This is a genomic window from [Clostridium] fimetarium (assembly GCF_900111235.1).
Taxonomy (GTDB): Bacteria; Bacillota; Clostridia; order Lachnospirales; family Lachnospiraceae; genus Clostridium_N; species Clostridium_N fimetarium.
Genome location: NZ_FOJI01000004.1, coordinates 1 through 230686 on the forward strand (window position 1 = coordinate 1; position 230686 = coordinate 230686).

Below are 230686 nucleotides of genomic sequence, written 5' to 3' on the forward strand. Positions count from 1 at the left end.
TAATTTATAAAACTGCAATTGGTAAGCCGTATGCCTTAATAGGGCACGTGCGGTTTGATAAGGGGGTAGCCTAGAAATAGGTTACCCTACTTTATTTAATGAAAAGGAGAATAAAATCATGGCAAAAAAACCTTATTACATTTCAACAGCAATTGCATACACATCAGGAAAACCTCATATCGGAAACACATATGAAATCGTATTGGCGGATAGTATTGCAAGATTTAAAAGGCAAGCAGGATTTGATGTATACTTCCAGACAGGAACGGATGAACATGGACAAAAAATAGAGACAAAAGCTGCAGAAGCAGGGATTACGCCTAAGGAATTTGTAGATAATGTATCTGGACAGATTCAGGGAATTTGGGATTTAATGAACACTTCATATGATAAATTCGTTAGAACAACAGACGAGTATCATGAAAAGCAAGTGCAAAAAATATTTAAGAAATTATACGAACAAGGGGACATTTATAAAGGTAATTATGAAGGTATGTATTGCACACCTTGCGAATCATTCTTTACTGAATCACAGTTGGTTGATGGAAAATGTCCTGACTGTGGAAGTGAAGTAGAGGTGGCTAAGGAAGAAGCTTACTTCTTAAAACTTAGCAAATATACAGACAGATTAATTAAACATATTGAAGACCATCCAGAATTTATTCAGCCAGAATCAAGAAAAAATGAGATGATGAATAACTTTATTAAAGCAGGACTTCAAGATTTATGCGTTTCAAGAACAACTTTTAAATGGGGGATTCCAGTTGATTTTGATGATAAGCATGTTGTTTATGTATGGATTGATGCGCTAAGCAACTATATTACAGGTCTTGGATATGATGTAGATGGAAATAGCAGCGAGAATTATGCGAAATACTGGCCAGCAGATTTGCATTTAATTGGAAAAGATATTCTACGATTTCATACTATTTATTGGCCTATTATGCTTATGGCACTTGATTTGCCACTTCCAAAGCAGATTTTTGGTCATCCTTGGTTGTTGCAAGGGGATGGAAAAATGAGTAAATCAAAAGGGAATGTATTATATCCAGATGATTTGGTTGATTGTTTTGGCGTAGATGCCGTTCGTTATTTCGTACTCCACGAAATGCCATTTGAAAATGATGGTGTTATTACATGGGAACTCATGGTAGAAAGAATGAACTCGGAACTTGCGAATACACTTGGAAACCTTGTAAATAGAACAATTGCAATGTCTAATAAATATTTTGACGGTATCGTAAGCGTTGGTCAATCAGGAGAATTTGATGATGATTTAAAAGCACTTGTGACTGGAACGAAGGCAAAAGTAGCCGCTAAGATGGAAGATCTTCGCGTAGCAGATGCGATCACAGAAATATTTAAATTATTTAAAAGATGTAATAAATATATTGATGAAACGACACCTTGGATACTTGCTAAGGAGGATGCGCAAAAGGATAGGCTGTCAGCGGTACTTTACAACCTCGTTGAAAGTATTACAATTGGTGTGAATCTTCTTTCACCATTTATGCCAGAGACAGCAGAAAAGATTCTTGCACAGTTGAATGCAAAGGTAAGAGAATTTGATGATTTAGACAAATTTGGTCTATATGAATCAGATACTAAAGTGACTCAGAATCCTGAGATTTTATTTGCTAGATTAGACCTTACAGAAGTGCTTGAAAAGGCAGAAAAATTGAAAGTAGAGCAGGAAGGACCAAAGTATCCTGAAGTTGAAAAGAAAGCGGAAATTACAATTGATGATTTTGATAAAGTTCAGATTCAGGTTGGAGAAGTACTGCAGTGTGAGCCAATTAAAAAGGCTAAGAAACTTCTTGTTTCTCAAATCCGCATAGGCAATGAAGTTCGTCAGATTGTATCAGGAATTGCAAATTATTATAAACCAGAAGAGATGGTTGGTAAGAAAGTTGCTGTTATTACAAACCTTAAACCAGTGACACTTTGCGGAATGCTGTCAGAAGGAATGATACTTGCAGCAGGAGATGATGACGGAAATCTTTCGGTACTTACAGTAGATAAAGATATAATAAATGGTTCTGAAATTCGCTAAAGAGACATAATAGGAGGCTGAAATGATATTTGAAACGCATGCACATTATGACGATAAGGCTTTTGATGAAGATAGAAATGAACTGATTAAAAGCCTTCCAGGTAATGGAATAGAATATGTTGTTAATGTCGGCGCCAGTATGGATTCTACAAGAAGTAGCATAGAACTGGCAGCAAAGTATGATTTTATATATGCTGCAATTGGCGTTCATCCTTCAGAAACTGGTGAACTTTCGGAAAATGACATTGAATGGCTAAAAAAGGAAGCATTAAGTAATAAAAAAGTAGTTGCAATTGGTGAAATCGGTCTGGATTATTATTGGGATGAGCCAGAACGAAATATTCAAAAGATCTGGTTTGAGCGACAACTTGAACTTGCAAGAGAAGTGAAACTTCCCATTATTATTCATTCTAGAGATGCCGCAAAGGAAACGCTAGATATAATGAAGGCTCACAAAGCTGAAGAACTTGGCGGCGTTGTACATTGCTACTCCTACTCAAAAGAGACCGCAAAGGAATACCTTGATATGGGATTTTACTTTGGAATTGGTGGTGTCGTCACCTTTAAAAATGCTAAGAGATTAAAAGAAGTTGTGGAATATATTCCGCTGGATAGGATTCTTCTTGAAACAGATAGTCCATATCTATCACCAGAACCCAATAGGGGCAAGAGAAATTCATCACTTAACATCCCATATATAGCGAGTGCTATTGCACAGTTGAAAGGCGTAGAGTATGATGAGTTGGTAAGCATTGCTTATCAAAATGCAAAGGATATGTATTTTAAAAAATTGGAACAAATTTGATTTGCGCAAACATATGCGTAGAAATGGAGAAAAACATGAAACAATCTGATGATGAAATAATAAATGCTAGAATTAAAAAAAGTAAAAGTATGGAATTAGCGAGTTTAATTATCTGGCTTGTAGGAATCATATTTTTTAATGTATCAAAAATAACAGATCCTGCGCTGGAAGTGGTATTGATCGTGATTTCTCTGTCGGCAATGGTATTCTATATTCTTTTAAGATTTAGAAGATACCAGTATGAAAGTAAAAAGTAATCATTCAAGCTGATGTTGTGAAAGGCAGGAAATAAATGGAACAAAATCCAAAAATCGATATAGAAAATAAAGAACAAAATCAAGTCATAAAACATTTGGGAAATCCAAAGAATACCCTTGAAATAATTAAAAAATATAACTTTTCAATTCAGAAAAAGTTCGGTCAGAATTTCTTGATAGATGGAAATGTAGTTGAAAAGATTGTCAGAGAAGCTGGAGTAACAAAAGATGATTTTGTGCTTGAAATTGGTCCAGGAATTGGAACAATGACACAGATTCTATGTGAACAGGCCAGAGAAGTGGTAGCAGTAGAAATTGATACGAAGCTTATTCCAATACTAAAAGAAACACTAAGTGGATATGATAATGTGTTAGTTATTAATGAAGATGTACTTAAATTAGACATTAATCAATTGGCAAAGGAAAGAAATGGCGGCAAGCCAATTAAAGTTGTAGCCAATTTGCCTTATTATATTACCACGCCAATTATAATGGGACTTTTTGAAAGCCATGTTCCACTTGAAAGTATTACAATAATGGTTCAAAAGGAAGTAGCCGACAGAATGCAGGTTGGCCCTGGAACCAAGGACTATGGCGCGCTTTCGCTAGCTGTTCAGTACTATGCGGAGCCACAGATTATTTTAAAGGTGCCAGCAAACTGTTTTATGCCAAGACCGAATGTGGATTCAGCAGTAATAAAGTTGACAACTCACCCCAAAACGCCAGTCGATGTGGATAACGAGAAACTAATGTTTAAAATTATTAGGGCATCATTTAATCAGAGAAGAAAGACACTTGCAAATGGTCTTAACAATAGGGCAGAAATTGAACTCTCTAAGGAGATAATACAGGAATCTATTGAAGAAATGCAATTATCTGCAAGCATTCGTGGTGAGGCATTGACGTTGAAACAGTTTGCTGAACTATCTAATATAATTAATGCGAAACTGAGTGTACAATAGTGTATCTGGAGGGGAGTTTGGATATGAACTGTGATTGTTTGATCGTAGATGACGAGATAGAGCTTGCAAAGGCAACTTGTGAATATTTTGAAATGTTTGGGGTTAGTTGCGCATATGTGACTAACGCAAATGATTGTATGAGCTTTACTGAAAATAATTCGGTAAAGCTTATTTTGCTTGATATTAATCTTGGTGCGGACAGTGGATTTGTACTATGCAAGGCGCTTCGAGAAAAAACGGATGTGCCAATTCTTTTTATTAGCGCAAGACAAAGCGATGACGATGTGTTGATCGCTTTGAATATTGGTGGTGATGATTACATCAAGAAGCCCTATTCACTTAGCGTAATTCTTGCTAAAGTTAAGGTTATATTGAAGCGTTATGAAGGCAAAAGTATAGTTGACAAAAGTAATGATACAAATTCCAGTTCTTTGAATGACAATATATGTGGCGAGCTTAGAATAGAGGTCGATGCCATGAAGGTATACATTAGCGGAAAAGATGCAGGTCTTAAGACCAAGGAATTCAAGCTGTTTTACTATCTTTATTCCAATAAAAACAAAGTGATTACAAAGGATGAATTATTTGCACAAATCTGGGGTGATACATTTTTTAGTGATGGGACTTTAAATGTACATATCAGGAAAATTCGTGAAAAGGTTGAAGAAAATCCAAATAACCCAAGGTATATCAAAACTGTCTGGGGTACAGGATACATATTTGAATTGCTGGAGCATTAAATATATTTGGGGGAACATATGAAAATAAATAAGATTATAATCGGTGTGACACTAATACTGATTATCATATATGCATTTACATTTGGATACATTAATAAGACAAATATTGAAACTGTTGATGTTACCAAGGTAAATAATGTGGTAAAAAGTATTGAAAAAGAGTTTGATAAGCAACAGTATAGTATTTCCAAAACGGGCGAGATTGATAATTTGTCATATAAGGTAGTGTATGTTGACGATGAAAATTATAATTCAGTTATATTTGATGCGATGAAAAGTAGAAGTACAGTTGCTGATTTGACATCTAATATTAATAATGAAAATGAGACAAAGTTAATTGGAAAGGTCATTTTCCTGATTGATGATAATCAAGAAAATAGGATGAAGAAAGATGTTATAAAATTAGTTACAGTTGCATTCTTAGCAACACTCATTATTTTTTATGTTATTGTTGGCATAATATATGTTCAAATTTTAAAGCCATTTGCAAAAATGAAGCGGTTTGCTGCAAAAATTGCTGAGGGAGATTTGGAGTTTCAACTTTTGATGGATAAAAACAACTATTTTGGTGCATTTACTGAGAGCTTCGATATGATGAGGGAAGAACTTATGAAGGCAAAACAGAGTGAATATAAGGCTAATATTAGCAAAAAAGAATTAGTGGCTGAACTTTCTCATGATATAATGACGCCGGTAGCTACGATTAAAGCAATTTGCGAATTATTACAGGTGAAGCTTCGAAGTGAAGAAGATATTAAATTTGGAACCAGTTTAGACAGAAATGCACTTGGCGAGACTGCAGAAAAAATTGAAGTCATTTATAACAAAGCTGATGTAATTGATAAGTTAATCAGCGACATGTTTCACACGACGTTGGAGGAACTTGAGATGTTAAAAGTAAATATAACTGAGCAACCAAGTACAATAATCACTCAGATGTTTATGGGCATCAATAATTTTGAAAAAATACATTTTCAAAATAGCGTAACGGAGTGCCTTATAAAATGTGATCCGTTACGACTTGGACAGGTAATTGATAATATAATAAGTAATTCTTATAAATATGCAGGAACAGAAATAGATGTACGTTTTGACATGAATGAACCAGAAAAAATCCTTGGCATAAAAGTTAGAGATTATGGAGGCGGCGTGGATGACAATGAACTACCGCTTGTATGCGAAAAGTTTTATAGGGGCTCCCAAGAAACGGAAAAAAAATCATCGGGTTCCGGCTTGGGATTGTATCTTGCGAGACAGTTTATGGAAGGTATGGGAGGAACTTTTGATTGTTATAATGAGGACGGGTTTGTAGTGGAAATACATATAAAGATAGTTTAAGGTGATAAGTGGGAAGGCAGGATGTTTTATTAGTGGAAGAATTTTAAATTTTTCAAAAATCATATAAAGTTATGTATATAAATCAAAATTAGGTGAATACTTTTAGCGTGATATAGTATATTCGTGATAAGTGGAAACTTGTAGCAATATGTTCTATTCATAGGTATCCTACAAAGGCGTGGGGTACCTTTTTTTATTTGATATTAGGGGAAATGAAATAATTCAAAAAATTCGGATAAACGCATGGTAATTTTTGTTATATTTAAGAAACAGTTAAGAAATTCATAAGAGTTGGTAAAAGACCTATTAATAAACAGTAATATATAATAAGACTATGGAAAGCAAATTGCAAACGGTAGTCTTTTTGTTATGTATTGGCAGGTAGGATAACACTTGCATTTGAAATCCATAAATATCTACAAGTATTTAAAAGAAACCATAAAGATTTATAAAAATTTAAAAGAAATCATAAGGATTTTATAAGAAAAGGGGAAATACAATGGAAGATATAATTTTAAAAGCAGAAATGCTATGCAAAACTTATTCCAATGGAAGTGTGATGCAACACGTTTTAAAAAATATGAATATTAACATTAAAAAGGGGGACTTCACTGTAATTATGGGAAGCTCGGGATCTGGAAAGTCAACACTTTTATATGCGTTATCCGGAATGGATAAACCTACACTTGGAAGTATTGCATTTAAGGGTGAAGAGATTTCAAAGTATTCAAATGATACACTTGCAATATTTCGAAGAAAACATTGCGGGTTTGTGTTTCAACAAATGTATCTGAATGATACGATGAGCGTGCTTGATAACATAATTATAAGTGGACTTCTTGTGAGCAAGGACAAAAAGGCAATTGCACAAAAAGCCAAGGAGCTTCTTGTGAAAGTTGGAATGACCCAGGAGTGCTATAACAAATATCCATCTCAGCTTTCAGGTGGTGAAGCACAGAGAGTAGCAATTGTTAGGGCTCTTATCAACTCCCCTGAAATCGTATTCGCAGATGAGCCAACAGGTGCACTTAACTCAACGAATTCAACAAATGTCCTAGATGTAATGACTGATATTAATGCACTGGGTCAGAGTATAATTATGGTAACGCATGATATGAAAACAGCCAGAAGAGCCAATCGAATATTATATTTAAAAGACGGCGTAATCATAGATGAATTAAATATCGGAACATATGCAAAGGATGATAACAGTAGACACAACAAATTAAGAGAATTTCTCGAGAGAATGGGGTGGTAGAATGAAACTTTTTATGATTGCAAAAAACAATATTAAGAAGGCAAAATTTTCTACCGCAACATTGGTTATTTTAATCGCTATTACTACGGTATTTTTATACATAGGAACGAATGTACTTGCAAATATTGGAACATTTATTGAAAATAAAAATACCGAAGTAAATGGAGCACATTTCATTGCTATCGTAGATGGTAAATTTGATAAAGCCGTGAAGGATATTTGTGAGTCAATTGATGGATTTCAATATATGGAAAGAGAAGACGCCATAATGTCATTGTCTTCAGAATTTCAAGATATAAATGTTGGTGAAAAAAACTATTCCATGTCATCAATCCTATTAAATATTGGCACGAAGCGAGCAATATCGACTGTTCATATAATCGATCAAGCAAACATAATCCCTGAAAATGGAATTATTGTCCCTTATGTTCTAAAAGTTTCTAGAGAATATAAAACAGGAGATACTTTAAGATTTTCTGTAAATGGTAAATCTATAGACTTCGAGATTGCAGGTTTTTATGAGGATTTAATATTTGCAAACCCTAGTAATGTAAGTACATATAAATTATTTATAGTTGATAAAAAATTGAATGATTTGATTAATAATCCTGATTATGGAGTTAAATGTAGTTATACTCCAGTAATTACAAATAACATAAACAAATCAGAAGATTTTGAAAATCAGTATACGAATAAATTAAAATCAGTCATCACAGATGGGGATGGAAGTTATGCATCACTTAATTACTCAACAATGAAAACAGGTTCATCTGTATTTATTAATATTATCATGGCTGTATTAGTTACATTTTCAATTATTGTACTAGCGATTGCTTTAATTGTTATCAGATTTTCAACAGCAACGCACATTGAAAATAATATTAAAAATATTGGAGCAATGGAAGCGACAGGATACACAACAAGGCAAATATTAAATTCGATTTTGTTAGAGTATATGATTATCGCAATAGTGGGATATATAGTTGGTATCATTTCTTCGCTTTTAGTATCTCCAGCGGTAAGTGGAATTGTATCCTCGTCAATAGGCCTTAGATGGAAGACTGACATAAGTCTAAAGGCAGTGACTGTGAGTTTTGTTGTAATTGTGCTTTCCGTGCTCGCTATTGCATACTTCAGCGCTGTTAAAATAAAAAAAATAACGCCACTTACTGCGCTCAGAAATGGGATTGGAACTCACAATTTTAAAAGGAACAGTATTCCGTTGGATAAGACTAAATTAAATGTAAACATAGCACTTGGAATTAAAGCATTTATTTACAATAAAAAACAAAATTTTATGGTCGGAATAATAGTTATGCTATTAAGCGTAATCTGTGTTTTTGCATTTACGATGTATTATAACTTTGTTGTTGATAATACTGAAATGATAAAACTTACGGGAATGGAAAACGCAGATGTACAAATGACAGCACAGGAAGATGAAGATAGAATATTTGATGAAATCGCGGAAATGCCAGAAGTAGAAAGTACCGTAAGAATAAATTCATATGATGGAATAATCGACTATAGTGGGAAAGAAAGCAGTGCCAACATAAAGATTACGCAGGATTATAGCAATCTAAAAATCAATACATGTGTAAAGGGAAGAATGCCATGTAATGATAATGAAATCACAATCACCAGTATTGTGCTTGATGAACTTGGAGCAAAAATTGGAGACACCATATCAATTAAATATAATGACATAACAAGAGAATTTCTGGTAGTTGGGATAACCCAGCATTTGAGCAGGAATGGCAGAGGCGCAGAAATCACAACACAAGGAATGAAAAAATTAGTTCCCTATTATGAAGAGAAAGAATTATTGATACATCTTAAGGAAAATGTAAACACAAATCAATTTGTTACAAAAATTAATAATTCATATAAAGATCAAAAAGTCCAGTGTATTAATTGGTATGAAGTAATAGATATCATGTTGAAAACATTCTCATCTTCAATCAAAATCATTGTGATAGGCTGCGTTATGATTACTGCATTTATAATCATATTTGTAATGTTTCTTGTTATTAGGGTCAGAATATTAAAGGAAAGGACTAGATTAGGTGTATCTAAGGCACTTGGGTTCACATCAAATCAGCTTATCGGGCATGTTGTTATTAGTGAAATGCCGGTCATTTTATTAGCTTCGATTATTGGTTCAATATTAGGATATATTGGGACGAATCCAATGATGGCAATGATGCTTGCATCAAATGGTATTTTAAATTGTGCATTCTACATAGATATAAGTTTAATATTAATGACACCTTTGGTAATCAGTATGCTAGGACTGATTACAATATTAACTGTTTCATTTGGAATCAAAAAGATTAGCCCTTGCAAGATGTTTGAAGAAGCAAAAAATTAAAAATATAAAATTACAAAAATTTTTAACATTAAACCACTTCTCCTTTCATATGTATGTGATAAAGGAGAGTGATTTTTTGTCTGACTATAAAAGATTAGTTTCATACATTTATACGTACAACAATGGACAAAAAGATAAAAATGTCGGCTTTGCTAAGGTGGAAATTAGAAATGGGCAGTGCAAAATTAATGTTAGTCTAAAAGGCGTATATACTGATAAACCAGAAGATTATGGAGTATATTTCGTTGTAAGAAAAGATGGCGACATTGTTGGCGTTAAGCTAGGAAATATGACAGTAAAAAATGGTTTAGGAGAATATGGTGATATTACATACCCAGGAAATATTAATAATTCAGGTTATAGTTTTTCTAATATAGGTGGAATATTTATTGGGAATAGAAATGATCGCCATAATGTGTTAGCAAGCCAGTGGGATGATGAAGAAATTAACACTTCAAAGATTGTGTTTCCAGAAGAAATAAGAGTTATAAATGATAAAGCAATTGAATCTGTTAAAAAATCAGAATCCGAGGATAATGAAACACAAGACAAAGATGCAGCGCAGTTGGTGAATAAAACACAAGAGAAAGATGAATCCCAAATAATATCTGAAACACAAGTAAAAGATGTAGTTCAGCTGGTAAATGGTTCTCGAGAAGAAGATGACTCACCGTTAATAAGAAAATCATTTATGGAGGATGCGATACCAGAAGTTGATGAATTACAGTTGGAAACAGAAGCAGCGGAAGTGAAATATTCAAAGAAAGAAGAAACTTTAGGTAGCAATTTGGAAAAACAATCAGATTGGACTACTATTTTTTCGAAAAAGAATATAATTGATGCTTTTTCAGATGATGATTATTATGATTGTGTAGAGGTAACTCCAGAAGATATTAAAGAATTGCCACTGTCAGATACCAATATGTATAATAATAGTTTTCTTATGCACGGTTATTATGGATATAAGCATATACTATTTGGAAAAGTTCAAAGAAATGGAGAAAAGAACCTGTATTTCATAGGAATACCAGGGGTATACAGTAATAGAGAAAAATTTATGTCTTCCATGTTTGGATTTAATAATTTCAAAAAAAGCCATAGAAGCGATTGCAGAAACCCGTATTTTGGATATTGGTATATGGAAGTCTATATATAAAATTAGCTTGGATTAGAAATGTAGGCATAGCTAAGGTGGTCAATCCATTTACCATTCATTAAAACATAAGATTTTGCAATGCCTTCTAGTTGAAAGCCAACTTTTTCTACTAGTTTGATTGAAGGCTCATTACCTGGAAGTATGTAAGCTCCAATGCGATGCATATGACATTCACTTTCCATAATTTTTATTGAATTGGAAAGCATTTTAAAACCATAGCCATGGTTTATATATTCGGAATCTATTTTATATCCTATCTGGCATGAAAAGAATGCATTTCTTTTCATGTCAGAAAAAGAAATTGTACCAATTATCTTGTTAGGAATATTTTTATCAAACATATAAAATCTAACGTATGTTCCGTGCAGAAATCCTTCAAATTCAGCTTCTATAAGTTTTGTTTGAAATTCTAAAGTATAGAAATTCAAAGGCTTGTCTATTTCATACTGTTCAAATATTTCCTTGTTTTTATCACAAAAAGGCAGAATCAAAGATGCATACCGCTTATCTAATATTCTCAAACTTATATCGTCAAATTCATATTCTAGATTCATTTGGAGCTCCATTCTTATTTTTTGCCTTTTTTAACTCACGTAGTTCTTGGAAAAAGTTAGTAAGAAGTGAGGTACATTCTTCTTCAAGCACTCCCTTTTCAATTTCAACTTGATGGTTAAATTGCTGCATTTGTAAAAGATTAATAATAGAACCAGCGCATCCAGCTTTGGGATTCATTGCACCTATAATGACCATTGGGATTCTCGCCTGCACAATTGCGCCAGAGCACATCTGACAAGGCTCAAGCGTTATATACATCGTGCACTGCTCAAGGCGCCAGTCTCCCAAATATTTACTTGCCTTTTTAATCGCCGTTATTTCTGCATGACCAAGGGCTGTTTTGTCGGTATTACGTCTATTATAACCACGGCCAATAATGATATCGTTATGTACAATAACGCATCCGATAGGTACCTCATTAAGTTTGAGCGCCTTTAGAGCCTGTTTAATGGCTGCTTTCATATATTTTTCATGGACTGTCATAATTTCCTTTCAAAAATCCGTTATATAGTAAAAATAATTATAACACAGAAATAAGTGTATTTTAAGTAATAAAATGTAATATAATAAAATGTTTATAAAATAATATATTAAATCTAGCGCAGACCTTGACAAACAAAGGATTTATTTATATACTTTCAATACACTGTCAATTGGAATTCACAGAATCACACAATTGGTAGTTATTAGATTTGTTTATAAAATTTCCGCGCAGCTGGGGAGTTAGCGGCACCCTGTACCTGCAATCCGCTACAGCAGGAGTGATGTATTGCCTAGGGTAAAATTTGTGGAGCTGCCCGATATAAGTGGTGTTGACGTTTGGGTCTTTCGCAACAGAAATTCATGAATCATGTCAGGTCAGGAATGAAGCAGCATTAAGTGAAACCTTTTGTGTGCCGGAGGGTCGCCTAAACTGAGCTAACTATATCGGTAACGTCTGGGGATTCCTATTCGAAGCAATACGCGCGGATTATTAAAAAAATATATTTAGATGAATTTTAAGACATTTGTTGGTTAATAATTTTAATCTGGCAAATGTCTTTTTATTTGTATTTGAACAGGTTTTATTATATAATAGGAATATATTTTTGTATAATTGAGCATTGTAAATTTTATATTGTCTTATACGAATATGAAAAGGAGCAATCATGAGAAAAGTTGGAATAATAACAAGTGGTGGTGATTGTCAAAGTCTTAATGCATCCATGCGAGGTGTTGCAAAAGCATTGTATGGTTCAGGTGAAGATTTTGAAATAATTGGAATAGAAGATGGCTATAAAGGTCTTATTTATGGAAATTATAGAACAATGCAGTATAGTGATTTTTCTGGAATATTAACAGAAGGTGGAACAATTCTTGGAACTTCAAGACAGCCATTTAAATTAATGAGAGTGCTAGATGAGAATGGATTAGACAAAGTAGAGGCTATGAAAAATAATTATTATAAGCTTGGACTTGAATGTCTTGTTATTCTTGGAGGTAATGGAACACACAAAACAGCGAATTTACTTAGAGAAGAAGGCCTTAATATTATTACACTTCCAAAGACTATAGATAATGACCTTTGGGGAACAGATATCACATTTGGATTTCAGAGTGCAGTAACGGTTGCGGCGAATGCGATAGACAATATTCATACAACGGCATCCTCTCATGGTAGAGTATTTATTGTTGAGGTTATGGGCCATAAGGTTGGTTGGCTGACATTATATGCAGGTATTGCAAGTGGAGCTGATATTATTCTAATCCCAGAGATACCATACGATATTGATTCAATTGTTGAAGCAATTAAAAATAGAACGAAACAAGGTAAGAGATTCTCTATTTTAGCAGTTGCAGAGGGTGCTATTTCAAAAGAAGAAGCAGCACTTTCAAAAAAAGATTTGAAAGAAAAGAAAAGAAATCCAAAATATCCATCCATTTCTTATGAAATCGGTCATGCGATTGAGGAAAAAACAGGACAAGAAATTAGAGTTGCTATTCCGGGGCATATGCAAAGAGGTGGCAGTCCATGTCCATATGATAGGGTTCTTTCATCTAGGTTTGGTGCAGCAGCAGCGAATCTGATTCTCAAAAGGGAATATGGAGTTATGGTTGGAATTAAAAATGGTGAGATGGTGAAAGTGGCATTGGAAGATGTTGCAGGAAAGCTGAAATATGTCGATCCACAATCAACTATCGTACAGGAAGCGAAGCTACTCGGAATTAACTTTGGTGACTAGTATCTAAACAAATATTAGTAAGGAAGACAGAATATGTCATATACAGCATTATATAGAAAATGGCGTCCTAATGATTTTACAGATGTCAAGGGCCAAGACCATATTGTAACAACTTTGAAAAATCAAATAAAAGCCGATAGAATTGGACATGCTTATTTGTTCTGTGGAACAAGAGGAACTGGTAAGACGACAATTGCAAAGATACTTGCAAAAGCAGTTAATTGTGAGCGCCCAGTAGATGGTAGTCCTTGTTGTGAGTGTGAAACTTGTCTGTCAATTGCAGCGGGAACTTCAATGAATGTAATTGAAATCGATGCAGCATCTAACAATGGTGTAGACAATATCCGTGAGATTAGAGATGAAGTTCAATATTCTCCTACTTCAGGAAAATACAAGGTTTATATTATTGATGAAGTTCATATGCTTTCTATAGGTGCGTTTAATGCATTGCTTAAGACTTTGGAGGAACCTCCAGCTTATGTAATATTTATACTCGCGACCACTGAGGCTCATAAAATTCCGATAACGATTTTATCGCGATGTCAAAGATATGATTTTAAAAGGATTTCGATTGATACGATAACAGATCGACTTAGTGAACTTATGGTTTCAGAAAAAGTAAATGTCGAGGAGAAGGCACTTCGCTATATTGCAAAGGCGGCAGATGGATCGCTACGAGATGCACTTAGTCTATTAGATCAGTGTATTGCATTTTATTTAGGTAAGGATTTAAAATATGATAATGTGTTAGAGGTACTTGGAGCTGTAGATACAGAAGTATTTAGCAAACTACTTTCAAAGGTACTTGGGCAAGATATAGCCGGATGCATTCATTTACTTGAGGAACTTGTAATTCAAGGTCGAGATTTAGGGCAGTTTGTAATAGATTTTGTATGGTATCTTAGAAATCTTTTGCTTATCAAATCTTCGGAGAATGTAGAAGATGTTATTGATGCATCAGCCGAGAATTTAGAGTTATTAAAAGAACAGTCTCAATTAGTGGATAGTGATACGTTGATGAGATATATTAGAATATTTTCAGAATTATCTAATAATATTAAATATTCATCACAGAAGAGAATTCTAGTGGAGATAGCATTAATAAAATTAACGAAACCAGCAATGGAGCAAAGTAAAGAGATACCAGATATAATTAGCAGACTTACGATGATTGAAAAGCAGTTAGAAGAGGGCGTCAAGGTTAATATGCAGCAAGGGAATTCCGGATTTCCGGCTAGTGGTGGCACGCAGGGGCGTTTAGATAACGGTATGGATAAGGACCAACAGTCAAAGAAAAGGGTGATAGAAGCACTCCCGGAAGAACTTAAGACGGTAGCTACTCAATGGAATAATATAATTCAGTCACTTGAGGATGGAGCGCTTTACGGGATGTTAATGAGTGCCCATGTAACTATTTCTGAAGATGGTGGTACGTTGGAATTAATCTTTGAGGCATTGTCAGCATTTAATTATGTTAATCGGGAAGAATATTTAGCCCAGATTGAGAAAGTTATTGAACAAAAGACGAATAGGCATGTTCATCTAAAGGCGATTTTGTTAAAACAAAATGAAGATTTTCATAATATGTTTACAGATATAAGAGATTTAGTTAAAATAGATATTGAAATAGAAGATGATAAGGAGGATTTAATATAATGGCAAAAAAAGGTGGATTTCCAGGTGGCATGCCAGGAAACATGAATAATCTAATGAAACAGGCTCAAAAAATGCAGAAACAGATGGAAGACAGCAACAAGGATTTGGAAACAAAAGAATTTACAGCAACAGCAGGTGGCGGTGCAGTTGAAGTTACAGTATCGGGCAAGAAGGAATTAACAAAAGTTAAGTTATCACCAGAAGTTGTAGATCCTGAAGATATTGAAATGCTTGAAGATTTGATTTTGGCTGCTACGAATGAAGCACTTAGAAAGATGGAAGAAGCAACACAATCACAGATGTCTAAAATCACAGGCGGCCTAGGAGGCATGGGCGGCGGCTTCCCATTCTGACCGCGATGCATATAGAAACTCGCGAAGCGTGTATTTATATGCGCTTTTAGCGGAATTCATCAGATGTAGGAACTTGCGAAGCAAGTTCCTACATGCCATACGTACGTAAGATGTTTTTATAGAGTATAACGACAGATAATTTGGAAGGTTACGGTAAACATATGGATTTGTACAGTAGTCATATAAATAAATTAATAGAAGAATTATCTAGATTACCAGGCGTAGGACCTAAGTCCGCACAACGCCTGGCTTTTCATATTATTAATATGCCTAGTGAAGAAGTGGCACAGCTTTCGGCTTCAATCATTGAGGCAAAATCAAATGTTAGATATTGCAAAATATGTTTTACACTTACCGATGATGAGTTGTGTCCAATCTGTAAAAATGTAAAACGTGATCACAAAACAATAATGGTGGTTGAATCCACCAGAGATTTGGCCGCATACGAAAAAATAGGAAGATTCGAAGGTGTGTACCACGTGCTTCATGGTGCAATTTCACCCATGTTAGGAATAGGCCCCAATGAGATTAAACTCAAAGAACTCATCCAGAGACTTCAAGAGGATGTAGATGAAGTTATTATAGCAACGAATTCCAGTCTTGAAGGCGAAACAACAGCAATGTACATAAGCAAGCTAGTCAAACCGACCGGAATCAAAGTAACCCGAATCGCAAGCGGAGTCCCCGTCGGAGGCGATCTAGAGTATATAGATGAAGTAACCCTCCTAAGAGCCCTAGACGGCCGAATCGAACTCTAAACGTTAAATCACGAGCCATTAGAACTTTCTTTTGCGCAAGGTATCAAACTCTTCAAAAAGTAAATCATGAATAGAAATGTATAAGGATTCATTTTGGCGTCGACCGGCTGAAAGTCGCGCCTATGTTTTGTTAAGACTCAGATGAAAAATGAACGCAAGCGAGTCTTTTCATCATCTCTGAGGCTTATAAAAAACATACGACTTGAAGGAAAGGCAGCCAAAATCAATCCTTATACATTCCTATTCATTCACTACCTACCGGGAGTCCCAATACCTCCCCAAAATCACTGAATTACGAGGCGATAAAATGGCACAGGAACATATCTTGCTAAATGATATAATTTCAGATCATAGAGAACGAATGTTAAACTTGAAAAAATATTATCCTTTTTTTAAACTCACAGAGGTATCGTTCTCGCAATTCAAAGACGGTAAGTATGATATATTGGATATGGGCTATCTTATAATGGCTATTTTGCGCTTTTTTATTGAAGAAAATAATTTCAAGCAAAAAGATGTTACATATCATGAATATGTAGAATTTATTACAACTTGTGTGAATCGGGATTTTGGGCTTACTGTTGTAGACTCTGAATCAAAAGAGATCGCTGACTATATCTTTGATAAGATAAAGAATGAAGGAAAGCCATTCTGCTTTGAGTATTTTGATCCAGTGGATAGAAAAAAACGTACGTCAAGAATGAAAATAATTGAAAGCAAAATTATAGATAGTACAGTGTGGTATTCAATCAGTGCAGATGCGATTGAATTCTATTTGGAAACCAAGGAAATCAAGGATGAAAGCAGGATAAGCGTCCAGCAACTGCTCCTCGAAAAGATGATTCGTTCACAGAACTTCAAAGGTGGAACCGAAGTAATTCAAAGAATTAATGAAGAAGTAAACAGGCTTCAGATTAGAAAAAATGAAGTCTTAAATATATTGACAACCGACGTGTTTGCAGGAATAGAGGCTTATGAAAGCTTTGTTGATATTGGAATGCGTTGGTTCGAAGAGGAAGAGAAGCTTTTTGTCAAAAACAGAGAGCTTATTTTTGCGGCCCGTTCTAAGGCTGAAGCAAGCAAGGACAATGGATCAAATGAAAGTTATTATAGAACGGTTGATGAAATCTATCAGCTTGAAATTCAGCTGAAAGTGGCAATGAATAAGCACAGTGAGTTGCTTAGAGCTTGCACTGATATGCAGAAGCTTACGGATGAAATTGTAAAAAAGAATAAGCTGAGCAGACTCCGTAGCCATTTTGATTTTAAAAATACGCTAAATTCTTTAATCAAGAATGATGATGTTGATCTTCTTGGACTTATAATAGCGTCAATGTTAAAACCAAAAGCGAAGAAGACATTTAACATAATAAGTATGGACGACTGCCTGACATACAGGCCTCAAAGATATGATAAGGCCGAAACTGTCAGTAAAGCGGTGGCTGAAGATATCAAATTCGTTGATGAAATCGAAGATGAGAGAATCGATAATAATTACCGATTTCTCATGCGCAACCTTTTAATTTACATGAATAAATATAGCACATTTACACTTAGGCAGTTTAATGAAGTATTAGAACAAAATTATACTGAAAAGATCTTTAAAAATGGTGATTACTATTCATTTTTCATAAATTTATGCCAAAAGAAAGAGTATGAAATCGGCGAGGGAGCAAGTGCCAAGGAAAGTTTTCTGGATGAAATTATTCAAGAAGAATTCAAGGATCACAAGAGGGTTAATTTTACAATTGCTATGGCAGAGGGTAATGAAGATACAATTTTATTATTAGATTCATTTGAGATTTCGAATATAACATTTACGAGAAAGGATAATACAGACAATGGAACAGAAAAATCTTGATAAAGCACTTGATATTGTAGCAAAATTGATCGTAGGTACTGAGGTAAATGAGAAGGGCGAAAATGCATCATTATATCAAGAATATAGCTCTAATTCAGAAGTCTTTGATATTGTCCACATGGCACTTAAAAAAATGAATCTCTACGTGTATGAATATAGGAATTCTCTATTTGTTAGTCCGGGGGAGAACAATCACATTTTCGGATACAGCAATGAAGAGCTTAAGAAGGAAATTGGCGTTAAGCTGAATAAGGAATTATATCTATGTTATTTTATTATATATAATACGATTACCGAATTCTACAGTGATTCGAACAGCTATACATATTCAGAATTCGTTAGGATAGAAGACGTTATTAAAAATGTTGAGGCTAGCGTTTCCGGAATCATCGATAAATCAAAAGGAATTATTCTGGATGAAATCGAAGAGAACAGTTTCAAGCAGATTGCACTTGTATGGGATGAACTTCCAGTTACTAGTATGGAAGATTCAACTGGAATGAGAGCTGCAAGGAACTCCAAAGTAGGATTTGTGAAAATGGTATTTAACTTTTTGACTTATCAGGAATTATTTATTGAAGCACAAGAAAGATATTATCCGACCGACCGTTTTAAGGCGTTAGTGGAAAATTATTTTGACGATTTCAAGGGGCGTTTGGCTGAAATCATGAGTGCAAAGGGGGAAGAGCAGAATGCCACAAATTAATAGAATCAGAGTAAACAACGTAAAATATAATTTCGGAACACAATACTATGATGATTTTGTAATGAGGTTCTCGGGAAAAAATACAATCTATGATTTGGCAAATGGTGGTGGAAAGAGCCTTCTTATGCTTCTCATTTTACAGAACCTTATTCCGAACTGCACACTAGATGAAAAACAGCCAATAGAAAAATTGTTTCGTGGAAATGGTGGGAATAATACGATTCATTCGTTGGTAGAGTGGAAGCTTGATCCTTGTTATATGAAGGATAATTTTAAATATATGACAACTGGATTCTGCGCTAGAAAAGGTAGAAGCGGGGGTGGGGATGACACTGATTTCCAAGGTGTTTCACAGGCAAATGCTTCGGAAGACGCAAGTGGGACGTCAAGAGATACTGCAAGTGTGGAATACTTTAATTATGTCATTTTTTATAGAGAATTTGGAGATAATGATATTCGTAATCTTCCGCTAAGTAATGGAAATGAGCGAATTACATATGCTGGACTGAAGAATTTTCTTAGGGATCTTGAAAAGAAAGACTTTGGAATTTCGGTTAAAATATTTGAGCGAAAAGGTGACTACCAGAAATTTATAAGTGATTATGGACTATATGAAAGTGAATGGGAAATAATATGCGGAATTAATAAAACAGAAGGACATGTAAGAACTTATTTTGAAACGAATTACAAGACTAGCCGTAAAGTTGTTGAAGATTTGCTGATTGAGGAGATTATTCAGAAATCATTTAATAATAAGTTAGGTGTTTCTAATGATGAAGGTGAAATGGCTAAGACACTTCTTGATATTAAGGACAAATTAGTTGAACTTTCAAAGAAGCACAGCGAAATGAACGGTTACGATAATCAGGTTCTTGCGATGCAGGAATTTGCAAAACAAATTGTGACATTTGAAGATATATATAGCAAGAAAGAGGTACTGCAAAAACAGCTTTTTGACATGCTTATTTCGTGTAAGATTGATTTACGATTAAAAAATGATGAGTACGATAAAACGGTTAGTCAACACGAATATATGAAAGAAGAATTGTCAGAGGAGCAGAAACTAATTAGTACGGCGCAGGTTATTGCAGAACAATATTCACTTAATATAATAAGCTCACAGCGCGAAGAGACAATTCAGAGCAAAGACAATCTAACTGATCTTAACAAAGAGATGAGAATGCAGCTTTTGAATAAAGAGTCAGCAAATGATTACAAAGATTATTTAGAGTATACAAAGCTTCATGATGAGATTCTAGAGACAATAAATAACAGATTGCGTGATCATGGGGATATCATTAACGAACTCAAGGTTGTTGCATTGGTTAAATATGAAAAAGACAAGATAGAATTTGAAGCGTTAGAAAGCAGGAAATCTGAGGCGGATAAGGAATTACAAGAGGCTGAGCAAGATCTGGAAAAAATAGATTTATTGGAACGTAATTCAGATAGAAATGCAGCAGTTCTTGAAAGTAAGGCGGAAGTAATTGAAAAAGAAATCAAGAAAGATGAGGCAGCCTTAAAAATATTAATGGAAGGCGGCTTGCTTCTTGTATCTGAAAATGCAACGGAAGTGATTGGAGAAACTGCAGATAAATTATCAAATATGCAACGTAAACTACAGCAGGATCAAGAAAATCAAGATGATGCCATTAACAAGCTCGAGAGCTGCAGAAACAAAATCAATAAGAATAATGTTACCATGGATGTGCTAAATGAAGAGTTAAGGGAATTAGAGCACAGTAGAGTGAAGCAAGAAAGTGTTAATAAAAGATGTGAATCTCTTTTTAAAGTTTATAATGAGACGGATATTAAGGTATTGTTAAACATAATTACCAATACATATAAAAATGACTCAAAAGAAGCAGATGAACTTGATGATAAATTAAAATCACTTAAAGAGTATGAAGAAAACCTGGTAGAGGGAAAATATATCTGTAATGGAAAGCAGTATCTAAAAGTGAAAGATTATCTGTTTAGACATTATGGTGAAGATGTAATTGACGGACAGAGTTGGTTTAAAGTCCTTAATCCGGGTCAAAAAAGAGATGTATTAAAAAGAACCCCATTTGTGCGCTATGGTTTTATAATCAAGAATAATTTTGAAAAGATTAAAGCGGATACCATGCTTCAAAATTTCAATCAAAGCTCATATGTAGTACCAATTATGAGTGAGGCGATTCTATTTGATATGAAACTTGAAGTGAATTCTGATATGGTAAGATTTGCGACAAAGGACCTTGAGTTTTTAAATGATGAATCAAAAGTAGAAATCGAATTAAAGAATGCTAGAGAAGAAATTGAGAATTTGGAACATAAGTTGACCAAGTTAAAGGATAGAGTTGCACTGATATGGGAGGATTATGAGTTTATTCTATGCTACGCACAAAATGCTAGGCACTCAAATGATAATCAGGGCTTAAGACTTGAAAAGGTTCTAGCGAAACTTAAAAATCTAAATGAAGAAAAAAATTTATTACTCGATGTGAAACAAAAGCTGGAAGCACGATGTGCAGAAATAAAGAAAACCGTAAAAATCAGCGTAGATACTATTCGAGAGCTAGAAAATAATATTTTGGTTCTAAATAAAATCAAAGAATTAAATGACAAGATTCAGGGAAAATACATTGAATTTAAAGAAGATAAAAAGAATGCAAAAGAGTCAGTAGTTCAATTTGAATCTGCTAAATCACAGTTAGATCAGGCAAGAGTGAATGTTCAAGCAAAAAAGATGTCGGCAGATACACTGCTTGAAGAAAAGACAAAAAAAGATATTGACTGGAAAAACATATATTTGCCATATTATTCAGAGGCAGCAGACATAAGCACTGCTAGCCAATATAGTGGACTTACTGCAGATCAGCTTGAAAGCAAGTTCTTGGGACTTAGGACAGTTGTTGAAAAGGAAACGGCTGACATAAGTGATAAGGATGCGCTTATGAATACATACAAGGCTTCGATTGAAAAATGCAAAAATAACATTACATATAGAGACTTAGATTTTGATCATGTTGCAAAAATGTTCGAAAACAAAGAGATATATGCGTGCACGGCAAGCGAACTTAAGGAAGTCAAAAATAAATTAAAGCAATATGATTTAGATATATTAAAGTTTGATAAAGAGCTTGAAGCACAGAGCGCTTTGATGAATAGAATCGAAGGAAGTATAGAACATGCAAAGCTTCTGATTACAGAAAAATACGGAGAAGTTGAGCTATTCGCCTGTGATAATCCAACGGTATTTATTGAACAGCACAAGACCTTAAGCAAGAGATTACGTGAGAATATCAAAGAGATGGAAATCAAGATAAAAACGGCTGAAAACAAGATAAAAGAAGCTCTTTTAATTGAAAAAGATTTAGAAAGAATCGTAAAAAATGCTAGTCTTATAGTTCCAGAAAATATAGACATATTTGGAAATACAAATGATTTACTTCCAGAAGTGAATGATATTAGTGTGCAAGATTATGAGCGGGTCCAAAAGGAATTTGAATCGATTCTCAAGTTAGAGTACAAAAAAAAGGAAGAATTCCAGAAGCAGAAATCAATTCTTGTGGACAAACTGAATAAACTGAATGCATTTGAACTTGCAAGCGAAGTAACTGGAAGTGTAAAAGTTCCGGAAACAGTTGAAAAAGCCAGGGAATTAAAGGAGAACATTTCTGAAACCAATACATTTATAATGCTCGAAAAGGACAGAATATCCAAGGGCATTGAGGATATGGAGCGTATTAAAGATAACTTTGAAAACCGTTGTGTGCAGACGTGTGTCAATATAAAGACTGAACTTGATAGGCTTCCAAGTCTATCAACGATTACACTTGAAGATGAAGTGATTTCAATTATTGGACTTCAGATTCCCTATGTAAAAGACGAATTTTATAAAGACAGAATGTCCTCATATATTAATGAAACGGTAACTGGCGCTGAAAGCTTCAAAAATGCTGATGAACGTCTGAAATATATCAGAAACCGCCTGACATGGAAAAAACTATTTTCTGTTATTGTAACTGATATGAATACAATTCGTATTAATTTGTACAAACGTGAAAGAATAAAGGACCAAAGCCGCTATCTAAAATATGAGGAAGCAGTTGGAAGTACGGGTCAATCACAGGGCATCTACATCCAATTCCTGATTGCCATAATTAACTATATTTCCAGTATAAATGCGACTTCACATGAAAATTCAATTCTTGGAAAAGTTATTTTTATTGATAATCCATTTGGTGCTGCAAAAGATATCTATATCTGGGAACCAATATTTAAGTTGCTTAAAACGAATCATGTACAGTTAATTGTTCCAGCACGTGGTGCAACCCCTGCAATTACTGGCAGGTTTGATGTTAATTATATTCTTGGGCAGAAACTCGTTGATGGAAAGCAACAGACCGTGGTGGTTGATTACCAAAGTCAAATTAAAGGGGAAGAGATAGAATACACGACAATGGATTTTGAACAGACTACACTATTTGATATGCTGTAGAAAATATTTTGAGTTATGTAAACTGATTGTAATTAAAATAGTAAACTTATAATGAAACTCTACATTATCTTTATAAAAAAAAATATCATAATAGAATATGACATCAAATTTATAAAAGCAGCAGTGTCTACAAACACTGCTGCTTTTATAAATTCAAGTCATCACTATCTAATACAATTGTGAAAGGTCCATCGTTTTCCAAAGAGACCATCATATCTGCTCCAAATATTCCAGATTCAACTACGGGAACCTGAAGCTTACAAAGCAACTTAAACTCCTCATACAAGGCATCGGCAAGGTCAGGTGAACCTGCATGAATAAAACTTGGTCGGTTTCCTTTACGACAGTCTGCATACAATGTAAATTGGGAAACAATCAAAAGTGCTCCCTCCACATCTAACAGCGAGAGATTTGTTTTGCCATTTTCATCTGAAAATATACGCAGTTTTATCAGCTTATCCACATAACGCTGTAAAATATCTAGCGTATCCGTTTTCGAGATACCCAAAAAAACAAGTAACCCTTTCCCAATCTCCCCCACAACACCCCCATCAACACTAACCGCCGCCCGTTTCACACGCTGTATTACAAATTTCATATCTCAATTCACTCCTTCCCCGTTTTTCAACGCCTCTCAACGCCGATTTTATTCGTTTTGCACCCTATCAATCTTATTAATAAACCTTCTGGTGAATATTGTGTTATTAGTATTCGTTTTGGCGTAATCCGGCTGAAAGTAGCGTTTATATTTTGTCAAGACTCAGAGGTAAAATGCGAACTTTAGTGAGCCTTTTACCTCGTTATGAGGCTTGTAAAAAATATGCTGCTTGAAGGAAAGGTAGCCAAAATGAATGCTAATAACTCAATATTCACTCAATATTTATAGCGATGTCCATCAAAACAAATAAAATATCCCTATATTTCCGGTAGCGAAGGTTATGATAACATTGCTCTAGAATCTATAGGGATGCTTTTTAAATATCCAAACGGAATACTTGGATTTACTTATAAAACCAATCTAAGATGTTGAGGAAGACCATCTACCATAATTGGGGTTAATTCAGCTTGAATAAGTGGATTGATATAATTAATAAGATCATTAGTCACATAATCATCATCTGTTATCCATTCCAAAGGTACTTTCTTTTCGAAGTTAGCAATTTTGTGCACATCTTGAACGTCAGTGATACAAATATATGGATCATCTGAAATCCTTTTGAGTACAACAACTTTACCCGTTTCACCTTCAAAAGCCGCCTTGACAGCGGCTCCACCAACCTGGTAAGCTTCTGTGATATCAACTCGTGAAGCTAGATGAGAAGCACAACGCTGAAGCGTGCTAAGTTCAAGTGCACGAGTCTTGATTCCGATTTCAGAACTAATCTTGTCTGCAAGAAATTGAGCGGAACCTTGTAACTGTTTATGACCAAATGCATCAACAAATTCCAAATGGTTAGTAAGCTCAAATACATATCTTCCATCTGCTACCTTAATTCCTTCGGAAATAGCAATGACGATTGAACGCTTGCTATTTACAATGTTTTTGACTTTGTTCATAAACTTGTCCACATCAAAGGGGATTTCTGGTAAGTATAACATATCAACACCTTCACAGTCTTCACCTTTTGCAAGTGCAGCTGCGGCAGTAAGCCATCCAGCGTTACGACCCATAATTTCAACAATAGTAATAGTTGGATAGTCGTAAACAAGACCATCTCTAATAATTTCTTTCATTGAGGAAGCAATATACTTAGCAGCACTACCATAACCTGGGGTATGATCTGTTGCAACTAAATCGTTATCAATCGTTTTTGGTACTCCAATAAATTTGATATCGCTATTAATAAGAATAGCAAAATCAGAAAGCTTTTTGATAGTATCCATTGAATCATTACCACCAATATAGAAGAATGCAGAAATTTCTAGTTCTTCCAAAAGCTTAAAAATCTTTTCATATACTTTCCTGTTATCGCAAATTTCTGGCAATTTATATCGGCACGAGCCAAGAAATGAAGATGGTGTCCTCTTAAGTAAATCAATATCAAGATTTGTTTTAATATGCTCTGATAAATCAATATACTGTCCGTCTAAAAGCCCCTTAACTCCATGGAGCATGCCATATATCTTAGTGGCTCCTCTATCCTTTGCTGTCTTGTAGACTCCGACAAGACTAGAGTTGATTACAGCTGTTGGACCACCTGATTGACCAACAATAACATTACCTATCATATTTTAAATCCTCCTAGAATTAATAATCTTCTAAAGTATTATTATAGAGACATATTATCATATAAAACTCTAACGTACAATATATATTAACGTAAAATATATTATCAAACTTATTTATGAAAGATAATGATATGTAAATACTCTTGACTTTATACTATAAAGAGTATTATATATAGAAGAATAAGTTAATAAATTTAGCCAGAAATCAAGCTAAATGAACTACATATTATTAAATGAATGAAGAATGTAGAAAATGCTAGAACATAAAAAGTATATAGAAATGCATAGAAGGAAAAAATATGGAATATTTAAATAAAAGGGTGGAATATATTAAGAATAAACATACTAATAGGGACAAAGATAAAGAAGAATTTGTGAAAATGATTGGATATGTTGCTAACCACGAGAAAGTAAAAGAAATGAAAAACTACAACCATCATAGTTATACGAATTGTTTTGAGCATTCAATGCATGTTTCCTATTATAATTATATAATATGCAAAAAACTTGGATGGGATGCTAAAGCAAGTGCTAAAGCAGGGCTTTTGCATGATATGTTTCTATATGATTGGCACGGGTATAAACCTCAAAATGGTGAAAGGCTTCATGGTTTTGAACATCCATTAAAGTCGTTGAAGAATGCAAGGTCATGTTTTAATATTACAGAAAAGGAGGGCGATATCATCAGTAAGCATATGTTTCCGCTTACAATTACACCCCCTAAATATAAAGAAACATATGTAATTATCATGACAGACAAATTTTGCAGCGCATGCGAGGTGATGGACAGATTTTTGAATAAAAAAGCGAGAGTGCGTAACAAAAATCTAAAAGCGATGGGAAGAAAGTAAAAAGAACTTAATATACAAAATCTTGATAAAAATGGTAAATTGTGTTATGGTTTAAAAAGAATATAAATAAATTTTCAGGAGGAGTTAATAATGGCGTTTTGTACTAAATGTGGGAGACCTTTACAAGATGGAGAAGTTTGCTTATGTCAAGCAGCAACGCAGCCACAAGTTACACCAGTAACACCAGTTCAGGTATCATCAGTTCAGACAGCTGCGTCACCAGCTCAGGCAGCAGTAATAAATCAACCAACGCAGCCAAATGTATTTCTAGTTTTCTTCAAAGAATTATGGGCAATTGTCCTTGGCGTTTTAAAAACACCTGTAACTACTATTAATACATATGTTCAAAAAGCAGATGTGAAAATATCGTGTGCGTTAATTGGTATCAGCGCATTTGTTGCGGCTTTAGTTACCTTGTTTGGCTTATTACAGGCGAAAGCACAATCATCTAGTTTATATGACCTTGATAATATTGACCTAAGTAATATAACAAGTCTGTATGATCAATATAGTGGAACATCATATTCAGCTAAATATATATTCAAACAGATGTGCTTCTCTGCATTTCTTATAATTGCAGTAGCGGCTGCAATTGCATTAGTAATAATGATTGCAGTTAATACATATGGTAAAGCAAAAGCAACCTACTTACAAGGTATTGCGATTGTATCATTAACAGCAATTCTAGCAATTCCAGCAGCAATTCTTGCATATATTTTTGGAGCGTTCGGAGTATCATTCTTCTCAGCATTCGGAGGATGGATATCTGTATTTGCATCAGCAGTAGGTGCAATATACATATTCATAGGAGTTAGAGTTGTATGTAAGGACGAAAACAAACTTCCTTTTATTGCAGGTTTATGTGCAGTTGGCGCAGCAATGGCCAGGTACTTAATCGGGCTAATGTTCTAATTTGAAAAATTATTAATTTATAAAAATGATATTTTAAGGACTTCTGTGAATGTTTTAGTAGCAATTGCAGAAGTCTTTTTTTATATTTAAAAATGTGGTATTCTAGAGGTATGTAATTTTGTGATATAAAATAAGGAATAGCATATATTATACTATATAAGCGAATTCCAAAACCAAAAGATATCTTGAGATTATAAATTTATGAGATACAATACAGGCAGATGGGAGTTAATATGAGATATTTAGAGATGGACAAGGCAAATATGTTTTTGGGCACAGGTGAAAACAATAGTGATGGATACAGCTTAGATGAATTTCTAGAAAATTATGATCCAAATCGGTATCAACACCCATCCAATACGGTAGACACGCTTGTGTTTACTTATGTAGAGGAAAAAGGAATTAAGAAAGTTAGCAAATTACTTATGATAAAGCGTGGTAATCACCCAGGTATTGGCTGGTGGGCGTTGCCAGGAGGATTTGTCGATTTCAGAGAAAATCTTGATGATGCAGCAAAAAGAGAGCTTCAAGAAGAAACCGGCGTTGAGAATATAGAAATTGAGCAATTAGGATGCTACGGCGATTTTGATAGAGATCCACGGACAAGAATAATTACGACTGCATATGTTGCACTTGTAAAAGACGGTAGCGTTAGTGCGCAGGCCGGAGACGATGCCAAAGATGCTGGCTGGTTTAGTATAGAAGAGAATTTACTGTTTTGTGGCGCAGATAAAGAGACTTATCTTTTAAAGCTAGAAAATGCAGATAATGATTTGAGGCTCCAAGCAAAAGTAGAGGTTACATTGAATCCGAAAGCGATTCTTAAAAATAAGAAATATACTGTGGTTGAGAGAGATTTATTATGTGCAGACCATGGCGCAATTATATTAGAAGGCTATCATTATATTAAAAAACTATTAGAGAAATAAGAATGGAGAACAGATATGGGAAAAGTGAATTTCAAACCAGGAAATATGTTATATCCACTTCCAGCAGTTATGGTAAGTGCATCAGATAAGAAGGGGAACGATAATATTGTAACCATTGCTTGGACAGGTACGCTATGTACTGATCCACCGATGGCATATATTTGCGTTAGACCGGGAAGACAGTCCTATTCAATGATTATGGAAACGGGTGAATTTGTTATTAATCTTACAACTGAAAAGCTTGCAACTGCAACGGATTATTGTGGCGTTAAATCAGGAAGAGATGTGGACAAGTTTCAGGAAATGAATCTGACAAAGGAAAAAGCACAAAAAGTAAAAGCGCCATTAATTGCTGAGTGTCCAGTTAACATTGAATGTAAAGTGAAAGAAACCAAAGATCTAGGGTCTCATACAATGTTTATCGCAGATGTGGTAGCAGTAAATGTCGATGATAAATATATAGATAAGACAGGAAAATTCAATTTAAATGCATCTGATTTATTGGTTTATTCACATGGTGAGTACTTTGGACTGGGCGAAAAAATAGGTAAGTTTGGATATTCGGTAAATAAAAAGCTTATAATTAAGAACGAAAATTACAAAAAAAGCTCACAAAATAACACAAGCAGATTAAGAGCAAGCAATTATTCATCGGACAGTGACAAATCAAGTAGGTACGGAACCGAAAATGGTATAAGTGCAAGTGACAGTACAAGTAAGTACGGCTCAGATAATAATACAAGCAGAAGCGGCAGGACAAGCAAGTACGGATCAGATAATAGTACAAGCACAACTGGAAGAACAAGCAAGTACGGATCAGATAATAGTACAAGCGGAACTGGAAGAACAAGCAAGTACGGATCAGATAGTAGTACAAGCACAACTGGAAGAACAAGTAAATACGGATCAGATAATAATACAAGTGGAACTGGAAGAACAAGTAAATACGGATCAGATAGTAATGCAAGTGCAACAGGCAGAACAAGCAACTACAGATCAGATAATAATACAAGTGGAACTGGAAGAACAAGTAAATACGGATCAGATAATAGTACAAGCACAACTGGAAGAACAAGTAAATACGGATCAGATAATAATACAAGTGGAACTGGAAGAACAAGCAAGTATGGATCAGATAGTAATGCAAGTGCAACAGGCAGAACAAGCCAGTACGCTTCAGGCAATAATACAGGTAGTAGTGATAGATCAAGTAATAGTACTTCAGACCATAAAACAAAAAGTTGGAATACAGCCGGAAATAAACCACAAGGAAAGAAAAAAAGTATATATAAAAAGAAATTCGGAAAATAGTAAATCTTAGTTTAGGCTTGCGCTAGAATTCATTTTATATTTTCACGGTAAATAAAAGGATAAGAATGAAAATGATATACTTAAAGAGCATATTAATGAAGCAAATGAAAGAAATATTGTGAGATATTTTTGATTATTTTGATAAATTAATATGCTCTTTTTGTAAAATAAAATGGCATATATGGTATAAAAATAAAAATAAAAAATATATCTTGTGTATTATAAAGATATAGAAAAATGTGTCAAAGAAATTTTAGTGAAAGTACACAAAAAAAACATTAAAACAGGTTAAAATTCTTTAAAATTACCAAATTTAGTGTTTACAAATACAGGCTATAGTGTTAATATAAATTTGTTACAGAATTATTACAGAATGATTAATAATTTGTATTGGAGGAGCTATGAAGCCGTTAACACGATATAATAGAAGAATAAAACTTACATTAATTAAAGCTATGTCTGTCACTTGTCTCTTTTGCTTGTTTTACATTCCGATTATGCAAAATAACGGATTTCGTAACGACGTGGGATATTATACAGTTGTACTAGATGGCAAAGAATTAGGTGCAGTTAATTCGGTTGATGAAGCTAATCAAGCATATATAAGTGCTAGACTTAGACTAAGTAGTGAATCAGATTCTATATTATATATGAACCCAGAGTTTAATGTGTACGAGCAATCAAGACTTGTTGGAACAAGGATGTCCGCAACTGATATTGAAGATGCGATTTATCAAAATCTTGCATCAAGTATTGTTAAGCTAGACAACCAAACAGCCTATACCGTCCGTATTAATGATTTTACAGTAACGGTTGCTAGTAAAGATGATGTTGTAAAATTAATTGAAGGCACGAAGGTTAATTATGATACTGAAAATGAATTTCAGGTTACACTTCAAAATATAGGTGTTAATTCGGATGCATATTCGGTTAATATCGTTAAATCAGGAATTGGAAGCAACAATAATAATATAGTAGCAGCTACATTGAATGGACAAACTTCAACAGCAGTTACTGAAGGTAGTGTATCAACAGATGGACTTAAACAAATTTCGTTTTCACAAAATGTTGTAGTAAGTCAGACAGTAGCAACTAATACTGCAGTTATGAGTGTAGATGATGCGCTTGCAGCAATTACTAAGGAAAAAGAAGCAAAGACAATATATACAATAGCGAATGGCGATTGCCTTTCAACAATTTCAACGAAGATTAATATTTCACTTGATGAGTTATTTGCTCTTAACCCAGGAATTACAGAGAATTCAAAGATTATGCCTGGTCAACAGCTTATTATAACTGTACCTACTTCTGAATTGTCCGTTGTTACAACGCAGAGATCTACTTATGAAGAAGATTACAGTGCTGATGTACAATATGTAGATAATACTTCAATGTACAGAGGAACGAGCAATGTTATTCAGCAAGGTACAACAGGACATAGAATTGTTACTGCGGATATTAGTAGCGTAAATGGTACTGAAAGCAATAGACAAATCATACAGCAGAAAGTTACTATAGAATCAGTGCCACGTATTGTTGAAATTGGTACTGTAACACCGCCTACTTACGTTCGACCAATTAATGGCGGATCATTTTCATCTGCATTTGAAATGAGATGGGGCGTAATGCATACTGGGGTAGACTGGTCTTGTTCTCAAGGTACACCAGTTATGGCAGCAGCCAATGGAACCGTAATTAGAGCTGGATGGTTTTCAGGATATGGTAATTGTATAGATATTAGTCATGGTAATGGTGTAGTCACAAGATATGGTCATTTGAGTAAGATTTTAGTATCTGTTGGTCAATCAGTTTCACAATCTGGTGTAATTGCGAATAGTGGTAACACAGGTGATAGTACTGGACCACATTTACATTTTGAAATCATTATGAATGGAACAGCAGTTAACCCATTAACTTATGTTAATAAGTATTAATGTATAACACGATAGAATAATTGATAAATCAAGAAATAGAAAAAGTGGTACGGATATGTTTTCGTACCACTTTTTCATTTAAGAAAGTATTGAATTATCCTGCTAATTTTTGGAAATAACAAAAATTAGTTTACAAATTGATGTATTATGTTATAATTCTTTAAGATATATTTTTATTAAAATGTTAGAGGTGCGTATATGGAACAATTTATAATTAAGGGCGGAGTCCCACTTCACGGTGAAGTTTCTATCGGTGGAGCAAAGAATGCAGCGCTTGGTATTTTGGCTGCGGCGATAATGACAGATGAGACTGTTACAATAGAGAATGTTCCGAATGTTAGAGATACAAGAGTTTTATTACAGGCAATAGAAGGAATTGGAGCAAAAGTAAAGTTTGTTAGCAATAATACAATTGAAATAAATGGTGGGTCGATTTGTGATGTTATCGTAGATTATGAGTATATAAGAAAAATCAGAGCATCTTATTATTTGCTTGGTGCATTGCTAGGAAAATATAACAAATCACAAGTTGCATTACCAGGTGGCTGTAACATTGGAAGCAGGCCAATTGATCAACATCTCAAAGGATTTAGAGCATTAGGTGCAACGGTTGATATATCACATGGTATGATTAATACATCAGCAGAACAACTTGTTGGTGGACATATATATTTTGATGTTGTTTCAGTTGGTGCGACAATTAATGTTATGATGGCGGCTTGTTTGGCGGAGGGTAATACTATTCTTGAAAATGCGGCGAAAGAACCACATATTGTTGATGTAGCGAACTTCCTAAACTCGATGGGCGCTAATATTAAGGGAGCAGGAACTGATATAATTAGAATTAAAGGAGTTGAAAAACTTCATGGAACAACTTATTCAATTATACCTGATCAGATTGAAGCAGGAACATTTATGTGTGCAGCAGCAGCAACAGCAGGGGATGTTTTAATTAAGAATATAATTCCCAAGCATTTGGAATCATTAACAGCCAAACTGATTGAAATTGGATGTACAGTTGAGGAATTTGATGATGCAATTAGAGTTGTTGGAACTGAAAATTTACAGAGTACAAATGTGAAGACATTACCATATCCTGGTTTTCCAACAGATATGCAACCACAAATGGCAGCAGTTCTTTCAATTGCTAAGGGTTCAAGTATGATTATAGAAAGTATATTTGAAAATAGATTTAAATATGTTGATGAAATCGTAAGAATGGGTGCGAAGATTAAAGTGGAAGGTAACACCGCATATGTAGAAGGCGTTGAAAAGTTAACTGGAGCACAGATGTCATCACCAGATCTTAGAGCCGGAGCGGCATTAGTAATTGCTGCACTATCAGCGGAAGGTATTTCACAGATTGATGAAATTGAATACATTCAACGAGGATATGAAGATTTTGAGATTAAACTGCAAGACTTAGGCGCAATTATAGAACGTATTGATTCAGAAAAAGAAGCTTTAAAAACGAAGTTAAAAATAGGTTGATGAAAATCACTGCATAATAAGCTGAACCCCAGATGTTATAACTAATGTTAGGGTCCCTGCTTATTATGCATTTTTTAATAGTAATTTAATAATTTTCGAAATATGTTTTAAAAACATAATAAGTATATAATGTGATATAATAAGACTTGATAAATTATTTTAAAAAAATTTGATATACAGAATAAAATCATTTTATGGAGGGATGTTTGTGAAGTTAAGCACAAAGTTAAAAATATCATTTTTTATAATGATAATATTACCAATAATGCTTTGTTGTTTGACGATAGGATCGTTAATGAAGCATCAGGCAAAAAATATAAGTGAATATTATGGAGTTGATGATATATCAGCTTTTTCAAGTATATATACACCAGTTTCACTTCTTACAAAGATGACAACTAGTTTGTATGTGGAGATGAAAGATGTGGCTTTAGTATATCCTAATCAATTTGAAAACAAGGAATTTTTAAGCGGGTATGCAGAAAAAGCACATCAAAAGTTGTCTACACTTATTGTTAGAAAAAATGGAGTGATTATATATTCTAGCTCAAAGATGAAAGAAAGTGAATTATACCAAATGTTACCGCAGTTTGGAGCTGCAGAAAATAACGCTGAGTCTAGTACTTATTATGGTGGAGTATACCAAAGCATGGTTAAACAGCTTGATTTTACAGATATCAATAATAATTATTTTAGCGTTTCAATTGCTACTTCTGTTAAGCAGATTATTCCACAAATAAAGTTATTTATTACAGAAGGAATAATTATAATAATTTTAGTATTAGTAGCAACAAGTTCTTTTTTGATTATGTGGATATATAAGTCGGTAATTAGACCACTTGCAAGGCTTAAGTTAGCAACACAAAATATTAAAGAAGGTAATCTTGATTTTGAAATGCCAATCGAGGGCGAAGATGAAATCGCATATTTATGTCATGACTTTGAAGAGATGAGAGTGATTCTGAGTAAATCAACGCAAGAAAAGGTTAAATTTGATATAGAGGAAAAAGAATTAATTAGTAATATTTCACATGATTTACGAACTCCACTAACAGCAATTAAGGGCTACGTTGAGGGATTGATAGATGGAGTTGCTGATACACCACAAAAGAGAGAAAAATATTTAAAAACAATATTCAATAAAGTAAATGACATGGACAGACTTATTAATGAGCTAACAATTTACTCAAAGATTGATACAAATAGAATCCCTTATGTTTTCAAGAGGCTTAGTGTAAATGAGTATTTTGACGATTGCTACCATGAAATAAGGACGGATCTTGAAGCAGAGGGAATAGAACTTGAATATCGTAATCATGCAAATTCTAAGATGTTTATATTTGCAGATGCAGAACAACTCAAAAGGGTAATTAATAATATCATAAGTAATTCTATCAAATATTTATCTGATAGAAAGGGGCGTATTAAAATTGATATATATGATAAAGGCGCTTATGTACATATAAGAATCGAAGATAATGGAAAAGGAATAAGTAAGGATGACTTGCCACATATTTTTGAGCGCTTTTATAGGGCTGATTCTTCTAGAAATTCAGCACAAGGAGGAAGTGGAATTGGACTTGCTATTGTAAAGAAGATAGTTATCGATCATAATGGGAATATATGGGCAGAAAGTAAAGAAAATATTGGAACAGTAATGCATTTGGAATTATTAAAGGAGGATTATAAAGATGAGTAAAGTATTAATTGTAGAAGACGAAGAAAGTATTGCAGAAATTGAAAAAGATTATTTGGAGTTAAGTGGATTTAGTGTAGTGATAGAAAAGGACGGAACTGTGGGTATGGCTAAAGCATTGGGAGAAGATTTTGATATCATAATTCTTGATCTGATGCTTCCTGGTTCAGATGGATTTGAAATATGCAAGCGTGTTAGAGAAGTTAAAAATACGCCAATCATTTTAGTATCTGCGAAGAAAGAAGATATCGATAAAATCAGAGGGTTGGGACTTGGAGCTGATGATTATATTACAAAGCCATTTAGTCCAAGTGAATTAGTTGCCCGAGTGAAAGCACATTTATCAAGATATGACAGACTTGTAAGCACGTCAAAGAGCGATAATGAAATTGTTGAAATTCGTGGAATTAAAGTTGATAAAACAGCAAGAAGAGTATTTGTAAATGGAGAAGAACGAGTCTTTACTACGAAGGAATTTGATTTGCTCACATTTTTAGCACAAAATCCGAATAGGGTATATACGAAAGATGAGCTGTTTAGAGAAATATGGGACATGGAATCAATCGGGGATATAGCGACAGTTACCGTTCACATTAAGAAAATCAGAGAAAAAATTGAATTTGATACTTCAAAACCACAGTATATTGAGACAATATGGGGTGTAGGATATCGCTTTAAAGTGTGAAAAAAGTGAATCAAAGATATACTTATAAGATTAGTGCCTGTGGCACAAACTTGTGATGTGTCTTGCTAAATCAAGCTAGAGTAATGAGGATAAGTATGAATTTACAGATTATATATGAAGATGATAAAATGTTCGTTTGCAACAAGCCAACAGGTGTTTTGGCTCAAAGTGGAAAGTCCTTTGATGTGGATATGGTAAGTGCCCTTATGACTTATCGCAAGAAGAAGGGCGAGGATACATTTGTTGGCGTTATTAACAGGTTAGACCGCCAAGTAAGTGGTCTTATGGTCTTTGCAAAAACAAAGGAAGAAGCGGCAGCACTGAATAAGCTTATGCAAAAAAATGAATTTAATAAATATTATTATGCGGTAGTTTGTGGAAAACCAGTCAATGATAAAGGAAGTTTTGTTGATTATCTTTTGAAAGATGGTAAGGCCAATACGTCTACTGTTGTATCTAAAGATATCAAAGATGCAAAGCGTGCTGAACTAGAGTATGAAGTTATAAAAACCATTGTTGATGAGAATACGGGCAAGAACTTAACTCTTGTTAAGATTCATCTAATTACAGGACGTCACCATCAGATTCGTGTACAGTTTGCAACTAGGGGACTAGTGCTTGAGGGCGATAGCAAATATGATGATACTGATAATTCTATACACAAGATTTGTGACGGTGCCACAAATGACTCAAATGGAATTGCACTTTGTGCTTATTCCCTTCAAATTGGGAAACAAAAGTTTGAGATTAACCCAGAAGCGAGTATATTTAAATTATTTGCATAGATAGATGTATAATCCGTTGTGGTACCGCTAACAATATAATCAATAATGATTGTATTGAGGGTGACTTTTATGGATAGAGAGATTAAAAATAAACTAATTATGTTAGTAAGTGGAATCGGAGTTGCAGGAAGTGTATACTTAATATTTAAGTACATATTTCCAATTGTAGCTCCGTTTGTAATTGCATTTTTATTGGCATATGCAACTGAAAAATCTGCAAAGCGATTAAGTAAACGGTTTCGGGGAAATAAGATTATAGCTTCTAGTATTATTATGGTTGTACTTGCGGTTATTGTAATTTCAATTATTAGCTTTGTAAGTTATAGAGTATTTCTTGAGACAAAATCATTTATTAATAAGTATGATTATTATATGGAAATGGCGAATGCAAAGGTAAGTGATGTCTGTAATAACCTGGATGGTTGGATGGGGATAAAGAGTGGTGACACCATCAAATTTTTAAATAATAATATGGATGGATTTATGACGAAATCAGAAGAAAACATGATTCCTACAATTGTGGATGGTTCTATTCCTCTGATATTTAAAATTGTGACTTTTATTGCAGTGTTTTTTATAATACTTATGTCAGTTGTGTATATTAGTAAAGATTATGAAAAAATAAAGGAATGGCGTGAGCGCTCTATGTTTGCATCAGAAGTTAAGGTGATAACGGACAAGCTAGATGCTTTGACCAAAATTTATTTTAAGGTCCAATTGTTAATAATGCTATTGACGGCTATCATATGCGTTTTTGGATTTATACTAATTAAAAATCCCTATGCAATTGTATTGGGAATTATACTGGGATTGCTTGATGCATTACCTATGTTTGGTACGGGAACGGTGCTGATTCCATGGTGTATTATTTTGTTAGTTGCAGGGCATTTTTTCTCGGCGGCGGTACTATTTACAGTGTATATTATTACGTATTTGTTAAGAGAGTTTATGGAATCGAAGTTTATGGGTGATCGTTTAGGAATTGCCCCATTTACAATGATGGTCATTATTTACATGGGTCTTGTGCTATATGGGATACTGGGATTTATATTAGGACCAGTTTCTTACGTAATCATTAAAACAATTATACTTTACTTGAAAAGCCAACTTGAACGTGGTAAACTTAGTAAAATATGACAGATTGAAACATGGAAATATTATTTCTAGTAATTCAAATGGAATTTAATATTAAGAATTGATAAATAAGGAGATCTTAAATGGCGGTGGATAGTAAGTTAGTAGAGGCGATTACTTCGATGGAAGTGGATTTTGCACAATGGTATACAGATGTTGTTAAAAAGGCGGAACTTATGGGCTATTCAAGCGTAAAGGGATGCATGATATTTAAACCGTCAGGCTATGCGATTTGGGAAAATATTCAACATGAATTAGATAGACGTTTTAAAGAAGTAGGTGTAGAAAACGTGTATTTGCCAATGTTTATTCCAGAAAGCCTTCTTGAAAAAGAAAAAGATCATGTGAATGGATTTGCCCCAGAAGTTGCTTGGGTTACAATGGGTGGACTGAATCAATTACAGGAAAGACTCTGTATAAGACCTACATCAGAGACGCTTTTTTGCGACTTCTACAAAGATGAAATTCATTCCTATAGAGATTTACCTAAAATATATAATCAATGGTGTTCTGTTGTTCGTTGGGAAAAGGAAACAAGACCATTTCTTCGTTCAAGAGAATTCTTATGGCAAGAAGGACATACAGTCCATGCAACTGCACAGGAAGCTGAAGCTAGAACACAGCAGATGCTTAATTTGTATGCTGATTTTTGTGAGGAAGTTCTTGCAATGCCAGTTATTCGAGGTAGAAAAACAGATAAAGAAAAATTTGCTGGAGCTGAATCAACCTATACAATTGAAGCACTTATGCATGATGGTAAGGGTCTTCAGTCAGGAACAAGCCATAACTTTGGGGATGGCTTTGCTAAGGCATTCGGTATTCAGTTTACAGATAAAGACAATACATTAAAATATGCACATCAGACTTCTTGGGGTATGTCAACTAGACTGATTGGCGGAATTATAATGGTTCATGGTGATGACAGTGGTCTTGTACTTCCACCAAGAATTGCCCAAATTCAAGTTGTTATTATTCCTATTATGCAAAAAAAGGAAGGCGTTCTTGAAAAAGCTGCAGTTGTTAAGACTATGTTATCGGATTTTAGAGTTAAGGTTGATGACAGCGATAAGAGTCCAGGTTGGAAGTTCTCAGAACAAGAAATGCGTGGAATCCCAATTCGTATAGAAATGGGACCAAGAGATATTGAAGCGAACCAGGCAATTATTGTTAGAAGAGATACACGAGAAAAAATCACTGTATCATTTGATGATTTGAAAGAAAAAGTTGGAGAAATCCTTGAAACGATGCAGATAGAGATGCTTGAAAGAGCAAAAGCACATAGAGATGCTCATACATTTGTGGCTGTTAACTATGAAGAGTTCAAAGAAATCGTTGCAACAAAGCCAGGATTTATTAAGGCAATGTGGTGCGGTGATCAAGCATGTGAAGACAAGATAAAGCAAGAAACAACAGCTACTTCAAGATGTATGCCATTTGTGCAGGAGAAACTTTCTGATGTGTGCGTATGTTGCGGAAAACCAGCAAAATCAATGGTATATTGGGGTAAGGCTTATTAGAATGAAAAAAGAAAATATTTATGTAGATTTGCCGGAGAATGTAGTTAACATAATCTCAAAACTTGAGTCTGATGGAAATCAGGCTTATGCGGTCGGTGGATGTGTAAGGGATTCAGTTCTTAAACGTACGCCAGAGGATTGGGATATTACAACTTCCGCGGTTCCTCAGCAAGTGAAGGCTTTGTTCAAGCGTACTGTTGATACAGGAATAAAGCACGGCACAGTTACTATTATGATTGACAAAAGTGGATATGAAGTCACAACTTATCGTATTGACGGTGACTATGAGGATGGACGACATCCGAAATCAGTTGAATTTTCAGTCTGCTTGGAAGATGACCTAAAACGAAGAGACTTTACGATTAATGCTATGGCATATAATAATGCAACGGGATTGGTTGATCAATTTAATGGAATTGACGATCTGAATAGTAAAATCATAAGGTGTGTAGGTAATCCCACTGATAGATTTTCAGAAGATGCACTTCGAATGATGCGTGCAATAAGATTTTCTGCACAATTAGGATTCTCTATTGAAGACCAAACCTATGCAGCTATTAAAGAACTAGCTGTTAATATTAATAAAGTAAGTCGCGAAAGAATTCATGTAGAGCTTAACAAGACTTTACTTTCAGACCATCCAGATTATATTATGATGATGTATGAAACAAGACTTACAAAACAAATACTTCCTATAATAGATGTTGTTTTGTCAGGTAGGCGTAGCGTAGTAACACTTACAATGCTTAAAATTTCTCCCAAAGAGCTAGTTTTAAAATATGCAGCACTTCTAAATGATATTCCGGCGGATAAGGTTACAGAGACATTAAAAGACTTAAAACTTGATAATAATACTATATATACGGTAACGAAACTAGTAGAGTGTTCTAAATTGGTAATTCAGGAAAAAGAGCCGTCTGTGAGAGAAGCAATATATAAATATGGAAAAGATATTATTCCACTTATAATTTTGCATCAAGAAACTATTTTAAAGGCGAAGGAAATATCAACAGGAATAAAGATGACTGGTGGGAAAAATCATATAGCAGTATTGAAACGCCTTTACCAAGAAATTATGGATAGAGGAGATTGTATATCTGTTAAGGATTTGAATGTGAATGGTTCTGACCTTATGGAATACGGTTTGAAGGGTCCAATAATTGGAGAAACTCTTGATGAATTGCTTCATATAGTCATGGAAAATCCTAAATTGAATGAAAAAGAAACATTAATTGCAATGATTGAAAATAGATAGTATACATAAGGTATTTTTTATCCCTCTCTCACATATTATTAGAAAGATATGTGGAGGGGGATTTTTTTGGAATGAATGAAAAATCATTGAGTGTTTTAGAACAATACGATTTTAATGTCTACAAAACAAGTAGAGATCGTGGTGGAATCATTTTAAATACAAATCAAGGATTAAAATTATTATATGAATGCAATAAAGCAGAAACACATTATGAGCATGAAGATAAAATCACACAAGCTCTCCTACAAACAGGGTTTGTTAATGTGGATACCTATTGTAGAAATAAAGAGGGAAAATTAATTGCCATTAGTGATGAAAATAGAAAGTATATTGTTAAAGATTGGTTTGATGGGCGTGAATGCGACATTATGAACCTAAGTGATGCTTGTGGGGCGGTAAGAACCTTGGCACAACTACATATAAACCTTAATACATTGTCTTCCTCTAATGAAGATATGATGTCTGGTTTGGAATTTACAAGTAATGTGATTGATTATAATTTTCAATTTCTAAAAAAAACAAAGGAACTTAAGATGGTTAATAACTATCTTCGAAATAAGAAAAAAAGGACAGAATTTGAACGTATTGCAAGAGATCATTTTCAGATGTTTTATGAAGAGGCGTTAAGAGCTACTAAGATGATTGAGAATTTAAATTATAGTGAGAGGTTGGAAAATGCAAAGAGGACATCTGAGTTATGTCATGGCAACTATAGTTATCATAATGTTTTGTTTTCTAGTAGATGTATTGCAGTTACTAATTTTGATAGGTGTAAAATCAACAGTCAAATTTCTGATTTATATCAATTCATGCGTAAACTTCTTGAAAAAAACAACTGGGATATAAAGCTCGCCTATAAAATGATTGAGGAGTATGATAATGTAAAGAAAATAAGCGATATAGATTTGCAGTTACTTGCAGTTTTGTTTGCATATCCAGAAAAATTCTGGAAGATAATTAATTACTATTTCAATTCTAACAAATCCTGGATTCCAAGAAAAAGTATAGAAAAGCTCGAATTGGTTATTTCGCAGAATCCGTTACGTGAAAAATTTGTTGATACAATTGCATAAACAGCGTCATTATGTTAAAATCGTTACTATATTCATTGTGATAACTTAATTAATGTACACTTGTACGAACAGAGGAAATATTATGAAAATTACAAAAGAGCACTTAAATATAAAGGATATAAAATTAGTAGTTATATTATTGGTTTTGGTAATGGTAGCTGGATTGATGGCAGGGTGTAGTTCTTCAACTAAAAAATCAGCAGCAGTCCCAGGAAGCTCCATATTACCAATTTATAGTAAAACAAATTCTAGCACGGAAAAAACGAATAGTAATGAAATTAAAATGACGGGTGTACTCACATATTTGGATGCAACTAAACTAAAGATGCATTTTGTTGATGTTGAGTCTGGAAGTGAGTACGAAGTCAATTATACAGGTGGTACTGATATTCAAAATAAGCATCAATCAATCATTGCATCATCTCAGATGGCTTTAGGTGATGTGTTTAATGTTGTATGCAATAAGAGTGGAAAGGCACTTACCATATTTGAATCAAGTGATGTTTGGGAAAATTCAGGCATCACTAATTTTGGCGTTAATGAAGCATCACTTATTATGACGATTGGCACTACAAACTACAAATATACAAGTAGTACTGTGACTTTATCTAATAACAGTAAAATAAATCCAAACGAGATAATGAGTCAAGATGTTTTAACTGTTCGTGGAATTGGGAAGACTATATATTCGGTAACGGTTGACAGAGGGCATGGATATGTAAGGTTTTCAGGATATAGTCCCTTTGTAGGGGGCTATGTTGATATTGGAACTAAATTAATCCTTCTTGTTTCAGAAAATATGGTAGTCACGGCACCTGAAGGAGAATACAAGATTGCTATGCAGCTAGGAAGTTTACAAGGCTCAAAAACGGTTGTTATTCAAAGAGATAAAGATATTACTGTAGATTTTAGTGAGTATAAAGCAGAAGTGGTAAAAACGGGAGCAGTGCTATTCTCCGTTACGCCTTCGAATGCGGTTATTTATATAGATGGTAGTCAGGTAGATTACAGCAAAGAATTACAACTTAATTATGGAAGTCATACAGTAATTCTAAAAGCGAATAATTATACTACATATAGTGAAACATTTATTGTGAATTCGGTATATGAGAAGAAAATTATAGATATGGTATCGACATCTACAACCTCGACAAGATCAACAAAATCAGCAACGACTGCAGATTTGACATCAGGATATTCGGTTAATATAAAATTGCCAGAGGGAGCTGCTGTTTATGTAGACAGTGTGTATATTGGAATTGTACCAGTTTCATTCACTAAGTCATCTGGAAATAAAGTGATTTCATTTACAAAATCAGGTTGTGCAACAAAGAGTTACACCATATCGATCGCGAATGCGACTGGAGATTTGAATTATTCATTTCCAAATATGGAAGCTGAGACAGCGACAGTAAGTGCAACAAAATAATTATCTGTTGAATAAGTTATAAAAAAAAGGTATAATTTATAAAATATAGATAAAATTAACTAATATGATTGAACATAAGATTAGAATTTAGACAAGCGTAAGAGAGGCTTTAAAATTATGAATATAAAAATGAATATTCCTTTTTCTCCTCCAGACATAACGGAAGAGGAAATTAATGCGGTTAGTGAGGTACTTCGTTCAGGATGGCTTACGACTGGACCTAAGACAAAATCCCTAGAAAATGAAATTGCAATATATTGTCATACAAGTAAAGCTGTATGCTTGAATTCAGCAACGGCATGTGCAGAGATGGCGCTTCGTTTATTCGATATAGGTGAAGGTGATGAAGTGATTGTCCCAGCCTATACCTATACAGCATCTGCAAGCGTTGTTTGCCACGTAGGCGCAAAATTAGTATTGGTAGATACGGCACCAGGATCATATCATATTGATTACGATGCCCTAGAGATTGCAATCACAGAGAAGACAAAGGCGATTATTCCAGTTGATATAGCAGGAGTAATGGCAGATTATAATAGAATCCTTGAAATCGTTGAGTCTAAGAAACACTTGTTCAAAGCGTCTAGCAAGATGCAGGCAGCACTTGGAAGAATTCTTGTGTTATCGGATTCCGCACATGGTTTTGGCGCAAGCAGACTTAAAAAAATGAGTGGGGAAGTTGCTGATTTTACGAGCTTTTCATTTCATGCAGTTAAGAATTTTACGACAGGAGAAGGCGGAGCCCTAGTTTGGAAAGATATAGTTGGAGTTGATAATGAAGAGATCTATAAGAAACTTATGCTTCTAACGCTTCACGGTCAATCAAAAGATGCACTAGCAAAGACTCAACTTGGTTCATGGGAATATGACATCGTAGCACCCTATTACAAATGTAATATGACTGATATAATGGCAGCTATTGGTTTGGTACAGATGAAACGTTATGAAGGGCTTTTGAAAAGACGGAAAGTCATTATAGAAGCTTACACAAGAGGCCTTGAAGGCGAAAATATTGAAGTTATTCAACATTTCAGTAATCTGACGGGGACAAGTACTATTTTGTGCAATAGTGGGGATAATGGAACGAATGATTGTTTTATATCTAGTGGACATTTGTATCTGGTACGTCTTATTGGAAAAGATAGCACATACAGGAATGGCTTGATTACTAAAATGGCAGAAAATGGAGTTGCTACGAATGTCCATTACAAACCATTGCCTATGCATACAGCGTACAAAAATCTTGGATTTGATATAAATGATTATCCCAATGCCTATGCAATGTTTGAGAATGAAATCACATTACCCTTGAATACATGCCTTACAGATGAGCAAGTTCAGTATATTATTGATGTATTTAAGGAATGTAATAGATAATAAAGAAATTGAATTGAGGATCCCTTATGCAGTTGAAAAAATGGTCTGAACTTCCAAGCTATATGAAAACCAAGGAAGTGAAGAAGTATTATGATATTATCAAGAAAAGGCAGTGCAGCATGCTTTTCAAGAGAATATTTGATGTAATAGCATCTATGATTATGCTATTGATAATATCACCTTTTATGGTAGTACTTATGATAATGATTAAACTAGACTCAAAAGGCCCGGTTTTTTTTCGCCAAGAAAGAGTAACTCAGTATGGTAGAATATTTCGTATATTTAAATTTAGATCAATGGTAAACAATGCTGAAAAATTTGGCGTGCAAGTAACAGCAGTTGGCGATGCTAGAATCACAAGAGTTGGAGCTATGCTTAGAAAAAAAAGGATCGATGAATTGCCACAGTTAATTAATATATTAATTGGTGATATGACATTTGTTGGGACAAGGCCAGAAGTTAAGAAGTATGTAGACTGTTATACAAATGAAATGTATGCAACGCTTTTGTTGCCAGCAGGCCTTACCTCTAGGACAAGTATTGAATATAAGGATGAAGATAAGCTTTTAGAGGGTGCAGATGACATTAATAAGGTATATATTGAAAAAGTGCTTCCTGAGAAAATGAAATTTAATCTTATAAACGTCAAGCAATTTTCACTTCTTTCGGATATAATGACTATGTTAGCAACTTTTTTTGCGGTTTTGAAATAAGGGAGTGATAATGTTAATAACAGTTTGCGTAATTGCTTATAATGAAGAAAATACATTGGAAAAATTACTTGGCCAAATTTGTAGTCAAGACTATGATCATAGGAATATAGAGATTGTATTTGTAAATAGCAATTCGACAGATCAAACAAAAACTATTATGGATGATTTCTCCAATCATAATGGAGAGGTTAATTATGGATTCTATAAAGTGCAAGTTTTACAAAATGAAAAGAAAACTTTGCCTTGTGGGTGGAATGTGGCGCTAGAGTCATATTCAGGAGAGGCAATACTTAAAATTGATGCACATGCAACAATCCCAAAAGATTTTGTTAGAAAAAATGTTGAAACATTGGAACTAGGTGAAGATATTGTAGGCGGCTTTCGACCTAACATTATTGATGAAAGTACACCGTGGAAAGAGACATTACTTTTAGCAGAAGGCTCTATGTTTGGTAGTAGCATTGCACCATACAGAAGAAATCAAGATAAAACATATGTTAAATCAATGTTTCATGCTTCATATAGAAGAGAAGTGTTCAAGAATATAGGGACCTTTAATGAGAATCTGGGAAGAACTGAAGATAATGAAATTCATTATCGAATGAGAGAAGCTGGTTACAAGTTATGCTTTGATCCAAAGATTATATCTTACCAGCATGTAAGAAGCAACACAAAGAAAATGATACAGCAAAAGTATGCAAATGGTTATTGGATAGGCTTAACAACTGGTATATGTCCAAAGTGCTTATCACTGTACCACTTTGTTCCATTTGCATTTGTGCTTGCAATCATTATTACAACGTTGCTATCATTTATATTAACATTCACTGATTGCAAGGTTGCAGGATTAGGTTGGTTAGTAATTATAATATATAGTATTACTGCTTTTATGTGGATCGTTTATTGGTTACTAGCATTCGTTATGGCTGCGGTTGCAGCAATAGGAGCAAAGAAAGAGCAAAGGAATATATCAAATATAGCATTGCCGTTCTTATTTTTTGTTTTACACGTAGCGTACGGGATTGGAACTCTTATAGGCATGATAAAAATGCCTAATTGGAGGAAAGGAATAAAAAATGGTACAAACTAGAAAAGATAAAATACAATTGATTGTTAGAAGAATATTTTTGATATTAACAGATATTATTTTAATAAATGGATCAGTACTGTTAGCTTTAATGATGCGATATGAGATGACAATAAAACTTATTGAACTGCAGTATATTGATCGTTATGAACGATTTTTAATTCCATTTACAATTATCACATTATTAGTGTTTTGGTGTTGTAAAATATATCATAGTTTGTGGCAGTATGCAAGTATTGCGGAATTATATAAGATTGTTGAAGCCTGTGTAATAACAGAACTGATTCACGTTGCTGCAACTATGTATTTGGGTTTGGCACTTCCAAGAAGTACTTATTTCTTGTCAGGAGTATTTCTTGTAATATCAATCAGTGCAAGTCGTTTTATGTATAGAATGATAAGAACTGTACTTCAAAGTTACCGTCAAACAGATGAAACTGTACGTATTATGATTATCGGAGCCGGAGATGCTACTAACGTATTAATTAGAGAAATTTCTAATAGTAGATATCTTGATAATAGCAAAGTTGTATGTGTAATTGATGATAAACCTGAAAAAGTAGGAAAGTATATTCATGGTATCAAGATCGTCGGCAATAGAGATAAAATTAAAGAATGTTCAGTTGATTATGATATCGATGAGATTATATTTGCTATTCCTTCAGCATCGGTAGAAGATAGAAAAAATATACTTAATATATGTAAAGAGACAAAGTGTGAACTTAAGATTTTGCCAGGCGTTTACCAAATGGTAGATGGAGAAGTTAACATTAATGATATTCGTAAAGTTGACGTATTAGATTTGCTTGGAAGAGAGCCAATTGAAGTAGATATCGATTCTATTATGGGTTATGTTAGAAATAAGACGGTTTTGGTAACTGGCGGGGGCGGATCAATCGGCAGTGAACTTTGCAGACAGATTGTGTCTCACAAGCCAAAAAAACTAATTATATTCGACATATATGAAAATAATGCATACGATATTCAACAGGAACTGCTTAGGGAGCATCCGGAAGCGAACATAGAGACATTGATTGGCTCTGTTAGAAATACGAGCCGTGTGGATTCAATATTTGCACAATACAAACCTGATATTATATATCATGCAGCAGCGCATAAACATGTACCGCTTATGGAGGACAGTCCGAATGAAGCAATCAAAAACAATGTATTTGGTACATTAAATGTAGCCAAGATGGCGGATAAATATGGTGCTGAAAAGTTTGTTCTAATATCTACAGACAAGGCCGTTAATCCAACCAATATTATGGGAGCTTCTAAGAGAATGTGTGAGATGATTGTTCAGGCATACAATGGGAAGTCAAAAACGGACTATGTTGCTGTAAGATTTGGAAATGTTCTTGGGAGTAATGGAAGTGTAATTCCATTATTTAAAAAGCAAATTGAAGCGGGTGGACCGGTTACAGTAACACACCATGATATCATTCGATATTTTATGACGATTCCGGAAGCTGTTTCATTGGTGCTTCAGGCAGGCGCATATGCACAGGGTGGAGAAATCTTTATTCTTGATATGGGAGAGCCAGTCAAAATTGATGACTTAGCTAAAAATTTAATCCGCTTGTCAGGTTACACACTTGGGGTTGATATGAACATAGAATACACAGGGCTTCGCCCAGGTGAAAAACTCTATGAAGAATTACTTATGGCGGAGGAAGGTCTTCAAAATACTAGAAATAAACTTATTCATATTGGAAAACCGCTTGAATTTGATAAAGATTGTTTCTTCGATAATTTGGATCAGTTGAAGAAAAGTGTATACGATGAAACTGATAAAGTTAGAGAGATGGTTAAAGGAATCGTAGAAACATATAAATTTTCTTGACAGATTGGAGGTATTGATGAAAGGGATTATTTTAGCAGGTGGAAGTGGAACGAGGTTATATCCATTGACACTGGTAACAAGTAAACAATTATTGCCTGTATATGATAAACCAATGATATTTTATCCATTGTCTATATTAATGATGGCTGGAATCAAAGAAATTCTAATCATTTCTACACCACAAGATTTACCAAATTTCGAAAGATTATTTGGAGATGGTAATAAGCTTGGAATTGAATTATCGTATAAAGTCCAGCCATCCCCAGATGGACTTGCGCAGGCCTTTATAATTGGCGAAGAATTTATTGATGGTGATTCTTGTGCAATGGTCCTTGGTGATAATATATTTTACGGAAGCGGACTAGTCAATCATCTGAAAGATGCGGCCCAAAGGCAAGATGGTGCTACTGTATTTGGATATTATGTTGAGGATCCAAAAAGATTTGGTATTGTTGAATTTGACAAAGATGGTAAAGCTATTTCAATTGAAGAAAAGCCTGAGAATCCTAAGTCAAATTATTGCGTTACGGGGCTTTATTTCTACGATCAATGCGTTTGTGATTATGCGAAATCAATTAAGCCTTCAGTTAGAGGGGAACTTGAGATAACAGATCTAAATCGAATATATCTTGAAAAAGGTAAGCTAAATGTAGTCACACTTGGAAGAGGCTATGCTTGGCTTGATACAGGTACTATGGATGCATTAGCAGAAGCAACTGAATTTATTAAGGTAATTGAAAATAGACAAGGAATTCAGATTTCTGCAATTGAGGAAATTGCATATAAAAATGATTGGATCAGTAAAGAGCAATTATTAGAACATGCAAATAACTATGGTAAATCACCTTATGGTTTGCATTTAAAAAAAGTAGCAGAAGGTAAAATACTTTACTAATCAAAAATACTTTATTAATTAAAATACTTTATTAATCTAAAATATAGATAGAAAGTAATATTTATAATTACATAGAATGGGAGAAATATTATGAAGATTATAGTAACTGGTGGTGCAGGATTTATCGGAGGTAATTTTGTACACATGATGTTAGAAAAATACCCCGATTATAGTATTATATGCTTGGATAATTTGACATATGCAGGGAATATGGAAACGCTTTCACCGGTGATGGACAATCCTAAGTTTAAGTTTATTAAAGCGGATATTGCAGATAGGGCTGCAGTGTACAAGATTTTTGAGGATGAAAAGCCAGATATACTTGTTAACTTTGCAGCGGAAAGTCATGTTGACCGTTCAATTGAAGATCCAGGAATCTTTATCCAGACGAATGTAGTAGGGACTGGCGTACTTCTTGATGCATGTAGAAAATATGGAATTACTAGATATCATCAGGTTTCAACTGATGAAGTTTACGGGGATCTACCTCTTGACAGGCCAGATCTTTTCTTTACGGAGGATACTCCTCTTCATACTTCAAGCCCTTATTCATCATCTAAAGCAGGCGCAGATTTACTTGTAATGTCTTATCATAGAACCTTTGGACTTCCGGTTACCATTTCAAGATGTTCAAATAATTACGGTCCATATCATTTTCCAGAAAAATTAATTCCACTTATTATCGCAAATGCATTGGCAGAAAAGCAGCTTCCCGTATATGGCAAGGGAGAAAATGTGCGAGATTGGTTATATGTCGAAGATCATTGCCATGCAATTGATTTAATTATTCATAATGGTAGAGTAGGCGAAGTATACAATATTGGTGGACATAATGAAAGAACGAATCTCCAAGTAGTGAAGACTATAATTAAGGAATTAGGGAAAAGTGAAGACTTAATTACATATGTGACCGATAGACTAGGACACGATATGCGTTATGCAATTGATCCAACTAAAATCCACGATGAATTAGGGTGGGAGCCAACAACATTATTTGATGAAGGTATTAAGAAGACTGTCAAATGGTACTTAGAAAATAAATCATGGTGGGAAAACATCATTAGTGGTGAATACCAGAGTTATTATAAAAAGATGTATTCGGATCGCTAGTGAGAATGTATATTTTGGAGGATTAATTGAATGAAAGTATTAGTGACAGGAGTCAACGGTCAATTAGGATATGATGTAATGGTAGAGTTACAAAAAAGAGGACATGAAGCTGTAGGTGTTGATGCACAAGACATGGATATTACAGATTATACATTGGTTTTAAAGGTAATGAAAGAAGTAAACCCACAAGCGGTAATCCACTGTGCAGCATATACAGCCGTGGACAAAGCAGAAGAAAGCATTGATATTTGTAGAAAAGTGAATGCTGAAGGTACTGAAAACATTGCAAAGGTTTGCAAAGAGTTGGACTGTAAAATGATGTACATCAGTACTGATTATGTATTTGATGGGCAAGGCGATAGGCCTTGGGAACCAGATGATAAAGTTACCAAACCATTGAATGCTTATGGACTTACGAAGTATGAAGGTGAGAAGATGCTTCAAAAATATGTAGAGAAGTTTTTCATCGTTCGTATCTCATGGGTGTTTGGTATTAATGGTAATAACTTTATCAAAACGATGCTAAGACTTGGAAAAGAGAAAGGTAAAGTTAGTGTCGTATCAGATCAGATTGGATCTCCGACATATACGGCAGATTTAGCCGTACTTCTTTGCAATATGATTGAGTCTGATAAATATGGAATATATCATGCTACGAATGAAGGCTTATGCAGCTGGTATGATTTTGCATGTGAAGTATTTAAAGTAGCAGGCATTGATGTTGAAGTAACACCGGTCGATAGTGATGCATTTCCATCGAAAGCAAAAAGGCCTAAAAATAGTAGAATGAGTAAGGACAAGCTAACTGAAAATGGATTTGAAAAGATGCCAACCTGGCAAGATGCAACCAGGCGTTACATAAAAGAGATTCAATCCTAAGTATAAGATAGTTTAATTAGATAATAATATTAGATAATATTAGAAGAGGTATTTATATAGGGTAAATAAGATTCAGGGATAACTGGGAAGAGGTTATAATGAAAATAGTAGTTGATGCGAGAACAATGGGCAGCCAGCCAAGCGGTGTGGGTATGTATTTGTTTGATTTCCTTAAAGAATTAGTTAATTACGAGGAATTTGAATTTATATTATTAGCAGATGTGGCTACTAGTGAGTATATCGATTATTTTAGAAATCTGGGTGTAGAAATTAGGACCCAAGGAAAAGAAGTGTATCGAAGCGCAGGCGTATATGCATATTTTGGATTTATCCAAGAGGCGCTTGATGATATCAAACCCGAATTGTTTTGGGAAGTCAATGCGATCATTCCTGTTAAGCTTATTGGTAATCACAAAACAATGATCACAATTCATGATATGTTTCCAATTACACATGTAAAGTATTTTGGTTTTATATATAGTATCTATTTTAAATATAATTTGAAAAAGACACTAAAAAATACCGATATGATTTTATATAACTCAAAGCAATCTAAAACAACTACAGAAAAAATATTGCCAAGAGCTAGAAAGATTAAAAATAGCATCGCATATATTATTTCTAATCCGTTAAGAGAGGTTCCTAAGATTGGAAATGAAGGATACTTTTTATATGTGGGTAATATGGAGAAGCGAAAAGGCGTGGATTTGCTATTAAAATGCTATCAGGAATATAGAAAACGTGGTGGTGAAAGAAATTTGATTCTTGCAGGAAAGATGCAGGAAGAAGATATTAGAATTTTATTAGAAGCCACACAACAAGAAGTTGAAGGATTAGAGTATATGGATTATGTGACTCATGAGAAGAAGCAAGAGTTATTTTCTAATTGTGCGTGTTTTGTATTTCCGTCAAAGGCGGAGGGCTTTGGAATGCCAATACTTGAAGTGATGAAATATTATAAACCAATATTGGTGAGTAACCTAGAAATATACGATGAGATAATTGGCGATTGTGTAAATGAATTTGACATTCATGTTAATGAAAATGAGCAGATTAATAATTTGTGTGAAGCAATGATGACTTTTTCAAATAAGGTAGATAAGATATTATATGATCAAGCACTTGGACAATATTTGCCAGAGAAGTTAGGTGGAATTGTAAGGAAATTTATTAATGAAACCATATAAAATGAAATAATAAAAAAATACTATAATAAATAAATAATTAATTATTGGAGGAAAAAATGTCGTTTGTATCAACAGGCTTTCTATTATTTTTATTAATAGGAGTTATTGTATATTATTTTATACCAAAAAAAGTTCAGTGGATATGGCTGTTGTTTATAAGCTATTTTTATTATGCTACTTATGGTATAAAGCCGATGGCTTTTATCGCATTTACAACTATATCAACTTATATCGGTGGCAGATTGATTGAGAAGTATAGTAATGATGGTGCAAATAAAATACTAAAGAATAAATCAAATATTACGTCAGAAGAAAAGAAGAAAATCAAGGCTAACACAAAAGGCAATAAAAGAAAAGTTGTATTCATTATGCTTTTGTTTAACTTCGGAATTCTTGCAGTATTGAAATACTTTAATTTTGGAGTTGAAAATATTAATGGAATAATGCACAGATTATTTGGAATTCAATATACCATAGCTGGAATGGACCTTTTATTACCATTAGGGATATCATTCTATACATTCCAGTCAATGGGATACATAATCGATATATACCAAGGAAAATATGAAGCGGATAAGAATATATTTAAATTTGCATTGTTTGTTTCGTTTTTTCCTCAGATTCTTCAGGGACCAATTGGTAGATATAACAGATTAGCCCATCAGTTTTATGAAAAACATTATTTTAATCTAACAAAAATCCAGCAAGGGTTACAGCTTATCTGTTGGGGATTCTTTAAAAAATTAGTAATTGCAGATAGAGCAGGAATAATTGCGAATCAGGTGTTTGACCATGATGATAAATATGCTGGAGTCGTAGTGATTGTCGGCGTATTGGCATACTGCATTCAATTATATGGTGATTTTGCCGGTGGGATGGATGTAGTAATGGGTACGGCAGAGCTTTTTGATATCAAAATAGATGCGAATTTCAGACAACCATTCTTTTCACACTCTATCTCAGAATTTTGGAGAAGATGGCATATTACGTTGGGAACATGGATGAAGGATTATATATTTTATCCATTTTCACTTTCAAAGGGAATGAATAAATTTGGTAAATTTTCGAAAAAGAAATTCGGTAATGCAATAGGACGAGTACTTCCGATTTGTTTGGCGGATTTATTGATTTTCTTTATTGTAGGCCTATGGCATGGTGCGTCATGGAAGTTCATTATATATGGTTTATATAATGGATTTATTATTGCGTTTAGCGGTATGTTTCAGCCCGTCTATATAAAGATGTTTGAAATAACACATATTAATGCAAAAACTAGGACTTGGAGATTATTTCAAATATTTCGTACATTTGTATTGATCAATATTGGTTGGTATTTTGATAGAGGGAATAGTTTGAAAGATGCAGTTTATATGATGTATTATTCTGTAAAGGGATTTTCCTTTTCAGCATTAACAGATGGTTCACTTTTGAAACTTGGACTTGATTCATTACAAATTATGATATTAATTGCAGCTTGTGTCGTATGGTTTATTGTTAGTGTATTAAAAGAGAAAAACATTGAAGTACGTGAGGCAATTGCAAGAAGAATATTGCCAATTCGATGGGCAATATATATAGCACTTATCATATCGATTCCATTGCTTGGAACTGTATCGGCAAAGGTAGGAGGTTTTATATATGCGCAATTTTAAGAAGATATTAAAGTGTATTATATTCGCAATTATCTGTTGCATTATTTTTGCAATCTGTGATTTTATTTTTGTTCCATCTGGGTACGTAAGAGTGATCTTGCATACGCTTAATTATTCTGATGAAAAGTATGATTGTATTATACTGGGTGCATCACATGGACGCAGTGCAATTGATCCCTATAGGTTGGATGAGACATTAGGAACCAATTCAATTAATTTATGCATCCCTAGTGAAACAATGGAGGATTCCTATTATTTACTCAAGGAAAGCTGCAGAAATAATAGTCCCAAGACAGTTATTCTTGACTTGGATTATCAGTATTGGTATGATTTGGCAAAAAATGATTTTAGTGATGCATTTATATACTATCAATTGGAACCATCAAAGGTAAAAGCAGAATATTTCTTTCATAATCTTTTAAAGAAAGATGTTAGAATTTCATTCTCGAGATGGTCAAATTATATTAGTGATTTCAAAGGAATAAAAGATAAGGTCTCAATAAAACTTGACAATGGATATAATGATTTTAATATAGAAAGCGCTGTCGTTAAAGGTGCAGATGGACCATATGTAGGAAATGGATTCTTTTATAGGGCACCTGGTGGCCATGGGGCAAGAGGATTTATTGAAAGACGTACATGGAATGACAACAAAGTAGACAATAAAGTTGTGAAACAGTTTAAAGCTATCGTTGATTATTGTAATGCGAATGGAATTAAACTTATATGCGTCACTTCAACAATTACTCCCGCTCCGGTGCTTACGGGAACGTCTGAAGCTTCGGCGAAATATTTTGAAAAATTAACAGAAGAATATGGTGTTGATTACTATGATTTTAATTTGCTCAGACAAGATGTAATGCCAAGGGGTAATCTTGACTTTGGAGATTGGGATGGCCATATGTGCGGAGCACTTGCAGACAAATATTCTTCCATAATGGCATCTGTTATAAAAGATGCACAGGGGGGGAGCGTTGACAGAACAAAGTACTTTTATAATTCATATGCGGCCCTTTATGAAGATGTTAATACAGTTGTGTATTGCCAAACAGCGTTATCCATAATAAAAAAAGAGGATGACACTTATAATATAAGCTTTGAGATTGATGGTTTGGCAGGAACGAGAGTTGTTCCTGAGTATCAGATTATTGTTGGCACGGCAACAGGTGCTACAGTATTATCTGAATATTCAAAACAAACAAAATATTCTTTTGATTTGCCTCAAGGTACTTATACGATAAGGGTGAATGCAAGAGCAGTTGGAAGCACAGCGGAGTACGAAGAATACTGTGAAAAGGCAGCAGTTTTGGAACAGTAAAATACAGCATAATGCTGAAGAATACTGAAAAAACCTCGTACATTGCATTTGTTTAACCCATATGCTATAATGGTGTGATTAAAAATTAGATAGTGGGGTTATAATGTACACCTATGAATTTATCGAGAATAGCTATTGATATAGCAGCAAAGTGCAAGCCGATTTTAGTGAAAATAATACCAATTCAGTTACTTAGAGCTGTAAAAGATGGACTGATTGAAAAAAATACAAATAATTTAAAAAACCAAAATATTAAGGAATTTGATTCTGAAAAATATAAAAATGGAATCAATCTTATCGGAAATATTAGGGCAGATAATGGGCTAGGTCAAAGTACTAGATTAGTGGCAGATATAATCACTAATAGTGGTATTGATTTTAGTGTATATAATTATTATCAATTACCAGGTGGAAGTATGACGGATACCTCCTATGATTATAAAATATCAGAAGATTTGCCATATAATATTAATTTGATTCATGTGAATGCAAGTGAATTTACAGTGGCCTATATGCAATTAGGAAAGAAAATATGGGATAGCCGCTATAATATTGCGTTTTGGCTTTGGGAGCTAGAAGATTTTCCAGACGAATGGGTTGGATGTATTGATCTTGTAGACGAGATATGGACGCCAGCGGAGTTTGTAAGTGAAAGTATTCGAAAGAAAACGGACAAGCCAGTTAGAACGATACCATACCCTGTGAAAGCACCAACAGATGAAAGATATGATAGGATGCATTTTAATTTACCTAAGGACAAGTTCCTATTTTTTATGATGTATAATAGTGGAAGCATAATGGAGAGAAAGAATCCAATTGGAACACTGGAAGCATTTAAAAAAGCGTTTGATAAAGATAACAGCAGCGTAGGTCTCGTTATTAAAATAAATGAAATGGAAGACAGCAGTGAAATTGCGAAAATCATGGATTTCTTTGACGGTTACACTAGCATTTATTTTATTACTACAAATATGTCTAAAGTTGAAGTGAACAGTCTGGTTAAGGCAGTGGATGTGCTTGTGTCACTGCATAGAGCAGAGGGATTTGGACTTGGAATGGCGGAAGCCATGCTTGTTGGAACACCAACAATTGCTACAAACTGGTCTGCGAATACAGAATTCATGAATAGTGAAGTTGCATGTATGGTAGATTATGAACTCATTGAAATTAAAGAAGATTATGGTTTGTTTAAAAAAGGATACCGCTGGGCTGATGCTGATATTAATCAGGCGGCCGAGTATATGAAGAAACTCTATCAAGACGCAGACTTTGCAATGAATATGGCGGATAATGCTAAGAAATTCATTGAGGAGAAGTTAAGTATAGAGAGTGCGGTAAAACTGGTGAATGATAGAGTTGAGCAGATTTATTTAGAAAAGAGGAAATTAAAGTGAAAGCGATAAGTGCATTAAAAGAATTATATGCCTATAGACAGATGATATTCAGTCTTGTGAAAAAAGACCTGCGAGGTAGATATAAGGGTTCGGCGTTGGGATTTTTGTGGACATTTATTAATCCATTGTTGCAGTTAGGAGTATATACGGTTGTATTTTCATTTGTGTTGAAAAGTGATATTCAGCCTTATTCTTTGTTCTTATTTGTAGCGCTTATTCCATGGATATTCTTCAGTTCATCTGTAACAGGTGGATCAAGCAGTGTTCTTGCTTCAAAAGAGATGATTAAAAAGATTTACTTCCCGAGAGAAATTATGCCAATTGCAAATGTAACAAGTTCATTTGTTAATATGTTATTGTGCTTTATTGTAATATTTGGAGTCTTAATTGCGATGGGTTGGGGAGCTAACTTTTTTGCGCTGCTCTATTTGCCATTGATTATGATAATTGAATATATTCTATGTTTGGGAATTGCACTGCTGACATCAGCATTTACAGTTTATTTTAGAGATTTGGAATATATACTTGGAATTGTTACGATGGCATGGATGTATTTGACTCCTGTAATGTATCCATCATCAAAAGTGTTGGATACAGTGGCAACGACAAAGTATGCACAATTCGCTTATCTTTGGTATTTAAATCCAATGACACCAATTATAGATGCATACAGGGATATTTTATTTTATAAGCAGGTACCAAAGATGAGTACACTATTACTTGCGTTTGGAATAGGATTGTTCTTTGTTGTGCTTGGATATGCAGTATTTAGAAAACTTCAAAGAGGTTTTGCGGAGGAATTATAAAATGAAACAAGGAAATGCAATAGAAGTAAAGAATCTGACAAAAAAGTTCAAAGTTTTTTTTGATAAGGGAAGTCAGCTAAAAGAAAGAATATTGTTTCGAAACCGCAATCGGTATGAAGAACGATGGGTTCTTAACGGCGTTAGCTTCGAAGTCAAAAAAGGTGAAGCAATTGGTCTTATTGGCCATAACGGTTGTGGTAAAAGTACAACACTGAAGCTTTTAAGCAAGATTATATACCCAGATACCGGAAGTATTGAAATGAAAGGCAGAGTTTCTAGCTTAATTGAGTTAGGTGCCGGTTTTCATCCAGATATGAGTGGTAGAGAAAATGTCTATACAAATGCATCTATTTTCGGACTTTCAAAAAAGGAAATAGATTTAAGATTTGACGATATTGTTGCTTTTTCAGAATTAGAAGAATTTATTGATAATCCTGTTAGAACATATTCTTCAGGTATGTATATGAGACTCGCATTTTCAGTTGCGATTAATGTAAATGCAGAAATCTTACTAATAGATGAGATATTAGCAGTTGGAGATTCTAATTTCCAAGCAAAATGTTTCAATAGACTTAGAGAAATCAAAGCGCATGGAACGACGATTGTAATTGTATCTCATTCTTTAAGCCAGATAGAACAAATTTGCGATAGAACGATTTGGTTACAGGATGGTTTGATTGCAGAGGAAGGAGTACCTAGAGATATTCATCCTAAATATCTGAACTATATGGGTGAACAAAGACAGGTTATTGCTGAAAAAGAGGCTGAAAGACAAAAAGAAAAAGTCGATGATTCTAAAGGCACTAAGATATCACATGAAACAGTAGAAAAAGAGAAGATTGATAAGGAAAAAAATCGTTGGGGAAATGGAAATGCAAGAATAAGAGAAATTGTAATGTTAAATTCTAAGATGGAAGAACAACATGTTTTTGCAACGGGCGATGATATGATTCTTAAATTAGAATATAATGTGAAAGAAAATGTGAAAGATGCAGTTTTTGGAATTGGTATATTTAGAGGAGACGGATTACAATGTTATGGAACGAACACAAGAATTGACAAGCAAGATGAGTTTGACTTGTCAGAGAGTGGTATGCTTCAGCTTAATTTAAAGAATATAGGATTGCTTCCAGCAGAATATATTGTTGATATTGCAATTGAATCAGAAATCGGAGTTCCAGTGGATTATTTTAAAGTAGCAACTTCCTTTGAAGTGTATTCTAATATTGATGATGTTGGTGTTGTGCGCATTGCACATGAGTGGAATTTTAGCGAGGTAAAATAATATGAGTATTGATAAGACAATAGACGAGATCCTACTGCAAGATAAAGGGTTGAAAAAGTTAGTAAGAAAAGTGGTATACAGAGCTGCCGCTCCACTAATAAACAATTTAAAGAACGAATTGCAAAGCAGGACATCAGAATTATTATCACAATACGACAGTAAAATATCTGAAAGCGAAAGTAGAATTTCTAATCTTGAAACGAATATTAGAAATAATAATGATATTATCAAATATTTGCAAAATGAAGTGTTCAGACAAGACGCGGAACTAAAGAAAACACTAGATTATACACTTACATTAGCTGAAGAGGTTAAGAAGAATAAATCGGTTGCTAGCGTTAATACACCGCAGATAGCTACGGAAGTATCACAAACTACTTCTGCTACTACTACATCTCAAGATTCATATATAGGAATTGATTACTTTGATTTTGAAAATAGATTTAGAGGTAGTAGAGAAGCAATTAAAAAAAATCAAGAACAGTATCTTACATTTTATTTAGGCAAGAAGAAAGTTGTTGATATTGGTTGTGGAAGAGGGGAGTTTTTAGAACTTCTTAAAGATAATAATATTGGTGCTATTGGAATTGATCTTTATGGTAAGTCAATTGAGTGCTGCAAGTTAATGGGACTTAACGTATTGCAAGAAGATGCTATTACGTATTTAGGTGAGTGCGATAGCGTGGATGGAGTATTTGCCGGGCAGTTAGTAGAACATTTGACAATTGGACAGATACTGAAGCTTTGTGAAGTTGCTTATGAAAAGCTTGAAGAAGATTGTTACATGATTTTAGAAACTCCTAATCCTACATCTTTGGCCATATATACGCATGCATTTTATATGGATCCTTCCCATGGAAAACCAGTACATCCATTAACACTTCAATATTGTGCGCAAAAAGCTGGATTTAAGGATGTTAGGATTTTATATACGCAAAGTAGTCTACTTCCAGTTAGTATTCCAAAACTTGAAAGTACAAATATTGCGAATTTAGAAGAGTTTAATAGTGCAATGGAAATTGTATCTGGAACATTATTTGGCAGTCAAGATTACGCAATTATAGCTAAAAAGTAGTTATAAAGGTTATAGGAGGATAAAATGTCTATTCAAAATAGTGATATAAATATTGAATCAATCATGCAGGAAATCAAAGCAGAAATAAAGGAAAAAGGTTATACGAATGATTTGCTGAGTTTTAATGATATAGTAATAGATACAAGCAGTATGAATGCATCCCAGTTTGATAAGATTGCATTTAACGAAGAGATATATACAGTTAACCATACATGGAATGTCCAGGCCTATAGAGTACTTAGCGGTTCAAGGTTCGCCTTGTTTTACAAAAAAGTAATCAGAAAAATAGTATATTTCTTCGTAGAACCTATTGTACTAGAGCAAGATGGTTTTAATGCATCGGTTGTAAGGCTCATGAATCAAATGAATTGTTATGTAGATGAAACAAAAGATCAAAATGAAGCGTTAAAGAAACAAGTGGAAGAATTGACTGAAAAGATAAAGCAATTTGAGCAAAAGTAATTGAGGTGTATGATGCAGATATTACAACTGATTCCAACGATTGCATACGGCGATGCGGTAGGAAATGATGCAGTAGCTATAAAAAAAATTTTAAAAAAAATGGGATATGTATCTAATATATACGCTGAAAGTGTAGTAGCGCCATTGGATAGTAAAACCGCATATAAAATCGATAAGATGCCAAAGGTTGATAAGGATGATATAATCATTTATCATTTATCAACGGGCAGTGAATTGAACTTTAAATTTGCAAAATTCAAATGCAGAAAGATTGCCATATATCATAATGTTACTCCACCAGAATTTTTCGAACTAAATGATGAATTCATTAAAGGAATTAATGAATGGGGACTAGAGGGCGTAAAATTTTTAAGTGATAAAGTGGATTACTGCCTAGCGGATTCGGAACTGAATAAGCAGGACTTGATTGATCTGAATTATAAATGCGATATTGATGTATTACCAATCGTAGTTCCGTTTAAAGATTATAAAAAAACACCGAATAGAGCTGTTGTTAAGAAATACGACGATGGATATACAAATATTATATTTACAGGAAGAATTGCACCAAATAAGAAGCAAGAAGATGTCATTGCAGCTTTTTACTATTACAAAAAATACTGGAATAACAAAGCAAGACTAATTCTAGTTGGTTCCTATAAAGAAACAGATTTGTATTATATGAGATTAAAGAAATATGTAGAAGAAATTGGTATTGAAGATGTAGTATTCACCGGTCACATAAAGTTTGATGAAATCTTGGCATATTACAAAGTAGCAGATGTTTTTTTGTGTATGAGCGAGCACGAAGGATTTTGTGTTCCATTAGTGGAAGCAATGATGTTTAAGGTACCGATCATAGCTTATGATTCAACCGCAATTCCAAGCACATTAGGTGGAAGTGGGTTTTTGATTAATGACAAATCTCCTGTTTTTGTTGCAAAGTGTATAGATAAAGTTATTTCAGATAAAAAATTACAAGACGATTTGATTATAAAACAAAATAGAAGATTAGAAGACTTCAAGTATGAACATATAGCTGAGCAATTTAAAAATTATATTAATGCATTTATAGAGAGGGAAAAGAATTCATGAAATTAAAAAAAGTTGGATTTGTAATACCTTGGTATCATAAAGACATTCCAGGTGGTGCCGAAATGGAACTTAGGGGGACTGTGGGGCATCTGCATGCAAGTGGTGTAGCTGTTGAGATTATAACTACATGTGTAAAAGATTTTAATTCAGACTGGACAGAAAATTATTTTAAAGAGGGCATCGAAGAAATAGATGGTGTTGTAACAAGGCGATTTAAAGTCAGAAAAGGAAACTTGGAAGCCTTTCATAAAGTAAACTATAAAATAATGAATAATCTTCCTATTTCTATTGAAGAGGAAGATATATTTTTAGAAGAAATGGTTAACAGTCCTGATATGTATCAGTATATAGAAGATAATAAAGATGACTATCTCGCATTCGTATTTATACCCTATATGTTTGGAACAACATATTTTGGAATGCAAGCATGTCTGGAAAAGGCAGTTCTAATACCTTGTCTTCATGATGAAAATTATGCATATTTCAGAAGATTCAAAGAACTATTTAGCAAGGTAAACAGTATAATATTTCATGCGCAGCCAGAAATGGATTTGGCAAACAGGCTTTATGATTTGAGCAAAGTCAAAACAATAGCAATGGGTGAAGGCGTGGAAACTGATTTCGAATATAACGAAGTGAGATTTCGTAAAAAATATAATGTAAAAGAGCCGTATATCATTTATGCGGGAAGAAAAGACAGTGCCAAGAACGTGGATACGCTTATCACATATTTTAAAGAATATAAGAGTAGAAATGCAAATGGTATGAAACTTGTTCTTATTGGTGGGGGCAGTATGGAAATTCCACCGGAGATTCAAGATGATGTAATGGATCTTGGATTTGTACCAATTCAGGACAAGTATGATGCTTGTGCAGGTTCAGTACTTTTGTGCCAGCCGTCTAAAAATGAAAGCTTTTCAATTGTAATTATGGAGAGTTGGTTATGTGAAAGACCAGTTCTTGTTCATAAAAGATGTAATGTGACACATTATTTTGCAGAGGCGTCAAAAGCAGGTCTATATTTTGATACTTATTTTGAGTTTGAAGGATCTATTAATTATATTTATAATAATGTAGAAGTGGCAAAGAAAATGGGACAGAATGGAAGAGCTTTTGTGCTTAGCAATTTCAAATGGGATGTTATAGTAGAACGATTCGTAGAATTTTTTGAGAAGGTAAGGGAACATGAAGAAGAAAATAGCGATAATTAATCAGCGATACGGTTTAGAAGTAAATGGAGGTTCTGAGTTATACTCAAGACAGATTGCAGAGCGTTTAACTGCAAAGTATGAGGTTGAAGTACTTACAAGTTGCGCAATTGAATATGTGAAGTGGAGCAATCATTACAAAGAAGGCGTGGAGACAATTAATAATGTTTCTGTTAGAAGATTTAAAACAGAACATGAGCGTACACCTCGAAAATTCACTGCATTAGACACCGCAATGCAACAAAATCCGAAGGCATCAAAAGAGCAGTCTGATCGCTGGATAGAGGAAATGGGTCCATATTGTCCGAGCCTTGTAAACTATATTGACGAGCATCAAGACGACTATTATGCAATCATTGTAGTAACATATCTTTATTATCCTGCGGTTAAGAGTATAGTCAAAATCAAGGATAAAGCTATATTTATTCCGACAGCGCACCAAGAACCATTCATTCATTTTAAAATGTATGAGGAAGTGTTTAATGCACCAAAAGCTTATGTATTCCTTACTGAAGAAGAAAAGGGATTAGTACATGGAATATTTAAAAATGAAGAAATTCCATATGAAGTTATGGGTGTGGGTGTTCAGGTTCCTAGCCTTGTAGATCCCCAAGCCTTTAAAAAGAAATATAAGTTGGATAATTATATTATTTATGTAGGACGTATTGATGAAGGAAAAGACTGCCCTAGAATGTTTGAATACTTCTTGGAGTATAAAAAAAGAGTTAAGAGTGACTTGAAGTTAGTTCTAATGGGTAAGGCAGTAGTAGAAATTCCGAATCATAAAGATATTATCAGCCTTGGATTTGTAAGCGAAGAGGACAAGTTTAATGGAATTAAGGGCTCAAAGGCACTCATTCTACCTTCAAAATTCGAGAGTTTATCAATTTCAGTATTAGAAGCAATGACATTAGCAATTCCTGTAGTTGTTAATGGTATTTGTGATGTACTAAAAGGACATTGTACGAAGAGCAATGGTGGTTTATACTATAAGAATTATTTTGAATTTGAAGGTTGCTTAAATTTTCTGGTATCACATAGAGAAGAATATGAGAAAATGTGTCAAAATGCAAAAAAATATGTGGACGATTATTTCCAATGGGATGATATTATGGAAAAATTTGATAGAATAATTGAAAGAGTCGGTGAACAATGAAAGCACATATAAAAAAATACAAAAATGAATATGTAAGTATTGGCATATTAATGACTGCAACATTAACAATATTGATATTTTTGTTTAGACTATGGGAAATTACACCAAGTGTACCGATTCAATATGACGGTTGTGATGACATGGGTATATTGGTTAATGCTAAAATGCTAGCAACACAGACCTGGAATTTATCCTGTGATAGGCTTGGAGCACCATATGGTACACAATTTTATGATTTTACAGTTAATATGTTTCATAATTTTGATTTGATTGTGTTAAAGATATTTGTGCTTATAACGGGAAGTCCTGGAATCGCCGTTAACCTTGAATATTTTTCAACGTTCTTTTTGGTTGCAGCTATATCATACATGGTGATGCGTGAATTAAAAATTACCAATTGGATAGCAGTTTGTGGGACACTAATATTTACTTTTATGCCATACATAGTTATGAGGGGGATACTTCATATAGTATTAACCGAATATTATTTCGTCCCGTTATCAATACTGTTGTGTTTTTGGATCTATGAGAGAGAAGATATCTTAGTATTCAATAATGAATTCTTTAAAAATAAGAGGAATTGGTTTATTATTCTATTTATTATATTAATTGCTAATAATGGAATTGCTTATTATCCATTCTTTACATGCTTTCTCCTTTTAGTGACAGCAATTTCAAAGATATTAAAAACGAAGGACTTCAGGGTTTTGCTAAAATCAGGAGTAGCAATAATTGGTATTGTTGTATTCATGATGATAGATTTAATCCCTGCTTTTATATTTAATTTACAAAATGGAGCTAACAAAGAGGCAATTGTTAGACAAGGAATTAGTTTGTGTGAAGTATATGCACTGAAATTGATTCAGCTTTTTATTCCAGTGGATGATCATAATTGGCCATTATTCAGGGTAGTTATGAGTAAATATAATAACAATTCTTATTATATAAATGAGAATATGAGCTCATATCTTGGTATTATTGGAATCTGTGGTTTCCTTTTATTAATTGTTATTCTATTTGTAAAAAAAGATGGAAAAATCAATGGAAGACTTTCATTTCTTGCAGAAATGAATATTGCATTGGTTTTACTCGGAATGGTTGGTGGTTTCAGTGCGATATTTGCAGTCTTAATATCGAATGAAATCAGAGCATACAACAGAATATCAATATTTATTGCATATGTGTGCATACTTGCAGTTGCATTTGTGATTAATTCAATTTACAAAAAATACAATAAAAAGTTTATCGTTATAATCGGAGTACTTGTTACATTGTTTTGTATATGGGAACAGTTCCCTACAAGCTATATACCTAAGTATAATGATAATTATATAAATTATTACAGTGATGCCAATTTTGTCGCTGCGATAGAAGATTCAGTAAAAGAAGGCGCAATGATTTACCAGATGCCATATCATGAATATCCAGAAGGTAACCCTGTAAACAATATGGCAGATTATCAGTTGTTTGTCGGGTATGTACATTCCGATAAACTCAGATGGAGTTTTGGCTCTATAAAGGGAAGAGATGGCTCTGATTGGAATAATACGGCATATTCACAACTAACGACGGAAGACACAGTGGCGTATTTGGAAAATAGTGGATTTTCCGGGATATATATTGACAGAAGAGCTTACACAGAGGAAGAGTTGGAAAGGTTAGAGCGTCAGCTTGAAACTGTTACTGGATGTACTCCTATGTATAGTGATAATGGAAACCTTAGTTTCTTCAAATTAAAGGAGGCTTCTGAGTAATGATAAAAGAGCATTTTAAGAAAAATAGAATGGAATATATTAGTGTTACGATATTACTAGCATTAACATTTATAGTAATGATTGTATTTTTTAAATTATGGAATATGGATATAACGGTTCCGACAACATATAGCGGTGGAGATGATGCAGGATTATTAGTTAATGCAAAGATGTTTACACAGCAGGGCTGGTGTTTATCAACAAACAGACTTGGAGCTCCATTTAGTGGGGATTATTATGATTTCACTGCTAATGTAATGCATAATTTTGACCTGATTACTTTGAAAATATTCGCGATGATTACAGGAAACGCTGCAGTTGCATTTAACTTAGAATTTTTTTCTATATTTATATTCGCAGCATTGATTTCATATTTCGTTATGCGTGAACTAAAGATAGTCAATTGGATATCAATCTGTGGATCCCTTACATTTGCCTTTTCACCATTTATAATAATGAGAGGTACACAGCATATTGTATTGTCAACCTGTTATTTTATACCGCTATCCATATTATTGTGTATATGGATATATGAACGTGATGACATTTTGTGTTTCAACAAACAATTTTTTGAAAATAAGAGAAACTGGCTTGCAATATTATTTATAATCTTAATTGCAAATAATGGGATAGCATACTATCAGTATTTCACATGTTTTCTGCTGTTTGTCACAGCATTTTCAAAACTGATAAAGACAAAAAAAATTATATTCCTTTTTAAGAGCATGGCTGCAACAGCGGGAATCGTTTTATGCATGTTAGTCAGCATGATACCAATTGTTATATATACAAGTACGCATGGAGATAATGCAGCAGCAGTTGTTAGAGGCGGATTTATTGAAAGTGAAGTATATGGACTGAAATTGATTCAGTTATTTTTACCAGTAGACGGTCACGGTTTGGGATGGCTTAGCCATATTATTGATTTTTATAATAATTCGACTATTTACTTTAATGAAAATATTACTTCTTATATTGGAATCATGGGTATATGTGGTTTGGTATTATCATTCGCAATGATATTCATCAAAAAGAAGACAGACGTGTTTAATCGTTTGACATTAATGTCAGAATTAAATTTCATGATGATATTATTGGCTGCAGGAAGTGGAATCGGAACAATGTTTGCATTTATTGTAAGTGATAAAATAAGAGGATACAATCGAATATCAATATTTATAGCATATGTGTCAATATTAGCTTTTTGTATAGGACTTAATGCATTTTACGAGAAATATAAGAAAAAATGGATTATCGTTGTTGGCATTGTATTTACTTCACTTTGCTTATGGGAGCAGATACCAGTAGGGTATATTCCGGATTATAAAATTATAAAGACTGAATATGAGAGTGACGAATTATTTGTGCAGGATATTGAAGATTCAGTCAGCGAAGGAGCAATGATTTATCAGCTTCCATATCATAAATATCCGGAATCAGGTCTGGTTAACCAAATGGCGGATTATCAGCTCTTTGCGGGATATCTTCATTCAGATAAACTGAGATGGAGCTATGGAGCAATTAAGGGAAGAGAAGCTGATGTTTGGCAGACTAATGTATCAAATCTATCAGTTCAACGATTAGTTGAATTTTTGAAAGAAAATGGATTTGAAGGTATATATATCGATAGAAGGGCATATAATGCCGCAGATTTGAAGTTCCTTGAAAATAAGTTATCTGACCTTATAAAATATAAGCCAATATACAGCAATAATGAAAAGCTTAGCTTTTTCAAATTGTAGGAGAGTGAAATGATTAATAAGCTAGTTAAAAATGGGAAAAGTTTAATCGAGAGTGTGGATGGAAGAAAGTTATTTTGGATATTGAATATTGGTATATTTATATTTTATTTATTTTATTTTTATGTGATTTGTCAAAGTAGTTATAGTGCAGATGATTTGTTTAATGCGAATGCAAAAGCAGTTGATTATATACAAGGGGATTCTGTATTAAAACTTACAATCAGACAGATGAAAATTTGGATGGATGTTGGAAGGTTCTTTCCATTTTCTAATTATGTATACTTGCTCTTTGCATATGTTGTTCCAACAAGATTTTCTTATAAGTTTCTTATATTTTTGACAGTGTATTTGAACAATCTCTTGTTCGCAAAATGCATGGGAAAGATAACAAAATCGAAAGAGATAAGTCTTATTACAATGATGTTGTTTCCAATGTGTATACAGCTTACCTGTGATTTTGACAGTGCATTATATTGCTTTCATATGCTCATGCAATTGGTTCTGATGTGGAGTATGATATCATTATTATTGATATTTAAGTATCTTGATAAGATTGAAAAGGGAGCTAAAAGGATAGGAAATTACTGGTATTTGATCGCGAGCGCCTTCTGTTTATGCCTTGCTGTGGGAACATATGAAGTTGGATATATAATGGCAGCGTTCCTTGGATTAGGCGTTTGGGCCTATACGGGAAAAATCGGGAAGACATTAAAAGTTTTGATTCCGGATATAATAGCATATGTATTAATGCTATATGGAAACTATTGGTTTAGAACAAATGCGGCAACAATAGGATATGATGGGATTGCTATTAATTTTGATATAAAAAAGATAGCGTTAACATTTGTGAAGCAATGTTACAGTACACTACCGTTTGCAAATCAAGTCGCTGCAAGAATGCACAATGCCGCTTATTTGACTAAAACTCTTTTAAGTGAATTTAGAGGGCGAGATATCATTATGGTAGTTTTGTACGTTGCTATAATGATTACTATTTATATATTAATAAATAAAAAAATAAAAGATATTAAAAATCTTAAGTTTGTATTTTTTATAGGGTGTGCACTGTTTGTATTCCCAGGGATTCTGATTTCTTTTGTTGGAAGATATCAAGATATGTCATGGGGAGAGGGACATCTGTCAAATTATATTCAAAGTTTTGGACTTTTACTGATTTTGCTAACAATAATAATCAGAATCTTCAGAAAATGCAAACCGAATGTTAGAAAAGTCATTACAATTATTCTTGTATGCTTAAGTGTCGGGGTATTATTAGGCCAGCAGATGGTAGCAAGAGCTTCAGTGGAATATAGGTATCAAATATATGGTTACCCAAGAGACAATGTGACGGCTGCATGCAAAATGGGCTTATTCGATGAAGTTGAGCAGAAGAATTTAGTGTTTACAGCATCTAATTACATATTTGATCAAATTGATACAAGTTCGTTATATACAATGGCTGCTAAAAGGCATATTCAGGCAGTCTCACATAATCAGATAGTATCAATATTAGATGAAAAATTTGGTTTAAAGTCCATTTATCAGTTGCAGGACGAAACCGAGACATTTTACGCAGTAACAAGCTATGCAGTGGCGGATTATGGATATGTAATAGCAGGAAAGTGTACAAAAGTGGTATTAGATAAAGCAAAAGAAAATGTCGATTCAATGATTGTAGAGTCGCCCTTGATATATATTAACAATAGAGATAGTATAGATACTTCCAAGTGGGAACTGATTAAACAGAACGGAAATGAGTCTATTTATCGGATGAATAACACGGAAATTGATCTTTTTAACTATAATATACAGTGACAATGGTTGACAACTTATAACCAATTAAGTACAATGAAAATAATGATATAATTTGGAATACGATTAGAAAGTGAGAGTGAATAATATGAAAGTGGTACTTTTAGCAGGTGGATTTGGGACAAGAATAAGTGAAGAAAGCTATTTAAAACCAAAGCCAATGATAGAGATTGGTGGCAAACCAATTTTGTGGCATATAATGAAAATGTATTCTCATTACGGATATAATGAATTTGTTGTATGTTGCGGATACAAGCAACATGTGATTAAGGAGTGGTTTGCAGACTACTACCTTCATAATAGCGATATTACTTTTGACTTTACTGATGGTAACAAGATGACAATTCATAATAATGTAGCAGAACCTTGGAAGGTTACTTTGGTTGATACAGGACTTAACACTATGACAGGTGGCCGTGTGAAAGCGATACAAGAGTTTATTGGAGATGAATCATTTTTGCTAACATATGGTGACGGTGTATCAGATGTAAGAATTGATGAGTTGGTCGATTTCCATAAAGCACATGGAAAAATGGTTACGTTGACGACTGTGAATGTGGGTCAGAAATTTGGTGTACTTGATATAAACAAAGAAAATAGAATTGATTCCTTTCGAGAAAAAAGTGATAATGATGGCGCTATGATTAATGCTGGATTTATGGTATGTAATCCAGAGATTTTCGACTACATTAGTGGATCATCAATTGTATTTGAAAAAGAACCACTTGAAAGAACCGCAAAAGAAGGAGAGCTTATGGCCTTTAAGCATGATGGTTTTTGGAAGTGTATGGATACGCAAAGAGATAAAGTTCAGTTGGAAGAAATGTGGGAGTCAGGCAATGCTCCATGGAAGGTGTGGAACAAATAATGACTGTATCAGAGTTTTATAAAGGTAAGAAAGTATTAGTAACAGGTCACACAGGATTTAAAGGTAGTTGGTTATGCAGGATTTTAGTAAATATGGGAGCCATAGTAACAGGGTACTCATTGGTGCCACCTACGAATCCCAATTTATTTGAACTGGCAGGCGTTGAGGATAAGATTCATTCTGTAATCGGCGATATTAGAGATTTAGACAAGCTAAAAGCTGTCTTTGCTCAGGCTCAGCCAGAAGTCGTGTTACATCTTGCGGCGCAGCCGATTGTAAGAGATTCTTATAAGGATCCAGTATATACTTATGAGACGAATGTAATGGGTACTGTTAATATCTGTGAATGTGTCAGATTGAACCCATGCGTGAAATCATTTCTTAACGTAACAACTGATAAAGTATATAAGAACAATGAATGGGAATGGGGATATAGAGAAAATGAACCACTTGATGGTCATGATCCTTATTCAAACAGCAAATCATGTTCTGAATTAGTAACGCATAGTTACATTAATAGCTTTTTTAATGAGATGGATTTGGCTGTGTCAACAGCAAGGGCAGGAAACGTTATAGGCGGTGGTGATTTCGCCAATGACAGAATCGTTCCTGATTGTGTAAGGGCAGTTAGCGAGAATAAAGAGATTATTGTTAGAAATCCACATTCAACTAGACCGTATCAACATGTTTTAGAGCCATTGTTTGTTTATCTTACAATTGCACAAAAACAATATGAAGATAAGAGCCTTGCTGGATTTTATAATGTAGGACCAGACGATAGAGATTGTATTACAACAGGCGTTTTGGTTAATATGTTTTGCGAAAAATGGGGAGAAGATGCTAAGTGGGTTAATAAGTTTGTAGGTGGACCTCATGAAGCAAACTTCCTTAAGTTAGATTGCTCAAAATTAAAGACAGCATTTGGATGGAAACCTCGTTGGAGCGTTGAAGATGCAATAGAAAAAACGGTAGAGTGGTCAAAAGTTTATGTTAATGCGGGAGATATTCCTGCGTGTATGGACAAGCAAATTGAAGATTTTCTAAAATAACTATAAATTCAAACCAATGATTGGAGATAATATGTTTACAAATAAAACAGAAGTTCAAGCAAAAGAAGAGATTTTAGGTCTAGTAAAAGAGTATTGTGATACATTTCATGTCAAGAAGAATTACGAAGAGGGCGATAGAATCCCATATGCATCAAGAGTATACGATAGTGCAGAGATGACGAACCTTGTAGACAGCTCATTAGAGTTCTGGCTTACATCAGGAAGATACACAGATGAATTTGAACTAAAATTTGCTCAGTATTTAGGCGTAAAATATTGTTCATTGGTTAACTCTGGTTCATCAGCTAACTTAAATGCATTTATGGCATTGACATCATCACTTCTTGGTGATAGACAGGTTAAAAGAGGCGACGAAATTATCACTGTCGCTGCGGGATTTCCTACTACAGTAACACCTATTATTCAATATGGAGCGATTCCAGTATTTGTTGATGTAACAATTCCCCAATACAACATTGATGTAACTATGTTAGATGCAGCATTAACAGATAAAACAAAAGCGGTAATGGTTGCCCATACATTAGGTAATCCATTTGATTTATCTGCAGTAAAAGCATTCTGTGACAAAAATAACCTTTGGTTAATTGAGGATAACTGTGACGCTTTAGGAACAAAATATACAATTGACGGAGAAGAGAAATTCTCAGGTACAATTGGTGATATTGGAACATCAAGCTTCTACCCACCTCACCATATGACAATGGGCGAAGGCGGAGCTGTATATACGAACAACGCATTACTTAATAAAATCATCCGTTCATTTAGAGATTGGGGTAGAGATTGTGTATGCCCATCAGGTGTCGATAATCTTTGCGGACATAGATTTGATAAGCAATATGGAGAATTACCAGTAGGCTATGATCACAAATACGTATATTCACATTTTGGATATAATTTGAAAGCAACTGACCTGCAAGCATCAATCGGCTGTGCACAGCTTGTTAAGTTCCCAGCGTTTGTTGAAAGAAGAAGATATAATTTCGATAGATTAAGCGCAGCACTTCAGTCAGCAACTGATAAATTGATTTTACCAGTGCCATGTGAAAATTCAAAACCAAGTTGGTTTGGCTTTTTGATTACCTGTAAAGAAGGCGTTGACAGAAATAAAGTAGTTCAGTATATCGAAGCTCACGGTGTTCAGACGCGTGCACTTTTTGCAGGAAATCTTATCAAGCATCCATGTTTTGATCAGATGAGAGCAACAGGAGAAGGCTATAGAATTGTTGGAGAATTAACAAATACTGATAGAATCATGAACGATACTTTCTGGGTTGGCGTATATCCTGGAATGAACGATGAAATGATTGATTTCATGGCACAAACAATTAAGGATGCAGTGAAATAATGCAAGAAAAAGTTGGAATTGGAACGAAAATATGGGACTTTCTAGAACATATCGGAAGAGTCGTTGTAGATTCGATACTTGGGATATTTAATATTAAAATCCCCGATGAAAAATGGAATGCGTTTATGCAGTTTGTGAAATTTGGGTTTGTTGGCTTGTCCAACACCCTTATTTCATATGGCGTATATCTTGTTTGCCTATTCGCATTTGGTGAAGAATATAAACTGGTTGGACTTACACTAGGATTCATTGTCAGTGTATTGAATTCTTTCTATTGGAATGACAAGTATGTGTTCAAAAAGAAGGAAGATGAGGAACGCTCAAAGATTAAAGCATTGATTAAGGTATTCCTTTCTTATGCTTCAACAGGCTTAGTACTCAGTGGAATACTCCTGGTTATCTTTGTGGATTACCTTGGTATACCTGCAACAGTTGCTCCTTTGATAGGTTTACTTATTACAATACCATTAAACTATATAATTAATAAGGTTTGGGCATTTAAAGATGGCAAATAAAAAGAATGTTGACTGTATTAAGATTGCATTTTATGCATCAATGGTAATCGCTTTGTTATATTTGATTATATTTGGAATTGTTACGAATGAAGCACCATATAAGTTCCTTATATACAGCTATGGGAATACTATGAATGTTGATTTCTGGATGTGCGTACAGGATAATCTTACAATGCAGCCGTATGTTAACAATAGTAGCTATCCGGCATTAGCATGCCTATTTTTTGGCTTTTTCGCAAAACAGATTCCTGTTGAAGCAGATGGAGGCTTTAATTTCTCAGCTCCGGTTAATGATATATTGTTTTTAGCATATATGTTAGTAGCAATAAGTGCATTTATTAATCTTCTCAATAGCGCTAAAGCAGGAAATGGATTTGAAAAAGCCTTTTTTGGAACAATAGTACTTTTATCTGCACCATTTATTTATATGTTTGAAAGAGGAAATATTATATTTGTCGCTTTGTTATTTTTAATGGCATTTGTTTTTGGAAAGGATTCAAAGAACAAATATGTAAGAGAATTATCCTATATGTGTCTGGGAATTGCAGCGGCATTAAAAATATATCCGGCGGTATTCGGATTGTTACTTATTAAGGATAAAAATTACAAGGCAGCAATCAGGTCCACACTATATGGCATCGCATTCTTTGTGATTCCATTTTTCGCCTATAATGGAATTGCAGATATATATAGAATGTATGCAGATATCAAAGTTGCCGAAAATCAATTTGCAGGAACAGGAGTGGGCGGAAAGGTTAATCTTTCTGCAACTATTTCAGTTATTATAGGATTACTTGGAATTGATTATATGGCACCAATTATACAGAGGATATTTGTGGTACTGCCATATATTTATATGATAATTGCAGTCATTGCTTGCATGTTTCACAAATCGAAATGGAAAATATCCACACTATTGGTTTCTATGATTATTCTGGTTCCGTCATTTAGTTTTGTATATACATTAATTTTTTTCATAATTCCTTTGGTGAGTTTTTTAGATACTAGTGAAAAACGGACATGGATAGATTGGGCTTGTTTACTATGTTTTATTGCAATAATGATTCCGATAGTACATAATCCAACCGAATTGCTGAAAAATTTTCAGGCTGGTTTTGATTACTTGTTTAGTACATTTATTCAGGGAATTGCAGTTTTGGCGATTTCTGTTATACTAGTAATCGAAGGGTTAATATATGGAGCATCAAATATGAAAGTAAAAATCAAATCAAGAAAATAAGAATCATTGATTTTGCAAATAACCAACAAAGAGGAATAAATATTATGAAGAAAATCAGTATTATGGTACCTTGTTATAACGAGGAAGAGAATGTAGTACCACTTAGTGAAACATTAATTGACATGTTCAAAAATGACTTGCCAAATTATGAGTATGATATTCTATTCATTGATAATGCTTCAACGGATACAACAAGAGTCAAATTAAGAGCATTGTGTGAGAATAATCCAAAGATCAGAGCAATCTTTAATGCAAAGAATTTTGGTCAGTTTAATTCTCCTTATTATGGAATACTTCAGACTGAGGGCGATTGTACAATCCCAGTATGTGCGGATTTCCAAGATCCAATCGAACTTATTCCTGAACTTGTGAAAAAGTGGGAAGAAGGCTTCAATATCGTTTGTGCTATAAAGAGCCATAGTAAGGAAAACAAAATAATGTATTTCCTTCGTTCCGTTTATTACAAAATGATTAAGAAGATGTCTTCTTCTGAGCAGATAGAGCATTTTACAGGATTTGGATTATATGACAAGTCATTTGTACAGATTCTTCGAGATTTGGATGACCCAATTCCATTTATCAGAGGAATCATTGGTGAATTAGGATATAAAAGAACTGAGATTGAATATGTACAACCACAAAGAAGAGCTGGAAAAACCCATAATAACCTCTATACTTTGTATGATGCTGCAATGCTTAGTTTTACATCTTATACAAAAATAGGACTTAGACTTGCTACATTTATTGGTGCAATATTTGCAGGGATAAGCATTATTGTTGGAATCATATATTTGATATTTAAACTTATTTACTGGGATAGATTTGCGGCCGGCATGGCACCATTGATATTGATTGTTAGTTTTATGAGTTCTCTCCAGATATTTTTTATTGGACTTATGGGAGAATATATTCTTAGTATGAATAAAAGACTCATGAACAGACCACTCGTAATAGAAGAAGAAAGATTGAACTTTAGCAGTAAAGAACAATAATACATTGCAAATTACCGCTTATATGGTATAATATTTTAGAAATTGTTTTGTATGTAGGGAATTATTTTTCGTACATAGGAAAGGAAGTTTATGAAAAGAACAGCGTTAATAATGGCTGGAGGAAAAGGTGAGCGTTTTTGGCCTAGAAGCCGAGCATCACTTCCAAAGCAGTTTTTGTCACTTACGGATGATGGAAAGACTATGATACAGCTTACAGTTGAAAGAATTAGACCGTTAGTTGATTTGGAGGATGTATATATTGCTACTAATTCAGCGTATAAAAATCTCGTAATTGAGCAACTTCCAGGACTTCCAGAATGCAATATTCTCTGTGAACCAATTGGAAGAAACACAGCACCTTGTATCGGACTTGGTGCTATTCATATTGCACAAAAATATGAAGATGCAACAATGATCGTACTTCCATCAGATCATTTAATTAAGCATAACGATATATTTATTAATACATTTACGGAGTCTTGCAAAGTTGCAGAAGAGGCGGACAACCTTGTAACAATAGGTATTACACCTAACTATCCAGAGACCGGATACGGTTATATAAAATATAATAATAAAAAAGAAATCGGAAATGCACATAAAGTAGATAAATTCGTTGAAAAACCTAGCCTTGAAGTTGCCCTAGAATATCTTGAATCAGGTGATTATTTATGGAACAGTGGAATGTTTGCATGGAAAATATCAACTATTCTTGATAATTTTAAAAAATATATGCCAGAAACATATGAAGGTTTGATGAAAATCAAAGCAGCAATTGGTACCGTTGATGAAAAGAAGATTTTAGAAGAAGAATTTCCAAACCTAGAATCACAGTCAGTTGATTATGGCATTATGGAAAAAGCGAATAACATATATATATTGACAGGCAATTTTGGATGGGATGATGTTGGCTCATGGCTTGCAGTAGGAAGAATCAAAAGCGTGAATGAAGAGAACAATGTAATTAGTGGTAATGTGATAACCGTGAACACGCAAGATTGTATTATTGAGGGCTCAAAAAAACTCATTGCTACAGTAGGACTAAGGGATATTATAATTGTTGATACACCAGATGCTACCCTAATAAGTACGAAGGAAAATGCTGGAGAAATCAAACAAATACTTGCAAAATTAAGAGAAGCAAAAAAAGAAGAATATTTATAGATAAAATATACAAAATAAGTATATATAACAAGGAGATTAGAAATGAAAAATGCATTAATTACTGGTATTACAGGACAAGATGGTTCATATTTAGCGGAACTTTTGCTTGAAAAAGGCTATAATGTATATGGTATCATGAGAAGAAAAAGTGAAGTGACTTATGGAAACGTTGAACATATCAAAGAAAAAATCCACTTTATTTATGCTGATATGACAGATCCTATTTCACTTATTTCTGCAATGAAGATTTCACAGCCTGATGAGGTTTATAACCTTGCAGCTCAATCATTTGTTGCGACTTCATGGGATACGCCATTGGGTACTGCGGATATTGATGCGTTAGGGGTTACTAATATGCTTGAAGCAATCAGAATAGTTAAACCAGAAGCGCGTTTCTATCAAGCGTCAACTTCAGAAATGTTTGGATTGGTTCAGGCTATTCCACAGTCTGAAACAACTCCTTTTTATCCAAGAAGTCCATATGGTGTTGCTAAATTATACGGACACTGGATTACAAAGAATTACAGAGAAAGCTATAATATGTATGCATGTAGTGGTATTCTTTTTAATCACGAAAGTGAAAGACGTGGCAAGGAATTTGTTACAAGAAAAATAACAGATGCAGTATCTAGAATTAAACAAAATGTTCAAGATCATATAGAATTAGGCAATATGGATGCGAAACGTGACTGGGGTCATTCGAAAGATTATGTAAATGCGATGTGGTTAATGCTTCAGCAAGAAACACCAGACGATTATGTAATCGCAACAAATGAAACAAGAACGGTAAGAGAATTCGTTGAAATAGCATTTCGTTGTGTTGATATTGAAGTTGAATGGTCAGGCGAAGGCATTAATGAAATCGGTAAAGATAAAGCAACTGGAAAAGAAATCGTTAAGATTAATCCACAGTTCTTTAGACCAGCCGAAGTTGAAATCCTTATTGGGGATCCAGCCAAAGCGGATACCAATCTTGGATGGGAAAGAGAAATTCCATTCGCTGAATTAGTTGAGAGAATGGTTAAAAATGATATGAAATTAGTGGCTAAAGAAATAAAAGCTGCAAACTTATAAATATTTTGTAAGTCCGAAATCAAAACGAGGGGTATAGCTCCTCGTTTTTGGAGTATAGGAGATAGGAGTAAATTTGAAGCAGATTAAGGCATTAATAATAGGCGGAGCTGGATTTGTTGGTAATTATCTTATTAATCATTTAGCAGACGAGCTTAATTGGGACATATATGTTACAAAAATGGGCCGAGAAGAATTGCATAATGAAAAAGCGAAAGTATATAATTTAGATATACTTAATAAAGCACAAATTACTGAGGTCTTGGTGGCAGTGAGACCAGATTATATATTCCATTTGGCTGCACAAAGTTCGGTTGCATTATCCTGGGATAATCCGGGGATTACAATCGATGTCAATATCAAAGGAAGCGTTAATGTAATGGATGCTATTCGAGAAGTTGATTTTAAGCCAAGAATGCTGTTCATCGGTTCAGGTGAAGAATATGGACATATAAAGCCGGAAGAGTCCCCAATCGTTGAAGAGAATGCAGTAAGACCGGGTAATATATATGCAGCAACTAAGGCATGCCAGAATATGATTGGTAAGATATATGCGGATGCTTATGATATGGATATAATGATGGTAAGAGCATTTAACCACATTGGGCCGAATCAAGCGCCTATGTTTGTTGTGGCTGATTTTTGTAAGCAGGTTTCAGAAATTGAAAGAGGCGAAAAAGAGCCAGTTATATTTACTGGAAATCTTAGCGCCAAGAGAGATTTTACGGATGTGAGAGATGTAGTAAGAGCTTATGGCATGTTAATTCAAAAAGGGCAAAAAGGCGAGACTTATAATATTGGAAGTGGAAATGCAATCGCAATTCAGGAAATTTTAGATAGAATACTAAAATTTTCAAAGGTTGAGATTAAGGTTGAAGTTGATTCAGATAAGCTCAGACCAGTGGATGTTCCAATTATTGAAGCCAATACAGATAAAATCAGATTGTGTACAGGCTGGGTTCCTAAAATCTCATTGAGCACAACATTACTAGAAACCCTAGATTACTGGAGAGAACATTAAAATGAAATATTTTGATAAAATGAAAACAAAAACAGCATTTGAAATAATATTTATCGCAACGGTAGGGCTTTCAATTTTATTATGGCTAATTTTCATGTTTATTGGTGGTGATTCAAGCAGTCAACTCCGTATTTTTTCTGAAAATATGTGGGATTTTTTGGCAGATAGTACGAACGTATTAGGATATAGTGCAGAACTCGACCCATATAATAACCAGATATTTGGACTAGGGGAAAAAGCATATCCTCCTCTTACTTATGCATTAATGTTTCTTGTTTCAAGAGTTGTTAATGTAAATTCATATTTAGAAAAATTTGGCGATTACAAAAAACTGTGGACTGATCCTAAAGTTTTGATTCTGATTATCATATTTACAGTTATCGTTATAATTATGATGTATACCATCATTCAGGTAACAAAGAATGGAAGTATGTTAATAAAAAGCTTAGTCGCATTTGTTTTATGCTTCTCATTTCCTATGCTATTTTCAATTGAAAGAGGTAATACGATTATCATTACTTCTATAATGTGTATGATTTACTTGTTTTATTATAATAGCGAAAATAAGATATTAAAGGAAGTGGCGCTTATATCGTTGGCAGTAGCTGTTGCATTTAAGATTACACCCGCATTTTTGGGAATATTGCTACTTTATAATAAGCAGTTTAAAGATGCAATTAGAACTGTTATATATGGGATAATAATTGTGTTTGGTCCATTTATTTTCTTGCACGGGGGATTTTTGAACATACCATTGATGTTTAATAACATTTTCCTGAATTTAAAATATTATTCAAGTCCAGAAGGATGTACACTAGCAGGAAGCCTTAATAAATTTGGACGGGTATTTACTTCAAATGACTACATAGTACCTGATATCTGGGTTGATATTTTGAAGATAACTACCGTAATAATATCAATTATATTATTATCCGTTATACCATTTTTCAAGACTCAATGGGAAAAAGTTGCGACAGTAGTCATTATACTTATAATACTGCCATCACATTCTGGTACGTATTGTGTGTTATATATGATTCCAGTAATCGTAATGTTTTTGAATGAAGAAAAACATCGAAATGTAGATATAATTTATTTGTTATGCATGATTATGATTTCATGGGTATATTTTTGCAAAGTGTCAGATTATATATTTAACATTCATTTCGCGTTACCTGTAATGACGTTAACTTTGTTAATAACCGGTATTGCAAATGCTATAAATTATTTGAAACACAAAAATCTAATTGGAAAAGGGGTATAAAGGAATGGGCGTTGTAAAATTATTGGATTGTACACTAAGGGATGGTGGATTTGTAAATGACTGGGAATTTGGACATGATGATATTGTTAATATTTTTGAGAGATTAGTTTCATCAGGTATGGATGTAATAGAAGTTGGATTTATTGACGAAAATCGTAAGTTCGATATGAATAGAACCATAATGCCCGATACAGCATCAATCAATAAAGTATTTGAAGGACTTAATCCTGGTAATGCAATGATAGTCGGAATGATTGATTTTGGAACATGTGCATTGGAAAACATCTCGCCTTGCAGCGAATCTTTCCTTGATGGAATCCGTGTCATTTTCAAGCAGAAACATATACATGAAGCGATTGAGTACTGTAGAATGATTAAGAACAAAGGTTACCAATTGTTTGTGCAGCCAGTATCAATTACAGGATATTCTGATGAAGAAATGCTTGAATTAGTTAACATAGTTAACGAACTTGCTCCATACGCAATGTCAATCGTTGATACTTACGGATTACTTCATAAGAATAATCTGAAACACTATTTTAATCTTATTGATCAAAATCTATCTCCTGAAATTGGAATAGGATATCATTCTCATAATAATTTTCAACTTGGTTATTCAAATGCGATTGAACTTATTACAATTGAAACAGATAGAACTATTACAATAGATGGCTCTGTATATGGCATGGGTAAAGGCGCCGGAAATTCAAATATAGAGCTTTTAGCAATGTATATGAATGATAATTATGGAACTAACTATGACATAAGTCAGATACTTGAATTAATTGATGTAAGTATTATGCAATGGTTCCTAAAATTCCCTTGGGGCTACTCACTTAGATACTATCTTGCAGCTTTAAATGACTGTCATCCAAAATATGTTATGTATCTAACTCAGAAAAGAACACTCTCAATGAAGTCTATCAATGAGATACTTAGCACTATAGAAACAAAGAAAAAGCTTTCATTTGATCAGGACCACATTGATGCGTTATATATGGATTATCAGCAAAAAGAAATTGATGATACAAAATCATTAAAGAAACTTTCTGAGACATTGATTGGCAGACCAATTCTTATTGTTGGACCAGGAACAAGTGCTGATAAATTTAGTGATAAGATTCAGCAGTATGTTGGCGAAAACAAACCAGTTATTATTTCAATCAACTATAATCCAACAAAAGTTGATGCAGACTTTATATTCTTAAGCAATGCGAAAAGATATATCAGACTTGTAAATAGACTGAATTCACCTGACTGTAATGTAAAAGTAATCGCTACTTCAAATGTTACTAGGGTTAATGGAACATTTGACTATACGATTGAGTATAGTTCACTTCTTGACATGGACTGTTCAATTATTGACAATTCATTGGTAATGCTTCTCAAGGTTCTTATAAAGATTGGTGTTAAAGAAGTTAACCTTGCAGGTTTTGATGGTTACACATCAAACGATACGCCTAATTATTTTGATATGGCAATGGAATATGTGTTTACAGATGAACAAGCAAACGATGTAAATAACTATGTTATTAACTTTATTTGTGAAAATAGCAATGAATTGAACGTTAAATTCATTACACCATCATTATATTTCAAATAATATTTTTCAAACTAGAATTTTAAGAGGTAATTACATTTATGGATAAGAATTATGAAATAGCGGTATTTGATGTCGACGGCACGCTTCTTGATACCACAGAAGGCGTGTTGGCGGCCGTAAAATATACGATTGAAAAACACGGATTAGAACAGATAACGGATGAACAACTTCTTACATTTATTGGACCACCAATGCAGGACTCTTTTGCAAAGGTATACGGTATTGATGGTGAACTCGTACAGGAACTTACAACAACCTTCAGAAACAGATATAAAGATTACGAACTTTTCAAAGCAAAACCGTATGATGGAATCTATGAAGTATTTGATGAACTTCAAAAGAAAGGCGTTAAACTTGCTGTTGCTACCTATAAACGTCAGGATTATGCGGAAGCGATTTTGAAACATTTTGGATTTGATAAATATACAAATATTTTATATGGTGCCGATCATCAAAATAAGCTCAAAAAAGTAGATATTATTGAAAAGTGCATGAATGATTTGGGCGTTACAGATTACAGTAATGCAGTTATGATTGGCGACAGTGGCCATGATGCAAATGGTGCAAAATTGATTGGCATGGATTTTATCGGTGTTACTTACGGATTTGATTTCAGAACAAGCGAAGATGTAGCAAAGTACCCTTGTGCGGGCTGCGCTCATACAACATTAGAATTATTAAAATTTTTCAAATAGAATAGAGGTATGACAAATGAAAATTAAAATAGCAAAATATATGGCAGATTTCTTTGTTGAACATGGCGTAACGGATATGTTTACAATAACAGGTGGTGCAGCAATGCACCTTAATGATGCATTTGGTCATAAAGAGGGCTTGCACTGTACTTACAATCATCATGAGCAAGCATGTGCAATTGCAGCTGAAGCTTATACGAGACTCACTAGAAAAATAGCACCTATATGTGTTACAGGTGGTCCTGGTGGAACAAATGCAATTACAGGTGTGTTTGGCGCATGGGCTGATTCGATTCCGATGTTTGTTATATCTGGACAAGCAAAGAGAGAAACAACTGTATGGTCAACAGATGTACCAGTTAGACAGTTAGGTGATCAAGAAGTTGAAATTGTAAAATGCGTTGCACCAATGACAAAATATGCAAAGATGATTACAGAACCAAGTGAAATCAAATATCATCTTGAAAAAGCATGGTATCTTTGCCAAAATGGAAGACCAGGTCCTGTATGGCTTGATATGCCTCTTGATGTTCAAGCTTCAATGGTTGAACTAGATGATCTAAAAGGATTTGACGTAGAAGAATATGCAAAAGAAAATGCTGAAGAGTTTGCAAATGAACATCCAGTATATGACGAAAAAACGACTGAAGTAATTCTTGAAAAGGTTAAGAATGCAAAACGTCCAGTAATATTAGCTGGTACAGGCGTAAGATTATCAGGTGGAGAAAAAGAATTTATTGAATGTATTGAAAAACTTAATATCCCAGTTGTTACAGCTTGGAATGCGCATGATATATTATGGGATGAGCATCCTTTATATTGCGGAAGACCAGGTACTGTAGGAACAAGAGGCGGTAACTTTATTGTTCAGAATAGTGATCTTTTAATTGTACTTGGAAGCAGACTTAATATTAGAATGTCTAGCTACAATTATAAGGATTTTGCAAAAGATGCCTTTAAGATATTTGTTGACATCGATAGAAATGAAATGAATAAACCAACAATCGTTCCAGATATGCCAGTACACGCTGATGTGAAGGAATTTATGAAATCAATTGCAGAAAGTAATTATGCAGCTCAGCCAAAACACGAAGAGTGGTTAAAGTGGAGTAGAGAAATCAATGCAAAATACCCAGCAACATTGCCAAGTTACTATGAGAATAAAGAAAAATTAAATCCATATGTATTTATGACAAAATTATTTCATGAGCTGGAAGAAAATGACAAGGTAATCTGCGGTAATGGTGGAGCATGCGTTATTACATTCCAAGCGGCTGAGATTAAAAAGGGTCAAAGATTATTCACTAATTCAGGTTGTGCAGCTATGGGATATGGTTTTCCTGCAGCAATAGGCGGATGTGTAGCTGAAAAAGGTAAGAGAGTTGTATGTATTGATGGCGACGGTAGTTTCCAGATGAATTTACAGGAACTTCAAACCGTTGTATATAACAATATGAATATGAAATTAATGCTTCTAAATAATAATGGTTATCATTCAATTAGACAGACGCAAAAAAATCTATTCCAGCCACCACTTGTAGGTGTGTGTGATGGAAATGGTCTTAGCTTCCCTGATTGTGAAAAGTTAGCATATGCATATGGAATTCCATATGTAAGAATAGACAGTCAAGATGGAATTGAAGAAAAAATTCAGAGTGTATTGAATTCAGAAGGACCTTGTTTCTGCGAAGTTGTTGTTGATGAAAATCAGAATTTTGAACCAAAACTATCTTCAAAAGTTCTTCCAGATGGTAAGATTGTATCACCTCAGATTGATGATATGTTCCCATTCCTTCCGAAGGAAGAATATGAAGCAAACAAGGCAATCTGCCGCTAGGAGATATTAATGAAAAGAGTTATTATTACAGGTCCAACTGGGACGATTGGTATTGCATTAATTCAGAAGCTAATAAGTGAAAATATTGAAGTAACAGCAGTTTGCCACGTAGGTTCTCAAAGAATTTCAAGAATCCCTCTAAGTCCATTGGTTAAGATTGTGGAATGTTCGTTATCAGAACTAGGTACTTTGCCTAGCTTACTAAATGGACAATATGAAGTATTCTATCACTTTGGATGGGATGGAACTTTTGGAAACAGTCGTAATAACATGCATGGCCAGAATCTAAATGTTAAATATACATTAGACGCCGTTGAAGTTGCTTCATTACTTGGATGTCATACGTTTATAGGAGCTGGATCACAAGCTGAATATGGAAGATTCGAAGGAAAACTGAGTGCACAGACACCTACTAATCCTGAAAATGGATATGGAATCGCAAAGCTATGTGCTGGTCAGATGAGTAGAATATTATGTAGTCAAAAAAACATAAAACATATTTGGACAAGAATTCTTAGCGTATATGGCCCATTTGATGGCGATAAAACAATGGTGATGAGTACAATCGGAAAACTTCTCAACCACGAAAGACCAGAGTTTACAAAAGGTGAGCAGCAATGGGATTATCTATTCTCAGAAGATGTAGCCTTAGCGATGTATTTGCTGGGAGAAAAAGGAATTAGTGGTAAGATATATTGTATCGGTGGAGGCACTGTAAGCCCACTTAGTAAATATATTGAAACTATCAAAGATAATATAGATAAGAATGCAGAGCTTGGCTTAGGCGATGTTCCTTATGGGGAAAAGCAAGTAATGTATCTATGTGCTGATATTACAGATTTGCAAGAAGATGTAGGATTTTCACCTCAGTTCACTTTTGAAGAAGGAATCAGAAAAACGATTGATTGGTATAAACAAAACATGTAAACAAAATATATCAACAAAACATGTAAACAAATATTTAACAACAAGATAAAAATATGTAAATATAAAAGCAATAAAAAAATCACTTACCGACTAATCTCGGTAGGTGATTTTTTTGTTCAAAATAAATTGTACAATTGACACAAATATCATAAGGAAAGCTTTTAACACGAGTAGATTCATTGAATCTTTAAATATAAAAATTATAAACGTAGAAAAACCCATTCCGACAAAGCAAATTGATCCATATGAAACAAATCTTTTAAATAGATTATTGGTCTTCTTAAAATTTAAAAATGTATTAGTAGGAAACGAAAAGGCTAATCCACATAATGCACCGATGATATTAACTTGTTCAGGAGACATAGAAGTGACTTTATATAAAAGGATAAAGATACAATATTCTACAAAAGCTGCTGACAGACCAAATATCCCGTATAGAAAAAGATTCTTGAAAGTAGTACTTGTGGAAAGTCTTATACTTACTAATCTAATTAATGTTTGTACATAACTTATTATGAATGGAATAAGCTTTCGTTTAGATTCTCCAAACATTCTCTGATCAAAAGTAATTGGAACTTCACCAATCTTAAAGTCCTTTCGGTTCATCTTTAACTTTAACAATACTTCCTGAAGAACATCATAGTTTTTGCATTTTAAAGATATGGATTTCAATTGATTTGTATGATACATCCTAAAATCTGTCGAGATATCACTTGCTTTAATGCCAAGGCAGATTCGAAATACTGTGTTAAGAATCTTAGACATTACTATTGATGATTTAGAATCACTAGTATGTCCACCTTTTACATAACGTGAACCAATTGCAAGATCACAATTGGAATTAACAAACATATTATAAATGTCTGGAATATATATTGGATTGTGAGAACCATCACTATCCATAATTAAAAACTTGTCCATGCATGCGTACTTGATACCAGTACGGAAGGCGCCTGCAAATCCAGGTTCTTCTTGATTAATATACTTAGCACCAAATTCTTCACATACTACTTCAGTATTATCTAAAGGTTCTGCTGTATCGATTACTAATATTTCGTATGCTTCTTTTGTCTTTTTTAGATTATCAATAATCTGAGGTAATAAAATCTTAAGATTTTCAGATTCTTTATAGGCTAAAAGAACTATGCTTATTCCCATTGTAAACTCTCTCTTCTGATATATGTATTTCCCGACCCGATATTACATTGTATATGTTTATATAAGTAATGTCAATTATTTTTTTGTGTCTAGATAACATAATGAAAAGAAATAATCATATATAACATAGCAATCTTAATTGCTGATTGTACTGTTTAAAAAATAATATTTTAATTTTCAGCAGATTGAAATCACTTGCCATTTTATTGATGCTATGATATAATCTGAACGGTTAAGTATTAAAAACAATTTATATTTTGCGGATGGATTCCCGAGCGGCCAAAGGGGGCAGACTGTAAATCTGTTGACTACGTCTTCGAAGGTTCGAATCCTTCTCCATCCATTTAGCATAGTATTATATTAGTTACATAGAAAGTAAATAGTAAGTCCAGTAAGCCGGCGTGGCGAAATTGGCAGACGCACAGGACTTAAAATCCTGCGGGAGTTGATCCCATACCGGTTCAAGTCCGGTCGCCGGCACTAAGTAGTTGTAAGGTATTTACCGCATCATCGGTAGATGCCTTTTGTTATATAAAGTGGATGTATATGAATGATTGATTTGTAAGAAGTATAAAAAACTAAAGCATGATTTATAAATTAGTACAAGTAGTTTATTACAGGGGTGCAGAATGGTTGATATAAATGGTAAACTGTCAGTGGTAATGCCGGCATACAATGAAGGTTCATGCATATATGTTAATGTTTTGAAGACAATTGAAATATTACATAAATTTGTTGATAATTTTGAAATCATTGTAGTGAACGATGGGAGTAAGGATAATACAAAGTTAGAAATTCAGCGTGTGATACAATGCGATGATAGAGTTCGTATGGTTTCATCAGAAAGCAATCATGGAAAAGGTGCTGCAATAATTGCTGGTATTTCAGAAACATGTGGAGAATATATTGCATTTGTTGATGCAGATTTGGAGTTGAATCCAGACCAACTAGAGGGATTTTTGATTAAGATGGTTGATGATAAAAAAGATGCGATTATTGGATGTAAATTACATAAGGATTCTGAGATTGAATATCCATTTATAAGAAAATTTATGAGTATGGGGTATTATGTTATGTTATTAATACTTTTTCAGCTAAATGTGAAGGATACTCAAACTGGACTAAAGCTTTTTAAGGCTGAAGCAATTAAACCTGTGGCACATCTGATCAGAACAGCGGGATTTGCATATGACATCGAAATTCTGGCGGCAATTCATAGAAGAGGATATTCTATCGGGCAAATGCCGGTTAAGGTCGTATATGTACGAGAAAAGGGAAGCAGACGAATAAGAATTAAGGATGTATTAAAAGCATTTAATGATACATGGGCGATTTTTTATAGATTAAATTTCAAAAAATATTATGATTAGTAAAAAACGTACTTACTCAATCATTGGAGGAAATTCACAAAATGTTAAAAAATAATAAAATTGAATTTAGTGTAAATGATTATGTGTTAAAAAATGGAATTGTGTATGGAATAGCATTTTTTTGTATGCTGTTAAGTCTTAGGATATATTCATCGGAAAGAATTCATGCCTATATTATAAAAAATATTACAACTTCAAATATAATCCCTTATTTGTGCTTGGTATTAATTTTTATAGCAACTGTAATTGTATGTAATATGATATTGCTAAAGCTAAGTATAGTTCAAAAAATCAATAAGGCAAACCCTATTGTTTCAAAAATAATTGCATTTGGTATCGTTTTGATTAATGTTGCGATGCTATTATATGTATATAAAACTGAGTTAAAAACATATGACTCGCCAGAAGGTTTTCGACTTCAATATCATGTGAATGATACGATCACAATTATATTAATGGTTGGGGTATTTTTCGCAGTGGTATATTTTATTGAAGCTTTAAAAAAAGCATTTTATTCAAAAAAAGAAAGCAGGATAGTTTTTTACATATTTGTTATAGTAATAGCATTTGTTTATGGGTATACCTTGTATACTCCAAATTGTTTATCCACATATGCAAACCTTCATCACGGCGATGCATATTTTAATTCTGTATATCGTGCAATGATGGGGGTTCCTCGCTCATATCTTAATACTGGAATATATGGCTGCTATGCGATTATACTTGCGCCTATCGTTAATTTGCTGGGTGGGACGTTGTCTTCATTTTTCATTGTGATTGGATGCTTAGGTGGGATATCTATTATATGTATGGCTTATGCGATAGATACTTTGACCAAGAATCCAATCATTAAAGTAATCGGTACTGTTGCACTTACAACAACTGTAATGGCGACGCAATGGTCAATTTATCCACAGCTGTATCCACACAGAGTCGTTTTTCCTGCAATATTGATTGCTTATATGGCTTTTGTTTATCGACACAAAAGGGGAGGAATAGGCTGGACAATAGGTGGATATATAGTATGCACAGTAGCAATAATATGGAATACCGAGATTGGAATGGCGTGTTTGGTAGCCTGGATGGCATATGAGCTTTATGATGCATTTGTAAAATATAATGTTATTCAAATATCTCTATATAAAAACATCATTATTCACATATTGGCAGGAATTGGTTCATTCTTTGGAGCAATATTAATCGTTAATGTTGTAAATGTATTAATGGGTGGTGGATTAGTTTCAATACAGGATTTTCTGTTTCCGTTGTTAACGCCTTCGTATATGGAAGATGTATTGATTATTGCGCTTCCTAAGACATTTACTGCATGGTTATTGGTTGTAGGTTTATTCCTTTTTCTACTTGCTCATTGTATTATGAAGACTAAAATTAGTCCCAAACGATTGCCATCAACCACCAAAGACAAGGTGTTTTGCGGTATAGCAGTTCTTGGACTTGGGCAAATCACATATTTTGTTAATAGAGCAACATACGGGAATTTAGGAATTGGACATTATATTTCAATTTTGATTGTTTGTATTATTGCTGACTGGAGTCTTCAAAAATATATTTTAAATGAAGAAAATAACACACATCTTCTTAATAATATTTATCGAGGGTTAGCATATATAACAACCACTGTTTTAATATTAATCACATTGGCTGGCGCATCAAATTATTTCGGCGTAGAGATATATAAAACATTGGTTGATACAAATTATAGAAATACTGATATGGTAGAAAGTTTTACCAAAGAGTTTGAGGAGTCCATTCCTAAGGATACCAAGGCAATTGGTAATGGAGTAGTCGAATTATACAGTTATTTACACTGGGATCCATATTACTATATTATCGATTTTTCAGATATAGGAGTTTTACCAGACGCAGCATATTATATGAATGATGAACTTGCAAAACTGGATGAACCTGTTTTGATAAATGCAGATTCACTCGCAAAGTTGGATGCATTTTCTGAAAATGGCAACAAAGAATTTTATGAAAAAAATGTTCTTTTGAAGACATTTTCCATATATAATCTTGAATTTAGATATTATGTACCAGTAAAAGTAAATTAGTATATTGAGGTTGATGTAAACGGAATAACTATTATTCAGTTTATATCAACTTTTTTTATTAACCTTGATTCGAAAAGAGTATACTTTGTGGTTTATTCTTACTAAGTAAATCTTTAAAATATTATCGTTGGTTTTTCAGTGTAAATAGATTTTCCTTACAGATTTTTAGTATCAAATCCTTCTTTTCATATGTAAAATAAACATATAATAGATTTGAAGGAGGATTATTTACATGAAAAAATTATTGATAGGTATATCGATTTTATTATCGGTTATCACCTTTGGAATCGCGCAACAAAGCGCACCAGTTAAAGCAGCCAATGTTGATGGTTATGTAGCATTAGACAGCTCAAATCCGATTGAATTTGGTGGATCTTATATTGTCTACAATGGACAAACGATTACATTAGGTTCCAAAGCAATATATGTGGATGGCTCATTATCACAGGCAGTAGCAGATTCGTACCCTAATGTATATACAAGTATAACTGCAGCATTAAGTGCAACAGCGCTAACGAATGGGTCGCAAGCAGATCCAATGACTGTATATGTGGCACCATATGTGTATTGGATTGATAATCCTGATGCAACGAACACTGTTGAAAAAACAACCGGCTATGGTGTACCATACGGGATGGTGGTTAATTGTGAATGGTTAAAGATCTGTGGTTTAACAACAAATCCAGATAATGTTATCATTGCAGGTAACAGAGGACAGTCGAATGGATCAAATGGTAATTATACAATGTTTCGCTTTAATGGAAATGGTTTAGATCTAGATAATGTTACAATTGGTAACTATTGTAGCATTGATTTGTCATATACATTAAAACCAGCATTAAATCACGTAAGAAGGACACAAGCAATTACGCAAGCACAGCTTGGTGATGTGAGCGGTGATAAAGTAGTAGCTAATAATTGTAATTTTATTAGTAGATTGAATCTTGATCCTCTTGGAGGAGGTACAAGAACGCTTTATAACAAATGCCATTTTGAAAGCACGGATGATTCGTTGAATGGTAATGCAGTATATTTAGAATGTGATTTTGATTTTTACGGTAATAGACCGTTCTATTCAACTTCAAATACAGGAGCAGTTTTATTAAAGTGTCAGTTCAACTCATTTGTATTAAATGTTGAAGCAGAGCCTGCTCAGTATTTTACAAAAGAAGGCGGACCAGTAACCGTAGTAGATTCTAATTACAGAAGTAACTTTTCAATTCCATTTAGCATTGCTTGGACAAAATATCCACTCAAATCGCTACGCTGTTATCAATATAATATTACACATAATAATAGTAGTATTATAATTGCAGGGGCAAATGCGAAAGAAACTGTTGATATGACAGGAAAATCCGTGCTAGATGCTTATAGAATCGTATATAACGGTACAGTATATTATAATACATATAATCTGCTACGTGGAACCGACAATTGGGATCCAATGAATGTAAAATCTATCGTAGAAGCGGCAGGGATTGCGGATGGAAAAGATTATACAACAGTTCCAACAATGCTTACAGTAAGCACAAGTGCTACATCAATTGAATCAGGAGTTACAACTGCTACGCTTTCAAGCAAAGTTCAAAGATTTGATGGAACACTAGACTCTGCAACTGTTACATTTTCACTTGCAACAGCAGATCAAGCATATGCCACATTGACTAGCAATGGCAATGGTACATATACACTCACGGGAACAAATGTACAGGATGATACAAAGGATGTAACAGTATATGCAACTACATCAGCTGGGCTTGAGGGTGCCACTGCAGTTTCAGTAAAACCAACTATTCTTGCAGCCCCAACATTTACATCAAATCCAGTAATTACAAATGATGGAAGTGGAAAGCTAAAAGTCAACTATACATTAGATTTGCAAGGATGCGCAGATCAATCACTTATTTCATGGTATCGTTGTACAGATGCGAGTGGTGCAAATCCTATATTAGTCGCAGTATCTCGTATGAATCAACCTGAGTATGAATATACATTAACATTAGGCGATATGGGATATTATATTAAGGCTGTAGTGGAGCCAAAGAGTATTAGAAGTAATGCTGGCACTGGTGTTTCAACAGTCTATTCAAATGTTACAAAAGTAGCAGATATTAAAGTAGCATCACTGCAAACAGATTTTAATGATCTCCCAACAATACCTCAACCTAGTATAATTCCTGGATTTTGGACAGTTGATTGTTTCAGACCTGCAGACACTTCAGGCTATAGTTCATGGGGTGGTAATACGTCAATTAATCCATGGGCGTATGGAATCACAGGAAATGGTAGTGCAGGAAGTGGATTATATCAAGCAACTCAAGGATCTAGATTGATGTATACACCAATCACTAAAGTATATGGTGATATGTCACTTAAATTAGTAGTAGATCCAGCGAAAACCGCTGGCCAAGGTTTTGGTAGTGCTAACCAGTATATGGATGTATGTATTAAGTTTGATACTACAACATTAACTGGATATGGACTTCGTATCATTAGAACTACTGCCGCTTCAAATGCTTGCACATTTGTACTTGTAAAATATGAAAACGGCCAAACAACAGAAATATCACAAAGAATCATTTCATCTACTTTTGCAACGGGATGTCAAATCAGTTTGAAGGTAGAGGGAACTAAATTTACAGTACATGTTGAAACACCTACAGCGCAATTAGCTGATCAGACAGCAGCAGGACTTGTTCATAGTGTTGATCTTAGTGCAGATATCGTAGCAAATGATTTCGGTGGTATTGCTATTCAGCATACAGGTACAACAGGAAGTGGTGGATGGCAGAATACAACAATGCTTCACAATCTGACTGTTAATTGGGCTGGAAATGAAGCAATAATAACACCACCAGTAGTTGATGAAATAATTCCTGCAGCTCCTCAAGATGGGGTTGTAGTTAATGAAAGTTCTATCATTAGTTCAACGACAACACAGACTGGAGATACGACTAGGATTAATGGCTTTGTAATTGCACTTATAATAGCAGTAGTAGCTGGAGTTGGAGTTGATTGTTTAGAAATTATAGCAAAAAAACGTAAATCAAAAGTGAAATAGAATTTAAAATAAGATTTTTAGTGAAGATGAAAGGCAGTTATAATCATTTGATTGATTATAACTGCCTTTTAATTGGCTATGAAATTCAAAGTTGGTAAGTAGATAATGTGTAAACTAGCAAAAATTAAATACGTTTTCGAAAATTATTAGGTGAAACGCCAGTAAATTTTTTAAATGAATCACCAAAGAAGTTACTATCATTAAATCCACATAAATCAGAAATATCAGTTATTGATTTATCAGTATTTAATAAATAGTTCTCAGCAGCTTTCATTCGAACACCAATCAAATACTCTTTAAAACGAAATCCGGAGAATGTTTTAAACTTTTTGGAAAGGCTCGATTCGCTCATCCCAAATTCAATTGCAACGTCGGCAAGGGAGATATTATTATAATAATACTTACATATATAATCAATTACACTTTGTATTACAAGATTAGACACATTTAACTTTTGAACGATACTATCACTATACTTATCGCAACGCATAATAAATAAAAGCAATTCGTAGAAATAAGCTTTTGCCATTGCAGTTGACATTTCATCGACGCCATTTAGTTCATAGTTAATCTGTTCAAGTAGATTGTTAATATAGGAAACTCTTTTTGCGGGTATCTTAATCACTTTTTCCTTAAAAATAAGGTCAATATTGTCTTGACCCAATTCTTTTAAAAACCAATTCATTTCCAAATTAGGAAAATAAACGAGGACTCTTTCGTGATAATTAGGAGAAAGATAAGTGGTTTTATGTAAGCATCCGTCAGGAATCATTATAAATGTGCCGGCGGATATTCTATAGATATCGTTATCGATTTGAACGGTACATTCACCTTCTTGAAGAAAGAAAAATTCATTTACTTGATGAAAATGCAAATTCTTCATTGCGTAGGAGGGACCGTGTCGACTTCTTTCGGTTGAAAATTCTTTTGGAATTTTTGTTAACATAAAAACCTCCCGATTAAGAAAATAATGGCTTTATTTCAATATAGAATTATAAATACAATGTAACTTAATACGTTGCGGCTTATTGTAAATACTTTTATAAAACATTATACCATAATATATGTAATATTTCAATTATTTTACTGTTAATCAGTAGTATATCTTTGTACGCTAATATATTATAGTGAAAGTGTATTGTGCACAAATAAAACAATATGAGAGGTGTTGCATTTATGAAAAGTACTAAAAAATCATTAGTGGTTTTAGGGATTTGTACCACAATGGCAATCGGAACCTTAGTGGGTTTCTCAGGAAAGTTGCTCCCTGTTACTCAGGCATATGGCGAGAGTTCAACAGATGCGCAGGTAGTGCAAGTCAGTGATTTGGTCATTAAATTTTTAGGAGTACCAGAATACGAACCCAATCGTTACACTAAGAGCAGTGGAGGTAAATGGGCCCCTGAGGAATTGGAAAAAGGTCTTTTAATTAAGGCTGATATGAAATTAGGCGAAGGAAATCCAGAAGGAATGATGGCACCATTAAAACATTCATTTGCAGATATTACGGCAATAGTCAATGCTGTTCAGGCAACTGGAAAGATTACAATTACTTATAACGGATTAACATTAGATATGGAGCAAGGTAGCAATACTGCTATATTAAATGATGGAACAACAACGAAAAAACTTACAATGAATGGTGCAGTCACACCATATTTTAAAGCAATAGAGGGTGAAAAAAGTGAAGATGGAAGCCAGTATTATGCATGCTATCTCCCAGTAAAATTCACCGCTGAGGCGCTTGGTGGAAATGTAGTATGGAATCAGCAGATGCACAGAATGGAAATGGGATTTGCATTTTATTACACAGATGCAGCCATTGCACCAGTGCTTAATGACAAAGGTGATTATACAACGGCTGGAATGGAAGGCGACGGAAACGGCTACTCGAAATTAGCTGGTAAATTAACGGCTTCAGGTATAGCAGATATGATGAAAGCAGCAGTAACAGTGGTTGACCCAGTTTACCAGAATGCAGATGGTGGTTGGGGAAAGACAAATGTAAAATATGATTTGTTAAATGATACATTTACAACATTATGCAAACACGCATATTCAACATTTGATAATGGATCAACATATGGTCAAATTAAATTCTTATCAAGGATAATCAGACTTTCAAAAGAAAATCCTACGTTATTTGTAGGATATGAAACTCAGTTGTCAACTGTAGAAACAGGATTTTGGAAAGGCGTTAAATATATGCTTAATGCACAAAATGCCTTGGGCGGATGGCCACAGTATTATCCATATGGTGTAGGATACTTTAAAAATATTACACTGAATGATAATGCAATGCAAAATGTAATGTTTGTTATAAGTGGACTGACTTATGATTCAGGGTTGGCAACAGATGGCGCAATATCAAACTTGTATCTTGATTTTGCATGGGCAAGAGCAGATATTGCAGCACAGACTAACCCAAAAGTAACTTCACTCGGAATTACAAGTGCAGCATTTCAGACGTGTTGGGATAATGCATTGAAATTCATAGTTGATGCTCAGATTAAAGTTGGAAATGTAACGACCGGGTGGTCTCAACAGTATACACCTATAACTGGAAAACCAACAGGTGGAAGGGCTTTTGAAATCCCAGCAATTACACCAAATGAAAGTCTACAGGTGGTAAAGGTTTTGCAAAATATCAAAAACCCATCGCCAGAAGTCAGAAATGCAATCAAGAGCTATACTGATTGGATTCAGACAGTTGGCTTTACGGGATATACAGTAGTTACAATAAGTGATCGAACTCGTGAACTTGCAAAGGATGCTTTACTCATAAAAGATCCAACTGCAACTGGGAAGCTGTTCTGTAGATTTTACGGCCTTGATACAACAGGCGAATATTATGGGATTGATGCAGCAGGAAAACTTACGACAAGTGCATTTTATGAAGTGTTTGCAGGACGTAATGGAATAGCACAGTTTACAATGAACAACGGAATGAGTGAAAGACGTATCGGCTATTCATATCTTTCTGGCGGAGCAGATACAAATACGAAGAAATTATACGATACATGGCTAAGCGTAGTTGACAAATAGGAGGTAGAAAACAGATGAATAGAATATTAAAAAAAGTGTTAGTGGGAATTTTAACCGCTTCAATGCTAGTGACTGTAGCTCCTGTGGTTAGCCAGGCAACTACTATTACAAAAGGTCGTTTTGATTTTTCACAAATGACAGTCAGAAGGGTTTGGTTCAATACAAATGATCCCGTATTTCTGATTGATAATTATAACAGAGTATGGCTTGATGAAAATGTCAATGTTCTAGCAACAGGCAACTATGCAACAATTACTTCTGCAGGCGATTTAATGGCCCCAATGAAGGAGATGTTTAAGCAGATTGGTGTTGATTACAGCGAATCAGGAAATGATATCACAATTACAATGAATGGTGAAACACTAAGACTTACAATCGGTTCTAATGATGTAGTGTTTAATGGAAATACTCTCATTGATGCATTATCAGCTGCACAGATTCCAAAGAGCGTGAATGCTAAAACAGAATATGCAGCAGCTAATACGTTCCTTACACAAGATTACTATGTTACATATCTTCCAGTAGCATATATATTGAATAAATTTGGAGCTGATATTTATTTGGATTCAAATATAAAGAGCTTTTATGCAGCAATACCTGTAATCAATACAAGTGTTACACCAAGTTATTCAACTGCAGCACAGGGTTATGGAAGCAGATATGACGGACTTCTTTTAGAAACATTAACATCTGATACAGCAATTGCAGATAATATCGTCGCATTACAAAATGCTGATGGCGGTTTTGCGTCACTTCCAAGCAATATGGATATGACTCAGTCAGACATTGTTAATAAATTAGGTTCACTTAGAGATACATCAACACTTATTGATGGTGCAACAACAGCAGAACTTAAATATCTTGCAAAGTACATAACAGAAACAAATCCTGCAGATTCGAAATATCAGGATGTATTTAAAAAAGGAATTCAATTTCTTACAGATAACCAACATGCAACAGGCGCATGGCAGATGTCACCAACAGCAGCAGTAGGTTTTAATGGTAATTTGGAAGTTGGAAATGGTTCTACTATAGCAGTGCTAGGACTACTTAGTGATGTAGCGGTCTTAAATAACCAAAACTATGTGTTTGCGAGAAAAATTGTAAACGTTGACATAGTGAAGGCAGCAGTGCTAAAAGGAAATGATTTCCTTATATCAACACAGATGTCCAATGATGGTGTGAAGGCAGGATGGGCTTCACAGTACAAGGCAGATGGGACTGTAACTATGGGACGTACTTATGAAAGAGAATCAGTAAGCTCATTTACAACAAAAGCAGTTGCGCAGTACCTGATGACAATTCATGATCCTTCAGTACTGGTTCAGGAGGCTATCAACACCTCAGTTACATGGCTAAACTCAGTGAAAATTGTGGGTAAAGAAGTAAAATCAGTTGCAGATACATCTATGAACAATGGATTTGATGTATACCTTGTAGATGGCGCTGGCACATGGGCTTCTAATTATGCATATGATGCGGCAACAAAATTATACAAACCATTATATTCAGATGTTGATCCATCACGTGCGAATCAACCATACGTCAATATGTATGAATTAAAAGGTATAAATACGACTAATGACTTAATTTTATACGCAACACGTACAACAATTTCATATTACGATAATGATCTTGCAGTGGAGCTAAGTGGAAGCGAATTTACAAATTGGAAATCATATCTATCTAACGGGTTCCCTGCAATTCCTACAGATCCAAATGTTGGCGATAATACAGGAACTGGAAGTAATCCAGTTATTACTGTTCCAGCGGGTCAAGTAGTAGATTCTTCAGTCTTTGAAACAATTAAGGCCAATGGATCAACTGTTCAGATTAATGTAACAGATCCTAATGGAAATATTATTGCTTCATGGGCGTTTGATGGTAATACGATCAATAGCTTTACTCCAGTTGCACTTGGAGTAGTTATAAATGCAACATCAACAAATGCGCAAAAATTAATTGATAAAGCGAATGTTGCAAATAAATCAGTCGTTATACATTTTGATTATTCAGGAGAACTACCAGGACCTGCAAAAGTCAAAGTGAATGTACAGGATAAATTTGCAAATGGTACACAGGTAAAATTATACTATTTTAATGAAAGTAGTGGAAAGCTAGAATTCCAAAACCAGATCATTACAGTTGCAGATGGTTCTGCTGAATTTACAATTACGCATTGTTCAGATTATGTATTATCAGATGTTTCTTTAGGTGATACATTGGATAATGTCAAATTACCTCAAACAGGAGATCATACTAATATTTGGTTATATATTATAATTGGAGTAGGTGCTTTGTGCATGGTAGGCGGATTATTTGTGTATAACGGAATGAAAAAAAAAACAACAACTGATAAATAAAAGAGTAAATGGAAAAGTAGAAAAAAATAAATAAAAAGTGGATTATAACCCAATGATAAAAGGCCGTCAGAATGTTGACGGCCTTTTATTTTGGGACTACTATTGCAGGCAAATAATTTGCATAATAAATATGAATATGTTATATTTACCTATATATGGGGATGAAATTACTAAATTAAAAGCATTCGATTCTTGATTTTCATATTGAGAATTAATAAGGAGAAACAAAATGAAGTGTCTTATTTTAGCTGGAGGAAGTGGAGATTGTTTATGGCCATTATCTAGAAAAAATTATCCAAAGCAATTTATGAATATAAAAGAAGGACGATCTCTTTTACAAGAAACAATTGTAAGAAATATGCCTTTTTGCGATGAATTTTTAATAGTTACAAATGAAAAGTATATAAATATCGTTGAAGGTCAGATGAAGGTATTCCAAAGTTTAAGATATAGAGTTTTATTAGAGGGTAACCCCAGAGGAACCGCAACTGCTATTGCTTTAGGCTGTATGTTTTGCAATCAGTCTGAACTTGTGTTTGTAGTATCTTCAGATAATCTTATCGAGGGAAAAGAATATCAAGAAGCAATACTTACGGCAAAAGAAATGGCTAAAAAAGGTGAAATCGTTTTATTTGGAGTTAAACCCGAAAAGCCATCTACTTCATATGGATATATTAAACATAATGGACAAGATATCCTTGATTTTATTGAAAAAGCGAATTACAATGAAGCAAAAAAATATACTTACGAGGAAGGCTACTTATGGAATAGTGGACTTTTTCTCTGCCGTGCAGGTGATTTTTTAAATGTACTTAGAGAAAACGCACCGGAAATATTCCAAAATTGTATTGCAGCAAGAAAAAAAGTATCAGCGATCAGATTAAGTATTAGATTCGACTATGATATTATGTCAAAAATCCCTAAACAGAGTGTTGAAAGTGCTGTTTTGGAGAAGAAAGATAAGACAAAGGTAATCGAAATTGGATTTCAATGGCAGGATGTTGGTAATGTATGTGATTTGGAAGAAATAAAAAATGAAACTGATTTAGAAGAAGTTATAATAAATGAATGTAAGAATGTATCAGTGATTAACAGATCTCAGAGACAACTCGTTGTTGCTAATGATTTAAAAGACATTGTTGTTGTTAATACAGACGATGCAGTATATGTATCAAATAAACAATCTATAGAAAATATTAAGGATATAATTAAAGAAAACCATGATAAGTACTCCCAATTTTTTGATTATAATAGATTATCTTATAGAGAATGGGGAGTTCATGAGCTACTAACTTATTCTGATTCATACAAAGTTAAAAAAGTAACTGTATTTCCTGGAATGAGTATGAATCTTCATCAACATGAATTTAGAAGTGAACATTGGTCTGTAGTTGAAGGTGTGGCAACAATCACACTAGGTCACCAAGAAAGAGAATATCATAAATATGAAAGTGTCTTTGTTCCAATAGGAATGGAGCATAAGGTTGCTAACAATACAGATGAAGATGTTGTAATTATTGAAGTTGGTATTGGTGAACAGTTAATGGAATCTGATATGGTCAAGATATATGGACATGGAAAAGGCTATAATAAAAACAACGAAGCATCACTCGTAAAACTTGATCCAGCATTTAAAGATAATCTTTGGGGTGGCACTAAGTTAAGAACCGTGTTTGGCAAGAAGTGTGACTACGATGTGATCGGTGAAAGCTGGGAGTTATCAGCACATCCAGATGGACAAAGTCGTATAGCCTCAGGCAAATATAAAGGCTTGCTATTTAATGAATACCTCCAGCTGATTGGTAAAGAACAATTAGGATGGAAATGCCAGGCTTTAGACAGGTTTCCAATACTAATAAAATTTATTGATGCCAAGCAACCTTTGTCTGTGCAGATTCATCCAGATGATGAGTATGCCCTTGAGAATGAGGGCGAGTATGGAAAAAATGAGATGTGGTATATTCTTGATTGCGAAGAAGGAGCTGTTCTTTATTGCGGTTTGTCCAAAGAAGTAAGTAAAAAAGAGATTAGCGAGCGAATTGCAAATAATACGATAACTGAAGTCTTAAACGAGATTAAAGTTAAAAGAGGTGATTGCGTTTTTGTGAAAGCAGGAACAATTCACGCAATTGGAGCGGGTATTCTTATATGTGAAATTCAACAAAACTCAAATAGTACGTATCGATTATATGATTACGACAGAAGAGATAAATTTGGAAACACTAGAGAACTTCATTTAAAGAAAGCGCTTGATGTGGTAGATATTGAGCCATACGTTAAGGATGACAGTAGTGAATTAATTGTTAGTAACGAGAATTATCAGCAAGAACTACTTGTACAGTGCAAATATTTTGAATGCTTTAAGTATGATGTATTAAGTGAAGTGAAAATTTCGGTAGATGAGACTTCATTTGTTTCGGTAATTATTCTTTCAGGTAATGGAACGATTACGGTAGAAGATACGACACTTCAGTATAAGCCAGGTGATAGTTTTTTTGTACATGCGGGCAAGAAGAATATTATTATCAGGGGGCAATGTTCTTGCATTGTAACGCATGTATAATGTTAACACATAACAAATGTAGTAGAGCCAATCCTAGGAAGACATACCCACCATTGATAGGCATATTGCTTGCTAATATTTTATACTAAAATATTGTTGAATTATAGGGAGTAACTGTGTATGAAGCTTAAGTTGAACAAAGTGTATGAGGGGATTCACATATTATCAGTTAAAGTGCTGGTGTATTTCAGCCTAGTTATATTTTCATTATTGGCGATATCAAATTTTTTGATTAGTGCATATTTCAATAAAACATATGCAGAATGGACATTATATAGGGTAGATAATATTCTTGTTATATTCGTACTATTTGTAATTACGATTTTTGTGTTTTTAACCATTGATCATAAATATTCATTAGCAAAATTAAATGCTAAAAAATTAGTCTGGGCTCTTATGATTTTTACATTTGTGTTTTCAGTAGTTTGGGTGAAAATCACACACAGTGAGCCCGTTGCGGATAGACTGTTTGTGTCTATGATTGCCTCAGAGTTTATAAAGGGAGATTATTCAGCATTTAGTGTAGGTCATTATTTATATCAATATCCATATCAGCTTGGAATCGTTGCGTTTATAGAGGGTATTTATAGGGTTGTTGGAAGTGATTATTACCAGGTGGTTCAATTATTGAATGCAATTGCGGTATGCGTTACATTTTTTTCACTATATCGCATTACGAAGCTTTCATTTGGCGAGAAAATTTCAAAAGTTATACTAATATTATTGTTTGGATGCTTTTGCGCTATGTTCTTTTGCACTTATGTGTATGGAAATCTCTTTGGCTTAGCATTTGCTTCACTAGCATTGTGGATGGAGCTTGCTTTCTTAGAAAGTGGTAAAACAAAATATATAATAATATCAATCATTTGTATCAGCATTGGAATTATACTAAAGAATAACTATTCTATAGTTCTGATTGCTATGGTTATTATGCTTCTAATCAATTTCTTTAAAAAGAAAGAGGCGCTGTATGTTATATTTGCTGTATTGATGGTGGCAAGTTCAATTTGTTCAAATAGTGCACTTAATTCCTATTATAGTATTAGAGCAAATGTTAAGATAAATGAAGGAATACCAATGGTTACATTTTTTGCAATGGGCCTTCAAGATGGCTGGTTTGGTAAAGGTACATATAACAAGTATACGGTGAAAACATATGAAGCTGCTAAATACAATGAGAAAATAGCCGCTGAAATTGGAGCTGAAAACATTAAAGAACAACTGACATATTATTCTCAAAATCCAGGAAAAGGATTGCGCTTTTTTAGTGAAAAAATAGCGTTACAGTGGACAGAACCGACATATATGTCAATATGGGAAAGTAATTGCGCCAACAATCATACTCAAGAATTATCAGAATTCACACAAAGTATGTACGTTGGATTTTGGCATAATCTCGTTGTAGGATTTATGAATTTTTACCAGTCTTTCATATGGATATGTGCGGCATTTTATATAATAGTAAAACGTAAAATTTTAAATGCCAATCAGATGCTTCTGGGAATGATTATTATTGGTGGTTTTATATTTCATATTGTGTGGGAAGCAAAATCACAGTATATAATTCAATATTTCATATTTGCAATACCCTATGCAGCAGGTGGTTTTGTTGAAATACTGAAGAGAAGTAAAGAAATTATGCAAAAACGATATGAAAAAAGTGATCTAAGATCTAACAAATAAAAAAGTGATCTAAGATCTAACAAATAAAAAAGTGATTTAAGATCTAACAAATAAAAAAGTGATTTAAGATCTAAAAAATAAAAAAAAGTTACAAAGATGGGAGAATATTATAATGGCAATTTTAGTTACAGGTGGTGCAGGTTATATTGGGAGTCATACAATTATTGAATTACAGAAGGCTGGAATGGAAGTCGTGGTAGTAGATAATTTGAGTAATTCAAGCAGAGAATCGCTTAATAGAGTTGAAAAAATCACAGGTAAGCCTGTTAAATTTTATAAGGTTGATATTAAGGATGCTGCTGGTTTAAGTGAAGTGTTCGAAAAAGAGGAGATAGACTCTTGTATTCATTTTGCAGGGTTAAAGGCTGTCGGAGAATCAGTGGAGAAGCCTTTGGAATATTATACTAATAACATTTCAGGTTCGTTAGTGCTTTTTGATGTAATGAGAAAACATAATGTAAAGAATATTGTGTTTTCATCTTCGGCTACAGTATACGGGACACCCGCATTTGTGCCTATTACAGAGGAGTGCCCTAAGGGGGAAATCACGAACCCTTATGGTCAGACGAAGGGAATGCTTGAGCAGATTTTAATCGACATTCAAAAAGCTGATCCAGAATGGAATGTGATTGTACTTCGTTATTTTAATCCAATTGGAGCACATAAAAGTGGGACTATTGGAGAAAATCCTAATGGAATCCCTAATAATCTTATGCCATATATTACACAGGTCGCTGTTGGTAAGCTTCAGTCGCTTGGCATATTTGGCAATGATTACGATACTCCAGATGGAACTGGCGTGAGAGATTATATTCATGTAGTGGATCTGGCAATCGGTCATGTAAATGCGATTAATAAAATAAATGAAAAGCCTGGTCTTAAGATATATAACTTAGGAACTGGAAAAGGTTACAGCGTACTGGATATTGTTAAGAGTTTTGAAGAGGCTTCAGGTGTAAAGATTCCTTATGTTATCAAACCAAGAAGAGCTGGGGATATAGCCACATGCTATTCGGATGCAACACGAGCAAAAGAAGAACTTGGCTGGGTTGCAACACGGGATTTGCACGAAATGTGTGAAGATTCTTGGAGATGGCAGAAAAGCAATCCGCAGGGATATTGATTTTATGGGAGGGATGCGCCGGGCGGGTTGTGGAGTGAATATTAATTTCTAATGATTCATTTTGCCTTGCCTTTCCTTCAAGCAGTATGTTTTTTTGCAAGCCTCAGAGATGATGAAAAGTCTCACTTCGTTCGATTTTTATCTGAGTCTTGGAAAAAACATAAGCACTGCTTTCAGCCGGTCTGCGGCGAAATGGATCATTAGAAATTAATATTCACGGTTACGTGTCGCAGGGCGTTTTTGTTTTATAAAATTAATATTTTGGGATTGAGGCTTTAAAAACAATACATGCTGTTGGGAATTAAGGCATATGTTTAATGGGGAGATTCCTAATATAGGTTCGCTTTATGATTAAATATAAAGATAATAGAGAGACAATAAATTTGATTAGATAAATATTAAAAATAATGAATGCAGTTAGGAGTATATGTTTATATGGGTAAATATTTTGGGACGGATGGGTTTCGTGGAGAGGCTAACGTTAATTTGACAGTTGAGCATGCTTACAAAGTTGGTAGATTTTTGGGATGGTTTTATGGTAAAGAGCACAAAGACAATAAGGCTAAGGTTGTAATCGGTAAAGATACAAGGAGAAGCAGCTATATGTTTGAATATTCATTAGTTGCAGGACTTACAGCATCAGGAGCTGACGTATATCTTCTTCATGTCACAACAACGCCAAGTGTTTCATATGTTGCTAGAACGGAAGATTTTGACTGCGGTATTATGATTTCAGCAAGCCATAATCTATTTTATGATAATGGAATCAAGCTTATTAATAGTTCTGGTGAAAAAATGCGTGAAGACGTCATCGATGAAATAGAAAAATATCTGGATGGTGAGATGGGTGAACTTCCATTTGCAGTTAAGGAAAATATTGGTCGAACAGTTGATTACAGCGCAGGGCGTAACCGATACATGGGTTATCTTATGTCACTTGCAATTTATTCATTTAAGGGAATGAGAGTAGGTCTTGATCTATCAAATGGTAGTGCGTGGTCAATTGCGAAAGGTGTATTTGATGCACTTGGAGCAAAGACTTATGTAATTAACGCACAGCCGGATGGCATTAATATTAATGCTAGCTGTGGTTCAACGCATATGGAAAGCCTTCAAGAATTAGTTAAGCGAGAACATCTAGATGTAGGGTTTGCATATGATGGAGATGCTGATAGATGTCTTTGTGTGGATGAAAATGGAGATGTTATAGATGGAGATTTGATTCTATATGTTTATGGCTCATACATGAAAGAGAGAGGCAAACTGATTAGTGATACGGTAGTTACAACTATCATGTCAAATTTTGGCCTATATAAAGCATTTGATGCTGCGGGAATAAATTACGAAAAAACAGCTGTTGGAGATAAATATGTATATGAGAATATGCTAAATAATGGCTATAGACTTGGTGGTGAGCAGTCTGGACATATAATCTTTAGTAAATATGCAACAACAGGAGATGGAATTCTTACATCACTTAAAATGATGGAAGTTATGATTGCAAAAAAGAAATCTTTGAGTCAGCTTGCGAGCCCCGTAACAATCTTTCCACAGGTACTAAAGAATATTAAAGTACTTGATAAGAAGAAAACGCAGGAGGATATTGATGTTAAAGCTGCGGTAAATAAAGTAACTCAGGAACTTGGCGATAATGGACGTATTCTTGTTCGTGAAAGTGGAACAGAACCTGTAGTCCGTGTTATGGTAGAAGCTGCCACTTTGGAAATTTGCCAAAAGTGTGTTGAAGAGGTTATCGAAGTAATTAAATCGAAGGGTTACGCTATTTAAATACAACTTAATGAATAAATAAATGCCACTCATAATAAGATATTTATATGAATCTTATTGGGTGGTATTTTTATGCAGAGAAATAAAAGGATTAAGTTGTATGGAGCTATTGTTTTAATAATTATTGCAGCAATTACAATAACAATATTTAGTTGTAAAATCACAGGAACGTCATCGAAAAAAGTAGCGGATTTGGAGTATACAGTTGTAGAAGATCAAGATATTCCGACTGAACTTATGAAAATTATTGATGAGAAGAAGCAAAACAGTCTTCGTCTGACATATACAACTAAGGATTACATATATATTGTAGCCGGGTACGGAACACAACCTACTAGCGGATATAGTATTAGGCTTAATGAAATATATTTAGGACAAAATGCAATTTATATCGATACGAACCTCATTGGTCCATCAAAAGGTGAAGAAGTAAATGAAAAGGAAACCTATCCATATATTGTAATTATGATAGAAAAACGTGATGACCCAGTTGTATTTAATATTTCTTAGCATATTTTAGTAAGGCTTGCGTATATATAATTAGAATGACTAGGTTGTTAGTAACCGAGGTTGACATAAAATCGAAGAAGGGAAGGTAATTTTGTGGAACTAGTTAAGAAAAATATTCACGAGTACAAAACCAAAAATAAGGCGACAATTCAGATTACTTTGGATGATGACTTCAATGTGCCTGACGCAAAGCCAGACATAGAACAAATTGTAAAAGAAAGAGGAGATTTACATATTCAGTCTATTCGTGTGAATGGTGACAAGGCTGAAATTTCTGGAGAATTGGAGTTTGCACTTCTTTATATGGCTGATGTTCCAGTCAATATGAGAGGGCATATGGATTTTCAAGAAAAAATTAATGTTGAGAATTTGGATGGAGATGAAACCACCACCTGTATTGGTGAAATTGAGGATTTGACGATTAAGGCAATTAACTCTCGTAAAGTTAGTATAAAAGCAATAATTTCTCTAATTGTTACAAGCGAAAGACTCGAAGACGAAGATTTTGTAGTTGATGTTGATACAGAAAAAGAAAATAATTGTGATAATCTTCAGTTTAGAAAAAAGGATATGGAAATAGCAGAGTTAATCGTTAACATGAAGGATAATTTCCGCATTAAAGATAGTATAGAATTACCAGCAGGAAAACCGAATATAGACGAATTGTTGTGGTATGATGTCGCTATAAAAAGTATGGAAGTAAGGGCAAATGATGAAGGGCTTGTAATTAGTGGTGAACTAAACACATTTATACTATATAGCGCTGCTGATGAAAATCAGAGTTTGCAGTGGTATGAAACAAGTAGCGCTTTTGATGGAAATGTAGATGTAAGTGGAAGTAATGCTGATATGATAACATATGTAAGCTATCTAATACAAAGCTTGGATGTGGAGGTCAAGCCAGACTATGATGGTGAGGACAGAGTGGTTTCAGTTGAACTTGTATTAGAACTCGATATTAAAGGATATGACGAAAAACAGATATCGCTTATAGATGATATTTATTCTCCAATTAAAAATATTGAGCTTGAAACCGAGCCGGCGAAACTTCAAAAACTCCTTATTAGAAATAATTCAAAATGTAGAATCAATCAAAGATTAAAGGTTAATTCGTCAAACAAGTTATTGCAAATATGTAACTGTACAGGTACTGCAAAGGTTGATGATGTTACGTTAACTGAAGACGGGATTGAAGTAGACGGTGTCGTGAATGTTAATATCTTCTATGTGACATCTGACGATCATATGCCGATGGGATGTATGAAGGGTGCACTGCCATTCAATCATAAAATCAATGTTGCAACAGGAATCGACAATGATAAAATGAAATACAATATCAATGTAAACCTGGAACAGCTAAATGCAGTGATGGCCGGAAGTGAAGAGATTGAAATTAAAGCATCAATTTCGTTAGATACAATTTGTTTTGTTATGATATCTGAAAATGTAATAAAAGATATAAGAGTAGAGAAATTAGAGGAAAATAGTTACAGCGATATTCCGAGCATCATTGGATATATAGTAAAAGATGAAGATTGTTTATGGGATATTGCAAAAAAATATCATACAACAATGGACACAATTAAGAGTAGCAATAAATTGCAAAGTGACCACGTAAAACTAGGCGATAAGTTAGTTTTAGTGAAAAGCGAGCGAGGGTAAAACTGCGGAGGATTTCTAAAAATTCAGACGGAAAGTTGTGAACAACCTAAAATCATTCATTTGCCTTTGACTACTAGTTTCCTTGTATGTAAGTTACTAATGATTTCGTTTATATACTAAAGGCAAAGAGAAAAAGTTCTAAACTCCTCACTTCGTTCGTCAGACAGTAGAACTTTTTCTCTTAACGTATATAAACGAAATCATAAGTAACTTATCATACTCGTCAAGATATACATCAAAGGCAAATGAATGATTTTAGGTTGACGGGAGTTTACGTGATAATTTTTGAAAATCAGCACTGTTTTAGACGAAAAAAACGAGGGGCCACAGTGTATTAATGTAGTCGCTCGTTTTTTGTTAGGGTAAAATATAATTTAAGGGTCATCATTGGGATAAAATGATTGTAATTAAAGATCCAGTTAAAGACCCAGCAAAGATCCAGCAAAAGATCCAGAAAAAATCCAGCAAAAGATCCAGCAAAAGATCCAGCAAAAGATCCATTAAAATGATTCGGCAAAGGGTTCAGAAAAAATATTAAGCTAAAAAGGTTAAGCTAAAAGATTAGACCTCAGTAGTAGTGGAATTAGCAGTGGCTGCGTTGGAGGTGAACCAGTCGTCAAATTTTTTCATAGTAGCATCATAGGTATCAGTTGAAATTCCAGGGAGGTCTTTTCCCCAGGCTTTTGTTGCTTCTTTGAAACCGTCTTCTACAGCAGCTTTCATTTTTTTCATTTGTGCTTCATCTCCACCAGCAAGTGCTGATGCAAATGAGAATATTCGATCAGACGTCTGAGAGACTCCCCAATATCCATCCTCTGAAATATCTTTTTTTGCTTGTGCAATGGTATCTGCATCTGCCGTAAAATTACCACTAGCCAATGCTTTCCACATATCATCGGTTGATCCAATCACTATACCTTGCTTTTCGAACATTTTTTGGACAAGGGATTGCATCTGTGCAATTCTGTTTTCTGAATCCGCCTTCAAGTGCTCAATAAATGCTGAATTTTTAACGTTGTAAGTAGATGAATCAGATGAAGCTTCATATACAGCAGCTGAAGTATTATCTTTTGATGCACTGCTGTCACTGCCGGCCTTGCTAGCAGTATTTTCCTTGGTTTTGTTCGAAGTATCGTATTTTTGATACGCTGGTGTTGAAGTGTTAATTCCGTTTACACTCATACTTTCTCCAATCTTCCGCTTAAGCGGCATTCAAATTTAACCATCCTTGGTTCTTAGTCATATATATTATCGGAATAAAAAATGATAAAGTTAATATTTTATAAAAACATTTCTAACGCTCATAAGCTACAGTTATTAGAAACGGTCATACGAAACTTTTATATGTTACAGTTATAATGGCTTGTATTTATAATACAATACTGTTAAAATACGTTTAGATTCATACAATTGTTTGTAATGAGAGGAGCTTATATGAAACAGTTAGATTTAAATTTAGATGATGAGCCATATGAAATCAAAATGGATGATATTAAAATGGATGACTCTGAGGGGAAAGAAAAGATACAAAGGAAATTCAAGTTAAATTTCGAGATTGTAAAGAAGATTGACATAACTATTAAATTTGCAATAATTGGAATTATTGTCTCTTTTATTGGAAGCTTTTTTAACTTTTGGGGTTTAAAGGTTGAAGGGATAGGAAGACTCGATAATGGTAATTTGTTTAATGGATACAGCCTTGGGGGATTTTTAGGGATCATATTTATTCTCTCAATGATTACAATGCTTGTATTAATATATTTTAAATTTAAAAAATATGTTTTAATTGCGGATATGGTATCAATTGTCGTATTTTTGCTTCAGGTAATTATCATACTGATATGGGGAAAAAGTTCCGTTGATGAAACCTTTAGTACCTCAATATACTTTGGAAGTGGATTTTATATTTGTTTATTAGGAATTATACTTACTGCAGTTTCAACATATTTTAATTTTAAGAAGAGTATCATAAAGAAATAGTTATATCCTATATTTGGAATGGAGAAAAAAATGAAAGTTTTATTAATTAATGGAAGTCCTAAAAAAAACGGATGTACATACACTGCACTTGTAGAAGTGTCGGCAGAACTAGAAAAACAAGGAATTGAAACTGAAATATTTTACATTGGAAACGAACCTGTGAGAGGATGTACGGGATGTGGATATTGTGGGAGAACTGGTACGCATCAATGTGTATTTACAAATGATACTGTAAATGAAGCAATATTAAAAGTAAAGGATTGTGATGGGTTTATTTTTGGAACACCTGTGCATTATGCAGCAGCATCAGGGGGGATTACTTCTTTCCTAGATAGAATGTTTTATGCCGCTAGTTCTCTATTTGCATTAAAACCGGGTGCAGCCGTTGCAAGCTGTAGAAGAGGCGGAGCTTCAGCAACCCTAGATCAGATCAACAAATATTTTACAATAGCAAATATGCCAGTGGTTTCATCCCAATATTGGAATATGGTTCATGGAAACACTCCAGATGAAGTGAAACAAGATCTTGAGGGCATGCAGACGATGCGCGTTTTAGGTCGTAATATGGCTTGGCTTTTAAAGTCAATTGAAGCTGGAAAGAAAGCAGGAGTGAAACTCCCAGAAAAAGAAGATAGGATTATGACTAATTTTGTTAGATAGGTTAATCTAAAATCAAATTAGTCATTTATGTAATCGGGTACGTCGTCATCTCTATCAATCTTGACTGTTTGTTTCTTCCATATATTCGTTTTGTAAAGAATTAATAGTATGAGGGAAGATGTAGCATTACTAACAACTACAGCGTACCAAATACTTGCAACACCAAGGTGAAGAATTGATTCACATATGTAGAGAACAAGGAATCTAAATATCCATATCCTGGAGGCGTCAACAAGCATAGTAACCATTGTGTGCCCAGAACCCTGAAATAAGCCTATGGTTGCATTATAGATACCGTTTGTCCAACAACAGAAAGCCATTAGGCATAAAAAATCAGTAGCCATCGAAATAACTTCAGGATCCTTAGAAAAAATAGCAACAATTGGCTGCGCAATAGAACGTCTAGAAAGTATCAAACCACCAATAAAGAGAAATATTACGGCCATCCTCATAGCGATGTGATAAGATTTATCAGCACGTTCAATCTGCCCGGCGCCCATGTTTTGACCAACAATTGTTGAAGTGGCGGAACCGATACCGTTAGAAGGTAATGAAATAATACCATTGATTTTATTACCAATACCATAAGCAGCAGTTGCCAGTGCACCATATTTTAATACATTTTTTGTCATAAGTAAAAAGCCGAATTGCATCGTGCTACCACCCAGTGCAGTTGGAAGACCTACTTTAATAATAGACATTAATTTTGATTTTTCAAATACAAAATCTTTAAAAGTAATATGAATATCTTTTTTCTTATTTGTAATAGAATAGTAGGCTATAATGGCACAAGGAACTTTTGCAATAAGAGTAGCAAATGCAGTGCCCGCTACACCCCATTTAAATGTCAAAAGGAAGAGCGGAGCTAAAACAAGGTTTATAGCTACTCCCAATGAATTTAAAAGCATAGGTCGGACAGTGTCCCCATGTGCTTGATTAATTGCAGTATATAAGTTAATCATAAATAAGAATGGCATATCAAGTACTACAATTTGTAGATATGTAACACCTAGTTTATAGATTTCTCCATCTGCACCAAGCCAACTAACGATACTAGGCGTAGCGAAGAAACACACAATTGCGCAAATTATAGCAAATAACATAGAAAAAATAAAAATATGCGTAGCCATCAATTTTGCCTGTTTTGGCTGCTTGGCACCAATATATTGAGAAATCAGAATGGCACCTGCGGCAGTGATTCCCGCGCCAAAGTTAATTATTATATTTTGTACTGGAGAAACTAAAGTTATTGCGGCCATTGGATTTGTACCGATTTTACCTAACCAATAAGTATCCGTTAGATTATACATAGTTTGAATAAAACTATTTATAACAATTGGAACCGCTAATGTTAGAATTGTTCTAATTACATTTCCTTCTAAAATCATATTCCTTTTCTCAGTACTTATTTTTTTATTAGTTTTTTCTGACATAAACTCACCCCAAATTTTATAAATATTATTTTATATAAAATAAAGCACGAATTGATTGATGATATATCTTATATAGTGTTACAATATAGTAAGCTGTCATCAAGATAATTAATACTTTTATATATGAATTTGATTATAATGTATAAAAACAGTATAAACCACTTATTTATGGCTGTATATAGAACAAGCTACAGAAAAAACATTACTGACGGAGAACTTATCATGCAATCAAAACGACTAAATAAGTTTACAATAACAAAAATGAAGAGAAGTGCATTATTTAGTATGAAGACAACGCACTATCATCCATATCATGAGCTTTTTTATCTTATATCTGGCGAATGTAATATGTTTTTTAACCATAATATATATAAATTTAAACCAGGAGATTTGGTTATAATACCGTCAGGAGAGATTCATAAAACTAATTATCCAGCCAACGGCAACCATCAACGAGTAGCAATTAGTTTTAATGATGAAGATTTAAAGTGGATCTATGAGACATTAGGGAAAGATGAATTGAAAGACAGTTTGAGTGGGATTGTCATATCAATTCCCGATAAGAGACGTGATTATGTTGAAGGAATTATGTCAAAACTGATATTTGAAAGTGAAATGCCGGATGCGTTATCAGAAAGTTTTACCAAGTTAATATTTCAGGAATTACTTTTATTTATAATACGTTGTCAAAAATATGAGGAAAACGTTATAAAAGAAATTGATGTTGATAATAGCCTTATTCAAGAGGTTGCTACATATATATTTGATAATTATGATAAGAGTATATATCTAGATGAGGTTGCAACTAAGTTTAATATTAGTCGCTCCTATTTATCTAAGAAGTTCAAAACGATAACAGGTTTCGGATTTAAGGAATATTTAGTGAATGTTAGAATTAAGCAAGCTTGCAAATATTTACTAGAAACCGATAAAACAATTACCGATATCGCATTTTTGTGTGGGTTTAACGATAGTAATTACTTCGGAGACGCATTTAGACATAGTAAGGGAATGGCCCCAAACAAATTTCGTAAATATAAAGAAACAGTATAGGGCTTGCATTAATAATCAGTTTTATATATAATAACCATGTATACAAAGTACATAAAGAGAAGGAATTAAAACATAAGTATATGTGCTTATTAATTATGCAAAGGAAGGTGCAAATGAATAGTATTAAATTAAAAGCTCGTGCAAAAATTAATCTAGGTCTAGATGTATTGTGCAAACGTGAAGATGGATATCACGAAGTTCGCATGGTTATGCAGACGATAGGATTGTATGATAGAATTATTATGAAAAAGATAAAAGAGCCAGAAATCAAAATAGTAACAAATCTTTCATTTCTACCAGTAAATGAGAACAACCTTGTGCATAAAGCCGCTAAAATGTTAATAGATGAGTTTAATATTAAAGAAGGCGTTTCTATTGACTTAAATAAATTCATTCCAGTTGCCGCTGGTATGGCGGGTGGAAGCAGTGATGCAGCATCGGTTTTGTATGGTATGAATCGACTTTTTCACTTGAAACTTACAATGGAAGAATTAATGGTGAGAGGGGTCCATATTGGCGCGGATGTACCATATTGCATTTTACGTGGAACAGCACTTGCAGAGGGTATTGGCGAGAAACTCACCAAGCTAAAACCTATGCCAAAGTGTTATATTGTTGTAGCAAAACCGCCTATTAATGTTTCGACCAAGTTGGTTTATGAAAATTTAGATATGAAGGGCATTGCGGAGCATCCAGATATTAATGGAATTATTAATGCAATCGAGGCTGAGGATATATATGCAATAGCACAAAAGCTAGAAAATGTTCTAGAGAAGGTTACTATTCCGTTATACCCAGTTATTGCAAAAATTAAAAATGATATTAAATCAAATGGCGCTATTAACGCAATTATGAGCGGAAGCGGACCAACAGTTTTCGGTATGTTTGATGATTATGAAGTAGCAATGAAATGCATTGATGCTTTAAAAAAAGCAGACGATGCAAGACAAATATATATTACTGAAACTTATAATTTATAGTTAAGATAAATGTAACTATTCAGAAGGCAGTATTCCGCGAGACTTTTTTGCTTGTTTTAGCAAAAATCCGAGTTTTACAGCACCAAATTGCATCTTTGTGGCAATTTGTGTGCATCGCGAAGCGTGTAATTGTTCAGGTACTGAACAGTTACAGATAATTTAGTAGAAACCTGCAGCACAAACTAGAAATGCGCATTGCCTCGCAGAGCGAGCCAATGAAAGATGCGCAGAAATGAGGAAAATATGAACGGTGAATTAAAAATGGCAATTAATGATTACCTACCATTAAGAGATGTGGTATTTAATACGCTTAGGCAGGCGATATTACGAGGAGAGTTAGAACCAGGTGAAAGACTTATGGAGATTCAACTTGCTCAAAAACTCGGTGTTAGCAGAACACCTATAAGAGAAGCTATCAGAAAACTTGAACTTGAGGGACTTGTGATTATGATACCTAGAAAAGGTGCTGAAGTTGCGCATATCACAGAAAAAGATATGAGAGATGTTCTTGAGGTTCGTTCAATACTGGAAGAATTTGCAGTTACACTCGCATGTAAGAATATGACACAAGAAGCAATTGATGAGCTTAAAAAATCGAATAAGCTATTTGAAGCCTCTATCATTTCAAAAGATGTTGTCAAAATTGTTGATGCAGATGTACATTTTCACGATGTTATCTATAATATGACAGGTAATCTCCGTTTGATTCAGATTATTTTTAATCTAAGAGAACAAATGTATCGCTATAGACTTGAGTATGTAAAAGATGAACGTGCGCATTCAATCCTTATCAGCGAACATAATGATATTATTAAGCAACTTACTGAGAGAAATGTTGAGACTGCAAAAATAGTTGTAAAACAACATATTTTCAATCAAGAAAAAGGTATTGTAAGATTAATGAACAATAAGTAATTTTGTATAGAACAGTGAAATTTGGAAATAATCTCCATAATACATAGTTGGAGGTTATTATATGAAAAAATTGGCAGGATTTATAGTACTTATGTTAGTAATTATTATTGCTATTTGCACTTATAGAAAAAAGGATATGCTAGAGCTACAACAAGGAATTTCACAGGAGCTTATTCGATTTCATGTAAGGGCTAACAGTGATAGTGACAGTGATCAGAAACTGAAGCTTATGGTAAAAGACAGTGTTATTACATATCTAGAGCCTAAACTTAGTCAGTCGGAAAGCATCGATGAAACAAGGCAGATTCTCAATGATAATATGGATGTTATCCGAGACGTAGCAGTACAGACACTTGCATCAAATGGCAGTGATTATTCGGTGAAAGTATATTTTGAAGAGAGCTATTTTCCGATGAAGACTTATGGGGATATTACATTGCCACCAGGAGATTATGAGGCCTTTAGAATTGATATTGGACAAAGTGAAGGAAAAAACTGGTGGTGTGTGCTGTATCCTCCGCTTTGCTTTGTTGATGCAACGCATGGCAGTTTGCCTGATGCTTCAAAAGATAAATTGAAAAATATTCTTACAGATGATGAATATAAAACGATAACTACTGCTACAAGTAGTGCTGAGTTCAAATTTAAATATTTGACTTTTTTAAACGGGATTTTTAAGTAAAAGCAGGAGGATGTTATGGAAAAAAATGCACCAATTGGGGTATTTGACTCAGGTGTTGGCGGATTAACTGTAGTTAGAGAAATAATGAGGCAGATACCCAATGAGAGAATTGTATATTTTGGAGATACTGCTAGGGTTCCCTATGGAAGCAAATCAAAAGATACAATCATAAAATATTCAAGACAAATAATCAGATTTTTACAAGGTGAAGGAGTTAAGGCAATTGTAATCGCTTGTAATACAGCAAGTGCATTTGCTATAGATACAGTTCAGAAAGAATTTTCGATGCCTATCATAGGAGTTGTTAAATCAGGTGCTAAAGTTGCAGTTGACACTACAAAGAATGGAAGAATCGGAATAATAGGAACTGAGGGTACTATAAATAGTGGAATGTATGCATCATTTATTAAAGCCCAGAATCCGAATGCAGAGGTAATTGCGAAAGCATGTCCGTTATTTGTGCCATTAGTGGAGGAAGGAATGCTCGATGATACAATTACAGAACAAGTGGCAGGCAGATATTTAACAGCTCTTAAAAATGAGAATATTGATACACTTATTATGGGTTGTACGCATTATCCATTAATAAAATCTACAATTCAAAAAGTGATGGGTGAAGGAGTGAACCTTGTTAACCCTGCATATGAAACATCAATTGAATTGAAGCGACTTTTAGAGACAGAAGGTCTTGCAAATGTATGTGAGGTTGATAGTCCAACACTTATGTATCGCTTTTATGTAAGTGATGCAGCGGAGAAATTCAAGGATTTTGCTAACTCAATTTTGCCTTTTGATATTAAAACGATTGAGCAGATTAATATAGAAAAGTACTGATGTCAAAAGCGAAAACCAATTAAAGGAATATACATAATGACAGAAAATGTTTTAATAACCATAAAAGGCCTACAATTTGATGCTGCAGATGAAAATCTTATTGAACAGATCAATATTGGTCGACTTAGTGAAATTAATAATAAGATATACGTAAAATATGATGAAATATTAGATGGTGAAAATAGCCTTACTAGGAATTTGATAAAAATAAGCGAGGATAGTGTCGAAATCACTAAAAGGGGACCTGTCTCAGCGCATATGCAGTTTTGCGCAAGTGAAAAGACAACCTCTTTATACAAGACACCATTTGGCAGTTTACAGCTAAGCATATTAGCAAGAAACGTCGACATTGACAAAAAGAAGGAAGCAATTAATATTTTAATAGAGTATTCCATAGAAGTTAACGATGAACAGATTTCAGAAAATAAAATACAAATATGCATAAGACAACAGGAGAAGGCAGAAAACCTCATTTAAAATGTACGAGCTTAGAAACATCGCTCAAGGAGAAATATAGAAATGACACAAAAGAAAAAAAACATATTACCATGTTACTATGCATTTTTTGCCAATGGTATGATGGTATTAGTAATTGGTGCGATTTTGCCATATTTAATAGCCGAGGCAAGAATTGGGTATACCGTGGCTGGAGGACTATTATCGGCATTTGCTATCGGGAATTTATTGGCAAGTTTTGTTGCCCCGCTACTTTTGGCAAGGATAGGGAAAAAAATTTCAATCATATTGTTATCATCATTCATACCAATATTTTTAATGGTTATATCATTGGTTCCATCAGTTCCAATTATGTACCTATCATTTCTATTTATTGGGGTTGGACGAGGATCGGTAAGTATTGTTAATAATATGGTTGCAACTGAAAATGATGCAAGTACTTCCGAAATCAATCTTTTACACACGATGTTTGCAGTGGGCGCATTTTTAGCACCATTTTTAACTGTGTTATATATTACGTTTGGTTTGAATTGGAAATATGTCATATATACAGTAGTTATATTGTTAGTGATTTCAACATTTGGATATCGTAAATTTCCAAATCAAACAGAAGAGAAAATTGTTGTTCTACATAAAAGTGATAAAGAGAAGAGTTTTTTAAAAAATTTCGATTTTTACGTTGTAAGTTTAATTTTATTTTTCTATTTAGGCGTTGAAAACTGTGTGAATGGTTGGTTTGTTACATATTTTAAATCATCTGGAATAATGAGTGATTCGTATGCTACTAATTTAGTATCAATTACATGGTTCTTAATAATGATAGGAAGATTATCTAATTCCTATATTTCGAGGATGATTTCAAAACAGAAATTGATATTAATAAATTGCATGTGTTCAACAATATTTTTCTTGTTATTAATTTCTACGCAGAATTTAGTTATCATTACGATAGCTGTTGCGGGATTAGGATTCTTTTTTGCAGGAATATATCCCACATGTATTGCAAATGCAGGAGAATTCATCAAAGGTTCCAATATGGGTATGGCGATATTCCTTGCAATTGCAGCGCTAGGTGGAATTATTATGCCACAAATAGTAGGAATATTAGCGGATAACATCGGTATCACTGGTGCGATTGGTTTCCTGATAATTAGTATTGTACTTATGTGTACATTCGCAGTGATAAATTTGATAAAAAATAAGGTCGTTGACACTTCAAAATAAGAGAAAAATTAATAAAACCCGCAGAATATATTTTTACAGTTTAAGTAAAATATATTCTGCGGGTTTTGCTATATGTCAAGTTTAGAATAGTTATCTAGTAATTTGTTTTTAACTTCAAAGAGCTCTTTGGACAAATCCACATGAATTCCATGGGGATTTACTAGACGCTTTGATTCGTCCCATAATGTAGCCAATTCAAGCTTGCAATACTTCTGAATGTCCATAACTTTTGGGGATTCATAGATACATTCTCCTTGCTTAAATACTTGCACCATAATTTGACGAAGTGAGTATTCACCTGGACGAAGAAAGGTTTTCTTCCAAGTCTCAATAGGGTCAAATAGAAGCAGTGAGTCTTTTTCTGAGTATGTTTCATCTGCAAATGCAATTAAATCGGCCTTTATCATTCCATCTTTATCATATACACGATAAACTGTTTTGTTTCCAGGGTTGGTGATTTTTTCAGTATTTTCAGAAAGTTTTATCTTTGGTATAAATGTTTTGGTTTCTTCATCCATAACGGCCGCAAGTTTATATACACCGCCGAAAGCAGGGCAATCCTTTGATGTTATCAGGTTCGTACCGACGCCCCAAGAGGTAATCTGAGCACCTTGCATTTTCAAACTGTCGATTAAGTATTCGTCTAAGTCACTTGAAGCAGAAATGATCGCATCAGGAAATCCAGCATCATCTAGCATTTTTCTGGCCTTCTTAGATATGTAGGCTAAATCGCCGCTATCAAGCCTTATGCCATAAAAATTAAGTGGAATGCCGGCTTCAAACATCTCATTAAATACTTTGATTGCATTTGGAACACCTGATTTTAAAGTATCATAAGTATCTACAAGTAAAATACAAGCTTGTGGATAGAATTCTGCATATTTTTTGAATGATGTGTATTCATCGGGAAAACTCATGATCCAACTATGCGCATGTGTACCCTTAATAGGTACATCAAATAGTTGACCAGCTAGTACATTACTAGTTGCAATACATCCACCAATCACAGCAGCTCTGGCACCATAGATACCAGCGTCAGGCCCTTGCGCACGTCTAAGACCGAATTCCATAATGCCATCTCCGTTTGCAGCATATACAACGCGGGCTGCTTTTGTGGCAATAAGACTTTGGTGATTTATAATATTAAGAATTGCAGTTTCTACAAGCTGCGCTTCCATAATAGGAGCAATCACTTTCACAAGAGGTTCTTTTGGGAAAACTACAGTTCCTTCAGGAATCGCATAAATATCACCAGTGAATTTAAAAACGTTTAAATATTCTAAAAAATCATCGTCAAAAAGTCCTGTTGACCTTAAATAATCTATATCTTCTTTACTAAAATGTAAATCATTAATATATTCAATTACTTGTTGAAGTCCGCAAGACAGTGAATAAGCTGCATCATTAGGATTCTTTCTGTAAAATGCATCAAAGACAACGGTTTCATTCTTTTTGGTTTTAAAATAGCCTTGCATCATAGTTAGCTCATAAAAATCAGTTAACAAAGTCAAATTTCTACTCATAGTAATCTCCTTTTTTAAAGGTATTTTGGTTTATATTAAAAATTATAAATATTAATTTTTATTATAGCACTTAAGAAAATACTTTACTACCTAAAATCTAGGTAAAATTTTGTTATCATTATATAGTAAAAGTATGTACCCAAATAGGTGGAAAATAAGTTTTAATTGCATTATTATTATGATATAATAATGACATTATGTATTGAAAGGAAGATTACAAATGATTCGTTTAGTTTTAGTATTATTATTCTTATTAATATTTTTTATAATTAGTATTCCAATGTTTATTATTGAATGGATAATAGGAAAGTTTAATCATAAGGCAATGTCAATCAGTTCCCTGAGAATCGTTCAAATAATATTTAAGATAATTTTATTTTTATGCGGTACAAAGACAACAATTATTGGGAGGGAAAATATACCAAAGGATGAGCCAGTATTATTTATTGGAAATCATAGAAGTATTTTTGATGTTGTTATTGCCTATTCATTAATGATAAACCTCACAGGATTTGTATCAAAAAAAGAAATGAATAAAATCCCAATTATTAGAATTTGGATGAGATATTTAAATTGTCTTTTTCTCGACAGAGTTAATATCAAAGAAGGCTTAAAGACTATTCTTAAGGGAATAGAATTAATTAAAAGCGATAAAATTTCGATTTCTATATTCCCAGAAGGAACAAGAAATAGGGACGACGATGTTAAATCATTTAAGGAAGGCAGCTTCAAATTTGCTGAAAAGAGCGGCTGTAAGATAATTCCTATGATACAAAACAATACAGAGTCAATATTTGAAAAGCAGCTTCCGCGTATCAAAAGGGCTCATACAATAATTGAATTTGGAAAACCAATTATAATGAATGAATTAGAAAAAGATCAACGTAAGCTCATTGGAGTATATACTCATAAAATCATTGCTGAAATCTATGAAAAAAACAAGTCCCTTGTATAGGGAATGAGACCGTTTAAGTTCTTATTATAGAAATGAATATAATCGAGAGAATATTATTGGAGATATTGCAAAGTTATTTTAAAATTCTTTGCAAATGTATTTTCCTATGATATAATAACATCAGTGTGCGTGTTTTGCACAAAAAAGTAATCGTTATTGAATTAGGAGGATATTTTATATGCCAGCATGGTTAACAGTAATTTTGATTATTCTTGCAGTACTTGTCGTTGTTTTAGGCGTTTTGATGTTTGTGGGAAATAAGCTTCGTAAGAAACAAGAAGCACAGCAGGTACAGATCGACGAATCGAAGCAAGTTATTTCAATGTTAATAATTGATAAGAAAAGAATGAAATTGAAGGAAGCAAATCTTCCTAAAATAGTAGTAGAACAGACTCCAAGATATCTTCGTAATTCTAAGCTTCCAATTGTAAAAGCTAAGGTTGGACCTAAGATTATGACACTTATTGCGGATGCTAAGATATTTGATCAAATTCCAGTGAAGGCAGAAGTGAAAGCAGAAGTAAGCGGAATGTACATAGTTGGAATTAAGTCTGTACGTGGCGGAAAACTTGTTGTTGAACCTAAGAAAAAAGGCATTAAGCGATTAATGGGTAGATTTAATAAAAGTAAGTAATTATATAAAAAGAAGCAAGTAAATATATACGAAAAAAGAAAGGGATCCGTTAGATGGATCGCCTTTCTTTTTTGTATATATTTACTTAATAACCTTATAGACTCATAATCTGACTATAATACATAGGACGTCTGTCACGGAATAATCCCCAACTGGAACGCATTTCACTGATTTCGTCTAAATCTATTTCTGCTGTAACAATTTTTTCACTAGTGCGGTCTGCTTCTGCTATAATTTCACCAGTTTCGTTTGTAATAAATGATGAACCGTAGAAAGTAAGAGAAGAAGACTGGCTACCATTGGCGTCTGAAGGAATAACTGTTTCTATGCCTATGCGGTTTGCAGCGATTACAGGAATAATATTTGCAGCGGAATGTCCTTGCATAACACGTCTCCAATGAGGCATGCTGTCACATTCGAGGATTGGTTCTGAACCAATAGCAGTAGGGTAGATTAGAAGCTCTGCTCCCATAAGTGCCATACATCTTGCGGCTTCAGGAAACCATTGATCCCAACAAATACCAACACCAATAGTTCCGAATGCAGTTTCCCAAACCTTAAATCCAGTATCTCCTGGGGAAAAGTAGAACTTTTCTTGATAGAAGTGGTCATCAGGTATGTGAGTTTTTCTATAAGTACCAAGAACAGACCCGTCAGCATCAATAATAGCAACAGTATTAAATGTTGTGTTTCCTGATTTTTCAAAAAAACTAATTGGTAAAACAATATTTAATTCAGCTGCAACTTGGCTAAAATGCTTTACGGCAGGGTTATCTTGAGTTTTAGTGGCTAATTTGTAGTAATCGTAGTTTCTTTCCTGACAGAAATACTTCGTTTCAAATAATTCTGGCAATATAATAATCTGCGCTCCATTTTTTGCAGCTTCTCGCACTAACTTATCAGCTTTTGCGATATTTTCTTCTCTGGTGTTTGAACAGCACATCTGTACTGCAGCTATTTTTACGTTTCTCATAAGGAATTCCTTTCCATAAAATGTTTATCGCGGTATTTGTTGCGTAATGCAGTGAATGTTACCACCGCCAATTAATATATCCCGAGCATATATCTGTATGACTTTTCGCGTTGGGAAAAGTTTTTCTAAAGTCCTTTTAGCAATTTCATCATTGTCATCGCCAAATCCAGGCATAATAATCGCGCCATTAGAAATATAGAAATTAACATAAGATGCAGCTAGGCGTTCATTACCTACTCTTGTAGGTTGAAAATCCATATTGTCAAGTCCGCCACATTCCGCATCTGTAATATAAACAGGTTTAGGTAAGGGTAATTTATGAACGGTGATTTTGCGACCTTTGGCATCAACTTCATTTTCAAGAATAGTTAAGCAGCTTTTTGACATTGGATATTGGAAATCTTCTTCATCGTCGGTCCAAGCGAGTACAACATGTCCTGGTTTTGTAAATGCACATATGTTATCTATGTGTTCATTGGTTTCATCATTGTAAATACCAGATTTCAACCAGATAACTTTAGATACTCCAAGATATAGTTTTAATTTCTCGGTTATATCTTGTTTTGAAAGAGCGGGATTACGACCAGAACTTAGAAGACATGATTCGGTAACAAGAGCTGTTCCATCGCCATCAACGTGGATTGAACCACCTTCAAGGACAAAATCTTGCGCATTATAAATATCATAACAGTATAGATCACAAAGCTTTTTTGCCATGGCATTATCTTTGTCCCAAGGAAAGTAAAGCCCATCGATAAGTCCGCCCCAAGCATTAAAGTACCAGTCGATTCCGCGAATCTCACCTTTATTATTTTTTACAAATGTAGGTGCATAATCACGTGCCCATGCATCGTTACTTGACATTTCTACAACTCGAACATTTGCAGGCAGATTTTCTCTGGCATTATTATATTGACTTGCACTTGCACAGACTGTAACCTTTTCGGATTCGGCAATCGCAACTGCAACTTGCACAAATGCTTTTCTGGCAGCATATGCGCCATATTGCCATGAATCTGAACGTTCAGGCCATATTATTATGCAGCCTTCGTGTTGTTCATATTCAGCTGGCATATGAAAACCATCATTTGATGGTATGGATTCTAAAATTTTCATAGTTGGTTAATTCTTCCTTCCTATCATTCGTTAATAAAGGGTAGCAAATTAAGCTGAATTAATGAAGATTAATTCATAGAGGTTAATTAGTAACAATATACTTGGAGGCGCCACTTGAATAGTGAATCTGATCATCACTAGTAACAAAAATAGCTTCAATGCCATCCAGACTTTCAATGAGTTTAAGTCCTTCGTCTAGTCCGAGCGTAAAGCAAGTAGTGCTTAAGCAATCGCCCTGAACAGAGGAATCAGAAATGATTGTTACGGAGGTTAACTGATTATTATAAGGGTAACCAGTTTTTGGATCTAATATATGATGATATAACTGACCATCTTTTGTAAAATATCGCTCATAGGTACCGGAGGATACTACCGATTTATTACTGATTTTCAATGTCGCAAGGCTTTCGCCGGATTCAGAAAAAGGCTTTTTGACACCAATATTAAATGCAGTATCGTTCGGTTTATTTCCAATGCAAAGGATATTACCACCAAGATTGATTATTGCACTTGTAACACCATTGTCCAATAGATATTCTTTGAGTTTATCTGCAATATAGCCCTTAGCAACTGCACCAAGGTCAATAATTGTTCCGTTTGGAATTGATATAAGATAAGTATCGTCACTTCCTGGCTTCTTTTGAAGAGAAATATTTTTGTAATTAACATAGGAAAGCGCTGAATTAATATCAGATGAATTTGGAACTTGTGGCTTATCGGAGGTGAAGTCCCATAATGAAGAAACACTACCTATTGTAATATCAAATGCTCCATTTGATAAGTCGCCATATTGAATTCCATATTGAATGAGGGTTGCAAGCTCCCCTGGTATTTCGGTGATTTCGTGGTTATTTACTTTTGATAAAGTACTAGTTTGAATTGTGCGTGAATATAAATTTTCATATGTGTCGCACAATTCAAGGCACTTATCAAGTACAACACTATCCACTTTGTTATATGCAGTAATAGATATATAAGTATTAAACTTAAAACCAGAGGTAGTAGTTGGTTCAACATTATTTTTACAAGAAGCAAGTAAAATTGAAGTGATTAAGAGGAGTGAAAATATAACTGATTTCTTTAATGTTTTTGTTTGTAAATTATTATGCATAGTAATTTCCTTTTAATTTTTATTCTTTATTTTAACACGTCAACATAAAAAAAGTAAGGGAAAATAGAAAAAATGAATTATGTGTGAATTGTCTGATAATACTTTTCTTTTTGTATAAAATATGTTATAACAATATGAAGTCGTGCACAAAGTGCAATTTTGTTAATTTTGTAAATATGAAAGGAAATAAATATGAAGAAGAAATTATTAAGTGTTTTTTTGGTTATTACAATGGTATTGTCGGTTACAGCATGTGGAAAGACTACAACAGAAAATCCAACTACAGCTGCTGTTTTGACATATCAAGAGCAACTTGCAGCGGATCAGCAAAATTATGCTCAGTATGTTACATTGGGACAGTATACAGGGATTGAAGTTAAAGTGGATCGTAGTACTCTTGAAGTGACGGATCAAGCAGTTCAAGAATATATTAATGGAATTTTAACTGAAAATGCAACTACAACAACGGTAACAACTGGAACAACAAAGTCTGGTGATGCAGTGGTTTTAGATTATAGCGGGCTACTTGATGGCACAGCCTTTTCAGGCGGTACAGCAACAGATGCTACTTATACAATAGGTTCTGCCAAATTCATTACGGAATTAGATCAAGGTTTAATCGGTCTTGAAGTTGGTAAACAATACGATCTTCCAATTACTTTTCCAGCTGATTATTCAAGTACAGATTTAGCTGGCAAAAGTGTAATATTTAGAGTAACAGTGACTGCAATTAATGAAAGCACACCTGCACAATATACGGATGCATTTGTACAGTCAGTGGCAGCTAATTATAAAAGTACAGCTACAACAACAGCAGATTTTACAGTGTTTGCAAAGCAGAGTCTTGTTGAACAAGCCAAAACTACATTTGATAATACAAAATATAGTTCTATTTGGACCACCATTGCTGCAAACTGTACTGTAAGTGGATACCCAGATGCAGAAGTTCAAACGCTAATGGACACGATTGAAAACAACGTTAAATCTGAATTTGCAAGTAAAGGTTCTTCATATGGAATTACAGATTATGCAACATACCTTAAATCTGTATATAATTATGCTACAGAACAGGACTTCCTAGATTATGCAAAAGATTATTCTCAAAATTATTTGAAAGAAAAGATGATTTTGACAATGATAGCACAAAAAGAAAATATCACAGTAACTGATGATCAAATTGCAGAGATGGGCGCTCAGCTAGCAACATATTATGGCTATGACTCATTCCAACAAATCATTGAGACTTATGGTGCTTCTATAAACTTAGAAGTTGGATATTCCGTACTATCAGATTCAATTATTAAATTCCTTCTTGAAAAGTCAGTTGAGAAATAATAATATTACTACAAAATTAATTAAATATTAATAATATTAGAAATCGTTAAGTAATAGTAGGTATAAAAATACTATCACTTAACGATTTTTTTGTATTATTTACATAAAATGCCAATATTTACCCATTTTGTAGTGATATATTACCAAATAGCTTGATTTAACAGTACTAAAGTACTATAATTTAAAAAAGCTTAATCAATTACTGCTTCTGAGTTTTACAACGTTTACTGCAAATATAATTTGATCTGGGGGAATTTGCAAAATGAATATTACTAAATATAAAAGTGCAAAAGAAGAAAAGGAAATATTTTTTGGAAAAGCTTCTATTATAGACAAATTCGTGGTTGGAAATGCAGATGAATATTTCTATCAATATTTAGGTAAAAATTCATGTTTTGCATTTACAGAATTAGTTCATAAAGATGATTTGCAATCTTTTTTAGATGCAGTTGAAAAGCTCGAAAAGGGTACTCAATCTATTATAGCGCGTGTTAAATGTTACAGCGGAAGATACAGATGCTTGTGTATGACATTGGCATATAATGGTCGTATTATTGACGGATACAAATCATTTGATATTAATTTTAGTGATACAATAAGCATTCAAGAAAATTATATTAAATATTTACGTTTGACAAATAAATATAGGAAACTAATCAGTTTAATTACAACATTATACTTTGAATACGATTTTGGCACGAATCAGTTGATTATTTACAAATATAATAACGCAAAGTGTATCTTAGTTTTCAATAGTAATTTAGATAGTTTAAGGGAAGAAGTTATTTCATCAGATAATTTACCAAGTTCTGTTAAAAAACAATTTGAAGTTTTTTATGATAATATGAGAAAAGGAACTGATCAATTTGAAGCGAATATCTCTGCCGAAATTTTTCAAATAGCAAAAGAAGGTATATTTTTAAAATTAAAAAGCACTGTAATTTTCAGAGAAGATTCAAAAGAAATGGTAGTTGGTGTAATGAAGCCAAGTGAAGATCTAGATAAGGAAGTTTATTATCTTAGTGAAGCAGCTAGAGATGTTGGTACCGGCTTACTAAATAAACGAGCAATAAGTGAATATGCAATAGAAAAAATCAATAATTCCGACAAATGCTTATATCTTATTATGGTAGATGTTGATGATTTCAAGAAAATCAATGATACTTATGGACATATGTTTGGTGATGAAGTGCTTACTAAGGTTTCTGAAATTATTATAAGTGTACTGGCGTCTAGAGGTACTGTTGGAAGGTTTGGTGGAGATGAATTTCTTGTCCTAATTGAAGATGTATCTGGAGAAAGCGATTTAAGACGTATATTAAAGACAATTAATAAACATATTCAGTGGGAATGTGGTAATGCATTTGACAATTTTAAAGTTACGACATCAATGGGAATTGCTAAATTTCCGGTAGATGGAAGTACCTATGAGGAGTTATTTGATAAAGCAGATAAATCTTTATATATTGCAAAAGCGAAGGGGAAGAATAGATATATTATATATGATAAGTTAAAACATGGGACAGTTGAGACCAATACATATAATAGTAATTCAATTGGGATTAATGATATTCTTAACAATGAAAATAGAGCTGCTACCATATCAAACATTATTCTTAATCTTTTTGCAAAAGGTATCGATGCTATTATACCATCAATTGCTGTTATTCAGGAATATTTTGACGTGGATGGAATTACTGTTTATGTTGGTGATATTTTAAATAGAACATACTATATAGGAGAATATGTTGAGCCTATAGAACAATTTCACCTATTTGAAAATGAAAATTATAGAAAATTATTCAATGCAAATAACGTCTATGTTGAGACGAATATTCATAGAATTGAAAGAGACTATGCAGAAATTTATGAAGCGTATATGAAACAAGGGATAGCTGAATTTATTCAGTGTGTAACTTATTTTAAGGATAGTCCTCAAGTAGTCGTATCGTTTGATGTTTTTAACAGACCAAGAAAATGGTCAGACAAAGATATCGATTTTCTTACTATTTTAGGGAAATTAGTTGGTGATGTAGTTATAAAAAATATTTTGAATAAATGAATGTGATGTGCTATTATTAAAACTCCTACATAAGCTGCTAACACAGAAATGTAGGAGTTTGTTTTAATTGTTTTTTAGAATATGAATAATTAGAAAGGTCGTGCCATTTGTGTCAGAATCTTTAATTACAAAAAAGGCGATTGCTTCAGGATTGAAGGAGCTTACTAAAAAGAAGAGTTTCGATAAAATAACAATTCAAGATATTACAGATATATGTGGACTAAACCGTCAGACTTTTTATTATCATTTTCAAGATAAATATGAGCTTGTGGATTGGATATATTATAATGAGGCGATTTCAATTATTATTAATGATCTTACTTATGAGAATTGGGATAAAAAAGTTTTGCAGATGCTCGCTAAGATGAAAAGTGAAGACTATTTTTATAAAGATACACTAAAGTCATCAACAGAAAATGGATTTAAAGACTATTTATTCCACATTGCAAGTGAACTATTTCTTAATATTGTAGGAAGGCTTGCTGTGAATGAAAATTTTGGAGAAGATGAAAAGAAATTCATCTCCGAATTTTATGCATTTGGAATTGTTGGCGTGATTACTTCCTGGGCACAGCATGGAATGAAAGAGACGCCTGAATATATTACAATGCAGCTAATAAATGTTTCGTATGGAACGCAAAAATATGCCGCTTCCCGCTTTGTGGAAAACAACTTATAAAATAAAAGGATATATATAATTCGGCTACTTCTTAAAAAAATATTTTAATAAATAATTCACGAGCGCCCTGGGCGTCACTGCTTTTACATAAAAAAATAAGTTTTTGTAAGAAACTATCATATTCATTTTTGGCAAGTTTATCTGGAAATGTGTTGATGCCTATTTCCATTAAATTTCTTGCACATCGTTCAGGAGATTTTTTTATTCTTCTAAAGCTAATATCTACAGCAACCAATAATGCTGCCTGTTTTATTTTGGATTCTAAAAGCATTTCACATTTCCTTTCTATATTTTATAATAACTACTTTGTAAAATAAGTTTATAGTTTATTTATAAATCTTTATATAGACAAAAACTGAAATCTGTCTGAATATACGACAGATCTTTTTGCATGTTTGCATTTTCGACATTTAAAATAATGTGTCTAATTACTTTATAGTAAGTGGGTGATATACTTCCGATTAGATTAAAAAAGGAGTGAAGAAATATGAAGAGTAAATTAACAAAAAGACAATTTAAATGTATCTGTGTCATCATAGGTGTAATAATCCTTCCATTACTATATAGCTATTTTTATTTGGGGGCATTTTGGGATCCTTATTCTAGGCTTGAAACGTTGCCTGTCGCAGTTGTAAATAATGACAAAGGTGCTACGATTAATGACGTAGAGCGTAATATTGGAAAAGAAATGTGCGAGAAGTTAAAAGAAGATGGAACACTTAAATTTGTATTTACCGATGAAAATGATGCAAAGGTAGGGACAGAAGGTAAAGAATACTATGCTATGATAGTAATTCCATCAGACTTTTCAGCAGATGTTGCATCAGCAGCAACAACAGATAAGCAAACGGCGACTATTACTTTTTCGCCAAATGAAAAACGGAATTATTTAGCTAGCCAGATATTAGGAAAAGCGATTTTACAAATTGAAGTATCTGTACGTGAAAGTGTTAATAAGGAGATTGTTCAGCAGCTTGCGGATAAGTTAAATTCCGTACCTGATCAAATGACAAAGCTTCAAGACGGAATGGCTCAGTTAGATGATGGCTCAAAACAACTAAGTGACGGGGCTGCAACTTTAGCGGATGGAACCCAGACATTTAATGACAAATTCAAAGAATATCAAAAGGGCGTATCGGATCTTAAAGATGGTACAAATACGCTGAGTAATGGAATAGGAACATTAGACAGTGGAATTACGCAGCTATTAGATGGTGCAAATCAACTTAAAAGTTCAACTGCTAATATTGGAGATCTTACAACAGGTGCACAAGCGCTTGCAGTGGGTGCTGATAAATTTAATCAGGGTTTAATTCAATATACAGCAGGAGTAGATTCATTAATTGCTAATGTAAACAGTACTACAACCTTTTTATCCTATTATGTTACAAAGGTTAATCCTGCAATTATGCAAGATCCAGTTTTTGCTAAATTTATCAGCGACTTGTCAACGCCTGCTAATGCACAAAACATTAAAATCCTGCAAGCATCAAGTGCACAGTTAAAAGCAGCTTCAGTTACAATTGCGACTAGTACTGGACAGCTAGCGGCAGGAACAACAGGTCTGCCACAGCTTAAAGCAGCATTGGAACAGCTTTCACAAGGATTGGAATCAGCAAAATCAGGTTCAACAGCACTTTCATCAGGTTCACAAACGCTTAATGCTGGTGTTTCAACACTAAACAGTGCAACAGCTCAATTGAGTGAAGCAGCAGCTACGATTGCGAATGGGTCAGCTTCATTAAGCGAAGGCGCAGATAAATTGCAAGATGGAATTGTAACCGCTAAATCTGGAGTAGATAGCTCAGTTACGGATACAAATTCGCAATTAAAATCACTTGATGGTATTGCGGATTTTGCGGCAACGCCTGTAAGTATTAATCAGGCTAATATAACAAGTGTACCAAACTACGGAACTGCGTTTGCTCCATATTTCTTGTCTTTATCATTATGGGTTGGCGGTTTGATGATATTTGTTGGAATATATTATGATCCTGACAATAAATTTAAAATATTATCACGTGAGACAGAAAACAAAATTGCTCGTAGCTTTATTTATCTTCTAATTGGTTTTATACAAGCACTTGTGCTTGGAGTAGTATTACTATTTGGACTCGGACTCAAGGTTGATAATATACCATTGTATTTCTTATCGTGTTGCCTTGTTTCTATGGTATTTATTTCTATCATTCAATTCTTAATGGTATATCTAAAAGATGCAGGAAAGTTTTTATGTATGTTATTATTGATATTACAGCTTACGTCCTGCGGAGGAACCTTCCCAATGGAAACAGTACCAAAACTTTTTAATTATTTGTATAGCTTTATGCCTATGACATATTCAGTTGGGTTATTCAAACAATCCATCAGTGGGGTAAATATATCGGAGTTACTGCTTAATGCGGGGGTATTGTTTGGAATCCTTGTAGTGTTCATGTCATTGACAGTACTATCTTCTAGAATAAAATCAAAAAATGAGAATAAAATACAAGATTAAGCAAATAAATTAATGTTCATAATAAAATAGAAATCGTTTAGAGCTGAAAGTGCTAGTAGATTAGTGCTTTCAGCTCTTTTTATGTATGCGAATAGAACGGTCTGATGTTTTATCTAAAATTTACACAAATATAACAAGAAATTTGTTCTTATAGTATAAAGTGATTAATGTGGAAGTTTAAATTTAAGCAGTTATAAAAAAAAGAAATTGTAACTGCGACTAATATGGAGGAGATATGAAAAAAATGCCAAGAAGAAGAATGTCTTTGCTAATTGCAATTATAATGTTTTTAAGTTGTTTTGCAGGCAATGTAACACAGATAAAAGCTGGCACGCAGTCAGCAACACACATTGTAATACAAGAAGTGTACGGCGGTGGAGGGAATGGTGGATCAACATACAAGAATGATTATGTTATGCTGTATAATCCTACAAAAGAAACTGTAAGCTTAGATGGGTGGAGTATTCAATACGCATCGGCGACAGGTGCTTTTAGCACTAATTTAACAGCAATAAAAGGAAATATTGGAGCAGGTAAATATTATTTAATCGGTGAAGCCGCAGGTTCGGGAGGAACGGTAGATCTTCCAACAGTAGATTTTAGTGGAAATATAGCAATGGCAGCAGGGGCAGGCAAAGTGGCCCTAGTAAAGACGGCAACGTCCATAACTGGAAAAACAGATTTCAATGTCGTTGATTTCGTAGGTTATGGAAGTACTGCAAGTGCCTATGAAGGAACGGGTGCTACGCCAGTTCCTTCTGCAACATTAGCAGTTTCAAGAGCGGCAGACGGAACAGATACAGATAATAATGCGGCAGATTTTTTGGCAACAAGTCCAGCGCCGAAAAATGCAGCATATGTTGATCCATCTTCACCAAAATCAAAGGTGGCTAATGTGACGGTGGCTCCGGGGATAGGAGCCGTAAAATCTGGTCAGGAGCTGACATTAAGTTGTGCAACAGCTGACTCTATTATTTATTATCAGATTAATGGTGGAAGCATAAATACATATAATTTGAATTCGAAACCGCTTCTTAATAGTTTGCCTGCTTCAGTTGTAACATGGGGAGAGAAAACTGGACTTGATAATGGAGATAAAAATACATATCAGTATACACAAAGCATTACTGCGCAGGTATCTGCCGCACCAATTAGCGGAAATGCTACGGTAGGGGATGTGATCAAACTATCGTCAGTAACGGATGCAGTAATAAAGTATTCAGTTGACGAAGGGAAAACGTGGGTGGATTATGGTACTGGAATAACAGTTACAAAACTTCCATTTTCAGTGCAAGCAAAAGCAACGGCACCTGGCTATGTGGAAAGCCAACCTTCAACCTTTAATTATACATCAGCGCTTTCACCTGTTCATACGGGGGATTATAAAATTTACTTTGGACAACTCCATTCACATACAACATTGTCAGATGGAGCTGGAACGGTAGAACAGGCATTTGATTATGCTTCAAAAGCTGGAAACCTTGATTTCCTTGCTGTTACAGATCATTCTAATTCTTTAGAAAATACCACATATACTGCTTCACTTGCAACGGATGCAATGAATAATGCAAAATGGAATCAAGGGAAAACGGCAGCAACCGCTATAACGTCACAGGGTATTAAGAATACGGACAATGTAGCAGACTCAAATTCAACATTTTTGGGTATATTTGGTTTTGAAATGACATGGAGTGACGGAAGCGGTCATATCAATACATTTAATACACCGGGTTTTGAAAACAGAAATAATCCTATCTACGCAAATAAAGTACAGACAAGTTCAAATCCAAGCGGACTTGATTTATATTATAAAAAACTTGCTCAGGTAAGTGGTTCCATATCACAGTTTAATCATCCAGGAACAACTTTTGGAGATTTCTATGATTTTACTGATTACAGTGCACAAAATGACAATAGTATGAAGTTGATTGAGGTTGGTAATGGAGAAGGCGCAATCGGTTCTAATGGTTATTTTCCTTCTTATGGCTATTATACAAGGGCACTTGATAAAGGATGGCATCTTGCTCCTAGTAATAATCAGGATAATCATAAAGGTAAGTGGGGAGATTCCAATACGGCTCGTACTGTAATACTTGCAGATACGTTGACAGAAAACTCTCTATATGATGCAATTAGCAATTATCGAGTTTATGCGACAGAGGATAATGATTTGCAGATACAGTATAATTTAAATGGTAGTATTATGGGAACAACACTGTCAGAAAGCCCAAAGACTGTCAATATAGAGGCTAAGATTTCCGATCCTACAGATAAGTCAATTGGAAAAGTAGAAGTAATTGTTAACGGTGGTAAGGTTGCAGCGAGTAAAACAGTGGATGGAAATAGCTCAGACGTAATATTTACAATGAACAATGACTATACCTATTATTATTTAAGAATAACACAAACAGATGGTGATGTGGCTGTAACAGCACCAGTATGGACAGGCGATGTTGAAAAGGCAGGAATTGCTTCTGTACAATCAGATACAGTACTCCCTGTGAATGGAGAAAGCATCAAGTTTACAACAAATCTATATAATAATGATAGTAGTAATATGGAAATAGAAAGTATTGAATATAATGACGGAAGTCTATTTAAAACAATTAGTGGAAGCGATTTAACTGGAGGAGCAAGCTTAAATTCATTGGCAACAAAAAGTTTTTCATTTGCGTATACTCCAAATAAAAATGGTGATATTGCGATTAATGTTACCATGAAAGCAAAACTGAATGGAATTGAAAAGTTATATACAAGTGTACTCAAACTAAATATATCTGACTCCAAGACGGTTACAAAGGTATTGATTGATGGCACTCATGCAAATGATTATGTGAACGGGTATTATTCTGGAAATATGACCAATTTTATCAATATTTGTGCAAATGATGGAGTACAGGCAAGGATTGAAACTTCTAATATTACAAAAGAAATGTTAGATTCAACAGATTTGTTAGTAATTACTGCACCATTGAAATACGATAGTTCAGGAAAGTTAACGCCATCATCTTTTTTGGATGACTTTAACAAGCTTGTATCAACGTATGTAAACAATGGTGGAACTGCAATTGTATGCGGGCTTGCCGATTACCAAGATAGTACACTTGGAGATCCATATACAACGACTACACAGGTAAACGATCTGCTAAAGGCAATTGGCGCCCAAACTACATTGAATAGTGATGAGGTTTACGACACAGTTACGAATGCAGGTCAGGCATACCGATTAAAGTTGAAAAATATTAATCAGAATTCTTCAATTACCAGTGGAGTAGCAACGGCTCAGGAATATAGTGTATATAGCGGGTGTACTGTAAATCCTGCAAGCGAAAATGACTGGCTTGTGAAAGGTTTCTCTACAACATACTCTATTAATTCAAAAAAAATAACAAATAGTAAATATGAAAGCATGGCAGCCTTAAATGCCACAGTGATAGATAAAGGAAATGCCTGTGTTCTTGCAACAGAGAATGTTGGAAAAGGGAAAATATATGTAGGCGGAACAGTATTCATGTCGAACTTTGAAGTGCAAGCTACGCTAGATAACTATTCAGACTTACAATATTCAAATTATACGATTATAAATAACATACTTAATTCTGTTAAGAAAAAACTAACCGTATCAACAATTGCTGACGTAAGAAAAAATGGTGTCGTAGGAGATGTTTATGAAATTGAAGGAACTGTAACAGCTGGTTCTGAAAGTAGTAATGCATTCTTTGATGCAATTTATGTACAAGATAGTACCGGAGGAATTAATGTATTTCCAATCGCAAATGGAAGTGGCATAAAAATAGGTCAAAAAGTTAGAATTATAGGTCATGTCGATTCTTATCAGGGAGATAAAGAATTAAAAATTGGTTCTGGAATAGAAGGGTATACCGTGATTGACAGTAATGTGAAGGAGGTAATCCCAACGTTGTTAACCACGATCCAGTCGATGGATTATGATTCAAATGGTGGAAAACTTGTAAAAGTACAGGGCACAGTATCAGATGTAACTGTGGTGAATGGAACTATTTCAAGTTTTAACATCAATGATGGAAGCGGAAAAAATGCAAGAATCTTCATTGATGGATATGTAGCAAAAAGTTTCGATTATTCTAAGGTTATTGCAAATGGTTATAGTGTGAGTGCGGTGGGACTTGTTTATACTAATCCGGATGGGGTTAGCATAAGAGTTAGAAATTGCAATGAACTATTGCTCATTTCAAATAACCAAAATGTGGATCAAACAACGAACGATTCAGAAAATATTCATGCAATTATAGCAGGAAGTATTGAAATCAAGGATACCAATGGAAATAATAATCTCGAAAATAACCCTTTATCGACAAAAAAGGCTCCTCAGACTGGTGATACCGGAATGATTGTATTCTATTTTGAAGTCTTATTAGCATCATTATTGGTGGTTGCAATTACTACAAAGAGAAAGAGAAAAACTTGTGATAAATAAATTATTTTCTATGGATAAGAGCGTTAACTTTAGCAAGAACATATTAAAAAAATATGCATTACGGGTAATTTTAGCATTCATTTTTCTGATAATTTTTGCTGGTGCAGTCTGGTTTATAAATAAGGATAATAAGCGTTACCAGTCTTCATCAGCGGCAAGTTATGTATCGGGTGTTGTGACGGATGTCATAAGTGATAATACGACAGTAGATAATGAAGGAAGTGAAGGTTTAAGACTTGGAGAACAACAGCTAAAGGTTGAGGTTACAAGTGGAGAACACAAAGGCGAAATGCAGCAGATAACAAATAATATTAGCACGCTATATAATATCTATGTTCAAAAAGGAACAAGGATAATGCTTTTAATCAGTACGCAGCAAAATGGCAGCTATAATGTTTCTATTTATGGATACGACCGTTCCCTGATATTAGTGGCAGCAATATTGTTATTTATAGTAACTTTAGTACTAGTGGGTGGAGTAAAAGGGCTAAAATCAATCTTGGGATTAGCCTTCACATTAATTTGTATGATGTTCATACTGGTTCCTATGGTAAGCAAAGGGTACTCGGCAATTACTATATGTGTTGTAATTATAATAATAACAAGTATTGTATGCTTTATAATACTTGACGGTATCAATATTAAAACGGTATCAGCAATGATAAGTACAGTGGCAGGAGTGGGAATTGCTGGATTATTTTGTTTCGTTGTTGAAAAGGCAGCGCATCTAAGCGGCTATAATATGCAGGAAGCAGAAAATCTTATATTAATTTCAGTAAATAATAAAATAAATATTAAAGGGTTGCTTACGGCTGGTATCTTACTTGCATCACTAGGTGCAGTCATGGATATTGCAATCTCAGTTTCTTCGTCTGTATGTGAAATACACAGTACAAATGAATCGTTAAATGCAAGACAATTATTTAGAAGTGGTATGAATGTAGGCCGTGATGCCATGGGGACGATGGCAAATACATTGATAATGGTATTTGTTGGTTCATCATTTAATATGCTATTGCTTATATTTTCATATGGGATCCCAATTTTTAGGTTGATTAATACGGATCAGATTGCTATAGAGATTTTGCAGGCAATAGCGGGTAGTATAGGAATCATACTTTCAGTTCCCATAGCAGCATTTTGCTCGTCATTTTTCATAAGTAAGGCAAAGTAAATAAATTTATGGTGATTTGTGAATTGAAATTTTTTATAAATTAAGTAACATTAGTCATTATCTTTATTCGGCACGAATACAATGTAAAAACAAGTATTCATTGGGTGGAGTTATGAAAGGTTACATAGAAGAACGGGCAGTTGATATAGCAAATTATATCATAAAAAATAATGCCACAGTGCGCCAGACTGCTAAGCAATTTGGAGTTAGTAAATCGACCGTACATATGGATGTAATGAAATGGAACGGCTTAATATTAGGTGTGAAAATGATTTAAGCCATAGGGCGAAAGCTGGATATGCAGGATTTGCATGGGATAGAGTGATAATAGTTGTAAAGTAAGATATGGAGTTGGTAATGCTAGGTGCATTGCTGGCTCTTTTTAGTATGTAATAAATTGTAATAATATGCAAAATTATATAAATTTATAGTAGATAATATATTATCTATAATTTGACTTTCATTAATAAATGGAATAAAATATTAGCTATGAATAATTATTTTTTAAACCAAAAAACACCAAAAGAAATTAGTATGTTAATCGTAGGTCGAATCAGAGAAATTCGTAAAAGACGGAAATTATCACAGGTAAAATTAAGTGAGAAGTCAGGAGTAAGCTTAGGGACTGTGAAAAGATTTGAAACTAGTGGAGAGATATCATTGATTTCATTAATAAAATTAGCAATGGCACTTGATATAGAAAGTGGCATGGAAGCTTTATTTGAAGAGGTTCCATTTGAATCCATTCAGGAGGTGATAAATGAACAAGGTAAGTAAGCTTAAGGTTTATTACGAAGGAAGAACGGTTGGAACAATGGCGCTTTATAAAAATATATTGGCTGCATTTGAATATGACAAAGAATGGCTGGTAGATGGATTTTCCATTAGTCCACTATCTCTGCCGTTAGAACAGAAAGTATTTATACCAAAGGCGGATCCTTTTGATGGACTATTTGGCGTATTTGCAGATAGCCTGCCTGATGGTTGGGGAAGATTACTAGTAGACAGGCTGATGGCAAAAAACAGGATAAACCCATTTGAAATAGGAAATATGAATCGTCTTGCAATTGTTGCAAATTCTGGTATGGGGGCATTAACTTATGAGCCGGATTATCATTTTGAACTACCGGAACCGGAACTTGATTTGGATAAGATAGCAATTGAATGTGCAAATGTTCTAAAAACAGATTACTCAGACAATCTGGACGAATTGTTCCGGCTTGGTGGATCTTCCGGAGGTGCAAGACCAAAGATACTTACAACCTATAATAGTGAGGACTGGATTATAAAATTTCCATCTTCACAGGATAGCAAAGATATTGGTGAACAGGAATATAGATATTCCTTATGCGCAAAAGAATGTGGCATCCATATGGAGGAGACAAAGCTATTCCCATCAAAGATATGTGCTGGTTATTTTGGAACCAAGAGGTTTGACAGAAAGAGGTTTGGGGATGAAAAAGTTAATAAAATCCATATGATTTCAGCAAGCGGACTGCTTGAAACTTCACATCGTTTACCCAATCTTGACTATAATATATTAATGAAACTTACGTTGGAATTAACGAAAGATTATACGCAGATAGAAGCGTTATACAGACTAATGTGCTTTAATGTATTTGCACATAATAGAGATGATCATTCAAAGAATTTTACCTATATTTATGATGAGAGAAGTGCGACATGGAGGCTTTCACCAGCGTATGACTTGACTTATAGTTCGTCTATAGGTGGAGAACATGCAACAACGATTAATGGAAATGGAGTTGATCCAGGTATGAAGAATTTAATTGCAGTTGCAGATAATATTGGAATAAATCTAAGTAAGGCAAAAGAAATTGCACAGATGGTTGAGACGTGTGTGAAAAAATATGGATTAGTATAGAATACGCATATTAAATATTTAATAATATTATTAATCCAATAAACATACTAAAATAAATAGTTTTGGGATTATATTCCTAAAACTATTGAAGAATAGAAATCTCTTGGATATAATATGCGTAGAGGTGATGAAATTGAATAAACGAATTTTAAGAACAGCTTATTTGCAAATATTAGAAGAATTTAAAGATAAAGATATAATAAAAATTATAACAGGAATTAGAAGATGTGGTAAATCTACATTGATGGAAATATTTCAAGATTACTTAAGAGAAAATGGTGTAGATGAAAAACATAACATTTCAATTAATTTTGAAGATTATAATTATGTGGATTTATTAGAGCCTAAGGTGTTGCATACTTACGTTCAAGAGTCGAATACATTTGAAAAGTGTGTATTGACACTGATTCGAAAATAAGGTATAGTGTAAAAGAGACGTGTATTGACACTGATCGACTTATAATAGAAGGATAATTAAAAATGAAAAAACAAAATACAACTTTTGAATTTATGCAGCAAGTATGGAGTTCCTATCAAAAAACGAATTCTTTGCAAGAGACAGCCAAAGAAATGGGTATGGCATACGCAAAGGTACGAAAAATTCTTATCACATTAGGTAAGTATGAAACGGATTTTAGCATAATGGTTGCAAAGGAACGACAAACAGGAAAGAGTATTAAGGAAATAGCTACAGAACTGGGTATGACTACAAATAGGGTGAATGCATATTTGCCCTATGAAAAGACAATTTATGATGCCCCAGAGCAAACGATTGATGCGAAGAAAAGTAAGGATTATAGAAAACGTAATAAAGTAGCACAAGAAAAGTTTGTTAAAACCAGAATAATAAAGGCAGCTAAAATAGCACATCAAAAGGAGACTAATGTGAAAATGATCATGAAAGAAGAATCAAAAGGGATTACAGCAGTACATTTGCATTTGGAATTAAAAAGCGAATTTCTAAATGATACTCAAAAAAGGATGCTAAAAAGATATGGTGAATCTTCAACGGGAGAATTTATTAGCAGAGACATTTTGATACCTTCAGATATGCCGCTACATAATCTACATTATGCAATTCAGCGATTATTTGGATGGCAGAATTCACATTTGCGAAGATTTCATTTATCTGATGAAGTGTATCAAAAAGTGACAAGTGGAACAGTAAAAGGTTGGGCTGATTTAGTTGGAGTTCTCTTTCAGGCACCAAGTGAAGGTGAAGAAGATATTTTTTGGGATGATGATTATAGAAGCGGTAGTATAAAAGCATGGCTTAAGAAAAAGTATACAGGACCATATTTTTATGGTGGGGATATGGAAGATATAGAAGAGGCAAGAGAAGATATTAAGTCACTTTTGAATCAATATCCGATGATGGATGTGAGAGAACCTTTTCATGCATATTATGAAAGAACAGAAGGGAAAGGTGTGGATTCATACAGAATTCTTAGAAAAGCGCCATTAATTGATCTGACGCTAGAGGAAATGAATGCTTCTATTATGATAGAAAATGGAACAGAAAACTTATTAGAACGATTAGAGATCGCAAAGGTTCTGGCAGTAGAAAATGAAGAAGTTCGAGAAAATGGAGTCTTTCCAATAGCTAGAGAATTGATTTATAACTATGATTTTGGTGATAACTGGGAAGTCTCCATTATAAAGAGAAGTGATTGTAATGAATTGTTAGAAAATGGAGATATATCGAAAGAAGAATTAGAATATGCTGAGTCAACAGTTATAAACAAGCATATACCAGTGTGCATATATAAGGATGGTGTAAATGTACTTGATGATGTAGGAGGACTTGGCGGATTTGCAGATTTTTTAGAAAGAATTTATGAAAATGAAGATAAGCAGGAAGCCTCGGAGCATCGCGGGTGGGCGCAAAGCCTGGGATGGAATGCAAGGAAGGTATCCAATAAAATGATATTGTAGTAGCAAAGGTAGGAGAGATAAATGGCTAGGAGAGATAAATGGCTAAGAGACGAAGAGTGCAATATCAACTTGACAGTGGAGATGTTAAGATACTTTTAGAAGATGAAATAGTAGCTATTCTACGGGCAACAGATGAACTAATAAATACAGGTGGTCGTAGTATGCTTGCTAAGGTATTAAAAGGCTCAAAAGACAGGAAGGTCCTAGAATATAACCTAAACAAATGTCCAGCATATGGATTCTACAGCCAACTGACAATTACTGAGATTACCTATAGAATTGATTTTATGATTAGGAAGGGCTATCTACGCATTGAATATAATGGAACGTTACCAATGTTAGTGTTTTCAGATAAGGGATGGGAGATAGAAAAGCAAACATATACGCAGGAATGGTAGTTTGGAAGATAAGGTGGAATAGTAGAAGCTACTAAGGAGAAGAAATGAAACGACATATTCTAAAAATTTAATCCAACATATCATACAGATAAATATCGTGTTATAGAAATTGATGGAACGAAATCCCTAGATACGTTATGTAAGGTCATACGGGAAATTTTCCCAAAAAATAATCGTTGCAAGGGGGGGAGTAATCCATATAGTTGAAAAAGAGGTAAAAGCAAATAGAAATGAAAAGCAATTAGAGATAACAGTAATTATCTTTGATGATAGAAAATAGAAAATCCTATAAATTTAATAACATTAGTCATTATCTTTATTCGGCACGAATACAATGTAAAAACAAGTATTCATCGGGTGGAGTTATGAAAGGTTACATAGAAGAAAGGGCAGTTGATATAGCAAATTATATCATAAAAAATAATGCCACAGTGCGCCAGACTGCTAAGCAATTTGGAGTTAGTAAATCAACCGTACATAAAGACGTAACTGCACGTCTTGCATTAATTAATCCAGATTTGGCTGCAAAAGCAAGGGTAATTCTAGAGATTAACAAAAAGGAACGTCATATAAGAGGTGGTTTAGCAACAAAAGAAAAATACTTACATAAAATCATATAATGAAATGGAGGCCTGTTGACATATTATAGTCAAAGACCTCCATTTTAGGGAGAAATAAAAAAAGTAAAACTAGTAGTTAAAGTATTATATAATTATAAAATAGCTTCGACATTGATTTCGTGATGCTTTGATAAATCTATAAATTCATTGTTACATTTAACGGTTGGTCGAGATAAATCATCGCGATTAATTAAAATAACTTCACCAACTAATCCATTGGAAAGTTTTACATCATTGTGGAGATAGGTGGAAATTACATGGTTAAGAAATGGAAGGAGATATTGGGGATCAAATTGATTAAAGGCATCAGCCTCCATAATTCTTATAACTTCAAAAGGGCATATGGAACCGCGATATACACGGTTTGAAGTCATTGCATCATATACATCTGCAATAGAAACAATTTTTGCGGCGAAGGGTATTTTGTCACCCTTTATTCCGAAAGGATAACCGCTACCATCACAACGTTCATGGTGGAGAAGACAAGCTTCGGTTATTCGATTATCGAGCCCTTTGTCCTTAATTTGATTATAACCAAGGCTGACATGGGTTTTAATCACATCAAATTCAATTGAAGTTAACTTCCCTGGTTTCATGAGAATTTCTTCTGGAATAAGCAGCTTTCCAATATCATGCAAAAGTCCGCATAGCGTAAGGATGTCTTGCTCCTCTTTATCACAACCTAGCCACTCACCGATTGTTGCACTTATGAGAGCAACATTAACAGAATGAACAAAAGTAATGTCGTCAAGCTCACGCATACTATGTAACATATCAAATAAATGTAAACTGTTTTTACTGTCTGCAAGCAAACTAGTAGCCTCTTTTAGCAAAACATCTGTATCAATCAGTGTAGAACTAGTGATTATTTTGTTTAAATTATTCTTTATTGTTGAAATATTACATCGATATTTCACACTAAATTTTTTGAATGATTCACTTTTTCTTACGTTGGCAAAATAAGTGGGCACAGTATTTGGAATTAAATCATTAGATTTATCAGGCTCTATTTCAACCATAATTTCAAGCACATGAAAATTTGAAATACGTTCTATTATTTCGTAGGAAAGAGGCGTACCTGCAGATAAAATGAGATGACCATCGGGCAGTACAACATCTCTAGATAAAATCATACCTTCTTCTGCCTCAAAGATAAATATTGTTTTTTCGTTCATCTTTTAAATCCCCTTTTAAATTATTTATAAAAAAAAAAAACATTAATTATATATAAAAGAATATAATTAAATTATAGGAATAATGTTGAAAAATGTCAATTTATATATATTTTATTTTTCACATATTTTACTATTGTTTTACAAATAAATTATTGTTTAGGGTTGACGATAAAATATTTATATTGTAATATTAATACTGTAAATTGAATATTTATATTTTGTCCCTTATTTAGAGCGGTGGAGATACATAGGATCTATGAAGCCCGGCAACCCCATTAGGAATGTGGAAGGTGCCAACCTGAGCGAGTGAATCGAACAATAAGAGGATTTCCTAATCGAGTAGTATGATATGGAGTCCTTTTCAAAGGACTCTTTTTTTTATGTGAAGTAATGTAGTGTGTTAATAATACTTCAAAAGTGCACCATTGTGAAAACAGCATATAGGGAAATATGGGATAAATGAAAAACGAAAGGATAGGTATAAAAATGGAAAGAAGATTATTTACTTCAGAATCAGTAACAGAAGGACATCCAGATAAAATATGTGATCAGATTTCAGATGCTGTATTGGATGCATTATTGGAGCAGGATCCTTATAGTAGAGTTGCATGTGAAACATGTACAAATACTGGATTTGTACTTGTAATGGGAGAAATTACATCAAAAGCTAGTGTAGATATAGCGCAAATAGTAAGAGACACAGTGATTGAGATCGGTTATGATGCCTCAGACAAAGGCTTTGATGGTAATACATGTTCCGTTATGGTAGCACTTGACAAGCAGTCAACTGATATCGCAATGGGAGTTGACAAAGCGTTTGAAGCTAGAGCTGGTGAAGATGAAAATGCAGCTATAGAAGCAATCGGCGCTGGTGATCAAGGTATGATGTTTGGATTTGCAACGAATGAAACAGAAGAATATATGCCTTATTCAGCAGCATTGGCTCATAAACTTGCAAAAAAACTTACAGAAGTTAGAAAAAATGGAACATTAAAATACTTAAGACCAGATGGTAAAACACAAGTAACAGTTGAATACGATGAAAATGGAAAACCAGTAAGACTTGATGCAATCGTAGTTTCAACTCAGCATGCCCCCGAGACTTCGCAAGAACAGATTCATGAAGATATTAGAAAATATGTAATTGATGAAGTTGTTGATGCAAATATGATAGACAACCATACTAAGATATTTATCAATCCAACAGGACGTTTTGTTATTGGTGGACCGAATGGTGATAGTGGACTTACAGGACGTAAAATTATTGTAGATACGTATGGCGGATATGCTCGACATGGTGGAGGAGCTTTTTCTGGAAAAGATTGTACAAAGGTGGATCGTTCAGCTGCATATGCTGCTCGTTATGTTGCAAAGAACATTGTTGCTGCTGGAATTGCTGATAAGTGTGAAATTCAACTTTCATATGCAATCGGTGTTGCACATCCGACATCAATCATGGTTGATACCTTTGGGACAGGCAAAGTAAGCGACGAAAAGATTGTTGAAATCATTAGAGAAAACTTTGATTTAAGGCCAGCGGGTATTATAAAAATGCTTGATCTTAGAAGACCAATCTACAAGCAAACTGCAGCTTACGGACATTTTGGACGTAATGATCTTAACCTTACATGGGAAGCACTTGACAAAGTCGACATATTAAAGAAATATTTATAATGTTATGTTAGAAGAATATACGATAATTCAGTGGTTGGCTTTCTTTCTAATTTATTCTTTCTTTGGCTGGTGTATTGAGTCAACCTTAGTATCTATTACAAAGAAAAAGTTCGTAAATAGAGGATTCTTGAATGGACCAATACTACCATTATATGGGTTTGGGTCTATTGTAATGCTAGTATCAACATTATGGATTAAAGATAATATAATATTTGTGTATATATTTGGGACTATTTCTGCTACATGTCTTGAATATTTTACTGGAGCTACAATGGAAGCAATGCTTCATATTAAATATTGGGACTATAGTGATAAAAAGTTTAATCTTCATGGATATATTTGTCTTAAATCATCTTTGTTTTGGGGCTTGCTTACAGTATTTCTAGTAGAAGTTATTCATAAACCGGTTGCTAACGCTGTTACAAGTATAGATGTATCAATTTTAACTATTGTGATTTTTGTTTTACTATGCATAGCAACAATAGATTCTATCGATTCATTCAGAAAAGCGTTCGATTTACAGAAACTTCTTGATTATCAAGTTCGTATTAGAAAGGAACTTTCTGATATTACGGCTAAGCTTTCAGCGATAAGAGACAATATAACAGGTAGCTTGTTAGATGATAAAATAGATAAAGAAGGTTCAGGACAAGAAGAGCAGGTTAAAAATATAGAAGTTTACATGGATAAGCTTAAGTTGGAGCTAGAAGCTGCAAAGGAAAAGGCCGGTTCATTAATGACAACTGTGTTTAAAAGATTCCCATCAGCAACTTCTAAAAGATTTAATGATGTATTACAAGAATTTAAAACACACTTTAAATAAATATATTATATTAACTATCATAAAACTAATAAACAATGACGATATTAAACCTAGAAGAGCAATTTTTACGTATGCACTTCTAGGTTTTTTTATGTTTTTCCAAAAAAAAGTTACAAAATTTTAAAATAACCCTTTTAAATTTACAATTTCTTGTATATAATGATAATTAGCCATGCAATGCGATAAAATAGTTGCATTTAATCAAGGCTGGTAATTAAAACTTTTAGAAACACTCTTTGTGAGCGTCTAAAGTTATCGCAGTACTCGTCAAATAAAATTAAATGCGATTAAACAAAAACAAGTGAGCTTACTAAGTTATCTTATTTTATTTTGCTTGACTCATTATCGCGTAAATTAAAATACAATAGTAATATTTGGAATTGAAAGGGGATTATTATGTTAACAACCGATATCGGAATTGATTTAGGAACAGCTAGTATCTTGGTATATGTTAGAGGAAAAGGCGTTGTTTTAAAAGAGCCTTCAGTGGTTGCTTTTGATAGAGATACGAATAAGATAAAAGCTATAGGAGAAGAAGCTAGGCTTATGCTTGGTAGAACTCCTGGAAATATTGTAGCAGTTAGACCATTAAGACAAGGTGTTATTTCAGATTATACAGTAACTGAAAAGATGCTTAAGTATTTCATACAAAAAGCCATAGGAAAGAGAACTCTCAAGAAACCTAGAATTAGCGTATGTGTACCAAGTGGTGTTACAGAAGTTGAGAAGAAAGCTGTAGAAGATGCTACTATGCAGGCTGGAGCTAGAGAAGTTAATATTATAGAAGAACCAATCGCAGCTGCAATTGGTGCAGGAATAGATATTTCAAGACCATGTGGGAATATGATTGTTGATATTGGTGGTGGAACTACTGATATTGCTGTTATTTCACTTGGCGGAACTGTTGTCAGTACATCAATTAAAATTGCAGGAGATGATTTTGATGAAGCGCTTGTTAGATATATGCGCAAAAAACATAATTTGTTAATTGGAGAAAGAACTGCCGAAGATATTAAAATTAAAATTGGTAGTGCATATCCTAGAGCAGAAGTAACAACGATGAACGTAAGAGGCCGTAATTTAGTAACAGGTCTTCCAAAGACAGTTGAAGTTACATCTGAAGAAACAGAAGAAGCTTTGAGAGAAGCAACTTCACAAATCGTAGAGGCAATTCATAGTGTACTTGAAAGAACCCCGCCAGAACTTGCATCTGATATTGCAGATAGAGGAATCGTTCTTACAGGTGGTGGAAGCCTTCTTCAAGGTCTTGAAGATTTAATTGAAGCTAAGACAGGAATCAATACGATGACTGCTGATGATCCAATGACAGCGGTAGCAATAGGAACTGGAAAGTATGTTGAATTCATGGGTGGATACAGAGACTTCAAATAGGAGCGTAATGCTATGGTAAAAGGTTTATATACAGCCTATACAGGATTGGCGAATCAACAAAACAGACTTGATGTGGTCACAAATAATCTTGCAAATGCGACGACAACAGGGTACAAAAAAGAAGGAACAACTGCACAATCATTTGATTCCTTGATGGCAATTAAGATTAATGACCCTACAAGTGCCAATATCAATCAAAACATTGGGACTATGAGTCTTGGTGTTAAGATAGGTGAAAATTATCGTGATTATTCACAGGGATCATTTAAAAGTACAAGTGGTTTATATGATTTCGCTTTATCAGGTAGCGGGTTATTTTCTATTGATTTTACTAGTAAAACTGGACAAGAATCAATTATGTATACTAGAGATGGTTCGTTCCAGATGGCACAAGATGGTTCTTTGGTTACCAAGGATGGCGACTTTGTTTTAGGGCAGGATGGCCCAATTGTGTTGCCAACGAATGCGACAATATCAGTTGATGAGACAGGTGGGATTTATGCAGATGGTCAATATATTGATAAATTTGCAATAACGGATTTTGAAGACAACAATTATTTAGAACAATATGGAGAGAATATGTATAGGGCGGTTGACGGCGCTACAAAAAAAGATGCCACGGCGACTGTTATGCAAAAATACCTCGAGATGTCTAATGTAAATGTAGTATCTGAAATGGTTCAGATGATTACAATTTCAAGATCATTTGAAAGTAGTCAGAAAGTTATGAATTCAATTGACGAAACACTTCAAAAAGCAGTTACACTTGGTCAATTATAATTGTTGCAGATAACTAAATGATAAGGAGGACGTGCTTATGTTACGTTCGTTATGGACCGCCGCTTCAGGAATGAATGCGCAACAGACCAATGTAGATACAATTGCCAATAATTTGGCTAATATTAATACTACAGGTTATAAGGCAGAATCAGCTGAGTTTAAATCGTTGTTATACCAAAACTTACAATCAAAGACGACATCAGCGAATGGTGCAAATAAACCAGTAAGTGCGCAAGTGGGACTTGGTGTGCGTACTGCATCGATTTCTTCTGATTTTACACAGGGTTCATTCTTGCAAAGCGATAACAACTTTAGCTTTGCCATTAATGGTAAAGGCTTTTTTGCGGTAAGCGGAGTTGATGGACAGACTGAATATACCAGAAATGGTAATTTTAATATTTCACAAGGAACTGATGGGTTGACATTGTGTACCTCTGAAGGATACCCGGTTTTGGATTCAACAGGAGCACCAATTGTATTTGATGCAACGATGAAATCTAGTAATATTACAGTAAATAGTGATGGTGAGTTCTGCTATCCGGATGCATCCAATAATCCAGCTCCAATCGGAATTTCAATTGGAGTATATCAATTTGCTAATCCAACGGGTCTTGAAAAAGAGGCTGCAAGTCTTTTTTCGGAGACGGACGCCTCTGGTGTAGCAATTAATGAAGCAGAGGATGCTGGTGTCAAGAAGAGCACAATAAAGCAAAGTTATTTAGAAGGTTCTAATGTTCAAGTTGCGACTGAGATGGTCAATTTAATAACAGCACAAAGGGCATATGAACTTAATTCAAAAGCAATTAACGCATCTGATGAAATGTTGCAGCAAGCTAATAGTTTAAAAAGGTAGGAAAGAGGTAAAGTATGAGTGATTTGGTAAGTAGTAACCTTGATTCGTTAAATACAAGTAGTACATACAATGCTAGTTCAGCTACTAAATCGTTGGAAAATTCATTATCATCCTCAGATCTATCAACTGCCTCTGATGACAAGTTGTTATCGGTATGCAAAGACTTTGAATCTTATTTTGTTGAACAAGTATTTAAAGGAATGCAGAAGATGGTCCCAAAGAATGAAGAAGATTCAACGTCGTCTTCCTCTAGTAGCCTTACAGATTATTACAAAGATGAATTAACAAGTAAGTATGCATCGAGTGCTTCAGAAGCTAATGGTGGTGAAGGCTTTGGAATTGCAAAAATTTTATATGAGCAAATGAAAAGAAACTATAGTACTAACTTATAAAAATATAAGTAAATAATATCTAACATAGAAATTTAAATAACAAATATTGGTGCGTATGGATTAGAAGAGAATGTTAGTGGTTAGATGGCATGATTCTAGTTTGTATGCACTTTTATATTTTTAGGGAGGCTTACGCAAGTGGAGCATAATAATGAAAATTCGATTGAAGGATTTGTTGATAGCATCGTCTTTCGAAATGAAGATAATGGATATACAGTATTTAACATTATATGCAACGGCAGTGAAGTTACTTGTGTAGGAGTTCTAAGCTACATTAACGAAGGCGAATTCATAGCAGCAACTGGCGAATATGTAATGCACCCTATTTATCTTCAACAATTTAAAATTACATCATATGAAATTAGAGTACCAGAGGATATCCAATCGGTAAAAAGATATCTAGGTTCAGGGGCAATCAAAGGAATTGGGGAGAAACTTGCGGAGAGCATCATAAAAAAATTTGGCGAAGATACATTCCGAATAATAGAAGATGAACCGGAACGTTTGGCAGAAATCAAAGGGATAAGTGTTAAAAAAGCTATGGAAATAGCTGATCAATTAGTGGAAAAGAAAGATATGCGCAAGGCTATGATGTTTTTACAGGAATATGGTATTAACATGAATCTTGCAAATAAGATATATACACAGTATGGTAATGATATATATAGAATTATCAAGGAAAATCCTTATAAATTAGCGGATGATATTAATGGAATAGGATTTAAAATTGCAGATGAAATTGCACAAAGAGTTGGAGTTAAGTCTGATTCGGATTTTAGAATTAGAAGCGGAATAATGTACGAATTATTATTAGCAACGACTAATGGACACGTATATTTACCAATGAAAGAGCTTATTAATTCTACCAGGCAATTGCTACTTATAGATATGGTTAATATTGATAAATTTATCATGGATTTATCAATTGATAAAAAGATAATAGTAAAACAAGTCAAAGATCAACAGGTAGTATACGCCTCGTCTTATTATTACACGGAGCTTAGTGTTGCCGGAATGCTAGTAAATCTTGATATAAAATATAGTGATGATGATTTAGAGGTCGAAAAAAGTATCGGATCAATTGAAAAATCCAATGAAATGATATTAGACGGAGTGCAAAGACAGGCTGTCAAAGATGCAATTTTAAATGGGCTCATGGTAATAACAGGAGGACCAGGTACTGGTAAAACAACTACGATTAACACGATAATCAAATATTTCGAGATAGAGGGAATGGATATTAGACTTGCAGCACCTACTGGTAGAGCAGCAAAGCGAATGTCAGAAACCACAGGATATGAAGCGCAGACAATTCACAGAATGCTTGAATTGAGTGGTAATGCAGGGGATAATACAGCCGCTATGAATTTTGAACGGAATGAGCTTAACCCGTTAGAAACTGATGTAATTATAATTGATGAAATGTCAATGGTTGACATAAATTTAATGAATTCTCTTTTAAAAGCTATTGCAGTAGGAACCAGATTAATTCTTGTAGGAGATGTGGATCAGCTTCCATCAGTTGGACCAGGAAATGTTTTAAAGGATATTATTCAATCTGGATGTGTCAATGTTGTAATGCTCACAAAAATATTTCGGCAGGCTGCGACAAGTGAAATTATTATAAATGCCCATAAAATCAATAATGGGGAAGAAGTGATTCTTAATAAATACAGTAAAGATTTTTTGTTTATAAAAAGAGATAATCCCGAAAGTATCACAGGAGCAATCTGCACCCTTATTCGTGATAAGTTGCCTGATTATGTAAATGCAAAAATTAGTGATATTCAGATTCTAACGCCAATGAAAAAAGGAGCTGTTGGAGTAGAGAAGTTAAATAAAATATTACAGGAATTTTTAAATCCAGCAGCAAAAGAAAAGACTGAGAAAGAGTATGGAGACACAGTATTTAAAGTTGGGGATAAGGTTATGCAAGTGAAGAATAATTATCAACTGGAATGGGAAAAAAGAAGTAAATATGGAATACCGACGGATGGAGGAACTGGGATATTTAATGGTGATATTGGCATAATTGAAACAATCAATTTATTCTCAGAGCAAATGATAGTGAAGTTTGATGATGAAAAGTATGTTGAATATAGTTTTAAACAATTAGAAGAATTGGAATTGGCATATGCTGTTACAATACATAAGTCTCAAGGAAGTGAATATCCTGCAGTTATTATACCAATGTTTAGTGGTCCTAAAATGCTTATGACAAGAAATCTATTATATACTGCAGTCACAAGAGCAAAAACCTGCGTATGCATAGTTGGATCCCAAAACTTTTTTCAGGAAATGATTCGCAATGTAAGCGAGCAGATGCGTTATTCTACTCTTGCAGAGCGAATTAAAGAAATGCAGTCAATAGCAGATTAAACGAGGGGGGAAGATTTGAGAAACAAAAATATATACGGCAGGGAACTATTTAGTCAGGCTAAGAAAGTTTTCTATAAAGGCGTTGAAATTATTTATCCATCAACATGTCCTATATGCACTCAAGTTCTTGATAAAAACATCGATGAAAAAGTTTATATATGTGAAAAGTGTAGAAAGAAACTGTCATATATTGAATCACCTAGATGTTTGCAATGTGGAAAACCGGTGGATAATGCTGAAACAGAGTTTTGCTATGATTGTTCAAGAGTGAAGCACATATATTCTCAAGGGGTAGGCGTTTGGGCATATACCGACGAAATCAAAAATTCCATATATCAATTTAAATATCACAACAAGAGAGAGTACGGCGAATTCTATGGTTTTGAATTGAAAAATCGTTATGAATCTATTATAAAGAATTGGGATGCAGATGTTCTTATTCCAGTTCCACTTCATAAGTCAAAACAACGAAAAAGAGGATATAATCAGGCTGAAATAATAGCAAAGTCAATAGGGAAATTATTAGATATCCCAGTTGATAGTCAATTGTTAAAGCGGGAAAAGAAAACATTGGCTCAAAAGGAGCTAAACGACAAAGAGCGGCTCAAAAACCTAGAAAATGCTTTTAAAATAGAAGAAAAAGTAGTAAAATATGATAAGGTTATTATCGTAGATGATATATACACAACAGGGACTACAATTGATTCATGCGCTAAAATTCTAATAGATGCGGGTGTAGTAAAAGTTTATTATATTAGTTTATGTATAGGAAAAGGTTTTTAAAATCAAAGGAGGTATCTACATGGAGGTTCGAAATTGTAAAAGCTGTGGACGTTTATATAATTATATTGGTGGGTCATATAAGAATTTATGCCCAAACTGTGTTAATAGTATGGAAGATAAATTTGCTGAAGTTAGGGATTATATAGAGAAAAATAGAGTTGCAACAATGCCACAGATTTCTAAAGATTGTGATGTTAGAATGGAACAGATTGAACGGTGGGTACGTGAAGAACGATTGTTTTTTTCAGACGATTCTCCAATTGGTATAGATTGCGAAAGTTGTGGAGTTACAATTAAATCAGGAAGATATTGCCCTGCGTGTAAGAATAAGATGACAAATGTTCTTTCGGATTTATATCATGATGACTCTAGTAGAAGCGATCGAGCTAAGACTGATAATGATAGTGAAAGAACTAAGTTTTTATCGAGAGAGTTTATTGACAAAGTGAATAAACAAAAATAAAAGAGACACTGTAATGTATTGATTATATTCGTTCGATTAATATATTGCAGTGTTATTTTTATGTAATTTTATAAAATGTGAAAAGGTGGTTAAGATTTTATCATAAATTACCGATAGAATTCATAACAAAGTAAATTAGATTAAGGTAATTTTATAGAAAGTGAGGTAATTGATATGCGTATAGAAGCTTATAATGCAGTTAGTCAGATTTATCAGAGTAATTCAAAGATGGTTAATAAGACCAATTCAGTGGCAAATGCGAATGATAAGTTTGAAATTTCACAAACAGCTAAAAACTATCAAGTAGCAAAGCAGGCAGTAAGTGTTGCTCCTGATATTAGAGAGGACAAAATAGCAGATATTAAGGCTAAGATGTCATCAGGGACTTACACAGTAAAGCCCGAAGATTTTGCGGATAAAGTGCTTAACAATGCATCAACAATAACATTTTAGAGATTAGATAGGAGCAAATATGGCAAGTTTAATTGAAAATTTAATTGGTATATTAGATAAAGAGAATAATGAGTATATTCAATTATTGAACCTGTCGTTAGATAAAACGTCTGTAATTGTTAAAGGTGATATTGAGAAGCTACAGGTTATTGTAGCGCAGGAACAAAAAAAAATTGAAGTCATTAATAAGTTAGAAAAAAGCAGAGAAGAAAATATCAAAGATATTGCAAATGTGCTTAATATTCCAGAGAATGAATTCAAACTAGATAGTCTAATTAAGATGTTAGAAAAACAACCAAGGGAACAAGAAGAATTGAGTAAAGTTCGTGACGCATTTAAAAGGACAATGAATAAATTAGTCAAAGTAAATGACAATAACAGGGTACTATTGCAAGAATCTATTAATATGATAGAGTTTGAACTTAACCTATCAAGGAATACCATGTTTGCGCCTGAAACCGCGAATTACAGTAAGGAAGCATATAACACAACGGGACAAAACCTGGTAGCAGGTTCATTTGATGCAAAGCAGTGAAGAGGTGATAGCAAATGTCTAATGGAATGTCGGGGCTCTATGTAGGAATATCAGGCCTTAATGTGGCACAGGCTGCATTAAATACAACAGCAAACAATCTCGCCAATATTAATACGGTTGGATATACAAGACAGCAGATAACATATTCAACAAGTAGTTATTATAGTATTGGGAATAATGCTACTACTAAATTGGTATGTGGAACAGGCGTTGATGTTTCAGAAATCAGGCGTGTTCGAGATGAACTTATAGATAAAGCTTATAGACAAGAAAAAGGAAGACTTGGTTATTATGATAGCCAATATGATGCAGTGACAGAAGTCGAATCACTATTTGGGGAATTAGATGACAATTCCTTTAAGAAAACAATGACAGATTTGCTTACTTCTATTAATGAAGTTAGTAAGAATCCAGCTAGTACGATTGCAAGGTCATCTTTGTTGCAAACTGCAAACACATTTATGGATAAGGCAAGTTCTATTTATTCTAGTTTAAAAGATTATCAGACAACTTTAAATACAAAAATTAATAATATGGTTAATAAAATCAATTCATTAGGTAAAACCATATGTGATTTAAATAAAAAGATTACGGATGTAGAATGTATTGGACAAAAGGCGAATGATTTAAGAGATCAAAGAGACAACGCTTTAGATGAGCTAAGTGGATATATTAAAATCCAATACCAAGAAGATAAAGACGGAACCGTTACAGTTACAGCTGAAGGTGCAGCATTTGTATCAAAAAATGCAGTATACAATATGGCGACAGAAAAAATAGAAGGTACAGATTTACTCAAACCAGTATGGCCATTATTAGATAACCGAGATGTCTTTGTTGATGCAGAGCAGATTTCAGCAATAGATAATAATGATATAGGAGAATTAAAAGGCTTACTCATTTCACGCGGGTACAAAGCCGTTAATTATGCAGATGTTCCAGTCGAACCTACAAAACCAGATGCTACGGGTTATGATTTGACAGATGCTACACAGTTAGCAGCATATCAAGCTGCAAAAGATAACTATGACATTGATTACAAGCAGTATGGCGCAGATTGCACATACTACAATAAATATATTGATCCATCTGTTATATTAAGCACGATGGCAAGTCTTGATAAATTAGTAAATGGTGTTGTTACATCAATGAATGATATACTTTGTCCAGAAAAGACAACAAGCTTTACAGCTGCAGATGGAACGGCATATACAGATGTATCAGTGCTTGATATGAAAAAGACTTCATATGGCAATGATGCGGACAAGAGTGTAGGCGTTGAATTGTTTGCAAGAAATAATACAGAACGTTACATAAAGGTAACTGGCAATGATGGAACAATGTATTACGTAAGAAATAATAAGAATGAGTTAGGACTACCTTCAGATTACACATTAGGTAATATAAAAATAAATGAAACAGCTACTCAAAATAAAGCTAAAATTCCACTTACAAATGCAAAGGGTGAAGAAGATTTTGTGAAAGGAAAAGCGCTTGTTGATGCTTGGACCGTAAAATTTGCATCATTGAATCCATCAACTTATGCAAAAGAAAATTTTAGCTCATTTTATAACAGCTTAGTAACTGAATTCGCTGATACAGGTAAAATCCTAAATAATATGGTTACTAATCAGAAAACGATGGCTGATGGATATAATGGTCAACGATTACAGACAGAAGGAGTTTCGTCAGATGAGGAACTTCAGAATATGATAAAATTTCAACAAGCATATAATGCTGCATCAAGATATGTTAACGTTGTAAGTGAGATGCTTGAACATATTGTTACAAGATTAGGAAACTGATAATTTGTTTAGTGACATGTCTAAATAAATTTTTAATTTATAAGATGAGTTAGGAAGAGAGGTACCATATGGCGTCTACATTTTTGGGATTGACAATATCATATTCAGGACTACAGGCGGCACAGGCTTCCATTAATACGACTGCCCATAATGTATCAAACGTAAGCACCACAGGCTATTCAAGGCAGAAGGTTTCACTAGAAGCTGATAAGGCGTTAAATACCAATTCGGGTTATGGAACAATTGGAAGCGGTGTAGTTGTAACTGGAGTGGAGCAGATAAGAGATAGTTATTATGACGTAAAGTTTAGGAATAATCAGACAAATTATGGCGAGTATGAAGCCAAAGAAAATTATATGACGCAGATAGAAGATTATTTAAATGAGTTTAAATTAAGTGGTTTTACAACAGAATATACTAATTTCTTTAAATCAGTAACAGAACTTCAAAAGACACCAACTGAAAAGTCAGTACAGAATTCAGTAATCAATAATGCACTTAGCTTATCTCAATATTTTAATACACTTTCTACAAATTTAACGAATGTACAAAAAGATGCGAATGAAGAGATAAAGAATCAAGTTGGCGAGATTAACACAATTGCTCAAAATATTTCATCTTTGAATAAGCAGATTAATTATATTGAGGCAAATAAAGGTTCAGCGAATGACTTAAGGGATAAGAGAAATAATTTATTAGATCAGCTTTCAAAAATTGTAAATATTGATACGGAGGAAACAGATATAGGAAATGGTCTTAAATCTTGCATAGTTAAGATAAACGGACAGACGCTTGTTGATACATATGATTACAATACATTGACTACACAAGCGATAACTGAAAATGTGAATGCTTCGGATGCAGATGGATTATATAATATTGTTTGGAAAAATGGACTTGAATTTAATGAGTATAGTAGTTCCCTTAATGGTTCTTTAAAGGGATTAATAGATGTTAGAGATGGGTGTAATGGATCTGTTGAGACATTAGCAACAGATGCAAGCGGCAATAAATCTTTGGAGTTGGTTAATAACACAGAAGAAAATACAGCTTATAAGGGAGTACCTCATTATATTTCTAAATTGAATGAATTTATTGAAACGTTTACTTCGGCTGTTAATGAAATTCTTACGAATGGAAAAACGGTAAGCGGAGAAGCTGGAATCCCTCTATTTACAGTGAAATCTGGCTTTTCAGCGATGTCTGCACTATCAGTTAGTGTTAATGATAAGCTGATAAAAGATGTATCAAAATTGGCAACAACAACAGATCCTTCGCAAGGAAGCGCGTATTGTGATGTAGTTGATAATCTTGTAGCACTTAAGAGTGATAAACGCTATGAAGGTGGAACAGGAGCATATTTCCTTGAGAGTGTCGTTGCTGAAGTTGCTATAGATTCTGCTAAATCAACTTCGTTTTTTAAAAATTATACAAATATTAGTAGTGCAATTAATAATCAAAGGCTTTCGGTTATGGGGGTAGATCAAGATGAAGAAGGTATGGATATTCTTAAGTTCCAGCAAGCCTATAGTCTTTCATCTAAAATGATGTCTGTGATGAATGAAATATATAACAAATTAATTAACGAAACTGGATTATAGGAGGAAACAATATATGAGAATAACGAATGCTATGATGATTAACAATTCACTTACTAATATAGCTACTAATAAGTCTCAGATGAACACGCTAGACACTCAGTTATCAACACTGAAGAAAATTAGCCGACCTTCTGAAGACCCAATTATTGCAATAAGAGCATTAAGACTTCGTTCAAGTTTGAGTGAAGTAACACAATATCTCGAAAAAAACATTCCGGATGCTAACTCATGGCTTAGTGTAACACAAGGGTCACTTAAAGAAACGAATGATATAGTCTCAGATTTATATCAATATTGTAATCAAGGGTCAACGGACACATTTGCCACATCAGAACGTGCTACAATAGCAGATAGCTTGACTAATTTAAAAGAGTCATTTTATGCGCAGGGTAATGTAGATTATGCTGGAAGATATGTATTCTCAGGATTTAAAACAGATTCCGCACTTACTTTTATGACAACAGCGGAAGCATCAAATAAGAGTTATTCAATTACGCAGAACTTTAGTAATAATGATATTAATGCGAAAACGGTTTATTCAAATACGGTATCCATATCAACACTTGATGATGCAACGGTTTCCGCAAATGATATATTATCACCAAGTTCAACAAGTGTGAATAGAATTATGCTTGGATATTCAGATGTTTCTGGAGCTAAATTCACAGCAATTACTTATAATAATGGTGCTAGTTCAATCGCTGTTAATCCTATTACTACAACAGATCCGAATTATGTACCAAAAGATGACGAGGTTGTATTAAATACTAGTACAGGAGAACTGCTATTAGGAAAGACTGCCTATAATACTTTGAAGTCACAGACAGATATATCATTTACATATGATAAGACATCATTTGCAAAAGGGGATGTTAAGCCAGAGCATTATTTTACATGTGTGGACAAGACAAAGGATATTACTGCGGATAAGTCAGACCCATCCGCTTGGACTAATTATAAGAAAAGTAGCGAAGGACAGGATATTGAATATTCGGTTAATTTTGCACAGACAATTAAGGTTAATACTGAAGCAGATCAAGCATTTAGCATTCAGCTAGGAAGAGATGTTAATGAACTGGCAACATCGATTCAAAATGTTATTGATATCGAAGCGAAACAAGCAAAATTATTAAATATGAAGTCACAGAATGCCTATTCTGATGATGCATCTCAAGCTAAGATTAAGACAATGACAGAAGCTTTAAGTAAAGAACGGGATTTGGCAAATGAAACTATGCAAAAAACTTTCGAAAAAGGTATTACAAAGATGAAGAATTACCAGCAACAGATTACATCTGCTAATTCAGATGTTGGTAATCGGATAAGCAGACTTACGCTAACGAAGAGTAGATTGCAAGAACAGCAAACGAATTTTAAGGAGCTGAAATCAAAGAATGAAGATGTTGAAATAGAAGATATTTCAGTAAATTATTCTTCCGCCCAACTCGTTTATAATGCTTCACTTACAGCTGCAAGTAAGGTAGTAAAACAATCATTGTTGGATTTCTTATAAAAAATTGACAACTAAAGGGGTAAAAAATATGCAAGTTAAGACAAAATGGTTTGGTACACTCGAAATTGGTGAGGATAAAATTATTACATTTCAAAAAGGATTAATTGGGCTTGATGAATTTAAGAAATATACGATTGTATATAATACAGAAAAATCTGATACAGCAACAATTATGTGGCTTCAGTCAATAGAAGACGAAAATATTGCAATTCCTGTAATAAACCCAGAAATATTTATGCCAGATTATGATCCAATCGTTGAGGATGCATTGCTTGTGTCACTAGGGGATGTAAAAGCGGCCGAACTAATCGTTTTAGTGACACTTACAGTTCCTTCTGATATTTCTAAAATGACAAGTAACTTAAAGGCACCAATTATTATAAATGCAGATAATTTAAAAGCATGTCAGTTGATAGCAGATAATGAGAAATATACTGTGAAATATCCTGTTTATGATATTATTAAAGAAAACTCTAAGAAGGGTGGTGAGTAGGATGCTTGCATTATCAAGAAAGAAAGATGAATCAATCATTATTAATGACGATATTGAAATAACAATAATTGAAGTTAAAGGAGAACAAGTGAAATTGGGCATAACTGCTCCCAAGTCAATCCCTATTTATCGTAAAGAAGTATATGTTCAGATCCAAGAGGCGAATAAAGAAGCTGCAAAGTCAATTGATGTAAAAGGGCTGGATGATTTGTTTGGTAATAAATAATATTTTTAAATATGATTAGTATAAACTATTGTGCAATTAATCCGATATAAGGTATAGAGAAGAGAAATTCTAAAAGTTATGTAACATATTAATTTATTTTTTTATACATGGAGGTATAAATTATGGCTATAAATTTATCAACTGAAGTTAAAGGAGCACCATCTTTTCAAAATACATCATTAGTAAATGCTAGTACTACAGTTGATAAATTAGAAGCAACTGGTAATGCAACACTACAGCCTAAAGTTGTAACTGCATCAGTGCCAATAGGACAATATCAAGTTGACAGTGCCCCGAAAGGTTATTCTAATCAAGATAATCAAGATAAATCAAAAAAAGATAAACTTGCGGGTGAAACATCTATAATGGGTACATCAAAAGATATAAATAAGCTTATTAATAGTAATACTGTTGCAGAGTTTGGATTTTATGAGAATACGAATAAAGTTATCATTAAAATAAAAGATAAGTACACGAATGAAGTTATAAAGGAAATACCTTCAGAAAAGTCGCTTGAGATTTTTGAAAAAGCGTTGGAGCTTGCAGGTATTCTTGTTGATGAAAAAAGATAATAAGGTCATATGTGATTTAAAGTTATTAAATAAGATGGAGGTATTATATGTCAGTTAAATTATCAGGTTTGAACTCGAATTTAGACACGGAATCTATTATTAAGTCGCTTGTGTCTGCATATTCTGTTACAAAGGATAATTTGGTAAAAGCGCAGACTAAGCTTTCGTGGAAACAGGATTCATGGAAGAGCATGAACACAAAAATATATGCATTTTATAGTAAAAGTCTAGCAAATATGAAGTTATCATCTTCTTACAGTAAGAACGTTGCTTCATCTTCGGATGCAACTATTGCAAAGGTAACTGCATCCTCATCAGCTGTCAGTGGATCACAGAACTTGGAAGTTAATAAACTGGCATCGTCTGGATATCTTACGGGTGGAGTGGTATCAACAGAAACTACAGTAGGCGGTGTAACAACGGTTGGCAAAGCTACTGCCGATAGCAAACTAAGTGCAATAAAAGGTTTGTCTTCATTTGATGGCGGGTCAATTAGTGTTGGAGTTGGAGACAAATCTACAACGATTGAGTTGACCGCAAATACAACAGTTGCTGGATTTGTTTCTAAACTCAAGGAAGCTGGCGTAAATGCAAGTTTTGATGCAACTAATCAGAGGTTTTTTATAAGTGCAAAGGCTTCTGGTGCAGACAGTGATTTCACAATGACCGCTGGAAATGCTGGAGGTTTAACGGCATTACAATCAATGGGATTATATACTGTTAATGATACAGATAAGGCTGAATATACGAAGTGGGCAGGATATACACCTGCTGAGGTAACTGCTTTAAAGACAGATGCTTATAATGCATCGATAACAACTTTTGATAAAGTATCTGCTGAATATAAGAATATATATGATACAGCAAGTAATAATGTGAATACACTGACTGCCACGAATGCCCAATTAACAACAGAAAATTCTGCATTAGATACACAGTTATTGGATCCTACACTTACTGAAGCTGATAAGAAAATTATCAATGACAAAAAGGCAGCTATTGATGTAAAAATTACAACTAATGATGCAGCTAAAGTGACATATGCAAAAACCATGACAGACAATGAGCCATTTGTGATTCTTGCTGGCGATAGTGATGCTACAAAAGCAACAAAGACAGCTAGTATCAATGCACAGGTTGATTCTAGGAATGCAGTTATTAAAACCAACGTTGAAGCAGCAATTGACAACAAGATAGCGACTGCATCTGCCGCACTTGCGGTTGGAACTGGTTCAATAGGAGCTGTAAGAACGGTTGGAGCGGATTCACAAATCATTCTGAATGGTGCAACCTTTACTAGTTCAAGTAATAATTATAACATTAATGGTCTTACAATTCAGGCATTGAATAAAACGGAAACTGGTAAGCCAATTACACTCACATCAAGTACAGATGTTGATGGTATCTATGATATGATTAAGGGGTTTTTAACCGGATATAATGAATTGATCAATGGTCTAGATTCCGCTTATAATGCAACCAGTGCAAAAGGGTATGAACCTTTAACCGCTGATGAAAAAGACGCTATGACAGACACCGAAGTTGAAACGTGGGAAAAAAAGATTAAGGATTCTCTGCTTAGAAAAGATTCAACAGTTAGTAGTGTTAGTAATTCTTTGAAAACTGATATGCTAGGATCCTTTACTACGAATGGTAAAAAGTCTACGCTGGCATCTTTTGGAATCAATACGCTTAGCTACTTTACATCTGCTGCGAATGAAAAGGGAGCTTACCATATAGATGGGGACTCAAAAGATAGCGATACTTCAGGAAATACAGATAAGTTAAGAGCGGCAATTGCAAGTGATCCAGAGGGCGTAGTGAGTTTCTTTACACAGCTTAGCAGTTCGTTATATACGGATATGACTAAAAGAATGAAATCGTCTACACTTAGAAGTGCTTATACAATCTATAATGACAAGGAACTAAGTACCGAGTATTCAGAATATAATACTAAAATATCTGACTGGAAAGATAAAATCAGTACGATGGAAGATTACTATAATAAAAAATTCACGGCGATGGAAACGGCACTTTCAAAACTCAATTCAAATTCATCCTCGTTATCGAGCATGCTCGGTTCTTGATGAAAGGTAATTAAAAATAGGAACAATACATAACAGGAGGCTAAACAATGGCTGACATTCAGGCATACGCACAATATAATAATAGTAAAATCATGACGTCATCTCCAGCGGAGCTGTCATTAATGCTCTACGAAGGGGCGATTAAGTTTTGCAATATTGCCATTATGGGAATTGAGCAAAAGGATATAGAAAAAGCACATATTAATATAATTAAGGCTAACAACATAATTATGGAATTTCAGATAACACTTGATCACAAATATCCAATTTCACAGGAATTTGAAAACGTATATAGTTATTTATATGATAGGTTGATTGAAGCAAATATTAAAAAGGATAAAGAAATTATTGAAGAAGTACTGTTGCATTTAAGAGGAATGAGAGATACTTGGAAAGAAGTAATGCGTTTGACGAAAACGGCTTGATGAGGTGACTAATGGGAACCACGGATAATTATGTTTCCATCATGATTGATGGATTGAAAAAAAAGGTGCTAATTTTAAATCAAATTATTGGATTTAACCATAAGGAAAAGCAGTTGTTACAAAATGAGCCTTTTGATATGGATGATTTTGATGTTAATATGAAAGAAAAAGCTGCAGTATTAGATCAGTTAATTTTTTTGGATGATGGATTCACGGCTGTATTTAATAGAGTTAAATTGGAACTGGATAATAACAAACATCAGTACGAAGAACAGATTAAGCAGATGAAAATTTTGATATCTAAAGTTACAGAATTAAGTGTTAAGATTCAATCAGAAGAGGCCAGAAACAAAGAACTAGCACATAAGCAATTTTCAAGCATTAAGAAAGAAGTTAAACTGGCAAATCGTAGCGAGCGAATGGCTTCACAGTATTATAAGGCAATGAATATGGTTGATAGCGAGCCACAATTTCTTGATAAAAAAAAGTAATAAAATATGAAAAAAGTTTATAATTGGACTAAAGTTTTAAAACTTATGTCCGATATAATATATAACAGTAGTACATAAGTGCTATTGAAACCTAATAAGTATGGCAAGGATGCCATCGTAAATTCCAAGGAGGAAAAACAATATGGTAGTACAACACAATCTTTCAGCGATGAATACAAACAGACAGTTGAACACAGTAACAGGATCACAAGCTAAATCAACAGAAAAATTATCATCAGGTTACAGAATCAATAGAGCTGGTGATGATGCAGCTGGACTTACAATCTCAGAAAAAATGAGAAGTCAGATCAAGAGTCTTGATAAAGCTTCTTCAAATGCACAAGATGGTATTTCACTTATCCAGACTGCAGAAGGCGCATTGAATGAAACACATTCAATACTTCAAAGAATGAATGAACTTGCTACACAAGCAGCAAATGATACTAACACATCAACAGACAGAGCAGCTGTATCTGCTGAAATGGGTCAGTTATCAGAGGAAATCGACAGAATCCAATCAACAACTCAATTCAATAAAATGGATTTGTTGACAGGAGAGTTTAAGGATCAAAAACTTCAGGTTGGTGCTTTAGCAGGCCAGAGTATTACAGTTTCAATTGGTAAAATGGATGCTTCAACACTTGGAGTAAATTCATTGGAAGTTGATTCAAATGTACATGCAGGTAGTGCAATGAAAGCAGTTCAAGCTGCTATAAGCACAGTTTCATCAGAACGTTCAAAACTTGGTGCTCTTCAAAACAGACTTGAGCATACAATTAACAATCTTGATACAACAAGCGAAAACACACAAGCAGCTGAATCACGTATTCGTGACGTTGATATGGCTAAAGAGATGGTTAATTACAGCAAGAACAATATCTTGACTCAAGCTGGACAATCAATGCTTGCACAAGCTAACAAATCAACACAAGGTGTTCTTTCATTACTTCAGTAATCGAAAGATAACCATCAAAATAGAGCTAGCTATGCTAGCTCTATTTTTCTATAATTTCCTGCAATAACAATTAATTATTAAGAGAAGCGAAATGTATATAATATTTTGAAAGTCAAGAAGATTTGGTTGGAAAATGTAATTATTATCTTAAGAATGATAAAGAAAGAAAACAAATTGCAGACAACGGTTATGGCAAGATGAAGGAATTTCATAATTATACAAGACGATTAAATGAAATACTTGAAATTGTCGTTTAGTTTCTGATGAATCAATTATTATATAGAAAGCTTATAGGGATGAAAATGGATATTAAAGTATCGGTAATAGTACCTGTTTATAATGCTGAAAGATATCTGGCAGATTGCCTTGGAAATCTTGTTAATCAAACATTGAGTGAAATAGAAATTATAATTATCAACGACTGCTCAACAGACAACAGCATTAAAATTATAAATGACTGTAAAGCTCAATTTAAAGATAAAATCAAAGTGATAAACTTTGATAAAAATCAGGGCCCAGGAGCAGCGAGAAATGCAGCAATTGAAATTGCTTGTGGAAAATATATAGGGTTTGTTGATAGTGATGATATTGCTGATATATCAATGTATGAAAAAATGTATACAGAAGCAGAGAAACACGACTATGATGTGGTAGACTGTGGATTTTATAATGAGAAAGAGCAACAGGCCATATTATTTACCAGTGATGAATTAAAAGAAAATCTTGATAATAAAAAAAGATCTGAGTTAATAGCCGCAGGTGGATACATATGTACCAAGATATTTAAAAAGAAATATCTCATGGATTACCATTTGAGATTTAGGAATGAATATGTGCTAGAAGATTCTGATTTTTTAACATTTATATTTTCAACTATAAAATCAATTGGTAATGTAAAAGAAGTTTTGTATAAATACACATATACGAAAGATTCATTATCTTCAACTACGAATGTTGAAAGATATATGAAAAGCGTTCAAGCATCCATAAAAGCAATCTATGAGAAAACGAGCAAATTGAGCAATTATGATCAAATTAGGGGTGCAGTGGAATATCAGATAATCCAGATGTATTCTTATGCAGTTGTTATGATTCTTCTTTCTGTGCAAAAGAAAAAAGCAAAAAAGATCAAAGATTTGCAAAAAGAAGTGGTAATGTTGTCAGCAATGGCAGCTATCAAAAAAGAATTAATTGTAGGTGACTATGAAAATAATATTTATGTGAAAAATAAAATCAATGAGCATGATATTCATCTAATGAAAATGAATGATCAGAATTCAGAAGCCCTGGTTACTTTAATCGTTTAATATAATGTATAAATGGAAGGTACTTAAATTAATCCGTTAAACATCATTCCAGAATAAAGGGAAGTATGATAAGGGGTTGTAGATGGTTTTTGCGGATTCTTGTAGGAAACAATCTTATTGTTCACATAGTTCATTGGATTCAGTGAAATACTTTCAATCTTGTATTGAAGCGCATTTTTGAATTTTCCCAAGTTCCCAAAAGTATCTGAGATTGTTCCATCATTAACAGAGTCTAAAATTGTGCCTTTGTTCAATTCAATTATTCCAACATCATTAAGCTCGATTCCACTTCTTTTTAATATATCGTTATATGCATTTGAAATATTAGCAAATTCACCTTTGAGTTTTTCATTTCCTATAAATTTAGAGCTATTCTCATTTGAAGTAACACTTATGATTTTATTATATCCATCAACAAGGTGAGAAATGCTCTCAACGATTGCATCAGTATCATTTTTAAAACTGATGGTTACTGGAGTTTGGGCTGTCACTTTGCTGAATTTAAGTTCAAAATTATTATTGATAATATAGTTATTTGTATTAGAAGAATGCTCAACTCCATCAATGGAAAATATAGCATTGGCTGGATATTGCGCTGTTCTGTTGAGCCCAAGTATGCTGACAATATGATTGCTGGAGGGTTCATCTTTACCCTTATCACTAGAATCTTCCGAATCAGGACTGCTTGAGGGCTGTATTGAAAAAATAGTTGATTTTAAACTAGAAATCCCAGTACTTTCTGAATTGATTTCAATGGCTGAATTATCTAGGCTGTCAGTAGTTACGTGAGACGTTAAACCTAAGTTTGAACGATTAATTAGTCTTGATATTTTATCTTGAATTGATTTTGTATTATCATCTGTTTCGACATTAAATTCAAACTGGTAAGTTAAATTAGAAACATTTAGGTCAAATGAATAGGCTCCAGTGGAGACAAGCATGGATTTTTGCGGAAGAAAATTCCCTGTATTGATTTGCGCTTCTGCCAATTGTTTTACTTCTACCTGAAATGGATTTGCGCAAAGAGTTGAATCTTTCCCAATATAATGAGCAGATACTATCTGCTCATCAGTGGAGTCTGCTATTTTTTCATAATCAATTATAGAGGAATCGTTTGAAGAAGAAAGATCGTATATGATTTTTGAAAGCTCGTCTGCATTTTCTTTCAAATCAATGGCATATTTTTGTGCATCCTCTGATAAATCAAGCTTATAAAATGGAGTGAGACTGTTAACTTTCAGTATCTTTCCAGATATTTTTTTTAATTCACTTGGCGTATGAGTAGAGTATCTTGAATTTGCACGCGTTCCATATTGGGATAAATAGTATCTATATACATTACTAATCATTAACAGTCACCTCCTTGTTTGCTAAATATTATAGAAATTATATTTGAAATCCTTTTCAAATATATGATGTTTCTTTTAGTGGATAAAATTTATCTATTATTACATGAATTATATAACATATACAAGTATTTGTCATTAAATTAAAGTCAAATAAAAGTTTTCATTTTCTTTTATTTATAAAAAGTGCAAACTTAATTATTTCTCATCTATCTTTATGCGTTAATAAGAATTGAACTGCACATATTATAATTGTATTATCGAACATATTAGTGTAAAATTTAGTATAATTTGAAATATTATTAATATTTCAAATTATACTAATAATATGACCCTCAAAAGGTCCTTAAATATTAGCGTATTATAATGCGACGGAGTATGAAATGAAAATGATATCAATTTGCATAATAACCAAAAATGAAGAGAAAAATCTTGAGCAATGTCTTAGACCTCTCGCAAAACTGAATTATGAAATCGTAGTGGTGGACACAGGATCAACAGACAATAGTGTCGCTACAGCAAAAAAATATACGAATCAAGTATATCATTTTGAATGGTGTGATGATTTCAGTGCAGCAAGGAACTTCTCAATAAGCAAGGCGTCGGGAGATATTATTGTTGTAATAGATAGCGATGAATTTATTGTTGAATTTGATAAAGAGACAGTGGAAAAGATATTCGAACAGAACAAAAGAGTCATAGGAAGAATAAACATAAAAGAAAAGTTCGGAGCAAAAGGGGAATTTGAGGCAGTTGATCATATAAACAGAGTGTTTTCCAAAAGATATTATCATTATGTAGGCAGAATACATGAGCAGGTTGGTGCAATCGTAAATGATACAAACACTGTGAGGCAATGTAACAGATGTAATGCATTTAATAATAGTGTTGTAGATTATGAAATAGTAAATCTACCTATAACAGTATTGCATAATGGGTATGGCGGCGAAGAATTAAGGTTACGTAAGGCGGAGAGAAATATTGACCTTTTGAATAAGGAACTAGAAATTAGTGAAGATACATATATTCTTTATCAGCTCGGTAAGAGCTATTATATGATTTCAAATTATCAGAAAGCTTGTGAATATTTTTCTAAAGGTCTTGAATATGATATTAATCCTGAACTTGAGTATGTAATTGATATGGTAGAAACCTATGGGTATTCACTCATTAATACAAAGCAGTATAAAACGGCCCTTCAGTTTGAAAATATATATGATCAGTTTGGAAATACTGCAGATTTCCAGTTTCTTATGGGTCTTATTTATATGAATAATGAGATGTTTGAAAAGGCAATTGAAGAGTTTGAAAAGGCAATAAGATGTAAATATAGCAGGGTGATTGGAGTGAATTCTTATTTGGCTTGGTATAATATAGGTGTAATTTTGGAGTGTCTTGAATATAAGGATGACGCAATTATGTATTATAAGAAATGTGGTAGTTATGAAAAAGCGTTAGAAAGACTTACGTTTTTTGATTCAAAGAATAAATGATGCATGATAAAAAGTGAGTGATATAAATTATATTAAAATTAGTTCGGAAGGGAATTCTTGAGTATGGAAAAGTTACAATACAATAATCGGCTAGGCATATATAATTTTTGTCCATATATTGCATATCGAAATGAACAAATAATGAAAGACCCCTGTTTAGTTCCATATGTGTTTCATCAAATTTTTGGATACCGAGCAGTAATTGTGACAGCTAAGAGGGAAGAATATATCTATCAAAAGCTTGTTTCAGGATTAGAATTTGATATTTTACCAGATCAACCAGATCTTCAAGCGTGGGAAAATTTGTGTTGCGAATATATCAAAGATAATTATGAGAAAATAGATATTATGTTTTGCTTTGGAATTTATACTACATATTCTTCAATGATACAAACATTTAAAAAATATAAGCCTCATGGAAAGGTTATATTGAAATTAGATGCGAATATTTATTGGGTCAATCGTATTGATTTTCAAGATTCAGTATACAGAAATATATTAGAAAATTCTGATATTATTACTTGCGAATCTCACAGATTAAAGAAATATCTATCAATAAAGTGGCCTTATCGCATTGATTATCTACCGAATGGATTTATACATAACAATATTAATAGTGAAATCGAATATGGACAGAAGGAAAATCATATTATTACGGTTGGAAGGATTGGCACACCTCAAAAAGCAAATGAAATTCTCCTGGAAGGATTTGCAAGATGTGCGAATCAGATTCCAAGTTGGGAATTAAGGTTAGTGGGAAGTGTTGAAGATTCTTTTCAGCCATACCTTACAGAGTATTTTGATAAATATCCACATTTACGCAATCGAGTTATATTTACAGGAAAAATCCTGGATAAAGAGTTATTGTATAATGAGTATAAAAAAGCAAAAATATTTGTAATAACTTCAAGATATGAAGGTGGAATGCCTAATGTATGGGCTGAAGCGGCACAAAGTGGGTGTTATATAATAACAAGTGATATTGAAGCTTCTAATGATGCAATTAATAATGGAAGTTGCGGAATTAAATTCCCGATAGATAACATACAAGCCTTAGCAGATTGTTTGGTTAAAGTTTGTTCTGATGAAAATTGCATGAAAGATGCAAGCTACGAGATTCAACAATATGTGAGCCGGTTTTTCGATTATAAAATGGGGGTTAAGAAGTTATTGGAATTACTTAAAATGAGGTCATAAGTAAAAGGATCCAGGAAAATAAAAAAGAAAAAAATAGGAGAAAAATATATGGAAGACAACATTGTGGCTGGATTTAATGGAAATAAGTTTATGTTGGTGGACTATGCAAATGTAAACGAGCAGATTCTATGTGATTTCGAATCTTATTATGATAATTTCACACCATTTTCTATAGAAGAGCAAAAATTAATTTTTGATAATTTACTTGATGTAATTATGAATTCAACATTTACGGATACTCAAAAATCATTGGTGATAGTAACTTCTGCATTACTTTGCAACATTTTATCAAAACAATATTATGATAAACAAATATCTCATTATGGAGATGCTTGCTTTGATGAAGTATATAAATTCCTTTCTGCTAAGTATAGAAAGGATAATCAATACATACAAAGTGTGAAATTAAATAAAGATATATCAGATACAGATATTATGTTATGTAAATGTAATTCTCCGGATGAAATTGAAAAATTTATTGAAAATTATGCGTGGAACTTTACAAAAGAGACACAAATTATTTTCTATGGTAATTTAAAAGGGGCAAAACCAAAATATCTGAGCCAGATGGAATATTTCTATCTTGGAGAGGGACAAGCTGTGGTCAAAGGAATTTTGCATTTTGGGAGAAGATATCTTGCTTCGTTGGATTTGCAAACCTACCATGAAATAATTGATGAAGCAAATGATTTTTGTTCTGTTTTAGATAAATGTAACAAAGTTGCATCTATCAATGACTTAATAAATAATAATATAGTTAAGAAATATGAAAGTCAAATTTATGAAGCCCTTATTTATGCTGATAAATTAGAAAAGAAAATTTGTTTTAATGAAAAAATAATAAATAATACAGGTTTAAAAAATGAAATTAATGAAGTGAAAGATGCGTTATTGGATATCAGCTATATATTAGATAATAACCTTTCTGATTTAGATTATTTTTTGCAGTACTTAAATGAAAAAAAAGAACAATTTATACGGCGCTTAAACTATAGGTATGAAGAAAAAATTAAAGTTGTCATAGTTCATAATAATGAATTCGCGAAAAATATGATTGTGGGATTGAATTATCATAATGTTAATCTAGTTGGCGTGGTGACTGATGCTTACTTAAAAGCAGATCCAGAATACAGTCATGTTAATATTTCATCTTCGGAATTTTTGACAGAAATAGAAATGGATTATATTATTGTAGTGGGATATATTTTTCCATATGATATATTAGTCGAACATCTTAGAAAACATAATCAAAATCCAAAAATAATAAAATTATTGGATTTTAATTATATTGGTAGTGAGGAGCAACGGATTCTTTTTCGAACTGATTGGATTTTAAATATTCAATTAAACCAAAGAGCGAGCGATTTGAAAAAGCAACTCGAGTATTTTGAATGTCATTCGGCAAATTTACCTTATGAAATCGGTAATGACAGTTCTTTAAAGTATCCTAAGGTTATGAGCATTGAAGAGACTGTTGAGGCTATAGTTTCTAATAAACTGTCTGTAAGTCGATTTGGAGACGGAGAATTTCGTATGATGTTTGATATAAACGGACCTTTGTTTCAGAATGCTATACCAGAATTGGCTGAAAAATTACGTATGATTGTAAAAAGTAATCTGGATAATCATATGGTTGCAATTCATGATATTTATGGTATGTTTACAAATGTAAAATCTTATGTATGTGACTATTACAGGCAATATCTAAATTATAACCGTAAACAGGAATATATAATGCTAGATATGGGGAAAAAATATGGAAATTCATTTGTATCCAGATTTTATATAAATAATATGGATCGTAACCTTGCCGAAAAACGCTTTTCTGATATAAAGAGAATCTGGAATCTGAGAGAAGTTGTAATAATAGAAGGTGAAAAAACCCGTATGGGCATAGGCAATGACTTATTTGATAATGCTATAAACATTAGACGCATATTAGCACCGGCAGAAAATGCATATGATAAATATAATGATATATTAAAAGAAGCATGTAAATTGCCCACCAATACGTTGATAATTCTTGCTTTAGGACCTACAGCAACGGTGCTAGCCTACGATTTATCAAAAGCGGGTTATCAGGCAATTGATATTGGGCATATTGATATTGAATATGAGTGGTTCTTAATGAATGCACAGCAAAAAGTATCCATTCCCAATAAATATGTAAATGAAGCTAAGGACGGGAAAGGCACAAATGTAGGTGAATGTCTGGATCGTGAATATGCCGGGCAGATTATTGCAATAGTAATCTGAGGTTTATATTGGAATCTAATTAAAAAGAAATCTGTAGAAAAGAGGGCAAATGGAGGTTGATAGAAATATTAAAGTCACTATAATAGTTCCTGTGTACAATGCAGAAAAGACCATAATTAATTGTGCAATTAATCTGGTAAATCAGACATTGAAAGACATAGAAATTATTTTTATTGATGATTGTTCACAAGACAATTGTTATGAAATACTGCAACAAATTAAGTTGCAGTTTCCAGATATTGTGAAAGTCTACCGTACAGAAATCAATAGTGGACCGGGAGGTGCCAGAAATGTGGGCCTGGAACATGCTAGTGGAAAGTATATTGGATTTGTAGACAGCGATGACTTGGCAGATATAACCATGTATGAAAAGCTTTTGGCTGTGGCAGAAAATACAGGAACCGATATTGTAGACTGTGGATTTATTAGTGAAGAAATGCAGACAGTCATTATGCCTATTCCAGATGAATACACAGGAACACTTGATGATAAAAAAAGAAATAGATTAATCTCAAAGGAAGGATATATCTGGTGTAAAATATTTAAACGCGAATTACTGGAAAGATATAGCCTAAGATTTAGGGAGAATGTAGCGATGGAGGATACAGACTTTATCCTTTTTGTCTATGCGGTGGCAGACTCACTAGAATGTGTGAAAGAACCTTTATATAAGCATACGTGTAATATGGAAAGTATTATGGAAAAAATGACGAAATATAACAATTATTGTACAGTTTATAAGGCGATGGAGGCAATTTCAGAAAGGCTTAGTGCCCTCTCTGATTATGATAGTATTAGGGTTGGCTGTGAGGCAATGCTTATTAATCTATATCTGTGTGGAATTGTTAATTGTCTGGAAAGTGAATTAAAAAATAAAGAAATGTTACCATTGCTCATTGACCTTCAAAAATTAAAAGGGAAAGTGGTTCGTGGAGGTTATAATAATCCTTTCATCTTAAAGAATATTAACGAGCAGTGCATTACAATTATGAAATTAAATGATAAAAAACCATGGGAATTAATTATAAAACAATAAATATAGGGATTTGCTACATTATTTTAATTAGTAAATTTGCCGATACAATAATATAGATACTTTAAACGTATATGATTGGAAAACAAAGTCATTTGTAGAATATATTGCATAAGAGTATAATTGTGTTAGAAAATTGTCATATAAACTGGCAGGAGAAATCTTTGATGACTCGGAAAATCTATAATATTAAAAATATTGATTTATGATTAAATGATTCAAAATGAGAAAGGTAAAAATATGATTACAACGGCAATACTTTCAGGTGGATTAGGAACCCGAATGGGGAATTCTAGTGTTCCTAAGCAATTTCTGGAAATGAATGGTGAACCGATTATTAATCGAACTGTTGATGCATTATTGTTATGTAATAGTATTGATAAAGTTCTTATTGTGATTCATCCAGAGTGGAGACAATATCTTATTAATTTTATTAAGACAAAAAGCTGGTATTCCATAACTGATATAATTGACGGTGGAACTTCTAGAATAGACAGCATTGAGAATGCAGTAAATTATCTGCATGAGAAGTATATAGATGAGGATGAAAATATTATTCTTTTGCACGACGCGGTAAGGCCCTTTATAAACAAAAAGTTGATAGATACACTTATTGAAAATGTAAGGATCTATCATGCGGTTAGTCCTTCAGTACCTGTGATTGATACACTATTTTGGTCTGAGAATGGACAGGTTATTGAATCCATACCTCAAAGAAATAATTTATATCATGGGCAGACACCTGAAGCATTTGATGTTGCGTTGATTCGAGATTGTATTTTCAAACTTACCAAAGAACAGCGTGAGCAAAACACAGGAACTGCCCAAATTTGTACAGTACAGGGTGTTTCGGTTCATATGATTAAGGGCGATCAAAGTAATATCAAGATAACAACGAAGGAAGATTATATGCTGGCAAATTATTATTTTGAAAGTATACTATAGAATAATTGTAGAGAGGTATCGATACTAAATATTTATTAACTTTATAAAATAAGTTGATTATATGAAGAGTTGAGTTTGAGTATATTGGTATACTTTTATAATATATGATATAATTAAATTAGGATAAAAGCCAATAGGTTAGTTTATCTAAAAGTAAAATGAAATAAGCACTTACTAAATTTCATTATATCTTTAATTCTATATTCAAGATAATTTAAATATGATGAGGACTTTTGCCAGTATATAAAGTTTATAAAATAGATAACAGATAAATTTCACTTAAGACAAATGTCTTGAATGAAAAATTGCTAACTTATAGTGGAGGTAAAGGCACAGAATGAGAAAAGTACAGAAAGAGATGGCATTGGATCTTATTCAGACACTTTATCAATTACATAATAATATAAAATTTATGATAGATAAAAAAGAAACTGCTCAGGCAATGGAGTTATTGGAACTTTGCCAGCAAGGCGCAATACAACTCGGAAGCCGAATAGAGGAAGAAGAAGGGAAGGGCTTTGTTACAATAGGGTTATTAGAAGAATATTGTGAAATTATATATCAGATACATGAAAAAATAATGCACAATGAAAATTGTGGTAAGTCATATAAGATACTACATATACAACTTATACAAATTGAAAACAGTATTAAGAATGACATTAAACAGCGCTTTGAAGTTGTATTTCTTCCATACAAAGCATCTATGTGGGATTCCTTGGAAAGTGTATGGAAAGCAGCTGATGTAGAAGATAACTGTGATGCTTTTGTTATTCCTATTCCTTATTATGACAAAAATCCAAGTGGGGACTTAAAACAAGAATATTGGGAGGGAGATCAGTTTCCGGATTATGTACCAATTACAAGATATGACACTTATAACTTTAAAGAGCGTCTTCCAGATATGATATTCATACACAATCCCTATGATGAATGTAATTATGTAACAAGTATTCATCCGTACTTTTATTCAAAAAATATAAAACAGTTTACGGATAGCCTTATATATATACCGTACTTTATTTTAGATGAAATATTGCCAGATAATCAGAATGACGTGAATAAGATTGAGCATTTCTGCACATTACCTGCTATTGTTAATGCAGACAAAGTCGTTGTTCAGTCAAAGAATATGCGGCAGATTTATATTAATATAATGACAAAGCTTACCGGGAAAGATACCAGAGATTACTGGAAAAATAAAATATTAGGTCTTGGCTCCCCCAAAGTTGAAAAAATATATAATACAAAAAAAGAGAATCTACAAATACCAAGTGAATGGTTGAACCTCATACAAAAACCAGATGGAAGTTGGAAGAAAATAATTTTTTACAATACTAGTATCAGTGCATTATTGCAGTATAATGAAAAGATGATTGAGAAAATAGAAGAAGTATTTAGAATTTTAAAAAAGAATCGTGATGAAGTTATATTATTATGGCGTCCACATCCACTAATAAAGGTAACGATAGAATCCATGAGACCACAACTTCGTAGAGAATATCAGGGACTGGTAGAACAGTATCGAAAAGAAGGCTGGGGCATATATGATGATTCAGCAGATATAGACCGTGCTATTATAATTAGCGATGCGTATTATGGAGATTCCAGCTCGGTAGTTCAGCTTTATGAAAAGACTGGCAAACCGTTAATGTTACAAAATGTATATTCATTGGAAGAGAACAATTACTCATTAGCTATGGATAACATTATCGATTATCAGGGGGAGTGGTGGTTTCTTGCTTTGAAAGATAATGGACTGTATAGGATGACTAAAAATTCTTTAAAGGCATCCTTGATAACGAGAATACCCTGTGAACAGCAAGAAACTATTCAACAGTATGGGAAAATATATATTTATAAGGATAAGATATTTGCAATGCCTTGGAGTGCTAAAAAAATTGCGGTTTATGATATAAAAAGTAATGAATTTAGATATATTGAATTTCCGGCAGAAGAAATTTATCGTGGTATGATTTTCTTAAAAGGAGTAATTAGAGAAAATAGACTTTATTTAATACCTTGTTCTTTAGATAAGTTGATATATATAGATATGGATAAGGAAATTATACATACTTTAAAAGAATCATTAGCATCAGGGCCTCCAATTACGCAAACAACACATAGTTTTGCATGGGGGGGGGGTTTTGATGAAGGTGATTGGGTTATTTTTACAAAGCTTGAAGAAAATAAAGTTATTCGTATTAATCTAATAACGGGTGAAAAACAAATATATCAGAATGATTTACTACAATTAGGTGGAGCAGGTGTTATCGGGGATAGTCAAGGCATCTGGATTATACCACATAAAGCGAATTCAATTATATATTGGGATAGAATTAAAAAACAGAATTATATATATAGTGATTTCCCAGAAGGGTATCAATCTGGAGAATTGAGCTTTTATAAAATATATATGGATAAAGGAATCTTGTACTTGCTTCCTAGAGATGCTAATATGCTTCTTTCTATAGATAGGGAAGGACATATGAAGAATATTTTACCAAAAGAAGAAAGTATAGATTATGGACATACACTGGATCGATATATGAGATATTCTAATATTTGGAGTTATGGAAATGAACTACTATTTATTTCATCCAAGACAGGTAAGTTATATGTAATCAAGGAGAATGGAAAACTGGAACAAAAGAAAATAGAAGTTCTTAATAGTATTAATTCAACATTAGAACTTGATGAACACACTTTGATTATAGAAAAAGAAAATAGATTTGAAAATCTGGAAAAGTTTATAAATATTGTTTGTATAAATGAAAATCTGAATAAGAATATCAATGTTGATATAGAGAATAATATTGGAAAAAATATATTTATAACCTTGCTAAATCAATAATTAAACAAAGCGGAGGTATACATGTTTAACGAATTGAATAACACAAATAATGTTGACATAAAAATAATCGATTTAAATAATTTCAAAACACAACATTCACAAGACTTTATTATTTTTGGAGCTGGATGTGCAGGTATAGCGATTACCTATTTTTTAAAAAATGTGAAAAAGATAAATAGTTATATTTTTTGTGATAATAATCCAGATAAACAAAATGATAATGCCACGGTTCCAATTTATTCAGTTAAAAAAACATTATCAGAAGAAAATGCAATCTATTTAATTGGGTTCATTGACAATAATATGTCTAAACTACAATCTGCTGTTATGTGCCTAAAAGATAATGGGGTAAAGGATGATAGAATCATTTTGGTTGATATGCAATCTAGCTGGTTTGATGATACATGTATATCTTATACGGGCGCATATTTAAAAACTGTATACCGTAAAAGAAATAAAACAGAAATAATTAATAAAGTTGAGAAAATTTGCTTTTTGGCAAGTGGATTTTCGAAGGATGTTGAAAATAAGTCTAGCGGTGGATCTATTGGCGCAATATGTATGCAGAAAAAATATTTGGGTGATAAATATAAGGATATGCTTGTAGAATATCCTTATTATCAGTATAGTACGGATATGGATATGATATTTAATAAATATTGGTATATAATCGGAACTTTAGATGCAGTTCATACAATTGTAAAGAATGAATGTAATACAATTTATATTGTGAATGATTTGTTTTCTGCATTTGCTTTGTATATTTTAGGAAAAAAATATAGTTTTATTTTCCATGGACAAGGTGATATTGTTCAAGAATGGTCTTTGTGGGGGCGTAAACTTACAGATAGAGAAAAAGCAATGATACATAAAATTGAATACGTAACTATAAAGGATGCTTGTAATGTATCATTTCCAAGTAATGGTGCAAAGTGGTATTTTGAGCAGAGTCTTAATAAAGTTGTGCACTATAATAGTGGATTACCTTTGTATAATACTATTTATGATTTTCCAGAGGAGAAAAAAGTATATAATATAGAAAAAGATGAATCTAAAATAACATTTTTAAGCATAGGGCAATTCACTTTATTGAAAGGTATGGACCGTATTCCTGAATTCATCGAACATTACATACAATATACGGGGAAAAAAGTTAGATGGATAGTTGTGGCGGATGGTGTACTTAAGAAAGAAGTAAGTGATAGGATGAAGCAGCTTCAAGAGAACGGTGATATAGAATATATAAATATAGATTATAAAATATCACATGCCCAAATTTTTTACCTAATGAATATAAGTAATATTTATCTTATGCTGCATAGAGTAAGTATATTTGATTTTTCTACATTAGAGGCAATGTATTGTAATAAAGCTGTGATTTTATCTGATATACCAGGAAATTGTGAATATAATATTGAGGATAATATCATGATGATAAATGATAATATAGATTGGGATACGGTTTGCAACTATATCGATAATTATTCGTACCATGGGATCGAAAACAATAGAATATATAAGCAATGTTTTTCGGATTCCATGTTTGTTCAAAGATATAATAAATTTATGGATGAATTTATTACTACAGTAGAGTCAAAATCTTAACAATCAAATTTTAAATATAATTTATATCATAATTAATTATCATTGATTATTTAAGTATAGAAATGGATGGGAAAAATATGCAAAAAAAAATTGGAAATGTCATTTTGGATTATACTTATTATAAAGGACAGGATTTATATTCTGATGGAATAATAGAGGATAATATTTTAGATATTGTGAAAACTGGAAAAGAAAAGGACATATTGTATTCTAGTAATGAATGGCCTATACTATACCATCTATCTGATATTAGAGAAAATATTTTAGAATGGTACCCTTTTTGCGAAAATGCAAAAACATTAGAAATTGGGTCAGGGTGTGGAGCGCTTACAGGTTTATTAAGCAGAAAATCAAAGGATGTTACATGCATTGAATTATCCGAAAAAAGATCGTTGATTAACGCTTACCGTAATCAAGATTGTGAAAATATAACCATCATGCTGGGTAATTTTCAAGATATAATAATTAAAGATAAGTATGATTATATTACATTAATAGGAGTATGGGAATATGCAGGATTGTACGTTAATGACGAAAATCCTTATTTAAGAATGCTAGAAATAGTTAAGAAATTTTTAAAAAAAGATGGAAAGATTATTATAGCAATTGAAAATAAAATGGGTTTAAAATATTGGAATGGAGCTCTTGAAGATCATACCAGTAATTTGTATAGTAGCTTAAATGATTACGTAGATGATAAACATGTAAGAACTTTTTCAAAGCCAGAGATAGAAAAAATATTTAAGCAGTTAGATATAAATAATTACGCTTTTTATTATCCAGTACCAGACTATAAACTTCCGGACGTAGTATATTCAGATGAAATACTACCTAAACCAGGAGCTGAACGTAATTATAGAAAAGATTATAATGCGTGTAGAATGTACAATTTTTATGATGCTACTGCATCAGATCAAATCTGTCAAGATTCTATGTATCCATATTTTTCGAATTCCTTTTTAATCATTACTGGAGAAAAGAATACTAAAAATTATTTCCAAAAATATAATAGGTGCCGTAAGGAAAACTTGAGAATAAAGACAGAAATATATGAAGAAAATGAGCGTATATTCATTAGAAAAAAAGCATTAAATGAACCTTCAAAGAAACATATTATACAATTAAAAAATAATGAGAAGATATGGATTGGATGTTTGCCAGCATTAAAATATATTGAAGGTAAGCTTGAAGATGATGAATATATTACACAATATATTGAAGGAATAGATTTAGATACTCTTTTTTATGAATATAGAAATGATGCTGATTTATTTGTGCAAAAATATTGTTATTTTATTGATACTTATTTAAGACCTTTAAATGAAGATTTGGTACCATTTTCTATGTCAGATCAGTTTATATCTATATTTGGAAATAACGCACCTTTAAATGAAGTTTCGCTAAAAATAACTAATATAGATTTGATTTTCTCTAATTTACGTCTAACAAAAGATAGCCAATTGTATTGTTTTGATTATGAGTGGATATATGATTTTTCGATACCATATGACTACGTATTATGGAGAAATGCAACCCAATTATACTCGAAATATATGGTGTATTTAAGAAGCAAATTGTCATTAGGTGAATTTCTTAAAAGTGTAGGCATTCATTTAGATAACATTCCGATATATAATGAAATGGAAAGAAATTTTGCTAATTCTGTTTTTGGAATAAATGATAAGGAAAATTATCTTCAAAATTATCGTAAAATTGCCATTAATCAAACTATTAAATTTAGTTAGAAAGGCTAATTAAATTATATGAATCAAATATTTTGTGAAAACAGTAAAATCATAGTAGATATGCTAAATCGTATCTTAAATTGTATGCAGTTAAAAAAATTATATATTTATAGTGAAGTAAAAGAAAATTTAGACGGATTGTATGATGAAGTTGAGAAAATATACCTAGCAGATGTTCAGTATAAAGTTTATGAAGGACTTATATATATAAATATTGAATCTACGGAAAGTCTGATAAAAATCATTCCTTGGCTTAAAAAAAATAAATATCAAGTAGAAATCTTACTATATATTTCTGATAACGATAACAAGGATAAAAATGATAAAATATTAGAACAAGCATATAATTTAGAGAAGATTTCGCCCCTGAATGGTCAAATATACCTCTTTGGAAAAATATTTGAATATCCTGGAAAATTGGAGGTAGCTGTAGATTTTAAGGTGTTAGCAATTATTCACACTTATAATGAGGCAGATATTATTTCAAAGACAATGACATACATTTTGGAACAGGGATTGGACATTTACTTGGTAGATAATTGGTCAGATGATGGAACATTTGAGATAGCCCAAAATATTTACGATAGATTTCCACAAAGAGTTTATTTGGAAAGATTTCCGGAAGATGGACAAACACAATATTATGAATGGTATCATCAATTAAAAAGGACAGAAGATATTAGTAAAAATATGCCATATGATTGGTTTATTCATTATGACGCTGATGAAATGAGAATCAGCCCTTGGAGAAATGTAACATTACTACAGGCAATATATTGGATTGATACATTAGGATACAATTTGATTGAGAACACAGTAATTGACTTTAAATTAACTGAAAACAATAATGATGAAAATATTTTTATGAAAGATGTATATTTTGATTTTGGACATAAAGAAACTCATTTTATGCAGACAAAATCATGGAAAAAAACAGAATATATTAATATAAAGGATTCTGGAGGTCATATTGCAAAGGTTCCTAATCCGAAGTTATATCCTTTGAAAATATTAAACCGCCATTATCCATTTAGAAGTCTAAAACATGCTCAAAAGAAAGTGTTTATGGATAGAAGACCCCGATTTGAAAAAGAACGTAAAGAACGTGGTTGGCACGGCCATTATGACTTCGTTCAAAAGAATCAGGATTTAATTATAGAATCAGATAAATTGATAAAGTGGAATGAAAATACATTTTATGATTATTATATACCGCTGTTTTTAGGGTGTGGAATCATTGTTTTGGAAAATAATAAAGTTTATGACAGACAATTTCCAACACTCAATGAAAAAAATATTGTTATTTATGGTGCAGGAAATTTAGGGAGAGTAGCTTATAAAAATTACTCGAAATATTGTAATATAGTAGGGTGGGTTGATCAGAATTATAAATTTATTCCTAATATATATTGTGAAACTATTTTATCGGCAGACAAGATTTTAGATATGGATTATGATTATATTTTCATAGCAGTAGAGAATGATGTGATTAGAAAGGAAATTCAGGACGAATTAAATCGTAGGAAGATAAATAATAAAAAGATTCTTTAGTAAATGAATCATTAAGAACTTTATAATATGGAGGAAACTTAAGTGCAAATATTAGCAATGTACCTTCCACAATTTCATAATGTAGAAGAAAACAACCTTTGGTGGGGTGAAGGGTTTACTGAGTGGACTACCGTAAAAGGTTCAAAACCGCTATTTAAAGAACATAATCAACCCAAAGTTCCACTTGATCAAAATTATTATAATCTGCTGGATAAGGAAACTATGAAATGGCAAGCTGAACTCATGAAGCAATATGAAGTTGATGGTATTTGCATGTATCATTACTGGTTCAAGAATGGTAGGCAAATTCTTGAAAAACCAGCTGAGAATCTCTTAAAGTGGAAAGATATAGATATGCCATTTTGCTTTTCGTGGGCAAATGAAACTTGGGCAAGGTCGTGGAGTAATATACGCGAAAAGAATGTATGGGCAAATACATTTGAATGCAAAGAAATAAAAATAGAAAATGGGATATTGCTTGAACAAAAATATGGAACAGAAGAGGATTGGAAGAAGCACTTTGAATATTTACTTCCATTTTTCCAAGATGAAAGATATATAAAAGTAGATGGAAAGCCATTGTTTCTTATTTATCAGTCCTCACTTATTTCTTGTATAAAAGAAATGATTGAATTTTGGAGGAAATTATCTAAAGAGGCAGGCTTTCCAGGAATATATATTGTAGGAGCAAATTGCAATGGGCCAGCTGAAAAAGTTGTTGATGCTACATTATATATGGAACCAGGGAGAAGCAAAGAATTATTTAAGCAACAAAGTGGTAATTCAGTATATGAAATAGACTATGAAACAATTTGGAATAAGATATTAAATACTAGAAAACCAACTCTTAAAACTTATTTAGGAGCATTTGTAGGATATGATGATACTCCAAGAAGAGGGGTAGAAGGTACTGTTATAACAGGTACAACACCTCAAAAATTCGCACACTATTTAACAGAGTTAATGGCTCAAAATACAGCGTGGGGCAATGAATTAGTGTTCTTAAATGCTTGGAATGAATGGGGTGAAGGCATGTATTTAGAGCCAGATCAAAAACATGAATATGAATATTTAGAGGCTATTCCATATGCTAAGAAAAATTATGAGCATAGAGTAGTTGATTACAAAAAAAACATATACGATACTGAAACCTATGATAAAAAAGAGTTTTTCAGGATTCAGGAAAGAAGTGATAAATTTGAGCATTATTTAAATCTTCTGGATGATTGGATGAAATTGCGTGAAAGTAGGATTTATCTCACAGAATTTCTTGAAAATGCAGGATTTAATAACATTGGCATATATGGATTAGGTACTATGGGTAGACATTTTCTTAAAGAAGTTTTAGAAAGTCAGATAAAAGTTAGCTATATAGTGGATCAGCAAAGAGATAAATTACACGCAGATATTCCTGTATATCTTCCTGATGAACAACTACCGAATGTGGATGCAATTGTGGTTACATCAACTTTTTATTATGCAGAAATTGTTGAACTATTAAGTGAAAAGGGGGTTAAAAATATAATTTCACTTGAAACTATTATTAAGGAGTGTGGATAATTTGGCACATTTATATTTCAATAGATTTGTTAAAAATGAAAATGGATTAATAAATACTGTTCGTAAATATCCCTTTGTTATTGTCTATGGTGCTGGATTGGTAGGCTCATTAACGGTAAAGCGGTTGTTGGCAAATAAAATAGAAGAGGAAAAGCTAATTATTGCTGTAGGTAACGACCAACCTAACCATACTAAAATACTGTGTGGAATAAAAGTATATACTATTGAAGAAGTTCTACAATATGTAAGTAATGCACTAGTGATAATTGCAACTATGCCTGGATTACATGAAGGAGTATTTGAATCCTTGGATATGAAAGGATTTCAGCATATTATTCCGGTATCACTTTACATTTATAATAATATGTGTGAAAAATATGTTCAAAATTTTTGTGAAGTAAACCCAATTAATATAGATAAAAATGTAAAAACAAAAATTATGTTTATGGCATCGGATAACAGTATAACTTCTGGTGCATTTTTGTGTATGGTGGAGTTATGCATTTCATTAAAACAATATGGCGTTGAGGTGATTGTAATTCTTCCGTGTTATGGAAATGGCGAAATCTTGCTAAAAAAAGCTGAGATTTGTTATACTTATTTATTGTCAACGCATTGGGGATATGAAATTTCACGGGAACATGATTATTTTTATAAAAGTATTTTTAAATATAAATTATTAAGAAATAAAAAAGCATCCCAGAAACTTGTTCACATGATACAGCTGTATGGCATAAATCTCGTGCATTGTAATACATCCTACACATATGTTGGAGCAAAAGCAGCGAGACAATTAGGTACTCCTTTTGTATGGCATATAAGAGAAGATATGAATGATCAGGGCTATAATTTTTATTGTTACAAGAAAGCTAGTCAACTGATCGAACATTCAAATTTAGTGATTTTTGTCTCAAATTATATGAAATCTAAGGTGCAATTAGGTACAAGCAACCAAACGGTGGTTCTTTATGATGCAGTTAATTTTGCGGATGAATTGTATATAGCTCCTAGGGAAATATTAAATGAAGCTACAGTAAAAATGATACTTGTTGGGGCAATTTCTCCCCATAAAGGACAGAAAGAACTTATTGAAGCATGTGCTTACTTAAAGAATAACAACTTTACTGATTTCCAGCTTTTGCTTGTTGGAAAGGGAGAAGAGCATTACGTTAAGGAACTAAGAAAACAGGTAAAATTGTATCAATTAGAGGATTATATTATATTCTATGGACAAAGTGATGAGGTAAAGCGATTGTATGAGAATTCTGATTTCTCATTTATGTGTAGTAATGCTGAACCTTATGGCAGAGTTACAATTGAAGCTCAGCTTGCCGGGTGCCTTGTGATTGGTTCGGCATCAGGTGCAACTACAGAGCTCATAGAGGATGGAAAAACAGGATACCTATATGATACAGGAAATGTACAGGATTTGGCAGATTGCATATACAGAGCGATATCTGATGTGAAATGTTCAAGAAGAATTGCAAAATTTGGACAGTGTTATGCACAAAAGACTTATACAAAACAAAATCAACTTAAACGTATGATTGAGATGTATGAGAATGTACTGGAAAGGACACTAATATGAAGAAAATTATAATTTGGGGAATAGGCATTATTTATGAAGAATTTAAACAGAAGCTGTTACCTGATGTAGAAATAATAGCGTATATTGATAGCTTTAAAAAGGCAAAATTTTATGATGGGAAGAAGATTTATAAACCATCTGAATTTATTCAGCAGAATCTCAGCTATGATTTTATAGTTATAGCAAGTGTTTATACAAATGATATCTTTTATGAGTGTAAAAAAATGCTTGATATGAATAGGATAATTTTCCTACGACCACTACAACATACTAAAGATGTGGAGTCATTTTATAGAAATGTTGATGCATTAACAGATATTGCTCCGAAATATAGAGACGAGACGTTATTAGAATCAGATATTCGTATGGGAATTGATGAAGGAAAACAAATTGCTACTGATTCCTATCCTATATATTATTATGACTATTTTCGTTATAGAACTTTTGAACTTATAGCAGATCAAATTCAAAAATATGAGGGTGATATTGCAGAAGTAGGTGTTTTCAAAGGATATTTTGCAAGTATTATCAATCGAAAGTTTCCATCAGATACCTTGTATCTATTTGATACTTTTGAAGGATTTGATGCGAAAGAAGCCAATAAGGAATTATATAAAGGAAATTGTGATGAAACGTTCATAGAGACATTTAAACAGACGACTGTGGAACAGGTACTGAAAAAACTTCCTTATAGAGAAAATTGTATTATTAAAAAAGGCTTTTTCCCAATGTCTGCGGAAGGAATCGATACTAAATTTAAATTTGTGTCAATAGATGTTGATTTTGAAAATTCAATTTATGCCTCTATTAAATATTTCTATCCAAGGCTTGTAAAAGGTGGATTTATTTTTATTCATGATTATAATGAGCAAAGGTTAAAGGGAGTTCGAAAAGCAGTCAAAGATTATGAAAATGAACATGGGTCATTAATTAAAATACCAATTGCAGATAAATGTGGCACATTAATTATAACGAAATAATAGGAGTAATTATGTATTATGCAAAAGAAGTGATAGAAGAATTAAATCAAAGTAAGCAAATTGTGATATTTGGTGCACGTATTGTTGCAGTGGAAGTAGCAAGTATTTTGATGGGAGAACCTTACTTGTTTCAGATACCGTATTTTCTTGTAACGGATTTGACAGATAATCCATCACAGCTGCTTGGGAGACCGGTTATAGACTTAAAACAATCAAAGGATAAAATTTCACCAGATGATACGATAGTGATTGCATCAATGGAGAAGAATATAGATTCAATATGTGAAAATCTTAGACAATTTGGTTTTTTACACCTAATACAGATGACCTTTGAAAGTGATTTGTGGAGTTTAATCAGAGGGAATTACTATATGCATTTATGTAAAAATAATCATAAACCATTTATTGCGTTAGAGAATGAATTGAAGGCAGTAGATGTTGTGGGTGAATGCACTTCGGTTAGTATATATACTGCTAAATGTCATGTGGATAAAAAAATACAAGAAGATACTTCTCGTTTTAATTGGGAGATACCAATTCAAGTAGGAACTGAGTTGACAAAAGAACGAATCTGTAAGATATGTGATAATGAAGGTGATAACATTTCAATAAAAAATAGTGGATATTGTGAATTGACAGCTCTGTACTGGATTTGGAAAAATGATTCGTCAAAATATAAAGGGTTAGGCCATTATCGGAGACATTTTGAACTAGATGAGCCTATGTTATCCAAGCTTTCTTGCTCAAATATTGATGTCATTTTGACAATACCTATTTTTAATTTTCCGAGTGTTGGAGATGTATATAAACAAGACCATAATTTTAGCGATTGGAATGTTATGATGGAAGCATTAGAAAAAAATGCACCAGAGTATTGTGATACAGCAAAACGACTACAGAATGGAATTTATTATTACGGTTATAATATGTTCGTAGCAAAGCGAGAGATTTTTGATGATTATTGTAAATGGCTGTTTCCTATTCTTACATATTGCGAAGAACATTGTGGCAAGAAGGAAGATAGATACCAAAATAGGTATATTGGTTTTTTGGCAGAAAGACTTTTATCAATATATTTCAGGCATCATGAAGATCGATATAAGATAGTTCATGCAAAAAAGCATTTTATTGAAAAGTAAAATAATATTAAGTATATTTATATGAGTGCAAATATAAATATCAAGGAGGCAATCGGGAGTTTATGGTCAAATTGTTATTTTATGGTGCTAAGTCTTTGGCCCTTGGAATGTATAAAGCGATTCAGAAGTTGTATCCAGAATACATAGTGGTTGGATTTCTGGTTAGCTCGTTAGAAAATAATCCTTCCACACTTGCAAAATTGCCAGTCATGGAATTAAGTTCTTTTGCTAGTGGACTATCAGCTAAAGAAAAAGAAGAATTACATATTTTAATTACTACCCCAGAGGATATTCATATAGAAATAGTAAATAGGCTGAAGGAATTTAAAATTTTCAATTATACTTGTATGGATTCCCTCAAAGAAGCAAAACTGATGGAGCAGTATTTTATTGAATTGGGTATTTTCCCATCCATTCATACGTATCCGTTAGGTACAGCGAAGGCTGATATACAGGTGTATCATGCTAAGTTTTATAAAGATAAGCCATTATATAATGAATATAGTATTCCTAAATGGATAAAACCTTTACAAGTTGGAGCGGAATTGACAAGTGAAAGAATTTCGGATCTTGTGGATAATAGCGGAATAAATATTTCGACGAAAAATGTAAATTATTGTGAGTTGACAGCCTTATATTGGATATGGAAAAATAAATTATTATCGGATGATAGAGCACATTATTATGGAATATTTCACTATCGTAGGATTTTAGATATAAATGATACGGACGTCTTCTGTTTAAAAGAAAATGACATAGATGTTATTTTACAATATCCAACAATACATGAGCCTGATATTAGTGAACATCACACTCGATATGTAAAAGAAGAGGACTGGGAGGCAATGTTACAAGCACTAGCGGAATTACATCCTGAATATGCTGATGCGTTTCCAGAAATATTATTACAACCATATTTTTACAATTACAATTTATTGGTGGCAAAAAGCCAGGTATTTGAAGATTATTGTAAGTGGTTATTTCCTATATTGGAACGAACAGAGGAGTTAAGTGTTCCTATGGGAAGTGAACGTGCAGATCGTTACATTGGATATCTTGGTGAAAATCTTATGACATTATACTTTCTGTATCATAAGGGTGATTTACATATTGTACACACGGGAAGATTAATGTTAACATAAAAGTATTCAGATTCTAGGGAATCCTTGATACTATTTATAAAGAGACATACCCTGACAAAAGGTTGGGAGAAAGGAAATAATCCATCCACTTTCAAAAGAGGAAAATTGGATTATATGTGTATAAAATGAATTTTGAATTATGTGCGTCAATGATGTGTGCGGATTTTGGAAATTTGGAAAAAGAGGTCAAAGATCTTGATGAAGGAGGAATAGATTCTTTTCATATTGACATAATGGATGGGCGTTATGTGCCGAATTATGCAATGTCACTTACTGATATGAAATATATTAGAAGTGCAACAACTAAACCACTGGACGTTCATTTAATGATTGAACATCCTAATAGCCATATAGACATTTTTACAAGGAATTTAAGCGCTGGTGATACAATTTACATACATCCTGAAGCAGAGTATAACCCTTCGACGGCGTTGCAGTATATTATTAATGCAGGAATGATACCTGGTATTGCAATAAATCCCGGAACGAGTGTAGAAACTATTATGGAAATGCTACGCATTGTTCAAAAGGTACTTGTGATGTCTGTAAATCCTGGAAATGCAGGTCAAATGTATTTGCCATATGTGGGCAAGAAAATAACGAAGCTTCTCTCTTTAAAAGATGAAATGGAATTTGATATTTATTGGGATGGAGCATGCAGTGCTGAAAAAATCCAGGAGTATGCGCCGAAAGGAGTAAATGGATTTGTGTTGGGAACTACTTTGCTTTTTGGAAAAGAAAGACCTTATGGGGAGATCATCAAAGATATAAGGGAACTAAAATTATAACGTAGACAGTAATGAAAAGGCTCCAGTTATTGATAGAGGTCGAAATGAGGAAACAAATGAAAGCATACGTATTAAATGCAATAAACCAACTAGATTTTACGGAAACTCCAATTCCAACAATAAATGCTTCTCAAGTGCTTGTAGAAGTGAAAGCAGCAGGAATTTGTGGTTCAGATATTCCACGCATATATGAAACAGGGACATATAGATATCCAACAATACCGGGTCATGAATTTTCAGGTGTTGTTAAAGCGGTTGGTAATCATGACAAATCATCTGATTGGATTGGAAAAAGAGTTGGTGTTTTTCCTTTGATTCCATGCCAGAAATGTTGCGCTTGCAAGAAAAAACTATATGAAATGTGCAGAAATTACAATTATTTGGGATCTCGTTGCGATGGTGGATTTGCAGAGTATGTGGCCGTCCCAGAATGGAATCTGATTCAATTGCCAGATGAAGTCAGCTTTGAAGATGCAGCAATGTTAGAACCTGCAGCTGTAGCGTTACATTCACTCCGTAGGGTACAGCTTTCGCAAAATATGACGGTTGCAGTGCTTGGCCTTGGTATGATTGGATTGTTGATTGTACAATGGATCGCAGCACTTGGAATTGAGAACGTATATGCCACTGGGCATCACAAAGAGCATGGCGAATTAATGAAATCGGTAGGAAAACACACTTATGCTTACTACGATGCTCACAACCAAAATGTTGAAAAATGGTTATTGGAAGAGACAGGTGGAACAGGCGTTGATTTAGTTATTGATTGCGCTGGTTTTTCCCAGACACTTACAGAAGCATTAAATGTTGTAAGCCCTGGTGGACAGATTTTAGTAGTGGGCAATCCTCATTCTGATATGATTTTACCCAAAGAAAGTTATTGGAAATTATTACGGAATCAGATTACAATTACGGGTAGCTGGAATTCTACATTTAATCACCAAAAGGATGACGACTGGCATAAGGTTTTGGAAGCATGTAAGGAAGGTAAAATAGATTTAAATAAAATAATTTCCCACCGGTTGCCATTTTCGGATTTAGAAAAAGGGCTTGATATTATGTATAATAAAACAGAATATAGAAATAAAATAATAATTGTCAGATGATAAATATGTATAGATATTTTTTTGTGATTTTTCTTCTTTTACAGTTTATATTGACTGCACAAATTCTTACATTTTTAGTTGTTTATGGTATTTGCGTAATTTATGAAATAAGGTTCCTGTCAATTCAAAAATAGTTTGGAATTTTATTAGTTATTTTCCTTTGTATTTAACGTTGAACAAGTTAAAAAAATCCTGCTAAAACTTCCCTATATCATAAATGAGATCAAAATATTTCAATAATATAAAAAAGTTACTTATTATATATGAAGGCTAACCTTGAATTGTTAGGTGTGGCCTTCGTTTAAGAAATTACTAAGATATTTAGGTTAAAAATATTTTGGCTATTATTTTATATATTTCACATATATACAAAAATAAGTTAAATCCCCTTGCATTCCACCCCTCACCATGTTACACTATCTCAATAAGTGTATTCAAATTTATTGAAAAAAATATTGACGATACACACTAGGTGTGCTATATTAGACTAGCTACGGAAGAGGTCTTTTTTTTATGCCTAAAAAGCCTAAAATGTGTTCAAAAACATAAATAATGTGTTCAAAAACACAAAAAACGTGTTAAAAACATAAAAAATGAGTAGAATTAAAGTGGAGGTGGCAGTTGTGCGCGTAAAAATAACATTAGCATGTACTGAGTGTAAGCAGCGTAATTACAACACGACGAAGGATAAGAAAATGCATCCTGACAGAATGGAAACAAAGAAATATTGTAAGTTCTGTAAATCACACACATTACACAAGGAAACCAAGTAATTTAATTACAGTGAGGTGAGAAATATGAGTGAAGCTGTTAAAGTAATAAAGCAGAAATCAAGCTGGTTCAAAGGTTTAAAGGCTGAATTTAGCAAAATAATTTGGCCAGATCAGAAATCACTTACTAAAGAAACAATTGCTGTATTGGTTGTGTCCGTAATCTTAGGTTTAACAATATCTTTGTTGGATTTTATTATTAGATTCGGTATTGAATTCCTAGTAAAATAAGGTAAGGGTGATTAGATGTCAGAAACAAATTGGTATGTTGTTCATACTTATTCTGGTTATGAGAATAAGGTAAAGGCAAACATCGAAAAAACAATTGAAAACAGAAATCTTGAAGACCAGATTCTAGAGGTAACAGTACCTATGGAAATGGTTGTAGAAGTGAAAAATGGCGCAAAAAAGTCTGTTCTGAAAAAGATGTTTCCAGGATATGTTCTTGTAAACATGGTTATGAATGATGATACCTGGTATGTTGTAAGAAACACAAGGGGTGTCACAGGATTTGTTGGTCCTGGTTCAAAACCGGTACCTTTGACAGAAGAAGAAATGAAACCATTAGGAATTAACAAAACATCCAATGGAATTGTAATCCATGATTTTAAAGTCGGTGATATGGTAATGGTAACCGGCGGCGTATGGGAAAGCACAGTTGGAAAGATTAAGAACATTAATGATGGTAAGCAGATTATCACAATTAATGTAGATATGTTCGGTCGTGAAACTCCGGTTGAACTAAGCTTCTTGGAAGTGAAAAGATTGTAACATGTATAGTTCGTTTTGAACGGGCGTGGGAGAATTGTGATTTGCAGGCAAATCGCTTTGCAATCAGGTTAATTCGCCAAATACCACATTATATTTAGGAGGTGCCACAATGGCAAAGAAGGTAACAGGATATATCAAATTACAGATTCCTGCTGGAAAAGCTACACCGGCTCCACCAGTTGGTCCAGCACTTGGACAGCATGGTGTAAACATTATGGAATTTACAAAACAATTTAACGCAAAAACATCAGATCAAGAAGGAATGATTATTCCAGTTGTGATCACAGTTTATGCAGATAGAAGCTTTAGCTTCATAACAAAGACTCCACCTGCTGCAATTCTTCTTAAGAAGGCTTGCAACTTAAAATCAGGATCAGCAGTACCTAACAAGATTAAGGTTGCTACTATCACTAAGGCTGAGATTCAAAAGATCGCAGAAATTAAAATGCCTGATTTAAATGCAGCATCTATCGAAACTGCTATTAGTATGATTAGCGGTACGGCTAGAAGTATGGGAATTACAGTAGTTGATTAATTAGATATGTGGGAGGAAAATGCGTTGCATGCAACGCATGAAAGCAAATCGCTGACGCGATTTCTTTTGCTGACAAACAAAACGTATGAATTTAAAAACATGGCTGATAAGCATAGATTAAGGGCATAACTTAATATGATGGTTAAAAGATATGAGATAAAGTTTTACTGAGTGAGTCAGTTAATTATAGGGCAGTGAAAAAGCTTGTCCCCTTCCGATAATACCACTAGGAGGTTCAGAAATGAAAAGAGGAAAAAAATATGTTGAGTCGGCTAAGTTAATTAACCGCGCAACTTTATATGATGCTACAGAGGCAGTTTCTTTAGTAAAGAAATCAGCAGTAGCTAAATTTGACGAAACAATCGAAGCACATATCAGAACAGGCTGTGATGGACGTCATGCAGAACAACAGATTCGTGGAGCAGTTGTACTTCCTCACGGAACTGGTAAAAAAGTTAGAGTATTGGTTTTCGCTAAAGGCGATAAAGCTACAGAAGCAGAAGCTGCTGGCGCTGATTTCGTAGGTGGTGAAGAATTAATTCCTAAAATCCAAAATGAAAACTGGTTTGGATTTGATGTAGTTGTTGCTACTCCTGATATGATGGGTGTTGTTGGTCGTTTAGGACGTGTTCTTGGGCCTAAAGGGTTAATGCCTAATCCTAAAGCTGGTACAGTAACTATGGATGTAACAAAAGCAATTAATGATATCAAAGCTGGTAAAATTGAGTACAGACTTGATAAAACTAATATTATACATGTACCAATTGGTAAAGCATCATTTACTGAAGAACAATTAACAGACAATTTCCAAGCAATTATGGGAGCACTCGTAAAGGCTAAACCAACAACATTAAAAGGACAGTATATGAAGAGCGTTGTTATTGCCTCTACAATGGGTCCTGGTGTTAAAGTTAGCCCAGCTAAATTTGTAGGTTAATTATTTAAGATTGACAATATTTTAATATGATAGTATACTATCGAATATAACTGCCAAAGACAGTATGGTCCCGAGGATATATCTTGGGTTAAAGGTAACACGCCTACCGAGGACAATAAACACTCAAGTTGAGATGATTTATTCAAGCCTTTCTGTCTAACAGAAAGGCTTTTTCTTGCTTTCAGAAACTTGCGAAGCTCGCGACTGAAAGTATATAAGAAGGTTTAGGCAGATTCAAATCTAACAGGAGGTAATCAATTCATGGCAAAAGTAGAACTTAAACAACCAATCGTAGAAGAAATCACTAGCGCTCTTAAGGATGCTAAAGCAGCAGTTTTAGTTGACTATCGTGGTTTGACAGTTGAACAAGATACTCAGCTTCGTAAACAATTAAGAGAAGCAGGCATTGTATACAAAGTATACAAGAACACATTGGTGAATTTAGCAGTTAAAGGTACTGAGTTTGAAGCACTTGTTCCACACTTAGAAGGACCTACAGCAATTGCTATTTCAACAGAAGATGCTACAGCACCAGCAAGAATTTTATTCGAGTTCGCTAAAAAAGCTGACAAGCTTGAACTTAAAGCCGGCGTAATTAATGGTAATTATTATGGTCAAGAAGCAATTCAGATAATTGCTACTATTCCATCAAGAGAAATATTGCTTTCAAGATTGCTTGGAAGTATGTTATCACCTATTACAAACTTTGCTCGTGTTATCAAGCAAATCGCTGAAAAAGACGAAGAAGAAGTTGCGTAATAATTAAAATTTATTATTCGAAAATTAAAACAATTTGAAAAGGAGATCATAACAATGACAACTCAAGAAATTATTGAAGTAATCAAAGGTTTATCAGTATTAGAATTAAATGAATTAGTAAAAGCATGTGAAGAAGAATTTGGCGTTTCAGCAGCAGCAGGTGTTGCAGGTCCAGCAGCAGCAGGCCCAGAAGTTGAAGAAAAAACAGAATTTGATGTAGAATTAACAGAAGTTGGACCAAGCAAAGTTAAAGTAATCAAAGTAGTTCGTGAAATAACAGGCTTAGGCTTGAAAGAAGCGAAAGACTTAGTTGATGCAGCTCCAAAGACAGTTAAAGAAGCAGTTAACAAAGAAGAAGCTGAAGCAATCAAGATCAAACTTGAAACTGAAGGCGCTAAAGTTACTGTTAAGTAATTTTTGACAAACGATTTATAGTAATTTTAACTTAATAAGAATACTTATTAATATAGAGAAGGGATGCAGACTAATATTGCTGTGCCCTTCTTTTTAATTAATTGTTGAAACTATCTGTATAATATAGGAAAAAATGGAAACTATTGAAGAATGTGGTAATAATAAACAAATTTCAAATAAATGAATAAAAAGTGTTGACATGGATTAGGGATTATGCTACTATGGACAATGCACTATTGTGGTGCGAATATGCCGTTATACGGATGGTCGCATTTGTAATAATAATTTAAATTATATATAAAAATAAGCACAAGGGGTGAAACGTCAATGGAAAAAAACAGAATACGTCCAAAGAAATTCGGTAAAAATGTAAGAATGAGCTACTCAAGACAGAAAGAAGTACTTGGAATGCCGAACCTTATTGAAGTCCAGAAGGATTCTTACCAATGGTTTCTAGACGAAGGTCTCAAAGAAGTTTTTTATGATATCTCTCCAATCGCGGACTACAGTGGACATTTAAGTCTTGAATTCGTAGATTTCGTATTATGTGAAGACGATGTCAAATATTCTATTGAAGAATGTAAGGAAAGAGATGCTACTTATGCAGCGCCTTTAAAAGTTAAAGTAAGACTTTACAACAAAGAAAATGATGAAATTAGCGAACATGAAATATTCATGGGCGATTTACCACTTATGACGGCTACAGGTACCTTCGTAATTAACGGCGCAGAAAGAGTTATTGTTAGCCAGTTAGTACGTTCTCCTGGAATATATTATGATTTACAGCACGACAAAATTGGAAAGGAATTGTATTCAGCTACAGTGATTCCTAATCGTGGAGCATGGTTAGAATACGAAACAGATTCTAATGATGTATTTTATGTACGTGTAGATAGAACAAGAAAAGTCCCTGTTACTGTACTTATTAGAGCCCTTGGCTTTGGTAGTAATGCAGAAATTATTGACTTATTTGGCGAAGAACCTAAAATACTTGCAACAATAGAAAAAGATACTTCTGATAACTATCAGGACGGTCTTTTAGAGCTTTACAAAAAAATAAGACCAGGTGAACCACTTTCAGTAGATAGTGCAGAAAGCCTTATTAACAGTATGTTTTTTGATGCTAGAAGATATGATTTAGCCAAAGTAGGTAGATATAAGTTTAATAAAAAACTTTCATTTAGAAACAGAATTACTGGACATATTTTAGCTGAAGATGTAGTCGATAAATCTACTGGTGAAGTCCTTGCTGAAGCAGGAGCTACATTGACAAGAGAGTCTGCAACTGCAATTCAAGATGCGGCTAGTCCATATGTATTCATTCAGCATGAAGATAGAAAAGTCAAAGTTCTTTCCAATATGATGGTTGATATTACGAAATGGGTTGACATAACAAAAGAAGAAGCTAAAAAGTTAGGAATCGGCGAGACCGTATTCTATCCTATTTTGCACCAAATCATAGAAGAAAATGAAGATCTTGATTCTATTAAGGAAGCAATTAAGAAAAATGTTAGTGATTTAATTCCAAAGCACGTTACTGTTGAAGATATTATTGCTTCAATTAATTATAATTTACATTTAGAGTACAATGTCGGTAATATGGATGATATCGATCATTTGGGCAACAGACGTATTAGAGCTGTTGGTGAACTTCTTCAAAACCAGTATAGAATTGGTTTGTCAAGAATGGAACGTGTTGTTAGAGAAAGAATGACAACGCAAGACTTAAATGGTGTGTCTCCTCAGTCATTGATTAATATTAAGCCAGTAACTGCAGCTGTTAAAGAGTTCTTTGGTAGTTCTCAGTTGTCACAGTTTATGGATCAGAATAACCCACTTGGTGAGTTAACACATAAGAGACGTCTTTCAGCATTGGGCCCTGGTGGTTTGTCAAGAGATCGTGCTGGATTTGAAGTTCGAGATGTTCATTATACTCATTATGGAAGAATGTGCCCTATTGAAACACCAGAAGGTCCTAATATCGGTTTAATTAACTCACTTGCTACATATGCAAGAATTAACGAATATGGATTTATTGAAGCACCTTATCGTTTGGTTGATAGAACAGATGCTAAGAATCCCAAAGTTACAGATAATGTTAGATATCTTACTGCAGATGAAGAAGATGATTATTATATTGCACAAGCAAATGCGGAATTAGATGATGAAGGTCATTTTGTTAGAAATTCAGTTGCAGGTCGTTTTAGAGAAGAGACTTCAGAATTTGAAAAGATTAAGATAGATATGATGGATGTATCACCTAAGATGGTATTTTCCGTTGCAACATCTATGATTCCTTTCCTTGAAAATGATGATGCGAATCGTGCACTTATGGGATCAAACATGCAACGTCAGGCAGTGCCTCTTTTGACTACAGAAGCTCCTGTTATAGGAACTGGTATGGAAAGCAAAGCAGCGTTTGATTCAGGAGTATGTATTATTGCAAAAGAAGACGGAATAGTTGAATATTCAACTTCAAAAGAAATCATCATTAGAAAAAGTGACGGAAATAAAGATGTATATAGACTTACAAAGTTCTCTAGAAGTAATCAGAGTAACTGTTACAATCAAAGACCTATTGTGTACAAAGGTGATAAAGTTACCAAAGGTGAAGTTATAGCCGATGGTCCATCAACTGCAAATGGTGAAATTGCATTAGGAAAGAATCCATTGATCGGATTTATGACTTGGGAAGGTTATAACTACGAGGATGCTGTACTTCTTAGTGAAAGATTAGTTCAGGACGATGTTTATACATCGATTCATATTGAAGAATACGAAACAGATTCAAGAGATACAAAGCTAGGACCTGAAGATATCACAAGAGATGTTCCAGGAGTAGGTCCTGATGCACTTAAAGACCTTGATGAGAGAGGTATTATAAGAATAGGTGCAGAAGTTCGTGCAGGTGATATTTTGGTTGGTAAAGTAACGCCTAAGGGTGAAACTGAACTTACAGCTGAAGAAAGACTTCTCCGTGCAATTTTCGGTGAAAAAGCTAGAGAAGTTAGAGATACATCACTTAAAGTTCCTCATGGTGAATACGGTATCGTCGTAGACGCTAAAGTGTTTACAAGAGAAAACGGTGATGACTTAGCTCCTGGTGTTAATGAAACAGTTCGTATCTATATCGCTCAGAAGAGAAAAATCTCTGTTGGTGATAAGATGGCTGGACGTCATGGTAATAAGGGTGTAGTTTCAAGGATTCTTCCAGTAGAAGATATGCCATTCCTTCCTAATGGTAGACCACTTGATATTGTATTAAATCCACTTGGTGTTCCATCTCGTATGAACATTGGACAGGTACTTGAAATACATTTGAGTCTTGCTGCTAGAGCATTAGGATTTGACGTTTCAACTCCTGTATTTGATGGTGCGGATGAAAATGCTATTATGGATACACTTGATATGGCCAATGATTATGTAAATACAGGCTGGAATGATTTTGAAGACAAATATAAGGGCGAAATCAACGATGATTTAATGACATTCCTTGATGATAACAAAGACCATAGATCTGAATGGGAAGGTGTTCCTATTTCTCGTGATGGTAAAGTAAGTCTTCGTGACGGTAGAACTGGTGAATATTTCGATAGCCGTGTTACAATCGGACACATGCATTACTTGAAACTCCATCATTTGGTTGATGATAAGATTCATGCTCGTTCAACTGGTCCTTATTCACTTGTTACACAACAGCCACTTGGTGGAAAAGCACAATTTGGTGGACAGCGTTTTGGTGAGATGGAAGTTTGGGCACTAGAAGCTTATGGTGCTGCTTACACATTACAGGAAATATTAACCGTTAAGTCTGATGATGTTATTGGTCGTGTTAAGACTTACGAAGCTATTATTAAGGGCGATAATATACCTGAACCTGGTATTCCAGAATCATTCAAGGTTTTATTAAAAGAACTCCAGTCACTTGCTTTAGATGTTAAAGTGTTAGATGAAAATGGGGATGAAGTTGATATTATGCAAAACATCGATTTTGGTGAAACAGATTTCAAACGTATTTACGATGAGAAAGATGCAATCGCTAAGGAAGAAAACCTTGCAAAATATGGATATCAGACACAGGAGTTTGAAGGCGAAGAATTAGTACCAGTTGTTGTTCCAGAAGAAGTCGAGTTTGAAGAAGATGCAGAAATCGAATTTGATGATGTTGATTTTCCAAATGAAGAAGAATAGAAAGGAGTGCAGGTAATGTCAGAAGAATTTAATAATGAATCAGTAGCAGCGGTGTATAAACCAACGACTTTTGATGCGATTAAGATTGGCCTTGCTTCTCCAGAGAAAATTATGGAGTGGTCACACGGTGAAGTTACAAAGCCAGAAACAATAAACTATAGAACTTTAAAACCAGAAAAAGATGGTTTGTTCTGTGAAAAGATTTTTGGACCTAGTAAAGACTGGGAGTGTCATTGTGGTAAATATAAAAAGATTAGATATAAAGGTGTTATTTGTGATAGATGTGGTGTTGAAGTAACGAAGGCCAGCGTTCGTAGAGAACGCATGGGTCACATCAAGCTCGCAGCCCCAGTATCTCATATTTGGTACTTTAAAGGAATTCCTAGTCGTATGGGATTAATCCTTGATTTATCACCACGTATACTTGAAAAAGTATTATACTTTGCGTCCTATATTGTTCTTGATAAAGGAGCAACAACTCTTTCAGTAAAACAGATTTTGTCAGAAAAAGAATATAGAGATTCTTATGATCAATGGGGAACCTCATTTAAAGTTGGAATCGGTGCTGAAGCAATTATGGCACTTCTTGCAGCAATAGATCTTGACAAAGATTCAGCAGATTTAAGAAATGAATTAATTGATGCATCTGGTCAAAAGAGAGCAAGAATTATTAAAAGACTTGAAGTTGTTGAAGCATTTCAATCATCAAAGAATAAGCCAGAATGGATGATTCTTACTGCAATTCCAGTTATTCCACCAGATTTGAGACCTATGGTTCAGCTTGATGGTGGTAGATTTGCAACATCTGATTTGAATGATTTATACAGAAGGATCATTAACAGGAACAATAGACTTGCACGTCTTATGGAATTAGGTGCTCCTGAAATCATTGTTAGAAATGAAAAAAGAATGCTTCAGGAAGCAGTGGATGCACTTATCGATAATGGTAGACGAGGCCGTGCAGTAACTGGACCTGGTAACAGAGCATTGAAATCTCTTTCAGATATGTTGAAAGGTAAGCAAGGACGTTTCCGTCAGAATTTACTTGGTAAGCGAGTTGATTATTCAGGCCGTTCAGTTATCGTTGTTGGACCTGAACTTAAGATATACCAATGTGGACTTCCTAAGGAAATGGCAATTGAATTATTCAAACCTTTCGTTATGAAAGAACTTGTAGCAAATGGTACAGCACATAATGTAAAGAATGCGAAGAAGATGGTTGAAAGACTTGAAACTCAGGTTTGGGATGTACTTGAAGATGTTATCAAAGAACATCCAGTTATGCTGAATCGTGCTCCTACACTTCATAGACTTGGTATTCAGGCATTTGAGCCAATACTATGTGAAGGTAAAGCAATTAAACTTCATCCACTCGTTTGTACTGCTTACAATGCCGATTTTGATGGTGATCAGATGGCTGTCCATCTTCCACTTTCAGTTGAAGCACAAGCAGAATGTAGATTTTTACTCCTTTCACCAAATAACTTGTTAAAACCATCTGATGGTGCACCAGTTGCCGTTCCTTCACAGGATATGATACTTGGTATTTACTATCTTACACAGGAAAGACCTGGCGCTTTGGGCGAAGGTAAATACTTTAAGAGTGTTAATGAAGCATATTTGGCATATGAAAATGCAGTAATCACACTTCATTCAAGAATTCACGTTAAAGTATCAAAGACTATGCCTAGTGGTGAAGTTATTACTGGTACGATTGATTCTACAATTGGACGTTTATTGTTCAATGAAATTTTGCCACAGGATTTAGGCTTCGTAGATAGAACGATTACGGAAAATATTTTAAAACCAGAAGTCGATTTTCATGTTGGTAAGAAAAAGATTAAACAGATTCTTGAAAAAGTTATCAATACACATGGCGCTACTAAAACAGCAGAATTTCTTGATGATGTCAAGGCTATCGGTTATAAGTATTCTACTATAGCGGCTATGACAGTTTCTATTTCTGATATGACTGTACCTTCTCAGAAGAAAGAGTTAATCGCAGAGGCAGAAGCTACTGTTGAACAAATCACTAAAAACTTCAGACGTGGTTTTATTACCGAAGAAGAAAGATATAAAGAAGTTATCGAAACATGGAAAGCAACTGATGAAGTTCTTACTCAGGCTCTGTTATCAGGTCTTGATAAGTACAACAACATCTTTATGATGGCAGATTCAGGAGCCCGTGGTTCTGACAAACAGATTAAGCAACTTGCAGGTATGCGTGGACTTATGTCAGATACATCTGGCCGTACAATTGAACTTCCTATCAAGTCAAACTTCCGTGAAGGCCTTGATGTTTTGGAATATTTCATTTCTGCTCATGGTGCTAGAAAAGGTCTATCTGATACTGCTCTTCGTACAGCCGATTCGGGTTACCTTACAAGACGTCTTGTTGACGTTTCACAGGATCTTATTATTAGAGAAATTGACTGTTGCGAAAGTAGAAACTTTATTCCAGGTATGTATGTATCTACATTTATGGATGGTAAGGAAGAAATCGAAGGTCTTGAAGAAAGAATTACAGGTAGATACCTAGCAGAATCTGTTGTTGATCCTGTAACAAATGTTGTTTTGCTTGAGGCTAACCATATGGTTACACCGAAACGAGCTGCAGCAATTATGAAGACGGGTATTGAACAAGTAAAAATCCGTACAATTCTTTCATGTAAGGCACATCTTGGTGTTTGTGCAAAATGCTATGGCGCTAATATGGCAACTGGTCAGGCAGTGCAGGTTGGAGAGGCTGTTGGTATTATTGCAGCTCAGTCAATCGGTGAGCCAGGTACACAGCTTACAATGCGTACGTTCCATACTGGTGGTGTTGCCGGTGATGATATTACACAAGGTCTTCCTAGAGTTGAAGAACTTTTTGAAGCAAGAAAACCAAAGGGTCTTGCAATTATTGCAGAATTCGGCGGCGTTGCTGTTATAAAAGATACAAAGAAAAAACGTGAAGTCATTATTACTGATGATGAAACTGGCGAGTCAAAAGCATACCTTATTCCTTATGGTTCAAGAATTAAGATTCAAGATGGAGTAATACTTGAAGCTGGTGATGAGCTTACAGAAGGTAGTGTTAACCCACATGATTTACTTAAGATTAAGGGTGTTCGTCCGGTTCAAGATTACATGATACGTGAAGTACAAAGAGTTTACCGTTTACAGGGTGTTGAAATTAATGATAAGCATATTGAAGTAATTGTAAGACAGATGCTTAAGAAAATTAAAATTGATACACAAGGTGGCACAGATTATCTTTCAGGTATGACTATTGATGTTCTTGAATTTAATGAAATAAATGAAAGACTAGAACAAGAAGGCAAAGAATTGGCGACTGGTACTCAGATTATGCTTGGTATTACAAAAGCATCTCTTGCTACTAATTCATTCCTTTCAGCTGCATCATTCCAGGAAACAACTAAAGTTCTTACAGAAGCTGCTATCAATGGTAAAATTGATCCATTGATTGGTCTGAAAGAAAATGTTATTATTGGTAAATTGATTCCAGCTGGAACTGGTATGAAGAGATACCGTTCGGTTAAACTTGATTCACAGCAAAAGGCACTGGACAAAATTACAGTTGCTGAAAATGCTGATATTGTATTAAGTGAAGACCTTTTTGAAAATGATGATGTTTTTGCTGTTGCAGAAACAATAGAATAATTACAAGTTATAATAAAAACAAACGGAATGGCTATCGAAAGCCATCCCGTTTGTTTTTGTATTTATAAGAAAAATAATAATTTTATAGAGAAGTAAAAAACGCTTTTGCAAATTGTTCTAAATTATATTGGTCCGATACACCCATTGTTTCCATTGCAGAATGCATAGCAAAGATTGGAGCGCCTAAATCAGCACATTTCATGGGAAGAACAGAAGAGAGTATGGAACCTAAGGTGCTGCCTCCGACTAAATCAGAGCGAAGATAGTTCACTACGAAAGGAATATTATGTTCTTCTGCTAAAGATTGAAGAATTGCACTCGTTTCGCTATCACCACAATAGTTTTGTTTGCATGTTGATTTCAAAGCGATTCCATCATTGATTTGAACCGCAGATGTTATGTCATATTTTTCTGGATGATTTGGATTGGTCGCATGGGCAACATCAAGAGAAAGAAAGAATCCATTGAGTACGGATTTTAAGTAATCGTCTCTATTAATGCCCAATTTGTTGTAAATGCGTTCTAATACGAAAGGAAGTAAATTACTTGCTGCTCCATTTTTGCTATGGCTTCCGACTTCCTCATGGTCAAACATTGCGATTAAATCAATTCCATTGGTACAGTCACTTTCAATGATTCCACTTAAACAAGCTTGAACAGAACTAATGTTATCAATTCTAGGAGCCATAATAAATTCGTCGTTAAGACCAGCTATACAGCCTTGCTCATAATTGTATACGCAAAGTTCATAACTTAATATTTCATCATTAGCAACATTTAACTTATTTGCAATAAGGTCTGTAATAAAATGCTTATCGTTATCTTTATTTGAAGTGATTCCAGCAATTGGAATCATATCAATTTGCTTGTTTAGTGCAATTCCATCATTAATTGAGCGGTTCATATGAATTGATAGATTAGGAATCATTAGAATTGGTTTCATAAAATCAACAAGTTCCATTTTGGGAGTAGAATGTGTTTCTCCTCTCAAAAAGACTCGTCCAGCGATTGAAAGTGGTCTATCAAACCATGTACTTAATATGGCACCTCCATATATTTCGGTATTCACTTTCATATAATTATCTTGAAAATGCTCTGGATTAGCCTTGATTCGTAACCCTGGATTATCAATATGAGCGGTTATAATTTTAATTATATCATTTTTGTTAAATCCTTCATTAATTCTAAATGCAAATAATGTGGTATTAAATGGGGTAATATAATATTTGCCCCCAGGTGTTAAGCACCAATCTAAATCCCATAGTAACTCTTTAAAGCCTGCATTTTTTAGCTGATTGATAGCTTCAACAGTGGTGTGAAAGGGTGAAGTAGATTTTGAAATTGTATTAATTAGACGTTTTGCTGTAAATATCATTCTAAGTTCTCCTTAAATTCTAAATATATGTTATACTATATACAATTATAGAAATATTAAAATTTTATGTCAATACAAATTTCCCTTGACAATAAAATTTGATAACTATATAATGTCTAAGTGTGCAATTGCATACAGTGCATTTTGTGCGCATATATGTTTATTCATTAAAAAAAGTCATGAATAATCGCAACCACAGTTTTTATTCTAAATTCCGGGAGGTGAAAAAGAAATGCCTACATTTAACCAGTTAGTAAATAACGGTAGAAAGACATCAGTTAAGAAATCAACTGCACCAGCTCTTCAGAAGGGATTCAATTCTCTTAGAAAGAAGGCTACAAATGTATCCGCTCCACAAAAAAGAGGAGTTTGTACAGCAGTTAAGACAGCTACACCTAAGAAACCTAACTCAGCGCTTAGAAAAATCGCTAGAGTTCGTCTTTCAAATGGTATTGAAGTAACAAGCTATATTCCAGGTGAAGGTCACAATCTTCAGGAGCATAGTGTTGTTCTTATCAGAGGTGGTAGAGTTAAAGATTTACCAGGTACAAGATACCATGTTGTAAGAGGTACACTTGATACTGCAGGTGTTGCTAAGAGAAGACAAGCACGTTCAAAATACGGAGCTAAAAGACCTAAAGCAGCTAAGTAATAGTAACTATTGAATTTATTCACATTAATTATTAACATAGTGCCGGAATTAGACTGAATCCTGAAGGTTGCAGGTTTAAGATAAATGCCGAGCGCGAACACAAGCCGATTATCCCTTAGTGGAAAAAGGTAATAATGTAATTGTGAGTACCGATGAATTAATGCTTGTTACAACGAGACTATGCTATAGAGTTTTTCCATATGGAAGAGCTCATAAATGCTAGATACTCAGTAGCAGGACAATATTAAGGAGGGAAGAACCGTGCCACGTAAAGGACATACACAAAAAAGAGACGTATTAGCTGATCCGATTTACAATAACAAAGTTGTTACTAAGCTTATCAATAACATCATGCTTGATGGTAAGAGAGGCGTAGCGCAAAAGATTGTATACGGAGCATTTGATAGAGTTGCTGCTAAAACCGAAAAAGCTGCTCTTGAAGTATTTGAAGAGGCTATGACTAATATCATGCCAGTACTTGAAGTAAAAGCAAGACGTATCGGTGGAGCAACATACCAGGTACCAATCGAAGTAAGAACAGAGAGAAGACAGGCGTTAGCGCTTCGTTGGATCACATTGTATTCTCGTAAAAGAGGCGAGAAGACAATGGAAGAAAGATTAGCAAATGAAATCTTCGATGCTGCAAACAACACAGGCGCAGCTGTTAAAAAGAAGGAAGATATGCATAAAATGGCAGAAGCTAATAAAGCATTTGCTCATTACAGATTCTAATAGAATCAAAGAGGTGAAGATTAGAAACTAATTTTCACATAAGTAACTTATAGTATTATAAGGAGGAAAGACCTTTGGCTGGAAGAGATTATCCATTAGATAGAACCAGAAATATTGGAATTATGGCTCATATTGATGCTGGTAAAACAACATTGACAGAACGTATACTTTATTATACTGGCGTAAACTACAAAATTGGTGATACTCATGAAGGTACTGCTACGATGGATTGGATGGAGCAGGAACAAGAAAGAGGTATCACTATTACTTCAGCCGCTACTACATGTCACTGGACTTTAGAAAAGGAAACAAAACCATTAGCTGGTGCTTTAGAGCATCGTATCAACATCATTGATACTCCGGGTCACGTTGATTTCACTGTTGAAGTTGAACGTTCACTTAGAGTCCTTGATGGTGCAATTGGTGTTTTCTGTGCTAAGGGTGGTGTTGAACCACAATCAGAAAATGTATGGCGTCAGGCTGACACTTACAACGTACCTAGAATGGCATTTATTAATAAGATGGATATTTTAGGCGCAAATTTCTACGGTGCCGTAGAACAAATCAAAACAAGATTAGGTAAAAATGCGATTGTCATTTATTTGCCAATTGGTAAAGAAGATGAATTTGTAGGAATTATTGATTTATTTGAAATGCAAGCTTATATCTATAATGATGATAAAGGCGATGACATTACTGTAACAACAATTCCTGAAGATATGAAAGAACTAGCAGAGACTTATCATCTTGAACTTATAGAAAAAATCAGCGAATTAGATGATGATTTAATGATGATGTATCTTGAAGGTGAAACACCAACAGTAGAACAATTAAAGCCAGTACTTAGAAAAGGTACATGCGAATGTAGAGCTATTCCAGTGTGCTGCGGTTCTGCTTATAAAAACAAGGGCGTTCAGAAACTTCTCGATGCAGTACTTGAATATATGCCATCTCCAGTAGATATCCCTGCTATTCAGGGAGTTGATGAAGATGGAAACGAAGTTATTAGACATTCTTCAGATGAAGAACCATTTTCAGCTTTGGCTTTTAAGATTATGACAGATCCTTTTGTTGGTAAACTTGCATTTATAAGAGTTTATTCTGGATCACTTAACGCTGGTTCATATGTTCTTAATGCAACAAAAAATAAAAAAGAACGTGTAGGCCGTATCCTTCAGATGCATGCTAATAAGAGAGAAGAACTTACTATAGTATACGCTGGTGATATTGCAGCCGTTGTTGGATTCAAGTCTACAACAACTGGTGATACCGTTTGTGATGAAAAGAACCCTGTTATTTTAGAGTCTATGATATTCCCTGAGCCAGTTATTGAACTTGCTATCGAACCTAAGACAAAAGATGCACAGAGTAAGATGGGCGAAGCTTTAGCGAAACTTGCTGAAGAAGATCCTACATTTAGAGCTCATACTGATAAAGAAACAGGTCAAACTATTATTGCCGGTATGGGTGAACTTCATCTTGAAATCATCGTAGATAGACTTCTTCGTGAATTTAAGGTAGAAGCAAACGTTGGTGCTCCACAAGTTGCATACAAAGAGTGCTTTACAAAAGCTGTTGATGTTGATAGTAAATATGCAAAACAGTCAGGTGGACGTGGTCAATACGGACATTGTAAAGTTAGATTTGAGCCTATGGATGCCAATGGTGAAGAATTATTTAAATTTGAATCAGCAGTAGTTGGCGGTTCTATTCCTAGAGAATATATCCCAGCTGTTGGAGCAGGTATTGAAGAAGCATCTAAGGCTGGTATCCTTTGCGGATTCCCAGTACTTGGTGTAAAAGCTACAGTATACGATGGTTCATATCATGAAGTCGATTCAAGTGAAATGGCATTCCATATCGCTGGATCTATGGCATTCAAGGAAGCTATGGGTAAAGCAGCTCCAGCAATACTTGAGCCAATCATGAAAGTTGAAGTTACAATGCCTGAAGAGTACATGGGTGATGTTATTGGTGACATTAACTCACGTCGTGGACGTATTGAAGGTATGGATGATCTTGGTGGTGGCAAAATCGTTAGAGGTTTCGTTCCATTGTCAGAGATGTTCGGTTATTCAACAGATCTTCGTTCTAAGACACAAGGACGTGGTAACTACTCAATGTTCTTTGATAGATATGAGCAAGTTCCAAAGTCAGTTCAAGAGAAGGTTATTGCATCAAGATCTAAGTAATAAAAATTATACTTGAAAATATTGTAAAAATACAATATAATTAAAAAACTATATAAGCTCAGATTGGGCACCCCTTTAGGGCAAAGCCCTAAAGGGATAATATTTCATAATTTTAAGGAGGACGTTTTAAAATGGGTAAAGCTAAATTTGAAAGAAATAAACCACATTGTAATATTGGTACGATTGGTCATGTAGATCATGGAAAGACTACTTTAACAGCAGCAATTACAAAAGTTCTTAATGTAAGATTAGGTACTGGTTCTGCAGTTGCATTTGATATGATTGATAAGGCTCCAGAAGAAAGAGAAAGAGGTATTACTATCTCTACAGCTCATGTTGAGTATGAAACAGAAGCTAGACATTACGCACATGTGGATTGTCCTGGACATGCTGATTATGTAAAGAACATGATTACTGGTGCTGCTCAGATGGATGGCGCAATTTTAGTTGTTGCCGCTACTGATGGTGTTATGGCTCAGACAAGAGAACATATTCTTCTTGCTCGTCAGGTTGGTGTTCCTTATGTTCTTGTATTCATGAACAAATGTGATATGGTTGATGATGAAGAACTTCTTGAATTAGTTGATATGGAAATTAGAGAGTTATTAAATGAGTATGAATTCCCAGGAGATGATACACCTATTATCCAGGGTTCAGCACTTAAGGCTCTTGAAGATCCTACTGGCGTTTGGGGAGACAAAGTGCTTGAATTAATGCACGCTGTTGATGAATATATCCCTGATCCAATTAGAGAAACAGAGAAACCTTTCCTTATGCCTATCGAAGATGTATTCTCTATCACAGGTCGTGGTACAGTTGCAACTGGTAGAGTTGAAAGAGGAACTCTTCACATAAATGAAGATGTTGAAATCGTTGGTATCCATGAAGAAACACGTAAAGTTGTTTGTACTGGTATCGAAATGTTCAGAAAGCTTCTTGACGAAGCTAGAGCTGGTGATAATATCGGCGCACTTCTTCGTGGAGTTCAAAGAACTGAAATTGAAAGAGGACAATGTCTTGCTAAACCAGGATCAATTACACCTCATACAAAATTTACAGCTCAGGTTTATGTTTTGACAAAAGATGAAGGTGGACGTCATACTCCTTTCTTCAACAACTACAGACCACAATTCTACTTTAGAACAACTGATGTTACAGGTATCTGTGATCTTCCAGCTGGCGTAGAGATGTGCATGCCTGGAGATAATATTGAAATGACAATCGAATTGATCCATAAAATCGCTATGGAACAAGGCTTACGTTTCGCTATCCGTGAGGGTGGAAGAACTGTTGGCGCTGGTTCAGTAGCAACAATCATCGCGTAATAATTAAGCGGTGCAGATAAAACAGAAGATGCCCGATTACAAGTTTACTTGTAATCGGGCATCTTTTGTTATATCTATAACGCGCGATAGCGCGTGTCAATTGTATTTCGCCTTTTGAAATACAATTGACTGCACTGCGCGCGGAGATGTATTTCTTGCATTGGGGTTTCATGCTTTGCAAGCACTTAGTCGTAGCACGCTTTGAGATACTTCATGCAGTGTAATACTATGAAAACAAAAAAACACATCTTTCTCTAAAAATAGGCGTATAATATGAATCATATAACAAGTTTAAGCAAAGAATTTTTTGATACTCCAATTAAGGGTTTAGCGCTTTGAAATTTAAATCGTAGTAGCCATAAAAAAATATGGCAATCTTATTTTTAACTAGAAAGAAAACAATTTCTCTGCTATAATGTTATACAAAGCATCTTTATAAATGTTAATACAAAAAAAGGAGATAAATAAAATGAAATTTTTCGTAGACACAGCTAATGTAGAGGATATTAAGAAAGCAAATGATATGGGTGTGATTTGTGGTGTTACTACTAATCCATCACTTATCGCAAAAGAAGGAAGAGATTTCAAGGAAGTTATCAAAGAAATAACAGCAATCGTTGACGGACCAATTAGTGGCGAAGTAAAGGCTACAACAGTGGACACTCAGGGGATGATTACTGAAGGTAGGGAAATCGCAAAGATTCATAAGAATATGATTGTTAAGATTCCAATGACAGTAGAAGGCTTAAAGGCAGTCAAAGTCTTGACAGCTGAAGGAATTAAGACAAATGTAACATTAGTATTTACTGCGAACCAAGCATTACTTGCAGCAAGAGCCGGTGCAACATATGTATCACCATTTTTAGGCAGACTCGATGATATTTCACAGCCTGGTATCGATTTAATCACACAGATCGCTGATATGTTTGCAGTAGCAGGCATTGATACAGAAATTATTGCAGCATCAGTTCGTAACCCAATACATGTTACAGACTGTGCATTAGCAGGTGCTGATATTGCAACAGTTCCTTATAGCTTATTAGTACAAATGACAAAACACCCATTAACAGATCAAGGCATCGCAAAATTCCAAGCAGATTACAGAGCTGTATTTGGCGACTAATCAAAAAACCGAAAATCCACTGCTGAAAACCTAGTTTTCACAGTGGATTTTTTTAAACCCGTTCAACGTACTAAAATATCACAAATCAACAAATCAACAAATCAACAAATCAACAAATCAACAAATCAACAAATCAACAAATCAAAATATCAAAAAAAATCGTATAGAAAAAAACACCCTGAATCTTTTTATACCGACGGAAATAGAAAACGCTCATATAGTTCCTCAACTGTACGCATTTGCCGTTACAGCCATACGAGATTGTCTGCAAATGGTTGACGCATCTTCACGCGTCGAACCAAGTGCAGACAATCTCGTATGGCTGTAGAGGCAATAGCGAACAAGAGGAACTATATGAGCATTTTCGTCCGTATCCGTATCTCCCTAAACCGATGCGCTCCAACGTCCAGAAGCACCGCAAGGAAGTACAAGCCCATTGCTCGTTACAGGAAGACCGACTTCATCTGATTCAACACTTCCATCGAACTTCTTAAGCTCGGTTGCAAGCATATAAGTAAGAACGGATGGTGCAAGGCCTGTTGTATATGAATTAATAAGGAAGAAAAGAGGTTTGTCGCTCATTAATTGTGCGCAAAGCTTAACTAGAGGATAAATAGCTTCTTCGATTTTCCAGATTTCACCACCTGGACCACGGCCATAAGATGGTGGATCCATAATGATCCCATCATATTGGTTGCCACGGCGAATCTCTCGTTCAACAAATTTGACACAATCATCTACAATCCAACGAATTTGCTTGTCCTCAAGCCCAGAAGATTTTGCGTTTTCCTTTGCCCAAGTAACCATACCTTTTGATGCATCGACATGCGTAACACTGGCACCAGCCGCCGCGCAGGAAAGCGTTGCACCGCCCGTATAAGCAAATAAATTAAGAACTTTAATTGGTCGGCCTGCTTTTGCTATTTTTTCACCAAACCAGTCCCAGTTAGCAGCTTGCTCAGGAAAAATCCCCGTATGTTTAAAACTAAAAGGTTTTAAGTTAAAGGTAAGAACTTTATCAAATGAAGGGCTTTGATAATCAATGGTCCACTGTTGTGGCAAATCAAAGAATTCCCATTCTCCGCCACCTTTTGCGCTTCTATGGTAATGGCCATTCATTTTGCGCCAGCCGATTTCTTCTTTTGGGGTATCCCAGATAACCTGAGGGTCTGGCCTTACAAGAAGATAATCTGCCCATTTTTCTAACTTTTCACCAGCAGATGTATCTATAACTTGATAATCTTTCCAATTATTTGCAATCCACATATTAACTCCTATCCGCACTGCTGTGTACATATTTAATGTGAATAGAATTCACATTATACAAAGCAGACACTTAAACAAAAATGGAGAAGCACTAACTTCTCTAAAATTTAAATTATATAATTCAAAATGCACATATAAAAATTAATTATACAGTATTTTTACAGTTGTTTCAATAAAATAACCCAAAATAATATTATGAAAGAATTATGGTAGAATAATATCTATGTACAAATTTATATGGCTACACTATAATAATACGTATGTATTTTGAATTAAAGGAGTAAATGAGAACAATGAATATATTAAACGTAGAAAAAGTAACAAAAGGTTATGGTGATAGAATATTACTTGATAAAGTAACCCTTGGAATTAATCAAGGTGATAAAATAGGCGTTATTGGTGTGAATGGTACAGGTAAGTCAACTATTTTAAAAATAATAGCAGGATTGGAGAATCCAGATGAAGGACAGGTGACGAAAGGAAGCAATGTAACTGTAGCATATCTCCCTCAGAATCCTGAATTTGAAAAAGATGAATCAATCATTGCATATGTGATCAAAGGGAAAAAAGATAAAAATGATAATTATAATATAGAAAGTGAAGCGAAGAAGATTCTGACGCAACTTGGAATTACAGAGTTTGATGCAGATATCAGTAAATTATCTGGTGGGCAGAGAAAAAGAATCGCACTTGCAAGAACATTATTAGCACCCTCAGACATATTAGTGCTTGATGAACCTACAAACCATTTAGATAATGAAATGGTTATATGGTTAGAACAGTATGTGAAAAAACTCAGAGGACAATTGGTTATGGTTACGCATGATAGGTATTTTCTCGATAATGTAACAAACAAAATAGTTGAAATAGACAAAACAAATTTATACAGCTATGATACCAATTATACTGGTTTTCTACAACTAAAGGCAGATCGAGAAGATATGGATTCGGCTACTGAAAGAAAGAGGCAAACCATATTAAAAACAGAGCTAGCTTGGATGTCTCGCGGACCTCAGGGTCGTGCAACGAAACAGAATGCTAGAATCGATCGATATGAAGATATGAAAGAGAGTTCCAAAGCGGCTAGGGATTCATTTGAAAAGCAGAGCTTGGAGATCAGTTCGGTAACGACAAGACTTGGAAAGAAGACACTAGAATTAAATAATATTTATAAAAAATATGGAGACAAAGAACTTATCAACGATTTTTCTTATATATTTTTAAGAGATGATAGAATAGGAATCATTGGGAGTAACGGTTGTGGAAAATCTACATTGCTCAAAATAATAACAGGATTAATTGAACCAGATAGCGGAACTGTTGAGATTGGTGATACAGTTAAGCTGGGATTTTTTATGCAGGAAAATGAAATACTCAATGAGAATTTAAATGTTCTTGAACATGTAAAGAACATTGGTGAATTTGTAACTACTGCAAGCGGCCAAATTAGTGCTTCACAGATGTGTGAGAAATTCTTATTTACATCTAAAATGCAGTGGACGCCTATCTCAAATTTATCAGGTGGCGAAAAGCGAAGACTTTATCTTCTTAACGTTTTGATGGAGGCACCTAATGTCATAATTCTAGATGAGCCAACAAATGATCTCGATATTGAGACGTTGGAAATATTAGAAGACTATTTGGATAATTTCGCGGGTATTGTAATTACAGTTTCCCATGATCGATATTTTCTTGACCGAATCGTGGATCGAATATTTGCTTTTGATGGGATGGGAAAATTAGAACAGTACGAAGGTGGATTTAGCGATTATTATGAAAAGAAGCAGTTAATGCTGTCAGGAACAAATGGAATCAATTCGTTGAGTGCTAAGGAAAAGGTTGTCGATGGATCAAAGGATAAGTATTCTAAAGATAGACCTCAGAAATTAAAGTTCTCTTATATGGAACAAAAGGAATTCCTAACAATAGATAAAGATATTGAAAAAATCGAGCAAGCAATTGAAAAACTAGATTCTGAAATAGCTGAGGCAGCAACTAAATACAGTAAACTCAATGAACTTATGGCAGAAAAGACACTGAAAGAAAAAGAATTAGAAGACAAGATGGAACAATGGGTATTTCTCACTGATCTTGCAGAAAGAATCGAAAACCAATAATTAACATTAAAGTGGTAAAAATTTGAAATAGTTTTACCTTTATGTTAATATAAATATATTGATGTTAAAATTACATCAGATTAAAATATGATAGGTATATTTTAGAGGAGGAGTGAGAAATTATGTTTTGTCCTAATTGTGGAACAAAAAATGAAAATGATGCTGCATTTTGCTTGAATTGTGGAACTTCATTAGCAGAAGAAAATATTAGTACTTCAACTGAACAAACAAAAGAGGTGGTAGATTCAACGATACCAGTAGCGCTAGATACAACAGTGGATCCAGCAACACCAGTATCACCAGTGGCTCCAGTAGCGCCAGTAGCACCGACAGAGGCATTTACAACATATACAGCGCCAGTAACGCCAACACCACAATACAAACCAAGAAAACCACTATCAAAGAAGCTGATAGCTATAATTGCAGGGGCTGCAGTAATTGTAATTGCAGTTAGTGTATTTATTGTTGTTGGAAAGAAATCAGCAGATTATGAAACTTTAGCTACTAAGTATTTTATAGCCGAGCAAGCAGGTGAATGGGATAAAGTTTTTGATAGTATTGATATTCCAAGTGGCGAATTCCTTACAAAAGATTTCTTGAAAAAGGCACAGTCAAAAACAGCTACAAAAGAAATTAGTAATTATTCTGTAAATAAGAAAAGTGATATCTATGCAAGTCCTATTAGTGGAGATAAAGATTTAGTGGATGATGCAATTTCTAAAGATGTTTATATCGACTACAGAATAAAAGGTGAATCAAGTAATAGAACAGATACAATAGGAGCAATAAAATTAAAAGAAAAGAATTTGCTATTTTTTGATAAATATAAAATCAGCTCAGACGATCTTGTTAAAACAGGTTTCTCAATTGTAGTAACCAAAGGCGCTAAAGTTTCTCTTGATGGAGTTGAAGTGTCAAGTAAGTATTTAAAAGATAGTGCAGCAGCTTCAAGTTCTAGCTATACTGTATCTAAAGATACTTATGTAATTGATTATCTTTTTAAAGGTAATTATACAATTAAAGTAACGCAGGAAAACATGGAAGATAATGAGACTGATGTTGTTGTTTCTTCTAATGATGACAGCTATACATATACAAGTCCGAAACTCGGTACGAAAATCATCAGCCAGTTAGCAACAACAGGGCAAGATGCAATGAAAACTGTATTTGACTCAGTAATCGCTCGTAAAGATTTTTCAACATTAAGTAGTCTTTTTGTAAATGATACAAAAATTCAATCTGAAGCGAAATCTACATATGTATATTTCATGGATGGACAAATAACAACTGCAGGAGTTGGCTTGACTAAAATCTCATGGACTTCCCTAACAGGAACAGCCGCTCAAAAAAGCAGTGCAAGCGATGGAATGACAGCAGTAACTGTTACTGTAAAAGGTGCATACAGTGCTACTTTAAAATCAGCATATTCTACAACTCCAAGTGATAGAACTGGAACAATTACTTGTTACTTCTATTATAGATATCAGAATGCAGCATGGAGCTTATATGATATGGATCTTTCAAGAATTTATTAATATTATTAATATTTATTAATATTTAAACGGTAAGTGAATATAATATACTTTATATTGATAGAGTCAGGAGGAATTTATCTTTCTGACTCTATTTTAATGGAGCAAAGCTCGCATTTAAAAAAAATAAAAAAATACATAAAAATAACTTGCATTGTTTTTATGTATCGTGTATAATAATCTTTGCTGTGACATTGATAGCGTAGAAGCGAGAGGTTGCTATGTACTAGATACATTGGTTTTCCGTGGAGCGAATGTCAATAAGCCAATTATCGCGATTGGCTCAACAAACTGGCGACAAGTCACTGTACAAAATATCATCTGCAACTTTGCAGAAATGACGTGTGAGAAAATTCTTAATTGCAAAATTAGGATACACACGGGAGAGTGTACAGTCACCGCTTGTCGTACTTATTTTAATAGTGCGAAAAGGAGGCGACTTTTTTTATGGCAAGTCAAGTAATGAGAATCACATTGAAGGCTTACGATCATCAATTGATTGATCAGTCAGCTAAGAAAATTATCGAAACTGTTAAGAAAACAGGGGCTCAGGTTAGTGGTCCGGTACCATTGCCTACTAAGAAGGAAATTATCACAATTCTTAGAGCTGTTCACAAGTACAAAGATTCTAGAGAACAGTTTGAGCAAAGAACTCACAAGAGACTCATCGATATCATCACACCATCACAAAAAACTGTAGACGCATTATCTAAGATAGAAATGCCAGCTGGTGTGTACATTAACATCAAAATGAAATAATTTCTTATTACAATAAGAAAAAAAACATTTTGAAACAAATTTTAGGCAAATAAGTCCTGAAGGGTTTGATATAGAAGAAACATATAACACCTAACGGTGTAGGTTCCACGTATATTGACTGTTCTAGGATGATCAAAGCAGAAGTAAGCAAGTAAGTATAACAAAAAGTTATACAGCTTTAGGAATATCGCATTTGCAAAATAAAAGCTTTGATCCGCTGTAGATTAAACAGGAGGAATTGAACAATGAAGAAAGCAATTTTAGCTACAAAAGTCGGAATGACTCAGATCTTCAATGAAGATGGTGTTTTAACACCAGTAACTGTATTGCAAGCTGGCCCTTGTGTAGTAACACAAGTAAAGACAGCTAACAACGACGGTTACAGTGCAGTACAAGTTGGCTTTGTTGACAAAAGAGAAAAACTAGTTGCAAAACCAATCAAAGGACATTTTGATAAAGCAGGAGTTTCTTATAAGAGATATGTAAGAGAATTCAGATTTGAAAATGCTGAAGAATATTCAGTAAAAGATGAAATCAAAGCAGACGTTTTCGCAGTAGGCGATAAAGTCGATGCAAGTGCTATATCAAAAGGTAAAGGTTTCCAAGGTGCTATTAAAAGATGTGGAAACTCAAGAGGACCTATGGCCCATGGTTCTAAATTCCATAGACATCAGGGTTCTAGTGGTTCAGCAACTACACCTGGTAGAGTATTTAAGGGCAAAGGTATGCCTGGACATATGGGAGCCAAGAGAATTACAGTTCAGAATCTTGAAGTTGTAAGAGTAGATGTAGAGAACAACATAATCTTAGTAAAAGGTGCAATTCCAGGACCTAAGAAATCATTAGTGACACTGAAAGAAACAGTAAAAGCTTCTAAATAGTTTTTACTAAGGAAGGAGGACCACACAGATGGCAAACGTATCTGTTTACAATATTGAAGGCAAAGAAGTTGGCTCATTAGAACTTAACGATGCAATATTCGCTGTTGAGATTAACGAACATTTAGTACACATGGCAGTTGTAAGCCAACTCGCAAATAATCGTCAGGGAACACAGAGTGCAAAAACTCGTGCAGAAGTATCTGGCGGCGGTAGAAAACCATGGAAGCAAAAGGGAACCGGTCATGCAAGACAAGGTTCAACAAGATCTCCACAATGGACAGGTGGTGGTGTTGTATTCGCACCAAAACCTAGAGATTATTCATTTAAGATGAACAAGAAAGAAAAGAGAATTGCTCTCCTTTCAGCATTGACATCAAGAGCACTTGAAAAGAAAATAGTAGTCCTTGACGATATCAAATTTGATGAAGTTAAGACTAAGGCATTCGCTTCAGTGTTGAATAACTTAAACTTAAACAAAGCATTGGTCGTTTTAAACGACAATGATAAAAATGTAATTTTATCAGCAAGAAACATTCCTACAGTAAAAGTTTCTTTGACAAATACAATTAACGTATATGATATCTTAAAGTATGATACATTGATTGTAACAAAGGCTGCTGTAGCAACGATCGAGGAGGTGTACGCATAATGGCTAATATACAATACTATGATGTAATCCTCAAACCTGTAATCACAGAGAAGAGTATGGCTGATATGGCATTTAAGAAATATACTTTCTTGGTTCATACAGAAGCTAACAAATCTCAGATTAGAGAAGCTGTAGAAAAAATGTTTGCAGGAACAAAGGTTGCTAAAGTAAACACAATGAACAGTGAAGGCAAAAAATGTAGAAAAAGAAATACAGTTGGAAGAACAGCTGCTACAAAGAAAGCTATCGTTCAGTTAACAAAAGACAGCAAAGAAATAGAAGTATTTGAAGGTCTTTAAATTACAATAAAATTAGTGTAGAAAAAAATATTACACGCACGTATTTCTAAAATACGTTAATATCATGTTGAAAGCATGAAAAGGAGTGACCATAATGGGAATTAAAACCTATAACCCCTATACACCTTCCAGAAGAAATATGACAGGCTCAGATTTCGCAGAAATCACAAAGTCTACTCCAGAGAAATCATTATTGGTTTCACTAAAGAAGACTGCTGGTCGTAATAATCAGGGTAAAATCACAGTTAGGCACCGCGGTGGCGGAAATAGAAAGAAATATAGATTGATCGATTTCAAGAGAAATAAAGTTGGAGTTCCAGCTACAGTTATCGGAATCGAATACGATCCAAACAGAACAGCTAATATAGCACTTATCTGCTATGCAGATGGCGAAAAAACTTATATCCTTGCCCCAGCAGGATTAACAAATGGCATGACAGTTATGAATGGTTCAGGTTCAGAAGTTAAACTTGGAAATTGTTTACCACTTGGTGAAATTCCAGTAGGTACACAAATTCATAATATTGAAATGTATCCTGGAAAAGGCGGACAGCTTGTTCGTTCAGCTGGAAACTCAGCTCAGTTAATGGCTAGAGAAGGCAAAACAGCTACACTTAGATTACCATCAGGTGAAATGAGAATGGTTCCAATTATCTGCCGCGCTACAATCGGCGTAGTAGGCAATGGCGATCACAGCCTTATCAACCTTGGTAAAGCAGGACGTAAGCGTCACATGGGCTTTAGACCTACAGTACGTGGTGCTGCCATGAATCCTAATGACCATCCACACGGTGGTGGTGAAGGAAAAGCTCCAGTTGGTCGTTCAGGACCTATGACACCTTGGGGTAAACCAGCTCTCGGTATGAAGACAAGAAAGAAAAACAACAAATCTAATAAGATGATTATTAGAAGAAGAGATGGCAAAGCAGTTAAGTAACAAATGTGAATAAAGTGAAACTTAATTCGTTCAGTGAATCATAGATTTACTTTGGGAATTAAGGATACACATGAAAGTTCATATTGAACTATAAATATTTAATATTATAAGGAGGTTAGAACCTATGGCTCGCTCACTTAAAAAGGGACCATTTGCGGATGAAAGCTTACTTAAAAAAATAGAAGCTTTGAACGCTACAGAAGACAAACAAGTTATTAAAACTTGGTCACGTCGTTCAACAATATTCCCACAAATGGTTGGACATACAATTGCAGTTCATGACGGAAGAAAACATGTACCTGTATATGTTACAGAAGACATGGTTGGACACAAGCTCGGAGAGTTTGTTGCCACAAGAACTTACAGAGGACATGGCAAAGACGAAAAGAGAAGTAGATAATTGAAATTTTGAAAGGAGGTTTAATCCATGGCAAACGGACATAGATCCCAAGTTAAAAGAGAAAGAAATGCTATAAAGGACACAAGACCATCAGCAAAGTTATCTTATGCTAGAGTTTCAGTTCAAAAAGCATGTTTCGTATTAGATGTTATCAGAGGCAAGGACATTGAGTCTGCATTAGGTATTGTAATGTACAATCCTAGATATGCTTCTACATTAATTGAAAAGTTAATAAAATCAGCTGCAGCAAATGCTGAAAACAACAATGGTATGGATCCTACAAAACTTTACGTAGAAGAATGCTACGCAAATAAAGGACCTACAATGAAGAGAATTAAACCAAGAGCACAGGGTAGAGCTTATAGAATTGAAAAAAGAATGAGCCATATTACTGTTGTTCTTAATGAAAGATAGGAGGACATTATGGGACAGAAAGTTAATCCTCATGGCTTAAGAGTCGGAATTATCAAAGATTGGGACTCTAAATGGTATGCTGAAGCTGATTTTGCTGATAATCTTGTAGAAGATTACAACATCAGAACATATCTTAAGAAAAAGTTATATAGTGCAGGAATTTCTAAAATTGAAATCGAAAGAGCTTCTGACAGATTGAAAGTAATCATTTTCACTGCTAAACCAGGTTTAGTTATTGGTAAAGGTGGAGCTGAAATTGAAAACTTAAAGACTCAGGTTCAAAAGATTACTGATAAAAAATTGGTTCTTGATATTAAAGAAATTAAAAGACCAGATAAAGATGCTCAGTTAGTAGCTGAAAACATCGCAACGCAATTAGAAAATCGTATTTCATTTAGAAGAGCTATGAAATCTAGTATGCAAAGAACAATGAGATCAGGAGCTAAAGGCATTAAGACAGCTGTTGCTGGACGTCTTGGTGGAGCAGATATGGCTCGTACTGAATTCTATAGTGAAGGAACCATTCCTCTTCAAACATTACGTGCAGACATCCAATATGGTTTTGCAGAAGCAAATACAACATTTGGTAAAGTCGGCGTTAAAGTATGGATATATGAAGGAGAAGTACTTCCAACTAGAACTTTTAAGGAAGGGAGCGCTAAATAATGTTACTACCTAAGAGAGTAAAACATCGTAAACAATTCCGTGGTTCTATGGCTGGTAAAGCTATGAGAGGTAACAAGATCACTAATGGTGAATTTGGTATCGTCGCAATGGAGCCATCATGGATTAAATCAAATCAAATAGAAGCTGCCCGTGTCGCTATGACTCGTTACATCAAACGTGGTGGTAAAGTATTTATTAAAATATTCCCAGATAAGCCTGTAACACATAAACCTCTTGAGGTTCGTATGGGTAAAGGTAAAGGTAACTTGGAATTCTGGGTTGCAGTAGTTAAACCAGGACGTGTAATGTTCGAGATTTCAGGAGTATCTGAAGAATTAGCAAGAGAAGCATTACGTCTTGCAGTGCACAAACTACCTTGTAAATGTAAGGTTGTATCACGTGCAGAATTAGAAGGCGGTGAAAACAGTGAAAATTAATAAATATGTAGAAGATTTAAACGTAAAATCAGATACAGAGTTAAAAGATGAATTAGTAGCTGCTAAAAAGGAACTTTTCAACTTGAGATTCCAGAACGCAACAAATCAATTAGATAATACAAGCAGAATTAAAGACGTTAGAAAGAATATCGCAAGAATTCAGACTATCATTGTTGAAAAAGCTGCTCAATAAATCTTAATTTGCGTGGCAAATTATTTTAAGAGAAAATGCTGTCGCATTTCTCACTGGATTTAATTGAATTCTGAGAAAGGAGAATTGTTGTGGAAAGAAATTTAAGAAAAACTCGTACAGGTAAAGTAGTTAGTAATAAGATGGATAAAACTATAGTGATTGCTGTAGAAGATCATGTTAAACATCCTCTTTACAAGAAAATAATTAAAAGAACTAATAAATTTAAAGCGCATGATGAAAACAATGAATGTTTCATCGGTGATGTAGTTAAAGTAATGGAAACAAGACCTTTGTCTAAAGATAAAAGATGGAGACTTGTTGAAATCATCAGTAGAGCAAAATAATTAAATTTTGCTGAAAGGAGTAGTATTATGATACAACAGGAATCAAGACTTAAGGTTGCAGATAATACAGGCGCAAAGGAAATCCTTTGTATTCGTGTAATGGGCGGATCTACTAGAAGATATGCATGTATAGGAGATATAATTGTCGCTACTGTTAAAGATGCAACACCAGGCGGAGTTGTAAAAAAAGGCGATGTTGTTAAAGCCGTAGTTGTACGTACTGTAAAAGGTGCTCGTCGTAAAGACGGTTCATATATTAAATTTGACGAAAATGCTGCTGTAATTATCAAAGATGACAAAACCCCTAAGGGCACACGTATCTTTGGACCAGTAGCAAGAGAGCTTAGAGAAAAACAGTTCATGAAAATTGTTTCTTTGGCTCCAGAAGTATTATAAGGAGGTCCCACAATGTCAACTGTTAAAATTAAAAAAGGCGATTTAGTTAAAGCTATCGCAGGTAAAGACAAGGGCAAAGAAGGAAAGGTACTTTCTATCGATGCTAAGAAACATACAGCATTAGTTGAAGGCGTTAACATGATTACAAAGCATGCTAAACCAAGCGCAGCTAATCAGCAAGGTGGAATTATCCATCAAGAAGCTTTTATTGATTTGTCAAATCTTGCGTATATATACAAAGGCAAGATTACAAAAATCGGATATAAGTTTATAGAAGGTAAAGATAAAAAAGACCTTAAAAAAGTTCGTGTTGCTAAGTCAACTGGCGACATTATCGATTAATTAAGAGAGGAGGTCAAGGAACGTGAGCAGACTTAAAGACTTATACAATAATGAAATTGTAGATGCTATGGTAAAGAAATTCGAATACAAAAACGTAATGGAAGTACCAAAGATTGATAAAATAGTTGTAAATATGGGTATCGGCGAAGCGAAGGAAAATGCTAAGATTTTAGATGTAGCAGTGAAAGAACTTGAGATCATAGTTGGTCAAAAAGTTGTTTTAACTAAAGCAAAGAATTCTATAGCGAACTTCAAATTAAGAGAAGGTATGCCTATCGGATGTAAAGTTACACTTCGTGGTGAAAAGATGTATGAATTTTTAGACAGATTAGTAAATCTTGCATTACCTCGTGTACGTGATTTTAGAGGCGTTAGCGCTGATGCATTTGATGGTAGAGGTAATTATGCTCTTGGTATTAAAGAACAAATTATTTTCCCAGAAATTGAATATGATAAAATTGACAAAGTTAGAGGTATGGATGTAATTATGGTTACAACAGCTAAAACTGACGAAGAAGCACGTGAATTGTTGAGATTCTTCAACATGCCATTCAAAAAATAATAGTAGGAGGTTAATTCGATGGCTAAAACTTCAATGAAAGTAAAGCAACAGCGACCTGCAAAGTTTTCAACTCAAGAATATACTCGTTGCAGAATATGTGGTCGCCCACATGCTTACTTAAGAAAATATGGAATATGCAGAATTTGCTTCCGTGAATTAGCATATAAAGGACAGATACCAGGCGTTAGAAAAGCTTCTTGGTAAAAAACGAATCATAGATTCGTTTGCGAATTATAGATTCGCTTTGCGAGCAATTGCTTCGCAATTCTCGTTCAAGAAAAGTTGCTTCGCAATTTTCGCATGAGTGAAATCGTTTCGCAATTCTAAACTTACGAGAATTTGCTTTGCGAATCTCGGCCTCAGTGTTCTAAAAGTTTATAAAAGGAGGAAAAATTTAAATGACAGATCCAATCGCAGACATGCTTACAAGAATCCGTAATGCCAACACTGCTAAACATGATACAGTTGATATTCCTGCTTCAAAGATGAAGAATTCTCTTGCAGAAATTCTTTTGAAAGAAGGTTATATCAAGAGCTTTGAAATTGTCGACAACGGCAACTTTAAAGACATCCGTATTGTATTAAAATACGGTAAAGATAAAAATGAAAAGATTATCACAGGTCTTAAAAGAATTTCAAAACCAGGCCTTCGTGTATACGCTAACAAAGAAGAACTACCTAGAGTTCTTGGCGGTCTTGGAGTAGCTATCATTTCAACAAATGAAGGTGTTATCACAGACAAACAAGCTAGAAAGCTTAATGTAGGCGGAGAAGTACTTGCATTCATTTGGTAAAAAGTGAAATATTACAATTGGCAAAGCTTATACCTTGTATAAGCTTAGAGCACAAATCAAATTAATGCAGCCATAATACAATTTGAAATTATATCTAAATCAATTATAAAACTCATAAGGAGGTGCGGCATGTCACGTATAGGAAGAATGCCTATCGCGGTACCAGCAGGCGTTAATGTTGTTATTGCAGAAAATAATAAAGTGACTGTAACAGGACCAAAGGGAACACTTGTAAGAGTATTACCTGAGGAAATGGAAATCAAGTTAGAAGGCGAAGAAATTATTGTTACAAGACCTAATGATTTAAAGAGAATGAAATCATTACATGGTTTAACAAGAACTTTAATCGCTAATATGGTAACAGGTGTTACTGCTGGATACGAAAAAGTACTTCAAATTAATGGTGTTGGTTATAAAGCACAGAAAAACGGAAATACTTTAGTATTATCTTTAGGATATTCACATCTTGTACAGATGGAAGATCCAGAAGGACTTGAATCAGTTTTAGACGGATTAACAAAGATTACAATCAAAGGTATTGATAAAGAAAAAGTTGGCCAATACGCTGCTGAAATCAGAGATAAAAGACGCCCAGAACCTTACAAGGGTAAAGGTATCAAATATTCTGATGAAGTTATTAGACGTAAAGTTGGTAAAACTGGTAAGAAATAATTAAAGGAGTGAACAAAAATGATTACTAAAAAGTCAAGAACATCAGTTCGTGAGAATAAGCATAGAAAATTACGTAACCGTTTCAGTGGTACAGCTCAAAGACCACGTTTAGCTGTGTTCAGAAGCAATAATCATATGTACGCTCAAATTATTGACGATGTAGTTGGTAAAACTATCGTTTCAGCTTCAACTCTTCAAAAAGAAGTGAAAGCTGAATTAGAAAAAACTAATAACGTTGATGCAGCAGCATACTTAGGTACTGTAGTTGCAAAGAAGGCATTAGAAAAAGGTATTACAACTGTTGTCTATGATAGAGGCGGATTCATATATCAAGGTAAAGTTAAAGCATTAGCAGAGGCAGCTCGTGAAGCTGGCCTTGTATTTTAAGCAGAGAGGAGAAATCGTATGAAACGTACAATAATTGATGCTAGTCAATTAGAAATAAACGATAAAGTAGTATCAATCAAACGTGTAACTAAAGTTGTTAAAGGTGGACGTAACTTTAGATTCGCTGCTTTAGTAGTTGTTGGAGATGGCAATGGACATGTTGGCGCTGGTATTGGTAAAGCTACTGAAATTCCTGAAGCTATTCGTAAAGGAAAAGAAGATGCAATCAAACATTTAGTTGCTGTACCTGTTGATGCAAACTCAAGCATTCCACATGATCAACTTGGAAAATTCGGAGCTGCAAATGTGTTACTCAAGAAAGCTCCAGATGGTACCGGCGTAATTGCTGGTGGCCCCGCTCGTTCAGTGCTTGAACTTGCAGGTATCAAAAATATACGTACAAAATCATTGGGCTCAAACAATAAGCAAAATGTAGTACTTGCTACAATAAATGGATTAAGTCAGTTAAAAACTCCAGAACAAGTAGCTAAACTTCGTGGCAAAACTGTTGCAGAGCTTTTCAACTAAAGGGAGGAATTAAAAATGTCAGATAAAAAATTAAAAATCACTTTAGTTAAATCTCCAATCGGAGCCGTTCCAAAGCATAGAAGAACTGTTGTAGCTCTTGGTTTAAACAAGATGCATAAATCAGTTGAAATGCCTGATAACGCAGCAACAAGAGGACAGATTCAACAAATTGGTTATTTATTAAAAGTAGAAGAAATCTAATATAAATTTTTAGATAAGGAGGTGCAATGATGGACTTATCAAATTTAAGACCTGCTGAAGGTTCAGTACACAACGATAATTTCAGAAAAGGCCGTGGACACGGTTCAGGAAACGGTAAAACAGCTGGTAAAGGTATGAAGGGTCAAAAAGCTCGTTCAGGCGCGCCAAGACCAGGCTTTGAAGGCGGTCAAATGCCATTATACAGAAGAATTCCTAAGAGAGGTTTCACTAACAGAAACTACAAGGAAATTATTGGTATAAATATATGCGCATTAGAAAGATTTGACGATGATGCTGTCGTAACAATTGAAACATTAATTGAAACTGGTATTGTTAATAATCCAAAGGATGGCGTTAAAATTCTTGGCAACGGAGAATTCACTAAAAAGCTTAATGTTAAAGCGAATGCTTTTAGTGCTTCAGCTAGAGAAAAAATCGAAATTCTTGGTGGAACCTGTGAGGTGATTTAATGCTCAAAACACTCCGAAACGCATTTAAAATTAAAGATATAAGAAATAAAATATTATATACATTTATGATGCTTGTTGTTGTAAGGATAGGAAGTTTACTTCCTATTCCTGGAGTTGATACAGAGTATTTTAGTAAGCTTTTAAGTAACGTAGGGGATTTAAGTTTCCTCGATGCATTTACAGGTGGATCATTTGAAAAAATGTCCATCTTTGCATTGAGTATTACCCCTTACATTACATCTTCTATTATCATGCAGCTTCTTACGATTGCAATTCCGAAACTTGAGGAGATGCAAAAAGAGGGCGAGGATGGTAGAAAGAAGATTACTGAGATTACACGTTATTTAACAGTTGGTTTAGCTTTAGTTGAAAGTATTGCAATGGCTATTGGCTTTGGTAATCAAGGTCTTATTAAAGGCTATGCAGCTATGAGCACAGAACATTATGTAACATCAATCGTAGTCGTAGTAGTTACACTTACTGCTGGTTCTGCTTTCCTTATGTGGGTTGGCGAAAGAATCACAGAAAATGGTGTTGGTAATGGTATCTCAATCGTGTTGTTAATTAATATTATCTCACGTTTACCAGAGGACTTTGCTGCACTATATGAACAATTTATAAATGGAAAGCATATTGCATTTGGCGTACTTGCTGGTGCAATAATTGTTGCAATTGTTATTGTAATGATTGCTTTTGTATGTTTCTTACAAGATGGCGAGAGAAGAATTCCAGTTCAATATTCACAAAAGGTTGCCGGAAGGAAAATGGTTGGCGGTCAATCAACTAATATTCCACTCAAGGTAAATACTGCAGGTGTTATGCCAATTATATTTGCATCATCATTATTGCAGTTCCCTGTAATTATTGCACAGTTGTTCTCAAAATCATCAAGTGAGTGGACGAAGTACTTAAGTTCATCATATTGGTGCAAACCTGAAATGCCAAAGTACTCAATTGGATTGTTAGTATATATAATTTTAGTTGTGATTTTTGCATATTTTTATACATCAATTACATTTAATCCTATAGAAGTTGCTAATAATATGAAGAGACAGGGTGGACTTATACCGGGTATTAATCCAGGAAAGTCAACAAGTGATTACTTAAATAAAATATTAAATTATATTGTATTTATAGGCGCTGTAGGTCTTATTATTATTGCATTGATTCCAATCTTGTGTTCCGGATTTTTAAATGCTAAAGTTTCTTTTGGTGGAACATCAATCATTATTATTGTTGGTGTTGTTCTTGAAACTTTAAAACAGATTGAATCAAAAATGTGCAATCGTTATTATCGAGGATTCTTGAGCGAATAATCATCTGCTAAAAATAGACTTGCCTGGCATTTCTTTGCCCGGTGAGTCATTTCTAGTTGTCTGAATATGAAACTGTGAGACTATTGTAAGATAAAGTGAAAATTTTCAAAAAACTTTGCTTATGATATTAGATCATCGAATGAAAGGATTTTCAAAATGAAGATTATTATGTTAGGTGCACCTGGTGCAGGAAAAGGAACGCAAGCAGAAAAACTTGCAGAGAAATATTCGATTCCACATATTTCAACTGGTGATATATTCCGAGCAAATATTAAGAATGGCACAGAACTTGGTAAAAAAGCGAAGACCTATATGAATGTAGGTGCACTTGTACCAGATGACTTAGTAGTTGACTTAGTAGTAGATAGATTTAAAGATCCAGATTGTGCTAACGGATATGTATTGGACGGATTCCCTAGAACAATTCCACAAGCGGAAGCACTTGATGCTGCGTTGATGGAAATTGGCGAAACCGTTGATTTTGCAATTAATGTTGAAGTCCCAGATGAAAAAATCATCAATCGTATGTCAGGAAGAAGGACATGTGTAGGATGTGGAGCAACATACCACATAAAATACAATCCTACTAAAGTTGAAGGTATATGCGACAACTGTGGCGAAAAATTAATTTTAAGAGATGATGATATGCCAGAAACAGTGAAAAATAGGCTTTCAGTGTATCATGCCCAAACGCAACCATTGATAGATTTCTATAATAAGAAAGATATTTTGGCTGTAGTGGACGGAACAAAAGATATGGATGACGTATTTAATGCCATTGTTAATATCTTAGGAGAATAGACTATGTCAGTATCAATAAAATCTCAAAGAGAAATAGAACTAATGAAGGAAGCCGGAGTGATTCTTGCAACGGTACTTGACGAACTTGAAAAAATAATCGAGCCTGGAATTACAACAAAACATATTGACCAGATTGGTGAAGAAATAATTAGAAGTTATGATTGTATTCCTTCATTTCTAAATTACAATGGTTATCCGGCATCAATATGTATATCAGTTAATGATGAAGTTGTTCATGGAATACCAACAAGAAAAAGGGTGCTTCATGAAGGTGATATCGTTAGCTTAGATGCAGGAGTAATACACAAAAAATATCATTCAGATGCTGCTAGAACATTTGCTGTTGGAAACATAAGCAAGGAAGCACAGCAACTTATAGATGTTACAAGACAAAGCTTTTTTGAAGGAATCAAATTCGCAAAAGAGGGATGCCATTTGTATGAAATATCAAATGCGATTGCAACATATGTAGAAAGTTTTGGATATGGAGTGGTAAGAGACCTAGTAGGTCATGGGATTGGAACTAGTCTTCATGAAGATCCGCAGATTCCTAACTTTACACAAAATAGAAGAGGCATAAAGTTACTATCAGGTATGACATTTGCCATAGAACCAATGATTAATGCTGGACACTTTAGTGTGAAATGGCTTGATGACGATTGGACAGTTGTAACAACTGACGGTTCACTATCTGCTCATTATGAAAATACCGTACTAATAACAAAGGACGGTCCAGAAATATTATCACTTAGGTAATTGTGAATGATGTTTTCATTCACGCCTCTGATTATAAATGCTACGAAAGTGGTATTGAGATCAACTCTGTGATATACTTAGTGCATATAATGCATATACTATGCATACAGAACATGCACAATGCATACAGAACATGCACAGGAGAAATATGGATAATAGAGATGGGATAGGATACTTTGGAGTATCAAGGGCTGGTCATGATTGCAATGAAATTTATGTAATAATTAATAATGATTCAGAATATGTATATTTGGCGGACGGTAAATCAAAAACCGTTGATAAGCCCAAAAAGAAGAAAAAGAAGCATGTTCAAATCATAATACACATTGACCAAGCCATTAAAACAAAACTTAGTCAAAATAAATTATTAATAAATGAAGATATAAAAAGAGCCATTAAGCTATATAAAAATAATTTGAAACTAAATTAATATTATTTAATAGGTAGCATTATATTTAGAAGGAGGAACACAAATGTCAAAAGCTGACGTTATTGAAATTGAAGGAAAAGTTATTGAAAAATTGCCTAATGCAATGTTTCAAGTTGAATTAGAAAACGGACATCAGGTATTAGCTCATATAAGCGGAAAGCTACGTATGAACTTTATCAGAATTTTGCCTGGTGATAAAGTGACTATCGAACTTTCACCATATGATTTGACCAAAGGTCGTATTATCTGGAGAGATAAATAGTCAAATCATATTAGGATTTTGACCAAAGCACGTATAATTTAGAGTGATAAGTTGACTTTAGTATTATATTTTTATGTATAAATAGGTATTTAATTGGTCTTTGATAATTATGATTTATCATAATTATTGTTGATATATATGTAGTTTAAAAAAAAGTTTCAGTTATTTTAAAGTTTTACTTGAAAATAGTATTAAAAATATGCTATAATGTGAAACGTACTTTTTTTGAAAGGAGGATTTTGCTATGAAGGTTAGATCATCAGTAAAACCAATATGTGAAAAATGCAAAATCATTAAGAGAAAGGGTGCAGTCAGAGTAATCTGTGAGAACCCTAAACACAAACAAAGACAGGGTTAATGCCCATTTTAGAAGTGAAAGAGAGCTTCTCATGTTTGTGCCGTTATTTTTTGCAATGCAAGAAATAATTTTGTTTTGCGGCTGCAGTAATGAATCACTAGGCATAGTTGTCAGCGATTAAATTACTATGATATATAACTTATGTAAGATATGTTTGCGTACACATTTCAGGCGCCAATCAGATTGGTGAGCTACGTTTAATGAATCTTATGAAACAATACTAATTAATAACTAATGGAGGTGTAATAGGCACATGGCTCGTATCGCAGGTGTAGATTTACCAAGAGAAAAACGCGTTGAAATCGGACTTACTTATATTTATGGTATTGGAAGAATTAGCGCTACTCGTATTCTAGCAGAAGCAAATGTTAATGTTGATACTCGTATCAAAGATTTAACAGATGAAGAAGTAGGCAGAATTCGTGATGCTATTGAAGCTACAGGACAAATAGTTGAAGGTGATTTAAGAAGAGAAATCTCATTGAATATTAAGAGATTAAAAGAGATTGGATGCTATAGAGGCATTCGTCATAGAAAAGGACTTCCAGTTAGAGGTCAGAAGACTAAGACTAATGCAAGAACTTGTAAAGGTCCTAAGAAAACAGTTGCTAATAAGAAGAAATAATAGAATTTATGAATAACCTGTAAAGGAAAATCATAAGGGAGGTTAGTTTAAAAATGGCTCAAAAAGTGACAAAAAAAGTGACAAAGAAGCGTGTTAAGAAAAACGTTGAACGAGGACAAGCACACATTCAGTCATCATTTAATAATACAATCGTTACTTTAACAGATACAGAAGGCAATGCGCTTTCATGGTCAAGTGCTGGTGGTCTTGGGTTTAGAGGTTCTAAGAAATCTACTCCTTATGCTGCACAGATGGCAGCTGAAACTGCTACAAAAGCAGCTTTAGTTCATGGCTTAAAGTCGGTAGATGTTATGGTAAAAGGACCAGGTTCAGGAAGAGAAGCAGCAATTCGTGCACTTTCAGCTTGCGGTCTTGAAGTTACAAGCATCAAGGATGTTACTCCAGTTCCACATAATGGATGCCGTCCACCAAAACGAAGAAGAGTTTAATAGGAGGTATAAGGAAGAATGGCAGTTAATAGAGTTCCTGTTCTCAAGAGATGTAGAGCTCTCGGTTTAGAACCTACTTATTTAGGAATAGATAAAAAATCAAAGAGAAAAGCTAAGAACGCAGGTAGAAAAGTTAGTGAATACGGTCTTCAGCTTAGAGAAAAACAAAAAGCTAAGTTTATATATGGCGTATTAGAAAAACCTTTCAGAAATTACTATAAAAAAGCTGAGAAAATGAGTGGTATGACAGGTGAAAACCTAATGACTTTACTTGAACTCAGACTTGATAATGTAGTTTTCAGATTAGGATTTGCTCGTACAAGAAAAGAAGCAAGACAAATTGTTGATCATAAGCATATATTAGTAAACGGTAAGAGAGTTAATATACCTTCATACTTAGTAAAAGCTGGCGATACAGTTGAAATTAGAGAAAAATCTAAGACATCAGTTAGATATCAACTGATTTTAGATTCTACTCACGGTAGACTTGTTCCAGAATGGCTTGAAGCAGATGCTGAAGCACTTAAAGGTACTATTAAACAGTTACCTGCAAGAGAAGTAATTGATGCTCCTGTTAATGAGATGCTTATCGTCGAATTATATTCAAAATAGTCAATTGTGATTATTAATTATGAAGTATACTTCATTACCCATAAAGGAGGGGCTAAATAGTGTTTGATTTTCAAAAACCTAAAATTGAGATTGCATCTATCTCTGAAGATAACAAATACGGAAGATTTATTGTAGAACCACTTGAGAGAGGTTACGGCACAACACTTGGTAATTCACTTAGAAGAATTATGCTTTCTTCATTACCAGGAGCAGCTGTAAGCCATGTTAAAATTGAAGGCGTTTTGCATGAATTCAGTTCAATTCCAGGTGTTAAAGAAGATGTAACTGAGATTATTATGAACATCAAGAATTTAGCTATCAGAAATAACAGCGACACAAATGAACCCAAGACAGCTTATATTGAATTTGAAGGTGAAGGCGTTGTAAAAGCGTCTGACATTCAGGCAGATTCTGATATTGAAATTGTTAACCCAGATTTAGTTATAGCTACTTTAAATGGTGGCACTGACTGTAAATTATTTATGGAATTAACAATTACAAAAGGCAGAGGATATGTTAGTTCAGATAAGAACAAGAACGATGATATGCCTGTTGGAGTAATTGCAATAGATTCTATTTACACACCAGTTGAACGTGTGAATATGGCTGTAGAGAATACTCGTGTTGGTCAGGTTACAGATTATGATAAGCTTACATTAGATGTATTCACAAATGGTAAATTAGCTCCTGATGAAGCAGTAAGTTTAGCAGCAAAAGTTCTTAGTGAACATTTAAGCTTATTTATTGATTTATCAGAGAATGCAAGAACAGCTGAGATTATGGTTGAACAAGAAACAGATGAAAAAGAGAAAGTGCTTGAAATGAGCATTGATGAACTTGAATTATCTGTTCGCTCGTACAATTGTCTCAAGAGAGCTGGAATCAATACAGTTGAAGAATTATGTAATAAGACTTCAGATGATATGATGAAAGTTAGAAATCTTGGACGTAAATCTTTAGAAGAAGTTTTTGCAAAACTTAAAGAACTTGGATTATCACTTAGTCCAAACGAAGATTAATTAATTTTAATACTTTTATAGTTCGAAAGACTACAAAGCACATATTCAGTAAGTCCGAAGAAGCATAATATGTGTTCCCAAACGGAGGTAAATTTAGAATGGCAATGTATAGAAAGCTTGGAAAATCTTCAAGCCAAAGAAAGGCTTTATTAAGAAGCCAAGTAACAGCAGTTATCTATCATGGTAGAATTGTTACTACAGAAGCAAGAGCAAAAGAAGTACGTAAAATTGTTGATCACCTTGTTGCATTAGCAGTTAGGGAAAAAGATAATTTTGAAACTGTTACAGTTACAGCTAAAGTTCCTAAAAAAGATAAAGACGGCAAAAGAGTGAAAGAAGTTGTTGACGGCAAGAAAGTTACTGTATTTGATAATGTTGAGAAGACAATCAAAAAAGACAATGCATCTCGCTTAAATGCTAGAAAGCTTATAATTAAGGAAATTTACACAGTTACTGATGTTCCTAAAGCAGTTGCTGGTAAGAAGAGAAATACAAAGGAAATTGATTTGGTTGCTAAATTATTCGACGAAATCGCTCCTAAGTATGTTGATCGTAACGGTGGATATACAAGAATAGTTAAAATCGGCTTGAGAAAAGGCGATGCAGCTATGGAAGTAGTTCTTGAATTAGTTTAAGAACTATTATATATGAGAAGTAAGTAGAATGTGAATTTAATTCATTTCTGCTTGCTTTTTTTTATTTCTACAAGGAAATTAGGTGCACTTTGAATTACGGTTTTGCTTCTTAATGTCTTCATAATTTAATTTATTAAAAATTTTATATATCACATACTATAAATATGTTATAATAAAACACAAATTACCAAAAATAAACCGAAAATAAACACATATTTAGGAGGCTGAAAGCTTACTATGGGAATTATAAGAACCAAAGACCTAACATTTGAATATATACGACGTGATGAAAATGACAATGTGGAGGGTATTACCAAAGCTGTCAATAACGTAAGCATAGATATTAAACCAGGTGAATTTATTGCGATATTAGGGCATAATGGATCAGGTAAATCTACGCTGGCGAAACACATGAACGCACTCCTATATCCAACAGAGGGAACAATATGGGTAGATGGTATAGATACGTCTGATGAAGAAAGAATTTTAGATATTAGACAGACAGCGGGTATGGTATTTCAGAATCCAGATAATCAAATGATTTGTACGTTAGTGGAGGAAGAAGTTGGATTCGGGCCAGAAAATATTGGTGTACCAACGCAGGAAATATGGACTAGAGTAGAAAAATGTCTCAAAGCGGTTGGGATGTATGAGTATAGAAAATCATCACCTACGAAGTTATCAGGTGGACAAAAACAAAGAGTTGCGATTGCGGGAATTTTAGCAATGAAGCCCAAGTGTATTATTCTTGATGAACCAACAGCAATGCTAGACCCATCGGGTAGAAAAGAAGTCATCAAAACTTTACATGAATTAAATATACAAGAAAATGTGACAATTATACTGATTACACATTATATGAATGAAGTAATAGATGCAGATAGAATATACGTAATGGATCAAGGTGATATAGTAATGGAAGGTACGCCAAGAATAATATTTTCACAAGTAGAACAATTAAAAGAGTTGCGTTTAGATGTGCCGCAAGTAACAGAAGTTGCATATGAATTGAAAAAAAATGGTGTGCCG

202 protein-coding genes, 2 tRNA genes, 1 other RNA gene, 3 pseudogenes, 1 riboswitch and 1 other annotated feature (1 of these 210 cut by a window edge) are annotated in these 230686 nt (G+C 33.9%); of the genes and pseudogenes, 191 read left to right on the top strand and 17 right to left on the bottom strand.

Annotated elements, in window-relative coordinates:
* Positions 1 to 118: 118 nt before the first annotated feature.
* The 9 genes from metG to BMY18_RS06215 all read left to right on the top strand — a co-directional run bounded on the left by metG (position 119) and on the right by BMY18_RS06215 (position 10940).
* Positions 119 to 2053: a methionine--tRNA ligase gene (gene metG / locus BMY18_RS06175; RefSeq protein ID WP_092451697.1), complete on the top strand. Its 1935-nt coding sequence runs from the start codon at positions 119 to 121 to the stop codon at positions 2051 to 2053.
* Between the two features lie 22 nt (positions 2054 to 2075).
* The gene (locus BMY18_RS06180; RefSeq protein WP_092451699.1) at positions 2076 to 2858 is read left to right on the top strand and encodes a TatD family hydrolase; all 783 of its coding nucleotides are present in this window, start codon (positions 2076 to 2078) and stop codon (positions 2856 to 2858) included.
* 35 nt (positions 2859 to 2893) lie between these two features.
* Positions 2894 to 3115 (top strand): hypothetical protein, encoded by a 222-nt coding sequence (locus tag BMY18_RS06185; protein ID WP_092451701.1) that lies wholly within the window; start codon positions 2894 to 2896, stop codon positions 3113 to 3115.
* Positions 3116 to 3150: 35 nt separating this feature from the next.
* Complete coding sequence (gene rsmA / locus BMY18_RS06190; protein ID WP_092451703.1) at positions 3151 to 4077, top strand: 16S rRNA (adenine(1518)-N(6)/adenine(1519)-N(6))-dimethyltransferase RsmA; 927 nt, start codon at positions 3151 to 3153, stop codon at positions 4075 to 4077.
* A 23-nt stretch (positions 4078 to 4100) separates the two neighbouring features.
* Positions 4101 to 4817 (top strand): response regulator transcription factor, encoded by a 717-nt coding sequence (locus BMY18_RS06195; RefSeq protein WP_092452171.1) that lies wholly within the window; start codon positions 4101 to 4103, stop codon positions 4815 to 4817.
* Between the two features lie 18 nt (positions 4818 to 4835).
* Complete coding sequence (locus BMY18_RS06200) at positions 4836 to 6155, top strand: HAMP domain-containing sensor histidine kinase (protein ID WP_092451705.1); 1320 nt, start codon at positions 4836 to 4838, stop codon at positions 6153 to 6155.
* A 499-nt stretch (positions 6156 to 6654) separates the two neighbouring features.
* Positions 6655 to 7413 carry an ABC transporter ATP-binding protein gene (locus BMY18_RS06205; RefSeq protein WP_092451707.1) on the top strand — a complete coding sequence of 253 codons (759 nt, stop codon included), beginning with the start codon at positions 6655 to 6657 and terminating at the stop codon, positions 7411 to 7413.
* 1 nt (position 7414) lies between these two features.
* Complete coding sequence (locus BMY18_RS06210; protein WP_092451709.1) at positions 7415 to 9784, top strand: ABC transporter permease; 2370 nt, start codon at positions 7415 to 7417, stop codon at positions 9782 to 9784.
* A 76-nt stretch (positions 9785 to 9860) separates the two neighbouring features.
* Positions 9861 to 10940 (top strand): DUF6128 domain-containing protein, encoded by a 1080-nt coding sequence (locus tag BMY18_RS06215; protein ID WP_092451711.1) that lies wholly within the window; start codon positions 9861 to 9863, stop codon positions 10938 to 10940.
* Positions 10941 to 10942: 2 nt separating this feature from the next.
* Here BMY18_RS06215 and BMY18_RS06220 read toward each other — a convergent pair whose 3' ends face one another.
* Both BMY18_RS06220 and tadA read right to left on the bottom strand, forming a co-directional pair.
* A complete protein-coding gene (locus BMY18_RS06220; RefSeq protein WP_170841321.1) occupies positions 10943 to 11494 on the bottom strand; it encodes a GNAT family N-acetyltransferase in 552 nt (183 codons plus the stop codon).
* The gene (tadA, locus tag BMY18_RS06225; RefSeq protein WP_092451715.1) at positions 11478 to 11978 is read right to left on the bottom strand and encodes a tRNA adenosine(34) deaminase TadA; all 501 of its coding nucleotides are present in this window, start codon (positions 11976 to 11978) and stop codon (positions 11478 to 11480) included. The genes BMY18_RS06220 and tadA overlap by 17 nt, the downstream gene beginning before the upstream one ends.
* 224 nt (positions 11979 to 12202) lie before the next feature.
* Between tadA and ffs the strand changes: the two genes are divergently transcribed.
* From ffs to BMY18_RS06265, 8 genes are all read left to right on the top strand, one after another.
* Positions 12203 to 12464, top strand: an RNA gene (gene ffs / locus BMY18_RS06230) — signal recognition particle sRNA large type.
* 179 nt (positions 12465 to 12643) lie between these two features.
* Positions 12644 to 13717, top strand: coding sequence for a 6-phosphofructokinase (locus tag BMY18_RS06235; RefSeq protein ID WP_092451717.1), 1074 nt, complete (start codon positions 12644 to 12646; stop codon positions 13715 to 13717).
* A gap of 33 nt (positions 13718 to 13750) precedes the next feature.
* On the top strand, positions 13751 to 15373 hold the full coding sequence (gene dnaX / locus BMY18_RS06240) for a DNA polymerase III subunit gamma/tau (RefSeq protein WP_092451718.1): 1623 nt from the start codon (positions 13751 to 13753) through the stop codon (positions 15371 to 15373).
* Positions 15373 to 15726: a YbaB/EbfC family nucleoid-associated protein gene (locus BMY18_RS06245; RefSeq protein ID WP_092451720.1), complete on the top strand. Its 354-nt coding sequence runs from the start codon at positions 15373 to 15375 to the stop codon at positions 15724 to 15726. The genes dnaX and BMY18_RS06245 overlap by 1 nt, the downstream gene beginning before the upstream one ends.
* A gap of 161 nt (positions 15727 to 15887) precedes the next feature.
* A complete protein-coding gene (gene recR, locus BMY18_RS06250; protein ID WP_092451722.1) occupies positions 15888 to 16484 on the top strand; it encodes a recombination mediator RecR in 597 nt (198 codons plus the stop codon).
* A 307-nt stretch (positions 16485 to 16791) separates the two neighbouring features.
* On the top strand, positions 16792 to 18345 hold the full coding sequence (locus tag BMY18_RS06255; RefSeq protein ID WP_092451724.1) for a hypothetical protein: 1554 nt from the start codon (positions 16792 to 16794) through the stop codon (positions 18343 to 18345).
* Positions 18326 to 19051 (top strand): DUF6063 family protein, encoded by a 726-nt coding sequence (locus BMY18_RS06260; RefSeq protein WP_092451729.1) that lies wholly within the window; start codon positions 18326 to 18328, stop codon positions 19049 to 19051. The genes BMY18_RS06255 and BMY18_RS06260 overlap by 20 nt, the downstream gene beginning before the upstream one ends.
* Entirely contained in the window at positions 19038 to 23537 is a 4500-nt protein-coding gene (locus BMY18_RS06265; protein WP_092451731.1) for a coiled-coil domain-containing protein, read from the top strand. Before BMY18_RS06260 ends, BMY18_RS06265 begins: the two co-directional genes overlap by 14 nt.
* A gap of 145 nt (positions 23538 to 23682) precedes the next feature.
* Here BMY18_RS06265 and dtd read toward each other — a convergent pair whose 3' ends face one another.
* Both dtd and BMY18_RS06275 read right to left on the bottom strand, forming a co-directional pair.
* Complete coding sequence (dtd, locus tag BMY18_RS06270; protein WP_092451733.1) at positions 23683 to 24135, bottom strand: D-aminoacyl-tRNA deacylase; 453 nt, start codon at positions 24133 to 24135, stop codon at positions 23683 to 23685.
* A gap of 407 nt (positions 24136 to 24542) precedes the next feature.
* Positions 24543 to 25766 (bottom strand): 6-phosphofructokinase, encoded by a 1224-nt coding sequence (locus BMY18_RS06275; RefSeq protein WP_092451735.1) that lies wholly within the window; start codon positions 25764 to 25766, stop codon positions 24543 to 24545.
* Between the two features lie 299 nt (positions 25767 to 26065).
* Here BMY18_RS06275 and BMY18_RS06280 point away from each other — a divergent pair, with 299 nt between their 5' ends.
* The 49 genes and pseudogenes from BMY18_RS06280 (at position 26066) to BMY18_RS06520 (ending at position 84230) form a co-directional block, all read left to right on the top strand.
* Positions 26066 to 26617 carry an HD domain-containing protein gene (locus tag BMY18_RS06280; protein WP_207647431.1) on the top strand — a complete coding sequence of 184 codons (552 nt, stop codon included), beginning with the start codon at positions 26066 to 26068 and terminating at the stop codon, positions 26615 to 26617.
* Between the two features lie 90 nt (positions 26618 to 26707).
* Positions 26708 to 27529, top strand: a complete 822-nt coding sequence (locus BMY18_RS06285; RefSeq protein WP_092451737.1) for a hypothetical protein — start codon at positions 26708 to 26710, stop codon at positions 27527 to 27529.
* 233 nt (positions 27530 to 27762) lie between these two features.
* Positions 27763 to 28458, top strand: a complete 696-nt coding sequence (locus BMY18_RS06290; RefSeq protein WP_092451739.1) for an NUDIX domain-containing protein — start codon at positions 27763 to 27765, stop codon at positions 28456 to 28458.
* Between the two features lie 15 nt (positions 28459 to 28473).
* Positions 28474 to 29034, top strand: a pseudogene (locus tag BMY18_RS21705) (flavin reductase family protein); the annotation flags it as partial.
* Between the two features lie 1136 nt (positions 29035 to 30170).
* Complete coding sequence (locus tag BMY18_RS06300) at positions 30171 to 31703, top strand: peptidoglycan DD-metalloendopeptidase family protein (protein ID WP_092451743.1); 1533 nt, start codon at positions 30171 to 30173, stop codon at positions 31701 to 31703.
* Positions 31704 to 31901: 198 nt separating this feature from the next.
* The gene (locus BMY18_RS06305) at positions 31902 to 33194 is read left to right on the top strand and encodes a UDP-N-acetylglucosamine 1-carboxyvinyltransferase (protein ID WP_092451745.1); all 1293 of its coding nucleotides are present in this window, start codon (positions 31902 to 31904) and stop codon (positions 33192 to 33194) included.
* Positions 33195 to 33402: 208 nt separating this feature from the next.
* On the top strand, positions 33403 to 34893 hold the full coding sequence (locus BMY18_RS06310; RefSeq protein WP_242940977.1) for a sensor histidine kinase: 1491 nt from the start codon (positions 33403 to 33405) through the stop codon (positions 34891 to 34893).
* Complete coding sequence (locus tag BMY18_RS06315) at positions 34886 to 35575, top strand: response regulator transcription factor (protein ID WP_092451747.1); 690 nt, start codon at positions 34886 to 34888, stop codon at positions 35573 to 35575. Before BMY18_RS06310 ends, BMY18_RS06315 begins: the two co-directional genes overlap by 8 nt.
* A gap of 95 nt (positions 35576 to 35670) precedes the next feature.
* The gene (locus BMY18_RS06320) at positions 35671 to 36360 is read left to right on the top strand and encodes an RluA family pseudouridine synthase (protein ID WP_170841323.1); all 690 of its coding nucleotides are present in this window, start codon (positions 35671 to 35673) and stop codon (positions 36358 to 36360) included.
* A 69-nt stretch (positions 36361 to 36429) separates the two neighbouring features.
* Positions 36430 to 37497, top strand: coding sequence for an AI-2E family transporter (locus BMY18_RS06325; protein ID WP_170841324.1), 1068 nt, complete (start codon positions 36430 to 36432; stop codon positions 37495 to 37497).
* 80 nt (positions 37498 to 37577) lie between these two features.
* Positions 37578 to 39011, top strand: coding sequence for a proline--tRNA ligase (gene proS / locus BMY18_RS06330; protein WP_092451753.1), 1434 nt, complete (start codon positions 37578 to 37580; stop codon positions 39009 to 39011).
* Between the two features lies 1 nt (position 39012).
* The gene (locus tag BMY18_RS06335) at positions 39013 to 40266 is read left to right on the top strand and encodes a CCA tRNA nucleotidyltransferase (RefSeq protein ID WP_092452176.1); all 1254 of its coding nucleotides are present in this window, start codon (positions 39013 to 39015) and stop codon (positions 40264 to 40266) included.
* 71 nt (positions 40267 to 40337) lie between these two features.
* The gene (locus BMY18_RS06340; RefSeq protein ID WP_092451755.1) at positions 40338 to 41339 is read left to right on the top strand and encodes a CotS family spore coat protein; all 1002 of its coding nucleotides are present in this window, start codon (positions 40338 to 40340) and stop codon (positions 41337 to 41339) included.
* 82 nt (positions 41340 to 41421) lie between these two features.
* Positions 41422 to 42768: a PEGA domain-containing protein gene (locus BMY18_RS06345; RefSeq protein WP_092451757.1), complete on the top strand. Its 1347-nt coding sequence runs from the start codon at positions 41422 to 41424 to the stop codon at positions 42766 to 42768.
* A gap of 129 nt (positions 42769 to 42897) precedes the next feature.
* On the top strand, positions 42898 to 44145 hold the full coding sequence (locus tag BMY18_RS06350) for a DegT/DnrJ/EryC1/StrS family aminotransferase (protein ID WP_092452179.1): 1248 nt from the start codon (positions 42898 to 42900) through the stop codon (positions 44143 to 44145).
* Positions 44146 to 44171: 26 nt separating this feature from the next.
* Positions 44172 to 44858 (top strand): sugar transferase, encoded by a 687-nt coding sequence (locus BMY18_RS06355; RefSeq protein WP_092451759.1) that lies wholly within the window; start codon positions 44172 to 44174, stop codon positions 44856 to 44858.
* 10 nt (positions 44859 to 44868) lie between these two features.
* The gene (locus BMY18_RS06360) at positions 44869 to 45948 is read left to right on the top strand and encodes a glycosyltransferase (RefSeq protein WP_092451761.1); all 1080 of its coding nucleotides are present in this window, start codon (positions 44869 to 44871) and stop codon (positions 45946 to 45948) included.
* Positions 45935 to 47791: a polysaccharide biosynthesis protein gene (locus BMY18_RS06365; RefSeq protein ID WP_092451763.1), complete on the top strand. Its 1857-nt coding sequence runs from the start codon at positions 45935 to 45937 to the stop codon at positions 47789 to 47791. Before BMY18_RS06360 ends, BMY18_RS06365 begins: the two co-directional genes overlap by 14 nt.
* Positions 47792 to 47807: 16 nt before the next feature.
* Positions 47808 to 48686 carry a glucose-1-phosphate thymidylyltransferase RfbA gene (gene rfbA, locus BMY18_RS06370; RefSeq protein WP_092451765.1) on the top strand — a complete coding sequence of 293 codons (879 nt, stop codon included), beginning with the start codon at positions 47808 to 47810 and terminating at the stop codon, positions 48684 to 48686.
* A gap of 90 nt (positions 48687 to 48776) precedes the next feature.
* Positions 48777 to 49796: a dTDP-glucose 4,6-dehydratase gene (gene rfbB / locus BMY18_RS06375; RefSeq protein WP_092451767.1), complete on the top strand. Its 1020-nt coding sequence runs from the start codon at positions 48777 to 48779 to the stop codon at positions 49794 to 49796.
* A gap of 30 nt (positions 49797 to 49826) precedes the next feature.
* Positions 49827 to 50675, top strand: coding sequence for a dTDP-4-dehydrorhamnose reductase (rfbD, locus tag BMY18_RS06380; protein ID WP_092451769.1), 849 nt, complete (start codon positions 49827 to 49829; stop codon positions 50673 to 50675).
* A 98-nt stretch (positions 50676 to 50773) separates the two neighbouring features.
* Entirely contained in the window at positions 50774 to 51862 is a 1089-nt protein-coding gene (locus BMY18_RS06385; RefSeq protein WP_242940979.1) for a glycosyltransferase family 4 protein, read from the top strand.
* A gap of 56 nt (positions 51863 to 51918) precedes the next feature.
* Positions 51919 to 53514 carry an MBOAT family O-acyltransferase gene (locus BMY18_RS06390; protein WP_092451771.1) on the top strand — a complete coding sequence of 532 codons (1596 nt, stop codon included), beginning with the start codon at positions 51919 to 51921 and terminating at the stop codon, positions 53512 to 53514.
* Entirely contained in the window at positions 53501 to 54832 is a 1332-nt protein-coding gene (locus tag BMY18_RS06395; protein ID WP_092451773.1) for a hypothetical protein, read from the top strand. The genes BMY18_RS06390 and BMY18_RS06395 overlap by 14 nt, the downstream gene beginning before the upstream one ends.
* A gap of 113 nt (positions 54833 to 54945) precedes the next feature.
* Complete coding sequence (locus BMY18_RS06400; RefSeq protein ID WP_092451775.1) at positions 54946 to 56226, top strand: glycosyltransferase family 4 protein; 1281 nt, start codon at positions 54946 to 54948, stop codon at positions 56224 to 56226.
* Positions 56223 to 57032, top strand: coding sequence for an ABC transporter permease (locus BMY18_RS06405; protein WP_330385950.1), 810 nt, complete (start codon positions 56223 to 56225; stop codon positions 57030 to 57032). The genes BMY18_RS06400 and BMY18_RS06405 overlap by 4 nt, the downstream gene beginning before the upstream one ends.
* Position 57033: 1 nt before the next feature.
* Positions 57034 to 58317, top strand: coding sequence for an ABC transporter ATP-binding protein (locus BMY18_RS06410; protein ID WP_092451777.1), 1284 nt, complete (start codon positions 57034 to 57036; stop codon positions 58315 to 58317).
* Between the two features lies 1 nt (position 58318).
* Positions 58319 to 59392: a class I SAM-dependent methyltransferase gene (locus tag BMY18_RS06415; protein ID WP_092451779.1), complete on the top strand. Its 1074-nt coding sequence runs from the start codon at positions 58319 to 58321 to the stop codon at positions 59390 to 59392.
* A 24-nt stretch (positions 59393 to 59416) separates the two neighbouring features.
* The gene (locus BMY18_RS06420) at positions 59417 to 59854 is read left to right on the top strand and encodes a hypothetical protein (RefSeq protein ID WP_092451781.1); all 438 of its coding nucleotides are present in this window, start codon (positions 59417 to 59419) and stop codon (positions 59852 to 59854) included.
* A gap of 9 nt (positions 59855 to 59863) precedes the next feature.
* Positions 59864 to 60949 carry a glycosyltransferase family 4 protein gene (locus BMY18_RS06425; protein ID WP_242940980.1) on the top strand — a complete coding sequence of 362 codons (1086 nt, stop codon included), beginning with the start codon at positions 59864 to 59866 and terminating at the stop codon, positions 60947 to 60949.
* Positions 60946 to 62160 (top strand): glycosyltransferase family 4 protein, encoded by a 1215-nt coding sequence (locus BMY18_RS06430; protein ID WP_092451785.1) that lies wholly within the window; start codon positions 60946 to 60948, stop codon positions 62158 to 62160. Before BMY18_RS06425 ends, BMY18_RS06430 begins: the two co-directional genes overlap by 4 nt.
* Positions 62135 to 63313 carry a glycosyltransferase family 4 protein gene (locus tag BMY18_RS06435; protein ID WP_092451787.1) on the top strand — a complete coding sequence of 393 codons (1179 nt, stop codon included), beginning with the start codon at positions 62135 to 62137 and terminating at the stop codon, positions 63311 to 63313. The genes BMY18_RS06430 and BMY18_RS06435 overlap by 26 nt, the downstream gene beginning before the upstream one ends.
* On the top strand, positions 63310 to 65067 hold the full coding sequence (locus BMY18_RS06440; protein ID WP_092451789.1) for a DUF6311 domain-containing protein: 1758 nt from the start codon (positions 63310 to 63312) through the stop codon (positions 65065 to 65067). The genes BMY18_RS06435 and BMY18_RS06440 overlap by 4 nt, the downstream gene beginning before the upstream one ends.
* A complete protein-coding gene (locus BMY18_RS06445) occupies positions 65067 to 66809 on the top strand; it encodes a DUF6311 domain-containing protein (RefSeq protein WP_092451791.1) in 1743 nt (580 codons plus the stop codon). Before BMY18_RS06440 ends, BMY18_RS06445 begins: the two co-directional genes overlap by 1 nt.
* Before the next feature lie 9 nt (positions 66810 to 66818).
* Complete coding sequence (locus tag BMY18_RS06450) at positions 66819 to 68624, top strand: hypothetical protein (protein WP_092451793.1); 1806 nt, start codon at positions 66819 to 66821, stop codon at positions 68622 to 68624.
* Positions 68625 to 68709: 85 nt separating this feature from the next.
* Positions 68710 to 69489 (top strand): glucose-1-phosphate cytidylyltransferase, encoded by a 780-nt coding sequence (gene rfbF / locus BMY18_RS06455; RefSeq protein ID WP_092451795.1) that lies wholly within the window; start codon positions 68710 to 68712, stop codon positions 69487 to 69489.
* Positions 69489 to 70538, top strand: coding sequence for a CDP-glucose 4,6-dehydratase (gene rfbG / locus BMY18_RS06460; protein ID WP_408644956.1), 1050 nt, complete (start codon positions 69489 to 69491; stop codon positions 70536 to 70538). The genes rfbF and rfbG overlap by 1 nt, the downstream gene beginning before the upstream one ends.
* Positions 70539 to 70569: 31 nt before the next feature.
* On the top strand, positions 70570 to 71904 hold the full coding sequence (rfbH, locus tag BMY18_RS06465; RefSeq protein WP_092451797.1) for a lipopolysaccharide biosynthesis protein RfbH: 1335 nt from the start codon (positions 70570 to 70572) through the stop codon (positions 71902 to 71904).
* Positions 71904 to 72419 (top strand): GtrA family protein, encoded by a 516-nt coding sequence (locus BMY18_RS06470; protein WP_092451799.1) that lies wholly within the window; start codon positions 71904 to 71906, stop codon positions 72417 to 72419. The genes rfbH and BMY18_RS06470 overlap by 1 nt, the downstream gene beginning before the upstream one ends.
* Positions 72409 to 73659, top strand: a complete 1251-nt coding sequence (locus tag BMY18_RS06475; RefSeq protein WP_092451801.1) for a glycosyltransferase family 87 protein — start codon at positions 72409 to 72411, stop codon at positions 73657 to 73659. Before BMY18_RS06470 ends, BMY18_RS06475 begins: the two co-directional genes overlap by 11 nt.
* A gap of 44 nt (positions 73660 to 73703) precedes the next feature.
* Positions 73704 to 74651: a glycosyltransferase family 2 protein gene (locus BMY18_RS06480; protein ID WP_092451803.1), complete on the top strand. Its 948-nt coding sequence runs from the start codon at positions 73704 to 73706 to the stop codon at positions 74649 to 74651.
* Between the two features lie 90 nt (positions 74652 to 74741).
* Complete coding sequence (locus BMY18_RS06485; protein ID WP_092451805.1) at positions 74742 to 75812, top strand: mannose-1-phosphate guanylyltransferase; 1071 nt, start codon at positions 74742 to 74744, stop codon at positions 75810 to 75812.
* Positions 75813 to 75854: 42 nt separating this feature from the next.
* On the top strand, positions 75855 to 76886 hold the full coding sequence (gene gmd / locus BMY18_RS06490; RefSeq protein WP_092451807.1) for a GDP-mannose 4,6-dehydratase: 1032 nt from the start codon (positions 75855 to 75857) through the stop codon (positions 76884 to 76886).
* A 73-nt stretch (positions 76887 to 76959) separates the two neighbouring features.
* Positions 76960 to 77904 carry a GDP-mannose 4,6-dehydratase gene (locus BMY18_RS06495; RefSeq protein ID WP_330385952.1) on the top strand — a complete coding sequence of 315 codons (945 nt, stop codon included), beginning with the start codon at positions 76960 to 76962 and terminating at the stop codon, positions 77902 to 77904.
* 1 nt (position 77905) lies between these two features.
* On the top strand, positions 77906 to 79168 hold the full coding sequence (locus tag BMY18_RS06500; RefSeq protein ID WP_092451809.1) for a glycosyltransferase 87 family protein: 1263 nt from the start codon (positions 77906 to 77908) through the stop codon (positions 79166 to 79168).
* 4 nt (positions 79169 to 79172) lie between these two features.
* On the top strand, positions 79173 to 80771 hold the full coding sequence (locus tag BMY18_RS06505) for an aldolase catalytic domain-containing protein (protein WP_092451810.1): 1599 nt from the start codon (positions 79173 to 79175) through the stop codon (positions 80769 to 80771).
* 38 nt (positions 80772 to 80809) lie between these two features.
* Complete coding sequence (locus BMY18_RS06510; protein WP_092451812.1) at positions 80810 to 81466, top strand: HAD family hydrolase; 657 nt, start codon at positions 80810 to 80812, stop codon at positions 81464 to 81466.
* Positions 81467 to 81482: 16 nt separating this feature from the next.
* Positions 81483 to 83303 carry a thiamine pyrophosphate-binding protein gene (locus BMY18_RS06515; RefSeq protein ID WP_092451814.1) on the top strand — a complete coding sequence of 607 codons (1821 nt, stop codon included), beginning with the start codon at positions 81483 to 81485 and terminating at the stop codon, positions 83301 to 83303.
* A gap of 9 nt (positions 83304 to 83312) precedes the next feature.
* Entirely contained in the window at positions 83313 to 84230 is a 918-nt protein-coding gene (locus BMY18_RS06520; RefSeq protein ID WP_092451816.1) for an NAD-dependent epimerase/dehydratase family protein, read from the top strand.
* A 90-nt stretch (positions 84231 to 84320) separates the two neighbouring features.
* On the opposite strand, the gene BMY18_RS06525 is transcribed toward BMY18_RS06520, so the two are convergent.
* Positions 84321 to 85388 carry a glycosyltransferase gene (locus BMY18_RS06525; protein WP_092451818.1) on the bottom strand — a complete coding sequence of 356 codons (1068 nt, stop codon included), beginning with the start codon at positions 85386 to 85388 and terminating at the stop codon, positions 84321 to 84323.
* A 261-nt stretch (positions 85389 to 85649) separates the two neighbouring features.
* Here BMY18_RS06525 and BMY18_RS06530 point away from each other — a divergent pair.
* The 5 genes from BMY18_RS06530 (at position 85650) to BMY18_RS06550 (ending at position 91894) form a co-directional block, all read left to right on the top strand.
* Positions 85650 to 85731: transfer RNA gene (locus BMY18_RS06530), tRNA-Tyr, on the top strand.
* A 52-nt stretch (positions 85732 to 85783) separates the two neighbouring features.
* Positions 85784 to 85868, top strand: a tRNA-Leu gene (locus BMY18_RS06535).
* Between the two features lie 149 nt (positions 85869 to 86017).
* Entirely contained in the window at positions 86018 to 86758 is a 741-nt protein-coding gene (locus BMY18_RS06540; RefSeq protein ID WP_092451820.1) for a glycosyltransferase, read from the top strand.
* A gap of 41 nt (positions 86759 to 86799) precedes the next feature.
* A complete protein-coding gene (locus BMY18_RS06545) occupies positions 86800 to 88833 on the top strand; it encodes a hypothetical protein (RefSeq protein WP_092451822.1) in 2034 nt (677 codons plus the stop codon).
* Between the two features lie 232 nt (positions 88834 to 89065).
* Positions 89066 to 91894, top strand: coding sequence for a pectinesterase (locus BMY18_RS06550; protein ID WP_092451824.1), 2829 nt, complete (start codon positions 89066 to 89068; stop codon positions 91892 to 91894).
* Between the two features lie 124 nt (positions 91895 to 92018).
* On the opposite strand, the gene BMY18_RS06555 is transcribed toward BMY18_RS06550, so the two are convergent.
* The gene (locus BMY18_RS06555) at positions 92019 to 92840 is read right to left on the bottom strand and encodes an AraC family transcriptional regulator (protein ID WP_092451826.1); all 822 of its coding nucleotides are present in this window, start codon (positions 92838 to 92840) and stop codon (positions 92019 to 92021) included.
* Positions 92841 to 93070: 230 nt separating this feature from the next.
* On the opposite strand from BMY18_RS06555, the gene BMY18_RS06560 reads away from it, so the two are divergent.
* The 8 genes from BMY18_RS06560 to BMY18_RS06595 all read left to right on the top strand — a co-directional run bounded on the left by BMY18_RS06560 (position 93071) and on the right by BMY18_RS06595 (position 106631).
* Positions 93071 to 94939: a pectate lyase gene (locus BMY18_RS06560; protein WP_170841325.1), complete on the top strand. Its 1869-nt coding sequence runs from the start codon at positions 93071 to 93073 to the stop codon at positions 94937 to 94939.
* A gap of 14 nt (positions 94940 to 94953) precedes the next feature.
* Positions 94954 to 97302: a pectate lyase gene (locus BMY18_RS06565; RefSeq protein WP_092451830.1), complete on the top strand. Its 2349-nt coding sequence runs from the start codon at positions 94954 to 94956 to the stop codon at positions 97300 to 97302.
* Between the two features lie 229 nt (positions 97303 to 97531).
* Positions 97532 to 99865, top strand: a complete 2334-nt coding sequence (locus BMY18_RS06570) for a type I phosphomannose isomerase catalytic subunit (RefSeq protein WP_092451832.1) — start codon at positions 97532 to 97534, stop codon at positions 99863 to 99865.
* A 120-nt stretch (positions 99866 to 99985) separates the two neighbouring features.
* Complete coding sequence (locus BMY18_RS06575; RefSeq protein ID WP_092451834.1) at positions 99986 to 101548, top strand: glycosyltransferase family 39 protein; 1563 nt, start codon at positions 99986 to 99988, stop codon at positions 101546 to 101548.
* A 112-nt stretch (positions 101549 to 101660) separates the two neighbouring features.
* Complete coding sequence (gene galE, locus BMY18_RS06580) at positions 101661 to 102671, top strand: UDP-glucose 4-epimerase GalE (protein WP_092451836.1); 1011 nt, start codon at positions 101661 to 101663, stop codon at positions 102669 to 102671.
* A 435-nt stretch (positions 102672 to 103106) separates the two neighbouring features.
* Positions 103107 to 104459 (top strand): phosphoglucosamine mutase, encoded by a 1353-nt coding sequence (gene glmM / locus BMY18_RS06585; RefSeq protein WP_092451837.1) that lies wholly within the window; start codon positions 103107 to 103109, stop codon positions 104457 to 104459.
* Between the two features lie 72 nt (positions 104460 to 104531).
* Positions 104532 to 104969 (top strand): protease complex subunit PrcB family protein, encoded by a 438-nt coding sequence (locus BMY18_RS06590; RefSeq protein WP_092451839.1) that lies wholly within the window; start codon positions 104532 to 104534, stop codon positions 104967 to 104969.
* Positions 104970 to 105062: 93 nt separating this feature from the next.
* Complete coding sequence (locus BMY18_RS06595; RefSeq protein WP_092451841.1) at positions 105063 to 106631, top strand: DUF3794 and LysM peptidoglycan-binding domain-containing protein; 1569 nt, start codon at positions 105063 to 105065, stop codon at positions 106629 to 106631.
* A 561-nt stretch (positions 106632 to 107192) separates the two neighbouring features.
* On the opposite strand, the gene BMY18_RS06600 is transcribed toward BMY18_RS06595, so the two are convergent.
* On the bottom strand, positions 107193 to 107813 hold the full coding sequence (locus BMY18_RS06600; protein WP_092452196.1) for a hypothetical protein: 621 nt from the start codon (positions 107811 to 107813) through the stop codon (positions 107193 to 107195).
* A gap of 252 nt (positions 107814 to 108065) precedes the next feature.
* Here BMY18_RS06600 and BMY18_RS06605 point away from each other — a divergent pair, with 252 nt between their 5' ends.
* Both BMY18_RS06605 and BMY18_RS06610 read left to right on the top strand, forming a co-directional pair.
* A complete protein-coding gene (locus BMY18_RS06605) occupies positions 108066 to 108611 on the top strand; it encodes a hypothetical protein (RefSeq protein WP_092451843.1) in 546 nt (181 codons plus the stop codon).
* A 30-nt stretch (positions 108612 to 108641) separates the two neighbouring features.
* Complete coding sequence (locus tag BMY18_RS06610) at positions 108642 to 109271, top strand: flavodoxin family protein (protein WP_092451845.1); 630 nt, start codon at positions 108642 to 108644, stop codon at positions 109269 to 109271.
* Positions 109272 to 109288: 17 nt separating this feature from the next.
* Here BMY18_RS06610 and BMY18_RS06615 read toward each other — a convergent pair whose 3' ends face one another.
* Positions 109289 to 110704, bottom strand: coding sequence for an MATE family efflux transporter (locus BMY18_RS06615; protein WP_242940981.1), 1416 nt, complete (start codon positions 110702 to 110704; stop codon positions 109289 to 109291).
* Between the two features lie 222 nt (positions 110705 to 110926).
* On the opposite strand from BMY18_RS06615, the gene BMY18_RS06620 reads away from it, so the two are divergent.
* The 7 genes from BMY18_RS06620 to BMY18_RS06650 all read left to right on the top strand — a co-directional run bounded on the left by BMY18_RS06620 (position 110927) and on the right by BMY18_RS06650 (position 116848).
* Positions 110927 to 111757 (top strand): helix-turn-helix domain-containing protein, encoded by an 831-nt coding sequence (locus BMY18_RS06620; protein WP_092451847.1) that lies wholly within the window; start codon positions 110927 to 110929, stop codon positions 111755 to 111757.
* 113 nt (positions 111758 to 111870) lie between these two features.
* Entirely contained in the window at positions 111871 to 112737 is an 867-nt protein-coding gene (gene ispE / locus BMY18_RS06625; protein WP_092451849.1) for a 4-(cytidine 5'-diphospho)-2-C-methyl-D-erythritol kinase, read from the top strand.
* Positions 112738 to 112980: 243 nt separating this feature from the next.
* On the top strand, positions 112981 to 113652 hold the full coding sequence (locus tag BMY18_RS06630) for a GntR family transcriptional regulator (protein WP_092451851.1): 672 nt from the start codon (positions 112981 to 112983) through the stop codon (positions 113650 to 113652).
* A 61-nt stretch (positions 113653 to 113713) separates the two neighbouring features.
* Positions 113714 to 114334 carry a stage II sporulation protein R gene (gene spoIIR, locus BMY18_RS06635; protein ID WP_092451853.1) on the top strand — a complete coding sequence of 207 codons (621 nt, stop codon included), beginning with the start codon at positions 113714 to 113716 and terminating at the stop codon, positions 114332 to 114334.
* 15 nt (positions 114335 to 114349) lie between these two features.
* Positions 114350 to 115168: a glutamate racemase gene (murI, locus tag BMY18_RS06640; RefSeq protein WP_092451855.1), complete on the top strand. Its 819-nt coding sequence runs from the start codon at positions 114350 to 114352 to the stop codon at positions 115166 to 115168.
* Between the two features lie 36 nt (positions 115169 to 115204).
* Positions 115205 to 115645, top strand: a complete 441-nt coding sequence (locus BMY18_RS06645) for a YwiB family protein (RefSeq protein ID WP_092451857.1) — start codon at positions 115205 to 115207, stop codon at positions 115643 to 115645.
* 42 nt (positions 115646 to 115687) lie between these two features.
* A complete protein-coding gene (locus tag BMY18_RS06650) occupies positions 115688 to 116848 on the top strand; it encodes an MFS transporter (RefSeq protein ID WP_092451859.1) in 1161 nt (386 codons plus the stop codon).
* A 68-nt stretch (positions 116849 to 116916) separates the two neighbouring features.
* Here the strand turns inward: BMY18_RS06650 and BMY18_RS06655 are convergent, their stop codons facing one another.
* The gene (locus BMY18_RS06655) at positions 116917 to 118371 is read right to left on the bottom strand and encodes a nicotinate phosphoribosyltransferase (protein ID WP_092451862.1); all 1455 of its coding nucleotides are present in this window, start codon (positions 118369 to 118371) and stop codon (positions 116917 to 116919) included.
* Between the two features lie 220 nt (positions 118372 to 118591).
* Here BMY18_RS06655 and BMY18_RS06660 point away from each other — a divergent pair, with 220 nt between their 5' ends.
* Entirely contained in the window at positions 118592 to 119326 is a 735-nt protein-coding gene (locus BMY18_RS06660) for a lysophospholipid acyltransferase family protein (protein WP_092451864.1), read from the top strand.
* A gap of 178 nt (positions 119327 to 119504) precedes the next feature.
* A complete protein-coding gene (locus BMY18_RS06665; RefSeq protein ID WP_092451866.1) occupies positions 119505 to 119960 on the top strand; it encodes a hypothetical protein in 456 nt (151 codons plus the stop codon).
* Positions 119961 to 120054: 94 nt separating this feature from the next.
* Here the strand turns inward: BMY18_RS06665 and aguB are convergent, their stop codons facing one another.
* From aguB to BMY18_RS06680, 3 genes are all read right to left on the bottom strand, one after another.
* A complete protein-coding gene (gene aguB, locus BMY18_RS06670) occupies positions 120055 to 120933 on the bottom strand; it encodes an N-carbamoylputrescine amidase (protein ID WP_092451868.1) in 879 nt (292 codons plus the stop codon).
* 24 nt (positions 120934 to 120957) lie between these two features.
* The gene (gene aguA, locus BMY18_RS06675) at positions 120958 to 122049 is read right to left on the bottom strand and encodes an agmatine deiminase (RefSeq protein ID WP_092451870.1); all 1092 of its coding nucleotides are present in this window, start codon (positions 122047 to 122049) and stop codon (positions 120958 to 120960) included.
* Between the two features lie 82 nt (positions 122050 to 122131).
* On the bottom strand, positions 122132 to 123160 hold the full coding sequence (locus tag BMY18_RS06680; RefSeq protein WP_092451872.1) for an FAD:protein FMN transferase: 1029 nt from the start codon (positions 123158 to 123160) through the stop codon (positions 122132 to 122134).
* A 192-nt stretch (positions 123161 to 123352) separates the two neighbouring features.
* Here BMY18_RS06680 and tig point away from each other — a divergent pair, with 192 nt between their 5' ends.
* The 3 genes from tig to dhaS all read left to right on the top strand — a co-directional run bounded on the left by tig (position 123353) and on the right by dhaS (position 127236).
* Positions 123353 to 124495, top strand: coding sequence for a trigger factor (tig, locus tag BMY18_RS06685; protein WP_092451874.1), 1143 nt, complete (start codon positions 123353 to 123355; stop codon positions 124493 to 124495).
* Positions 124496 to 124757: 262 nt separating this feature from the next.
* Complete coding sequence (locus BMY18_RS21510; RefSeq protein ID WP_092451876.1) at positions 124758 to 126557, top strand: GGDEF domain-containing protein; 1800 nt, start codon at positions 124758 to 124760, stop codon at positions 126555 to 126557.
* Between the two features lie 109 nt (positions 126558 to 126666).
* Entirely contained in the window at positions 126667 to 127236 is a 570-nt protein-coding gene (gene dhaS, locus BMY18_RS06695) for a dihydroxyacetone kinase transcriptional activator DhaS (protein WP_092451878.1), read from the top strand.
* Between the two features lie 31 nt (positions 127237 to 127267).
* On the opposite strand, the gene BMY18_RS06700 is transcribed toward dhaS, so the two are convergent.
* Positions 127268 to 127507, bottom strand: coding sequence for a hypothetical protein (locus tag BMY18_RS06700; protein WP_092451880.1), 240 nt, complete (start codon positions 127505 to 127507; stop codon positions 127268 to 127270).
* A gap of 216 nt (positions 127508 to 127723) precedes the next feature.
* On the opposite strand from BMY18_RS06700, the gene BMY18_RS06705 reads away from it, so the two are divergent.
* The 10 genes and pseudogenes from BMY18_RS06705 (at position 127724) to spoIIID (ending at position 140201) form a co-directional block, all read left to right on the top strand.
* Entirely contained in the window at positions 127724 to 129733 is a 2010-nt protein-coding gene (locus BMY18_RS06705) for a YhgE/Pip domain-containing protein (RefSeq protein WP_092451882.1), read from the top strand.
* A gap of 235 nt (positions 129734 to 129968) precedes the next feature.
* The gene (locus BMY18_RS06710) at positions 129969 to 134189 is read left to right on the top strand and encodes a CehA/McbA family metallohydrolase (protein ID WP_092451884.1); all 4221 of its coding nucleotides are present in this window, start codon (positions 129969 to 129971) and stop codon (positions 134187 to 134189) included.
* Positions 134179 to 135363: a YibE/F family protein gene (locus tag BMY18_RS06715; protein ID WP_242940982.1), complete on the top strand. Its 1185-nt coding sequence runs from the start codon at positions 134179 to 134181 to the stop codon at positions 135361 to 135363. Before BMY18_RS06710 ends, BMY18_RS06715 begins: the two co-directional genes overlap by 11 nt.
* A gap of 112 nt (positions 135364 to 135475) precedes the next feature.
* Positions 135476 to 135598, top strand: a pseudogene (locus tag BMY18_RS06720) (sporulation transcriptional regulator SpoIIID); the annotation flags it as partial.
* A 254-nt stretch (positions 135599 to 135852) separates the two neighbouring features.
* The gene (locus tag BMY18_RS06725) at positions 135853 to 136140 is read left to right on the top strand and encodes a helix-turn-helix domain-containing protein (RefSeq protein WP_092451888.1); all 288 of its coding nucleotides are present in this window, start codon (positions 135853 to 135855) and stop codon (positions 136138 to 136140) included.
* Positions 136124 to 137248 carry a type II toxin-antitoxin system HipA family toxin gene (locus BMY18_RS06730; protein WP_092451890.1) on the top strand — a complete coding sequence of 375 codons (1125 nt, stop codon included), beginning with the start codon at positions 136124 to 136126 and terminating at the stop codon, positions 137246 to 137248. Before BMY18_RS06725 ends, BMY18_RS06730 begins: the two co-directional genes overlap by 17 nt.
* A 133-nt stretch (positions 137249 to 137381) precedes the next feature.
* A complete protein-coding gene (locus BMY18_RS06735; RefSeq protein ID WP_092451893.1) occupies positions 137382 to 137666 on the top strand; it encodes an AAA family ATPase in 285 nt (94 codons plus the stop codon).
* Between the two features lie 62 nt (positions 137667 to 137728).
* The gene (locus BMY18_RS06740; RefSeq protein WP_242940983.1) at positions 137729 to 139183 is read left to right on the top strand and encodes an IS1096 element passenger TnpR family protein; all 1455 of its coding nucleotides are present in this window, start codon (positions 137729 to 137731) and stop codon (positions 139181 to 139183) included.
* 38 nt (positions 139184 to 139221) lie between these two features.
* Positions 139222 to 139581, top strand: coding sequence for an RQC-minor-1 family DNA-binding protein (locus BMY18_RS06745; protein ID WP_092451895.1), 360 nt, complete (start codon positions 139222 to 139224; stop codon positions 139579 to 139581).
* A gap of 365 nt (positions 139582 to 139946) precedes the next feature.
* Positions 139947 to 140201 (top strand): sporulation transcriptional regulator SpoIIID, encoded by a 255-nt coding sequence (spoIIID, locus tag BMY18_RS06750; protein ID WP_092451897.1) that lies wholly within the window; start codon positions 139947 to 139949, stop codon positions 140199 to 140201.
* 92 nt (positions 140202 to 140293) lie between these two features.
* Here spoIIID and BMY18_RS06755 read toward each other — a convergent pair whose 3' ends face one another.
* Positions 140294 to 141376 (bottom strand): HD-GYP domain-containing protein, encoded by a 1083-nt coding sequence (locus BMY18_RS06755; RefSeq protein WP_092451899.1) that lies wholly within the window; start codon positions 141374 to 141376, stop codon positions 140294 to 140296.
* Positions 141377 to 141598: 222 nt separating this feature from the next.
* A riboswitch (SAM riboswitch) is annotated at positions 141599 to 141701 on the top strand.
* A gap of 161 nt (positions 141702 to 141862) precedes the next feature.
* Between BMY18_RS06755 and metK the strand changes: the two genes are divergently transcribed.
* The 23 genes and pseudogenes from metK to BMY18_RS06870 all read left to right on the top strand — a co-directional run bounded on the left by metK (position 141863) and on the right by BMY18_RS06870 (position 163378).
* Positions 141863 to 143050 (top strand): methionine adenosyltransferase, encoded by a 1188-nt coding sequence (gene metK / locus BMY18_RS06760; protein WP_092452208.1) that lies wholly within the window; start codon positions 141863 to 141865, stop codon positions 143048 to 143050.
* Positions 143051 to 143054: 4 nt separating this feature from the next.
* On the top strand, positions 143055 to 143873 hold the full coding sequence (locus tag BMY18_RS06765) for a putative ABC transporter permease (protein ID WP_092451901.1): 819 nt from the start codon (positions 143055 to 143057) through the stop codon (positions 143871 to 143873).
* A 396-nt stretch (positions 143874 to 144269) separates the two neighbouring features.
* Positions 144270 to 145265 (top strand): rod shape-determining protein, encoded by a 996-nt coding sequence (gene mreB, locus BMY18_RS06770; RefSeq protein WP_092451903.1) that lies wholly within the window; start codon positions 144270 to 144272, stop codon positions 145263 to 145265.
* Positions 145266 to 145277: 12 nt separating this feature from the next.
* Positions 145278 to 146045 (top strand): flagellar hook-basal body protein, encoded by a 768-nt coding sequence (locus BMY18_RS06775; RefSeq protein ID WP_092451905.1) that lies wholly within the window; start codon positions 145278 to 145280, stop codon positions 146043 to 146045.
* A 37-nt stretch (positions 146046 to 146082) separates the two neighbouring features.
* Entirely contained in the window at positions 146083 to 146898 is an 816-nt protein-coding gene (gene flgG, locus BMY18_RS06780; RefSeq protein ID WP_092451907.1) for a flagellar basal-body rod protein FlgG, read from the top strand.
* Between the two features lie 14 nt (positions 146899 to 146912).
* Complete coding sequence (locus BMY18_RS06785) at positions 146913 to 147290, top strand: rod-binding protein (RefSeq protein WP_092451909.1); 378 nt, start codon at positions 146913 to 146915, stop codon at positions 147288 to 147290.
* A 138-nt stretch (positions 147291 to 147428) separates the two neighbouring features.
* Positions 147429 to 149669 carry an SF1B family DNA helicase RecD2 gene (recD2, locus tag BMY18_RS06790; protein WP_092451911.1) on the top strand — a complete coding sequence of 747 codons (2241 nt, stop codon included), beginning with the start codon at positions 147429 to 147431 and terminating at the stop codon, positions 149667 to 149669.
* A 15-nt stretch (positions 149670 to 149684) separates the two neighbouring features.
* Entirely contained in the window at positions 149685 to 150452 is a 768-nt protein-coding gene (locus BMY18_RS06795) for a ComF family protein (protein WP_092451913.1), read from the top strand.
* A 19-nt stretch (positions 150453 to 150471) separates the two neighbouring features.
* Complete coding sequence (locus BMY18_RS06800; protein WP_092451915.1) at positions 150472 to 150915, top strand: flagellar protein; 444 nt, start codon at positions 150472 to 150474, stop codon at positions 150913 to 150915.
* Positions 150916 to 151089: 174 nt separating this feature from the next.
* On the top strand, positions 151090 to 151368 hold the full coding sequence (flgM, locus tag BMY18_RS06805; protein WP_092451918.1) for a flagellar biosynthesis anti-sigma factor FlgM: 279 nt from the start codon (positions 151090 to 151092) through the stop codon (positions 151366 to 151368).
* Between the two features lie 19 nt (positions 151369 to 151387).
* Positions 151388 to 151903 (top strand): flagellar protein FlgN, encoded by a 516-nt coding sequence (locus tag BMY18_RS06810; RefSeq protein WP_092451921.1) that lies wholly within the window; start codon positions 151388 to 151390, stop codon positions 151901 to 151903.
* 14 nt (positions 151904 to 151917) lie between these two features.
* The gene (flgK, locus tag BMY18_RS06815; protein WP_092451923.1) at positions 151918 to 153708 is read left to right on the top strand and encodes a flagellar hook-associated protein FlgK; all 1791 of its coding nucleotides are present in this window, start codon (positions 151918 to 151920) and stop codon (positions 153706 to 153708) included.
* A gap of 68 nt (positions 153709 to 153776) precedes the next feature.
* Complete coding sequence (flgK, locus tag BMY18_RS06820) at positions 153777 to 155309, top strand: flagellar hook-associated protein FlgK (RefSeq protein WP_092451925.1); 1533 nt, start codon at positions 153777 to 153779, stop codon at positions 155307 to 155309.
* A 13-nt stretch (positions 155310 to 155322) separates the two neighbouring features.
* The gene (gene flgL, locus BMY18_RS06825) at positions 155323 to 156822 is read left to right on the top strand and encodes a flagellar hook-associated protein FlgL (RefSeq protein WP_092451927.1); all 1500 of its coding nucleotides are present in this window, start codon (positions 155323 to 155325) and stop codon (positions 156820 to 156822) included.
* Between the two features lie 28 nt (positions 156823 to 156850).
* Complete coding sequence (gene fliW, locus BMY18_RS06830) at positions 156851 to 157315, top strand: flagellar assembly protein FliW (RefSeq protein WP_092451929.1); 465 nt, start codon at positions 156851 to 156853, stop codon at positions 157313 to 157315.
* Between the two features lies 1 nt (position 157316).
* Positions 157317 to 157541 carry a carbon storage regulator CsrA gene (csrA, locus tag BMY18_RS06835; protein ID WP_092451931.1) on the top strand — a complete coding sequence of 75 codons (225 nt, stop codon included), beginning with the start codon at positions 157317 to 157319 and terminating at the stop codon, positions 157539 to 157541.
* A 122-nt stretch (positions 157542 to 157663) separates the two neighbouring features.
* Positions 157664 to 158113, top strand: a complete 450-nt coding sequence (locus tag BMY18_RS06840; protein ID WP_092451933.1) for a flagellar protein FlaG — start codon at positions 157664 to 157666, stop codon at positions 158111 to 158113.
* 47 nt (positions 158114 to 158160) lie between these two features.
* On the top strand, positions 158161 to 160200 hold the full coding sequence (gene fliD, locus BMY18_RS06845; RefSeq protein ID WP_092451935.1) for a flagellar filament capping protein FliD: 2040 nt from the start codon (positions 158161 to 158163) through the stop codon (positions 160198 to 160200).
* Positions 160201 to 160247: 47 nt separating this feature from the next.
* Positions 160248 to 160625: a flagellar export chaperone FliS gene (gene fliS, locus BMY18_RS06850; RefSeq protein WP_092451937.1), complete on the top strand. Its 378-nt coding sequence runs from the start codon at positions 160248 to 160250 to the stop codon at positions 160623 to 160625.
* 11 nt (positions 160626 to 160636) lie between these two features.
* Positions 160637 to 161116 (top strand): PDDEXK family nuclease, encoded by a 480-nt coding sequence (locus BMY18_RS06855; RefSeq protein ID WP_092451939.1) that lies wholly within the window; start codon positions 160637 to 160639, stop codon positions 161114 to 161116.
* 142 nt (positions 161117 to 161258) lie between these two features.
* Entirely contained in the window at positions 161259 to 162071 is an 813-nt protein-coding gene (locus BMY18_RS06860) for a flagellin N-terminal helical domain-containing protein (protein ID WP_092451941.1), read from the top strand.
* 116 nt (positions 162072 to 162187) lie between these two features.
* Positions 162188 to 162328 (top strand): annotated as a pseudogene (locus BMY18_RS21775) (glycosyltransferase); the annotation flags it as partial.
* A gap of 45 nt (positions 162329 to 162373) precedes the next feature.
* Positions 162374 to 163378, top strand: coding sequence for a glycosyltransferase family 2 protein (locus tag BMY18_RS06870; protein ID WP_170841326.1), 1005 nt, complete (start codon positions 162374 to 162376; stop codon positions 163376 to 163378).
* A gap of 23 nt (positions 163379 to 163401) precedes the next feature.
* Here the strand turns inward: BMY18_RS06870 and fliD (BMY18_RS06875) are convergent, their stop codons facing one another.
* On the bottom strand, positions 163402 to 164727 hold the full coding sequence (gene fliD / locus BMY18_RS06875) for a flagellar filament capping protein FliD (RefSeq protein WP_092451944.1): 1326 nt from the start codon (positions 164725 to 164727) through the stop codon (positions 163402 to 163404).
* Positions 164728 to 165107: 380 nt separating this feature from the next.
* On the opposite strand from fliD (BMY18_RS06875), the gene BMY18_RS06880 reads away from it, so the two are divergent.
* The 25 genes from BMY18_RS06880 (at position 165108) to rpoC (ending at position 199749) form a co-directional block, all read left to right on the top strand.
* Positions 165108 to 166217, top strand: coding sequence for a glycosyltransferase (locus tag BMY18_RS06880; RefSeq protein ID WP_242940984.1), 1110 nt, complete (start codon positions 165108 to 165110; stop codon positions 166215 to 166217).
* 63 nt (positions 166218 to 166280) lie between these two features.
* Positions 166281 to 167414 (top strand): glycosyltransferase family 4 protein, encoded by a 1134-nt coding sequence (locus BMY18_RS06885; RefSeq protein ID WP_092451945.1) that lies wholly within the window; start codon positions 166281 to 166283, stop codon positions 167412 to 167414.
* A gap of 48 nt (positions 167415 to 167462) precedes the next feature.
* The gene (locus tag BMY18_RS06890; RefSeq protein WP_092451946.1) at positions 167463 to 169670 is read left to right on the top strand and encodes an SP_1767 family glycosyltransferase; all 2208 of its coding nucleotides are present in this window, start codon (positions 167463 to 167465) and stop codon (positions 169668 to 169670) included.
* 49 nt (positions 169671 to 169719) lie between these two features.
* Complete coding sequence (locus BMY18_RS06895; RefSeq protein WP_092451947.1) at positions 169720 to 170706, top strand: glycosyltransferase family 2 protein; 987 nt, start codon at positions 169720 to 169722, stop codon at positions 170704 to 170706.
* A gap of 237 nt (positions 170707 to 170943) precedes the next feature.
* Positions 170944 to 171648, top strand: coding sequence for an IspD/TarI family cytidylyltransferase (locus tag BMY18_RS06900; protein WP_170841327.1), 705 nt, complete (start codon positions 170944 to 170946; stop codon positions 171646 to 171648).
* A 337-nt stretch (positions 171649 to 171985) separates the two neighbouring features.
* Positions 171986 to 174502 (top strand): hypothetical protein, encoded by a 2517-nt coding sequence (locus BMY18_RS21620; protein ID WP_330385953.1) that lies wholly within the window; start codon positions 171986 to 171988, stop codon positions 174500 to 174502.
* Between the two features lie 21 nt (positions 174503 to 174523).
* Positions 174524 to 176107: a glycosyltransferase gene (locus tag BMY18_RS06910; RefSeq protein WP_092451949.1), complete on the top strand. Its 1584-nt coding sequence runs from the start codon at positions 174524 to 174526 to the stop codon at positions 176105 to 176107.
* Positions 176108 to 176184: 77 nt separating this feature from the next.
* Positions 176185 to 177852, top strand: a complete 1668-nt coding sequence (locus tag BMY18_RS06915) for a class I SAM-dependent methyltransferase (RefSeq protein ID WP_092451950.1) — start codon at positions 176185 to 176187, stop codon at positions 177850 to 177852.
* A gap of 18 nt (positions 177853 to 177870) precedes the next feature.
* Positions 177871 to 179403, top strand: coding sequence for a glycosyltransferase family 2 protein (locus BMY18_RS06920; RefSeq protein ID WP_092451951.1), 1533 nt, complete (start codon positions 177871 to 177873; stop codon positions 179401 to 179403).
* A 42-nt stretch (positions 179404 to 179445) separates the two neighbouring features.
* Positions 179446 to 180963 carry a glycoside hydrolase family 99-like domain-containing protein gene (locus tag BMY18_RS06925; protein ID WP_092451953.1) on the top strand — a complete coding sequence of 506 codons (1518 nt, stop codon included), beginning with the start codon at positions 179446 to 179448 and terminating at the stop codon, positions 180961 to 180963.
* Between the two features lies 1 nt (position 180964).
* Positions 180965 to 182551 (top strand): glycosyltransferase family 4 protein, encoded by a 1587-nt coding sequence (locus BMY18_RS06930; protein ID WP_092451955.1) that lies wholly within the window; start codon positions 180965 to 180967, stop codon positions 182549 to 182551.
* Positions 182548 to 183531 carry a TylF/MycF/NovP-related O-methyltransferase gene (locus BMY18_RS06935; protein ID WP_092451957.1) on the top strand — a complete coding sequence of 328 codons (984 nt, stop codon included), beginning with the start codon at positions 182548 to 182550 and terminating at the stop codon, positions 183529 to 183531. Before BMY18_RS06930 ends, BMY18_RS06935 begins: the two co-directional genes overlap by 4 nt.
* Positions 183532 to 183542: 11 nt before the next feature.
* Positions 183543 to 184670 carry a DUF4422 domain-containing protein gene (locus BMY18_RS06940; protein WP_170841328.1) on the top strand — a complete coding sequence of 376 codons (1128 nt, stop codon included), beginning with the start codon at positions 183543 to 183545 and terminating at the stop codon, positions 184668 to 184670.
* 62 nt (positions 184671 to 184732) lie between these two features.
* Positions 184733 to 185812 (top strand): DUF4422 domain-containing protein, encoded by a 1080-nt coding sequence (locus BMY18_RS06945; protein WP_092451962.1) that lies wholly within the window; start codon positions 184733 to 184735, stop codon positions 185810 to 185812.
* Positions 185813 to 185937: 125 nt separating this feature from the next.
* A complete protein-coding gene (locus BMY18_RS06950) occupies positions 185938 to 186600 on the top strand; it encodes a ribulose-phosphate 3-epimerase (protein ID WP_092451964.1) in 663 nt (220 codons plus the stop codon).
* Positions 186601 to 186656: 56 nt separating this feature from the next.
* A complete protein-coding gene (locus tag BMY18_RS06955) occupies positions 186657 to 187706 on the top strand; it encodes a galactitol-1-phosphate 5-dehydrogenase (RefSeq protein ID WP_092451966.1) in 1050 nt (349 codons plus the stop codon).
* A gap of 623 nt (positions 187707 to 188329) precedes the next feature.
* Positions 188330 to 188479, top strand: a complete 150-nt coding sequence (rpmG, locus tag BMY18_RS06960; RefSeq protein WP_092451968.1) for a 50S ribosomal protein L33 — start codon at positions 188330 to 188332, stop codon at positions 188477 to 188479.
* A 24-nt stretch (positions 188480 to 188503) separates the two neighbouring features.
* The gene (gene secE / locus BMY18_RS06965; RefSeq protein ID WP_092451970.1) at positions 188504 to 188707 is read left to right on the top strand and encodes a preprotein translocase subunit SecE; all 204 of its coding nucleotides are present in this window, start codon (positions 188504 to 188506) and stop codon (positions 188705 to 188707) included.
* 15 nt (positions 188708 to 188722) lie between these two features.
* The gene (gene nusG, locus BMY18_RS06970) at positions 188723 to 189247 is read left to right on the top strand and encodes a transcription termination/antitermination protein NusG (RefSeq protein ID WP_092451972.1); all 525 of its coding nucleotides are present in this window, start codon (positions 188723 to 188725) and stop codon (positions 189245 to 189247) included.
* Positions 189248 to 189356: 109 nt separating this feature from the next.
* The gene (gene rplK, locus BMY18_RS06975; protein WP_092451974.1) at positions 189357 to 189782 is read left to right on the top strand and encodes a 50S ribosomal protein L11; all 426 of its coding nucleotides are present in this window, start codon (positions 189357 to 189359) and stop codon (positions 189780 to 189782) included.
* Between the two features lie 241 nt (positions 189783 to 190023).
* Positions 190024 to 190719 (top strand): 50S ribosomal protein L1, encoded by a 696-nt coding sequence (gene rplA / locus BMY18_RS06980; protein WP_092451976.1) that lies wholly within the window; start codon positions 190024 to 190026, stop codon positions 190717 to 190719.
* Positions 190720 to 190754: 35 nt separating this feature from the next.
* Positions 190755 to 190903: a sequence feature (ribosomal protein L10 leader region), on the top strand.
* Positions 190904 to 190980: 77 nt separating this feature from the next.
* The gene (rplJ, locus tag BMY18_RS06985) at positions 190981 to 191478 is read left to right on the top strand and encodes a 50S ribosomal protein L10 (protein WP_092451977.1); all 498 of its coding nucleotides are present in this window, start codon (positions 190981 to 190983) and stop codon (positions 191476 to 191478) included.
* Between the two features lie 54 nt (positions 191479 to 191532).
* A complete protein-coding gene (rplL, locus tag BMY18_RS06990) occupies positions 191533 to 191892 on the top strand; it encodes a 50S ribosomal protein L7/L12 (RefSeq protein WP_092451979.1) in 360 nt (119 codons plus the stop codon).
* A gap of 327 nt (positions 191893 to 192219) precedes the next feature.
* Positions 192220 to 196083 (top strand): DNA-directed RNA polymerase subunit beta, encoded by a 3864-nt coding sequence (gene rpoB / locus BMY18_RS06995; RefSeq protein WP_092451981.1) that lies wholly within the window; start codon positions 192220 to 192222, stop codon positions 196081 to 196083.
* 15 nt (positions 196084 to 196098) lie between these two features.
* Complete coding sequence (rpoC, locus tag BMY18_RS07000) at positions 196099 to 199749, top strand: DNA-directed RNA polymerase subunit beta' (protein WP_092451983.1); 3651 nt, start codon at positions 196099 to 196101, stop codon at positions 199747 to 199749.
* An 82-nt stretch (positions 199750 to 199831) separates the two neighbouring features.
* On the opposite strand, the gene BMY18_RS07005 is transcribed toward rpoC, so the two are convergent.
* The gene (locus tag BMY18_RS07005) at positions 199832 to 201124 is read right to left on the bottom strand and encodes a M18 family aminopeptidase (protein ID WP_092451985.1); all 1293 of its coding nucleotides are present in this window, start codon (positions 201122 to 201124) and stop codon (positions 199832 to 199834) included.
* 232 nt (positions 201125 to 201356) lie between these two features.
* On the opposite strand from BMY18_RS07005, the gene rpsL reads away from it, so the two are divergent.
* From rpsL to fsa, 5 genes are all read left to right on the top strand, one after another.
* Entirely contained in the window at positions 201357 to 201776 is a 420-nt protein-coding gene (gene rpsL / locus BMY18_RS07010) for a 30S ribosomal protein S12 (RefSeq protein WP_092451987.1), read from the top strand.
* Positions 201777 to 202037: 261 nt separating this feature from the next.
* On the top strand, positions 202038 to 202508 hold the full coding sequence (rpsG, locus tag BMY18_RS07015; protein ID WP_170841329.1) for a 30S ribosomal protein S7: 471 nt from the start codon (positions 202038 to 202040) through the stop codon (positions 202506 to 202508).
* A gap of 74 nt (positions 202509 to 202582) precedes the next feature.
* Entirely contained in the window at positions 202583 to 204700 is a 2118-nt protein-coding gene (gene fusA, locus BMY18_RS07020; RefSeq protein WP_092451991.1) for an elongation factor G, read from the top strand.
* Between the two features lie 131 nt (positions 204701 to 204831).
* Positions 204832 to 206025: an elongation factor Tu gene (gene tuf / locus BMY18_RS07025; RefSeq protein WP_092451992.1), complete on the top strand. Its 1194-nt coding sequence runs from the start codon at positions 204832 to 204834 to the stop codon at positions 206023 to 206025.
* A 469-nt stretch (positions 206026 to 206494) separates the two neighbouring features.
* Positions 206495 to 207148 (top strand): fructose-6-phosphate aldolase, encoded by a 654-nt coding sequence (gene fsa / locus BMY18_RS07030; protein WP_092451994.1) that lies wholly within the window; start codon positions 206495 to 206497, stop codon positions 207146 to 207148.
* Between the two features lie 384 nt (positions 207149 to 207532).
* On the opposite strand, the gene BMY18_RS07035 is transcribed toward fsa, so the two are convergent.
* Positions 207533 to 208414 (bottom strand): class I SAM-dependent methyltransferase, encoded by an 882-nt coding sequence (locus tag BMY18_RS07035; protein WP_092451996.1) that lies wholly within the window; start codon positions 208412 to 208414, stop codon positions 207533 to 207535.
* Between the two features lie 293 nt (positions 208415 to 208707).
* Between BMY18_RS07035 and BMY18_RS07040 the strand changes: the two genes are divergently transcribed.
* From BMY18_RS07040 to BMY18_RS07210, 35 genes are all read left to right on the top strand, one after another.
* Positions 208708 to 210531, top strand: a complete 1824-nt coding sequence (locus tag BMY18_RS07040) for an ABC-F family ATP-binding cassette domain-containing protein (RefSeq protein WP_092451998.1) — start codon at positions 208708 to 208710, stop codon at positions 210529 to 210531.
* A gap of 122 nt (positions 210532 to 210653) precedes the next feature.
* Positions 210654 to 212066, top strand: a complete 1413-nt coding sequence (locus BMY18_RS07045; protein WP_092452000.1) for a zinc ribbon domain-containing protein — start codon at positions 210654 to 210656, stop codon at positions 212064 to 212066.
* 444 nt (positions 212067 to 212510) lie between these two features.
* On the top strand, positions 212511 to 212822 hold the full coding sequence (gene rpsJ, locus BMY18_RS07050) for a 30S ribosomal protein S10 (protein WP_092452002.1): 312 nt from the start codon (positions 212511 to 212513) through the stop codon (positions 212820 to 212822).
* Between the two features lie 245 nt (positions 212823 to 213067).
* Complete coding sequence (gene rplC / locus BMY18_RS07055) at positions 213068 to 213703, top strand: 50S ribosomal protein L3 (protein WP_092452004.1); 636 nt, start codon at positions 213068 to 213070, stop codon at positions 213701 to 213703.
* A gap of 28 nt (positions 213704 to 213731) precedes the next feature.
* Complete coding sequence (gene rplD, locus BMY18_RS07060; protein ID WP_092452006.1) at positions 213732 to 214352, top strand: 50S ribosomal protein L4; 621 nt, start codon at positions 213732 to 213734, stop codon at positions 214350 to 214352.
* Positions 214352 to 214651 carry a 50S ribosomal protein L23 gene (gene rplW / locus BMY18_RS07065; protein ID WP_092452008.1) on the top strand — a complete coding sequence of 100 codons (300 nt, stop codon included), beginning with the start codon at positions 214352 to 214354 and terminating at the stop codon, positions 214649 to 214651. Before rplD ends, rplW begins: the two co-directional genes overlap by 1 nt.
* Before the next feature lie 94 nt (positions 214652 to 214745).
* Positions 214746 to 215588 carry a 50S ribosomal protein L2 gene (gene rplB, locus BMY18_RS07070; protein ID WP_092452010.1) on the top strand — a complete coding sequence of 281 codons (843 nt, stop codon included), beginning with the start codon at positions 214746 to 214748 and terminating at the stop codon, positions 215586 to 215588.
* Between the two features lie 124 nt (positions 215589 to 215712).
* Positions 215713 to 215988 (top strand): 30S ribosomal protein S19, encoded by a 276-nt coding sequence (gene rpsS, locus BMY18_RS07075; protein ID WP_092452013.1) that lies wholly within the window; start codon positions 215713 to 215715, stop codon positions 215986 to 215988.
* 27 nt (positions 215989 to 216015) lie between these two features.
* Positions 216016 to 216402: a 50S ribosomal protein L22 gene (rplV, locus tag BMY18_RS07080; RefSeq protein WP_092452016.1), complete on the top strand. Its 387-nt coding sequence runs from the start codon at positions 216016 to 216018 to the stop codon at positions 216400 to 216402.
* A 9-nt stretch (positions 216403 to 216411) separates the two neighbouring features.
* A complete protein-coding gene (gene rpsC, locus BMY18_RS07085; RefSeq protein WP_092452018.1) occupies positions 216412 to 217068 on the top strand; it encodes a 30S ribosomal protein S3 in 657 nt (218 codons plus the stop codon).
* Positions 217068 to 217505: a 50S ribosomal protein L16 gene (rplP, locus tag BMY18_RS07090; protein WP_092452020.1), complete on the top strand. Its 438-nt coding sequence runs from the start codon at positions 217068 to 217070 to the stop codon at positions 217503 to 217505. Before rpsC ends, rplP begins: the two co-directional genes overlap by 1 nt.
* Positions 217495 to 217698, top strand: a complete 204-nt coding sequence (gene rpmC, locus BMY18_RS07095) for a 50S ribosomal protein L29 (protein WP_092452022.1) — start codon at positions 217495 to 217497, stop codon at positions 217696 to 217698. The genes rplP and rpmC overlap by 11 nt, the downstream gene beginning before the upstream one ends.
* Before the next feature lie 89 nt (positions 217699 to 217787).
* Positions 217788 to 218042: a 30S ribosomal protein S17 gene (gene rpsQ, locus BMY18_RS07100; protein ID WP_092452024.1), complete on the top strand. Its 255-nt coding sequence runs from the start codon at positions 217788 to 217790 to the stop codon at positions 218040 to 218042.
* A 27-nt stretch (positions 218043 to 218069) separates the two neighbouring features.
* Positions 218070 to 218438, top strand: a complete 369-nt coding sequence (gene rplN / locus BMY18_RS07105) for a 50S ribosomal protein L14 (RefSeq protein ID WP_092452026.1) — start codon at positions 218070 to 218072, stop codon at positions 218436 to 218438.
* Between the two features lie 12 nt (positions 218439 to 218450).
* Positions 218451 to 218780, top strand: coding sequence for a 50S ribosomal protein L24 (gene rplX, locus BMY18_RS07110; protein ID WP_092452028.1), 330 nt, complete (start codon positions 218451 to 218453; stop codon positions 218778 to 218780).
* Positions 218781 to 218802: 22 nt separating this feature from the next.
* Entirely contained in the window at positions 218803 to 219342 is a 540-nt protein-coding gene (gene rplE, locus BMY18_RS07115; RefSeq protein ID WP_092452030.1) for a 50S ribosomal protein L5, read from the top strand.
* Positions 219343 to 219360: 18 nt separating this feature from the next.
* A complete protein-coding gene (locus BMY18_RS07120) occupies positions 219361 to 219546 on the top strand; it encodes a type Z 30S ribosomal protein S14 (protein ID WP_092452032.1) in 186 nt (61 codons plus the stop codon).
* 194 nt (positions 219547 to 219740) lie between these two features.
* Positions 219741 to 220136 carry a 30S ribosomal protein S8 gene (rpsH, locus tag BMY18_RS07125; protein ID WP_092452033.1) on the top strand — a complete coding sequence of 132 codons (396 nt, stop codon included), beginning with the start codon at positions 219741 to 219743 and terminating at the stop codon, positions 220134 to 220136.
* A 129-nt stretch (positions 220137 to 220265) separates the two neighbouring features.
* Positions 220266 to 220808 (top strand): 50S ribosomal protein L6, encoded by a 543-nt coding sequence (gene rplF / locus BMY18_RS07130; protein WP_092452035.1) that lies wholly within the window; start codon positions 220266 to 220268, stop codon positions 220806 to 220808.
* Between the two features lie 18 nt (positions 220809 to 220826).
* Positions 220827 to 221195, top strand: coding sequence for a 50S ribosomal protein L18 (gene rplR / locus BMY18_RS07135; protein WP_092452036.1), 369 nt, complete (start codon positions 220827 to 220829; stop codon positions 221193 to 221195).
* Between the two features lie 18 nt (positions 221196 to 221213).
* The gene (gene rpsE, locus BMY18_RS07140) at positions 221214 to 221723 is read left to right on the top strand and encodes a 30S ribosomal protein S5 (protein WP_092452038.1); all 510 of its coding nucleotides are present in this window, start codon (positions 221214 to 221216) and stop codon (positions 221721 to 221723) included.
* Between the two features lie 15 nt (positions 221724 to 221738).
* Complete coding sequence (rpmD, locus tag BMY18_RS07145; protein ID WP_092452041.1) at positions 221739 to 221924, top strand: 50S ribosomal protein L30; 186 nt, start codon at positions 221739 to 221741, stop codon at positions 221922 to 221924.
* A gap of 29 nt (positions 221925 to 221953) precedes the next feature.
* A complete protein-coding gene (gene rplO, locus BMY18_RS07150) occupies positions 221954 to 222394 on the top strand; it encodes a 50S ribosomal protein L15 (protein WP_092452043.1) in 441 nt (146 codons plus the stop codon).
* Positions 222394 to 223710 carry a preprotein translocase subunit SecY gene (secY, locus tag BMY18_RS07155; RefSeq protein WP_092452045.1) on the top strand — a complete coding sequence of 439 codons (1317 nt, stop codon included), beginning with the start codon at positions 222394 to 222396 and terminating at the stop codon, positions 223708 to 223710. Before rplO ends, secY begins: the two co-directional genes overlap by 1 nt.
* Positions 223711 to 223866: 156 nt before the next feature.
* Entirely contained in the window at positions 223867 to 224511 is a 645-nt protein-coding gene (locus tag BMY18_RS07160; RefSeq protein WP_092452047.1) for an adenylate kinase, read from the top strand.
* A 3-nt stretch (positions 224512 to 224514) separates the two neighbouring features.
* Positions 224515 to 225267, top strand: coding sequence for a type I methionyl aminopeptidase (gene map, locus BMY18_RS07165; protein WP_092452049.1), 753 nt, complete (start codon positions 224515 to 224517; stop codon positions 225265 to 225267).
* A 148-nt stretch (positions 225268 to 225415) separates the two neighbouring features.
* Positions 225416 to 225697 carry a KOW domain-containing RNA-binding protein gene (locus BMY18_RS07170; RefSeq protein ID WP_092452051.1) on the top strand — a complete coding sequence of 94 codons (282 nt, stop codon included), beginning with the start codon at positions 225416 to 225418 and terminating at the stop codon, positions 225695 to 225697.
* A 43-nt stretch (positions 225698 to 225740) separates the two neighbouring features.
* On the top strand, positions 225741 to 225959 hold the full coding sequence (gene infA, locus BMY18_RS07175; protein ID WP_092452053.1) for a translation initiation factor IF-1: 219 nt from the start codon (positions 225741 to 225743) through the stop codon (positions 225957 to 225959).
* 244 nt (positions 225960 to 226203) lie between these two features.
* The gene (rpmJ, locus tag BMY18_RS07180) at positions 226204 to 226317 is read left to right on the top strand and encodes a 50S ribosomal protein L36 (RefSeq protein WP_040882016.1); all 114 of its coding nucleotides are present in this window, start codon (positions 226204 to 226206) and stop codon (positions 226315 to 226317) included.
* A gap of 253 nt (positions 226318 to 226570) precedes the next feature.
* A complete protein-coding gene (gene rpsM, locus BMY18_RS07185) occupies positions 226571 to 226942 on the top strand; it encodes a 30S ribosomal protein S13 (RefSeq protein WP_092452055.1) in 372 nt (123 codons plus the stop codon).
* Between the two features lie 53 nt (positions 226943 to 226995).
* Positions 226996 to 227391 carry a 30S ribosomal protein S11 gene (gene rpsK, locus BMY18_RS07190; RefSeq protein ID WP_092452057.1) on the top strand — a complete coding sequence of 132 codons (396 nt, stop codon included), beginning with the start codon at positions 226996 to 226998 and terminating at the stop codon, positions 227389 to 227391.
* 18 nt (positions 227392 to 227409) lie between these two features.
* The gene (gene rpsD / locus BMY18_RS07195; RefSeq protein WP_092452059.1) at positions 227410 to 228003 is read left to right on the top strand and encodes a 30S ribosomal protein S4; all 594 of its coding nucleotides are present in this window, start codon (positions 227410 to 227412) and stop codon (positions 228001 to 228003) included.
* A gap of 59 nt (positions 228004 to 228062) precedes the next feature.
* Positions 228063 to 229022 carry a DNA-directed RNA polymerase subunit alpha gene (locus BMY18_RS07200; RefSeq protein WP_092452060.1) on the top strand — a complete coding sequence of 320 codons (960 nt, stop codon included), beginning with the start codon at positions 228063 to 228065 and terminating at the stop codon, positions 229020 to 229022.
* A 98-nt stretch (positions 229023 to 229120) separates the two neighbouring features.
* Positions 229121 to 229657 carry a bL17 family ribosomal protein gene (locus BMY18_RS07205; protein ID WP_092452062.1) on the top strand — a complete coding sequence of 179 codons (537 nt, stop codon included), beginning with the start codon at positions 229121 to 229123 and terminating at the stop codon, positions 229655 to 229657.
* A 237-nt stretch (positions 229658 to 229894) separates the two neighbouring features.
* A protein-coding gene (locus BMY18_RS07210) for an energy-coupling factor transporter ATPase (protein WP_092452064.1) crosses the window boundary here: on the top strand, positions 229895 to 230686 show its 5' portion. Its footprint extends 66 nt past the window's final position; only the first 792 of its 858 coding nucleotides appear in the window; it begins with the start codon at positions 229895 to 229897; its stop codon lies beyond the right edge, outside the window.

Bases quoted from the DNA above. Each gene is read 5' to 3' on its own strand.
- metG (WP_092451697.1), top strand. From the start codon at position 119: ATGGCAAAAAAACCTTATTACATTTCAACAGCAATTGCATACACATCA.
- BMY18_RS06180 (WP_092451699.1), top strand. From the start codon at position 2,076: ATGATATTTGAAACGCATGCACATTATGACGATAAGGCTTTTGATGAA.
- BMY18_RS06185 (WP_092451701.1), top strand. From the start codon at position 2,894: ATGAAACAATCTGATGATGAAATAATAAATGCTAGAATTAAAAAAAGT.
- rsmA (WP_092451703.1), top strand. From the start codon at position 3,151: ATGGAACAAAATCCAAAAATCGATATAGAAAATAAAGAACAAAATCAA.
- BMY18_RS06195 (WP_092452171.1), top strand. From the start codon at position 4,101: ATGAACTGTGATTGTTTGATCGTAGATGACGAGATAGAGCTTGCAAAG.
- BMY18_RS06200 (WP_092451705.1), top strand. From the start codon at position 4,836: ATGAAAATAAATAAGATTATAATCGGTGTGACACTAATACTGATTATC.
- BMY18_RS06205 (WP_092451707.1), top strand. From the start codon at position 6,655: ATGGAAGATATAATTTTAAAAGCAGAAATGCTATGCAAAACTTATTCC.
- BMY18_RS06210 (WP_092451709.1), top strand. From the start codon at position 7,415: ATGAAACTTTTTATGATTGCAAAAAACAATATTAAGAAGGCAAAATTT.
- BMY18_RS06220 (WP_170841321.1), bottom strand. From the start codon at position 11,494: ATGAATCTAGAATATGAATTTGACGATATAAGTTTGAGAATATTAGAT.
- tadA (WP_092451715.1), bottom strand. From the start codon at position 11,978: ATGACAGTCCATGAAAAATATATGAAAGCAGCCATTAAACAGGCTCTA.
- BMY18_RS06235 (WP_092451717.1), top strand. From the start codon at position 12,644: ATGAGAAAAGTTGGAATAATAACAAGTGGTGGTGATTGTCAAAGTCTT.
- dnaX (WP_092451718.1), top strand. From the start codon at position 13,751: ATGTCATATACAGCATTATATAGAAAATGGCGTCCTAATGATTTTACA.
- BMY18_RS06245 (WP_092451720.1), top strand. From the start codon at position 15,373: ATGGCAAAAAAAGGTGGATTTCCAGGTGGCATGCCAGGAAACATGAAT.
- recR (WP_092451722.1), top strand. From the start codon at position 15,888: ATGGATTTGTACAGTAGTCATATAAATAAATTAATAGAAGAATTATCT.
- BMY18_RS06255 (WP_092451724.1), top strand. From the start codon at position 16,792: ATGGCACAGGAACATATCTTGCTAAATGATATAATTTCAGATCATAGA.
- BMY18_RS06260 (WP_092451729.1), top strand. From the start codon at position 18,326: ATGGAACAGAAAAATCTTGATAAAGCACTTGATATTGTAGCAAAATTG.
- BMY18_RS06265 (WP_092451731.1), top strand. From the start codon at position 19,038: ATGCCACAAATTAATAGAATCAGAGTAAACAACGTAAAATATAATTTC.
- dtd (WP_092451733.1), bottom strand. From the start codon at position 24,135: ATGAAATTTGTAATACAGCGTGTGAAACGGGCGGCGGTTAGTGTTGAT.
- BMY18_RS06275 (WP_092451735.1), bottom strand. From the start codon at position 25,766: ATGATAGGTAATGTTATTGTTGGTCAATCAGGTGGTCCAACAGCTGTA.
- BMY18_RS06280 (WP_207647431.1), top strand. From the start codon at position 26,066: ATGGAATATTTAAATAAAAGGGTGGAATATATTAAGAATAAACATACT.
- BMY18_RS06285 (WP_092451737.1), top strand. From the start codon at position 26,708: ATGGCGTTTTGTACTAAATGTGGGAGACCTTTACAAGATGGAGAAGTT.
- BMY18_RS06290 (WP_092451739.1), top strand. From the start codon at position 27,763: ATGAGATATTTAGAGATGGACAAGGCAAATATGTTTTTGGGCACAGGT.
- BMY18_RS06300 (WP_092451743.1), top strand. From the start codon at position 30,171: ATGAAGCCGTTAACACGATATAATAGAAGAATAAAACTTACATTAATT.
- BMY18_RS06305 (WP_092451745.1), top strand. From the start codon at position 31,902: ATGGAACAATTTATAATTAAGGGCGGAGTCCCACTTCACGGTGAAGTT.
- BMY18_RS06315 (WP_092451747.1), top strand. From the start codon at position 34,886: ATGAGTAAAGTATTAATTGTAGAAGACGAAGAAAGTATTGCAGAAATT.
- BMY18_RS06320 (WP_170841323.1), top strand. From the start codon at position 35,671: ATGAATTTACAGATTATATATGAAGATGATAAAATGTTCGTTTGCAAC.
- BMY18_RS06325 (WP_170841324.1), top strand. From the start codon at position 36,430: ATGGATAGAGAGATTAAAAATAAACTAATTATGTTAGTAAGTGGAATC.
- proS (WP_092451753.1), top strand. From the start codon at position 37,578: ATGGCGGTGGATAGTAAGTTAGTAGAGGCGATTACTTCGATGGAAGTG.
- BMY18_RS06335 (WP_092452176.1), top strand. From the start codon at position 39,013: ATGAAAAAAGAAAATATTTATGTAGATTTGCCGGAGAATGTAGTTAAC.
- BMY18_RS06340 (WP_092451755.1), top strand. From the start codon at position 40,338: ATGAATGAAAAATCATTGAGTGTTTTAGAACAATACGATTTTAATGTC.
- BMY18_RS06345 (WP_092451757.1), top strand. From the start codon at position 41,422: ATGAAAATTACAAAAGAGCACTTAAATATAAAGGATATAAAATTAGTA.
- BMY18_RS06350 (WP_092452179.1), top strand. From the start codon at position 42,898: ATGAATATTCCTTTTTCTCCTCCAGACATAACGGAAGAGGAAATTAAT.
- BMY18_RS06355 (WP_092451759.1), top strand. From the start codon at position 44,172: ATGCAGTTGAAAAAATGGTCTGAACTTCCAAGCTATATGAAAACCAAG.
- BMY18_RS06360 (WP_092451761.1), top strand. From the start codon at position 44,869: ATGTTAATAACAGTTTGCGTAATTGCTTATAATGAAGAAAATACATTG.
- BMY18_RS06365 (WP_092451763.1), top strand. From the start codon at position 45,935: ATGGTACAAACTAGAAAAGATAAAATACAATTGATTGTTAGAAGAATA.
- rfbA (WP_092451765.1), top strand. From the start codon at position 47,808: ATGAAAGGGATTATTTTAGCAGGTGGAAGTGGAACGAGGTTATATCCA.
- rfbB (WP_092451767.1), top strand. From the start codon at position 48,777: ATGAAGATTATAGTAACTGGTGGTGCAGGATTTATCGGAGGTAATTTT.
- rfbD (WP_092451769.1), top strand. From the start codon at position 49,827: ATGAAAGTATTAGTGACAGGAGTCAACGGTCAATTAGGATATGATGTA.
- BMY18_RS06385 (WP_242940979.1), top strand. From the start codon at position 50,774: ATGAAAATAGTAGTTGATGCGAGAACAATGGGCAGCCAGCCAAGCGGT.
- BMY18_RS06390 (WP_092451771.1), top strand. From the start codon at position 51,919: ATGTCGTTTGTATCAACAGGCTTTCTATTATTTTTATTAATAGGAGTT.
- BMY18_RS06395 (WP_092451773.1), top strand. From the start codon at position 53,501: ATGCGCAATTTTAAGAAGATATTAAAGTGTATTATATTCGCAATTATC.
- BMY18_RS06400 (WP_092451775.1), top strand. From the start codon at position 54,946: ATGAATTTATCGAGAATAGCTATTGATATAGCAGCAAAGTGCAAGCCG.
- BMY18_RS06410 (WP_092451777.1), top strand. From the start codon at position 57,034: ATGAAACAAGGAAATGCAATAGAAGTAAAGAATCTGACAAAAAAGTTC.
- BMY18_RS06415 (WP_092451779.1), top strand. From the start codon at position 58,319: ATGAGTATTGATAAGACAATAGACGAGATCCTACTGCAAGATAAAGGG.
- BMY18_RS06420 (WP_092451781.1), top strand. From the start codon at position 59,417: ATGTCTATTCAAAATAGTGATATAAATATTGAATCAATCATGCAGGAA.
- BMY18_RS06425 (WP_242940980.1), top strand. From the start codon at position 59,864: ATGATGCAGATATTACAACTGATTCCAACGATTGCATACGGCGATGCG.
- BMY18_RS06430 (WP_092451785.1), top strand. From the start codon at position 60,946: ATGAAATTAAAAAAAGTTGGATTTGTAATACCTTGGTATCATAAAGAC.
- BMY18_RS06435 (WP_092451787.1), top strand. From the start codon at position 62,135: ATGAAGAAGAAAATAGCGATAATTAATCAGCGATACGGTTTAGAAGTA.
- BMY18_RS06440 (WP_092451789.1), top strand. From the start codon at position 63,310: ATGAAAGCACATATAAAAAAATACAAAAATGAATATGTAAGTATTGGC.
- BMY18_RS06445 (WP_092451791.1), top strand. From the start codon at position 65,067: ATGATAAAAGAGCATTTTAAGAAAAATAGAATGGAATATATTAGTGTT.
- BMY18_RS06450 (WP_092451793.1), top strand. From the start codon at position 66,819: ATGATTAATAAGCTAGTTAAAAATGGGAAAAGTTTAATCGAGAGTGTG.
- rfbF (WP_092451795.1), top strand. From the start codon at position 68,710: ATGAAAGTGGTACTTTTAGCAGGTGGATTTGGGACAAGAATAAGTGAA.
- rfbG (WP_408644956.1), top strand. From the start codon at position 69,489: ATGACTGTATCAGAGTTTTATAAAGGTAAGAAAGTATTAGTAACAGGT.
- rfbH (WP_092451797.1), top strand. From the start codon at position 70,570: ATGTTTACAAATAAAACAGAAGTTCAAGCAAAAGAAGAGATTTTAGGT.
- BMY18_RS06470 (WP_092451799.1), top strand. From the start codon at position 71,904: ATGCAAGAAAAAGTTGGAATTGGAACGAAAATATGGGACTTTCTAGAA.
- BMY18_RS06475 (WP_092451801.1), top strand. From the start codon at position 72,409: ATGGCAAATAAAAAGAATGTTGACTGTATTAAGATTGCATTTTATGCA.
- BMY18_RS06480 (WP_092451803.1), top strand. From the start codon at position 73,704: ATGAAGAAAATCAGTATTATGGTACCTTGTTATAACGAGGAAGAGAAT.
- BMY18_RS06485 (WP_092451805.1), top strand. From the start codon at position 74,742: ATGAAAAGAACAGCGTTAATAATGGCTGGAGGAAAAGGTGAGCGTTTT.
- gmd (WP_092451807.1), top strand. From the start codon at position 75,855: ATGAAAAATGCATTAATTACTGGTATTACAGGACAAGATGGTTCATAT.
- BMY18_RS06500 (WP_092451809.1), top strand. From the start codon at position 77,906: ATGAAATATTTTGATAAAATGAAAACAAAAACAGCATTTGAAATAATA.
- BMY18_RS06505 (WP_092451810.1), top strand. From the start codon at position 79,173: ATGGGCGTTGTAAAATTATTGGATTGTACACTAAGGGATGGTGGATTT.
- BMY18_RS06510 (WP_092451812.1), top strand. From the start codon at position 80,810: ATGGATAAGAATTATGAAATAGCGGTATTTGATGTCGACGGCACGCTT.
- BMY18_RS06515 (WP_092451814.1), top strand. From the start codon at position 81,483: ATGAAAATTAAAATAGCAAAATATATGGCAGATTTCTTTGTTGAACAT.
- BMY18_RS06520 (WP_092451816.1), top strand. From the start codon at position 83,313: ATGAAAAGAGTTATTATTACAGGTCCAACTGGGACGATTGGTATTGCA.
- BMY18_RS06525 (WP_092451818.1), bottom strand. From the start codon at position 85,388: ATGGGAATAAGCATAGTTCTTTTAGCCTATAAAGAATCTGAAAATCTT.
- BMY18_RS06540 (WP_092451820.1), top strand. From the start codon at position 86,018: ATGGTTGATATAAATGGTAAACTGTCAGTGGTAATGCCGGCATACAAT.
- BMY18_RS06545 (WP_092451822.1), top strand. From the start codon at position 86,800: ATGTTAAAAAATAATAAAATTGAATTTAGTGTAAATGATTATGTGTTA.
- BMY18_RS06550 (WP_092451824.1), top strand. From the start codon at position 89,066: ATGAAAAAATTATTGATAGGTATATCGATTTTATTATCGGTTATCACC.
- BMY18_RS06555 (WP_092451826.1), bottom strand. From the start codon at position 92,840: ATGTTAACAAAAATTCCAAAAGAATTTTCAACCGAAAGAAGTCGACAC.
- BMY18_RS06560 (WP_170841325.1), top strand. From the start codon at position 93,071: ATGAAAAGTACTAAAAAATCATTAGTGGTTTTAGGGATTTGTACCACA.
- BMY18_RS06565 (WP_092451830.1), top strand. From the start codon at position 94,954: ATGAATAGAATATTAAAAAAAGTGTTAGTGGGAATTTTAACCGCTTCA.
- BMY18_RS06570 (WP_092451832.1), top strand. From the start codon at position 97,532: ATGAAGTGTCTTATTTTAGCTGGAGGAAGTGGAGATTGTTTATGGCCA.
- BMY18_RS06575 (WP_092451834.1), top strand. From the start codon at position 99,986: ATGAAGCTTAAGTTGAACAAAGTGTATGAGGGGATTCACATATTATCA.
- galE (WP_092451836.1), top strand. From the start codon at position 101,661: ATGGCAATTTTAGTTACAGGTGGTGCAGGTTATATTGGGAGTCATACA.
- glmM (WP_092451837.1), top strand. From the start codon at position 103,107: ATGGGTAAATATTTTGGGACGGATGGGTTTCGTGGAGAGGCTAACGTT.
- BMY18_RS06590 (WP_092451839.1), top strand. From the start codon at position 104,532: ATGCAGAGAAATAAAAGGATTAAGTTGTATGGAGCTATTGTTTTAATA.
- BMY18_RS06600 (WP_092452196.1), bottom strand. From the start codon at position 107,813: ATGAGTGTAAACGGAATTAACACTTCAACACCAGCGTATCAAAAATAC.
- BMY18_RS06605 (WP_092451843.1), top strand. From the start codon at position 108,066: ATGAAACAGTTAGATTTAAATTTAGATGATGAGCCATATGAAATCAAA.
- BMY18_RS06610 (WP_092451845.1), top strand. From the start codon at position 108,642: ATGAAAGTTTTATTAATTAATGGAAGTCCTAAAAAAAACGGATGTACA.
- BMY18_RS06615 (WP_242940981.1), bottom strand. From the start codon at position 110,704: ATGTCAGAAAAAACTAATAAAAAAATAAGTACTGAGAAAAGGAATATG.
- BMY18_RS06620 (WP_092451847.1), top strand. From the start codon at position 110,927: ATGCAATCAAAACGACTAAATAAGTTTACAATAACAAAAATGAAGAGA.
- ispE (WP_092451849.1), top strand. From the start codon at position 111,871: ATGAATAGTATTAAATTAAAAGCTCGTGCAAAAATTAATCTAGGTCTA.
- BMY18_RS06630 (WP_092451851.1), top strand. From the start codon at position 112,981: ATGAACGGTGAATTAAAAATGGCAATTAATGATTACCTACCATTAAGA.
- spoIIR (WP_092451853.1), top strand. From the start codon at position 113,714: ATGAAAAAATTGGCAGGATTTATAGTACTTATGTTAGTAATTATTATT.
- murI (WP_092451855.1), top strand. From the start codon at position 114,350: ATGGAAAAAAATGCACCAATTGGGGTATTTGACTCAGGTGTTGGCGGA.
- BMY18_RS06645 (WP_092451857.1), top strand. From the start codon at position 115,205: ATGACAGAAAATGTTTTAATAACCATAAAAGGCCTACAATTTGATGCT.
- BMY18_RS06650 (WP_092451859.1), top strand. From the start codon at position 115,688: ATGACACAAAAGAAAAAAAACATATTACCATGTTACTATGCATTTTTT.
- BMY18_RS06655 (WP_092451862.1), bottom strand. From the start codon at position 118,371: ATGAGTAGAAATTTGACTTTGTTAACTGATTTTTATGAGCTAACTATG.
- BMY18_RS06660 (WP_092451864.1), top strand. From the start codon at position 118,592: ATGATTCGTTTAGTTTTAGTATTATTATTCTTATTAATATTTTTTATA.
- BMY18_RS06665 (WP_092451866.1), top strand. From the start codon at position 119,505: ATGCCAGCATGGTTAACAGTAATTTTGATTATTCTTGCAGTACTTGTC.
- aguB (WP_092451868.1), bottom strand. From the start codon at position 120,933: ATGAGAAACGTAAAAATAGCTGCAGTACAGATGTGCTGTTCAAACACC.
- aguA (WP_092451870.1), bottom strand. From the start codon at position 122,049: ATGAAAATTTTAGAATCCATACCATCAAATGATGGTTTTCATATGCCA.
- BMY18_RS06680 (WP_092451872.1), bottom strand. From the start codon at position 123,160: ATGCATAATAATTTACAAACAAAAACATTAAAGAAATCAGTTATATTT.
- tig (WP_092451874.1), top strand. From the start codon at position 123,353: ATGAAGAAGAAATTATTAAGTGTTTTTTTGGTTATTACAATGGTATTG.
- BMY18_RS21510 (WP_092451876.1), top strand. From the start codon at position 124,758: ATGAATATTACTAAATATAAAAGTGCAAAAGAAGAAAAGGAAATATTT.
- BMY18_RS06700 (WP_092451880.1), bottom strand. From the start codon at position 127,507: ATGCTTTTAGAATCCAAAATAAAACAGGCAGCATTATTGGTTGCTGTA.
- BMY18_RS06705 (WP_092451882.1), top strand. From the start codon at position 127,724: ATGAAGAGTAAATTAACAAAAAGACAATTTAAATGTATCTGTGTCATC.
- BMY18_RS06710 (WP_092451884.1), top strand. From the start codon at position 129,969: ATGAAAAAAATGCCAAGAAGAAGAATGTCTTTGCTAATTGCAATTATA.
- BMY18_RS06725 (WP_092451888.1), top strand. From the start codon at position 135,853: ATGAATAATTATTTTTTAAACCAAAAAACACCAAAAGAAATTAGTATG.
- BMY18_RS06730 (WP_092451890.1), top strand. From the start codon at position 136,124: ATGAACAAGGTAAGTAAGCTTAAGGTTTATTACGAAGGAAGAACGGTT.
- BMY18_RS06740 (WP_242940983.1), top strand. From the start codon at position 137,729: ATGAAAAAACAAAATACAACTTTTGAATTTATGCAGCAAGTATGGAGT.
- BMY18_RS06745 (WP_092451895.1), top strand. From the start codon at position 139,222: ATGGCTAAGAGACGAAGAGTGCAATATCAACTTGACAGTGGAGATGTT.
- spoIIID (WP_092451897.1), top strand. From the start codon at position 139,947: ATGAAAGGTTACATAGAAGAAAGGGCAGTTGATATAGCAAATTATATC.
- BMY18_RS06755 (WP_092451899.1), bottom strand. From the start codon at position 141,376: ATGAACGAAAAAACAATATTTATCTTTGAGGCAGAAGAAGGTATGATT.
- metK (WP_092452208.1), top strand. From the start codon at position 141,863: ATGGAAAGAAGATTATTTACTTCAGAATCAGTAACAGAAGGACATCCA.
- BMY18_RS06765 (WP_092451901.1), top strand. From the start codon at position 143,055: ATGTTAGAAGAATATACGATAATTCAGTGGTTGGCTTTCTTTCTAATT.
- mreB (WP_092451903.1), top strand. From the start codon at position 144,270: ATGTTAACAACCGATATCGGAATTGATTTAGGAACAGCTAGTATCTTG.
- BMY18_RS06775 (WP_092451905.1), top strand. From the start codon at position 145,278: ATGGTAAAAGGTTTATATACAGCCTATACAGGATTGGCGAATCAACAA.
- flgG (WP_092451907.1), top strand. From the start codon at position 146,083: ATGTTACGTTCGTTATGGACCGCCGCTTCAGGAATGAATGCGCAACAG.
- BMY18_RS06785 (WP_092451909.1), top strand. From the start codon at position 146,913: ATGAGTGATTTGGTAAGTAGTAACCTTGATTCGTTAAATACAAGTAGT.
- BMY18_RS06800 (WP_092451915.1), top strand. From the start codon at position 150,472: ATGGAGGTTCGAAATTGTAAAAGCTGTGGACGTTTATATAATTATATT.
- flgM (WP_092451918.1), top strand. From the start codon at position 151,090: ATGCGTATAGAAGCTTATAATGCAGTTAGTCAGATTTATCAGAGTAAT.
- BMY18_RS06810 (WP_092451921.1), top strand. From the start codon at position 151,388: ATGGCAAGTTTAATTGAAAATTTAATTGGTATATTAGATAAAGAGAAT.
- flgK (WP_092451923.1), top strand. From the start codon at position 151,918: ATGTCTAATGGAATGTCGGGGCTCTATGTAGGAATATCAGGCCTTAAT.
- flgK (WP_092451925.1), top strand. From the start codon at position 153,777: ATGGCGTCTACATTTTTGGGATTGACAATATCATATTCAGGACTACAG.
- flgL (WP_092451927.1), top strand. From the start codon at position 155,323: ATGAGAATAACGAATGCTATGATGATTAACAATTCACTTACTAATATA.
- fliW (WP_092451929.1), top strand. From the start codon at position 156,851: ATGCAAGTTAAGACAAAATGGTTTGGTACACTCGAAATTGGTGAGGAT.
- csrA (WP_092451931.1), top strand. From the start codon at position 157,317: ATGCTTGCATTATCAAGAAAGAAAGATGAATCAATCATTATTAATGAC.
- BMY18_RS06840 (WP_092451933.1), top strand. From the start codon at position 157,664: ATGGCTATAAATTTATCAACTGAAGTTAAAGGAGCACCATCTTTTCAA.
- fliD (WP_092451935.1), top strand. From the start codon at position 158,161: ATGTCAGTTAAATTATCAGGTTTGAACTCGAATTTAGACACGGAATCT.
- fliS (WP_092451937.1), top strand. From the start codon at position 160,248: ATGGCTGACATTCAGGCATACGCACAATATAATAATAGTAAAATCATG.
- BMY18_RS06855 (WP_092451939.1), top strand. From the start codon at position 160,637: ATGGGAACCACGGATAATTATGTTTCCATCATGATTGATGGATTGAAA.
- BMY18_RS06860 (WP_092451941.1), top strand. From the start codon at position 161,259: ATGGTAGTACAACACAATCTTTCAGCGATGAATACAAACAGACAGTTG.
- BMY18_RS06870 (WP_170841326.1), top strand. From the start codon at position 162,374: ATGGATATTAAAGTATCGGTAATAGTACCTGTTTATAATGCTGAAAGA.
- fliD (WP_092451944.1), bottom strand. From the start codon at position 164,727: ATGATTAGTAATGTATATAGATACTATTTATCCCAATATGGAACGCGT.
- BMY18_RS06880 (WP_242940984.1), top strand. From the start codon at position 165,108: ATGAAAATGATATCAATTTGCATAATAACCAAAAATGAAGAGAAAAAT.
- BMY18_RS06885 (WP_092451945.1), top strand. From the start codon at position 166,281: ATGGAAAAGTTACAATACAATAATCGGCTAGGCATATATAATTTTTGT.
- BMY18_RS06890 (WP_092451946.1), top strand. From the start codon at position 167,463: ATGGAAGACAACATTGTGGCTGGATTTAATGGAAATAAGTTTATGTTG.
- BMY18_RS06895 (WP_092451947.1), top strand. From the start codon at position 169,720: ATGGAGGTTGATAGAAATATTAAAGTCACTATAATAGTTCCTGTGTAC.
- BMY18_RS06900 (WP_170841327.1), top strand. From the start codon at position 170,944: ATGATTACAACGGCAATACTTTCAGGTGGATTAGGAACCCGAATGGGG.
- BMY18_RS21620 (WP_330385953.1), top strand. From the start codon at position 171,986: ATGAGAAAAGTACAGAAAGAGATGGCATTGGATCTTATTCAGACACTT.
- BMY18_RS06910 (WP_092451949.1), top strand. From the start codon at position 174,524: ATGTTTAACGAATTGAATAACACAAATAATGTTGACATAAAAATAATC.
- BMY18_RS06915 (WP_092451950.1), top strand. From the start codon at position 176,185: ATGCAAAAAAAAATTGGAAATGTCATTTTGGATTATACTTATTATAAA.
- BMY18_RS06920 (WP_092451951.1), top strand. From the start codon at position 177,871: ATGAATCAAATATTTTGTGAAAACAGTAAAATCATAGTAGATATGCTA.
- BMY18_RS06935 (WP_092451957.1), top strand. From the start codon at position 182,548: ATGAAGAAAATTATAATTTGGGGAATAGGCATTATTTATGAAGAATTT.
- BMY18_RS06940 (WP_170841328.1), top strand. From the start codon at position 183,543: ATGTATTATGCAAAAGAAGTGATAGAAGAATTAAATCAAAGTAAGCAA.
- BMY18_RS06945 (WP_092451962.1), top strand. From the start codon at position 184,733: ATGGTCAAATTGTTATTTTATGGTGCTAAGTCTTTGGCCCTTGGAATG.
- BMY18_RS06950 (WP_092451964.1), top strand. From the start codon at position 185,938: ATGAATTTTGAATTATGTGCGTCAATGATGTGTGCGGATTTTGGAAAT.
- BMY18_RS06955 (WP_092451966.1), top strand. From the start codon at position 186,657: ATGAAAGCATACGTATTAAATGCAATAAACCAACTAGATTTTACGGAA.
- secE (WP_092451970.1), top strand. From the start codon at position 188,504: ATGAGTGAAGCTGTTAAAGTAATAAAGCAGAAATCAAGCTGGTTCAAA.
- nusG (WP_092451972.1), top strand. From the start codon at position 188,723: ATGTCAGAAACAAATTGGTATGTTGTTCATACTTATTCTGGTTATGAG.
- rplK (WP_092451974.1), top strand. From the start codon at position 189,357: ATGGCAAAGAAGGTAACAGGATATATCAAATTACAGATTCCTGCTGGA.
- rplA (WP_092451976.1), top strand. From the start codon at position 190,024: ATGAAAAGAGGAAAAAAATATGTTGAGTCGGCTAAGTTAATTAACCGC.
- rplJ (WP_092451977.1), top strand. From the start codon at position 190,981: ATGGCAAAAGTAGAACTTAAACAACCAATCGTAGAAGAAATCACTAGC.
- rplL (WP_092451979.1), top strand. From the start codon at position 191,533: ATGACAACTCAAGAAATTATTGAAGTAATCAAAGGTTTATCAGTATTA.
- rpoB (WP_092451981.1), top strand. From the start codon at position 192,220: ATGGAAAAAAACAGAATACGTCCAAAGAAATTCGGTAAAAATGTAAGA.
- rpoC (WP_092451983.1), top strand. From the start codon at position 196,099: ATGTCAGAAGAATTTAATAATGAATCAGTAGCAGCGGTGTATAAACCA.
- BMY18_RS07005 (WP_092451985.1), bottom strand. From the start codon at position 201,124: ATGATATTTACAGCAAAACGTCTAATTAATACAATTTCAAAATCTACT.
- rpsL (WP_092451987.1), top strand. From the start codon at position 201,357: ATGCCTACATTTAACCAGTTAGTAAATAACGGTAGAAAGACATCAGTT.
- tuf (WP_092451992.1), top strand. From the start codon at position 204,832: ATGGGTAAAGCTAAATTTGAAAGAAATAAACCACATTGTAATATTGGT.
- fsa (WP_092451994.1), top strand. From the start codon at position 206,495: ATGAAATTTTTCGTAGACACAGCTAATGTAGAGGATATTAAGAAAGCA.
- BMY18_RS07035 (WP_092451996.1), bottom strand. From the start codon at position 208,414: ATGTGGATTGCAAATAATTGGAAAGATTATCAAGTTATAGATACATCT.
- BMY18_RS07040 (WP_092451998.1), top strand. From the start codon at position 208,708: ATGAATATATTAAACGTAGAAAAAGTAACAAAAGGTTATGGTGATAGA.
- BMY18_RS07045 (WP_092452000.1), top strand. From the start codon at position 210,654: ATGTTTTGTCCTAATTGTGGAACAAAAAATGAAAATGATGCTGCATTT.
- rpsJ (WP_092452002.1), top strand. From the start codon at position 212,511: ATGGCAAGTCAAGTAATGAGAATCACATTGAAGGCTTACGATCATCAA.
- rplC (WP_092452004.1), top strand. From the start codon at position 213,068: ATGAAGAAAGCAATTTTAGCTACAAAAGTCGGAATGACTCAGATCTTC.
- rplD (WP_092452006.1), top strand. From the start codon at position 213,732: ATGGCAAACGTATCTGTTTACAATATTGAAGGCAAAGAAGTTGGCTCA.
- rplW (WP_092452008.1), top strand. From the start codon at position 214,352: ATGGCTAATATACAATACTATGATGTAATCCTCAAACCTGTAATCACA.
- rplB (WP_092452010.1), top strand. From the start codon at position 214,746: ATGGGAATTAAAACCTATAACCCCTATACACCTTCCAGAAGAAATATG.
- rpsS (WP_092452013.1), top strand. From the start codon at position 215,713: ATGGCTCGCTCACTTAAAAAGGGACCATTTGCGGATGAAAGCTTACTT.
- rplV (WP_092452016.1), top strand. From the start codon at position 216,016: ATGGCAAACGGACATAGATCCCAAGTTAAAAGAGAAAGAAATGCTATA.
- rpsC (WP_092452018.1), top strand. From the start codon at position 216,412: ATGGGACAGAAAGTTAATCCTCATGGCTTAAGAGTCGGAATTATCAAA.
- rplP (WP_092452020.1), top strand. From the start codon at position 217,068: ATGTTACTACCTAAGAGAGTAAAACATCGTAAACAATTCCGTGGTTCT.
- rplN (WP_092452026.1), top strand. From the start codon at position 218,070: ATGATACAACAGGAATCAAGACTTAAGGTTGCAGATAATACAGGCGCA.
- rplX (WP_092452028.1), top strand. From the start codon at position 218,451: ATGTCAACTGTTAAAATTAAAAAAGGCGATTTAGTTAAAGCTATCGCA.
- BMY18_RS07120 (WP_092452032.1), top strand. From the start codon at position 219,361: ATGGCTAAAACTTCAATGAAAGTAAAGCAACAGCGACCTGCAAAGTTT.
- rpsH (WP_092452033.1), top strand. From the start codon at position 219,741: ATGACAGATCCAATCGCAGACATGCTTACAAGAATCCGTAATGCCAAC.
- rplF (WP_092452035.1), top strand. From the start codon at position 220,266: ATGTCACGTATAGGAAGAATGCCTATCGCGGTACCAGCAGGCGTTAAT.
- rplR (WP_092452036.1), top strand. From the start codon at position 220,827: ATGATTACTAAAAAGTCAAGAACATCAGTTCGTGAGAATAAGCATAGA.
- rpsE (WP_092452038.1), top strand. From the start codon at position 221,214: ATGAAACGTACAATAATTGATGCTAGTCAATTAGAAATAAACGATAAA.
- rpmD (WP_092452041.1), top strand. From the start codon at position 221,739: ATGTCAGATAAAAAATTAAAAATCACTTTAGTTAAATCTCCAATCGGA.
- rplO (WP_092452043.1), top strand. From the start codon at position 221,954: ATGGACTTATCAAATTTAAGACCTGCTGAAGGTTCAGTACACAACGAT.
- secY (WP_092452045.1), top strand. From the start codon at position 222,394: ATGCTCAAAACACTCCGAAACGCATTTAAAATTAAAGATATAAGAAAT.
- BMY18_RS07160 (WP_092452047.1), top strand. From the start codon at position 223,867: ATGAAGATTATTATGTTAGGTGCACCTGGTGCAGGAAAAGGAACGCAA.
- map (WP_092452049.1), top strand. From the start codon at position 224,515: ATGTCAGTATCAATAAAATCTCAAAGAGAAATAGAACTAATGAAGGAA.
- BMY18_RS07170 (WP_092452051.1), top strand. From the start codon at position 225,416: ATGGATAATAGAGATGGGATAGGATACTTTGGAGTATCAAGGGCTGGT.
- infA (WP_092452053.1), top strand. From the start codon at position 225,741: ATGTCAAAAGCTGACGTTATTGAAATTGAAGGAAAAGTTATTGAAAAA.
- rpmJ (WP_040882016.1), top strand. From the start codon at position 226,204: ATGAAGGTTAGATCATCAGTAAAACCAATATGTGAAAAATGCAAAATC.
- rpsM (WP_092452055.1), top strand. From the start codon at position 226,571: ATGGCTCGTATCGCAGGTGTAGATTTACCAAGAGAAAAACGCGTTGAA.
- rpsK (WP_092452057.1), top strand. From the start codon at position 226,996: ATGGCTCAAAAAGTGACAAAAAAAGTGACAAAGAAGCGTGTTAAGAAA.
- rpsD (WP_092452059.1), top strand. From the start codon at position 227,410: ATGGCAGTTAATAGAGTTCCTGTTCTCAAGAGATGTAGAGCTCTCGGT.
- BMY18_RS07205 (WP_092452062.1), top strand. From the start codon at position 229,121: ATGGCAATGTATAGAAAGCTTGGAAAATCTTCAAGCCAAAGAAAGGCT.